This window comes from Azospirillum sp. UENF 112521, from assembly GCF_058780665.1.
Genome location: NZ_JBSNCI010000002.1, coordinates 1,791,408 through 2,015,776, shown reverse-complemented (window position 1 = coordinate 2,015,776; position 224,369 = coordinate 1,791,408). Strand labels below are relative to the sequence as shown.

Sequence of the window (224,369 nt, the reverse complement as noted above, 5' to 3'; positions counted from 1 at the left end):
CGGCCGAATACGGAGACTACCGCACCGGCCCGCGCATCATCACGCCCGAGACCAAGGCCGAGATGAAGCGCGTCCTGACCGACATCCAGGAAGGCCGCTTCGTCCGCGACTGGATGCTGGAATGCAAGGCCGGCCAGCCGTCCTTCAAGGCGATCCGCCGCCGCAACGCCGAGCACGAGATCGAAAAGGTCGGTGAGAAGCTGCGCGCCATGATGCCGTGGATCGCCGAGCGCCGTCTGGTCGACAAGTCGAAGAACTGATCCGGCGAAAGCCTGTCGGTTCGATGAAAAGCGCGTCCCTTCGGGGGCGCGCTTTTTATTTGGCTTTCAGATGCTCCGGCGTGACGCCGAAAATCGTGTCGAATTCCTTGCTGCCGGCCTCGGTGATCGTCACTGCACGGCTGTCGGGACTGCGTGCGATCCAGCCGCGCTCCAGCGAACATGTCAGCAGGGCTGCGCCCAGCCTTCCGGCCAGATGGTGCCGCCGCTCGCTCCAGTCCAGGCAGACCCGACACAGGGGCCTGTGGCGTCCACCGGCGTCGGGAATTGCGAGACCCAGGCCGCCCAGGAAATCGCGGCCGTCGTCGGTGACCAGGGCGCCGCCGTCGCCAAGGATAACGAATCCACGCTCGTTCAGCCTGTCGGCCAGTTTCGTGCCGAGCCGTCCGGCGAGATGGTCGTAGCAGGTGCGGGCGGTCCGCAGCGCCTCGTCCTTCGGGCCGGGCGGCCGGTGGCGCCGCGGGCCGGCGGCGGCCACCGCCATCAGGCTCTCCATCGCCTGGGCGATGTCGGGGGAGGCCAGCCGGTAATAGCGGTGCCGGCCCTGGCGTTCCATCGCCAGCAATCCCGCCTCGCTCATTTTGGCAAGGTGACCGCTCGTGGTCGCCGCTCCGACACCGGCATGCCAGGACAATTCGCCGGCGGTCAGCGCCTGCCCGCCCATCAGGGCGGAGAGGATGTTCGCCCGCGCCGGATCGCCGATCAGCGCGGCGATGGTGGCGATGCCGTTGGCGGAGGCGAGGGGGAAGGGCGGGCTGGTCATGGCCATCAGTTTAGGCCCCGTCGCCGGCCCCGTCAGCCGCCGACGTTTCGTCCGCCGCCGAAGCGTTTGCGGCGGGCTCTCAAGGGCTCGGCTGTCATGGTGGTCCCCTTGCAGACCGATGGAGCCATCATGACCAGTCTTCCTGCCCCCGATACCGCAGCTTCGCGGCCCGATCTGCGTGTCGAGCTTTCCTTGCTGCTGGCCCTCGCGACCTTGTGGGGCGCGTCCTACAGCTTCATCCGCATCGGCGTCGAGACGATCCCGCCGCTGACCTTCATCGCTGGGCGGACCTTGATCGCCGGAGCCATCCTGCTGGCGGTCATCCGCTGGCGCGGCCTGTCCCTGCCGCGGGAAGGGGCTGTGTGGAAGCGGTTTCTCCTTCAGGCCTGTCTGAACAGCGTTCTCCCTTTTACCCTGATTGCCTGGGCCGAACAGACGGTCGATGCCGGGTCCGCAGCGATTCTCAACGCGACCACACCGATCTTCGCCTTCCTCCTCACCCTCCTGTTGACCCGGCACGAGGCCGTGGGCTGGCGGAAGGCGATCGGTGTGTTCGCCGGTCTCGGTGGAACGGTGCTGATCATCGGGACGGGGGCCATCGACGGCATCGGCCACGATCTGCTGGCACAAGGAGCCATCGTCCTCGCCACGATCTGCTATGCCGGAGCAGCCATCTTCGGCCGTATGTTCAAGGGGCTGGATCCGATCATGCCGGCCGCCGGGTCGTTGCTGTGCGGGGCTGCGCTGTTGCTGCCGGTCAGTCTGGCGGTCGACCGCCCCTGGACCCTGTCGCCGTCACCGGACTCGCTGCTGGCGCTTGCCGGCCTGTCGGTCTTCTCGACCGCGCTGGCCTTCGTTCTCTATTTCCGGCTTGTCCACACCATCGGATCGGTTCCGACAACCGCGCAAGCCTATCTGCGAGTGCCGATCGGGGTGGGAATCGGCGTTCTGATGCTGGGCGAGACGCTGGAGCCGACCATGCTTGCCGGCTGTGCCTTGGTCGTGCTGGGGGTGGCGGCGATGACCATCCCTGTCCGCTCCCGGTCCTGAGCCGATCCGCTCCTCAGCCCCGCGGTTCTCCGAAGCCGGTCGGCGGGGTTTCGGCGACGGCGGCGCGGCCGGGGTCGCGCTTCTGGGTTTCCAGCAGGATGTCGCGGGCAATCGGGGCCGCCGCGGTGGAGCCGCCGCCGCCATGCTCGACGAACACCGCGCAGGCGTAGCGCGGCGCCTGGATCGGCGCGAAGGCGACGAACAGCGCGTGGTCGCGCTCGCGCCAGGGCAGGTCCTCGTTCTTCTTCACGCCGGTGTTGCGCTCGGCCATGGTGATGCGGCGGACCTGGGCGGAGCCGGTCTTGCCGGCCATCTCATAGCCGACCTCGGTGATGCGCGACTTGAAGGCGGTGCCGTTGGGGGCGTTGGTCACCTCGGTCATGCCGCGCAGCACGATGTCGAGGTTCTCCTTCTTCACACCGATGCTGGGCCAGGCCGTCTGCTCGCCGCTGACCGTCTTGATCTGTTTGGTCAGGTGCGGTTTGACCGCATAGCCGCCGTTGGCCAGCCGGCAGGTCATCACCGCCAGTTGCAGCGGCGTCGTCAGCACATAGCCCTGGCCGATGGAGGCGACCAGCGTCTCGCCCATGTCCCAGTTCTTGCCCAGCGTCGCCTTCTTCCAGGCGATGGACGGGATCAGGCCGGCGCGCTCGTGCGGCAGGTCGATGCCGGTGCGGCTGCCCAGGCCGAACCGATTGGACATCTCGGCGATGCGGTCGATGCCGATCCGCCGCGACACGTCGTAGAAGAACACGTCGCAGGAATGGCGCAGCGCGCCGACGAAATCGATGGTGCCGTGCCCGCCGCGCTTCCAGCAGTGGAAACGGTGGTCGCCCAGCTCCAGATGGCCGGGGCAGAACACCGTGTGCCGGTTGCTGACCACCCCCGATTCCAGTGCCGCCAGCGCCGCCATCATCTTGAAGGTGGAGCCCGGCGGATATTGTCCGACCACCGCCTTGTTGTTCAGCGGCGTCGCCTGGTTGGACAGCAGCTCTTCCCACAGTTCGGCGCTGATGCCCATGGTGAACTGGTTGGGGTCGTAGCTGGGGTGCGAGCACAGGGCATAGATGCCGCCGGTGTGGACATCCATCACCACGGCCGAGGCGCTGACCTCCTGCGACAGCCGCTCCTGAACGAAGCGTTGCAGGGCCATATCGATGGTCAGCTGCACCTCGCGACCGGATTGGCCCTCGTCGCGGGACAATTCGCGGATGACGCGGCCGACCGCATTGACCTCCAGCTGGCTGGTGCCGGCGGTGCCGCGCAGCACCTTTTCGTGGAACTTCTCGATGCCGGCCTTGCCGATGCGGAAGCCGGGCAGCGACAGGACGGGGTCGCTGTTGCCGCTCAGCTCCAACTCCGAGACGGCGCCGACATAGCCCAGGATATGGGCGGTCCAGTCCGCCTGCGGGTAATAGCGCAGTTCGCCCACCTCGATGGACACGCCGGGCAGGTCGGGGGTGTTGGTCTCCAGCGTCGCCACCTGTTCCCAGGTCAGGTTCTCGCGCACGGTGACGGGAACGAAGCGGCGCTTGCGGTGCAACTCGCGCAGCACGCGGCGGCGGTCGCCATCGGTCAGCGGCACGATGCGGGAGATCTTGTCGAGCGTCTCCTGGATGTTGTGGGTGCGCTCCGACACGACGACAACGCGGTAGTTCTGCTGGTTGACCGCCAGCGGCACGCCGAAGCGGTCTACGATGTTGCCGCGGGACGGCGCGATCAGCCGCAGGCTGATGCGGTTCTCCTCCGCCAGCATGGTGTAGCGCGCCAATTCGACCACCTGCAGGTAATAGAGCCGACCGACCAGTGCGGACAGGCCGGCCAGCTTGATACCGCCCAGCACCAGGGCGCGGCGCGCCAGCAGGCGGGAACGGTCGGTGTCGCGATCGATCGAACTCATGAGACCCGTCGACCCTTTACCCGTTCAGGAACGCGCGATGGACGCGGATCAGCAGCCAACCCACCGCAGGAAACACCGCCACCGTCAGCAGGCCCTGAAACAGGGCCGGCAGGATCGACAGCGTGACGGCGTCGAGCACCGAAAAAGCCAGCCATTGCAGCAGGACGGCACCCGCCATCACCAGCGTGAAGCCAAACCACAACAGGGCGAAGGTGCTGGCCAGGAACACCCGGCGCTGGTTCAGGACCGCCCATTGGGCGACGACCAGCAGCAGGGCATTGACGCCCAGCGGTCCGCCGATCAGGAAATCCTGAAGCAGTCCGATGAGAAAGGCCACCCCCGGACGCATCAGGTCAGGCCTGTGGATCGTCCAGTAATAGACCGAGACCAGCGTCAGGTTCGGTGCGACCGGGGCATAGCCGGGGACCGGCAGCGGGATCATGCCGACCAGCACCATCATCACCGTGACGGCGAAGGGCGCTAGATTGCGCCCGGTCTTGTCCACTTTCTGCCAGAAGGTCGCCGTCATGACGGCAATCCCCCGGTTGGCGGACCGTCCGTCCGGCTCACGTCCAAAACCAGCTCACTTCCACATCCACTTCACTTCGAATCTGGCGACGGGTCCAGATCGGTGCTCGGCAGGCCGAAATCCACCAGACGCAGATGCTCGACGCGTGACAGGTCGGCGCTGGGCAGGACGCGGATGCCGCGCTCGCTGACCGCGGTCACCACGCCCACCGGCAGGCCGGGCGGGAAGAGGCCGCCGTCGCCGGAGGTCACCACCCGCTCGCCCACCTGGATCGGCGAGTCCGGCGGCAGATAGAGAAGCTTGGCCTGATCGGAATTGTCGCCGGCGAGGATCGAGCGCTGGCGCGTGTTCGACAGGATCACCGGAATGCGGGCGTTGATGTCGGTCAGCAGCAGGACGCGGGACGACCATTCGCCGACCTCGATCACCCGGCCGACCAGACCGGCGCCGGCGAGCGCCGCCTGACCCTTGCGCACTCCGTCGCGCTTGCCGGCGGTGACCACCAGTGTGCGGACGAAGGAACTGCCGGGGGTGGCGATGACGCGGGCGGCGATGTAGTTGACCGACGGTTCCGGGCGGACCCGCAGCAGACTGCGCAGACTGTTGTTCTCCGACTCCAGCCGCAACGCGGCCTGCTTCCATTGCAGAAGCCGGGCGTTCTCGGCCTTCAGCCGCTGGTTCTCGTCGAAGGCGTTCTCAAGCTCCACCGCGGATTCGACCACGCGTGCCGCGGTGGCGGCGGGGCGGGAGATGGCGTCCAGGATGGGGGCGAAGGCATCGGTCACGCGTGCGCGTGCGCTGTCGACCGAGACGGACTCGATCTTGCCGACCATCATCAGGGCGATGGAGGCCAGCACGAGCAGAAGGAAGGAGAATCGCTGCGCGAGAGCCCGCAAGGGGGCGGCAAGGCGGATGACGGAGCCGGATGAGCGTGGCTTCACAGGAAATTCCCGTCCAGATACGCGGTCCGTCTCCGGTCCTCACCGCCAGGGGTGGGCAGGGGACCGGAGGCCTTCCAACCAGGGATACACCAATCAGTAGGCGCTGACCAAGACGTTTCGCAGCGTCTTCATCTCCTCCAGCGCGCGGCCGGTGCCGAGCGCCACGCAGGAGAGCGGATCGTCGGCGATCGACACCGGCAGGCCGGTGGCGTGGCGCAGGACGAAGTCCAGATTGCCCAGCAGGGCGCCGCCGCCGGTCAGCACGATGCCCTTGTCGACGATGTCGGCGGCCAGCTCCGGAGCGGTGTGCTCCAGCGCGACCTTCACCGCCTCGACGATGGCGGAGACCGGCTCTGCCAGCGACTCGGCGATCTGGCGCTCGGAGATGATCAACTCCTTCGGCACGCCGTTCATCAGGTCGCGGCCCTTGATCTCCAGGATGCGGCCTTCGCCGTCCTCAGGCGGACAGGCGGAGCCGATTTCCTTCTTGATCCGCTCGGCGGAGCCTTCGCCGACCAGCAGATTGTGGCTGCGGCGGATGTAGCCGATGATGGCCTCGTCCATCTTGTCGCCGCCGACGCGCACCGAGCGCGAATAGACGATGCCGCCCAGCGACAGCACGGCCACTTCGGTGGTGCCACCGCCGATGTCGACGACCATCGAGCCCGTCGGTTCGGTCACTGGCAGCCCGGCGCCGATTGCGGCGGCCATCGGCTCCTCGATCAGGAAGACGCGGCGGGCGCCTGCGGCCTCCGCCGATTCCTGGATCGCCCGGCGTTCCACCGCGGTCGAGCCCGACGGCACGCAGATGATGACCTGCGGGCTGGCGAAGCTGCGGCGGTTGTGAACCTTGCGGATGAAATGTTTGATCATTTCCTCCGCGACTTCGAAATCGGCGATGACGCCGTCGCGAAGCGGCCGGATGGCCTGGATGTTGCCGGGGGTGCGGCCAAGCATCATCTTCGCCTCGTCACCGACGGCGAGAACCTGCTTTTTGCCGCGCACGTTGGCGATGGCGACGACGGACGGTTCGTTCAGGACGATGCCGCGGCCCTTGACATAGACCAGGGTGTTGGCCGTCCCCAGATCGATCGCCATGTCGGCGGACAGCACGCCGAGCAGTTTGGAGAGCATGGAGCTGACGAACTCTATCAAAGCGGTTGAGACGGCCGAGCCGACGGACTGGCATAGCATGCCCGCCAACGGTTCCATAGTCGAATGCGCCCGCACGCTCAAGCGGAGAGTGCGCCCGGCAGCCCTGATGCCTGCTGTGGACAGGGTCCCCGGCGAACCGGAGACCGCCGCGGCATGGCGTCTGGTGATGGGCACAGTGGCGGGTTAGGGTTAATAATCCGTCAACGGGCCCAAACCCTGCGGCAAAGCCCATTCCGATCCGCTGAAAACCCTGCTGGCCGGCGTGACGGTGAAGTGTCTATCCCTGTCGTTGCTGCGCCGCAATAGACATTTGACAGACGAGACGAAGGAACATCGTGACTTATCAGTGATGATCCGCCGTGGATTTCGACCCAACTTTCTCCTCGGGCTTGGCAGCATGGCCGTGATGACCTTCGAGCCGGTCCATGCAAGCCAGCAGAACGCCGGAAATCACGAAGGTCATATGAATGATGACCAGCCACATCAGCTCGTCGCGCGAGGTCTGGGCTAGGTTCATGAAGGCTTTCAGCAGGTGGATGCCCGAGATGGCGACGATGGAGGCGATCAGTTTCAGCTTCAGCCCGCCGAAATCGACCTTACCCATCCAGTCCGGCCGGTCTTCATGATTGGCGACGTCGATCTTGGAGACGAAGTTCTCGTATCCCGCGAAGATCACCATCAGCAGAAGGTTGCCGGCGAAAGACAGGTCGATGAGCGTCAGCACGCCCAGGAGCACGTCCTTTTCGCTCATCTCCAGCACATGCGGGATCATGTGCAGGATCTCCTGCGTGAACTTCACCAGCAGCGCGGCCAGTGAAACCACCAGCCCGAGATAGAAGGGCGCGAGCAGCCAGCGGCTGGCAAAGATGATCTGTTCAAAGCGGCGTTCGATCATGGCGGGTTTCGGCACGTCGTTGGGGAGGGGGATAGGGACCATGTGTCGCAATGCTGCGCCGCAAAATCAATCGGACAGTTTCTTCCGCATGCGCGAAGTGAGGGAGGGCTGCCCTAGGTCATAGGCGCTGTCATCGTACCGTAACGTCCCGGCGCTATGGTGGCGGCCTGGAACGAGACCGCCGGGAAGGGTTTGGCGACCATGAAGACCTCCGCTCCGCACATCGTGTCCGCGTTCGAGGACGCGCTGAAGCGGCTGAAATCCGCCATCGTGCAGATGGCCGGCGCTGCGGAGACGCAGATCGACCAGGCCCTGACCTGCCTGGCCCAGCGCAACCCCGAACTTGCGCGGGAGATCGTGGAGTCGGATGCCCGACTCGACTCCTTTGAACATGACATCGAAGCCCACTGCATGCGCCTGCTGGCGCTGCGCCAGCCGGTCGCCGACGATCTGCGCGAGGTGATCGCGGCTTTGAAGATCGCCGGCAACCTTGAGCGCATCGGCGACCATGCGGCCAACACCGCCAAGCGCGCCGTCGCCATCTTCAGCCTGCCCGACTCCGGGTCGATGGCGGGGCTGCCGCAGCTCGGCCGGCTGGTGCGCGAACGGCTCAGCGCCGTGATCGACGCCTATGTCGACAATGACGGCGAGGCCGCCCTGCGGATCTGGCGCACAGACGACGAGGTGGATGCACTCTACACCAGCCTCGTTGCGGAAGTGGAACGGTCAGCTCTGGCGGCGCAGGACCAGTTCACGGCGCACATGCACCTGATGATGATCGCCAAAAACCTTGAGCGCATCGGCGACCACGCCACCAACATCGCCGAGGTCGTCTATTTCGTCAGCACCGGCCAGACCCTGCTCGAAGAGCGTCCCAAGGCCGATCATTCCTACGACCCGGTCCGCTGAAAGCGGAGCGCCGCATGGCATAAGGCCGTTGTGCGGCGCTCCACCGCGCCTATGGGGGATGGTAATTGCGTTGCGGAGTGATCACGTTAGCGTAACGATGCTTTCGTCACCCGCACACGAGACAATACCTCCCTGATGACCGACGACCTGATCCGCCTCTATGCCGCCATCCTCGACCGCCAGCAGATGGACCCGGCGCATTCCAGAACCGCGCGGCTGATCGCCGCCGGGCCGAAGAAGATCGCCAAGAAAGTGGGCGAGGAGGCGGTCGAAGTGGCGCTGGACGCCATGAACGAGGACCGTCAGGGCGTCATCAACGAAAGCGCCGACCTGCTCTACAATCTTTCGGTCCTGTGGGCGACGCTGAACATCCATCCCGACGACGTGTTCGCGGAGATCCGTCGGCGCGAGGCGCTCTATGGGATCGCCGAGAAGCTGCCGAAGACGGCGCCGGAGCGCTGAGGGCCCTGTATTCGGCACCTCTGCCGCCAGACCGCCTGTCCGTCAGGCCACCCCAAGCCTTTCCAGCGCCGGCAGCCGCCGCTGCATGAAGGCCGCATGCCGGCGTGCCAGTTCCGCACGGTTGGCCTCATCCCCCTCGCAGCGTTCGCCGTCGCGGCCCAGCACGATGCCGTCGGCCGACAGGTGGCGCCAAGCGAAGGCGGCGGGCTCCTCGCCCAGTCGCATCGCGAGTAGGAACAGCGCCTCGATCCGCGACACCGGCGCCCCGGCACCCAGCAGTGGCGAGGCGAGCTGACCCGGCGTGTCGTCGAAGCGATGGCGCTCCAGAACCGCGGCGTTGAAGCGGTCACAGGAAACTTTCCGTTCGGTGCCTCCATCCTCGGGCATCGCCGGTGCCGCCAGCGACAGGCTGGTCAGCAGGATCAGCGCCCGCATCACCGCGTCCTCGCCCTGCGCCGCCAGGGCCGGGCGGGCAAGCAGCGTGTCCACGCTTTGCGGTCCTTCCGCCAGCGCCTCGCCCAGGGGCTGGTACAGCGCCCGGGGGAAGGAAAGGCGGCCGACGGGGGTGGAGGCGCTTTCCGGCAGGTCGTCGGCGGCGACCAGAAGCGCGAAACGGGTCTCTCCCAGCAGGGTACGCCGCTCGGCCCGGCCCAGACGCTCACCGCCCTTCACGAACAGGTCGCGGCGGAAGCTGCGGTTGGTCATCAGGTCGCGCAGGGTTTCGGCCTGGGCGGCGTCGCGCGCCTCGCCCGCCAGCGCCTGCTGGGCGGGGGAGAGGGTGAGATCGTCCAACTGCTCCATCGGGACGGCGGCACCGGCGAACTCCAGCTTGGCGGAGGCCAGCTCGCGCGTCACGTCGGCATGGTAGAAGGCGGTCCAGTCGCCGTTCAGATATTCATGGGCGATGTAGTTCGGCGATTTGTGGCGAAGCTGTTCGATCCGCTCCACCACGCCGTCGGTGTTGGCGAACCAGCCGCCACCCTGCGCCGCCATCCGTGCGGCGAACTCCACCGCGGCGGCGATACGGTCGGGCAGGGGGCCGTCGCCTTCGGCGCTGCGCTCCACCAGCAGGCGGCGCAGCGGCATATGGGCCAGCGTGCCGGGCAGGGCGTTGTAGCTGACGAAGACGATGCCGCCCGGCGCCAGCCGGCGGCGCAGCACCTCCAGCAGGATCGCCCGGTTCCCGGCGCTCACCCAGGACCAGACGCCGTGCAGCGCGACCGCATCCAGCATCGGCCCGTCGCGCCGGGCGTACTCGGCAAAGCTTTCCTCAAGGAACTCGGCATTGGCCAGCCCGGCATCGGCAGCCAGCCGGCGGACACCGGCGATGTGGGAGGGGTTGAAGTCCATTGCCTCGAACCGTGCCGCCGGATGGGCGCCGGCCAGCAGGGCGCTGGTCAGGCCATGGCCGCAGCCGGGCTCCGCCATGGTGAAGTTGCCGCGGCGCAGCGCCTCCGGCGAGCGCCAGCCGCGCAGCGTCAGCGCAAAGCAAAGCATGGCCGGGGACCAGTCGCGATAGACGGCGCGGATATAGTCGATGCCGCCGACATAGCCTTCGGTCCAGCCGCCCATCCCCGATCCCCCGTTCCGATGCCCCGTTTCGACAGCGCCGGTGTAGCTGCCAGGGGCGGAGTCCGGCCACTGAAAAGCGTGCGCCAAAAAATTCACATGGGGTGCGATTTTGCTATCGACAGGTCAAAAGCCCTTCGTTATAAACCGCGCCACACCGGCCGGGACAACGGCTTGGCCGGCGCGATGAACAGTCGGTTGGTTTCTGAAAAGATATCAGTCAAGTTCACCGCATCAAGAGATGGGCGCATAGCTCAGTTGGTAGAGCAGCTGACTCTTAATCAGCGGGTCCAAGGTTCGAGTCCTTGTGCGCCCACCATCTCTTGAACATGTCCTACGGATGGGCGCATAGCTCAGTTGGTAGAGCAGCTGACTCTTAATCAGCGGGTCCAAGGTTCGAGTCCTTGTGCGCCCACCATCCATAAGGGGCTGGAACCGAGCAGGTTCCGGCCCTTTTCCATTTCCGGAATTCGGTTCGGTGTGGGAGAGGCGACTCCCCTAATGCCTCTCCCGGTTCCTCACCCCTCCGCCTGTGCCAGGAAATCCGCGGTCACCCGGTCCATCGTCGCCAGATGGGTGTGGAACCAGTCGGGAAAATGCTCGGTCACATACAGCCGGGCACGGTTCTCCTTCCCCTCCGCCAAATCGGCCTCCATCGTCGCGACCACGGTCAGGACACGGGCGTGCTCCTCCGTGTGGCAATGCAGGGCGAAAAAGCCGTGCTGGGTCATCAGCGCGTTCTCGCGGGCGAAATGCTCGCGAAGATGCTTGGCGAAGGCGGCGAAGGGAGCCCGGAGTTCGCCGACCGGGGCCTCGCAGGCCGCCTGCAGCAGCGCGACCAATTCGACATGGTCGCAGTCCATGACCGCATGGCCGAGCATGGGGACGGTGCCGGCGGCCGCAGGCGTGGCGGTGGCGGCGGGTGTGGTGGTCGCAAGCATGATGTTCGCTTCCAAAAAAGATGGCCTTCGGAGACGACGCTCCGAAGGCCACCATACCCGCACAACCGACATGGTCTCTTGACGGTGGTCAAGCCACCCGGATGGTCAGGCCTTCGCCTCGCTCGCCTCCAGTTCGTCGATGAAGCCGCGGATGACGCCGAGGCCCTTCTGCCAGAAGGCCGGGTCGGAGGCATCGAGGCCGAACGGGGCCAGCAGCTCCTTGTGACGCAGGGTGCCGCCCGCCGACAGCATCGCCAGATACTTCTCGGCAAAGCCCTGTTCGGCGTCCTGGTAGACCGCGTAGAGCGAGTTCACCAGGCAGTCGCCGAAGGCATAGGCGTAGACATAGAAGGGCGAGTGGATGAAGTGGGGGATGTAGGACCAGAAATGGCGATAGCCCTCGTCGAAGCGCAGCGCCGGGCCCAGGCTTTCGGTCTGCACCGCCATCCAGATCTCGCCGATGCGGTCCGAGGTCAGTTCGCCCTCGCGCCGTTCGGTGTGGACACGGCGTTCGAAGTCGAAGAAGGCGATCTGGCGGACCACCGTGTTCAACATGTCCTCGACCTTGCCGGCCAGCATGATGCGGCGGCGCTTCGGGTCGGTCTCGGCCGCCAGCAGGGCGCGGAAGGTCAGCATCTCGCCGAACACCGACGCGGTTTCCGCCAGCGTCAGCGGGGTATCGGACAGGAAATGGCCCTGTTTGCCGGCCAGGATCTGGTGGACGCCATGCCCCAGCTCATGGGCCAGCGTCATCACGTCGCGTGTCTTGCCCTGGTAGTTGACCAGCAGATAGGGGTGGACGCTGGGCACGGTCGGATGGGCGAAGGCGCCCGGTGCCTTGCCGGGACGGACCGGAGCATCGATCCAGGGGTTGTCGAAGAAGCGCTTGCCCAAGCTGGCGAGGTCGGGGGAGAAGCGGCCATAGGCGCCCAGAACGATGTCGCGCGCCTCGGTCCAGGGAATGCTGCGGTCGGCATCCTCCGGCAGGGGGGCGTTGCGGTCCCAGTAGTCCAGATGGTCCTGCCCGAACCACTTGGCCTTCATCGTGTAGTAGCGGTGCGACAGGTCGGGATAGGCGCCCTTGACGGCGGACACCAGCGCGTCGACCACCTCGTCCTCGACCCGGTTGGACAGGTTGCGGGCGGAGGTCGGCGTCGGATAGTTGCGCCAGTCGTCCTCGATCTCCTTGTCCTTGGCCAGCGTGTTGGTGACCAGCGCAAACAGCCGTGCATTCTCGCCCAGCACCTTGCCCACCACCTCGCCGGCCTCGCGGCGGACGGCGGGATTGCGGTCGGACAGGCGGTTCAGCGCCTCGGCACAGGTGAGATCCTTACCGCCCATCGGGAAGCGCAGGCTGGCGATGGTCTCGTCGAACAGGCGGTTCCAGGCGGCGCGTCCGACCACATGCTTTTCGTGCAGCAGCCGCTCGATCTCGTCGGACAGCTGGTGGTCGCGGTAGAGGCGGACGTCGCGCAGCCACGGCTCGTAATGGCGCAGCGCCGTCGACGCCTTCTGCTTGGCCGCCAGATCGTTCTCGTCCAGCCGGTTGATCTCCAGCGTGAAGAAGATCAGGTGGGCGGAGATGTCGTTCACCCGCTCCTGCGCCGACTGGTAGAATTTGGCGACGGTCGGATCGACCATGTTGCCGTTGTAGACCAGCCCGGCATAGGACATGACGCGCGACAGCGTCTCGTCGATGTCCTCGTACTGGCGGATCGCCGCGGCCAGGTCGTCGCCGCTCAGCGCTGCCAGCTTGGCGGCATAGCGCTCGCGGAAGGCCTTGCATTCGCGTTCCATCCGGTCGAGGTCGGCCTTCAGTTCGGGCAACTCGGTGCCGGGGTAGAGGTCGCTCAGGTCCCAGGTGGGAAGCGCACCCAGATCGGGGGTGTCGTTTGCGGCCGTGGCGGCGCTGCTGGTCATCGAATCCCTCCAGAGATTTGTCGGATCCATATAAGCGCGCACGCGGCGCGGGCAAAGTCCTCATGCGGCGGGCAGGCTTCCCTTGCTCTCGACGATTGGATGCAGGGCCTGCCGCCCTGCGTGCAGGACCGCGCGCGACAGCGCGGCCAGCGCGGTGCCGGCGATGCGGCTCTGCTGCCAATGCAGCGGCACGTCCAGCGGCCGGCCGGGCACCAGCTCGACCAGACGGCCGGCCGCCAGATGGTCGGCGACCAGCGGGTCCGGGTTCATTCCCCATCCCAGCCCGGCCAGCGCGCCATCGACGAAGGCATGGGTGGAGGGCAGCCAGTGGGTCGGCGGGGTGGGCACCGGCGACGGTTCGTGATCGCCCAGCACCAGACGCAACCACTGCGCCTGCAGCCGGTCCTTGCGGTTGAAGGTCAGGCAGGGGGCGGTGACGAGGCTTTCGGCCGTCACCCCATCAGGGAAATGGCGGCGCAGATAGTCCGGGCTGGCGGTGGCGCGGTAACGCAGCGTGCCTAGCGGATGGCTGTTGCAGCCGGGGACCGGCGCCGCGCTGGCGGTGACGGCGGCCAGCACCTCGCCCTTGCGCAGCCACTCGGCGCTGTGGTCCTGGTCGTCCAGCACCAGATCGAACAGACAGCCGGGAACCTCCGCCATCGCCGCGACGAACCATGTGGCGAGGCTGTCGGCATTCACGGCGATCCGCAGGGTGACCGGCCCGTCCGCCGGGCTGAGGCCGGGCAGGGCGCCGCGCAGCTCGCTTTCCAGCAGGGCGACCTGTTCCACATGCTGGCACAGGCGCTGGCCGGCGGCGGTGCCGGTGCAGGGCTGGCCGCGCACCACCAGCACGGCGCCCAGCCGCTCTTCCAGCAGCTTCACCCGCTGCGACACCGCGGAGGGGGTGACGTGGAGCTGCCGCGCGGCGCGTTCGAAACTGCCGGTGCGGATGACGGCAGCCAGGGCCGCCAGCAGCGGATAGTCCAGCATGGATTAGCTCTGCTTCATCAGGGCAAGAAGGATTAAGTACGGCAAAGGAAGGCCCGGTGGTAGCGGATTGGCATCCACCGACGCCGGAACCGCCACGATGACCGAGCTTTCCACCGCTGCCCTGCTTCCCGCCTTCCTGCCGGGCCTGTTCCTCGGCTTCAGCCTGATCGTCGCCATCGGGGCACAGAACGCCTTCGTGCTGCGCCAGGGGTTGCGCAACGAGCATGTGCTGGCGATCTGCGCCACCTGCGCCTTGTCGGACGCCGTGCTGATCCTCATCGGGGTCAGCGGATTCGCCAGCGCCGGGGCGCGCTGGCCGTGGCTGGAGCCGCTGATGCGCTATGCCGGTGTCGCGTTCCTGCTGGTCTATGGCCTGCGCAGCGCCCGGTCGGCCTGGCAGGGCAGCAGCGGTGGATTGATCCCGGCGGACCGGGAGGCGGGCGGGCTATTGCCGGCGCTGCTGACCTGCCTGGCTCTGACCTGGCTCAATCCGCACGTCTATCTGGACACGGTGGTTCTGGTCGGCTCCGTCTCCGCCCGCTTCGCCGAGGCGCGGGGCGCCTTCGCCCTGGGGGCGATGACGGCGTCCTTCCTGTTCTTCTTCGCGCTAGGCTATGGCGCGCGACTGCTGCGCCCGCTGTTCGCCCGCCCCGGCGCCTGGAGGGCGATGGACGGGGGCATCGCCCTGGTGATGTGGGCGATTGCGGTCGGCCTGCTGATCGGCTAGGCGCGGGCGAACAGGGCGTCGTCCTCGCAGAACAGCAGCGAGCGGTGCAGCGCCGTTCCGGCCATCGTACCGGCACCGACGGCCAGCGCCACCGATCCTGCCGCCCGTGCCGCGTCTCCGCAGGCGAAGACACCGGGGACGCTGGTCTCCTGCATCGCATCGACACTGATATGGGTGCCGAGCGGCCCGTCCTCGCTCGCACACCCAAGCTGTGCGGCCAGTGGGCTGGCAACGCTGCTTCTCGGCAGTACGAACAGTCCGGCGAACGGCAGTTTGCGTCCGTCGGCGAGCGCGACCTCCGGCGGGTCGCGGTCGATCCCGCTGATGAGGGTGGTCTCGACGACGACCCCACGCTGCGCCAGATGGGCCGACTGGTCGGCGTCGAGGTCGAAGGTGCCGTTCAGCAGCAGCGTCGTCGGTCCCCAATCCGGCAGCATCAGCGCATGGTGCATGGAGTGCCCTGACACCGCTATGACACCGATACGGCCTTGCATCAGTTCATAGCCATGGCAGTAGGGACAATGGAAGACGGACCGGCCCCAACGTTCCGCCAGGCCGGGAATCGCCGGCAGCTCGTCGACCACACCGACGGCGATCAGCAGCCGACGCGCACGGTGGCCGGTGCCATTCGAATCGGTGATCTCGAAGCCCATGCTCGTCCTGACGGCTTTTTCGGCCCGCCCGGTCATCCAGGTGACGGTCGGATAGCGCATCAGTTGGGCGCGGGCTTCGGCGGCGATGTCTCCCGGCGGACGGCCATCCTGCCCGAGGAAGCCGTGGGAGTGGCTGGCGAAGCGGTTGCGCCGCAGCCCTTCATCCATGACCAGCACCCGGCGGCGGGCGCGGGCCAATTGCAGCGCGGCGGCGATGCCGGCGTAGCTGCCGCCGACGATGATGGCGTCATAGGTCGTCATGTCGTTTCCGTTCATGCCTGTGCCTTTCCACGGATGGAGCGGACGCTCTGTCTGCGCCTGATCACGACACACGATAAGTTACATGAAAGGGTGCGGTCAATGTGCCATGTAACTTATGAAGTGGCCTGAGTTGGGATGGCTGGAGCTGACCACCTGTCCGGCGCTGCATCCGCCCGGCCCTGAACCCGAAAGGATCGATCACCGATGAGACAGGACAGCCGCCTTTCCCGCATGCTGCATGTGTTGATTCACATGGACCGGCATGAGGGTGCGCTGACGTCGGAGGCGATTGCCGAGATGCTGAACACCAATCCGGTGGTCATCCGCCGGACCATGGCGGGACTGCGCGAGGCCGGCCATGTGCGGTCCGAAAAGGGCCATGGCGGCGGCTGGCGGCTGGCACGGCCGCTCGACGGGATCACCCTGCTGGACATTCACCGGGCATTGGGGGAGCCAGGGATCTTCGCCATCGGTCCCACCGCGGACGAGCCGAGCTGTCTGGTCGAACAGGCCGTCAATGCTGCCCTTGATGGGGCATTGCGCGAGGCGGAGACGGTGCTCATCCGCCATCTCGGCCAAGTGACGCTCGCCGATCTCGCAGCCGATTTCGACCGGCGCATGAAGGCGATGGGGAAGTGCTGAACGCGGAGCCTAGCCCGGTTTGGGCGACTCTCCCTCCTGCGCCCGCCGGATCGCCGCCTCGACGCATTGCAGGTGCAGCTTCTTGCGGGCGAGCAGGCGGGCGCGGCGTTCCTCCAGGTCGGTGGTCGCCATCGCCTCGATGGCGCAGCCGCGCCAGCCGTTGGCGTCCAGGGCGCGGGCGACCTCGGCATAGCCGAAATAGCCCTTCTCCGGCTGCTCCCAGGGCGGGCGGAAGTCGGCCCGGCGCAGGACAAAACGGTTGGACTGGCTGCCGCCGCCCAGGTTGGTGAGTCGGGCCACGATCAGCCGCTCGCCGTTGCCGTGAACGACGGTCAGGATCGGGCGGATTCCGGTGATGGGTGGATCGACGGCCATGATCCATGCATAACGGTCCAGGGGCGTCCTGACCAGAGCGTCGCTGACCGCACTGCCGCACGCTCCCTCTCCCGTCCGAATGGAGAAACACCGATGCGCCCAGTCACCATGCCTGTCACCTGGCCCGTCATGCGGATCGTCCCGAGCCTCTCCTCCGCCGCGCTTTCGCTGTTTCTGCTGGCCGGCCCTGCCGCGGCCCAACTGGCTCCCGCTCCGACGGCGATCGTTTGTGAAACCTATGCGGCCGGCGCGATGATCGAGGCGCAATTGTTCTTTGGTCGGAACATCGGCAACGAGATCGGCGTCAGCGAGCGCGACTGGACGGATTTCCTGAACGGAGAGGTGACGCCGCGCTTTCCCAACGGCCTGACCGTCACCGACGGGTCGGGCCACTGGCGCGACATCGAGACCGGGCGGCTGGTGCGCGAGCCCAGCAAAATCCTCACCCTGCTGGCCGACGGCGACCCGGCGACGCTGGTCCTCATCCGCGAAATCGTCGATCTGTACAAGGGGCGCTTCCACCAGCAGTCGGTCGCGCTGGTCGTTCGGCCGGTCTGCGTTTCCTTTTGAATTCCAGGTTTCGGAACAGCGTTTCACCGATCGTAGAATGCGACAGCCCGTCGCACCCCCGACCTTCTGACATTTGCCTGCACTTATGCTTTTGTCGCAGATTGTGGAGGTCGCGTAACGGATCGTTTCGCGGCCGAGAGGAAATGCGCACCGAATAGTACCAAAATAGAATGAGGGACGCCCTGCCATGAGCCCGACCGCCAGCACCACAACTGCCGAGCTTTTCGACCAGATGCATGCCCGCTCCCTGTCGGACCCCGCCGGGTTCTGGGGCGAGGCGGCGAAGGACATCTCCTGGTTCAAGCCGTGGGACAAGGTGCTGGACGACAGCAACGCGCCCTTTTACCGCTGGTTCACCGGCGGGGAGCTGAACACCTGCTACAACGCGGTGGACCGCCATGTCGAAGGCGGACGCGGCGCCCAGGCGGCGATCATCTATGACAGCCCGGTCACCCGGACCGTCCAGACCATCACCTATGCCGAACTGCTGGATCAGGTCGCCCGTTTCGCCGGTGCTCTGCGCGCCCAGGGGGTGGAGAAGGGCGACCGCGTCCTCCTCTACATGCCGATGATCCCGCAGTCGCTGGTCGCCATGCTGGCCTGCGCCCGTCTGGGTGCCGTCCATTCGGTGGTGTTCGGCGGCTTCGCCCCGCACGAACTGGCGACCCGAATCGACGACGCCAAGCCGAAGGCCATCGTCTCGGCCTCCTGCGGCATCGAGCCGAATCGCATCGTCAAGTACAAGCCGATGCTGGACGCCGCCATCGAGCAGTCGGCCCACAAGCCGTCCAGCGTCATCGTCTGGCAGCGCCCGCAGGAGACCGCGACGCTGATCGCCGGCCGCGACGTCGATTGGGCCGAAGCGGTGGCGACGGCGGAGCCGGCGGAGTGCGTGGCCGTGAAGGCGACCGACCCGCTCTATATCCTCTACACCTCCGGCACGACCGGCCAGCCCAAGGGCGTGGTGCGCGACAATGGCGGCCATGCGGTGGCGCTGCGCTGGACCATGACCAACATCTACAACGTCAAGCCCGGCGAGGTGTATTGGGCGGCGTCGGACGTGGGCTGGGTCGTCGGCCACTCCTACATCGTCTATGCGCCGCTGCTGACTGGGTGCACCACCGTGGTCTTTGAAGGCAAGCCGGTCGGGACTCCCGATCCGGGCACCTTCTGGCGCGTGATCGAGCAGCACAAGGTCGGCACGCTGTTCACCGCCCCCACCGCCTTCCGCGCCATCAAGCGCGAGGATCCGGACGCCAACCACCTGAAAAAGTACGACCTGTCGCACTTCCGCGCCCTGTTCCTGGCCGGAGAGCGGTCGGATCCCGACACGCTGCACTGGGCCGAGGACAATCTGAACGTCCCGGTGATCGACCACTGGTGGCAGACCGAGACCGGCTGGGCGATTTCCGGCAACCCGCTGGGCGTCCACCTGTTCCCGATCAAGTACGGCTCCGCCACCCGCCCGATGCCGGGCTGGGATGTGCGGGTGCTGAACGCCGAGCTGAAGGAGGTTCCGCGCGGCGACATCGGCGCCATCTGCGTGAAGCTGCCGCTGCCTCCGGGCACGCTGCCGACGCTGTGGAATGCCGACGAGCGCTTCAAGAAATCCTACCTTGCCGACTACCCGGGCTATTACCAGACCGGCGACGCCGGCTTCATCGACGATGACGGCTATGTCTATGTCATGGCCCGCACCGACGACATCATCAATGTCGCAGGCCATCGCCTCTCCACCGGTGCCATGGAAGAGGTGTTGTCGAGCCACAGGGACGTCGCCGAATGCGCGGTGATCGGCGTGGCCGACGACCTCAAGGGGCAGGTGCCGCTGGGCTTCATCTGCCTCAAGGCCGGTGTCACCCGTCCGCATGAGGAAATCGTCAAGGAGGTCGTCCAACTGGTGCGCGAGCAGATCGGCCCGGTCGCCGACTTCAAGCGCGCCCTGGTGGTCGACCGCCTGCCGAAGACGCGGTCGGGCAAGATCCTGCGCGGCACCATGCAGAAGATTGCCGACAGCCAGGATTACAAGATGCCGGCCACCATCGACGATCCGGGCATCCTGCCGGAGATCGCCGATGCGCTGAAGACGCTGGGCTATGCCAAGACCAGCAGCACGCCAGCCTGATGCGCCGGACAGGGACGGGGCGGCCTCCGGGCCGCCTTTTCCCGCTCCGCTTGCCGGATCAGCCGGCGACGACCGACAGATTTTCCGGCTCCTCGCTGCCGAGGTCGAGCAGCGGCAGGAAGCTTGCCGGCTCCTGCGCGCCGGACAGGGCGTAGCGACGGTTGAAGATGTAGCAGGGAACCGCCTGCAACCCCATCTGGCGGGCCAGGGCATCGGCGGCGAGCACCGCGGCCAATTCGGCGTCGCTCGACAGCTGGCGCCGCGTCTCGACGAAATCCATCCCCAGCCCGGCGGCGACGCTGGCCAGCGCGTCCGGGTCGCCGATGTCGACGCCCTCGACGAAATAGGCGGCGAACAGCGCATCGGCCATGGCATTGCCCAGCCCCTGGCGCCCGGCGATGCGGACCAGCCGGTGTGCGTCGAAGCTGTTGGGCGTGCGCTGGATGCGGTCGAGCGCCAGCGGCAGCCCGTCGCGTCCCGCCGTGTCCTCCACGACCCGGTGGATCTGCCGCGCCCGTTCCGATCCGCCGAACTTGGCGGCGAGATAGTCCTCGCGCGACATCCCGCCGCGCGGCATGTCCGGGTTCAGCTGGAAGGGTTGCCAGCGGAGTTCCGGGCGCAGGTTGGGCCGTTGCATCAGCGCCCGGTCGAGCCGGCGCTTGCCGATGTAGCACCAGGGGCAGATCAGGTCGGCGAAGGTTTCGATCAGCATCCCGCCACTATCGGCGTGTGCCGCGGATCGGGCAACCGCTTCTTCCGTGCCTTCCCGTCAACATCGGCCCCCTTCCTGTCCGCAACCGTTTGTTAACCGAGTTGGTCCGACAGTCCCGGGGTGGCTCCGCCCGTCATTCTGCGGCCGGCGGACATATTCCGATGGGCGATTCCCGATGAGCAATTCCTACGTCGACGGCAAGGTGCGCGAAGCGATCCTGGCGGCCAAGGGCAGCCGGATGACTGCGCAGAAGCTCCTGATGGCTTGGGCCGTCGAGGACCCCGACCTGTTGCGCGGCATTGCCCAACCCTTCCTGAAGGCCATCGCCGCCGCTGCCATCGAACGCGCCGGCCGTCCGGCCAGCAGCAGGCCGGCCGCGCGCCCGGCTGCCGCGGGCGGTGCGGGGGGAGGGCGGCCGTCTGCTTCCGGTCTCAGTCGTGACGCGCTTGAGAATTTGCTGAACCAGCTGGGCCGCGAACCGGACGAGCAGCCGGCCCCGCAACGGGCCACCCCTGCCGGCAAGTCCGCCGGGCCGGGCGCTGCGAAGGGTGCCAAAATTCACGATGCCCCGGCGGGCGGGCCGAATCATGAAAAAGCGATGATGGCGATTGCCAAGGCTTTCGTTGCGAAGAAGGTGCGCTGAGGCAAGCCCCTTTACGAACCGTTGTTGGGGGCGTAGGGCGTCGCGTCGTCGAACCAGCCCCTCTTGCGTGGCAGGGTGCGGATGTCCGGCGGCGGGCTGGCAAGCGCGGTGTTGCCGTTGCGGTAGGGGTCGGGGATGTGGTGGCACTCGACGTCTGCCAGCGTGCGGTAACAGTAGACACGGGACCGGTCGACCTCAACCTTGTCCGGACAATAGTCGCTGGTCTTCTCGAAACTCAGGATCGAGCAATCGCGTCCCGTGGCGGCCGACACGATATGGTCGCCGATGGTCTTCTTGGTGGCGTTCAGCGTCACGACATCCGCACCCGCCGCCGCCAGCCCGAGCGGGGAGGTGCAGCCGGCAAGAGCCAGTGCCGGAATCGCAAGGGAAACGGCGATCCAACCCCGCATCCTGCCAATTCGCGTTGCGCCCAACCCTGCGACCATGCCCGTGCCCGTCATCCAGCAGTTCCCATCGCTACGCATGTGCCGCGCCCGATCCTGCACAGTGCACGCGGACGCGGTTAACAAGCGGTGAATTCACCGCTGGGGCAGGCCTCAGCGCAACAAGGTGCAGATGCGCGAGCGGCATTGCACGACGACGAAGGCATCCTTGTCCTCCGTGCAGCCGACCTTGAAGGTGGTCGCTCCCTCCCGTCCCACGGTGTAGCGCAGCACCTCCACCTTTGCCGGCGTGCAGTTGCCCATCGATTTGGCGATTTCCTTGGCCTCGGATTGGGCGGCGGAGACATTCGCGGCGGCCATCGCCGGTCCCGCGGCGAACAGGACGAGGGACGGCAGCAGGGCGGTCAATTGGAGACGGGGTGAATTGGGGATCGGCATGGCGCGACTATCGCACGGGGTAGGACGCTCCGGAAGGGCTGCCTCCGAAATGTCGCAGCGATGCGAATCACGCCGCGCAGCCGGGTCGGAACTGGTATGGTCGACGCATCATGACCGGGGTGGCGCCTTGCCTCGCGGTTCAGGACCAGGGTGGGGAAACGCATGACTTCAAACGATCGGCGGCTGGGCGACCGCATTCTCGCCGCACTGAAACTGGCGCTGGAGCAGGAGCATCTCGATGTCGCCGAACATCTGGCCCGCGCGCTCGAGGAAACGCTGACCCGTTTCGGTGGACCCGATGCCGTCGACCACCGTGAACTCTCGGCCGGCATGTTGCAGGCCTTCAACCGGCTTGATGAGCTGCGCCGCGCCGCCCATCGCCTGCCCTGAGGGCGCCGGTGAAACGCCAGCGAACGGCAGGCCCCGGAGGAGGGGATTTTTTTGCAATTTGGTGATTGACAGGCAGCGGCCCGGGCGACTACAAACCGCCCACCGAACGACGGGGGCCTCCAACGGCTCCGGTGAAAAACACCAAGCGAAACAAGCCTTTGGCTGCGTGACGATCAGGTGTTTGGAACAAGTCGCTCTGCGCGGGTGTAGCTCAGTTGGTTAGAGCGCCGGCCTGTCACGCCGGAGGCCGCGGGTTCAAGTCCCGTCACTCGCGCCACTTTCTTTTTCAAATTCGGCGTCAATCGCCAGTATGCTCCAAGGACTCGCAAATTGCGGGTCCTTTTTCGCATGCATATTGTCTTCCCTTTCCCCTATTTTAAAAACGTGGTATTACCAGGGTCTGGCGCGGGGGCTGGCTTGTCCTTCCGCGTGGTGAAAAGCGATTCAAAGCGCTTTCCTTGCCCACGGTCTCGGCATATATTCCGGCCCGTCTGATGGGCTAATCCAAGGCATGGCTGCCACGGCTTTGCGCTTCCGCCGATTTCCCGGCCGGAACGGCGCCCGTGGTCGTGGGCTTATGGGAGGAACGCGGTGTCGACTCCGCTGATCATTGAGTATCTTCCGATCCTGGTGTTTCTGCTGATCGGCATCGCGCTGGCCGCGGTGATGGTTGGGGCATCCTACGTCATCAGCCCGAAGAACCCGGACGCCGAGAAGGTCTCCCCCTACGAATGCGGCTTCGAGCCGTTCGAGGACGCGCGCACCAAGTTCGACGTGCGGTTCTACCTGGTCTCGATCCTGTTCATCATCTTCGACCTTGAAGTCGCCTTCCTGTTCCCGTGGGCGGTCGCCCTCGGTGACATCGGGCTGTTCGGCTTCTGGTCGATGATGCTGTTCCTGGGCATCCTGACCATCGGCTTCATTTATGAGTGGAAGAAAGGAGCTCTGGAATGGGAGTAGAGGTCGCCAAGCCGCTGGCGCCGATTCCGCCCGGACCGGAACAGGACGCCTACATCCGCGCGGTCTCCGACGAGATCCAGGACAAGGGCTTCGTGCTGGCGAAGTACGAGGATCTGCTGGCCTGGGCCCGGACCGGTTCGCTGTGGCCGATGACCTTCGGCCTGGCCTGCTGCGCGGTGGAGATGATCCACGCCTATATGAGCCGGTACGACCTGGATCGCTTCGGCGTCATTCCGCGTCCCAGCCCGCGCCAGTCCGACTGCATGATCGTCGCCGGCACCCTGACCAACAAGATGGCCCCGGCGCTCCGCAAGGTCTACGACCAGATGCCGGAGCCGCGCTGGGTCATCTCGATGGGGTCCTGCGCCAACGGCGGCGGCTACTACCACTATTCCTACGCGGTGGTGCGTGGCTGCGACCGGATCGTGCCGGTGGACATCTATGTGCCCGGCTGCCCGCCGACGGCGGAGGCGCTGATTTACGGCATCCTCCAGCTCCAGAAGAAGATCAAGCGCGGCAATCGCATCGCCCGCTGACCATGGCGTACCGTCCCGCCTCCGGCCTCCGGAGGCGGGACGAACGACAAGCGCGCTGAAGACAAGTAGGAAGGCAGGGTCCCACCCATGTCCGAACAGGCGTTGAAGGAACTCGGGGACGTCATCGCCGCCAAGATCGGCGGCGACGTCCTCAAGGTCGAGGTGAAGCTCGGCGAACTGATGGTGACGGTCGAGCGGCCGGCCATCCTGGCGGTGCTGACCGCGCTGCGCGACGACCCGGACACCCGGTTCGAGCAGCTGACCGACATCACCGCGGTCGATTACCCCGACCGCGCGGAGCGGTTCGAGGTCGTCTACCAGCTGCTCAGCTATACCCACAACCGGCGCATGCGCGTGAAGCTGGCCACCGACGAGGACACTCCGGTCCCGTCGGCCGTTTCCGTCTTCAGCGCCGCGAACTGGTTCGAGCGCGAGGCGTGGGATTCTGTTCGGCGTCTTCTTCGAGAACCATCCGGACCTGCGCCGCATCCTCACCGACTACGGGTTCGAGGGGCACCCCTTCCGCAAGGACTTCCCGCTGACCGGCTACGTCGAAGCCCGCTACGACGAGGACCAGAAGCGCGTGATCTATGAGCCGGTCCGTCTGACCCAGGATTTCCGCGCCTTCGACTTCCTCAGCCCGTGGGAAGGCATGACCAACGTCATGCTGCCCGGCGATGAAAAGGCGGCCCTCCAGGACGGGAGCAAGAAGCCGTGAGCATGACCGTTTCGACCGACTCGGCGACCGGCGTCGTCTCGACGGGTCCGAACGGGGCGATCAGCGCCTCCGGTCCGGAGACCAAGACGCAGATCAAGCCCTACACGATGAATTTCGGGCCGCAGCATCCGGCCGCCCACGGCGTGCTCCGTCTGGTGATGGAGCTGAACGGCGAGGTGGTGGAGCGTTGCGATCCGCACATCGGCCTGCTGCATCGCGGCACCGAGAAGCTGATCGAGTACAAGACCTACATCCAGGCCGTGCCGTATTTCGACCGCCTGGACTATGTCAGCCCGATGTGCATGGAGCACGCCTATGTGCTCGGCATCGAGAACCTGCTGCAGATCAAGGCGCCGCTGCGCGCCCAGTACATCCGCGTGCTGTTCTCGGAAATCACGCGCATCCTGAACCACATCCTGTCGATCACGACGGGTGCGCTCGACGTCGGCGCGATCACCCCGGCGCTGTGGGGCTTCGAGGAACGCGAAATCCTCATGGAGTTCTACGAGCGTGTGTCGGGTGCCCGCCTGCACGCCAACTATTTCCGGCCGGGCGGCGTCGCCTGGGACATTCCGGACGGGCTGCTGGACGACATCTGGGCCTTCACCGAGCGTTTTCCGAAGTTCATGGACGACCTCGAGAGCCTGCTGACCGAGAACCGCATCTTCAAGCAGCGCACGGTCGATATCGGCATCGTCACCAAGGAGCAGGCGCTCGACTGGGCCTTCACCGGTCCGATGCTGCGCGGCTCCGGCGTCGCCTGGGATCTGCGCAAGTCGCAGCCCTACGAGGTCTATGACCGCATGGAGTTCGACGTCCCGGTCGGCCTGACCGGCGACTGCTGGGCGCGCTATCTGGTCCGCATGGAGGAGATGAAGCAGTCGCTGCGCATCATCCGCCAGTGCTGCAAGGAGATGCCGGCCGGTCCGTACAAGATCGAGGACCGCAAGGTGTCCCCGCCGCCGCGCGGCGAGATGAAGCGCTCGATGGAAGCGCTGATCCACCACTTCAAGCTCTTCACCGAGGGCTTCCACGTTCCCGCCGGCGAGACCTACACCGCCATCGAGGCGCCCAAGGGCGAGTTCGGCGTGTATCTGGTGTCCGACGGCACCAACAAGCCCTACCGCTGCAAGATCCGCGCGCCGGGCTTCGCCCATCTTCAGGGCCTGGACTTCATGTCGAAGGGTCACATGCTGGCCGACGCCGTCGCCAACATCGCCTCGATGGACATCGTTTTCGGAGAAATCGATCGATGAGCGCGCCCGCTTCCGATCACGGCCACGCCGAGCCGACCAGCTTCACCTTCAGCCAGGAAAACCTGGAGCTGGCGAAGCGCATCATCGCCAAGTACCCGCAGGGCAAGCAGGCCAGTGCCTGCATGCCGTTGCTGGACGTGGCACAGCGCCAGAACGGCGGCTGGCTGCCGCGCGTCGCCATGGACGCCGTGGCCGACCTGCTGGGCATGCCGCGCATCCGCGTGTACGAGGTCGCGACCTTCTACACGATGTACAACAAGAACCCGGTCGGCCGGCACCACATCCAGGTCTGCACCACCACGCCCTGCTGGCTGCGCGGGTCGGACGACATCGTCCACACCTGCAAGAAGAAGCTCGGCATCGAGGTGGGCGAGACCACGGCCGACGGCCAGTTCACGCTGGGCGAGGTCGAGTGCTCGGGCGCCTGCGTCAACGCGCCGGTTGTGCAGATCGGTGACGATTACTACGAAGACGTGGCCCCGGAGCATATGGAGCGCATCCTCGACGCGCTGGCGCGCGGCGAGACGCCGAAGCCCGGCTCGCAGACCGGTCGTCAGTCCTCGGAGCCGGTCGGCGGCCCGACGACGCTGAAGACCTTTACCACCGCGCAAGCGGACGCCACCACCGCGCAAGCGGACGATTGAGGGGGAGGGGACAGCGATGCTTCGCGATGAGGACCGCATCTTCACCAACCTCTACGGCTACCAGGACTTCGGTCTTGACGGGGCCCGCAAGCGCGGTGATTGGGACAACACGGCATCCTTCCTGGCCAATGGCCGGGACTGGATCATCGAGCAGGTGAAGGAATCGGGGCTGCGCGGCCGTGGCGGCGCCGGCTTCTCGACCGGCATGAAGTGGTCCTTCATGCCGAAGAACGTGACCGACAAGCCCGTCTATCTCGTCATCAACGCCGACGAGGGCGAGCCCGGCACCTGCAAGGACCGCGACATCCTGCGCCACGATCCGCACAAGCTGATCGAGGGCTGCCTGATCGCCGGTTTCGCCATCGGCGCCAGCGCCTGCTACATCTACATCCGCGGCGAGTTCTACAACGAGGGCTCCAACGTCCAGCGCGCCATCGACGAGGCGTATGCGGCGGGGCTGATCGGCAAGAACGCCTGCGGCACCGGCTACGATTACGACGTCTACATCCACCGCGGTGCCGGCGCCTACATCTGCGGCGAGGAAACCGCGCTCATCGAGTCGATCGAGGGCAAGAAGGGGCAGCCGCGCAACAAACCGCCGTTCCCCGCCCAGGCCGGCCTCTATTCCTGCCCGACCACGGTGAACAACGTCGAATCCATCGCCGTCGTTCCGACCATCCTGCGGCGCGGCGCCTCCTGGTTCGCCGGCCTCGGCCGTCCGAAGAACTCGGGCACCAAGCTCTTCTGCATCTCCGGGCACGTCAACAAGCCGTGCAACGTGGAAGAGGAGATGGGCATCCCGCTAAAGGAGCTGATCGAGAAGCATGCCGGCGGCGTGCGCGGCGGCTGGGACAACCTGCTGGGCATCATCCCAGGCGGCTCTTCGGTCCCGGTCCTGCCCAAGTCGATCTGCGACACCGTCCTGATGGACTTCGACTCCTTGCGCGAAGTTCAGTCGGGCCTCGGCACCGCCGCGGTGATCGTGATGGACAAGTCCACCGACATCGTGAAGGCCATCGCCCGCCTGTCGTCCTTCTATGCGCATGAGTCCTGCGGCCAGTGCACGCCCTGCCGCGAAGGCACCGGCTGGATGAGCCGCGTCATGCAGCGCATGGTCACCGGCAACGCGCGCATGGAAGAGATCGACATGCTACTGCAGGTCACCAAGCAGGTCGAAGGCCACACCATCTGCGCGCTCGGCGACGCTGCCGCCTGGCCGATTCAGGGCCTGTTCCGCCACTTCCGTCCGGAAGTGGAGCGGCGCATCCAGGCCTACCGCAACAGCGCCCCGCTGGCGGCCGAGTAAGGAGTTCCCGTTCCCATGCCGAAACTGACCATCGACGGGATCGAGATCGAGGTCGAGCCGGGCACCTCGATCCTCCAGGCTTGCGAGCAGCTGGGGATCGAGATTCCGCGCTTCTGCTACCACGAGCGCCTCAGCGTGCCGGCCAACTGCCGCATGTGCCTGGTGGAGATGGAGCGCGCGCCCAAGCCGGTCGCGTCCTGCGCCATGCCCTGCGGCGACGGAATGGTCGTCCGCACCAACAGCGAAACCGTCCTGAAGGCCCGCAAGGGCGTCATGGAGTTCCTGCTGATCAACCACCCGCTGGATTGCCCGATCTGCGATCAGGGCGGCGAGTGCGATCTGCAGGACCAAGCCATGGCCTACGGCTTCGACCGCGGCCGCTACGGCGAGAACAAGCGGGCGGTCAAGGACAAGTATATGGGTCCGGTCATCAAGACCATCATGACCCGTTGCATCCATTGCACCCGCTGCATCCGCTTCATCAACGAAGTGGCCGGTGTTCCCGATGTCGGCGCCGTCTATCGCGGCGAGCACATGGAGATCACCACCTTCGTCGAGAAGGCCATCGGCTCGGAGCTGTCGGGCAACCTCGCCGATGTCTGCCCGGTGGGTGCCCTGACCCACAAGCCCTACGCCTTCACGGCACGCCCGTGGGAACTGCGCAAGACAGAGACCATCGACGTCCTCGACGCCGTCGGCTCGAACATCCGCGTCGACGCCCGCGGGCCCGAGGTGATGCGCATCCTGCCGCGCGTCAACGACGACATCAACGAGGAGTGGCTGAACGACAAGAGCCGCTACTCCTATGACGGTCTGAAGCGCCAGCGGCTGGACCGCCCCTACATCCGCCAGAACGGCAAGCTGGTCCCGGCCAGCTGGGCCGAAGCCTTCACCGCCATCGCGGCGCGTCTGAAGGGCCTGTCCGGCAACCGCATCGCCGCCATTGCCGGCGATCTGGTCGATGTCGAGGCGCAGTTCGCGCTCAAGGAGCTGCTGTCGCGGCTCGGCTCGGCCAACCTGGATTGCCGCCAGGACGGTGCCCGGTTCGACACCTCGGTGCGGGCGGGCTACCTGTTCAACTCGGGCATCGCCGGCATCGAGAAGGCCGACGTCATCCTGCTGGTCGGCACCAACCCGCGCTGGGAAGGCACGCTGGTCAACGCCCGCATCCGCAAGCGCTACATGGCCGGCGGCGTTACCATCGCCTCCATCGGCGAGCAGCGCGACCTGACCTACCCCTACAGCGTGATCGGCGCCGGTCCGGACGCGCTGCAGCAGCTGGTCGACGGCAGCCACCCGTTCTCCGAGACGCTGCGCGCCGCCAAGAACCCGATGATCATCGTCGGCATGGGCGCCTTCCAGCGCGCCGACGGTCTCGCGGTCCAGGCCGCCGCCCGTCTGGTCGGCGAGGCCTACGGCATGTTCCGCGACGATTGGAACGGCTTCAACGTGCTGCACACCGCCGCCGCGCGGGTCGGCGGCATCGAAGCCGGCTTCCTCCCGGGCGAGGGCGGCCGCGACGTTCACGGCATCCTCGACGGTGCGTCGAAGGGCGAGATCGACTTCGTCTACCTGCTGGGTGCCGACGAGATCGATATGGCGAAGCTCGGCAATGCCTTCGTGGTCTATCAGGGCCACCATGGCGATGCCGGCGCCCACCGCGCCGACGTCATCCTGCCGGGTGCCGCCTACACCGAGAAGAACGCAGTCTACGTCAACACCGAGGGCCGTCCGCAGCTCGCCCGTCTCGCGGTCTTCCCGCCGGGCGAAGCGCGCGAGGACTGGAAGATCGTCCGCGCGCTGTCGGAAGTCCTGGGCACCACGCTGCCCTTCGACACCCACGGCCAGCTGCGTCAGCGGCTGATGGCGGCGAACCCGATCTTCGGCGCGGTCGGCGAGACGACCCCGGCCAGCTGGGCGCCGTTCGGCGCGCAGGGTCCGGTGGACGCGGCCCCCTTCGTGACGCCGATCACCAACTTCTACATGACCGACCCGATCAGCCGGGCGTCGGTGACGATGGCCAACTGCACGGAAGCGCTGGTGGGCCCTGCTCAGGAGAGGACTGGCACCCATGGCTGAGTTCTGGAGCGGCTTTCTCCTGCCGCTGATCATTATGGTCCTGCAGATCCTGGCGATCACCGTGCCGCTGCTGGTCGCCGTCGCCTTCATGACCTATGCCGAGCGCAAGATCATGGGCGCGATGCAGATGCGCCAGGGCCCAAGCATCGTTGGCCCCTTCGGCCTGATGCAGCCCTTCGCCGACGGCCTGAAGCTGTTCGCCAAGGAACAGATCCTGCCGGAAGGCGCCAACCGCATCGTGTTCTACGTCGCGCCGATGCTGACCTTCTTCCTGGCGCTGATCGCCTGGGCGGTCATCCCGTTCGACTACGGGGTGGTGCTGTCCAACATCAACGTCGGCGTGCTGTACCTGTTCGCGATCTCCTCGCTGGGCGTCTACGGCATCGTGATGGCCGGCTGGGCGTCGAACTCGCGCTACGCCTTCCTCGGCGCGCTGCGCTCCGCGGCACAGATGGTGTCCTATGAGGTCTCGATGGGCCTCATCATCATCTCCGTGCTGCTGTGCGTCGGCTCGCTGAACCTGACCGACATCGTTCGGGCCCAGGAGAAGGTCTGGTTCTGCATCCCGCTGCTGCCGATGTTCGTGATGTTCTTCATCTCGGCGCTCGCTGAAACCAACCGCGCTCCCTTCGACCTGCCGGAAGGCGAGTCGGAGCTGGTGGCCGGCTTCATGGTGGAATACAGCTCCGCTCCCTTCGCGCTCTTCTTCCTTGGCGAATACGCCAACATGATCCTGATGAGCGCGATGACGAGCATCCTGTTCCTCGGCGGCTGGCTGCCCCCGCTGCCCTTCGCGCCCTTCACCTGGGTGCCGGGCATCGTGTGGTTCGCGCTGAAGATCGCGTTCTGCCTGTTCACCTACGTCTGGGTTCGCGCCACCGTGCCGCGCTATCGCTACGACCAGCTGATGCGCCTGGGTTGGAAGGTCTTCCTGCCCCTGTCGCTGTTCTGGGTCGTGCTGACCGCCGGCGTCCTGGTGACCTTCGGCTGGCTGCCGAAGTAAGCGGCATCGCCGCAAAGCCAGCCTGCACCGAACCCACCATTGACGTGTCGATTTGAGTGCCGGCGAGCCAACCCATCGAACGGGAGCGGCCGCCGGCGAGGAAGGAGACGAAGAGGCCATGGCGTTCCTCGACCGCGCGGCGCGCAGCCTGTTCCTGACCGAGCTGCTGGGCGGCATGGCGCTGACCTTGCGCTACATGTTCAAGCCCAAGGTCACGCTGAACTACCCCTATGAGAAGGGCCCCATCAGTTCGCGCTTCCGCGGCGAGCATGTGCTCCGCCGCTATGCGAGCGGCGAAGAGCGCTGCATCGCGTGCAAGCTGTGCGAAGCGGTGTGCCCGGCTCTCGCCATCACCATCGAGGCCGAACCGCGTGACGACGGCAGCCGCCGCACCACGCGCTACGACATCGACATGACCAAGTGCATCTACTGCGGCCTGTGCCAGGAAGCCTGCCCGGTCGACGCGGTGGTCATGGGGCCGAACTTCGAGTTCTCCACCGAATCCCGGGAAGAGCTCTTCTACAACAAGCAGAAGCTGCTGGCGAACGGCGACCGCTGGGAGGCGGAAATCGCCCAGAACCTCGCGGCCGAGGCTCCTTACCGGTAAGCGGAAGCGAGAAAAACGATGATACTCCAAGGCATCGCCTTCTACGTGTTCGCCGCGCTGCTGGTGGCCTCCGGTGTGATGGTCATCTCGGCGCGGAACCCCGTTCACTCCGTCCTTTTCCTGATCCTCGCCTTCTTCCAGGCGGCTGGTCTCTGCCTTCTGATGGGGGCGGAGTTCATCGCGATGATCCTGATCATCGTCTATGTCGGCGCCGTGGCCGTGCTGTTCCTGTTCGTGGTGATGATGCTCGACATCAATTTCCGCGAGCTGCGCAAGGGTGCTATGGAAGCGCTGCCGCTGGGCGCGCTGGTCGGGCTGATCCTGCTGGCCGAACTGGCTGCGGTGCTCGGCGGCTGGATCGTGGCTCCGAACGTCGCCGCCATCGCCGGCGCGCCGACCCCGGCCTTCGATCAGGTGTCGAACACCCAGGCGCTGGGACGGCTGATGTACACGCAGTACGTCTACCTGTTCCAGGCATCGGGCATCGTCCTGCTGATCGCCATGATCGGTGCGATCGTACTGACGCTGCGGCACCGTCCTGGCGTGCGCAAACAGAATGTCGGCGCCCAGATCGCCCGTCGCCGGGAAGACGTGGTCGCCATCCGCAAGGTTTCGACCGGGGAGGGCGTGTGATCATGGAGATCGGTCTCGGACATTACCTGACGGTCTCGGCCATCATCTTCACGCTGGGTGTGCTGGGCATCTTCCTGAACCGGAAGAACGTCATCATCATCCTGATGTCGATCGAGATGATGCTGCTGGCGGTGAACCTCAACCTCGTCGCCTTCTCGACCTTCCTGCACGATCTGGTTGGCCAGATCTTCGCCATGATCATCCTGACCGTCGCCGCCGCCGAGGCGGCCATCGGCCTCGCCATCCTGGTGGTCTACTTCCGCAACCGCGGCTCGATCCGAGTTGAAGACATCAACATGATGAAGGGCTGAGGCGGCGCCATGGAAGTGCTAGTCGTATTCCTTCCGCTCCTGGCGTTCCTCGTCGCCGGATCGATCGCGCTGTTCGGCGGGCCGAAGGCCGAGCCGGCTGCCGCGGGTCACGGAAGCCACGGTCATGGCCATGACGATCACGGGCATGCCCAGATCGCCCATGCCCATGACAATCATGCCCACCACATCTCGCACGACGAGTTGAACCACGCGCACGACGATGCCCACGACGACCACCATGTCGTCGCCGGCCCGCCGACCGTGGGCGACCGCGTCGCGCAGTTCGTGACCGCGGGCGCCGTCATCGTCTCGGCGATCCTGTCCTGGACCCTGTTCTTCGACGTCGCCGTGCACGGCCATCCGCGCACGATCGAGCTGATGACCTGGATCCAGAGCGGAACGCTCGACGTGAAGTGGGCGCTGCGCGTCGACCAGCTCACCGCGGTGATGCTGATCGTCGTCAACACCGTCTCGGCCTGCGTGCACGTCTATTCCGTCGGCTACATGGCCGAGGATCCGCAGAAGCCGCGCTTCATGGGCTACCTGTCGCTGTTCACCTTCGCCATGCTGATGCTGGTGACGGCGGACAACTTGGTCCAGCTGTTCTTCGGCTGGGAGGGCGTCGGTCTGGCTTCCTACCTGCTGATCAACTTCTGGTACGAGAAGCCCTCGGCCAACGCCGCCGCGATGAAGGCCTTCCTGGTCAACCGCGTCGGTGACTTCGGCTTCGCGCTCGGCATCTTCGCGATCTTCGTGCTGACCGGCTCCGTCCAGTTCGACACGATCTTCGCCAAGGCCCCGACGCTGACCGGCCAGACGCTGCATTTCCTCAGCTGGGACTTCAACGGCCTGACCATCGCCTGCCTGCTGCTGTTCATGGGCGCGATGGGCAAGTCGGCGCAGCTCGGCCTGCACACCTGGCTGCCGGACGCGATGGAAGGCCCGACCCCGGTGTCGGCGCTCATCCACGCCGCCACCATGGTCACCGCCGGCGTCTTCATGGTCTGCCGCCTGTCCCCGGTCTTCGAATACGCCCCGACGGCGCTCGAAGTGGTGACGGTGGTCGGTGGCCTGACCGCCTTCGTCGCGGCGACCATCGGCTTCACCCAGTTCGACATCAAGCGGGTCATCGCCTATTCGACGATGTCCCAGCTCGGCTACATGTTCTTCGCCGCTGGCGTTTCCGCCTACGGCGCCGCCATGTTCCACCTGTTCACGCACGCCTTCTTCAAGGCCCTGCTGTTCCTCGGCGCCGGCTCGGTCATCCATGCCCTGCACCATGAGCAGGACATGCGCAAGATGGGTGGCGTCTGGCGCAAGATCCCCTTCACCTACGCGGTGATGTGGATCGGCAACCTGGCACTTGCCGGTCTGCCCTTCTTCGCCGGCTACTATTCCAAGGACATGATCCTGGAGGCGGCCTTCGCCTCCGGCAGTGGCGTTGGGCGCTTTGCCTTCGCGCTCGGCATCGCCGCAGCTCTGCTGACTGCCTTCTACTCCTGGCGCCTGCTGTTCATGACCTTCCACGGCACGCCGCGGATGGACAAGGAAGTCTACGACCACGCCCATGAGTCGCCGGTCGTCATGCTGGTCCCGCTGGCGGTCCTGACGCTGGGCGCCCTGTTCGCCGGTGTCGGCTTCCACGAGTATTTCATCGGTCACGACCGTGCGGAGTTCTGGGGCAAGGCGATCATGACCTTGCACGGCCACGACGCCATCGAGGCTGCGCACCACCACACCCCGGGCTGGGTCGCGATCGCTCCGCTGGTCGTCGGCCTGATCGGCATCGCCATGGCCTACATCGGCTATGTGATGATGCCGCGCCTGCCAGGCCGGATCGCCAGCACCTTCAGCGGCATCCACAAGTTCCTCTACAACAAGTGGTATTTCGACGAGCTGTACGATGCGCTGTTCACCCGTCCGGCCAAGGCCCTGGGCTACGGCCTGTGGAAGTCGGGCGACGGGGCGGTGATCGACGGTGTGGGTCCGGACGGCATCGCCGCCGCCACCCGCGACATCGCGGCACGCACCAGCCGGCTGCAGTCGGGGTACGTCTATCACTACGCCTTTGCCATGGTGATCGGGGTCGTCCTGTTCGTCGCCTGGCTGTCGGTCTTCGGCTGAGCGGTTTCGAAGGAGAACAACAACAATGGCTAGCTGGCCGATCCTGTCGTTCGCGACCTTCCTGCCGCTCGTGGGCGTCGCGCTGATCCTGCTGTTCTGCCGGGGCAACACCCCGGACGTGCTGCGGAACGTGCGGTACATCTCGCTGTGGACGACCCTCGTCACTTTCGTCCTGACCCTGCTGGTCTGGGCCAACTTCGATCCGCGCAATCCCGGCTACCAAATGGTCGAGAAGGCGGGCTGGATCCCTGAGTTCGGCATCAACTACCACATGGGCGTCGACGGCATCTCGGTGCTGTTCGTCGTCCTGGCCGGCTTCCTGATGCCGCTGTGCATCCTGGCGAGCTGGGAGTCGGTGCAGGTCCGCCTCAAGGAATACATGATCGCCTTCCTCGCGCTGGAAACCCTGATGATCGGGATGTTCTGCGCGCTGGACTTCGTGCTGTTCTACATGTTCTTCGAAGGCGTCCTGATCCCGATGTTCCTGATCATCGGCATCTGGGGCGGTCCGCGTCGCGTCTATGCCGCCTTCAAGTTTTTCCTCTACACGCTGCTCGGCTCGGTGCTGATGCTGCTGGCGATCCTGGCCATGTATTACGTGGCCGGCACCACCGACATCCCGACCATCACCGCCACCCAGTTCCCGCGCAACATGCAGCTGTGGCTGTGGCTGGCCTTCTTCGCCTCCTTCGCGGTGAAGGTGCCGATGTGGCCGGTCCACACCTGGCTGCCGGACGCCCACGTCGAGGCGCCGACCGCCGGTTCGGTCATCCTGGCCGGCGTGCTGCTGAAGATGGGCGGGTACGGCTTCCTGCGCTTCAACATTCCGATCCTGCCGGAAGCGACCGAGTATTTCGCGCCGCTGATCTACACCCTGTCGGTCGTCGCCGTGATCTACACCTCGCTGGTCGCCCTGGCCCAGGAGGACATGAAGAAGCTGATCGCCTACTCGTCGGTCGCCCATATGGGCTTCGTAACCATCGGCATGTTCGCGCTGAACCAGCAGGGCATCGAGGGTTCGGTGTTCCAGATGCTGTCGCACGGCGTGGTGTCGGGCGCACTGTTCCTGTGCGTCGGCGTCGTCTATGACCGGCTGCACACCCGCGAGATCGCCCGCTATGGCGGCCTCGTGAAGAACATGCCGAAATACGCCGTGGTCTTCCTGTTCATGACCATGGCCTCGGTCGGCCTGCCGGGCACTGCCGGCTTCGTCGGCGAGTTCCTGGTGCTGATGGGCGTCTTCCGCGACAACACCTGGGTTGCCGCCCTGGCCGCCACCGGCATGGTTCTCGGTGCGGCCTATGCGCTGTGGCTGTACCGCCGCGTCGTCTATGGCAAGCTGACCAAGCCGGACGTCAAGGCGATGTTCGACATGACCCCGCGCGAGATCGCGGTGTTCGTGCCGCTGATCATCGTCGTCCTGTGGATGGGCATCTATCCCAGCAGCTTCCTGAACGTCACCTCGGCATCGGTCGAGCAGCTGATCCAGACCTACCAGACCAAGCTGGCCGCGTCGCACGCCGCGTCCGGTGTCTCGGTCGCCGCTCGGTAAGGGGTTCTTCGACATGACCGCAGTGTTTCCCGACATCTGGCCGGCCCTGCCGGAGATCTTCCTGGCGCTCTCGGGCGTTGCCCTGCTGATGCTGGGCGTGTTCCGTGGCGACGGCTTCACCCGTCCCGTCTCCTACCTGTCGATCGTTTGCATGCTGCTCGCCGCCGTACTGGCGATGGGCTATGGCAGCGGCCGCGTCGTCACCTTCAACGGCATGTTCGTGATGGATGCCTTCGGCGTCTTCATGAAGGTGCTGGTGCTGGTCTCCGCGGCCTTCGCGGTGATCCTCGGGCTGGGCTTCAACGAGCGGGAGCAGATGGCCCGCTTCGAGTTCCCGGTGCTGATGATCTTCGCCACGCTCGGCATGCTGATGATGATCTCGGCCAACGACTTCATCTCGCTGTATGTCGGGCTGGAGACGCAGAGCCTCGCGCTCTACGTCATCGCCGCCTTCCGCCGCGACAGCGCCAAGTCGTCGGAGGCCGGCCTGAAGTACTTCGTCCTCGGCTCGCTCTCCTCGGGCATGCTGCTGTACGGCGCTTCGCTGGTCTACGGCTTCGCCGGCACGACCTCCTTCGACAAGGTGGCCGCCCTGTTCGCCGGCGGCGCCCATGTTTCGCCGGGCCTGGTGATCGGTCTGGTGTTCGTGATGGCCGGTCTGGCCTTCAAGGTCTCGGCCGCTCCGTTCCACATGTGGACGCCCGACGTGTATGAAGGTGCGCCGACCCCGGTGACCGCCTTCTTCGCGGCGGCGCCGAAGGTTGCGGCCATCGCCCTGCTGACCCGCGTGGTGATGGAGCCGTTCGGCCATCTCGCCGCCCAGTGGCATCAGGTTCTGGTGGCGACCGCCATCCTGTCGATGGTGATCGGCTCCTTCGTCGCCATCATGCAGACCAACATCAAGCGCCTGATGGCCTACAGCTCCATCGGCCATGTCGGCTACGCGCTGGTGGGCCTGACCACCGGCACGCAGGACGGCGTGCGCGGCGTGCTGATCTATATGGCGCTCTACATCGCCATGAACATCGGTGCCTTCGCCGTCATCCTCAGCATGAAGGCCAAGGGCCAGATGCTGGAGGAGATCAAGGACTTCTCCGGCCTGTCCAAGACCAACCCGATGCTGGCCGCCACCATGGCGATCTTCATGTTCTCCATGGCCGGCATCCCGCCGATGGCCGGTTTCTTCGGTAAGCTCTACGTCTTCCTGGCTGCCGTGGCCGCCCAGGAATACACGCTGGCCGTGGTCGGTGTACTGACCAGCGTCGTCGGTGCCTTCTACTATCTGCGCATCATCAAGATCATGTATTTCGATGAGCCCGCGGTGGTGGTCGACAAGGTCGATGACGACGGCATGACCGGCGTCCTGGTGCTGACCAGCCTGTTCACCCTGCTGTTCTTCGTCGCTCCGGCGCCGATCCTGAACGGTGCGGCGGCTGCCGCGGCGGCCCTGTTCGCCGGGTAATATCCGACCGATGATGGTATCGCTCGAAGCGGAGGCGGCGCGTCTGCGCCTGCCTCCGGGCTTCCAGATCAAGGCCTTCGACTCCGTCGGCAGCACGAACGACGAGGCGAAGGCCTTGTCGCGTTCCGGGGAACCGGAAGGCACCATTGTCTGGGCCCGCCGGCAGGAGAGCGGTCGAGGCCGCCGGGGCCGGGCCTGGACCTCCCCGGAAGGCAACCTCTACAGCACGACCATCCTGCGGCCCGGCCTGCCTCCCGCGGAAGCCGCCCAGGTTTCCTTCGTCGCCGCGCTCGCCATTGCCGAAACCGCCGAATTGGTGCTGCCCGATCCCGGCGGCGTCCGATGCAAATGGCCGAACGACGTGCTGGTGCATGACCGCAAGCTGTCCGGCATCCTTCTCGAGTCGGAGCCGGCGCCGGACGGCAAGGTCGCCTGGGTGGTGCTGGGTGTTGGCATCAACCTGCGGCATTTTCCCCCCACAGCCGATTACGGTGCGACCTCCCTGATCGCCGAAGGCGCCCCGCCGATGGGCCCCGGAGCGCTGCTCGAGGTCTATGCGGAGCATCTGGCGGCTTGGTACGGCCGCTGGCGTGTCCATGGTTTCGGTCCCGTGCGCGATGCATGGATGTCGCGGGCCAAGGGGTTGGGCGGGCCGATCCTGGTCAGGCTGGCCGATCGGACGATCCCCGGCACCTTCGCCGATCTGGACAGCGACGGCGTTCTGTTGCTTGATCCAACGGACGGCGGACCGCGCCAGCGGATCGCTGCCGGCGACGTGTTCTTTGCGCCGCCACACACCGACCCTTGATCGTTCATCACCGATTTCAAACGCTCACCGCCTTCAGGACTTTGCCATGCTGCTCGCGATTGACGCCGGAAACACGAATGTGGTGTTCGCCATCTATGACGGCGACCGCCAGCGCGGCATCTGGCGCACGGCGACGGATCCCAAGCGCACTTCCGACGAATACATGGTGTGGCTGACCCACCTGATGGCGCTGAAGGGGCTGAAGCCGGTCGACATCCATGGCGCGATCATCGCCAGCGTGGTGCCCGGCGCCACCTTTAATCTGAAGCGGCTGTGCAAGGACCATTTCGGCTGCGAGCCGGTGATCGTCGGCCAACCCGGCGTCGATCTGGGGGCCAAGGCCTTGGTCGACCGGCCGGAGGAGGTCGGTGCCGACCGGCTCGTGAACACGGTGGCGGCTGCCACGACCTACAAGACGCCGCTGATCGTCATCGATTTCGGCACGGCGACCACCTTCGACGTGGTGGATGCGGAGGGCAATTACCGCGGCGGCGTGATCGCGCCGGGGCTGAACCTGTCGCTGGAGGCGCTGCAGATGGCGGCCTCCAAGCTGCCGCGCGTCGAAATCCAGCCGCCGGCCCAGGTGATCGGCAGGAACACCATCGCCTGCATGCAGTCCGGCATCTTCTGGGGCTATGTCGGCCTGATCGAAGGGCTGGTCTCCCGCATCCGGGCGGAGTACGGCGAGCCGATGCGGGTGGTCGCCACCGGCGGATTGGCTGTTCTTTTCGCCAAGGCCACCCATGTCATCGAACACACCGACAACGAGCTGACGCTCCGCGGTCTCCTCCTGATCCACAAGCGCAACACGGTCCAATGACACAATCCTCCAAGACCGCCGCCGGAACGTCCGAAGCCCCGGCGGACACCTTCGTTCCGGAGGATGGCGCATTGTATTTCCTCCCGCTCGGCGGTTCCGGCGAGATCGGGATGAACCTCAACCTCTACTGCCATCAGGGTAAATGGCTGATGGTGGATCTCGGCATCTCCTTCGCCGACGACACCATGCCCGGGCTCGACGTCATCATGCCCGATCCGGCCTTCATCGCGGCGCGGCGCAACGATCTGGTTGGGCTCGTGCTGACCCACGCGCATGAGGATCATCTGGGCGCCGTCCAGTATCTGTGGCCGGAGTTGCGCTGCCCCGTCTATTGCACGCCCTTCACCGCGGCCTTCCTGCGCGCCAAGCTGCATGAGAAGGGCCTGAGCAGCACGGTGCCGATCCACGAGATCCCGCTGGGCGGTACGGTGGGGGTCGGTCCCTTCTCCGTCGAATATGTCACCATGACGCATTCGATCCCGGAGCCGAACGCGCTCGCCATCCGCACGTCCGCCGGGACCATCCTGCACACCGGCGACTGGAAGCTCGATCCCGATCCGCTGGTCGGCGAGACGGCGGATGAGGAACGGCTGCGCGCAATCGGCGACGAGGGGGTACTGGCGCTGGTCGGCGACAGCACCAACGCGCTGGTGCCCGGCGCGTCCGGTTCGGAGGCGACCGTCCGTGCCGCGCTGATGGAGCTGTTCGGCCGCTACCGCGACCGCCGCATCGCCGTCAGCTGCTTCGCCACCAACGTGGCGCGGCTGGAGAGCATCGCCGCCGCCGCCGCCGCGCATGACCGCCATGTTGCGCTGGTCGGCCGGTCACTGTGGCGCATCAACGAAGCGGCGCGGGCCACCGGCTATCTGGCGGACGTCCCGAAATTCCTGTCGGAGCATGACGCCAGCTATCTGCCGCGGGAAAAGCTGGTGCTGATCTGCACCGGCAGCCAGGGCGAGCCGCGCTCCGCCCTTGCCCGCATCGCCGCCAACGACCATCCGCAGGTGACGCTGTCGCGCGGCGACGTGGTGATCTTCTCCTCTCGCGAGATTCCGGGCAACGAGCGCGCCATCGGCCGCATGCAGAACCAGCTCGTCACCCAGGGCGTGGAGCTGGTGACAGCGGACGAGGCGCCGGTCCATGTGTCCGGCCACCCGGCGCGGGACGAGCTGGTGCGCATGTACCAGTGGGTGCGTCCGAGCATCGCCGTGCCGGTCCATGGCGAGCAGCGCCACCAGCAGGCGCACGCCGCCCTGGCGGAGGATTGCCAAGTCGCCCACAGCATCGTGCCTGCCAATGGCGAGATCCTCCGCCTGGACGGGCCGGAGGGCGCCCGTGTGGTGGCCCATGTCCGGGCCGGTCGCATGGCGGTCGACGGCAAGCGTCTGGTGCCGCTCGACACCGGCATGATGCGGGCGCGCAACCGGATGGTGAACAACGGTGCCGCCGTGGTGACGCTGGTGATGAGCGCGACGGGTGAACTGATGACCGCGCCGCAGGTGGCGGTGATGGGGCTGATCGACGAGGCGACCGACCGCGACCTGCTGCTGGACGTGGTCGATGCGGTGCGCGAGTCGGTGGCGATGCTGCCCAAATCGGCGCGGGCCGACGACGCCCAGGTGAAGGAGGCGGCACGGATTGCCGTGCGCCGCTGCTTCAATGCGTCCCACGGCAAGAAGCCGGTGACGGAGGTCCATCTGGTCCGCGTCTGAGTGAAACACGGTATAACAGGCTTATCAGAGCCCGCCAACGGGCCAGGGACAGCCATCGAGAGGACACGCATGATCGGGAAGCTCAACCACGTCGCCATCGTCGTTCCGGACCTGTCGGCGGCGACCGCGCTCTACCGCGATACGCTGGGCGCCGCGGTGTCTCAGCCGGTGGACCTGCCACCGCACGGCGTCACCGTCGTCTTCGTCACTCTGCCCAACACCAAGATCGAGCTGCTGCATCCCTTCGGGGAGAAATCGCCGATTGCAGGATTTCTGGAAAAGAATCCGTCCGGCGGTATCCACCACATCTGCTACGAGGTGGAGGACATCCTGGCCGCCCGCGACCGGATGAAGGAGCAGGGAGCCCGCGTGCTGGGTGACGGCGAGCCGAAGATCGGCGCCCATGACAAGCCGGTGCTGTTCCTGCATCCGAAGGATTTCTGCGGGACGCTGGTGGAGTTGGAACAGGCCTGATCCTGGCCGGCCAGGGGCCAGCTGCGGGCTTGATCGACTGAAATGCGGAGAGGGCGATGGACAACTGGGTGACTGCGGCCTTCGTCTACATCGTCGTGTGGTGGGTGGTGCTGTTCGCGGTGCTGCCCTGGGGCGTCAGGACCCCGGAGACGCCGGAACCCGGCATGGCCTCCTCCGCACCGGTCGAGCCGCGCATTCTGCGCAAATTCATCATCACGTCGCTGGTCGCTCTGCTGGTGTGGCTGGTGATCTTCGGCGTCGAGCGATCCGGCATCGTTTCCTTCCGCGACATGGCGCGGGACATGTTCTGACGACACAGAGGAGCAGGGCGGGTGAGCCTGACCTATTGCGCGGCCGCACCCGGCCATCCCCACCACGGTCCCTACCACGACGGCGAATACGGCTTTCCCAGCAGCGATGACCGGGTGCTGTTCGAGCGTCTGGTGCTGGAGATCAACCAGGCCGGCCTGTCCTGGCTGACCATCCTGAAGAAGCGGGACGCTTTCCGTGCCGCCTTCGACGGGTTCGACATCGACCGGGTTGCCGCCTATGGCGAGGCGGAGCGGGTGCGGCTGCTGGCCGATGCCGGGATCATCCGCAACCGCCTGAAGGTGGATGCGGTGATCGACAATGCCCGGCGCATCGTCGCACTGCGGGAAACCCACGGATCCTTCGACGGCTGGCTGCGTGCCCATCATCCGCTGTCCAAGGCGGAATGGGTGAAGTTGTTCGGCCGCACTTTCCGCTTCACCGGCGGCGAGATCGTCGGGGAGTTCCTGATGAGCCTGGGGTACCTGCCGGGTGCCCATCAGGCCGACTGTCCGGTGCAAACTGTGGTGCTCGGGCTAAATCCACCATGGAAAGCCGCAGTGGACGCCGGTTACGATGGTTATCAGCCCAAGGAATAAGCAAATGTACGCCCAGAACCTCGGCAAACGCTGAAAGGCTGGGCAAAAATGCAAGTATTTTGTGCAGGAGGGGGTTCTGCCTCTGTTTTAGGCTTGCCATGATCGCGGCTCGGGTCCACTCTTTTATGGTGACGAGGGGGGATACTCCCCCCTTTCCGACGCCTGGTGGCGATTCCTCCCTAAACTCGATAGGCCGCGCCGCATTCGCCGCGCGGCCTTTTCTTTTCCATTCGATGCGGGTTGGAACCGGGCGGTGCGGCGGGGACAGAAAATTTCCGCCGATGGTCCAGAAAACGTTAACGGTTTACTTGGTAGCGTTGCTCGGCTTAGTTCCTGTGGCGGGGGTTCCCCAGTGCGGGCGCTCAGCCGGGTTTTCAGATCGCCACCGGGGGGCTGTGCCGTCCGGGGGCTTTCCGCTTTGCTCGCTTATCCAGCTGGACCTTTGCCCGCTCCGGCGGGCGGCAGGAAAGGGACGACAGTCGAGGCGCCGATGGCCGCGAATGAAAACGAACGGTTCAATCAGTTCGCGGCGGTTGTGGCAGCCGAACTGTTGGAGCGCACCAAGAAAAGCATGGAGCTGCTGGCGCCTGAGCAGCAGCCATGCTCGGTCTTGCCCTTCATCCAGACTCCGTCCTTTGTCGAATTCTATCAGGAACTGGTGCGCGTCGGGATTCTGCCGGTCGTGCTCAGCCGCCGTCCGGTGCGCGCCATCGTCGGCGACGTCGACTGGGCGCGGGAAGGGCGGGAGTATCTGCTGACCGTTCTCGACGACCGCTCCAACGCCATCTTCACGGCCTGGGAATTTGCCTGGGACTCGCTGTGGGACGAGCGCAAGATCGGGCAGGATGGCGGCAACAGCAGCCAGTCAAAGCCGAAGAAGGGCTTTTTCAGCGCCTTGTTCGGCCGAAGGCGGGAGGAAAAGACGGGCAGCGACGGCGGCGGCGGCGGTGCGGAGGGCGGCGTGATGGCCGGTCTTCACACGATGCTGACCGAACTGGCGGAAAAGCGCGGCTTCCTGCCCCTGTTCCATGACGATGTCCGCATCCTGAAGGCGCTGCCGCGCCTGAAGCCGGGCCGTGTGGCGCAGGCGTGGAAGGAAATCTCGCAATACCACCACCAGGAGTTTTATCTGCCCGAGCCCGAACAGGCGAAGCCGGGTGTGACCTCCGACTGTTTGCAGAAATGGCATTACAATCTGCCGGACAAGATCGGCGAGTTCCTGGTGCTGAAGGCGGCGATCGATCTGGAACATGTGAACAAGCCGTTCATCGGCAAATACATCCGCCAGTCGGCACGAACCCAGGAGGAGGCGGAAAAAGGAATGCCCTACCTGTCGATCTACTGGAAGGCCATGCGCAATCCGGCCCCGGTGGCCGAACGGCACACGCTGTGATCCCGCGCGGAGCCCTTATATGCCGGCCGGTGCGCGCCGGGCTGGCGGCCCTGCTGCTGTCCCTGGCCCCGGTTCCAGCCCCGGCGCAGTCGCCGCAACCGCTTCCCGGTCCGATCCCGCTGACGCCCGATGCGGCCCGCAACAGGCCGGCCGGCGACCGGCCGGTGATCGACCTGTCGCTGTGCCAGCGTCTGACCCGCCATGTGCCGGCCGCTGACGTCGAATATCGGCCGGGCGTCGATGTCAATGGCCGGGCGGTGGCGCCGGCCGATCTGCCGGGCAGTGCCGGTGCGCAACCGCAGATTCCCATCGATCTGCCGCTGTCGGTCGATCTTGCCCGGCGGATGGGGATCGCCCTGCCGTCGGTGCCCCATCTGCCCAACGACATCACCGCGGTCTGGCTCAGCGTCGTCGGCGACCGGCTCTATCTGAACGGCCAGCCGATCGATCCGGGTGCCGAGGAACGCCTCTACGCCTATTGCCGCACCCGATAGGGAGAGAGGCGGGCAGGACTGACGGCGGGGGGCTTACAGTGGACAAGTGAGGGCGACCTTCCTAAAGTCGCTCACCCGCCGTCGTGTCCGCTCTTTCGTTGCGAAGCAGCGGGCGCGTCGGCCTTGTCGAACACCTCGCACACGAGAGCAGAGCCATGCGGCTGTCCAGCTTCTTCATGCCGACCCTCAAGGAGACCCCGACCGAGGCGCAGATCGTCTCGCACCGCCTGATGCTGCGGGCCGGGATGATCCGCCAGACCAGCGCCGGCATCTATGCCTGGCTGCCGCTGGGCTATCGGGTTCTGCGCAAGATCGAGCAGATCGTCCGCGAGGAGCAGGACGCCGCCGGCGCGCAGGAACTGCTGATGCCGACCATCCAGTCGGCCGATCTGTGGCGCGAGAGCGGCCGTTACGACGATTACGGCAAGGAGATGCTGCGCATCACCGACCGTCACGACCGCGAGATGCTGTTCGGTCCGACGAACGAGGAGATGATCACCGACATCTTCCGGTCCTTCGTCAAAAGCTACCGCCAGTTGCCGCTGAACCTCTACCACATCCAGTGGAAGTTCCGTGACGAGATCCGCCCGCGCTTCGGCGTGATGCGCGGCCGTGAATTCCTGATGAAGGATGCCTACTCCTTCGACATCGACGCTGCCGGCGCCCGCCGCTCCTACCAGAAGATGTTCCTGGCTTACCTGCGCACCTTCGCCCGCATCGGGTTGAAGGCCATTCCGATGCGCGCCGACACCGGCCCCATCGGCGGCGACCTCAGCCACGAGTTCATCATCCTGGCCGAGACCGGCGAGAGCGGCGTCTTCTGCCACAAGGACTGGATGAACCTGGACGTGCTGAAGGACGCCCCCGGCATGGAGGACGACCTGCAGCCCTTCTTCGACCGCATCACCTCGATCTATGCGGCGACCGACGAGAAGCACGACCCGGCCAACAGCCCGGTCCCGGAGGCCGATCTGGTGTCGGCCCGCGGCATCGAGGTCGGCCACATCTTCAACTTCGGCACCAAATATTCCAAGCCGATGAACGCGGTGGTCGCCGGTCCGAACGGCGAGTCGATCCCGGTGGAGATGGGCAGCTACGGTATCGGCGTGTCGCGCCTGATGGGGGCGATCATCGAGGCCAGCCACGACGACAACGGCATCATCTGGCCGGACGCCGTCGCCCCATTCAACGTCGGCCTGATCAACCTGAAGTCCGGCGACGCCGAGACCGACCGTGTCTGCGCCGAGCTGTATGCGAAGCTGGAAGCGGCCGGTCTGGAGGTCGCCTATGACGACCGCGACGAGCGTCCCGGCGCCAAGTTCGCCGACATGGATCTGATCGGCGTTCCCTGGCAGCTGGTCGTCGGGCCGCGCGGCCTGAAGAACGGCGTCGTCGAGCTGAAGCGCCGCGCCACCGGCGAGAAGGAAGAACTGCCGGTCGAGGCGGCGCTGGCAAAGCTGCTGGGCTGATTGGCTTAACCCGAAGAGGAAGCCCGGACCGACAAAGTCGGCGGTCCGGGCTTTGCCCTTTTCCCGCCACGCTCACGTTCTTATGTAGGGCATCGCTTCCGCCTGTTTCAGGCCCCGCCACAGGACCCCCGCCTCATGATCTTCAATGCCTTCGAACGCATGGTCGCGATGCGTTACCTTCGGGCGCGCCGCCAGGAAGGGTTCATCTCGGTCATCGCGGGGTTCTCGCTGCTGGGCATCGCGCTCGGCGTGGCGACGCTCATCATCGTGATGGCGGTGATGAACGGCTTCCGGGCGGAGCTGCTGGGCCGGGTGCTCGGCCTCAACGGGCATTTGAACGTCTATAGCTCGCGGGGCGGGCCGCTGCCGGACTTCGACATCCTGGCCGGCAAGCTGCGCAACACGCCGGGCGTGGTCAACGTCACCCCGACGGTCGAGGGGCAGGCGCTGGTGTCGGTGCGCGGCGTCGCATCCGGCGCCGTCATCCGCGGCGTGCGGGCGGAAGACTTCAAGGTGCGGCCGACGCTCGCCAACAACGTCATCCGCGGCTCGGTCGACGAGTTCGGCGAGGATCGCGTCGCCATCGGCGTGCGCATGGCACAGCGGCTGGGGCTGTCGGTCGGTGACCAGATCACGCTGATCGCACCGCAGGGCAACGTCACCGCCTTCGGCACCGTGCCGCGGATGCGCAGCTATCCCATCGGCGCGATCTTCGACGTCGGCATGTTCGAATACGACAACAGCTTCATCTTCCTGCCGCTGGAGGAGGCGCAGGCCTTCTTCCGCACCGGCGACGCCGTGACCTCGCTGGAGGTCTTCGTCAGCGACCCGATGCAGATCGCCGCGGCCCGGTCCGCCGTCCAGTCGGTGGTGGCAGGAGAGGGCAGGGTGGTCGACTGGCAGCAGTCGAACGCCAGCTTCTTCACCGCACTCCAAGTTGAGCGCAACGTGATGTTCCTGATCCTGTCGCTGATCATCATGGTGGCGGCCTTCAACATCATCTCCAGTCTGATCATGCTGGTTAAGGACAAGGGGCGCGACATCGCGATCCTGCGCACGATGGGGGCGACGCGCGGCATGATCATGCGCATCTTCTTCCTGTCGGGCGCCAGCGTCGGCGTCACGGGGACGCTGCTGGGGCTGGCACTCGGCGTGTCCTTCGCGCTGAACATCGAGAGCATCCGGCAGGTCATCCAGGGGCTGACCGGCACCAACCTGTTCAATGCCGAAATCTATTTCCTGTCCCATCTGCCGGCCAAGATCGACTGGAGCGAGGTGACACAGGTGACGTTGATGGCTTTGGGCCTGTCCTTCGCCGCCACCATCTACCCGTCCTGGCGCGCCGCCCGGCTCGACCCGGTGGAGGCCCTGCGCTATGAGTGACGCCGTCATGCAGCCGATGCTGGAACTGAAGGGAATCGTCCGCCGCTTTGAACAGGCGGGCGAGACGCTGGAGGTGCTGCGCGGGGTCGACCTGACCGTCGGCACCGGGGAACTGGTGGCGCTGGTCGGCCCGTCGGGGGCCGGCAAATCGACGCTGCTGCACATCGCCGGCCTGCTGGAACGGCCCACCGGCGGCACGGTGCGGATCGCAGGCACCGATGTGTCCAATCTGGACGACGGCAAGCGGACCGAGGTGCGCCGCCGCTCCATCGGCTTCGTCTACCAGTTCCACCATCTGCTGCCGGAATTCTCGGCTCGGGAGAACATCGTCCTGCCGCAGATGATCGCCGGCGTGTCGAAGTCGGTCGCCCGGCAGCGTGCCGACGAGCTTCTGCGCATGGTCGGGCTGGAGCAGCGCGGCACCCACCGTCCGGCCCGCCTGTCGGGCGGCGAGCAGCAGCGCGTCGCCATCGCCCGCGCGCTGGCCAACGCCCCGTCGCTGCTGATCGCCGACGAGCCGACCGGCAACCTCGACCCGCACACGGCGGAGCATGTCTTCACCATGCTGTCGGCCATCGTCAGGCAGGCCAAGGTCGGTGCCCTGGTCGCCACCCACAATCTGGACCTTGCCCGCCGCATGGACCGGGTGCTGGAGATGCGCGACGGCCTTCTGGTGGAATACCAGCCGTCGGAGCTGGTGCCGCTGACCGAGGTGGCATCGGAAGCCTCGTAACCGGCGTCATAGGCCGAAAGCGGATCCGTCTCCCGGTTGCCAAGCCGGTGCGTCGCCACCACTCTCATGCGCGACCGCACCGGCTGAGCTGCGGCACGAGGCAAAACAGGGGCATCGGGGATGGACCAGCGGATCATCGACCTTTACGACGAATACACCCACGCGCCGCTGCCGCGCCGGGTGTTCCTGGAACGGCTTGCGGCGCTGGCCGGCAGTGCGGCGGCCATTCCGGCCATCCTGTCGGCCATCGAGCCAAACTATGCCCGTGCCGCCGTGGTCGGCGAGGACGACACCCGTCTGGCGGCGGAAAAGGTGTCCTTCCAGGGGGCGACCGGCGACGTGTCCGGCTATATCGCCCGGCCGAAGCTGGCGGACAAGGCTCCGGCGGTGGTCGTCATCCATGAGAACCGCGGCCTGAACGCCTATATCGAGGACGTCACCCGCCGCCTCGCCACCGAAGGCTTCGTGGCGTTTGCCCCGGACCTGCTGTCGCCGCTGGGCGGCACGCCGCAGGATGCCGACAAGGCGCGCGACATGATCGGCCAGCTCGACACCGACAAGACGGTCAACAACCTGATCGCGGCGATGAGCTACCTGATGGCCTATCGCTATTCCTCGGCCAAGGTCGGGGCGGTCGGCTTCTGCTGGGGCGGCGGCATGGTCAACCGGCTGGCGATCAAGGCGCCGGACCTGAAGGCCGGCGTCGCCTTCTACGGCCCGACCCCCGACCCGGCGCTGGTCACCACGGTCAAGTCGCCGCTGCTGCTGCACTATGCCGGGCTGGACGAACGCATCAACGCCGGCATTCCCGCGTACGACGAGGCGCTGAAGAAGGCGCATGTCGAACACCAGATCCACGTCTATGACGGCGTCAACCACGCCTTCCACAACGACACGTCGGCCGAGCGCTACAACAAGGACGCCGCCGAGCTGGCCTGGAAGCGGACGGTGGAGTTCCTCAAGGCGAAGCTGGCGTAAGGCGGCCGTCAGCCCAAGACCGCCGCCGTATCCACGACCGTCGCATATTCGCCGTCCATGTTGGCGAGCGACAGGTCGTGGACCTCGTCGGCGGTCCGCAGCCTCCCCGACCTGTCCTTCCTGGCGAAGGTGAAGCAGGCGTCGGCCACCAGGCGCACGTCGTAGCCGAGGTTGCCGGCCATCCGCACCGTCGCCTCGACGCTGTTGTTGGTGATGACGCCGGTCACCACCAGCGTGGCGATGCCGCGGCCGCGCAGCCACTCGTCGAGCCCGGTGCCGATGAAGGCGCTGTTCACCCGCTTGCCGATCACGGTCTCGCCGGGCAATGGCCGCGCCTCTTCCTTGAAGTCATGGCCGGGACCGCCGGGGCGGTAGCTGGAGTCCGGCTCCACCGAATCGTGGCGGATATGGACGATGGGCCGTCCGTCCCGCCGCCACGCGGCCAGCAATGCCGCGACGTTGGCCTCCGCCTGCGGGTTGTTGCGTGGACCGGTCAGGGCCCAGCGCGGGTCGTCGATGGCCTTTTGCAGGTCGATGACCAGCAATGCGGCGTTGGAGGGAAGCTTTTCCATGCCTGCGATCCTGCCGCGATTGTCCATCGCGTGACAAGTCCGCAGGTTTCTGGCTCTAATCCGGCGCTCCACTCCCGTTTCCCTTTCCCAGCGCTCAGCCGGAGGCGCCGTGCTCGCATCCCCCCTGTCCTTGCTCGCCGTCGCCGTCGGCGGTGCCGCCGGTTCGGTGGCGCGTTACCTGATGCTGCTCACGATTGCGCAATGGATCGGAACCCGCTTTCCGGTGGGGACGATCATCGTCAACGTGATCGGCTGTACGGTGATGGGGGTGCTGTCGGAACTTGCGGCGCTGACATGGTCGCCGTCGCCAGAACTGCGCGCCTTCCTTCTGGTGGGCGTGCTGGGCGGCTTCACCACATTCTCCTCCTTCACGCTGGACATCGGTGTCCTCGTCGCCCGTGACGAGCTTGCCGCGGCGGCGGGATACTTCCTCGCCTCGACGCTGTTCAGCGTGGTGGGCTTCTTTGCCGGCCTGTGGGCCGTGCGTTCTCTTGTTTCGGTGTCCCTCTGATGACTGACTTTCCCAAGCCCACTGCCGATAACGCCGATACCGCGTCGACCGAAGCCAAGGGCGACAGCAAGGTCGAAACCCGCATCGTGACGGCCGACGAGGCCGACATGCGGCTCGACCGCTGGTTCAAGCGCCATTTCCCCGACGTGAACCACAGCTATCTGCAGAAGTTGCTGCGCACCGGTCAGGTCCGCGTTGACGGCAAGCGGGCGGAGACGTCGACACGGTTGGCGGCTAAGCAGGGCGTGCGTATCCCGCCGCTGGCCGCCTGGGCCGCACCGGTCAGGGGGCCGGGTCAGGGAAGCAGCAAGCCAAAGGGCATGTCGGACAAGCAGATCGCCGAGTTGCAGGCGATGGTGCTCTACCGCGACGCCGACGTGATCGCCATCAACAAGCCGCCCGGTCTGGCGGTGCAGGGCGGTACCGGCACCTCCAAACATCTTGACGCCATGCTCGACGCCCTGCGCTTCGACGGCAACGAGCGGCCGAAACTGGTCCACCGGCTGGACAAGGACACCTCCGGCGTCCTGCTGCTGGCCCGCACCACCTTCGCCGCCAGCAAGCTGACCGAGCTGTTCCGCGGCAGTGCTGTGCGCAAGATTTACTGGGCCGTCACCGTCGGCGTGCCGACGCCCTACCAGGGCAAGATCGATCTGGCGCTGGCCAAGGAAGGCGGCCCGCATGGCGAGCGGGTGGCGGAGAGCAAGGAAGAGGGCAAGCGCGCCCTTACCGTCTATTCGGTGCAGGAGAATGTCGGCAAGCAGGCGGCCTTCGTCGCCATGTGGCCGCTGACCGGCCGCACCCACCAGCTGCGCGTCCACATGGCCGCCGTCGGCACGCCGATCCTGGGCGACGGCAAATATGCCGGGCAGGGCGCCTTCCTGGCCGGCGGAGCCGAGGTGGCGAAGAAGCTGCACCTGCATGCCCGCCGGCTGATCCTGCCGCATCCGCGCGGCGGCAAGACCATCGACGTGACGGCGCCGTTGCCCGACCACATGCTGGCGACCTGGAAGTATTTCGGCTTCAGCCCAAACCTGCGCGACGACCCGTTCGAGGATTTCGAGTGATGGCTCCGCAGGGGAAGCCGCCGTTGCGCCTCGCCCTCTTCGATTGCGACGGCACGCTGGTCGACAGCCAGTTCGCGATCATCGACGCCATGACCCGCGCCTGGGCCGAGCATGGGCTGGGCGAGCCCGAGCCGGCGGATGTCCGCCGCATGGTCGGGCTGTCGCTGGTGGAGGCGGTGGCCCTGCTGCTGCCGCAGCGGGATGCCGACCTGCATGTCGCGGTGGCGGAAAGCTACAAGCGCGCCTTTTCCAGCGCCCGCAGCCGCGGCGAGGTGGACGAGCCGCTGTTCCCCGGCATCGTCGACACGCTGGCGGCGCTGGAGGAGGCCGGGGTGCTGCTGGGGGTGGCAACCGGCAAGTCACGGCGCGGGCTGGATGCGGTGTTGAAGGGCCATGGGCTGACCGGGCGCTTTGTCACCTTGCAGACCGCCGATGTCGGTCCCGGCAAGCCCAACCCGCACATGGTGCAGCGGGCGCTGGCGGAGACCGGTGCGGAGGAAGCGGCGACGGTTGTGATCGGCGACACTACCTACGACATTCAGATGGCCCGCAACGCGCGGGTGCGGTCGGTCGGCGTCTCCTGGGGCTATCACGCGGTGCCGGAACTGGAGCGGGCCGGGGCCGACCGCATCGTCCACCGCGGGCGCGACGTCGCCACCGCAGTGCTGGAGCTTTTGGAAGGGTAAGCGATGAAGCGTTTCTACAAGGCGGCGGGCGTCGGCAAGGTTGGGGGCGAGACCGAGGGCGGTTTCCGGGTCGAGCTGGACGGCCGCCCCGTGCGTAGCCCCGCCAAGGCGCCGCTGGTCTTCCCGAGCCTGCCGCTGGCCCAGGGCGTGGCTGACGAATGGGCGGCGCAGGGCGACCAGATCGACGCTCATTCCATGCCGCTGATGCAGCTGTCGAGCACCGCCGTTGATCTGATCCCGGTGAAGCGGCCGGAGATTGTTCCCGCCATCAGCGCCTATGCCGAAACCGACCTGTTGTGCTATCGCGCCGAACATCCCCAGCCGCTGGTGGAGCGGCAGGCCCGGCTCTGGCAGCCTCTGCTGGATTGGGCAGCGCTGACTTATGACGCGCCGCTCCATGTCTGCGCCGGGCTGATGCCCAAGCCGCAGCCGGACGAGGCTCTGGCCGCCCTGCGCCGGGTGGTGGAGCGGACGGACGACTGGTATCTGTCGGCGCTTCAGACCGCGACCGGCGTCTGCGGATCGATCATCGTCGCGCTTGCTCTGCTGGAAGGCCGTCTCAACGCCGAGGAAGCGTTCGAGGTCTCGCAGCTGGACGAAACCTACCAGATCGAGCAGTGGGGTGAAGACGCAGAGGCCACGAAACGCCGCACGAACGTTCGCGCGGAGATCGTGGCCTGTCGGCGCTTCGTGGATTTGCTGCGGGGCTGAAGGGCGGGGGCGGATGCCCCCACCTCGAATCGCAAGCAGCCCTTACTTCGCCGTGGTGGTGCCGGTCGTCGGGGCGGCGCCCGGGGCGACCGTTTCCTTCTCCGCCGGCTTGCGGTTCTTGTTCAGCGACGTCATGGTGTCGTCGTACTTGAAGTCCGGCATCGCCTTGACGTCGTCTCGGCTCATGCCGGCGAGGTTCAGGCGGTTGTTCTGAGAATCCCAGTTGGCGGCACTGTAATCGACCGCGACCTGCTTCTCGCCGATGCCGAGGAAGCCGCCCGAGCTGATCACCAGCTGCTTGGCCTGACCGGTGCCGTCGAGGATGACGTCGTCAACCTCGCCGATCTTGTTGTTGTCGCGGCCATAGACGTTCTTGCCGATCAGTTCGTCGGCGCTGGCGAGCTGGCCGCCCGTCGGACCGGACTTGGTCATGCTGCTGTTGGTGGTGCTGTCCGGCGTTGCGGTGTTCGACATGCTGGACGTGGACGAGGACGGATTGCCCACGGTCGGCGACGAGGTCTGCGCGACGGCGACGCCCGTCATGAGAGCCAGCGAGGCGGCGGTGACGATCAGGGTGCGACGCATGAGGGTGGCTCCTTATGTCGTTGTGTCTGAAGACATCACAACAACAGGAGCGAAGCCCGTTTGATCACTCCTTCCGGGAACTCTTTCGGTGTGTGACTAACCCTTCGTGGTATGGTCCCACCCAGGTTCGCGCGGTGTCAGAACCGCCGGCCCTGCCTGAAAGCTCAGTCCGCTCTCGGCCGCGCACTGCACATCCTCCAGCCGCAGCAAAGCGAGCGCGGCGCCGTCGCGGCCACTGCGCATTTCGCCAATGTCCTTGCCGTCCAACGTCACCGGAGTGCCGGCGTCCGGCATCGGGCCGTCGACGGTGACCGGGAACAGCTTCTTCTTGATCAGGGCGCGGTATTTGGTGCGGGCGGTCAGCTCCTGCCCCATGTAGCAGCCCTTGTCCCAGGAAATTGCGTTCAGCGCGTCCATCCGGCTTTCCAGCGGGATCGATTTCTCCGGGATCAGGTCCAGCGTGCCGTCGGGGATGCCGAACGACAGGCGACGCCGGTCGTAGTCTGTGGCCTCGCGCGGCGCCAGACCGGCCGCCTCCAATGCCGCAAGCCCGTCCGCCGGCAGAAACAGGCGGGCCCCCAGCGCCGGCAGCCGCGGGTCGGTGAAGGCGACGCCGCCAGCGAAAGCCCGTGCCGCACCCGGTTCGGCCGGCAGGCCCAGCGCCTCCAGCGCGCCGGCCCCGAAGGCGACGACCACGCGAAGCTGCTCCGTCCGGTCCTCCAGCGCGATTTTCGAGCGCAGCTTGTACATCTTCAGCCGGCGCAACAGGTCGGCGCGGCGCTCCGTCTCCGGGTCCAGCAGCAGCACGGCGTCCGATTCTGCTCCCGACTCGACCAAGTTGAAATCATGAAGGAACTTGCCCTGCGGCGTCAGGAACAGGGCATAGACGGCACGGTCCGGCGCGACCCGCAGCACGTCGTTGGACACCAGCCCTTGCAGGAACGCCTTGCGGTCCTCGCCCGTAACCGCCACCACGCTCCGCTGGTCCAAAACTGCGTAACCCGCCGACATCCTCGCCTCCACATCATCCAATCGACTGAAGTGTTGGGCGGAACGGCCCGGCTGGCAAGGGCTTGCCGCACTGCAATGCCCTGGCAATGAGCTGGGCGAAGGGCTGGGTTGCAGGAGCCGACTGTGGCATGATGACCAAAGCGGCAGATGCATCACCGTTGGGCAGAGGATCGGTTGTTGACGGCCGGTGGTGCCGCCGGATTACTCTGTTGGTAGCGGTGGCACGGCTTTGGCAATGCCATACAGGTTTGACCTTTTTCCGGATTGCTCCTCCTTGCCTTCGCACGCCGAGACCTACCCCCCGGACGCCCCGCCGCCCCGTTTGGAGCTGCGCGGCATCACCAAGCGATTCCCCGGCTGTCTGGCCAACGACCATGTCGATCTCGTCCTGCAACCGGGCGAGATCCATGCGCTGCTGGGTGAGAACGGGGCCGGCAAGTCGACCCTGGTCAAGATGATCTATGGGGTGCTGCACCCGGATGCCGGAAACATGTTGTGGCAGGGGGCGGAAACGGTTGTTCCCGACCCGGCCGGTGCGCGCCGTCTCGGCATCGGCATGGTGTTCCAGCATTTCTCGCTGTTCGACACGCTGACGGTGACCGAGAACATCGCGCTCGGCCTCGACAATGCCGGACCGATGGATCAGCTCGCCGGCCGTATCCGCGAGGTGTCGGAACGCTACGGTCTGGCGCTGGACCCCGGCCGCCATGTCTTCCATCTGTCGGTGGGCGAGCGCCAGCGGGTGGAGATCGTGCGCTGCCTGCTGCAGGATCCGAAGCTGCTGATCATGGACGAGCCGACCTCCGTCCTGACGCCGCAGGAGGCGGCCAAGCTGTTCGAGACGCTGCGCGTCCTGGCGGCGGAGGGCTGCACGATCCTCTACATCTCGCACAAGCTGGAGGAAATCCGCGCCCTGTGCAGCCGCGCCACCGTGCTGCGCGCCGGCAAGGTGGTGGGTGCCGCCGACCCGCGGCAGGAGACAGCGCGCAGCCTTGCCGAGATGATGATGGGGGCGGAGCTGTCCACCCCCGAGCGGCCGCCGCAGGGTGTGGCCGGCGTTGCCCGCCTGACGGTGCGCCACCTGTCCACCACCTCCGACAATCCCTTCGCCACCAATCTGAAGGACGTCAATTTCGAGGTGCGGGGGGGCGAGATTCTCGGCATCGCCGGTGTGGCCGGAAACGGGCAGGCGGAACTGATGGCGGCCTTGAGCGGCGAGGTTCTGCTCGCCGACGCCGATGCCGTGGTGATCGAGGGAACCACGGCCGGGCATTTGGGACCGCGGGCCCGCCGGACGCTTGGCCTCGCCTTCGTGCCGGAGGAGCGGCTGGGCCGGGGTGCGGTGCCGGAACTGAGCCTGTCGGAGAACGCGCTGCTGTCCGGCTATGCCCGCGAGCCGCTGGTGCGCGGCGGCATGGTCCATTTCGCCCGCGCCCGCGCCTATGCCGAGACGATCATCCGCGGCTTCAACGTCGTGGCGCACGGTCATCGGGCGGAAGCGCGGTCGCTGTCGGGCGGCAATCTGCAGAAATTCATCATCGGCCGCGAAATCCTGCAGAAGCCCAAGCTTCTGGTGGTCGGCCAACCGACCTGGGGTGTCGATGCAGGTGCTGCCGCGGCGATCCACAAGGCGCTGATCGATCTGGCGCGGTCGGGTGCGGCGGTGCTGGTCATCAGCCAGGATCTGGATGAGCTGTTCGTGCTGAGCGACCGGATTTCCGTGCTGTTCCATGGCCGCCTGTCCGACAGCCGGCCGACGCACGAGACGACGGTGGAGCGCATCGGCCTGCTGATGGGCGGCCTGTTCGGCACGCCGCCGGACGAAGACGGGGAGATCACGCGTGCGGTCTGATGGTTTTTTGAGCACCGGAGACGCCGCATGAGCTTCATCCGTCTTGAACCGCGCGGGCAGGCGTCGAAGACCATGGTCTACGTTACGCCACTGTTGGCGGTGGCGCTGACCCTGCTCAGCGGCTTCATCCTGTTCCTGGCGATGGGCTTCGACCCGTTGAAGGCGCTTTATTCCTTCTTCGTCGCGCCCGTGACCTCGGTCCGCGGTATCGGCGAACTGGTGGTGAAGGCGACGCCGCTGGTGCTGTGCGCCGTCGGGCTCGCCATCGGCTTCCGCGCCAATGTCTGGAACATCGGCGCCGAAGGGCAGCTGACGCTGGGCGCCATCACCGGCGGCGGGCTGGCGCTTGCCTTCTATGGCGAGGGCGGCTGGTGGCTGTTGCCGATGATGGTGATCGGCGGAGCTGTCGGCGGGGCGGTCTGGGCGGCGGTGCCGGCCTTTCTGCGGCTGCGCTTCAACGCCAGTGAGATCCTGACCAGCCTGATGCTGAATTACGTGGCGCTGCTGCTGCTGAACTATCTGGTCCATGGCCCATTCCGCGATCCCGACGGCTTCGCCTTCCCCGAATCGCGGCTGTTCGAGGCCGAGGCCACGCTGCCGATCCTGTGGGCCGGGACCCGCGTCCATTTCGGCGCACTGCTTGCCCTGCTGGCGGTGGCGGGCGGCTGGCTGTTGATCGCGCGGACCTTCATCGGCTTCCAGATCAAGGTGATCGGCCTGACCCCGGCCGCGGCCGGCTATGCCGGCTTCGACCAGAAGCGGATCGTCTGGCTGACGCTGCTGCTGTCGGGGGCGCTGGCCGGAATCGCCGGCATGGGCGAGGTCGCCGGTCCCATCGGCCAGATCACCGCCAGCATCTCGCCCGGCTACGGCTATACCGCCATCATCGTTGCCTTTCTGGGCCGGCTGCATCCGGTCGGCATCCTGCTGGCGGCTTTGCTGATGGCGCTGTCCTTCATCGGCGGCGAGGCGGCGCAGATCGCCATGGGCCTGCCCAAGGCCATCACCGGAGTGTTCCAGGGCATGCTTCTGTTCTTCCTGCTGGCGAGCGACGTGCTGATCCGCTACCGGGTCCGCTTCGGTGCGCGGAGGGCCGCGGCATGAGCGACCTTGCCCTGATCGGCCCGATCCTGGCCGCTATGTTCGCGGCGGCGACGCCGCTGCTGTTCGCCGCCTTGGGCGAGCTGGTGGTCGAGAAGTCGGGTGTCCTCAACCTGGGTGTCGAGGGCATGATGCTGGTCGGCGCCGTCTGCGGCTTCGCCGTCACGGTTCAGACCGGCAGCCCCGTCACCGGTTTTCTCGTCGCGGCCTTCGCTGGCGCCGCCACCGCCTCGCTGTTCGCCGTGCTGACCCTGTTCCTGCTCGCCAACCAAGTGGCGACCGGGCTCGCGCTGACCCTGTTCGGCGTCGGCCTGTCGGCGCTGATCGGGCAGGGCTTCGTCGGCATTCCGCTGGAGGGCCTGCCCAAGCTCCACATCCCCGGCCTGACCGACCTGCCGGTGGTGGGGCAGGCGCTGTTCGGCCAGGACATCATGGTTTATCTGGCGGTCGCCGCCGTGCCGCTGGTCCACCTGTTCCTCTACCGCAGCCGCGCCGGTCTCGTCCTGCGCGCGGTGGGGGAGAACCACACGGCCGCCCATGCGCTGGGCTACAAGGTCCTGCGCATCCGCTTTTTCGCCGTGCTGTTCGGCGGCGCCATGGCCGGGCTGGGCGGTGCCTTCCTGTCGATGGACTACACGCCGATGTGGGCGGAGAACATGACTTCGGGCCGCGGCTGGATCGCGCTGGCGCTGGTGGTCTTCGCCACCTGGAAGCCGGTGCGCGCCATGCTCGGCGCCTGGCTGTTCGGTGGCGTCACCATCCTGCAGCTGCATGTCCAGGGGCTGGGCATCGACGTGCCGTCGCAGCTCTTGTCGATGCTGCCGTATCTGGCTACCGTTCTGGTCCTGGTGCTGATTTCGCGGGACGTCGCCCGCATCCGCCTGAACGCGCCGGCCTGTCTGGGAAAACTGTTTCATCCCGATGCTTGACGCGTCGTTTTGAAAACGAAACAAAGCCCATATCTCACGACATCAAGAATAAGGAGCGTCGACGTGAACAGAAGGACGATGGGCAAGACGGTGCTGGGTCTGGCCGGTGCCGCGATCGCGCTGAGCGTGGGGCTGGGTGCCGGCATGGGCTCCGCCTTCGCGCAGGAGAAGCTGAAGGTCGGCTTCGTCTATGTCGGCCCGGTCAGCGACCATGGCTACAGCTATCAGCACGACCAGGGCCGTCTGGCCGTGGAGAAGGCGCTGGGCGACAAGGTCACCACCACCTTCGTCGAGAATGTGCCGGAAGGCGCCGACGCCGAGCGCGTGATCGAGCAGCTGGCGGCCAGCGGCCACAAGCTGATCTTCACCACCTCCTTCGGCTTCATGAACCCAACGCTGAAGGTGGCCAAGCGCCATCCCGACGTGAAGTTCGAGCATGCCACCGGTTACAAGCGCGCCGAGAACGTCGCGACCTATTCCGGCCGTTTCTATGAGGGCCGTACGGTGGTGGGCGCCATCGCCGGCAAGATGACCAAGTCGAACATCATCGGCTACATCGGCTCCTACCCGATTCCCGAGGTGGTCGGCGGCATCAACGCCTTCACCATCGCGCTGCGCGAGCAGAACCCGAAGGCCGAGGTCCGCGTGGTCTGGGTCAACAGCTGGTACGATCCCGGCAAGGAAGCCGAGGCGGCCAAGGCGCTGATCGACCAGGGTGCCGACATCATTGTCCAGCACACCGACAGCCCCGCCCCGATCCAGACCGCGCAGGAGCGCGGGCTGTGGTCGGTCGGCCAGTCGTCCGACATGACCCGCTTCGGTCCGAAGTCGCACCTGACCGCGATCGTCGAGGACTGGAACGGCTACTATGTCGACCGCGTGAAGGCGGTTCTCGACGGCAGCTGGAAGCCGATCGACACCTGGGGCGGCATCAGCACCGGCATGGTCGAGCTGGCCCCCTACAACCCGGCGATTCCGGCCGACGTCGTGAAGATGGCCGACCAGATCAAGGCCGACATCGTGTCCGGCAAACGCCACTCCTTCCAGGGTCCGGTCAAGGACCAGTCCGGCAAGGTCGTGATCCCGGAAGGCAAGTCCGCCACCGACGAGCAGATCCTGAAGATGGACTGGTACGTCGAAGGCGTGCAGGGCAAGGTTCCGAAGTAAGCGTCGTACGGCGCTTCCGACCGGGGGGTGATAATCTCCGGTCGAAAGCGCCGTCCGTTTTTACAGATACTCGCCCAGCAGGCGCAGGAACGGACGCGCTTCCTGCAGGACCAGGATGGTCTGGTGGAGCAGGTCCTCGGGCGAGGCGTGGTGTTCCAGCCGGATTTCCGAGAACAGGATGATCTTTTGTCCGCCCTGAACGATGAAGCGGACATGCGGCAGCCCTTCGATCCCGCGCAGGACCGCCAGCAGGGCGCGGCGGCGCTCCGGAGCCTGGGCCGTGTAGGGCACGTGGCCGACATCCGCCCAGATCTGGCAGATCGAGCCGCCGCCGTCCTCCGGCCCTTCATGCCGGACGGCGACGTTGAAGGGCAGCCCGTCGGCCATGAAGGTCAGCTTGCAGGGACGGGGCGGCTTGGCGATGCCGAGAACGCCCTCGGGCGTCATCTCGATCGAGCCGGGATTGATGGGCAGGGCGCCGTCCGGCACTTCGGCCAGCGATTGAATGGTCTTCAGATCGGGAACGGACAAGGCGGCACGCTCGGCTTCAGGGGCAATGGAGACGACAGCATGGGCTCCGCCCGCTAAAATTCTGTAAAGGCTTGCAACGCACAGCTAGAATGGCTGTTCGCTGTGGTCTGAAAATACGAAGAAAGCAGGCGATGTCCGCCATCGATACCGTCGTCGTCCCCATCCACCGAGCCGGCTGGCCCTTCATCGCCGGTTTCGCGGTGGTCTCCCTGATCCTGGGTCTCGCCGTCTGGGCGCCGCTCGGCTGGATCGGCCTGGTGCTCACCCTGTGGTGCGCCTACTTCTTCCGCGATCCCGACCGGGTGACGCCGACGCGGCCCGGACTGCTGGTCAGCCCCGCCGACGGGCGCGTCACCATGATCGTCCAGGCGGTTCCGCCCAAGGAACTCGGCATGGGGGACAAGGCGCTGACCCGGATCAGCGTGTTCCTCAACGTGTTCAACGTCCACGTCAACCGCGTGCCGGCCGACGGCACCATCATGGCCGCCGAATACCACAAGGGCACCTTCGTCAATGCCGCGCTGGACAAGGCGAGCGACGAGAACGAGCGGATGGCCTTCCGCCATCGCCTGCCGGACGGGCGCGAGATCGCCTATGTCCAGATCGCCGGCCTGGTGGCGCGCCGTATCCTGTGGTGGGTCAAGGCCGGGCAGCAGGTGAAGGCGGGCGAGCGCTTCGGCCTGATCCGATTCGGCAGCCGCACCGACATCTATCTGCCCGACGGCGTCGCCCCGCTGGTCTGCGTCGGCCAGACCGCCATCGGCGGCGAGACGATCCTGGCCGACCTGGACGGGACCGAAGCGCAGCGGCAGGGGGATGTGCGGCGATGAAACGACCGCCCGTCTTCCGCCAGCAGATCTTCCGCCCACACCGGGCGCGCCGGCCCGGCCGGCCGCACCCGCGTCTGAAAGGGCTGTCGATCAACCACCTGTTGCCGAACGTCCTGACGGTGCTGGCGCTCTGCTCCGGCCTGACCGCGATCCGATTCGCCATGCAGGAGCGGTGGGAGCCGGCGGTCATCGCCATCGTCATCGCCGCCATCCTGGATGCGCTGGATGGCCGGATCGCCCGCCTGCTGAACGGGCAGAGCAAGTTCGGGGCGGAACTGGACAGCCTGTCCGACGCCATCAGCTTCGGCGTCGCCCCGGCCTTCATGATGTATTTGTGGGGGTTGAACGGCGCGGGCAGCCTGGGCTGGATCGCCGCCATGGCCTATGCCGTGTGCTGCGCCTTGCGGCTGGCGCGCTTCAACTCGCGGCTCGGCGTGGTCGACCTGCCGCCCTGGGCCTACAACTACTTCACCGGCGTTCCGGCGCCGGCCGGTGCCGGCCTCGTGCTGCTGCCGATGATCCTGGGGTTCGAGATCGGTCCGGAGTTCCCCGGCCATCCGGCCGTCATCGTGCCGTGGACCCTGCTGATCGGCGGGCTGATGGTCAGCATCCTGCCGACCTTCTCCTTCAAGGGTGCCCGGGTTCCGGCCCATTGGGTGGTGCCGGCCCTGGCCGGCGTCGGGCTGCTCGCCGCGATGATGGTCAGCCAGCCCTGGTGGACACTGTCCATCGTCGGCATCGCCTATATGGTCAGCCTGCCATTCTCCATCGCCCAGTTCCGCAAGCTGCAACGGGCTGCGGAACTGATGCGCACGGAGATCGGCGAGCCGCCGGAGATGCAGGGGACCGAGGTGCAGGCTCAGGCTTCGGAAGCCGTGACGCCCGAGGACGAGGCGCGGAAGCCGGTCTGACCGGCTTCCCCTTTTCTTATTCTGCCGCGACCAGTTCCGCAATCCGCTCGGCTGCCACAGCCGCCTCGGCAGCCAGCTCTGATACGCTGACGCGCACCACCATCGGGATTTGTCCCAGGCACCGGCCGACATGGTCGGTTTCCGCCTGGGGCAGATCGCCGATCTCCATGGCGATGTCGAGCATGTCGCCGGTCAACCGGCTGTGCAGGGCCAGCGGGACCAGTCCGCGCTTGGCGACATATTCCAGAACGCGGGGCAGGGTGCCGGGATCGGCGTCGGCCACCAGGGAGAAGACGACCCGGCGGCCGGGTGCGGTGACGCGCGCGTCCGAAGCGGACACGGGGGTGGCTTTTGAAGAATGGCTATGCGCGGAATCGGTGATCAGGGTGCTGGACATGGCGTGATCGGGCCTTCAGACGGTTCTGCGGACTGGACGAGCGAAATCCCCGGCTCTCAAAGGAGAACCGGGCCGCTAATTCGCAGAATGCCGTCGATGCGATGCACGTTCATGGACAGGAGCCTAAGCGGCCCGCTGCCGTCCGTCAACAGGGACGAACTCGCCGAAAGATCGGACGTGTCGCGTTCGGGGAGCGCCGGTGGGGCGGCATCCCTCCTTGGTGGTGGCAAACCGTCACGTTCGAGCCGGACAGGAACAAAGTCCAGGGGACCCCGTTGAGGTTCCGCTTGTCCGTCACAAATGCTCCATCATAAGGGAGAGGGCCATGCTCGGCACCATTCTGCTCATCATCCTCATTCTGATGCTTCTCGGCGCCGTTCCGGCCTGGCCGCACAGCCGCGGCTGGGGCTATGGTCCCAGCGGCATCCTCGGCGTGCTGCTGATCGTTCTGATCGTTCTGCTGCTGATGGGTCGGATCTGATCCCCACCCTGTCGGTCTGATGCTATCTGCCCGATGGGCGGCGGGGCCGGCGGAGTGCGAACATCAGCCATCCGACCGGTCCCAGCATCAGCACCATCACCAGCCACCCGGCGCGCGGCCCGAAGGGGCAGCGCGACCCGGCCGGCGGCCGCCAGCCGCCACCCCGGCGCGACAAAGCCACATGCAGCAGCGGCAGCCCGTACAAGGCGAACAGGATCAGCCAGGGGATCGCGGCCCAGGGAATCATGGCGGAAAGATCGGCATTCATCCTCCGACGATAGCATCGATCTCCAGTCTGTTGCGACCGATCGTCACGTCATAATGCGCATGCATGCAGCCTCGGTTGCGCTGCACACAGGGCAACGAGGTTGAAGCCGGTGGGGACTTTCGGCTAGGGTCGTCGACAAGATCGTCCGAAGGGCCTAGCCATGGCACTGGAAATCGAGCGGCGCTTTCTCGTCCGCAAGGATGTCCGGCATCTCTGCCGGAATGGCGTCCGAATGGTCCAGGGATACCTGCCGTCCGACGGCGCCAGCACGGTCCGCGTCCGCATCGCGGAAGACCGGGCGACTCTCACCATCAAATCGCTGAAGCGTGGAGCGTGCCGGGACGAGGTGGAGCATCCGCTGGACCTGGATTTCGCACGCCAGCTTCTTCTCCACGGCTGCGAAGGCCGGGTGATCGAAAAGACACGCTACCGCCATCGCCAGGACGGCCTGTGCTGGGAGATCGACGTCTTCGACGGCGAGAATTCCGGCCTCGTCATCGCGGAGGTCGAGTTGGAGACCCCTGACCAGACGGTGCCGCTGCCGGACTGGATCGGTGCGGAGGTCACCACGTTGCGTGCCTATGGCAACTCCGCCCTTTCCCGTGCGCCGATCCGGCGCTGGTCCGCCGCCGCCTGAAAGGTCGCGTGTGCGGGCGCGACCAGAGCGGCGATAAGCCAGCAGAGTGGGTCAGGCCGTGCGCACCTTGTTCAGGAAACCCTGAACCTCGCCACGCAGGCGGTCGGCCTGAGTTGCGAGAGTGCGGCTGGCATCCAGAACCGCATCGGCGGCGCCGCCGGTCTTGGTGGCGGCGGTCGTCACCTCGGCGATGTTGCGCATCACCTGCTGGGTGCCTTCTGCCGCCTGCTGGACATTCTGGGCGATCTCGCGCGTGGCGCTCCCCTGCTGTTCCATTTCGAGCGCGATGTCCGTCACCGTGCCGCTGATCGCGGTCACGGCGTCGGAGATGGTGCGGATGGCCTCCACCGCGCTGGTGGTGGCGGTCTGCATCTCCGCGACCTGGGCGGAAATCTCCTCGGTCGCCTTGGCGGTCTGGCCGGCGAGGTTTTTAACCTCGGTCGCCACCACGGCGAAGCCCTTGCCGGCCTCGCCGGCGCGGGCGGCTTCGATGGTGGCGTTGAGCGCCAGCAGGTTGGTCTGTTCGGCAATCTCGCCGATCAGGCCGACGACCTGACCGATGCGCTCGGCGGCCATCGACAGCCCCTCGACGATGCTGTTGGTCTGCACCGCCTTGTCGGCGGCTCCCGATGCGGTGGCGGAACTGGCGTTCAGCTGGCGCGAGATTTCGGCGATGGAGGCCGACAGCTGTTCCGCCGCCGCGGCGACGGTCTGCACGTTCGCGGTCGCCTGCTGCGAGGCGGTGGCGACGGCGGTGGATTTCGCGGTGGTCAGCGCCGCATCAGACGACATCTCCTGGGCATCGCGGCCCAGCGAGCCGGCCGATTCGGTCAGCGAGGTCACCACGCCCGACACCGCCTGTTCAAAGCCGTTGGCGAATTCGTTCATCGTCCGGCGGCGGTCGGCGTCGATCTGGACGCGCATCTCCTCCCGCTCGCGCTCCATCCGCCGCATCTCCAGGGCGTTGTCCTTGAAGATGGTCATGGCGGCGGCCATGTTGCGCAGCTCGTCCTTGCGGTCGCCGCCGGGGATGTCGACGCTCAGGTCGCCTTCGGCGAGCCGGCCCATGGCGCCGGTCATGGCGTGCAGCGGGTGGGTGATGGCGCGGTCGATGATCCAGGCCATCAGCGCGCCCAGCAGCAGCGCCACCGCCGCACCGATGGCGATCACCATGCCGGCGCTGGCGCGGCCGGCCTCGCGATCCTCGCGCTGCAGAGTGACCAGTCGGCCAACCTGACCGCTGACCGCGGCCGATGCCTTGGCCATCGCCGCCGACGCGTCGTGCTGCTTGGCGACGGCGGAGGACAGCGCGGTGAATTCCGAATCGAAAGCGCGGGCGGCTTCGGTGATGGCGGCGATCAGCGCCCGCCCTTCCCGATCGACCAGGACGGCACCGGCCTGTCCGGCGATGGTCAGGATCTCCTTCACCGCGGCAGCGGCTGCGACTTTGGCGTCCGCCGAGCCGGTCAGCAGGAAATCGCGCTGGGCCAGCATCGCCGATTGGGCGTCCTGCACCAGCCGCATCGCCAGACCGCGCAGCATGACGGCCTCGTTCACCTCGCTTTGGGCGTATTTCGAGGCTTCGGTCAGCGCTTCGGTCACCATGGCCTGGTTCTTCTGGAGTTCCACGGCCCGCTCCTGCACGCCGCGGGCGGCCTCGTCCAGCCCCGCGGCCACGCCGACCTCGGTCAGTGCGGCGATGCCCTTGCCGTGCAGGGCGCGCACGGTGTCATGGTAGGCGCGGGCGTCGCCGGCGATCCGTGCGGCGGATTCCTCGTCATTGGTACCGACGAGGTCCTTGGCGACGGTGTCGGTGATCTGCACCAACTCGTCCAGTGCCGCGACGATGCGATCCGCCAGGGCCTGATCGGCGTTGCGGCGCAGATCGCTCTGCTGGCGCCGGACCTCCAGCACCCGCTCGATGACACGGTTCGCGCGCTCCGCCGTGTCCATGCTGTGGCGCAGCTCGGTGTCGGCGTCGCGCTTGCTGGCCATATTCAGGTCATAGCGCTCCGATTGCTGCTTGCCGATCTTCTCGGCGATCTCGCGCAGGGCGCGGGCGCGCATTTCCATGCTGGCGGTGCGGGCGTGCGCCTCGCCGTCCTGGGCGACGAAATTGTTGAAGGCGGCGCGGTAGCCGTCGATGCCGGACAGCACCTCGTCCAGCAGCCGGCGTCCTTCGCCGTCGGTCAGGGCGGCGCGGGTCTGCTGCGCTTCGGCCTGCAGGGCGTCCAGCATGCCCGGAACGTTGGTCGCGGCCTTGGCGTCGCGTTCGGTGACGAATCGCGCCTCCTCCAGCCGCACCGACTTCAGCCTCGTGTCGAGGTCGGCGGTATGGGCTTCCAGACCGACCCGTTCGGCGTAAGTGCTCAGGCTGTTCCAGCCGACGAACGCCACGCCAACCGTCAGGAGCAGCACGGCGGCAAAGCCAAGTGCGATCCGCGTTCCGATCGTCATGGATTATGGACTCCCCGATGGCATCGCAAGTGGCGATGCTTCTCCCCGTTCATTGGGACGATTGAACCACAGGACGCTTTATGTCCGGTTTGATTCAAGTCAGGAATCCCACTTATTTCAGAAGCGGTCGGGCATCCAGCACGGTGCGCCGCGAAATAGGCGGTGCAAACGGTCGATCATCTTTTCTTCACCATGAAGCAAACCAGCTCTCCAAAGTGTGCGAGCGCTTGCATGCCCCGTGAACAGACTGGCGAAAGCCGCGGTGCCGATCCGAGCCGGCGGATCAAGGACTTGCTCTGTTTTCGAGATATTTCCAACAGAGCTGACAACCTCAAGGTGGTGACGCTCGCAATTGCCGAAAATAGAATCATCATTTATCTCAAAAATGGCATACTCTTGTATGTCAGTTGAGTAACCTCTCGCCTCCAAGGCCATGCCGACATCGAGGGGACGGACCAGCCACTCCTCGCGGCATTCCAGCGCCACACCATCGCCGGCAAGCAGCGCAAGCGGGTCATTCGGACCGCCGCGCCATGTCACCCGGTCCACTTGAGCCCTGAAACCGGCCAGCATGGTCATGGCCGGTTTCAGCGACCGCGCGGAGGGCAGGCAGAGATCGGCGACGTCGAGGCGCCGATCCAGCGGCGGCGTCACCGCGATGTAACCATCCTGATTGCGGTAAAGCTCCGACGGCTCGCAGTCCGGGCAGAGAGCGAGCGTCCACAGCGCCTCGGTCCTCTCCGGCAGGCCGTTCTGCTCCTTCAGCAGAGGTTGGCGGAGCATCGCCAACGGCACGGCGTCGAGCGGGTCCGCCGGCCACAAGCCGCTTGCGGCAGCCCCCGATTGTGCAAAGGCCGACGGCGGTGCGCTCCAGCGGCAGGTGACGCCGCCACGGCCAAAGCCGAGCCGACGGTAGAAGGGAAGGGTCGCCGGGCAGAGCACCGCCAATGCCGCCCCGGCTTGGCGTCCCTCCCTCAGCAGGGCCTGCATCAGCGCATTGCCAAATCCGCTGCCGCGCAGGGCTGGATCGACCGCCACCATGGCGATGGCCTGCACCGGGACCGGCCGGCCGCCGAACCACTGGTTCATCGTCCAAAAAGCGGCGCAGGCGGCCAGCGTGGTTCCGGTGGACCGCGGAACGCGCAGGACGCGGATGCTGTCCATGCCGAACAGGCCGGCGTAGCGGTCGAACAGGTCGCGCGACAGCCCGAAGCCGAGCCGCGCCAACCGGGCGACGGCGCTCAACTCCTCCGGCTGGGCCGGCCCGTACTCATGATGGTGGGCGATGAGGGTGACGACCGGCCTCCACTCGTTGAGCGGCCGGCGGGACCGCCGCGCGGGCTTCGTGCAGCAAGGATGCGAGCCTGTTCATATGACAATGAAACAGCGTTGGCGGCAACAGGGTGAGCGGAGGACGGTGACCGTGTGGAGAAAATGCCGTTCAGGCACCCGTGCCCGTCGCGCCGCTCAATCTCGCTGCCGCCCATCCGGCCGCCTCGCGCACCACATCGCTGACGTCCTGTGCCAGGGCCTCAGCCACCGGGCTCAGCGACGGATCGCCGCTGTTGCCGATGGCGACGAGGACATTGCGGACGAAGCGGTCGCGGCCGATGCGCTTGATCGGGGAGCCGCTGAACACCTGCCGGAAGCCGGCATCGTCCAACTGCGCCAGATCGGCCAGCCGTGGCGCGGTCAGTTCCGCACGCGGCAGGAAGGCGGGTTCAAGGGTCGCGCGGGCGAACTTGTTCCAGGGACAGGCGGCAAGGCAATCGTCGCAGCCATAGATGCGGTTGCCCATCAGCGGCTTGAGGTCGTCGGGGATCGGCCCCTTGTGCTCGATGGTCAGATAGCTGATGCAGCGCCGGGCGTCGATCTGGTAGGGCGCCGGGAAGGCGGCGGTCGGGCAGGCGACCTGACAGCGGTCGCAGGATCCGCAGCGGTCACGCGCCGGCGGGTCGGGCGGCAACTCCAGCGTCGTGTAGATTTCGCCCAGGAACAGCCAGGAGCCATGGTCGCGCGACACCAGATTGGTGTGCTTCCCCTGCCAGCCCAGCCCGGCCTGCGCCGCCAGAGGCTTTTCCATCACCGGGGCGGTGTCGACGAACACCTTCACGCCGGCCTTGGTCTGGTGCGCCAGCCATTGCGCCAGCGTCTTCAACCGGCCTTTCACGAGATCGTGGTAATCGCGGTTGCGGGCATAGACCGAGACGATGCCGCGGTCGGGATGCTCGGCCAGACGGCGCGGGTCGTCGTGCGGGGCGTAGCTGGTGCCCAGCGCGATGACGGTGCGCGCCTCGTCCCACAGCGACTGCGGATGGCTGCGCTGGTCGCTGCGCTCGGCCATCCAGCCCATGTCGCCGTGCCGGCCCTCGGCAACGAACTGCGCGAGACGCTCGCGCGCCTCCGGCCCCAGTGCTGCCGGGGCGAAGCCCACCGCGTCGAACCCCACCGCCAGCGCGCGGTCGCGGATGGCGTCCCGCAGCCGCGCCGGGCCGGCGGAAGACAGCGGAGCGGGCTTAGCCGCGGCCACGGTAGGTCGGCACGTCCTGCGACGGGATCCAGACGCCCTTGGGCGGCTCCCCGGTCTGGAAGAACACGTCGATCGGGATGCCGCCGCGCGGATACCAGTAGCCGCCGATGCGCAGCCAGACCGGCGACAGTTCGTCCACCAGCCGCTTGCCGATGCCCACCGTGCAGGCCTCGTGGAAGGCGCCGTGGTTGCGGAAGCTGGTCAGGAACAGCTTCAGCGACTTCGATTCGACCAGCCAGTCGCCGGGCACATAGTCGATGACCAGATGGGCGAAGTCCGGCTGGCCGGTGATCGGGCAGAGCGAGGTGAACTCGGGTGCGGTGAAGCGCACACAGTAGGGGGTGCCGGGGTTCGGGTTCGGCACCCGCTCCAGCACCGCCTCTTCCGGCGTCCTGGGCTGGGTTGTGGAGCCGCCGAGTTGGGTCAGGCCGGCATAGATGTTCTCACTCATCGGTCTTTTCCTCCGCCACCCGCTCGGCTTCCGGCGGGGCGCTGTCCTTGTCCGCCTCCGGCGGAGCACTGTTATTACCCGCCTTCGGCGGATCGCTGTCTTTAGCCGCCTTCGGCGGGCGGCCCTGCTTCGGCGGCTTGCCGGGCTTGGCAATGGGGTCCACGGTGGCTTCGATGTCGCCCTCGTTCATGCGGGCCTCCATGGCGCCGGCGACCTCCTCGAAGGTGCCGTCCGCGATGGCCTGCCGCATCGTCCGCATCACGTCCTGGTAGTAATGCAGGTTGTGCCAGGTCAGCAGCATCGGCCCCAGCATCTCGTCCGCCTTGAACAGATGATGCAGATAGCCCCGGCTGTAGCTCCGGCAAGTCGGGCAGCCGCACTCGGCATCGAGCGGGCGCTCGTCATGGGCATGGCGGGCGTTGCGGATGTTGATGGTGCCGCGGCGGACGAAGGCCTGACCGGTGCGGCCCGACCGCGTCGGCATCACGCAGTCGAACATGTCGACGCCGCGCCGCACCGCGCCGATCAGGTCGCTCGGCCGGCCGACGCCCATCAGGTAGCGCGGGCGGTCCTTGACCATCAGCGGCTCGGTGAAGTCGAGCACGCGGAACATCGTCTCCTGTCCCTCGCCGACCGCCAGCCCGCCGATGGCGTAGCCGTCGAAGCCGATATCGGTCAGGGCGGCGACGCTCTCCGCCCGCTGCTCCGGATAGACGCTGCCCTGGACGATGCCGAACAGGCCGTAGCCGGGCCGCTCGACGAAGGCGTCCTTGCTGCGCCGCGCCCAGCGCATCGACAGGCGCATGGAGGATTCGGCCTGCGCCTCCGTCGCCGGAAAGGGCGTGCATTCGTCCAGGCACATGGTGATGTTGCTGTCCAGCATGTGCTGGATCTGGATGGAGCGCTCCGGCGTCAAATGGTGGCGGCTGCCGTCCAGATGCGATTTGAAGGTGACGCCTTCCTCCGACATGGTGCGCAGGTCGGACAGGCTCATCACCTGGAAGCCGCCGCTGTCGGTCAGGATCGGCTTGTCCCAATTCATGAAGCGGTGCAGGCCGCCCAACTGCGCCACCCGCTCCGCCGTCGGGCGCAGCATCAGGTGATAGGTGTTGCCCAGCAGGATTTCCGCACCGGTGGAGGCCACCGCGTCGGTGGTCATCGCCTTCACCGTCGCGGCGGTGCCGACCGGCATGAAGGCCGGCGTCTCGATGGTGCCGTGGGCGGTGGTGACGCGGCCGCGCCGCGCCCGCCCGTCGGTCGCCAGAAGGTCAAAGCCGATGCCGGTCATGTTGAGTCCGTCCTGTGCAGCAGCGAGGCGTCGCCGTAGCTGAAGAAGCGATAGTCGGTGTCGATGGCGTGGCCATAGGCCGCCCGCATGCGGTCATAGCCGGCGAAGGCGCAGACCAGCATGAACAGTGTCGATTTCGGCAGGTGGAAGTTGGTCCACAGGAGATCGACGATGCGGAAGCGGTAGCCGGGGGTGATGAAGATGTCGGTGTCGCCGCTGAAGGGGACCAGCGTCCCGTCCGTCCGGCCCGCCGTCTCCAGGATGCGCAGAGCCGTGGTGCCGACCGAGACGATCCGGCCGCCGGCCTTGCGAGTTCTCGTTCACCGCGGCGGCGGTGTCGGCTGAGATCTCGCCCCACTCGCTGTGCATCTTGTGGTCGGCGATGTCGTCGACCTTCACCGGCAGGAAGGTGCCGGCCCCGACATGCAGCGTCACCGGCACCCGCCGCACGCCGCGCTCGTCCAGCGCCGCCAGCAGGTCGGGCGTGAAGTGCAGCCCGGCCGTTGGAGCGGCGACGGCACCCTCGCGGGCGGCGAAGACGGTCTGGTAATCTGCGTTGTCGCCCTCGTCGGCCTTGCGGCGGATGTAGGGCGGCAGCGGCATCCGGCCATGGCGGTGCAGCGCTTCCATGAGATCAGCCCCGCCGGCGGAGAAGCGCAGCCGCACCTCCATGCCGTCCTTGGCGATCACCTCGGCGCTGAAGTCATCCGCTATGACGATGGTGTCGCCGGGCTTCAGCCGCTTGCCGGGTTTGGAGAAGGTTGCCCATTCCCGTTCGCCCAGCCGCTTGTGCAGCGTGATCTCCACCGCCACCTCGCCGCGCCGGCCGTCGAGCCGGGCCGGGATGACGCGGGTGTCGTTGACGACCATCAGGTCGCCCGGCTGCAACAGCGCCGGCAGGTCCCGCACGATGAAGTCGCGCAAGGTGGAGCCCACCTCCAGCAGGCGGGCGGCGTCACGCGGCCGGACGGGATGCTCGGCGATCCGGTCGGGCGGCAGGTCGAAGTCGAAATCGGCGGTCTTCATGGGAGGGGCAAGCTATAGACTGAACCGCCCCTCGTTGTGAAGGGACAGGAACGGGACACAGTCCTGCTGGCCCGGCCCCGTTCCGATCCGCAGCCTTCTCACGCCGCGCGCAGCTGCGACAGGAGCTCGGCAAGCTGACGCTCCATCGCCACCGCTTCCTGCGATAGGGTGGTGGAGGCGTTCAGCACATTCTTGGCGGCGGTGCCGGTTTCCCCCGCGGCAGCCGAGACGCTGGTGATGTTGTGGTTCACGTCGCGGGTGCCGGTGGAGGCCTGCTGGGCGTTGCGGGCGATCTCCCCGGTCGCGGCGGCCTGCTGCGAAACCGCTCCGGCAATGCCGGATGATATCTCGTTCATCGATTCGATGACGCGCGTGATGCCCTGGATATCGGAGACGGCCTCGCCGGTGGCGGCCTGGATGGCGGTGACCTGGGCGGAGATCTCCTCCGTCGCCTTGCCGGTCTGGTTGGCGAGATTCTTCACCTCGCTCGCCACCACGGCAAATCCCTTGCCGGCCTCTCCCGCCCGCGCGGCTTCGATGGTGGCGTTCAGCGCCAGCAGGTTGGTTTGCGAGGCGATGGAGTTGATCAGCTGGACCACGTCGCCGACCTGCCGGGCCGCGGCAGCCAACCCATCGACCTTGGCGTTGGCATGCCGTGCGCGTTCCACCGCCTCTTCTGCGATGCCCGTCGACTGCGATACCTGGCGGCCGATCTCCCCGACCGATGCCGACAGTTCCTCCGCCGCCGCGGCGACCGTCTCGACGCTAGCCGATGTCTGCTGGGTTGCGGCGGCGACCGCTTCCGACCGGAGATTGGTCTGGTCCGCCGTGTCGGTCATCATCTTCGCGGCCTGTTGCAGCACCCGCGCCTCGTCGGCGACCGTACGCAGAATGCCGCCTATTCTCTGTTCCAGCCGGTCGGCCAGTTGGCGCATGGCCTGGATGCGCTCTTCCTCCGCCCGCAGGTCGGCGTTGCGCTGCTCCTCCTCCAGCCGGCGTTTTTCGATGGCATTGCCTTTGAAGACGACGAGCGCCGATGCCATGGCTCCGATTTCGTCGGATCGACCTTGAGCCGGCACGATCACGGCGGTATCGCCGTCGGCCAGACGATGCATCGCGTCGGTCATGGCGGACAGTGGACGGGTAACGCCGCGCGTCATCATGATGGCGGTGCCCAGACAGGCGACCAACCCGATCAGGCCGCCGGCAATCACCACCAGCTTCAGCGAATCGACATCGGCCCGCACGGTGTCGATCGACCGGTTCAGCTTGGCGATCTCCGCGGCGGCGGCCGTATCGGTCTTGCTGACCAGCGCTTCCAGACTGTCGGTGATGGCTTCCGCCGTCTTGTCGAACTCGCCCATCAGACGGTTGCCGCCAGCCGGACCGTCGGCGATGAACGCCTCGGCCATCCGCTTGCCGGTGTCGTAATAAGGGGCGAACGCGCCTGCCGTCTCGCGCAGCGCCTCCTGAATGTCGGTCAGGCCGAGCGTGGAGGCGAGCGCCGCGGCACGCGCGATCTCGGCCCTGAACCTTTCGGCATGCTCGGCGGCCTTGGCCGGACCGTCATCCAGCCCGTCGAGCCCGCGGGTGGCGGACACATCGGTCAGCCATTGCTGAACCTGAATGACGTGGATCTGGATTTCCTTGATCGACTTGACCAGTTCCAGACCATTTTCGGTCACGCGGTCGGACGAGCTTTCCATGGTGTTCAGCGAGTTCGTGCTCCTCGCTCACCGTCATCCAGGTCGCCGCCATCGAGAACAGCAGGATGGCTGCAATCAGGGCCATTGCGATCGACAGTCTGCGCTTGATCGACATTCCTATGTTTCCCTCGCTGAAATCCGCTGATTTGGATCAGGCCGGACGAAGCGGAGGGTCGACGGACCCGCTGTCAGGCATGCTGTTTTTGAATAAGTGATCAATAACGATGCTGTCGAGCGGTTCCGTTCGCGTTCAAACAGAAAGCCATAAAAATCTGTACAGGGTTCAGAAAGATTTCCGGATGGTTTTGTCTTTATATTGATTGGTCAGTCATTGAGTGAGCGGCCGGGGGTAATTGCGATTTATTCTCAGTCCGCTGGAGGCAATCCTTGGGCCGTCAGCGCTTCCTCCTGCCGCGCCGCCAGCGCATTCACGTCGAAGTCGCGGATCAGCCCCTGGAACATCTGGTACCAGTTCAGCTCCGCTTTCAGATGCAGGAAGACCGAGCCCAGCCCGACCGCGGCGCGGTCCATGAAGACGAACTCCCGCGGGATTTCCACGCCGCCGACGCGGCGCAGTTCGGCATGGACCTTGCCCGCCGTCTCGCGGCCGTAATGGCCGCCGTTGGTCTCCTCGATCTTGCGCTGGCGGTCCTCCATGATCGGGGCATAGACGAAGCGCGCCCAGATGTTCAGCACGTCGACCAACTCGTTCGACGGGTTGACGAAACCCCAGGTGCGGTAGGCCTCCACCGCCTGCTCGCGGTTGTCGGTGCGCAGCGCATTGTAGAGGTCGATCACGCCCTTGACGAAGCTGGGCTTGAAGACGCGGATGCAGCCGAAATCGAGCAGGTTGATCGAGCGGTCGGGCCGGACCGTGTAGTTGCCCAGATGCGGGTCGCCGTGGATGACGCCGTAATTATAGAAGGGCACATACCAGGCCCGGAACATGTTCATCGCCAGTTCGTCGCGCGCCTCCGGATGTTCGGCGACGAAGTCCAGGATCTTGCGGCCATGCACCCATCCCATGGTCAGCAGCCGCTTGCTCGACAGCTCCGGCACCACGTCCGGCACATGGACGCCGGGCGTGCCGGCCAGCATGGACTGATAAAGGCGGGTGTGCTTCGCCTCGCGCTCGTAATCCAGCTCCTCGCGCAGGCGGGCGCCGATCTCCTTCTGGATCTGGCGGGTGGAGATGGCGCTGTCGGTGCGCTCGAAGATCGCGAAGATCAGGCCAAGCTGCCGCAGGTCGGCTTCCACCGCCGAGGCCATGTCGGGATATTGCAGCTTGCAGGCAAGCTCCCGCCCGTCCGGCCCGATGGCCTTATGGACCTGACCCAGCGACGCGGCGGCGGCGGCGGTGTGCTCGAAGCTCTGGAAGCGCGACTGCCAGCTGGGGCCAAGCTCGCTCGCCATCCGACGCTTGACGAAGGGCCAGCCCATCGACGGCGCGTCGGCCTGCAACTGCGCCAGTTCCTGGGTGTATTCCTTCGGCAGGGCGTCGGGGATGGTCGAGAGGATCTGCGCCACCTTCATCAGCGGCCCTTTCAGCCCGCCGAGTGCGGCCCGCAGTTCCGCCGCGTGGCGCTCCCGCTCCACGCGGATTCCCAGCACGCGTTCGCCCGCCAGCCGCGCGGCCAGCCCGCCAACGGCGGTGCCGACCCGCGCATACCGCGCGACCCGTCCGCCCCATGTGTTCTCATCGTGTTCCGGCATGCCCACAAGGTGGGTTCGCCTCCGGCAAAAGGCCAGCCCCCGCCCGTTCGGAGACCGCCGACGGACTGCCTCCGAAAGGCGCTGCGACGCAGCATGCGATTTTCTTGACAGCTCTGTGAAAGGAGCGCAGGCTTCCTCTTACAGTAATCAACACCGAGGTGAAGTGAGCGAGCATCGGAAACGCCTTACCGTTGAAGCGGTTAGCTTGAGCGGAACAGTAGAGACCGATACCAGGGAGGGTGAGTAAGATCATGACTCCACCGGAGCTTACCTGATTACGCCGATCTGTTCGGCCGATATGACTGAGGTTTCAGTTCCGAATTCTTTCGCCTGATTGGCGACTTCATCCGGGCCGTAGATGCCCGCTGCGAAAGCCCTCGCTTCCTATCGGAGCGAGGGCTTTTGTTTTGCCAGGAGCGTAATTCCCATCCCAGGGCGGGAAAGAACACAGATCCCGGCAATACGTTTCAAACGATACTGTTTGCATATGAAATCAAATCCCGCTATCCACGGAACCGAACGGTGCGGCAGGACGCCGCAGGTCGGCGTGCGCACCCGTCACACGAAAAGAGGATGGGGAGGATCGCATGGGGCGGTTGCTAAAGCCTTTCGCGCTGGCGGCGCTGCTCGCGACGACGGCGTTGTCCGCTGCCGCGGTGTCGGCTCAAGCCCAGACCGCCAAGCCGGTGCGAATCGGCGTGCTGGCGGACGAGGCCGGGTTCGCGTCCGACATCGGCGGCAAGGGTGCCGTGCTCGCCACCCGGATGGCGGTTGAGGATTTCGGCGGCAATGTGCTTGGCCGGCCGGTCGAGGTGCTGTCGGCCGACATGCAGAACAAGCCGGACGTGGCCTCCAACATCGTCCGCAGCTGGTTCGACGTCGACGGCGTCGACATGGTGACCGACATTCCGGTCTCCTCCGTCGCCCTGGCGGTGCAGGCGGTCGCGCGCGAAAAGAAGAAGGTGCTGATGATCAGCGCCGCGACAACCACCGAGCTGACCAATTCGCAATGCTCGCCCTACAGCATCCACTGGGCCGACGACACCGCGTCGCTGGCCGTTGGCACGACCAAGGCGGTCGTGCAGTCGGGCGGCACCAGCTGGTACTTCATCACTGCCGACTTCGCTTTCGGCACGGCGATGGAGAAGGCGGCGACCGACGCGATCAAACAGGCCGGCGGCACCGTGGTCGGCGGTGTGCGCCACCCGATGGGCACCAGCGATTTCGGCTCCTACCTGCTGAGCGCCCAGGGCAGCGGCGCCAAGGTGGTGGCGCTCGCCAATGTGGGGGCGGAGACCGTCGGCACCATCAAGCAGGCTGGTGAATTCGGCCTGACCGAGTCCGGCCAGCGGCTGGTCGGCTATATCGTCTTCATCACCGACATCCATTCGCTGGGTCTCGACCTCGCCAAGGGGCTCTATGTCACAAGCGGTTTCTATTGGGACCGCAACGACCAGACCCGAGCATGGTCCAAGCGCTTCTTCGAGCGCCACGGCAAGATGCCGACCAAGGAGCAGGCCAACACCTACCTCGCCACCCTGCATTGGCTGAAGGGTGTGAAAGCGGCGGGCACCACCGAGTCCGAGGCGGTCACCGCCGCGATGAAGGCGATGCCAACCGACTATTTCGGCACCCCCGGCAGCATCCGCAAGGACGGCCGCGTGCTGTACGATCTTGAGCTGTACCAGGTGAAGAGCCCGGCGGAGAGCAAGGCGCCGTGGGACTATTACAAGCAGGTCCGCAGCATTCCGGCGGCGGAAGCCTTCCTGCCGGTTGAAACCAGCAGCTGCCCCTTCGTGAAAGCCCAGTGACTGGCGCAGAGGTGACCTGCGGGTCGCCGCCGGCGGAAACCGAGTCGAGAGGGGTTCCCGCCGGACTGCGATCCGGGTTACACTCCGCTCTTTAGGTGCTGCGGGGACGGTACGTGGATCTACAGGTGCAAAGCGAGCGGCAGAACGACACCGGACGGTTGCGTTCGTCGGCGCTGGTGCGCCCGGTCTTCGCCGCGCTGGACCTCGGCACCAACAATTGCCGCCTGCTGATCGCCAAGTCGGCGCCGGGTGGCTTCCGCGTCATCGACGCCTTTTCCCGCATCGTCCGCCTGGGCGAGGGGCTGAGCCGCAACGACCATCTGTCGGAGCCCGCGATGGAGCGCACCATCGCGGCTCTGCGCGTCTGCGGCTCCAAGATCGAGCGTCGCGGCTGCACCGCCGTCCGCGCCGTCGGGACCGAGGCCTGCCGCCGCGCCAGTAACACCGCCGCCTTCGTCGAGACGGTGGAGCGCGAGACCGGCATCCCCTTGGAAATCATCTCCAGCGAGGAGGAGGGACGGCTGGCGCTGGCCGGCTGCGCCGCATTGCTGGAGCCGACCCATCCCTATGCCATCGTCTTCGACATCGGTGGCGGCTCGACCGAGCTGATGTGGCTGCAGGTGGAGAAGGGCAGGGCGCCGCGCCTGCTCGACCAGACCTCCATCCGTTGCGGCGTCATCGGCCTGACCGAGGAATATGGCGGCCCCAACGTCACCCGCGCCAACTACATCCAGATGGTGGAGGCGGTCGCCGACGCCATCGCCCCGTTCGAGGCGCGCAACCGCATCGAGAGCCGCGTCGCCGCCGGCAAGGTGCAGATGCTCGGCACCTCGGGCACGGTGACGACGCTGGCCGGCGTGCATCTGGGGCTGTGCCGTTACGACCGCCGGGCGGTGGACGGCAGCTATCTGCGGGTCGACCACGCCCGCGCGGTGATCGACCATCTGGTCGCACAGGATTTCGACGGCCGCGCCCGCCATCCCTGCATCGGCCAGGACCGTGCCGATCTGGTGGTCGCCGGCTGCGCCGTTCTGGACGCGCTGTGCGACGTCTGGCCGGTGGAACGGCTGCGCATCGCCGACCGCGGCTTGCGTGAAGGAATTCTGGTGGACCTGATCGGGGCCGCCGGCGAATGAACCGGTAACGACACCGGATGTATGATCGGGCAGGTGGGGAAGGATTCCCGCCTGTGCCGGATGACCGAGGAACAGCAGCGATCATGACCGAAAAGACTCCGTCGACGCGTCCGGGCGGACGCCGTGCCACGGTCCGTGTGAAGACCGCCGGCAAGCGCACGGAATCCTCCAAGCGCTGGCTGGAGCGCCACCTGAACGACCCCTATGTGGCCGAGGCGACCAAGCGCGGCTACCGCTCGCGCGCGGCGTTCAAGCTGTTGCAGCTGGACGAGAAGTTCCGCCTGCTCGCCCCCGGCAAGCGCGTGGTCGATCTCGGCGCCGCCCCCGGCGGCTGGACCCAGATCGCGGTGGAGCGGGTGCAGGCCGCGAAGGAGGGTTGGAAGGTCGTCGGTCTGGACATCCTGCCGATGGACCCGGTTCCCGGCGCCACCACCATGCAGGCCGACTTCCTGGAAGAGGGGGCGGCCGAGAAGCTGAAGGACGCGCTGGGCGGCCCGGCCGATCTGGTGCTGAGCGACATGGCCGCTCCCACCACCGGCCACCAGCAGACCGACCATCTGCGCATCATGGGGCTGGCCGAGGCCGCCTACGATTTCGCGGAGGAGGTGCTGGCCCCCGGCGGCGCCTTCGTCGCCAAGCTGTTCCAGGGTGGGGCCGAGCGTTCCCTGCTCGACCGGCTGCGGCGCGACTTCACCGTGGTCAAGCACGCCAAGCCGCCGGCCAGCCGCGCGGAGTCGTCGGAGACCTATGTGGTCGCCACCGGCTTCCGCGGCGGCAACGTGAACGACTGAATAGGCCGTTTTTCGCACTTGCATAACAGATGCTGTGTGCGCACGGGTTCACAAGCCCATGGTCTTGTGTATAAGTGCGCCACGTTTATCTTCCGGGAGATTAGACACATGGCGCGCGACACCAAAATCCGCGAAGCCCTGACCTTCGACGACGTCCTGCTGGTTCCGGCCGAAAGCTCGGTGCTGCCGAACGACGTGGACACCCGGACAAGATTGACGAAGACCATCGAGCTGGGCATCCCGCTGATGTCCTCGGCGATGGACACGGTGACCGAGAGCCGTCTCGCCATCGCTATGGCCCAGGCCGGCGGCATCGGCGTCGTCCATCGCAACCTGACCATCGAGCAGCAGGCCGAAGAGGTCCGCAAGGTCAAGCGGTACGAATCGGGCATGGTGGTCAACCCGATCACCATCACGCCGAACGCGACGCTGGCCGACGCTCTGGAACTGATGTCCTACCACAAGATCTCCGGCATCCCGGTGGTCGAGAGCCGTGACGCGCGCGGCAGCGGCAAGCTGGTCGGCATGCTGACCAACCGCGACGTCCGCTTCGCCGACGACCCGCGCCAGCCGGTCAGCGAGCTGATGACCAAGGAACTGGTGACCGTTCGCGAGGGCGTCAGCCAGGACGAGGGCAAGCGCCTGCTCCACCAGCACCGCATCGAGAAGCTGCTGGTGGTGGACGAGGACTACCGTTGCATCGGCCTCCTCACCGTCAAGGACATCGAAAAGGCCCAGGCTTATCCCAATGCGTGCAAGGACGATAAGGGCCGCCTGCGCGTCGCCGCCGCCACCGGCACCGGCAGCGACGGTCTGGCCCGTGCGGAGGCCCTGTTCGACGCCGGCGTCGACGTGCTGGTGGTCGACACCGCGCACGGCCATTCGCTGAAGGTGCTCGATCAGGTTCGCGCCGCCCGCGCCCTGTCCAGCTACACCCAGGTCATCGCCGGCAACGTCGCCACCGCCGAAGCGGCCAAGGCGCTGATCGATGCCGGCGTGGATGCCGTCAAGGTCGGCATCGGTCCGGGCTCCATCTGCACCACCCGCATCATCGCCGGCGTCGGCGTGCCGCAGCTGACCGCTGTGATGGATGTGGTGGAGGAGTGCGAGAAGCACGGGATTCCCGTGATCGCCGACGGCGGCATCAAATATTCGGGCGATCTGGCCAAGGCGATTGCCGGCGGTGCAAGCGTCGCCATGCTGGGTAGCCTGTTCGCCGGCACCGACGAAAGCCCGGGCGAGGTCATCCTGTTCCAGGGCCGCTCCTATAAGAGCTACCGCGGCATGGGCTCGGTCGGCGCCATGGCGCGCGGCTCGGCGGACCGTTACTTCCAGCAGGAGGTTTCGACCATGAAGCTGGTGCCGGAAGGCGTCGAGGGCCGCGTCCCCTACAAGGGTCCGGTGTCGGCGGTCATCCACCAGCTGGTCGGCGGCCTGCGCGCGGCCATGGGCTACACCGGCAGCGCCTCCATCGCCGAGATGCGCGAGAAGTGCCAGTTCGTCCGCATCACCAATGCGGGCCTGCGCGAAAGCCACGTCCACGACATCACCATCACCAACGAGTCGCCGAACTACCGGCAGGGCTGACGGCGAATTCGGGAGCGTCGCCGCCGGCAGTCACCCGGCGGCGACGCTTCCCTCCGCCACCATCTTCCAGGGCTGCCACCCGCCCAGCCGCACGCCGACCGCAAGGCTGGTGAAGGGGATCCGCAGTTCGATGTCCCGCGGCTGGAAGAAGGTCAGCCGTTCCGGTTCACCCCGGTCGTCGAATTCCAGCCTGGCGCCTTTCGGTTCGGGCGCATACTCGTCGCTCATCACCTGCCAGATTTCCAGGTCGCTGCCATTGTTGGTGATCTTGTATTGGCCGCAGCGCCAAGTCGCCGCCTCGCCGACGCTGCCCTCCACAACCTTCTTGTCGCCTTCCATCCGCACGTCGCCGACCCCGGCGGCCTCGCCCTTCATCGACGGGCCCTGCCGTTCGGCGCGGAACCCCAGCCGCAGCCAGGCGGAGCGGCTGTGCGGGATCAGCCGGCGCACAGTGCGTGCGTCGTCCGCTACGAAATGGTCGGGGTCGTCGTAGAGGATGCGGTCCAGCGCGGCGGAGACGATCATACGGTCGTCGATGCGCAGGTCCGGTGCGGTGGCTTTGCTCATCAGGCCAAGGGACTCCGAAGGGTGTGCCCATAGTATATAGGGACTTATGCCGCCCGTCGCCCTGATGAGGTCCGCGCCCCGACAGACTCCCGAAACCGGTTCCCAAGCGCTATCCTGCGCGGCCCTTCTCCGGAAGCTCCCGATTCGTCACGAGACGCGCCATGCAGGACCTGTTCGACACGCCGCCCAATCCCCGCAGCATCGCCGTCGATGCCCTGACGCCGGACCAGGCGGCGGCGGAGTTGGCGGCGCTGGCCGCCGAGATCGCCCACCATGACCGGCTCTATCACCAGCAGGACCAGCCGGAGGTCTCCGACGCCGACTATGACCTGCTGGTCCGCCGCAACCTCGCCATCGAGACCCGCTTTCCCGAGCTGCGCCGCGCCGATTCGCCCAGCCTGCGCGTCGGTGCCGCTCCAGCCGCTGGCTTCGGCAAGGTGCGTCATGCCATTCCGATGCTGTCGCTGGGCAACGCCTTCGCCCCCGAGGACGTCGCGGAGTTCGATGCCCGCGTCCGCCGCTTCCTCGGCCTGTCCGACGATGCGCCGCTGACCTTCGTGGCGGAACCGAAGATCGACGGGTTGTCCTGCTCGCTGCGCTACGAGAAGGGCGAGCTGGTTCTGGCCGCCACCCGCGGCGACGGGGCGGAGGGCGAGAACGTCACCGCCAACGTCCGCACCATCCGCGACGTGCCGCACCGCCTGCCGGCGCCTTTCCCCGACGTGCTGGAGGTTCGCGGCGAGGTCTATATGAGCCGCGACGACTTCCTGGCGATGAACGCCGCCCGTGCGGAGAAGGGCGAGCAGCTCTTCGCCAACCCGCGCAACGCGGCGGCCGGCAGCCTGCGCCAGCTCGATCCCTCCATCACCGCGTCCCGGCCGCTCTGCTTCTTCGGCTATGCGCTGGGCGAGCTGTCGGAGCCGATCGCCGAGAGCCAATGGGGCATCCGCGAGCGGCTGAAGGGCTGGGGCTTCCAGTTGAACCGCCCGGCCGAGCTGTGCGACGGCAAGGACAAGTTGCTGGCCTATTACGAGGGCATCGGCCGGCGGCGCGCTGGTCTGCCCTTCGACATCGACGGGGTCGTCTACAAGGTCGACAGTCTGGAGCTACAGCAACGGTTGGGCTTCGTCAGCCGCGCGCCGCGCTGGGCCATCGCCCACAAGTTCCCGGCCGAACAGGCGCAGACCCGGTTGAAGGAGATCACCATCCAGGTCGGCCGCACCGGTGCTCTGACACCGGTGGCGGAGTTGGAGGACATCACCGTCGGCGGCGTCGTCGTCAGCCGCGCCACCCTGCACAATGAGGACGAGATCGCCCGCAAGGACATCCGCGTCGGCGATCTCGTGGTGGTCCAGCGTGCCGGCGACGTCATCCCGCAGGTGGTCGAGGTGGTGCTGTCGCAGCGCCCGGCCAACTCGGCCCCCTATGTGGCGCCGGAAACCTGCCCGGTCTGCGGCAGCCTCGCCATCCGTGAGGCGGGCGAGGTGGTGCGGCGCTGCACCGGCGGCCTGATCTGCGCTGCCCAGGCCAAAGAGCGGCTTCGCCATTTCGTCTCCCGCGACGCCTTCGACATCGAAGGGCTCGGCGAGAAGATCATCGAGGAGTTCTGGGACGAGGGCTTCATCAAGTCGCCGGTCGACATTTTCACCCTTGAGGGCCGGGTCGAGCTGATCGGCCGGCCGGGCTGGAAGGAGAAGTCGGTCCAGAACCTGTTCAAGGCCATCCAGCAGCGTCGCGATGGCATCGACCTGCATCGGGTGATCTACGCGCTCGGCATCCGCCATGTCGGCGAGGTGACGGCCAAGTCGCTGGCCCGCCACTACAAGACGATGGGGGCTTGGGTCGACGGCATGCTGGCGGCTGAGCAGGCGATGCCCGGCCAGGAATGGCGCGATCTGCATACATTGAACGGCGTCGGTCCGGTCACCGCCGACACCATCCTCGCCTGGTTCGCCGATCCCGAGAGCGCGTCCAAGCTCGACTTCTATGCCGGCAACGATGCACTGCGGCTGGAAACCATCATCGGTTCGCTCGGCATCAAGCGGCTGAACAGCCGGGCTGCCCAGGCGCTGGCCACCCGCTACGGCACCCTGTCCGACTGGCGGGCGGCGATGGAGCGTGCGGTGGCGCAGGCGCCGGGTCAGCCCTGGCTCGATCTGGTCGCCACCCCCGATGTCGGCGAGGTGGCGGCCGAGGAATTGGCCGGCTTCTTCGCGGAGGAGCGCAACCTCGTCATCGTCCGCGGCCTGATGGAACGGCTGACCGTGCTGGACGCCGAGCTGCCGAAGGCCAGCAACTCCCCCATCGCCGGCAAGACGGTGGTCTTCACCGGAACGCTGGAGCGGATGACCCGGTCGGAGGCGAAGGCGCGGGCCGAATCGCTCGGCGCCAAGGTGGCGGGCTCCGTTTCCGGCAAGACCGACTATCTGGTCGCCGGGGCAGATGCCGGCAGCAAGGCGGCCAAGGCCAAGGAGTTGGGCGTCGAGATCCTGACCGAAGACGAGTGGCTGGCCCGGATCGGTGGCTGACCGACGCCGCATCGGACCTTCGCCAAAATGTCGCATCCCGTTCGACCGGATTGACGGACGGGGATTGGCGGAGTGAGATCAGGAAACGCTTATAGTCAGAAGCGGAACGATGCCGGACAGGTGGACCGCCCCGAAAACGGGACGGCGCCGACGGGCGGTCAACGCCCGCACCCGCCTGCCCGGCTGCCAACGAAGGGGACGAAGGAAACGCCATGGAGCCAATTCAGTGGTCGCGCTGGATGAGCGTGGGCAACGACGCACTGGACGAGGATCACCGCGTCCTGATCGCCATCGTCAATAAGCTGTACGACGACGAGAGCCGCCAGGACCCGGCCCTGATCGAAGCCATCCTGGATGAGTTGATCGCCTACACCCGCCATCACTTCGCGGAGGAGGAGGCGCAGATGGAAAAGCTGAACTACCCGACCTTCGCCGCCCACAAGGCCCTGCACGACCGGCTGACCCGGCAGGTCGAAAGCTACCGCGACGAATTCCGCGCGGGTGGCAGCCGGATCAGCGGCGAAGAGGTGTTCCTGTTCTGCTCCGACTGGCTGGGCAAGCACATCCTCAAGGAGGACACCCGCTTCGGCGAATATGCCGGCACTGGGGCGGAGATAGTGGTGGCGGGGTAGGAGGCCTTCCCGTCCCGGACGGACGGGACTCCCGGCACCTGCGCAGATCCCAGATTAAGAAAATTACCTAAAATACTGAAATAAATCGAAAAACGGGAAATATCCACCAAATTGCGCAGGGCGCTCGCTCCGAGAGGGGAGGGCGCTTTTCCTTTGCGCGAATCGCCGCGGCGGTGGGGGAGGGGAGTGCGCCAAAGAAAAAGCCCTCCCCGGTGGGGGAGGGCAGGGGCAGACCTCTCGAAAAAAGACCATCCCGGAACGATGATGGCAATCAGGCGACCGCCAGCTGCTCCAGGCCGCGGCGCGCGACCGGCAGCGACATCGCCGTCTCGTAGCGCCAAGCACTGCGGTCGGCGAACAGCGCACGCAGCAGCTGGTTGTTCAGGGCATGGCCGGAGCGCACGCCGTGGAAATGGCCGACGATCGGCGCGCCGGCCAGATACAGGTCGCCGACGGCGTCCAGGATCTTGTGGCGCACGAACTCGTCCTTGAAGCGCAGGCCCTCGGCGTTCATCACCGTATCGCCGGAAATGACCACCGCATTGTCCAGCGAGCCGCCACGGGCGAGGCCCATCTTGCGCAGCCCCTCGACCTCGTGCAGGAAGCCGAAGGTGCGGGCGCGGCTGATCTCGTCCTTGAAGCTGTCCGGATCAATCTCCAGGGCGCGGGCCTGACGGGAGATGGCGGCGCTGTCGAAGTCGATCTCGAAGCTGTAGCTGGTCGCGTCGTCCGGGGTGAAGGACGCGCTCTTGACGCCGTCGCCGATGGCGACCGGCTTCAGGATGCGGATGAAGCGGCGGGGCGACTTCTGCACGGCGATGCCGGCCTGCTCGATGGCGGCGACGAAGGGAGCGGCGCTGCCGTCCATGATCGGCACCTCGATGCCGTCCAGCGAAACCACGGCGTTGTCGATGCCGCAGCCGGCCAGCGCCGACATCAGATGCTCGATCGTGCCGACGGTGGTGCCATGGTCGTTGCCGATCACGGTGCACAGGCGGGTGTCGACAACCGTGTCCCAGCGCGCCGGAATGACGGCGGCCGCACCGCGCAGGTCGCTGCGCAGGAAGGTGATCCCGGAATTCGCATCGGCCGGCGAAATCGTCAGCGTGACGATGACGCCCGAATGCAGCCCGACGCCGGCGATGCTCACCGCCTTCTTCAGGGTCTGCTGGAACATGCCGTCCACGTTGCTGCGATTGTTGGCCACGATGTCTTTTCCATCTTGGTCGTGAAGGAGAGGTTTCCAGCGATCCGCGCCGCTTGATCTTGGGAGATCATCGCGTCGGCGGCTTTCGCTTTCGACCATGCTGATAGGTAACACCGGGGATCGGAAATCGGCAAATCACTCATTGTTACCGTTTGTTGCAGGGCAAAAGTAGTGCGCAAGACAAGCAATCAGCCACTTGTGCCAAGTCGTCTGAAATAAAAAATCCCCGGCGACGCACGACGGCATCACCGGGGTCCGAAAGGTTCGGTCAGGTTGTGGAGCCGCCGGCGCCGCGATTAGGAGGCTGCGGCGACGGCGGTTATCTCCGGCTTTCGCCGGGATCGGCCGGCCGTCCTGTCCAACACCGTGTCGGTCAGGACGGCCAAGATCGGTTCAGGTCCGGCCGCTCAGTTGGCCTGACGGCGCAGGAAGGCCGGGATGTCCAGTTCTTCCTGTTCGCCCGGCTTGCCATCGGCCCGCGGGGCCGGAGCCTGCGCCTGCGGGGCGGCGGGGTAGCCCGGCGCATGCTGCGGAGCGGACTGCTGCGGCGGATAGACCGGCTGTTGCTGCGCCGGCGCCGGATACTGCTGGCCCGCCGGATAGCCCTGGTGGGGAGCCTGCGGCTGCTGCTGCGGGTAGGCGGGCTGCTGCTGCGGATAGCCCTGGGGGGCCGGCTGGTACTGCTGCGGGGCCGGCTGCGGCTGATAGGCCTGCGGCGCGGGCTGCGGCACCGGCTGCGGCGCTGGTTCGGACTTGCGGCCCAGGCCGGTCACCAGACCGAACAGGAAGTTGCCCTTGCGGGCCGGCGCCGGCTCCGGCGCAGGCGCCGGGGCCGGACCGACGGACAGGCCGCCCGGATGCTGCTGGCCGGGGTGCTGCTGGTGGCCCTGCGGGGCGGCGTGGTGATGCTGCGGCGCCATCGGGGCCGGCTGCTGCGGCTGGTGCTGCGGCTGCTGGTGGCCCTGCATCTGCGGCGCCTGCGGGGCGTGCTGCTGGGGGGCCGGCTGCTGCGGGGTCGACAGCGGCGCGGCGCCGACGGTCACCGGCTGGCGCGGACCGGCATCGGCCGGCTTTGGCGCGAAGAAGTGGCCGCCCTGGTTCTCGCCATGCAGCGGACCGGCGGCCGGCTTCGGCGCCTCGACAGGCTGCTGGGCGCCGTACTGCTGGGCCGGGTCGTGCTGGATGGCGGCGGCACCGGCAGTGACCGGCTGCGGCGTGCGCAGGCCGGCGGCGGCGCTGGGAATGGCCGAGCCTTGGGCGGCGGCCGGAGCCGGGGCGCCGGTCAGGTTGCCGGGAGCCCCCGGCTTCTTGGCGCGGTCGCCGACCAGCGACAGGTTGACCGGGTGCAGGGTGCGCGGGTTGCTCATCGCCGCGGCATCGATGCCGGTGGCGACGACCGACACGCGCATCACGCCGTCCAGCGAGCTGTCGAAGGTCGAGCCGAAGATGATGTTGGCGTCGGGATCGACCTCGTCACGGACGCGGTTGGCCGCCTCGTCGACCTCGAACAGGGTCATGTCGTAGCCGCCGGTGATGTTGATGAGGACGCCGCGGGCACCCTTCATCGACACGTCGTCCAGCAGCGGGTTGGAGATGGCGGCCTCGGCGGCCTCGATGGCGCGGCGCTCGCCGCCGGCCTCGCCGGTGCCCATCATCGCCTTGCCCATCTCGGTCATGACGGACCGGATGTCGGCGAAGTCCAGGTTGATCAGGCCGGGCATCACCATCAGGTCGGTGACGCCGCGCACACCCGAATGCAGAACGTCGTCGGCCATCTTGAAGGCGTCCGCAAAGGTCGTCTTCTCGTTGGCGATGCGGAACAGGTTCTGGTTCGGGATGATGATCAGGGTGTCGACATACTGCTGCAGTTCGGCGATGCCGCCCTCCGCCAGCCGCATGCGGTGACCGCCCTCGAAATGGAAGGGCTTGGTGACGACGCCGACGGTCAGGATGCCGCGCTCGCGGGCCGCACGCGCGATGACCGGGGCCGCACCGGTGCCGGTGCCACCGCCCATGCCGGCGGTGATGAAGACCATGTTGGAGCCTTCGAGATACTGGACGATCTCGTCGATCTGCTCCTCGGCCGAGGCACGGCCGACATCCGGCTTGGAGCCGGCGCCCAGGCCGCGGGTGGTGCCCGTGCCCAGCTGGATGCGCTTCTCGCACAAGGAACCCTTCAGCGCCTGCGCATCGGTGTTGCCGACGACGAAGTCCACGCCTTCCAGGTTCGACTTGATCATGTTGTTGACGGCATTGCCGCCGGCCCCGCCGACGCCGAAGACGGTGATGCGCGGCTTCAGTTCGGGCTCGATCTGGGGGATGGTCACGTTGATCATTCTATTCAGGCCTCCACAACCTGTTTTCGTTGGGTTTGATGTTTGATATGCCGCGACCGGCGCCCGGTTGTGTCCGGTGTCTGTCCGTTCGGGAATCGGTGAATGGCGGTGGGGCGAATCATCTGGAGATTCTCCCGCAGCCACAGGCCGACGCGACCGAGGAGCCCGGTTGACGCGACCGCCTCTTGGCCGGTCACCATCAGCTCCGTCGGGTTGCGGACGGCGTGTAGGAGAAGGCCCGCCACCGTCGAGAAGGCCGGTCCGCCATGCGCCTCGTTGAGGCCGGCGATCCGGGTGGGGCGGGCGATGCGGACCTGCTTGTCGAGGATCGGGGCGGCCATCTCGCGCGTGTTGGGCAGCTGGCTGGCGCCGCCGGTCAGCACGACGCGCCGGCCGACCAGATGGGAATGGCCGGACTGCTCGATGGCGCTGCGCACCTCTTCGAATATCTCTTCCATCCGCGCCTGGATGATGCTGACCAGGAAGGAGCGCGGGTGGCTGGCGGTGCCGCTGCCGCTGCGCTCGTCCTCGCCGATCTGCGGCACCTCGATCATCTCGCGCTCGTCGGCCGGGTTCACGCGGGCGCTGCCATACAGCACCTTCAGCCGCTCGGCATGGACCAGCGGAGTTGCCAGCCCGTGCGCGATGTCGTTGGTGACGTGCCGGCCGCCGAGCGGCACGAAGCCGGTCCACACCAGATTGCCTTCGGCGAAGATCGAGATGGTGGTGCCGCCGCCGCCGATGTCGACGCAGGCCGCTCCCATCTCCATCTCGTCCTCGACCAGACAGGCGAGGCCGGAGGCGAAGGGGCTGACGACGATGGACTCGATGTTCAGGTGACAGCGGGCGATGCAGGCGTGCAGCGTGCGGATGGCGCCGGCTGCGGCGGTGACGACATGCAGCTGTGCGCCCAGCGTGTGGCCGCTCATCCCCTTGGGATCGCGGATGCCGCGGCTGCCGTCTAGGGTGAAGCCAAGCGGGATGGTGTGGATCAGCGCCTGATCAGGACCGGCCTGCAAGGTGCGGGCATGGGCCATGGCGCGCCGGATGTCGCCCTCCGTCACCTCCTGGCCGGAGACCGGGACGGTGGCGGTGAAGGCATGGGAGCGGGGATGGCCCATCGACAGGTTGACGACGACGTCATGCACCGTCTCGCCGGCCATCTGTTCGGCCGCATGCACGGCGGCGCCGATCGAGGTCTCCGCCGCCTCCATGTCGATGATGGTTCCGGCGCGGATGCCCGTGGCGATCTGGTGGCCGACGCCGATCACGCGGAGGGAGCCGGGCTCCTCCATCCGCGCGATGACGCAGCACACCTTCGTCGAGCCGACGTCCAGCGCCGTGACGATCCCGCCACGGGCCGGCCGCTTCGGCTTCTTGGCACCGTTGAATCCCATCCCGAACATGCCCCCCAAGACTTTCCCTCGACTCCTGTCCACCGGCGACGGGCGCTTCCCCACAAGCGCCTGTCGTCACCGGGGCTTCAAGATTTCTTGCCGTTCTTCTTCTTCGTGTCGTCCTCCCAGCCCGGAAGCTGGGCGGTGGCGGAGGTCTGGATCGCGGCCTTGTCGGGCAGGCGCAGGTCGATGGCGACGATGTCGCGGTCCAGCACATGGCTGGCCGTGTGCATCTGCTCCAGTTGGCGCAGCGCGCGGCGCATCTCGGCATTGCCTTCCGGCAGCTTCACCGTCACGCCGTTGCCGAGCTGCAGGTTCCAGCGGCGGTCGCTGATCCAACTGGCGGATGACAGCATCGGCGCGATGGTCGGGGCGCCATCCAGCGCCGACAGCAGGGTGTGGACCTGCTGCGGGGCGTTGGCGCCGATCACCTGCGGCAGAGTTTCGATCCGCTGGTTGCCGCGGCGCGCCAATTCCGCCGCGTCGGCCAGCGGACGGCCGGCGCGGTCGATGACGGTGAACTGGCGGTCATGCTGCCAGATCGCCATCGGCTGGCGCTCGGACAGGCGGATGTAGAGGAAGCCGGGCAGCCGCCGCTCGATCGAGGCGGACGACACCCAGGGCAACTCCTCCAGCCGTTGCTTGGCATCGGCAAGGTCGATGGACAGGATCGGCTCGCCCCGGCGCACACCCAGCGCGTCGAGCACGACGTCGCGCTCGGTCTCGCTGCGGCCGACCACCAGGATCTCCGACAGGCGGAAGCCCATGTCGCCGGTCAGGCGGATGACGCTTTCCTGCGCCGCCTCCATCGTCTCGGCCAGATTGCCACGTTTCCAAGTGGAGCCGGCGGCACCGGCCAGTCCCAGCACCGGCACCAGCACCAGCGCCGCCTTGACGGCGGAGCGGGTCCAGCGCGGCCAGGCACGCCGCCGCTTGCCTTTTTCCGCCGACGCGGCCATGGCGCGTGGCGGGGTCGGCATCTCGTCCCGGGCGCGCGCGCCGGCGGCGGCGCGAAAGTCCGGGTCGGCCATCAGGTGAGCTGACATGCGGCGTTCTCCACGAGCCAGCCGACCAGCGCGCCGTAGGTGATCCCCACATGCGCGGCCTGTTCGGGCACCAGCGACAGGGGCGTCATGCCCGGCTGGTTGTTGATCTCCAGGAAATACAGACCGTCCGTTCCCGGCCGGCTGTCATCCCAGCGGAAGTCGCTGCGCGACACGCCCCGGCAGCCCAGGGTGTCGTGCGCCAGCACCGCCAGCCGCTTCGCCTCCTCCGCAACGACCTCGGGGATCGCGGCGGGGACGGTGTGGACGGCATGTCCGGCGCTGTATTTCGCGGTATAGTCGTAGAGCTGGGCCTGGAAGACGATCTCGGTCACCGCCAAAGCACGGTCACCCATGACGCCCACGGTCAGCTCGCGACCGGGGATGAACTCCTCGACCAGCGCGCGCTCGCCGAAAGTCCACGCGTCGCCGACCGGGCTGTTCTGCCCCTCGCGGACCAGGGTTACGCCAACGGTCGAGCCTTCGTCCACAGGCTTGACGATATAGGGCGCAGGCATGGGGTGGCTGCCGCCGGTGATCTCCCCGCGGGACAACACCATCCCCTTGGGCGAGCGGACGCCGACGGTGTCCAGCACGCGTTTGGTCATCGCCTTGTCCATGGAGATGGCGGCGGCCTGGACGCCCGAATGGGTGTAGGGCAGGCCCAGGAACTCCAGCACGCCCTGGATCGTCCCGTCCTCGCCGCCGCGGCCGTGCAGGGCGTTGAACACCACGTCGGGGCGCGGATTGCTCAGGGCGTGCATCAGCCCGCCCAGGTCGCGCTGCACGTCGATGGCGGTGACGCGGTAGCCTTCCTCCTCCAGCGCCTTGGCGACGCCGGCCCCGCTGACCAGCGACACCTCGCGCTCGGCCGACCAGCCGCCCATAAGGACGGCGACATGCTTCTTGTGGGCGTGGAGAAGGGCTTCGGTCATTGGGCGGTGCTTCCTTCGGCGGGAATGCCGATGCGCTTGATTTCCCAGTCCAGCGTGACGCCGCTGGTCTCGAATACGCGGCGGCGGACTTCCTCGCCCAGCGCTTCCAGTTGGGCGGCGGTGGCCGTGCCGTTGTTGATCAGGAAGTTGCAGTGCTTTTCCGACACCTGGGCGTCGCCGATGGACAGGCCGCGGCAGCCGGCCTTGTCGATCAGTTCCCAGGCCTTGTGGCCCTCAGGATTCTTGAAAGTCGAGCCGCCGGTGCGGGAGCGGACCGGCTGGCTGTCGGCGCGCTTGTCGGAGATCTCGGCCATGCGCCGCGCGATCTCCAGCGGGTTGCCGGGCTCGCCGCGCAGGACGGCACCGGTGAAGATGCAATCGTCCGGGACCGCGCTGTGGCGGTAGGTGAAGCCCATGCCGGCATGGCTGAACTCCAGCCGCCGGCCGTCGCGCGCCACCGCGATGGCGGAGACCAGCACGTCGGCCAGCTCGCGGCCATAGGCGCCGCCGTTCATGCGGAGCGCGCCGCCGACGGTGCCGGGGATGCCGGAGAGGAACTCCAACCCGGCGATGCCGGCGTCGCGGGCGACCATGGCGACATTCAGGTCGAGCGCCGCTGCCCCGGCGGTCACGGTCATTCCGTCCGCGGTGATGTCGGTGAAGCCGCGGCCGAGCCGGATGGTGACGCCCGGCACGCCGCCGTCCCGCACCAGCAGGTTGGAGGCGACGCCGATCACTGTCACCGGCACCTCGGCCGGCAGAGCGGCCAGGAAGTCGGCGAGGTCGTCGGCATCGGCCGGGCGGAACATCACCTCCGCCGGCCCGCCGACGCGGAACCACGTCACCGGCGCCAGCGGGGCGTCGGCGGTCAGCCGGCCCCGCACCGCGGGCATCCGCTGGATCAGGTGGCCATTGGGCCGATGGCTGTCAGCCGGGCTCATGCTGGGCGCTGCCGTCATCGCGTCGCGCCATAGAGGGAGGCCAGCTCACCCGGCAGGGCGTTCGCCCATTGGGTGATGTTGCCGGCGCCCAGGCAGACGACGAAGTCGCCGGGCTTGGCCATCTCGCGCACCACCTGCGCCAACTCCTGCTGGCTGTGCAATGCCACGACATGACGGTGGCCGTGCATGCGCAGGCCCTCGACTAGGCTGTCGCGGCTGACGCCCTCGATCGGCGCCTCGCCGGCGGCATAGACGTCGGCGACGATCACGGCGTCGGCGTCGTTGAAGCAGGTGCAGAACTCCTCGAACAGGGCAGCGAGGCGGGAATAGCGGTGCGGCTGGACGACGGCGATGGTGCGGCCGGTGCCGGCGGTGCGCGCGGCCTTCAGCACCGCGGCGATCTCCACCGGATGGTGGCCGTAATCGTCGATGACGGTGATGCCGTTGGTCTCGCCGGTCTTGGTGAAGCGGCGCTTAACGCCCTGGAACTTGGCCATGCTGTCGCGCATCACCACGTCGGGCAGGCCCATCTCGTTGCCGACGGCGAAGCAGGCCAGCGAGTTCTGGACATTGTGCGGCCCGTACATCGGCAGGCGCACGCCGGCGATGGCGCGGCTCTCGCCGGTGTGGCGGTCGTAGATCAGCACGTCGTACTTGGCGCCGTCGGGGCCCAGCTCGACGTTCACCGCGCGGATGTCGGCCTGCGGCGAGAAGCCGTAGGTGACGATGCGGCGGTCCGACACGCGCGGGATCATCGCCTGCACTTCGGGATGGTCGATGCAGAGTGCCGCGAAGCCGTAGAAGGGAATGTTCTGGACGAAGCTGTCGAAGGCGGCCCGGGCGTTGTCGAAGGTGCCGTAGAAGTCCAGATGCTCCGGATCCATGTTGGTGACGACGGCGATGCAGGCCGGCAGCTTCACGAAGGTGCCGTCGCTCTCGTCCGCCTCCACCACCATCCAGTCGCCGGTGCCGAGCCGGGTGTTGGAGCCATAGGCGTTGATGATGCCGCCGTTGATGACGGTGGGGTCGAGGTTGGCATGCTCCAGCATATGGCCGACCATCGAGGTGGTCGTGGTCTTGCCATGGGTGCCGCCGATGGCGATGGCCCATTTCAGGCGCATCAGCTCGCCCAGCATCTCGGCGCGGCGGACCACCGGCACCAGGGCCGCGCGGGCGGCCACGACTTCCGGATTGTCGCGCTTGACGGCGGAGGAGACGACGACGACGGCGGCCCCGGCGATGTTCTCGCCGCGATGGCCGACGAACACCTTGATGCCCAGTTCGCGCAGGCGCTTGACGTTGGCGTTCTCGGCGAGGTCGGAACCCTGGACGGTGTAGCCCAGGTTCCGCAGCACCTCGGCGATGCCGCTCATGCCGATGCCGCCGATGCCGACGAAGTGGATGGTGCCGATCGAGAGGGGGAGGGCGCGCATGTCAGGCTTACTTTCCGCGGCGAAGCATCAGGCGAAGGGTGGCGTCGACCGCCCCGTCGGACAGGTCGTTGGGGAGGGGCTGCGATCCATGGATCATCGACAGGCGGTCACGCAGGAAGCCGCCTTCGGCGAGGAAGCGCGGCACCAGCGGGCAGCCCGGACGGTTGTACCAGCCGCCCTCGGTCCGAGTCATGTCCGCCGGCCAGTCCTGCAGCGGCCGCGGCGTCGGCCGGGTCAGATTCCGCATGGGTTTCATCATTCCGCGGCCCCCTTGGCGCTGGCACCGGCGGACGGGCGCCGGGCGTGTTGGGATTGGTCGTGGTCGGAGCGGGCGTGATCGTGAGCGGCGGGGCCGCCGTCCAGCATCGCCAGCACGGCGTCGGCCAGCGCGGTGGCGGCGTCGGCGGTGCCCCAGCCATGGGCGGCGCGGGCTGCGGCAGTCAGCGCCTGCGGATCGGCCAGCAGGGCGGAAAGCTGCTTGGCCAGAGCCTGGGCGGTAAAGGAGGGCTGCGGCACCAGCCAGGCGGCGCCGGCTTCCGCCAGATGGCGGGCGTTGGCGGTCTGGTGGTCGTCGGTGGCGTGCGGGTAGGGCACCAGGATCGCCGGACGGCCGACGCAGGTCAGCTCGGCGATGGTGGAGGCCCCGGCGCGGGTGACGGCGAGGTGGCAGGCGGCCAGCCGCTCCGGCACATCGCGGAAGAAGGTCTGCAATTCCAGCCGGTCGAGGCCCAGCGGTTCCAGCGCGTCGCGGGCGGCTTCGAGATCCTCCGGGCGGCATTGCTGCGCCAGATGGATGCGGGCGCGCATCGCCTCGGGCAACAGGGCCAGCGCCGCGGGAATCACCTCGGAGAAGATACGGGCGCCCTGGCTGCCGCCCATCACCAGCAGGCGGACGGGACCGGCGGCGCCGGGTGCCTCGTAGGGGGACAGGCGGCGGGCGGCGACGGCCGGGCGGACCGGGTTGCCGGTGCGGACGATCTTGACGCGCTGCGCCTCGCCCAGCTTTTCGATGTCGGAGAAGGCGACGGCGATGCGGCTGGCCCCGGCGATCAGCATCCGGTTGGCGCGGCCCAGCACGGCGTTCTGCTCGTGCAGAAGGGCCGGCAGCTTCGACTGGATGGCGGCATAGACGGTGGGGACCGACGGGTAGCCGCCGAAGCCGACCACGGCGGCGGGATCGAGCCGGCGCATCAGCGCCCGCGCCTCCAACAGGCCGAGGCCCATCTGCAGGGCGGCCTTCAGCTTGCCGACGATGCCGGCGCCGGGGGAGGCGGCGCGGATGCGATGGACCGGTACCTCCGGCAGGTTCTCGCCGAAGGCATGGCCGCGCTTGTCGGTCACCAGCGTCACCGCCCGGCCACGGGCCAGCAACTCGCGCGCCAGCGCCTCGGCCGGGAACATGTGCCCACCGGTACCGCCGGCGGCCAGCACGATCACCTTGTTGGCGTTGGCGTCGAATCCCGCGGGGAAGCCCGCATTGGAGCCGATCGTGCTCAAGTCGGTCGGCCTCCTCATTCCGCGGGGCCGAAGCGTTTGCGTGTCAGTGCCAGAACCATACCCATGCCGAACCCGAGAGCGAGCAGCGAAGAGCCGCCGTAGGAGATGAACGGCAGGGTCATGCCCTTGGTCGGCATAAGATGCAAGGACGAACCCATGTTGATCGCCGCCTGAAGCCCGAACTGGATCAGAAGACCGGCGGCGGCCAGCAGGACGAAATAATTGTTGTCGTTGAAGACACGGGCGAACCCGCGCAGAACGACGAAGGCGAACAGAACCACCAAGCCCAGGCAGAAGATCAGGCCCAGCTCCTCGCCTGCGACCGCGAAGATGAAGTCGGCATGGCTGTCGGGCAGATAGAACTTCACCGTGCCCTGTCCGGGGCCGGTGCCCATCAGCCCGCCGTTGGCGAAGGCCTCCAGCGAGCGGTTGACCTGATAGTTGTCGCCGGCATGCGGATCGAGGAAGCGGTTGATGCGGCTGGTGACGTGCGGCAGCGTGTAATAGGCGCCGACCAGCCCGACCACGCCCAGCCCGCCGAGCCCCATCACCAGCACCAGGTTCAGACCGGCCAGGAAGAACTGGGTGAACCAGACGGCGGAGACGACGAAGGTCATGCCCAGGTCGGGCTGAAGGATCAGGCCGGCCATGGTGAGGCCGTAAAGCGCCATCGACACCAGCGCGCCCGGGAAGCCGGGGTTGGTGCGCGACAGCGAGAACAGCCAGGCGGCGACCACGGCGAAGGCCGGCTTCACGAACTCCGACGGCTGGATCGACAGGCCGGGGACATGGATCCAGCGGCGGGCACCCTTGATCTCGACGCCCACCACCAGCGTGGCATAGACCAGCGCCACCGAGATCAGGAACACCGCCAGCGCCACCCGCCGCACGCCGCGCGGGCTGAGCAGAGAAACGCCGACCATGATGACGATCGCGGGGATCAGCATCATCACGTGGCGTTCGACGAAATAGAAGGTGTCCTGGATGCCGATGCGCTCGGCCACCGGCGGGCTGGCCGCGGTGATCAGGACGGTGCCGAGGAACATCAGCAGGGCGACGGCGCCCAGCTGCCAGCGGTCGACGGTCCACCACCAGCGGCCGAAGATCGATTGGTCGGTACGGTCGAAGGTGATCATGCAACGCCCCCGCTGGTGCCGTCACCGGTGCTCTCATGCGCCGCGACGATGTTCGCGACATAGACCGCGAAGGCTTCGCCGCGCTTCTCGAAATTGGCAAACTGGTCCCATGACGCGCAAGCTGGGGACAGCAGCACGCAAGCGCCCTCCAGCCGTTCCGCCAGGGCCAGTCCGGCCGCCTTCGCGGTCGCAACATCCAGCGTTCCACAGCGTGTATAAGCAACACCCTGCGCGTCTAGCCATGCGGCGAATTGTTCCTGCGCCTCGCCGATCAGGAAGGCGTGGCGGACGCGGCCCATATAGCGTTCCAGACCGTTCAGCCCGGTGTCCTTGGCCTGTCCGCCGAGGATCCAGTAGATCGGGTCGAACGTCGCCAGCGCCTTTTCGGTGGCGTCGGCGTTGGTCGCCTTGCTGTCGTTGACGAAGCGCACCCCGTCCAGCGTGCCGACCAGCTGCTGCCGGTGGGCGAGGCCGGGGAAGGTCGCCATCGCCGCGACGATGGCCGGCACCGGCAGGCCGGCGGCCTTGCTGGTGGCGAAGGCGGCGGCGGCGTTCTGCCAGTTATGGGCGCCCAGCAGGCTGGGCAGGCCCGACAGCTCCACGACCCGAACCGCCTCGCCGTCGGTGTCGTCGACCAGCCAGCCGTCGGCGGCATAGACGCCGCCCGCCACCGGCCCCTGGGCGGAGATCGGCCAGATGCGCTGGTCGCCGGCGGTGGCGAGGTCGGCGTGGATCTTGCGGCAATGCTCGTCGTCCACCCCGATCACCGCGGTTCGCGGCCAGGTCTGGCGGTGGAAGATCAGCCTCTTGGCGGCGATGTAGCCCTCCATCCCGCCATGGCGGGCGAGGTGGTCGGGCGTGATGTTCAGCAGGACCGCGATGTCGAAAGTGATCGAGTGGGTCAGCTCCAGCTGATAGCTCGACATCTCCAGCACGCAGGTGCCGCCCGACCCGATCGGATCGAAGGTCAGCACCGGCGTGCCCAGATTGCCGCCCACCGCGGCTTTGCGGCCGGCGGCAGCCAGGATGTGGCCGATCAGGGTGGTGGTGGTCGATTTGCCGTTGGTGCCGGTGATGCCGATGAAGGCGCAGTCGCGCTCCGCCCGGCCCAGCAGCTCGATGTCGCAGATCAGCTCGATCCCCAGCGCGCGGGCGCGCTCGGCCACCGGATGCGGCTTGGGGTGGGTGTGGGGGATGCCGGGCGACCAGACGATGGTGGTCAGGTCCGACAGGTCGGCGCTGGCGAGATCGACCACGGCGAAGCCCTCGGCCTCCGCCGCGGTGCGGGAGGCGGGATTGTCGTCCCACACCCGCACCTCGGCCCCGCTGTCGCGGAGCGCGCGGGCGGTGGCGAGGCCGGACTTGCCCAGCCCCATCACCGCGACGGGCAGCTCCTGCATGTAGAACAGGTCGATCATCGCCGGTGCCCCCCTCAGCGCAGCTTCAGCGTGGACAGGCCGACCAGCGCCAGGATCGAGGCGATGATCCAGAAGCGGATCACCACGGTCGGTTCCGCCCAGCCCTTCTTCTCGAAGTGATGGTGCAGCGGCGCCATGCGGAACACCCGCTTGCCGGTCAGCTTGAAGGAGGCGACCTGCACGATCACCGACACCGTCTCCAGCACGAACAGGCCGCCGATGATGGCCAGCACGATCTCATGCTTGGTCACCACGCTGACCGCACCCAAGGCACCGCCCAGCGACAGCGACCCGGTATCGCCCATGAAGACCATGGCCGGCGGGGCGTTGTACCACAGGAAGCCCAGCCCGGCGCCGACCAGCGCGCCGCAGAACACCGCCAGCTCGCCGGAGCCCGGCACATGGTGGATTTGGAGATAGTTGGCGAAGATTGCGTTGCCCGACAGGTAGGAGATCAGGCCGAAGCAGCCGGCGGCGATCATCGTCGGCACGATGGCAAGCCCGTCCAGCCCGTCGGTCAGGTTCACCGAGTTCGAGGCGCCGACCATGATGAAGGCGCCGAACGGTACGAAGAACCAGGACAGCTGGACCAGGAAATCCTTGACGAAGGGAACCGCCACGCCGCCCGACAGCGGCGGGGCCGACACCCACATGATCAGCGCCGAGGCGACCAGCCCGATTGTGATCTCCCAGCCCAGGCGGAAGCGGCCGGACAGCCCCTTGGTGTTGCGCTTGGTCAGCTTCAGGTAGTCGTCGCCGAAGCCGATCAGGCCGTAGCCGATGGTCACCAGCAGGACGATCCAGATATAGGCGTTGGTCAGGTCGGCCCACAGCAGGGTGCTGACCGTCATGGCGATCAGGATCATCAGGCCGCCCATGGTGGGCGTGCCCTTCTTCTTGAAATGGCTCTCCGGGCCGTCGGCGCGGATGGGCTGGCCTTCGCCCTGCTTGCGCTTCAGCCAGGCGATCAGGCGCGGAAAGAAGACGAAGCTGATGACCAGCGACGTGATCACGGCACCACCGGTCCGGAAGGTCAGGTACCGGAACAGGTTGAACGGCGAAAAGACGTCGGCCAGACCGAAGAGGAGGTTGTAGAGCATTTGGGTCCGTCAGCCTCGCGGGGCCTGCGCGGATTGCGCGGCCGCCTGCGGCTGGTTGGTGGTTCGGGAGGCGGCTTTGTCCTCGCTTTCGCGCCCGCTGTCGAGTGCCGCGAGCGCATCGACGATCAGACCTGTACGACTGCCCAGGGACCCCTTGACCATGATGACGTCGCCGCCCTTTACGGTCCCGGTGACGATGGGGGCCAGCTCCACGCTGGTTTCGGTCCAGGCGCCGCGCATCGCCGCCGGCAGGCGGTCGAACAGCGTCTTCATATGCGGCCCACAGGCATAGACGGCGTCGACATGGGCGTTGCGCAGCGGCTCGGCCAAACCGATGTGCAGCGCGTCGGCGCGCGCGCCCAGCTCCCGCATGTCGCCCAGCACGGCGATGCGCCGGCCGCCGGCACCGGGGTCGATCTTGCCCAGCACCTCCAGCGTCGCCGTCATTGCGGCGGGGCTGGCGTTGTAGCTCTCATCGATCAGGGTGAAGGCGCCCTGCGGCAGCTGGATGCGCTTGCGGGTGCCGCGCCCCTTGACCGGCGGCAGGCTGGACAGCGACCGGGCGGCGGCTGCGACATCGGCGCCCAGCGCCTTCACCGCCAGCAGCACCGCCAGACTGTTCATCACCCAGTGCCGGCCCGGCTGCGACAGGCAATACTGCACCCGTTCGCCGCGGATCAGCGCGGTCACCGCGCTGCAGGTCGCATGCAGCGAGCAGTCGACCAGCCGGGCGTCGGCCTCGTCATGGGCGCCGAAGCTCCAGATGTCGGTCAGCCCCTGGCGGCGGGCGGCGGTGGCCAGCCGGCCATACTGTCCGTTGTCGCGGTTCAGCACGGCGATGCCGCCGGCATCCATCCCCTCGAAGATCTCGGCCTTGGCATCGGCGATGGCCTCGACGCCGGAGAAGAACTCCAGATGCACCGCCTCGATGGTGGTGATGACGGCGACATGCGGCTTGACCTGCCGCGACAGCGGCCCGAGTTCGCCGGCATGGTTCATCCCCAGCTCGAACACGCCATAGCTGCTGTCGGCAGGCAGGCGGGCAAGCGACAGCGGCACGCCCCAATGGTTGTTCAGGCTGCCTTCGTTGGCGTAGGTCGCCCCTTGCGCCGACAGGACATGGCGCAACGTTTCCTTGGTCCCGGTCTTGCCGACGGAGCCGGTGACGCCGACGAAGCGTGCGCCGCAACGCGCCCGCGCCACCACGCCCAGCGCCGCCATCGACTCCAGCGTGTCGGCCGGTGCGAGCAGCAGCGGTGCGCCTTCCGGGAGATTATCCGGCAGATGGTCGACCATCGCAGCGGCGGCACTGGCGGCCAGCGCGGCGCCAACGAAGGCGTGCCCGTCGAAATTCGGCCCGCGGATGGCGACGAACAGGTCGCCCACCGCCACCTTGCGGCTGTCGATGGCGACGCCGGTCGCGGTCCAGGCGGACGGGCCGGCCAAACGCCCGCCGGTGGCGGCCGCAGCCTCATCCGCTGTCCAAAGGACCGTCCTGTCCCCGCTCATGCTCCAACCTCCGCTACGGCTTTCCGGGCCTCGTCCGCATCGTCGAACGGACGCACCTCGGTGCCGATCGTTTGTCCCTGTTCGTGGCCCTTGCCGGCGATGACCAGTACGTCGCCGGGCTGAAGCTGCCGCACCGCGGTGCGGATCGCTTCGGCCCGGTCTCCGATCTCCTCCAGCCGGCCGGCCAGATCCCCGGTGGCCCCAGCCAGCACCTGACCCCGCACGAAGGCGGGATCCTCGGTCCGCGGATTGTCGTCGGTGACGATGGCGCGGTCGGCCAGCCTGGCGGCCAGCGCGCCCATCACCGGCCGCTTGCTGCGATCGCGGTCGCCGCCACAGCCGAACACCGTCACCAGATGGCGCGCGGCATGCGACCTCAGCGCCAGAAGCACCGTTTCCAGCGCGTCCGGCGTATGGGCGAAATCGACGTAGACCGTCGCCCCGTTGGGATGGGTCGCGACATGCTGCAACCGGCCCGGTACGCCTTCCAGCGAGGAAAGGCTGTCCAGCGCCCGCCCGGCGTCACCGCCGGATCCGATGACCAGCCCCAGCGCGCAGAGCACGTTCCAGGCCTGGAACCGACCTGCCAGCGGCAGGTCGACCGTCACGTCGCGGCCGAGCACGGACAGGGAAAGGCGCTGGCCATGGGCCAGCGGCTCAACCCCGGTCACCCGAAGCTCGGTGCCGGCCAGACCATAGGACAGGACCCGGTGGCCGCGGTCGTTACAAATGGTGGCAAAATGTTGAAATTCCGGAGAGTCGGCGTTCAGTACCGCTACGGCCCCCGTCGGCAGGACGCGGTCGAACAGCATCGCCTTGGCGTCGCGGTACGCATCCATGGTGCCGTGATAGTCCAGATGGTCCAGCGTCAGGTTGGTGAAGCCGGCGGCCTTGATCGCCACCCCGTCCAGCCGGAACTGCTCCAGCCCATGGCTCGACGCCTCCATCGCCAGATGCTCGATGCCGGCATCCTTGGCGGCGGCGAGATCTCGGTGGAGCGACACCGGATCGGGCGTCGTCATTCCGCCATAGCCGTGCAGGCCGGGGCCGAGCAGGCCCAGCGTGCCCAGGCTGCCGGCGGGCAGGCCGAGGCGCGTCCAAATCTGGGCGGCGAACTGGACGGTGGAGGTCTTGCCGTTGGTGCCGGTCACCGCCACCACCGTCTCCGGCTGGCGCCCGCCATGGAAGGCGGCGGCCATGAGCGCGAAGGCGAGGCGGGGCTGCGGGTCGGTCAGCAGGAGGGCGGTGGAACCGGCTGGCAGTTCAGTGCCCTCGGGCGCCAGCACGGCGGCGGCGCCCCTGGCGAGCGCGTCGGCGATGAAGGCGCGGCCATCGGCCTTCACGCCGGGCAGTGCAGCAAAGACAAAGCCGGGCTTGACCGCCCGGCTGTCGGCGGTCAGCCCGGCGATGTTGGGGTCGGCGACGCCGCGGGTGGCGTCAGCGCGGCTTGGTCTGAGTTGGGAAAGACGCAACGGTGCTTCCCTTCGCGGGGGGTGGAGCGGTGACGGGCGGCAGCGACTGCTGCCAGTTGGTGGAACCGGCGGCGTTCAGGTAGGTGGAGTTCAGGATCTCCGGCGTGTTCTCGTCCACCATCGGCACATTCAGCAGCGGGCCGATCTGCTTGACGATGCGGCCCACCGCCGGGGCGGCGACCCAGCCGCCGGTGGCGTAGCCGTAAGTCTTCTTCGTCGCCTGCGGTTCGTCGACCAGCACATAGACGATGTAGCGCGGATCATTCATCGGGAAGGCGCCCAGGAACGACGACATGCGCGAGTTCTTCTGGTAATGCTTGCCCTTTTGCTTGTCCGCCGTGCCGGTTTTTCCGCCGACGACATAGCCCTTCACTTCCGCCGATTTGCCGGTACCCTCGGTGACGACGAAGCGGAACATGCGTCGCATCATGTCGGAGGTCTGGCGCGACACCACCTGCTCGGTCGGAATCTCGCCGTCGGGCTGGCGCTTCAGCAGCGTCGGCTTGTGGAAGAGGCCGCCGTTGATGACGGACGCGGCGGCGGCCACCGTGTGCATCGGGCTGACGGAGATGCCGTGGCCGAAGGAGATGGTGTAGCTGTTGACCTCGCGCCACGGGTTGGGCACCAGCGGCCAGCCGCTTTCCGGCAGCTCCAGCCCGGTGGGCTTGGTGAAGCCCATCTTGGTCATGAAGGCCTTCTGCGCCGCCACGCCCACCTGCTGCACCATGCGCACCGAGCCGAGGTTGGAGGAGTGCTGGAACACTTCCGCCACCGTCAGCGCGCGGTGCAGGTTGTGGTAGTCGTTGATGGTGAAGCGGCCGATCTTGACCGGGTGCGCCGCGTCGAACATGTCCGACACCCGGATCTTGCCGGTGTCGAATGCCAACGCAGAGTTGAAGATCTTGAAAGTCGAACCCATCTCGTACACGCCGAGCGTAGCCCGGTTGAACAGCGTGTCCGGGACCAGGCCGGTCGGATCCTGCGGGTCGAAATCGGGCAGCGAGACCATCGACAGCACTTCGCCGTTGCGCACGTCGAAGACGATGCCGGCGGCGCCGATGGCGCTGAATTCCTGCACCGTGGCGGCCAGCTCCTTCTTCAGGACATGCTGCAACCGCAGGTCGATGGACAGCTGAAGCGGCGTGCCGGGCTCCTCGGTCAGCCGCTTGTTGAAGCCCTGCTCCATGCCGGCAAGGCCGTTGTTGTCGATGCCGGTGAAGCCGACGATGTGCGAGGTCAGCGGGCCGGCCGGATAGAAGCGGCGCTCCTCCCGCTCGAACGCGACGCCGGGGATGCCGAGGCGGTGGACGGCGGCCTGCTGCTTCGGCGTCAGGTTGCGCTTCAGCCAGACGAAGCGGCGGTCGCCGCTCAGCTTGCCGAGGACGTCCTTGTAATCCAGGTCGGGCAGGGCGCCGACCAGCTTCTGCGCGGCCTCTTCCGGGCGCGAGACCAGCTTGGGGTCGGCATAGAGCGACTGGGTGACCAGTGAGGTCGCCAGCAGGTTGCCGTTGCGGTCGGTGATGTCGGCGCGGTTGGTGGTGGTGTCGCCCACCTCGAGCGCGACATGCTGGCGCGGCTCGCCGCCGCCGGCGAGCAGCGTGGCCATCGCCAGCTTGACGCTGATGGCGGTGAAGACGGTCGTGACCACGGCAGCCGTCACCATCAGGCGGTAACGGCTCTGCTCCAGCGCGACCGCCAGCGAGGTCCGCGGCTTGGCGGACGGCTGCGGGGCCGGCTGGGGAAAGGGCGAGGGTGCCGGCGGCGGCACATAGGTGCTGCCGGTGCTGGCTCCCGGCTGGCCGTAGCCGGCCGGGCCGCCGTGGTCGTGACCGATCATCGATTGGCCCCCAGGCGCGCAACGAGCAGCCCGAGGCTGTCGGTCGGCTTGGGCTGATAGGGCTGCTGCGCGGCCGGAGCCGCGGCGGCAACCTTAGGTGCCGGCGCCGGGATCGGGCGGGAGGCCAGTTCGGTCGGGCGCGCGGTCGGGGCGTTGGGTGCCAGCTTGCCGGCGGCGGCCGGCGCAGCCGGAGTCGCCGACTTCTCGGTAGGCACACGGGCGGAGCCGGGCACCAGGGCGGCCGGCTTGATCCGGTTGGCGCGGGACGGGTCGGCAAGGGCAGCGCCGGAGGGCAGGGATGCCGGCACGACGACAGGCGCGCGTTCCAGCGCCTTTTCCATCGGCAGCGGCTTCGCCAACCCGACCGGCGCGCTGACCGGAACGATTCCGGCAGCGGCGTTGTTGTTGGGAGCGGCGGGCACGCGGGCGGCGGCCAGCTGGGAATTGCCGGTGCCGGGCGCGCGGACCATCGGCGGCAGCGGAGCGCCGGGCATGGCCTTGCCGGGCAGGGCCTGGGCCGGCGGCGGGACCGCGTCGGCCGGGCGCATCGGGATCATGTCCATCGCCATATACTGGCGCGGCTCGGTCGGCTGCAGCGTCAGATAGGCCTGGGCCATCTGCTCCAGCTTGGTGGGGTCGTTCAGGTAGCTCCATTCGGCCTTCAGGACCTGGATCGACTCCTGTTCCAGAATGATCTTGCGGTTCAGCCCGGCGAGCTTCTCCTCAAGATCCTGGACGTCGTAGCTGGTCTGGAACAGCACGCCACCGGCGGCCGCGATCAGGCCACCCCAGAACAGCCAGGTCTTGCCTTTCATGCTGCCTCCTTGCCGGACGCCGGGAACGCGGGCGCCTCGGTACGTTCAGCCGCGCGCAGCCGGGCGGACCGGGCGCGGGGATTGTTACGGGCTTCGGCCTCGCTCGGGTCCACGGGTTTCCGGGAGAGCAGGCGGAAGGATGGGTGATGCGCCGCGACCGCGGTCACGGGCGTGTGGCGGGACGGGGAGGGCGGCGGCGAAGAGCGTTCCCGCAGGAACGCCTTGACCTCGCGGTCCTCCAGCGAATGGAAGGAGACGACGGCGAGACGCCCGCCGGGCGCCAGCAGCGACTCGGCGGCGGACAGGCCGCGCCGCAGTTCGCCCAACTCGTCGTTCACATGGATGCGCAGCGCCTGGAAGGTGCGGGTGGCCGGGTCGATCCCGTCGCCCTTCCCCTTCGGCACGACCGAGCGGATGATGTCGGCCAGCCGGGCCGTGCGCTCGATCGGTGCCTCGCGGCGGGCGGCGACGATGGCGCGGGCGACGCGGCGCGCCATCCGCTCTTCGCCCAGGTGGTAGACGATGTCGGCCAGATCCGATTCGTCGGCGGTGTTGACCACGTCGGCGGCGGTCGGCCCATCCCGTCCCATCCGCATGTCGAGCGGGCCGTCGAAGCGGAAGGAGAACCCGCGCTCCGGCTCGTCGATCTGGGGGGAGGAGACGCCGACGTCGAGCGCCACGCCGTCGACCGTCCCGACTCCATGGTCGGCGAGCAGCCGGTCCATATCGCCGAATTGGCCCTCGATCACCTCCAGCCGTCCGGGGAACTCCTGGGCCAGCGCATGGCCGCGCTCGATCGCGGCGGGGTCGCGGTCGATGCCGATCACGCGGCAGGAGGCCGATTGCAGCAGGGCGCGGCTGTAGCCGCCGGCGCCGAAAGTGCCGTCCACATAGAGGCCGCCGTCGCGCGGGGACAGCGCGGCGATCACCTCGTCCAGCAGGACGGGAATGTGGATGCGGGTGTCGGTCATCAGGCGCCCTCCCCGCTCCGGCTGGCGGCGCCGCGGGACGCCTTGGCCACAATCTGGCTGAGGGAGATGTCTTTGCGCACGACCTGTTCGCGCAGTGCCGCCTCGTGGGCTTTCAAGGCGTTGGGTTCCCAGATTTGAAAGGTTTTGCGGCGGCCGATGAAGGCGGCCTCTTCGGTGATGCCGGCGAACTCCGCCAGCTCCTTGGGCAGGACGATGCGGCCTTCGGCGTCGGAGGAGACGGGGATCAGCTTTCCGAAGATGAAGGTCTCGATCATGTCGCGCTCGTCGGCATCGAGGTCGGGGGATTCGAGGCTTTCGGAGAGGACGTCGAGATAGTCCTGGTCGGCGCCTTCCAGCGCCTGGTGATTTAGCGAGGGCCAGAGATAGACGGTGCTGGGAGCCGACGTCTTGGCAAGCGACTGCCTGAACTGTGCCGGGATGGACACACGCCCTTTCCTGTCAACTTTGTTGACGTATGTGGACAGGAAAACGGCCATAGGCCCGGCGATCCCCCCTGCTATCCCCCGTGCGCGGTCGGGTGCTCCGCGCTAGCCCCGCTTGGCCCATTCAGCTCCCGCCCCCGGTGTTAACCAGAATGGGTAAGAGCCCCCCTTAAATGGGCGTTCTTGGGATAGCATGGGACGGCATGGGCGTCAACGCTCCCCCGAGTATTCAGACGGGGGTGTCAAGACTTTTGGGTCATACAGTGGCATCCGGGCAAGTTGGTGTACGAAATCTCAGAATCTTCGCAGTATTCCGCTGGACTCTCGCGATGCGCATGGAGTTATCCACACAGGTTCTTCGAACGTTCCAAAATTTTAAGAAAATGCTATATACGCATGGTTTGTCTCACCGTGGAATCGACCCCCTCGGACGGCATAGAACCTTGGGTGGGAAACAAAGGTTCGGCATGGGACGGCATGGGAAATTGCCCCACAGTTATCCACCGGCTGTGGATTAGTCTGGGGAAAATGTGGATGTGACCGTGCACATCCTGGGGATGACGGCGGAAAAGCCCGGCGGACTGCGGGGTGCCGGGGGAGGGGCGGTCGCATCCACCCTGTGGATGACATCGCAGACCGCTCCTCTGCCACCCGCCTGCCGCCCACGCCGTCCCATGTCCGCCCGTCGAAAGGAAACGGGCGAGGGCAAACGGGAGCCGCCATGGGATCGGCCGCCCCTATGGGGAGCCGATTTGGGACGGGCTGGGCAAAAGAGGTGGGAAAGTGCCAGATGGCCTGTAAGCCGGGTTCTGTATCCCGCCCCGAGGGGCAGGCGATGGCCATTCGTCTGGGACGCCGGTTGCCCGGACGCCTCGCGCGACCAACCCGAGCGGCGGCGCGGAAACGCGCTTGACCCACGCCCGTCCCGTTGCGGGGACGGTGGTCGGGCCGCTCCTATTCGGTCTTGCTCCCGGTGGGGTTTACCGTGCCGTCCCCGTTGCCGGGTCCGCGGTGCGCTCTTACCGCACCCTTTCACCCTTACCTGCGTCGAAACGCCGGCGGTTTGCTTTCTGTGGCACTTTCCCTAGGGTCGCCCCCGCCGGCCGTTAGCCGGCACCGTGTTTCCGTGGAGCCCGGACTTTCCTCCCCCGGTCGAAACCGAAGGCGGCCATCCGGCCATCTGGCGCGGTCGTTCATATAGGGAAGCGGCCGTAGGGGCAAACCCCAAATCGCGGGCTCCGACCGTTACCGTCCGGTCAGTCGCAGCAAAGCGCGCAGGCGGCGCACCGTCTCAGGGTCGGGAAGGCCCGTCAGGCAGTCGGGATTGAAGTGGCGCTGGAAGGCCAGCAGCGCCCTCGGCTCTGCCGGGTCGTACCCATAGCGTCCCAGCAGTGCGGCGACCTCCCCTGTGTCGGCGGGGCCGTCGTCGGCCTGGGACGGCGTGGGCCAGAGCCCGATCCCGTGGGCGGCAAGGCCCGGCCAATCGAACAGCTCGCCCGGGTCCTCCTTGCGGGCGGGGGCCACGTCGCTGTGGCCCAGCACATCGGCGGCGGCGATGCCATGCCGGGCGACGATGCCGAGGCAAAGCTCGGCGACCGCGGCCATCTGCACCGGCGGGAAGGGCCGGTAGCCGAACTCGTGGCCGGGATTGACGATCTCCACGCCGATGGAGCGGCTGTTGACGTCCCCCGCTCCGCGCCAGCTCGACCGGCCGGCATGCCAGGCCCGCCGGTCCTCCGGCACATGGGCATAGACGGTGCCGTCCTCGTCCACCGTGTAATGGGCGCTGACCTGGGATGCCGGGTCGCACAGACGCTCCAGCGCATAGGCGGCGGTGAGCATGCCGGTGTAATGCAGGATCAGCAGTTCCACCCCCGCACCGTCGGCACGCGGGCCGTGGTTGGGGGAGGGGAGGTCGATCCGGCGGAAGCGGCTCATGTCGGCATCAGGTCGGGTTGGTGACGGTCTCGCTGACGGTGCGCGGACGGCGCTTCACGATCACCGCAACGCCGCCGATGGTCAACAGCCCGCCGATGGCGAGGTTGATCGTCACCGGATCGCCCATCAGCAGCACGCCGCTGGCGACGCCGAAGACCGGCACGGTCAACAGATAGGGCATGGTCTGGTTGACGGAATAGCGTCCCAGCAACGGATACCACAGCCCGTAGGCGATGATGGTGACGGCGATGGCCATATAAGCGATGGACGCCCAGCCGACCCAGGTCGAATTCGCCAGCGCCGCCATCTGTCCATGCTCCGTCAGCAGCGACAGGACCAGCAATTGCGGCATGGCGAATAGCGCCATCCAGCCGTTGACGGCGAAACCGTTCACCGCCCCGATCAACTTCATCTGCACGCTCGCCACCGCAAAGGCAAAGCTCGCGGCCAGGATCAGCAGCAGCGAATGGAGCGACTCGCCCAGCCGCGGCTCTCCGGCGATCACCGCCACGCCGGCGAAGGCGGCGGCCATGCCGATGCCGCGGCGCCAGCCCAGCTTGTCCTTGAACACCAGCGCCGCCAGCAGGGAGGAGAATGGCACCTGCACCTGTGCCGCCAGCGAAGCGGTGGCGGCATCGATCCCTTTGAGTCCGCTGAACATCATCGGGAAATGGATGCTGCCCAGCGTCACCGACAGCAGCGCGATCTTCCACAGCTTGTCGCGCGGCACGCGGAAGAAGGGGATGATCAGCACCGCCACCAGGGCGAAGCGCAGGAACATCACGAACAGCGGCGGAAATTCGGCCAGCGCCCATTTCGCCACCACGAAGTTCAGCCCCCACAGCGCCATCACCACCAGCGCCTGGAGCGTGTGGGCAAAACTCATGCCCGCCCGCCTTCCAACTCCTCGCGCATCGCCTCAAGCTCCAGCCAGCGCTCCTCCGCCGCGGCCAGCGCCGCCTGCTTGGCGTGTAGCTGCTCGCTGGTCTTCTGGAACTTGGCGGGATCGCGGGTGAACAGGTCGGGATCGGCCAGCGCCTTCTCCAGCTTGGCGATCTCGCCCCCCAGACTGTCCATGCGGGTGGGCAGCTCGTCCAGCTCGCGCTGGTCCTTGTAGCTCAGCTTGCCGCGTGGCTTGGCCGCGGCGGCCGGTGCCTGGGTGGCCGGCTTCGGCTTGGCGGATGCTGCGGCGGGAGCCGCCTTGGCCGGACGCTGCACCAGATAGTCGGAATAGCCGCCGGCATATTCGGTGGCGGTGCCGTCGCCCTCCAGCGCGATGGTGGCGGTCACCAGCCGGTCGAGGAAGTCACGGTCGTGGCTGACCAGCAGCAACGTGCCCTGATAGTCGCCTAGCACATCCTCCAGCAGATCCAGCGTGTCCATGTCGAGGTCGTTGGTCGGCTCGTCGAGGATCATCATGTTGCTGGGCTTGGCGAACAGCCGGGCCAGCAGCAACCGGTTGCGCTCGCCGCCCGACAGCGCCTTGACCGGGCTGTCCAACTGCCGGGTGTCGAACAGGAAATCCTTCATGTAACCGGCGACATGGCGCGACACGCCGTTGACCACCACCGCGTCGCCGCCGAAGGGGCACAGCACCTTGCGGATGGTGTCCTCCGGGTTCAGCCCCTCGCGCCGCTGGTCGAAATAGGCGGTGTCGAGGTTGGTGCCCAGCTTCACCGTGCCCTCGTCGGGATCGAGCTGGCCGGTCAGCATCTTCAGCAGGGTGGACTTGCCGGCGCCGTTCGGCCCGATCAGGCCGACCCGGTCACCGCGCAGGATCCGGGTGGAGAAGTTGTTCACGATGGTCTTGCGGCCGTCGGGCGTGTCGAAGCCCTTGGAGATGGCGGTCGCCTCGATCACCAGCCGGCCGCCGCGCTCGGCCTCGGCGATGGCGAGCTTGGCCTGCTGGCCGCCCTTGATCTGTTCCGCCCGACCGGCCCGCAGGTCCAGCAGGTTGCGGACACGCCCCATGTTGCGGGTGCGCCGGGCGGAAATGCCCTCGCGCAGCCACTTCATCTCGCTCTCGATCTTGCGGTCCAGCTTGTGGGCGGCCGCCTCCTCCGACTCGAACACCTCGGCCTGCCAGGTCTCGAAGTCGGAGAAGCCGCGGTCGGTGGCGCGCACCGTGCCGCGGTCGAGCCACAGCGTCCGCTTGGCCAGCCGGTTCAGGAAGGCACGGTCGTGGCTGATCAGCAGCAGGCCGCCACGGAAGGACAGCAGCTCCTCTTCCAGCCACTCGATGGTGGGGAGGTCGAGATGGTTGGTCGGTTCGTCCAGCAGCATGACGTCGGGGTTGCCGACCAGCGTGCGGGCCAGCGCGGTGCGGCGCGATTCGCCGCCGGACAGGGTGCGCGGATCGAGGTTGCCGTCCACCTGGAGCCGGTCGAGCACGGCGTCGACACGGTGCGCCTCGTCCTGTTCGTCGGCGGGCAGGCCCTGCACGACATAGTCCTGGACGGTGGCGCAGCCGGTGAAGTCCGGCTCCTGCGGCAGATAGGCGAGGCGGGCGCCCGGCTGGACGAAGACGGTGCCGCCGTCGGGTTGGATCATCCCGGCCAGCACCTTCATCAGCGTCGACTTGCCCGACCCATTGCGTCCGACCAGACAGGCGCGGTCGCCGCGGCCGATGGACAGGTCGATGCCGTCGAACAGCGGACGGCCGCCGAAGGTGACGGAGACGCCCTGGAGCGCCGTGATGGGTGCGGGAGGAGCCATGGACCGTTCGTGCGCCGGAAAATCGAGGGAAGGGGATGGGTTATAGCGCGCCGTCCCCCTCCACCGCGACCCGGAAAAACGGTTGGGCGGGTTGCGCCCGGTGGAACCGACCCCGGCTTCAGGCTGGGATCAGGTGGATACCGGGGCGATGGCGGTCGGCGCCGGCACCTGCTGTTCCTGCATCTTGAAGCCGAAATAGGTGCCGTTGCTGATGCCGGTAAGGGCCAGCAGGTTGGCCGACAGTTCCGGCATGCCCAGTGTGCGGGTGACCTCGTAGAGGAAGGTGATGCCCAGCACCCCGGTCCAGGCCAGCAGTTGCAGGCGATGGATGTTGTAGCCGGCGGCATCGCTCAGCAGATCGGGCAGCAGCCCCTGGGTGGGCGGATAGACCTGCTCCAGGCTGGCGGCCATCGCCGTCCGGTCGGGTGGGGTGGCCGCGGCTGCGGCGATGTAGAGGGCGGCATGCTGCTGGCGCCGGGTCTGGTCGTCGTTCGGCCGGCGGTCCTGGAAGACGGCCAGGACCGAGGTGCCGCCGACGATCCCCATCAGCGCCATGGTGCCGGTGGTGATGGTGTCCATCGACCCGGTGATGGTCAGGATGGCGGCGTAGGAGGCGGTGACGATCCCGCTCCACCACAGAAGCTGGAAGCGGGCGAGGCTGTAGGGTGCCCGGTAGTCGGCCGGCATCGGCACGCCGGCAATCGGGGTCATGGCATCGGTGCGTCCGAAATGGCGGAAGAAGGCGAACAGGAACACCGCCGCCACCAGGGAGAACCACACCGCCGCCAGCCCGAGGTCACGGTCGCTGGCGCCCTGGATGGACACCATCTGCGGCGCGGTCGTCATGCCGCCGGTGGCCGGACCGAAGGCGACCGGCAGGGTCTTGGCCCCGGCGAGGCTGAAGAAGCCGCTGAAGGCGGTCTGCCAGGAGGCCCGCCGCTTCGCCGCGTCGTCGCCGTTGCCGGCGATGGAGGTCGAGGCGGTGCCCGTCAGTTCGCCCTTGGCGGAGCAGGCGAAGCTGGCGCGGGCGCCAGGAATGGTCTGGCCGTTGGCGACCAGGACCAGCGCTTGCGCGTTCAGCGTTGCCGCCTGCGTGGGGCAGTCGGTGCCGGCAGGCGGCGTTCCCAGATTCAGCGCCAGCGGCTGGCCCAGCACCACCGTGGCGTCGCCAAGTGTTGCGGGGGCCGTCACCTGCGCCTGGGCGCCCCACCCCATGGCGATCGTCGTTCCCAATACAGCGGCGAAGACCGTCAGGATGATCGTGCGTCGCATCGTCGTGTCGTCCCCAAAGCACGCGGGCAACCGGTTGCCCGCCCCGTCGGGGACGATACGTCAGGAAACGAGATAAAGACCACGGCAAAGCAATTTGAAATGACCGTGCTCGGCGACGATTCGCGACAGGTCATGATAGGGCGGCGGCACCTTCCCGTTCCCGGCGGATGCGGTCGTAGGCGGCATTGATCAGCGCGAGCTTCTGGGTTGCCAGATCGATGAATTCCTGTGGCATGCCCTGGGCGATCAGCCGGTCCGGGTGGTGTTCGCGGACCAGCGCCCGGTGTGCGGCCTTGACCGCGTCGTCGCCGGCCAGACGCGCCACGCCGAGCACGGCATAGGGGTCGGTTTCCGTCGGGGTGCCGGCCAGATGGTGACCGGCGACGATGCGGCGGAAATCGGCCTCGTCGAAGCCGAAGATCACGGCGACGGCGTGCAGATACTCCACCTCGGTCTCGTGCAGCTCGTCGTCGGCCTCGGCGATCATCAGCAGGCTGTCGAGCAACTCCTCCAGCACCGCGTGCTTGTCCTCGAACAGCTTGGCGATCTGGCGGGCATATTCCTCGAACCCGCGGGTGTCGCGGCGGGCGAGGTCGAAGACCCGGCCGACATTGTCCAACTCCTCCGGGGGGACGCGGAACAGCCGCTTGAAGGTGTCGACCTCCACCCGCTTCACCACGCCGTCGGCCCGAGCCATCTTGGCGGCCAGCGCGATCACGCCGATGGTGAAGGCGACGGTCTGCTTGGCCGCTTCGGCTTCGGCATCGCTCATGCCGCGGCGCGGTTGCTCGTCCGCGCCGCAGGGCGACCACAGATCGACCGCATGCCCGGCCAGACCGCCCAGCAGGGCGCCGAGCGGACCGCCGGTGAACAGGCCGGCAGCGCCGCCCAGGATCTTGCCCCAGATGCTCATGTCATGCCCTTTTGTGCACAGGCCACCCCACCCGTGACCGCAGCATAGCGGCCGGGAAAGGGCAGGCCAACTGTGGCTTGCCGGCAACAGGCCAGCATTGTTGGTATCGCGAATTTCTAATAAGCGCTTGCGAATCCCGCCGGCCACGCCATGTTGCAATGCAACAAAAGGCGCCGGAGAGAGCGCCGCTCGCGATAAGACGGTGCCTGCTGACGGCGGTGCCGGGTCCTGGGGAAAAAACGTTCTGCACGAATGCGTTTTCGGAATTCGAGAACCGTGAGCAGAGCCATGCCTGTCATCCGCAAGATCATGCCGACCGAGCTGCCCCAGTACCGGGCGCATCTTCTCCGCCTCGACCGCACCGACCGTTATGCCCGCTTTGCCGGCACCCTGTCGGACGAGGCGGTGGAGCGGCATTGCGCGGCAATCGACTGGGGACGGACGGTGATTCTCGGCGCGTTCGAGGACGGTGTTCTGCGCGGTGCCATCGAACTGTGCGGCGACCGCCTCCTCTGGCCGGAGCAGGCTGAATTCGGCATCAGCATCGAGTCGGGATTGCAAGGCAAGGGCGTCGGCAGCACGCTCGTCCGCCGCATCCTGACCGTCGCCCGCAACCGCGGCATCCGTCATGTCCATATGGTGTGCCTGGCGGAAAATTCCCGCATGCGCGCCCTGGCCCGCCGGTTCGGCGGGCGGCTGGCGCTCGACGGCGGCGAGATCGCCTCGATGTTCGAGCTGCCGGCGCCGAACCAGTTCTCCATCGCCCTGGAGGCCTTGGAGGATGGCAGCGGCGCCTTCAACAGCATCCTGTCGGGCAACGCCATCCTGGCCCGCCTGTCCACCCGTCCGTCGGAGCGGCTGGCCGCCTGACGGCGACATTCGTCCGGCCGGTCGTCTGTGATCCTGTGTTCTTTCCGCCGCGTCCCTCTCCCCTGATGGGGGCCGGGCACGCAAGCTGTTGAAATTCGCTGCCGGATCGCGAAACTCCGGCCCACGCGCGGTGCGGTTGCCGCGCATGGACTTCGGCGGGTGCGACAATGAGTGGGACGAAGAGCGGGACGGTGACCGGTGCGGCGGAAACCAAGCCGGCCCGGTGGCAGTTCTGGGTGGATCGCGGCGGCACCTTCACTGACATCGTCGGCCGCCGGCCCGACGGGTCGGTCGTGACCCACAAGCTGCTGTCGGAAAATCCGGAGCGCTACACTGACGCCGCCGTCCAGGGCATCCGCGAGCTTCTGGGGCTGAAACCGGGCCAGCCGATCCCGCCGGACACGGTGGAGGTGGTCAAGATGGGCACCACCGTCGCCACCAACGCCCTGCTGGAACGGAAGGGCGAGCCGACCGTCCTGCTGATCACAGAAGGTCTGGCCGACCAGCTGCGCATCGGCCATCAGGCCCGTCCGAAGATCTTCGCCCGCCGCATCGATCTGCCCGACCAGCTCTATTCCCATGTGGTGGAGGTGCCGGAACGGGTGATGGCCGATGGCCGCGTGCTGAAGCCGGTCGACCTGCATGCCGTCCGCCGCGGGCTGGAGGAGGCCTACCGCCGGGGCTTCCGCGCCGCCGCCATCGCGCTGATGCACGGCTACCGCTATCCCGAGCATGAGCGGCAGGTCGCCTCGCTGGCTCGCGCGGTCGGATTCACCCAGGTGTCGGTCAGCCATCTGGTCAGCCCGCTGATGAAGCTGGTCGGCCGTGGCGACACCACGGTGGCCGACGCCTACCTCTCGCCGGTGCTGCGCCGCTATGTCGACCGGGTCGCCAACGATCTCAGCGTCGATGGCGCGCCGGTGCCGCTGATGTTCATGCAGTCCAACGGCGGCCTGACCGACGCCCGCCGCTTCCAGGGCAAGGACGCCATCCTGTCGGGTCCGGCCGGCGGCGTGGTGGGCGCGGTGCGCACCGCCGGCATGGCCGGCTTCGACCGGGTCATCGGCTTCGACATGGGCGGCACCTCGACCGATGTGTCGCATTATGCCGGCGAGTACGAACGCGCCTTCGACGCGGTGGTGGCCGGCGTGCGGGTGCGCGCGCCGATGATGCACATCCACACGGTGGCGGCCGGTGGCGGTTCGCTCTGCGTCTTCGACGGCACCCGCTTCCGCGTCGGGCCGGACAGCGCCGGCGCCAACCCCGGCCCCGCCTGCTACCGCCGCGGCGGTCCGCTGACCGTCACCGACTGCAACGTGATGGTCGGCAAGATCCAGCCGCGCTTCTTCCCCAATGTCTTCGGCCCCAACGGCGACCAGCCGCTGGACGCCGAGGTGGTGAAGGCCCGCTTCACCGAACTGGCCGCCACCGTCAATGCCAAGCTCGGCACGACGATGACCCCGCAGGAGGTGGCCGAAGGCTTCCTGCGCATCGCCGTCGACAACATGGCGAACGCCATCAAGAAGATCTCGGTCGAGCGCGGCTACGACGTCACCGGCTACACGCTGAATGGCTTCGGCGGGGCGGCGGGCCAGCATGTCTGCGCCGTCGCCGACGCGCTGGGCATGACGCGGGTGTTCCTGCACCCGCAGGCCGGCGTGCTGTCCGCCTACGGCATCGGTCTGGCCGACACCGTCGCCATCCGCGAGCGTGCGGTGGAAGGGCCGCTGAGCGATGCGGTGGTCGACCGGCTGACCATGCTGTTCACCGATCTGGAGACCGAAGGACGGGCCGAGCTGACCCGACAGGGCGTGGATGCCGGGCGGCAGGCGATCAACCGCCGCGTCCATCTCAAGGCCGCCGGCTCCGACACCACCCTGACCGTCGCCTTCGGGTCGAAGGTGGCGATGACCAAGTCCTTCGAGGAGGCGCACCGCCGCCGCTACGGCTTCCTCACCCCCGGCACCGCGCTGGAGGTCGAGTCGGTGACGCTGGAGGCGGTCGGCCTGACCGACGTACTGGAGGATCCGGAGCTTCCCGCCACCACCGCGGTGCTGCCGCGCCGGCTCGCCACCGTCGCCATCCACAGCGGCGGCCAGCGCCGCGAGGCGCCGCTCTATGACCGCCGTCAGCTTCAGCCCGGAAACCGTGTCGTCGGTCCGGCGATCCTGGCCGAGGCGGTCTCCACCACCGTGGTCGAGCCCGGCTGGATGGCCGAGGTCACCCGCAAGAACCATCTGGTGCTGTCCAGGCTGGAGCCGGCGGCCCAGCGTCAGGCCGCCGGCGTCAAGGGCGGGGCCAAGGTTGATCCGGTGACGCTGGAGGTCTTCAACAACCTGTTCATGTCCATCGCCGAGCGGATGGGCGTGACGCTGGAGAAGACCGCCCGGTCGGTGAACATCAAGGAGCGTCTGGACTTCTCCTGCGCCCTGTTCGACCGCGATGGCGGCCTGATCGCAAACGCTCCGCACATGCCGGTCCATCTGGGATCGATGGGCGAGAGCGTGCGGGCCGTCATCCAGCGCCGCGGCGGCACCTTCACCGCCGGCGAGAGCTTCGCGCTGAACGATCCCTATCACGGCGGCACCCACCTGCCGGACATCACCGTCGTCTCCCCGGTGTTTGACGAGGCGGGCAAGGAGTTGCTGTTCTTCGTCGCCTCCCGCGGTCACCATGCCGATGTCGGCGGCATCACCCCCGGCTCGATGCCGCCCGACAGCAGGACCATCGCCGACGAGGGCGTGCTGCTGGACTGCGTGCCGCTGGTGGAGAACGGCCAGTTCCGCGAGCAGGAAATGGTGGAGCTTCTGCGCTCCGGCCCGCATCCGGCGCGCAACCCGGCGCAGAACATCGGCGACCTCAAGGCGCAGGTCGCCGCCAACGAGCAGGGCACCCGCGAACTGCACCGCGTCGTCCGCCTGCACGGCCTGTCGACAGTCATCGCCTATATGCGCCACGTCCAGGACAATGCCGAGGAGCAGGTTCGCCGCGCCATCGGCGTGCTGAGCGACGGCGACTTCGCGGTGACGCTGGACAACGGCGCGGTCATCAAGCTGCGGGTGTCGATCGACCATGCCGCGCGCTCGGCCATCGTCGATTTCTCCGGCACCAGCAGCCAGCTCACCAACAACTTCAACGCCCCCTCGGCCGTCTGCCGGGCCGCGGTGCTCTATGTCTTCCGCTGTCTGGTGGACGACGAGATCCCGATGAACGAGGGCTGCCTGCGCCCCATCGAGATCGTCATTCCGCCAGGCTCCATGCTGTCGCCCAATCCACCCGCCGCGGTGGTCGCCGGCAATGTGGAGACCAGCCAGTGCATCGTCGATGCCCTGTTCGGCGCGCTGGGGGTGATGGCGTCGGCCCAGGGTACGATGAACAACACCACCTTCGGCAACGAGTGGCACCAGTATTACGAGACGGTCTGCGGCGGGTCGGGCGCCGGCAACGGCTTCAACGGCACTGACGCCGTGCAGACCCACATGACCAACTCGCGCCTGACCGATCCGGAGGTGCTGGAATGGCGCTTCCCGGTGCTGGTGGAGAGCTTCCGCATCCGCCGCGGGTCCGGCGGGGCAGGGCGCTGGCGCGGCGGCGACGGCGTGATCCGCCGCCTGCGCTTCCTGGAGCCGATGACCGCCGCCATCCTCGCCAACCACCGCAAGATCGCTCCCTTCGGCCTGAAGGGCGGTGCCGACGGAGCGGTCGGCCGGACCTGGGTCCAGCGCACCGACGGCAGCGTGCAGGAACTGGCCTCTCAGGACAGCGCCGTCATGCGTCCGGGTGATGCCCTGGTGGTCGAGACGCCGGGCGGCGGCGGGTTCGGAGCCGCAGGGTAAACGGGGAGTCCGGGGGGCGCGGAAACCTGCCGCGCTCCCTCACTCCGCCCGGTGCGGCGCCACGATGCCGAAGCGGTGCATCTGCCGATGGACGGTCGAGCGGTCGACCCCCATCGCGCGCGCCGTCGCTGAAATATTCCAATGGTGCCGCCGCAGCGTCTCGCGCAGCCGGGCGGCCGGGTCCTCCTCCGTCGCAACCGTTTGCGCAACCTCCTCCGGCCAGGCCCGGAACAGGCCGCTGTGCTGCACCGGCTCTGGGATATCGTCGAGGTCGATCAACCCGCCGTCGCTGACCGCGCAGGCATAGTCCAGCGCATTCACCAGTTCCCGCACATTGCCCGGCCAGCCATGGCCGCGCAGGGCGGCCAGCGCCGCCGGCGTGAGGCGGTAGCCGACGCCATCGCGCTCGGCCCGCTCGGCCAGCAGCCGTTCGATCAGCCAGTCGAGGTCGCCGCGCTGGCGCAGGGGCGGCACGGTGAACACCGCGCCGTTGAGACGAAAGTACAAGTCGTCGCGGAACTGTCCTGCCTTGACCAGTTCCACCAGATCGCGGTGGGTGGCGCCGATGACGCGGACATCCACCGACACCGCCTTGGTCCGGCCGATCGGCGTCACCTCGCGCTCGGCCAGCACGCGCAGCAGCCGGGTCTGCGACGACAGCGGCATGTCGCCGATCTCGTCCAGGAACAGGGTGCCGCCGTCGGCCTCCAGGATCAGCCCCTTCTTGCCGCGCGCCGTCGCCCCGGTGAAGGAGCCGGGCTCGTAGCCGAACAGTTCGCTCTCGATCAGGTTTTCCGGCAGGGCGGCGCAATTGACGGCGACGAAGGGCTTGTTGCGGCGGATGCTGGCCTTGTGCAGGGCCTTGGCGAGGTGCTCCTTGCCGGTGCCGGTCTCGCCGTGGATCAGCAGGCTCATGCGGGTGTTGACCAGCTTGGCCGCCCGCGTCAGCACGGCCTTCAGTGCCGGGTCGCCGCCGGACACCACGCGCAGCGGCTCTGGCAGCGAATCCCCGCCATGATCCGGCGTGTGGCTGCGCGGCAGCGACACGGCGGGCGGTGGCATCGCCTGGGCGAACAGCGGCAGGCCGGTGCGGCGCAGGCGCAGCGTGCGCTGCTCGGTCGGCAGCGAGCGGACGAAATGGACCAGATCGTCCACCTCACAATCGAACAGTTCGGCGAAGGACCGGCCGAGCGGTGATGCCCCGTCCTCCGCCAGCAGATCATGGGCCTTGTGGTTGAAGCCGACCACCCGTCCGCCGGCGTCCAGCGCCAGTACGAAGTCGGGGTCGACCTCCGCAAACTCCTGCGACGCCGACAGCTTCAGCACCCAGTCGCGGCGGAAGTTGTTGTAGAGGTTGGCGGTTTCGATCTTGTGGACATAGGCGCGCACCATCTGCAGCGCCAGATACTGGCTGATCTTCGGCTCCGGCGAATGCAGGGCGGAGATGTCCAGCACGGCGGCCAGTTCGCCCCCGCTGTCGAAGACGGGAGCCGCGGTGCAGGTCAGCGGAATGTGGGTGGAGTCGAAATGGTCGGTCTGGTGCACGGTCAGCGCCTGGGCGGTGGCGATGCAGGTGCCGACTGCGCAGGTCCCGGCATGCCCCTCATTCCAGTCAGACCCGAGATACAGGCCGGCCCGGCGCAGATGGTTGTCGAAGGTCGGGTCGCCGATGAAGTCCACCGTGACGCCGTTGCTGTCGGTCAGCAGCAGGACATAGCCCATGCCGGCGACCTGCCGGTACAGCGCCTCCAGCCCGAAGCGGGCCATGCGCAGGAACTCGTCCATCGCGTCGCGATGCTCGCGCAGCCGTTCCTGCGGCAGGATGTGCGCCTCGCGCCCGACGGTGGGGTCCAGCTTGTGGTCGGCGACGCAGCGGCGCCACGAGTTCTCGATGATCGGATCGCGGGCGGACGACACCCCTGCGGAGACACGGCCGGTGGAGACACGGACGAGTTCATCGATGTGGGCCGCGCGCGCGCTGTCCATGGTCGTGCCTCCCGCAATCATCGTTCGCTTGTTCCACGAACATATTGGGATGGACAGTATCAACCGGCCGGCCCGATAGGCAACATATGCAAAAGCATCAGATCGGTCCTCCGGCGGGGGGCATCCATCACCCTGGAATACCGGCGTATGACATCCGCTTTTGGTTATCCTGCCATGGCATGACGTTAAGGACATTTGCACAAGTAAGGTCGCATGCTCCATAAACGGGCAGGGATCGCCGGGAGCTTTCGATTTGCGGATTCTGATCGTCGACAATTCACCGCGCCACCTGACCATGATGGTGTACGAGCTGAACAAGCTCGGCTACGCCACCAGCGTGGTCAATAATGGCGCCGCCGCCATCGAGGCGGTGGCGAATGAGCGGTTCGACGTGGTGATGGCCGACATCCGTCTGGCCGACATGACGGGGCTGGAGCTGTGCTGGCACTTGCGCACGGCCCAGGGGCTTCGCCACCTCTACCTGATCCTGATGATTCCAGGCAGCATGACCGACCAGTTCCACGAACTGGTGGAGGCCGGCGCCGACGAGTTCCTGCGAAAACCTTTGGATTGGAAATGGACGGCGGCGCGCCTGCTGGCGGCCTCGCGCGTCGTGGCGATGCAGCGCGACCTGGAGCGGCTGGCGACCACCGATGCCCTGACCGGTGCCATGAACCGCCGCCGTTTCCTGGAGAGGGGGGCTGAAGAGTTTACCCGCTCGCGACGATACGAACGCCCGCTGTCGGTGGTGATGCTGGACATCGACCATTTCAAGCGGGTCAACGACAGCTATGGCCACGCCACCGGCGACGAGGCGATCCGCAGCACGGTGCGCGCCTGCAAGGACAGCTTGCGCGCCTGCGACCTGATCGGCCGGCTGGGCGGCGAGGAGTTCGCCGTGGTGATGCCGGAAACTCCGCCCGTGAATGCTTTTGCCGCCGCCCAGCGCCTGCGCCAGGCAATCGCCGCCCAGCCGGTGAAGCGGGAGGACGGCGGAGAGCTGTTCCTGACCGTCAGCCTGGGGCTGAGCTGGCTGACCGGCAGCGACACCGGCATCGAGCCACTGCTGGCCCGCGCCGACGCTGCCCTGTACCGCGCCAAGAACGCCGGCCGCAACCGGGTGGAGGTCGAGCCGCAGATCGCACTGCCGAAGTCGCTGGCGGGGTAAGGGGAGCCACCGGTTCCCCACGGTCACCGATCCACAGTCCACACGGCGTCAAGCTGAGAGCGCACAAAGAAAAACCCCCTGGCTTCCTTCCGGAAATCAGGGGGTTTTCTATGATGGTAGCAGCGGAGGGATTTGAACCCCCGACCAAGGGATTATGATTCCCCTGCTCTACCACTGAGCTACGCTGCCATCGTGATTGCCGTTGTTGGCGTTTCCGCCGCCGTGGCTACCATCGTGTCCCGTCGTTGCCGCCGGGAGCCGCTATATAGGATAGGGCGACTTGGCCTGTCAACGCGGAATTTTCGGGGGGTGCGATTTTTTTTGGCCGGCCGGCGAAAAGTCGCATAACCCTCTGATTCAGGCTGCCGTTTCCCCCGCCTCCATACCCTCGCCCACTCCGCCGGCGGTGGCGGAAATCCAGCCGCCGCCCAGCACGCGGTCGCCCTGATAGACGACGCAGGCCTGGCCCGGGGCGATGCCGTGCTGAGGCTCCAGCAGCTCGACCTGCGCGGTGCCGTCCGGGCCGGCGCGCCACAGGGCAGGGGAGGCCGGCTGGGCGGAGCGGAGCTTCACCGAAACCTCGATCCCGGCGCTATCGGCCATATCGGGGCCCAGCCAGTTCACGTCGCGCACCGTCACCAGCGAGCGGGCGAGGTCGCGGCGCGGGCCGACGACGACGCGGCGGCGGGCAGGCTCCAGGCGGACGACGTAGAGCGCCTCCTCCTCCTGGCCGCGGATGCCGCCGATGCCCAGCCCCTTGCGCTGGCCGACCGTGTAGTGGACGACGCCCTTGTGGCGGCCGAGAACGTGGCCATCGACATGGACGATGTCGCCGGGCTCGACGGAGCCGGGGCGCAGTTTCGCCACCACCTCGGCATAGTTGCCGTTGGGGACGAAGCAGATGTCCTGGCTGTCGGGCTTGGCCGCCACCTCCAGCCCGTGGCGCTCGGCCAGGGCGCGGGTTTCCGGCTTGGTCAGGCCGCCGAGGGGAAAGCGCAGGAACTCCAGCTGTTCGCGCGTGGTGGCGAACAGGAAATAGCTCTGGTCCTTGGCGGGATCGACGGCGCGATGCAGCTCGGCGCCATGCGGGCCGGCGATGCGGCGGACATAATGGCCGGTGGCCAGCGCTTCGGCACCCAGGTCGCGGGCGGTGTTCAGCAGGTCGCGGAATTTGACCCGCTGGTTGCAGCGCACGCAGGGGATCGGCGTCTCGCCGCGCAGATAGCTGTCGGCGAAATCGTCCATCACGTCCTGGCTGAAGCGGCCTTCGTAATCCAGGACGTAATGCGGGATGCCGATGCGGTCGGCGACCTGACGGGCGTCGTAGATGTCCTGGCCGGCGCAGCAGGCGCCCGGCTTCTGCAAGGCGAGGCCGTGGTCGTAGAGCTGCAGCGTGATGCCGACGACGTCATAGCCCTCCTCCCGCAGCACGGCCGCGGTGACGGAGGAATCCACCCCGCCGGACATCGCGACGACGACGCGGGTGTCCTGGGGGCGCTTGGAAAGACCGAGGGAGTTCATGGCGCCCTATATAAGGCGGGCAGGCGCCCGGAAAAGGCAGGAATGCGCAGCAGGGGACAACACAAGCGGCCGCCGGGTGCCGCAGCGCGCGGCGCCGTCCCGGCGGCCGGAACAGGGTTCCCCCGAACGCTTACTTCATCGCGTTGTTGCTGCCGCCCGGCAGGCGGACGACGAGGCCGTCCAGCTCTTCGGTCATGATGATCTGGCAGCCCAGGCGCGAGGTCTTGGTCAGGCCGAAGGCGAGGTCCAGCATGTCCTCCTCATCCTCCTGCGCATCCGGCAGGACGTCGAACCACTCCGGCTCGATCACGACATGGCAGGTGGAGCAGGCCAGAGAGCCCTCGCAGGCGCCTTCCAGGTCCAGGCTGTTCTTGTGCGCGATCTCCAGCACGGACAGGCCGAGCGGGGCGTCCACCTCGCGGCGGGTGCCGTCGGTCTCGATGAAGGTCATCTTGGGCATGGGGTCCTCGTTCTTTTACGGTTGCCTAGCGAATTAAAGGGCGATTGTAAGGAAAATGTGAATCACGGCCGCGGGGTCGTCCGCGCGGCACGGCGGTCGCGCACCTCGGTGGCCAGCGCTTCCAACCGCTGCAGCCGGGCCAGAATGCGGGCGGCACCGTCGGCGGCCGGCGGGCTGTCGGGTGTCGAGGCCGCCTGTGCCTTGCGGAAGGCCGGGGCGAGATATTTGATGCAGGCCTCGACCCGCTGGGTGAGGTCCAGCCCGATGCGGTCCAACTCCAGCACGTCGTCGGCACGGGCCAGCCGGGCTACGAGGTCGGCAATCTCCTCGTCGCCGTCCTCGTCGCCATCGGCCGGCGCACCGCCGATCAGTTCCAGCAGCGCATGGGCGCGGCGGATGGGATCGCGCAGCACGTCATAGGCGTCGCGCAGCGCCTCGACCTGGGCCTTGGCGTTGGCCTGCTGGCGCTGGCCGCGGGCGGCGAAACGCTCCGGGTCCATGGCGCGGGTGAAGCCGGCATGCTGTTTCGTCAGCTGTTCCAGATCGATGTCGAAGCGGCGCTCCAGCCCCAGCCGGGTGAAGGGGTCGAGCGGCCGCGGCGGCTGTGCCGCGCCGCAGGCATGGCAGAACAGGGCGCGTGGCGCCACCGAGCGGCCACAGGTGCCGCAGGGCTCCAGATCGCCGGCGATGGCGCCGGAAATGCCGCCGCTGCTGTTGCCGGGCGGGCCGGATTTGGGCGGGCCGGATTTGGAGCTGGTCATGCGCGCAGTCCGTCAAAACGCCGAAAGGCTCGGCCGATGGGATGATTTACCCGACATGAGGCCCCTGTTGTCACGAAGGCCATTGTCACGAAGGCCGCCTTCCGCGGGGTCATACCGATAAGCCGCATCCGGCGCAATGCGCGAATGCGGGCTTTCCTGACCGAGGACAGATGGTCGCGCAGCCATGGCGGGTAACAGCTGGGATCAGCCATCCGCGGGCGCGCTTCGCCGCGCCATCGCGGTCCAGGCCGTCAGGAAGCGGTCGACCGCCTCGTCATCGCTGGTCCAGCCCAGACTGACCCGGATGGCGCTTGCGGCGGAGCGGTCGTCCTCGCCCATCGCCGCCAGCACATGGGAGGGCTTCACCTTGCCGCTGGAGCAGGCCGATCCGGCGCTGACCGCCACGCCGGCGAGGTCCAGCGTCATCACCTGGGTTTCTCCGGCGAGGCCGGCCAGCATCAGGCAGCTGGTGTTGGCGACCCGCGCCGCACCGGCCCCCATCACCCGGGCGTGCGGGATGGCGGCCAGCGCCTCCCGCTCCAGCCGGTCGCGCAGGGAGGCACGGTCGGCGGCCTCCGCCAGCCCGTCCAACGCCAGCCGGGCCGCGGCGCCGAAGCCGACGATGCCCAGCAGGTTCTCGGTACCGGCCCGCTTGCGCCGCTCCTGCCCGCCGCCGCGGATCAGCGCATCGGGTTCGAGCCCCTCCGCCAGGATCAGGGCGCCGACGCCGGTCGGGCCGCCCAGCTTGTGGGCAGACAGCGTCATCAGATCGACGCCGAGATCGGGCAGGGACAGCGGCATCCGGCCGGCCGCCTGCACCGCGTCGCAATGGAGCAGCGCGCCATGGGCGTGGGCGATCCGGGCCGCGTCGGCCACCGGCTGGATCACCCCGGTCTCGTTGTTGACCAGCATCAGCGAGACCAGGGCCGGGGTGTCCGCAGCGGCCAGCCGGCGCTCCAGATCGTCCAGGTCGGCGACGCCATCGCGGTCCACGCCGAAGCGCTCCGCCCCAGGCTGGGCGGCCAGCACCAACTCATGTTCGATGGCGGAGGTCAGCGTACGGCGGCCGGGGAAACCGCGGAGAGCGAAGTTGTTCGCTTCCGTCCCGCTGCCGGTGAACAGGACCTGTGCCGGCTTCACGCCCACCAGCGTCGCCACGGCGACACGCGCCTCTTCCACCGCCCGGCGGGCGCTGCGGCCGAAGGCATGGACGGAGGACGGGTTGCCGACCAGATCCATCGCCTGACCCATCGCCGCCTTCACCTCCGGCTTCAGCGGAGCGGTGGCGTTGTGGTCGAGATAGACACCGGTTCGTCTGAACGAGGCAACGGGTGTGGCAACGGGCTGGGAAGTCACTTTTCAGAAGCGCTCAACGTGAAAGGCCACTCTCTTTGGTCTGCATCACTCGGCGGCAGCGGCGGCGCTGTCGGTGGCCGGGGCCGGGCGCAACAGGTTCAGGCCGCTGGTGCCGATGATCCGCCGCTCCACCACATCGGCGACGGTGACCGAGCTGAGATACATATGGATTCTGGTTGCCCAGCTCTTCCCACAAATCGTGGGTCAGGCAGCGCGAGCGGTTGGTGCGGCAGCCCTGCGGCGTGCCGTTGGCGCAGCGGGTGGTGCGGATCGGCTCGTCCACCGCCAGGATGATGTCGGACACCCGGGTCGCATCTGCCGGGTGGGCAAGCAGATAGCCGCCGCCGGGGCCGCGCACGCTCTTGACCAGACCGCCCTTGCGCAGCTTGGCGAACAGCTGCTCCAGATAGGACAGGGAAATCTCCTGCCGCTCCGCGATGTCGGCCAGCGCGACCGGGCTGCCCTGGCTGGTGGCGGCCAGATCGACCATCGCCATCACGGCATAGCGTCCCTTGGTGCTGAGTCTCATCGCGATTCTCCTTGCGCTTCGTGCATCCCGTTTGCGTGGGACGCCACCGTCTCTAGCGGTGTGGGTGTTGAACGGGGGAGGGCAGCGGGCGGACGATCCGCTTCCAGCTCGCCGACACGGGCCTGCAGCGCCGTCATCTGGTCGAGCAGGCCGGTCAGCGCGCGGGCAACCGGGTCGGGGATGTCGCCGCAGGGGGTGCCGTAGGGCATGAATTTGCGGGTTTCGGCGCGGTCGCGCGCCACCACCGGCTTGGCGGGAATGCCGACCACCGCAGTGTCTGCCGGCACGTCGGCCACCACCACCGCATTGGCGCCGATGCGCGCGCCGCGTCCGATGGTGATGGCGCCCAGGATCTTGGCGCCGGCCCCGACGATGACGCCGTCGCCCAGCGTCGGGTGGCGCTTGCCGGGATTGAGCGAGGTGCCGCCCAGCGTCACCCCATGATAGAGCATGACGTCGTCGCCGATCTCCGCCGTCTCGCCGATCACGACACCCATGCCGTGGTCGATGAAGAAGCGGCGTCCGATGGTGGCGCCGGGATGGATTTCAATGCCGGTCAGCGACCGGGCGATCTGCGAGATCAGGCGGGCGGTGGTGTGCAATCCGGCGTCGCGGGCGCGCCGGGCAATGCGGTGGAGAACGATGGCGTGCAAGCCGGGGTAGCAGAGCGCGACCTCGAGCCGGGACCGCGCGGCGGGATCGCGCGCCATGATCCCATCGATCTCTTCGCGAAGATGCTTGAACACGCCATCACCCGCCGTGGTATAGTCCGCCGCTCTCATCGGCCGCCCGTGCCCGGTTTCGGCCTGTCGGACCCTTGCGGTTCAGGACCTTCCGGTCCGAAACCTCGACGGTTCAGACCGGTAGGGACCCGGACTTATCGATGGGTCCGGCTAGCGCTGGAGCCGATCGGGCGGGTCAGGCGGGTTGTCCCGGAGGACGTTACGACGCATATATGATGACCAAGCAAAACGGTCAAGAATTGTGTGCGGAAAACCCCACTCCAAGACGGGAAAATCCGTGACGGGCCGGACGGCCCGTGCGCCGGGGCGGTTTGCCGGATGAAAGTCCGGCCGGTCGCCGCGGCGGTTCCAACAACCCTTTGTCCGCGTCAGGAACGTCGTTCCCATGCCTGAAGTGCTCTTCAACGGTCCCGCCGGTCGCCTGGAAGGCCGTTACACCCACGGCAAGCAGCCGAACGCCCCGGTCGCGCTGCTGTTGCACCCGCACCCGCAGCACAATGGGACGATGAACAACAAGGTGGTCTTCACCCTGTTCCAGTCGTTCACCAAGCGCGGCTATTCGGCGCTCCGCTTCAATTTCCGCGGCGTCGGGCGCAGCCAGGGCACCTACGACAAGGGGGAGGGCGAACTTGCCGATGCGGCGGCGGCGCTGGATTGGTTGCAGACCTACAACCCCAACGCTCCGCTCTGCTGGATCGGCGGCGTGTCGTTCGGCGCCTGGATCGGCATGCAACTGCTGATGCGCCGGCCGGAGATCGACGGCTTCGTGTCGGTCTCGCCGCCGGCCAACCTGTTCGACTTCTCGTTCCTGGCGCCGTGCCCGTCCTCGGGCCTGATCATCCATGGCGACAAGGACGAGGTGGTGCCCCAGGCCGCGGTGACCAAGCTGGTAACCAAGCTGTCGCACCAGAAGGACATCCGGATCGACCACCGCGTCGTTCCCGGCGCCAGCCACTTCTTCGTCAACCGCACCGACGATCTGGCGACCCAGGTGGACGATTATCTGGACAAGGCGCTGGGCAATCCCATCGCGGCGGTGGCCGAGTAAGCAGGATCAAGCGACGGAGAGCGGGGGAGGGGGCAATCGCCCCGGACCTCCCCACCTCCTCATTGTTCGCAGCCCAGAACCCACACGTCGTAGATCGGGTTCTCCATCGCCGACAGGGCGGGGCTGGAGGAGAACATCCAGCCGCTGAAAACCTGTTCGGCCTGCTCGCCGGGCTTGATCTCCGTCACTTCCAAGAAGGCGGCGGATTCCGGCGTCTCGATCGGCGGATTTTCGCGGCAGGCGCGCAGGGTGATGCGCAGGCTGCTCATCGCCTTGGTCTCCCCGACCTTCATGGTGAAGGTGGAGGTGCGGGCGGTCACCTTGTCCAGCCACTGCAGCTTGGCCGCCGGCCGCTCGATCATCTGGCTCGGCACCGGAGCGGCCTGAACGGCCACGGATGCCAGCAGGGCCGCGGCACCCAGCAGGCCGGCGGCAGGCCGGAGAAGATCGGGCCGGAGATAACTAGAAAGTCTCGTCACGTCGGATCGCTTCCGTAATTGCGGACGGCACCCCATGGCAAGACCCAGCCTGTCAGCGGGAACTGTACCGGGGTGCTCCGCCTTCTATCCCGGAAGCGGGGTCAGCGTCTAGTGGCGGGGGCGCCGGGGTGCGTTGTGCGGAAATTGCGGCTCAGCGCGTGACGGTGCTGCGTGACGCCGGCGCACTGTAGGTGGCGCCCGACCCGCTTTGTGCGGCGCTGCGGTCTTCGATCTTCTGGGTCGCTGCACCGGCGCCGGCACCCGCAGCCGTTCCGACTACGGCGCCCACCGGTCCGCCGACCACGGCCCCTGCTGCGGCACCGCCAAGTCCGCCGGTGGCCGATTTCTCTTCCATGTCGGCGCCGCAGGCGGCGGTCGCCAGGGCCACGCCGAGCGCGGCCAGATGGAACAGACGCATCGCGTTCCTCCTGCTTCGTGATCCGGCGGCGATGGCCATCCGGACTGGAGAGGGAACGCTTAGGCGCGGCCGTCGGTTCCGGCCACGCCCAGGGTTGGAAATCACTGCTGGTTGGAAATCACAGCTTCGGCGGCTGGGCCGGGGCCTGTCCCGGGGTCTGGCCCTGCTGGCCGTTGGCCTGATCGCCCGACTTGCTCATGCTCTGGAGCGAGAAGATGACCTGTCCCAGCAGCTGTTCCAGGCCCGGCGTGCTCTGGGTAAACTCGATCTTGCCGTTCGGCTTGATGGCGTCGGGATCGCCGCCCGGCTCCAGCGACAGGAACTTGCCGCCCAGCAGGCTTTCCGAGGCGATGACCGCCGCGGTGTCCCTCGGCAGCTTCACCGAATTGTCGACCGACAGGTGAACCACCGCCTGATAGGTGGTGGGATCGAGCGTCAGCCCGGTGACCGTGCCGACCTTCACGCCGCTGATGCGCACGTCGGCGCCGCTTTGCAGGCCGGTGATGCTGTTGAAGTTGGCGGTGACGTCATACCCCTGCACCTTGCGCAGGTCCGCACTTTTGTAGGCGAAGGCAAGGAACACGGCGGCCACGGCGAGCACGACGCCGCCAAGCACGGTCTCAATCACATTCCGGCGCATAGAGCTATCCTGCTGCGAATTCCCGAATCGAAACCCGGCCCGCATGGGGCCGGGCTTTCCGTTCCGCTTTCTGTTCCGACCCGATGGTCGGTGCCGGCGTGGATCAGCTCGGAGTCCAGGGCTCGTAATCGCCGGTGGCCGGCACGCGCTGCCCGCCGGCCAGCACATGGCCGGGCGGACGGTAGGCCTGGACCGAGCCCGACATGTTGGGCAGATGTTCCTTCTGCCACGGCTTGTGGTAGGCGCTCGACCCCTCGGGCAGCGGCTCCTTGGTGGTGTGGTGCAGCCACCCGTGCCATTCCGGCGGGATCTTGGAGGCGTCGGGCTCACCGGCATACAGGACCCAGCGGCGCTCGCGCGTGCCGGGCTTGGTGTCCTTGTTGCGGTAATAGACGTTGCCGAAGCGGTCGCTGCCGACCTTGGCGCCCCGACGCCACGTGACGTAACGGATGTGAATGTTCGCCAGTTTGGTGAACAGGGAGATCGGCTCGCTCATCGTCGCTCACGAATTCCGGAGTCTGGCCCCGCGGAAACGGGGCTGGTCGAATGCGGGCCGCACTATGACACCGCAAGGCACGCGCGTCCACCGTTGGTGAGGCCAAAGCTGCCCACAGGGTGGAAAGAGCGGAGCTATTGCAGGCGGGTCGCGGCGATCTTGGCCGTATCGACCGGGGTGGCGGTGCAGCCGCCCAGCGTCGGGCCGACCGGAAGCTCGCCGAAGGCCGCCAGCGCGCCCTCCGCCTTCAGCCGGCCGACGAATCCGGGTTCCACGCCGCGGGCGACCCAGGCGAATCCAAGCCAGGTGGATCGCACCGGCTCGCCCCCGGCCCGCACCATCGCCGCCATCGCCTCGGCATCGCTGGTGCCGGGGGAGAAGACCGCCAGCATCAGGCCGTCGGTCGTGTCGGGCAGCGCAGCGCGTTGCAGCGACAGCCCCATCAGCCCGGCCCAGACCAGCAGGACACCGCCCAGCAACGCCGCGGCAAGGCCGTGGCCGATGGGAAATGCAGCAGGGGAAGGGGCGGGGCTGTCGCTCATGGTCGTATATCTTACGCCTTTGCCTCGGCCGCCGCCAGCGACGGGGCGGGCTTCTCGGCGATCGGCCAGTGGACGATGGTCGCGAACATCGCCAGCGCCACGCCCAGCCACCAGACCACATCGTAGGACCCCGTCCGCTCATACAGCACGCCGCCGAGCCAGACACCCAGGAAGCCGCCGACCTGATGGCTGAAGAAGGCGAAGCCGTAGAGCGTGCCCATGTAGCGGGTGCCGAACATCAGCGCGACGAGGCCAGAGGTCGGCGGCACGGTGGACAGCCACAGCAGGCCCATCACCGCGGCATAGGCGATCACCGTCACCGACGAGATCGGCAGCAGGATGAAGATTGCCGTCGCGATGCCGCGAGAGAAATAGTTGGCGCACAGCAGGTAGCGCTTGCTGACCTTGCCCGCCAGGATACCGGAGGCATAGGAGCCGATGACGTTGAACAGGCCGATCAGCGCCAGCGCCCAGGCGGCGAGCGTCGGGCTGATGCCTGCGGCGGTGAGGTAAGGCGGCAGGTGGGTGGTGATGAAGGCCAGCTGGAAGCCGCAGACGAAGAAGCCGGCGACCAGCAGCACATAGCTGCGGTGCTGGAAGGCCTGCCGCACCGCGGCGATGTAGCCGATGTTGGCACCGGTCACCGCCGGTGTGCCGCTCGCCGTCATGCCCTTCGGACCGGGGAAGACGCCGGCCAGCAGCGGCACCGCGATCATCGAAGCGGCCAGCAGCAACAGGGCGGTCTGCCAGCCGAAGCCGGCGATGAAGGCCTGCCCCATGGGCGCGAACAGGAACTGGCCCATCGACCCGGCGGCGGTGGCGATGCCGACCGACCAGCTGCGCTGTTCCGGCGGCAGCAGCCGGGTGAAGCCGGCGATGATGATGCCGAAGGAAGCGCCGGACAGGCCCAGCCCGATCAGCACGCCGGCGGTCAGGTACAGCTCGACGCTGGTGGTGGCATAGGGCATCAGCGCCAGCCCGGCCGCATAAAGAATCCCGCCCCCGGCCAGCACCGGGGCCGGACCGTAGCGGTCGGTCAGCGCCCCGGCGAAGGGGCCGCCGGCGCCCCACAGGATGTTCTGGATCGCCATCGCCAGCGCGAAGACGTCGCGGCCCCAGCCGCGGGTTTCCGAAAGCGGGCCGATGAACAGGCCCATGCTGGAGCGCGGTCCGAAGGCCAGCATCGAGATCAGGCAGCCGCAGACGACGACGAGTGCAGGCGTCCTCCAGGAGGGCGCCGGTGCAGGGGTAGCGGTGGTCAAGGCATCCTCCCGGATCCGGGCGCCTCTGCGGGGTATCGCCGCGCGCCGGTGTTGTGAAACTGCTCTGCCTGCGACGATAGGCGGGCCTCAACAGTTCGGCAAATTCATAATCGGCAACCAGGTCATTCCGCAGCGGAATGCAGGAGGGGATGCTCATCCATCGCGTGCTTGGGCACCGCGCAACTCGGCAGGCGCCCGATTGCCAGTTCCCGCCGAAGCGCCTCTTCCAGCCGGTCGAAGACCGCGGCGATGCGTCCGGCCGTCCGCGACTGGATCAGCCAGATCGTCACCGACATCCGGAAGTTGGGAAGGTCGAGCGGGCGCACCGCCGCCGCATCGGGGATCGGCGCGATCAGCCCCATCGGTGCCAGGCCGAAGCCGACGCCGCGGGTCACCAGCGACACCAGCAGGCTCTGGTCGTAGGCCTCCACCGTTACGTTCGGCTGCAAGCCGAGCGGCGCCAGCGCCTGCTGCAACGCCTCGCGGTAACGGCAACCGTTCGGCTGCAGCACCCAGCCGCGCTGGTTCATGGCGGCGAGATCGCTGGAGGCGTCATCGGGAGAGGCGATGATGTTGACAGGCTCGGTGCCGATCCGGCGGACCGGCAGATCGTCGGGCGGCGCCTGCCCCTCGCACAGCAGGATCACCGCGCCGTCCAGCGTGCCGGCGCGGACCTGCTCGATCAGCGGGTTGCTCCAATCCGAATGCAGCCGCAGGGTCAGGCCGGGGAAGCCGGCGCGCAGCTCGTCCAGCGGCCGTCCGGTGGCCAGTGCGGTCAGCACATGGGCCATGCCGAGCCGCAGCAGCCCGCGTGGTTCGGCCGATCCGGCGAACGCGTCGGCGAAGTCGCTGGCAGCCGCGAGGATTCGCCTTGCATGGGCCAGCGCCAGTTCGCCATCGCGGGTCAGGGCCAGCGGCTTGGTCTGCCGGTCAAAGAGCACGACGCCAAGCTCCGCCTCCAGCCGCTGGATCAGCCGCGACACGGCGGACTGCGTCAGCCCCAGCCGGTTGCCGGCCTCCTGCACCGACTGCGCATCGGCAACGGCGATGAAGGTGCGGATCTCGTTGAGCTTCATGGGGCGGCCATTTGGTCGGGTAGGGTGTGCGCCGGTAGGACGCGGCACTGCATCTTCGCGTCTGGTGTACCAGTGTCGGACCGCGCTACCCTCGGGTCAAGACATCGATAGGGAGCCGTTCATGTCCGCCACTCCGCCCGACCGTTCCAGCCGCGAATATCCCGACCGCCCCTGGGTTGGCGTCGGAGCCGTCGTCTGGCGCGGCGACAAGGTGCTGCTGATCCGGCGGGGCAAGGCGCCGCGGATGGGGCAATGGAGCCTGCCGGGCGGGGCGCAGTCGGTCGGCGAGACGGTGTTCGAGACCGCAGTGCGCGAGGTGCGGGAGGAGACCGGGCTGGAGGTGGTGCCGACCGGGATCGTCACCGTGGTGGACGCCATCACCCCCGATGCCGAGGGGCGAGTCCACTACCATTACACGCTGGTCGAGGTGGCGGCGGAGAGTGCGGAGGGCGAGCCGCTCTGCGCCGACGATGCGCTGGAGGCCTGCTGGGCGACCGCCGATGAGGCCGGGGAACTGACGGAGTGGGACGAAACCCGGCGGGTCATCCTGATGTCTGCGGCCCAGCGCCAGAGCCCCCCGACCCGATAGACGGCAGGATCGCGCTGCGCTCGGCAAGGAAAGCGTCCACCCCGTCGGCGGACAGCGGGCGCGACAGCCAATAGCCCTGCAAAACATCGCAGCGGTAGGCTTGCAGGTAGAGCCGCTGTTCCGGCGTCTCCACTCCCTCCGCCACCACGCCCAGCTCCAGCGCGTGGGCCAGCGCCACCACCGCCTGGACGATGGCGGCGGCGTCTCGGTCCTCCACCATCGCCTGGACGAACTGCTTGTCGATCTTCAGCGCCTCCACCGGCACCCGGCGCAGGGTCGCCAGCGAGGACCAGCCGGTGCCGAAATCGTCCAGCACCAGCCTGATCCCGGCGCCCCGCAACCGCAGCAGCGCCTCGCGTGCCTCGGCGGTCTGGCTGAACATGCTGGTTTCGGTCAGCTCAAGCTTCAGGTTGGCGGCGGGCAGGCCGGTTTCCGCCAGGATACCCAGCACCTTCAGCACCAGCCCCGGATCGTCGAGCTGCCGCGCCGACAGGTTGACCGACACCGGAATGTCAGGATAGCCGGCGCGCAGCCAGCCGGTCGCTGCGACACAGGCCGTCCGCAGGGTCCATTCGCCGAGCAGGTGGATCGCCTCTCCCTGCTCGGCCATCGGCACGAAGACATCGGGGGGCAGCATGGTGCCGTCGGACAGGCGCCAGCGCGACAAAGCCTCGAACCCGGTCAGGCGGTTGGTGATGACGTCGGCCTGGGGCTGGAAGACCAGGGACAGTTCCTGCCGGTCGATGGCGTCGCGCACCCGCGCGGCGAAGCCGGCGTCGGATATCCCCTGTGTACCGGGTCCGTTCGCGGGTCCGTTCGACGTCGCGTGCGTGTTCGCCACCGTCCGCTCCCTCTCGACAACCATTCCTCGGCCCGACATTTCCCCTGGGGCTTGCTGCCATAACAACCACAGGAAGGATTTGTTAACCATGTCGCGAAAGAGCTTGACGAATTTTATATGGTTACGAAAGTGTTAACGTTGCTGCGCTGGTGACAAGAAAAGGTCGAAGCCGAAGCGGGGCGGTTCCCCAATAGGACGTGAACGGTCACGCCCGCGCTGCTCCCCGTTTGAGACGACTGGGCAGCAGCTCACCCGATTGATCGAGTACCGGATAGGCGGCGGCAACCAAGTGGGCGTTGATCCGGCGCAGGTCACGCAGGATGTCGAGGTGGTGCGCGCTGGTCTCCACGCTTTCCTTGCGGCCGGCGCGCAGGCGGGCGAAATGCGCCTCGGTGGCGCTGGTCTCCAGATCGCGGATCACCTCCTTTTCGTGGATCAGCGCGCGGGCGGAGCGGACATCGCGCGACACGAAGACGGCAGCGGCCAGCCGCTGGGTTTCGCTCAACCTTTCCAGCATGCCGGCGATCTCGCCGGCCCCCTCGGTGGAGAAGCGCAGCTTGCGCCGGATCTTCTTCGAGGCCGTCTCCATAAGGTTGCAGTCGACGATGTCGCCGACATGCTCGAGGTTGATGGTGAAGGTCAGCACGTCCGACATCCGGCCGGCGTCACGCTCGTCCAGATCCTCGACATTGATCTGGGTGAGATAGCCCTTGATCGCCTCGTGCAGCCGGTCCAGCACATCGTCCATCCGACGGATCTCCTGCACCCGTTTGCGGTCGTCGGTCTGGATCACGTCCAGCGCACCGCGCAGCATGGCGTCCACCGTATCGGCCATGCGCAACGCCTCGCGCGATGCGTTGGCGATGGCGAGGTGGGGGATGCGCAGCGCGCTGCGGTCGAGATAGAGCGGCATGGCCGGGTCGGCGACCGCCACCCGCTCCGGGAACATCCGTGTCAGTGCTCGAGCGAACCAGGGCAGCGGGCCGATGAACAGCCCGGCCATCGCCAGATTGAAGGCGAGGTGGAAGTTGGCGGCCAGCCGGGTGGCGTCCGGCGACACCGCTTGCAGGCCGGCGGTGATCGGCTCCAGCAGCGGCACGACGATGAGGCAGCCGACGAGGCGGTTGATCAAATTGCCGACCGGCAGCCGCCGGGCCGCCGGGTTGCGGCCGTCGCCCCCCGGTCCCTCGATCACCGGATTGACGGCGCTGCCCAGATTGGCGCCGGCCACCATAGCGATCGCGGCCTCCGGTCCGATCACCCCGCCGCCGGCCAGCGAGGCGATCAGCAGGATGGCGGCGACGCTGGAATGGGCGGCCCAGGACAGCAGCGCCGCCAGCACCACCGCCACCACCGGATCGGCGGTCAGCATCGCCAGCATCCGCCGCAGTATCGGCGCATTCTCCGCCGGGGCGATGGTCGCCAGCAGCAAATGCAGCGACAGCAGCATCAGGCCGAGCCCGATGGCGACCCGCCCCAGGTCGCGGCTGCGCGTCCGCGCCCCGCGGCGGAAGGCGATGAAGCCGCCGAGCAGCAGGACCGGCGCCACATGGGCGACGTCGAAGGCGAGGATCTGGACGATCAGGGTGGAGCCGACATTGGCCCCCAGCATCACCGCCAGCGCCGGCATCAGCGACACCAGCCCGGTGGCGGTGAAGCCGGTCGCCATCAAGCCGGTGGCGGTGCTGCTCTGCAGCAGCATGGTGATGCCCATGCCGGACAGGAAGGCGGTCCAGCGGTTGCGCAGCCCGGCCCCCAGGATGCGGCGCAGGTCGCCGCCCAGCGCACGGGTCAGCCCGCTCTGCACCATGTGCAGCCCCCACAGGAGCAGCACGACATTTCCGGCGAGTTCCAGCAGCACCCGTGTCGCCTGCATCGCACCCCCTTTGTCGGATCGGGGATGCGGTCAGGCGGCACCCCTAACTGAAGGGTAGGGCGCGCGGATTGTTACGACAATATGACAGTTGGATGACAGCGTAGGGGGAAGGGGGCGACAAAGCCCCCATCTCCCTGGTCATTCGAGTCTCAGACGTTGAAGCGGAAGTGGAAGATGTCGCCGTCCTGGACGACATATTCCTTGCCTTCCTGGCGCATCTTGCCGGCGTCCTTCGCCCCCTGCTCGCCACCCAGCGTGACGTAGCTGTTGTAGTCGATGGTTTCGGCGCGGATGAAGCCGCGTTCGAAATCGGTGTGGATGACGCCGGCGGCTTCCGGAGCCTTGGCGTGGCGGCGCACGGTCCAGGCCCGCGTCTCCTTCGGGCCGACGGTGAAGAAGGTGATCAGGTCCAGCAGCTTGAAGCCGGCGCGGATCAGCTTGTTCAGGCCGGTTTCCTCCAGCCCCATCAATTCAAGGAACTCGGCCTTCTCGGCCGGGTCGGACAGCTGGGCGACCTCGGACTCGATGGCGGCGGAGATGACGACGACCTCGGCATTCTCGGCCTTGGCCTTCTCGGCGACCTTGGCCGAGAAGCTGTTGCCGGTGGCGGCCGACGCCTCTTCGACGTTGCAGACATAGAGCACCGGCTTGGAGGTCAGCAGCATGAACTGCTTGAACACCGGCTTCTCTTCGTCGGAGACCTCGACCACGCGGGCGGGCTTGCCGTCCTGCAGCACCTTCAGGGCGCGCTCCATCAGGTCGGCCTTGATCTTGCTGTCCTTGTCGCCGCCCTTGGCCTTCTTCTGCAGGCTGGTCAGCTGGCGCTCAAGGCTTTCCATGTCGGCGAGCATCAGCTCGGTCTCGACCACCTCGGCGTCGCGCAGCGGATCGACATTGCCCTCGACATGGGTGATGTCGTCGTCCTCGAAGCAGCGCAGCACATGGACGATGGCGTCCACTTCGCGGATGTTGGCGAGGAACTGGTTGCCCAGCCCTTCACCCTTCGACGCGCCGCGGATCAGGCCGGCGATGTCCACGAACTCCAGCTGGGTCGGGATGACCTTCTGCGACTTGGCGATCTCGGCCAGCTTGTCCTGCCGCGGGTCGGGGACGCTGACGCGGCCGACGTTCGGCTCCTTGGTGCAGAAGGGGAAATTCGCCGCCTCGGCCGCCTGGGTGGCGGTCAGCGCGTTGAAAAGGGTCGACTTGCCGACGTTCGGCAGGCCGACGATGCCGCAATTGAAGCCCATGGTTGGGTGCTCGCCGTCGGAAATGCTGGAATTGACGCGCTTTATCCTACGATGGGGACCAAAGCGCAAACGCGAAGTGGGAGAGGGGCCTGAACCGGCAAGGCCGGCGGGGCCTATCTGCCCTGCGTCGCCACCGTCACCTTGTTCATGAACAGCTCCGGCCGGCCGTCCACGATCAGCGGCAGGTTGTCGGAGACGGCGTCCAGCAGCGGGTCGATCCAGCCCTGGTCGGCCTTGGCGAAGTCGTGCAGCACATAGCCGCTGACCAGATCCTTGTTGCCGGGGTGGCCGATGCCGAGCCGGACGCGCCAGTAGTCCTTGCCGATGTGCGCGTCGATGGAGCGCAGGCCGTTGTGGCCGCCATGGCCGCCGCCCTTCTTCACCCGGATCTTGCCGGGGGGCAGGTCCAGCTCGTCATGGATGACGACGACGTTCTCGGGCTTCAGCTTGTAGAACTGGAGGGCGGCCACCACCGACTGGCCGGACAGGTTCATGAAGGTGGCGGGCTCCAGCGCCAGCACCTTGTCGCCGGCGACGGTGCCCTCGGCGGTCTGGCCCTGGAACCGCTTTTTCCATGGGGTGAAGCGGTGGCGCTGGGCGATGGTCTCCACCGCCATGAAGCCGATGTTGTGGCGGTTGCGGGCATACTCGTTGCCGGGGTTGCCCAATCCGACCAGAAGCAGCATGTCCCTCACCCTCTATCCGGAACCCAGGCTCCACAAACGAAGCGGGGGGCCGAAGCCCCCCACCGTACCCAATCTTCTAAGGTCGAACGCTCCCGATCAGGCAGCGGCGCCCTCTTCCGACTTCAGGCCCGACGGCGCAACGATGGTCGCGATGGTGAAATCGCGGTCGGTGATCGTCGAGGTCACACCCTCCGGCAGCTTGACCGCGGAGATGTGGATCGAGTCGCCGACATCGAAGCCTTCGCACGAGATGGTGATGTGCTCGGGGATGCTGTCGGCCGGGCAGCTCAGCTCCAGCTCGTGACGGACGATGTTCAGCACACCGCCGCGCTTCAGGCCGGCCGACTTGTCCTGGTCGGCGAACTCGACCGGAACCTGCACGTTGATGCGGGTGTCGGACGAAACGCGCAGGAAATCGACATGCAGCGGGACGTCGGTCACCGGGTGGAACTGCACGTCGCGCGGCAGGACGCGGTGGGCAGAGCCGTCGACGGTGACGTCGAACAGATGCGTGAAGAAGCCCGGCTGATGCAGGACGCGGGTGAACTCGAACTTCTCGAGCGAAATGGTGACAGGAGCCTGCTTACCACCGTAGATGACGGCCGGAATACGGCCGTCACGGCGGGTCTGGCGGGCGGTCCCCTTGCCGGCCCGTTCGCGCGTCTCAGCGCCGAGCGGAATGATCTTGGTCATGACGATGCTCCAAAACGAAAAGGGCGCCGGCCTCCAGGGGTGCCGACGCGTGCGCGGCGTGCATACGGCAAATGGCGAAGCACGTCAAGGTCCGCGCGGAATGGAACGTTTGAAACATCGCGCCGCCGGCTGTTCACTGTTCCATCCCCACACCCTTCCCAACCGTCGCCGCCAGTCTGCCACGGCTGGGCGGAACGGGTGAAATTATCGTCAAGAAGACTGGAGCGGGCGCGAGAGGGCGATCGACCGCACGGCCGGATCGGCCTCCAGCCCGGCGAGGTCGGCCGCGGCGATCTCGGCGGTGACGATGCCCGGGGCTATCGGCCTGCCGCTGGACAGGCAGTCGGGGGCGGCGGCGTTCGCATGCAGGCGGACGATCACCGCGACACGCTGGGCGTCGTCCAGCGGCTGGGCCAGCATCGACGGAGACGGGCTTTCCAGCTTCCTGAGCGAGGCGAGGTCAATCGGCATGCCGGCCATCCATGGGGAAGGGGCGAGGGAAACGGAGAATGGTCGGTCCTCCGCGTCCGGGCGATGATGGGCTTCTCCCCCCATCGAGGCAAGCACGCGGCGATGCAGGCTCGCTGCCTCAAACCACCGCTTCAGACCTTGGCTTGGCCCCGCCCTGGGCGGCATGCCACTCGTCGAAGTCCGGGTTGCGGGCGGAGTCGTGGTCCAGTTCCTCCAGGATGGCCGCGGCGGATGCCCGTCCGTGACCGTGCTGCGGATCCCAGTCCGCTCCGTCGGGCGGATCGCGGCGGACCATGCGGATCAGGCGCTCGCGCAGCGTCGCATTGTCCATCGGCAGGCCCTTGCGGATCGACCGGGCATAGATCAGCGCGATCAGTCCGGTCACCGCCGGGGCGGCCATGCTGGTTCCGTATTTCTCGACCACGCCGGTCACCGTCCGCGACCACGCCGCCTTGACGCGGTGTCCGGGGGCGGAGAGGTCCGGCTTCTGCCGCCCGTCGCGGGTCGGGCCGGCGCTGGAGAAGAAGGAGATCGGCGTGCCGGTGGAGTGGGCATCGTGCGACCCGACGATGATCGTCGAATGGCCGGTGGAGATCGAGCCCAGCATGTGAGAGGCGACCGGCTGGAGGAACTGCGCCTGACCGGCGTCGAACCGCTCGATCCAGGCGTGATAGTCGATGGGGCCGTCGTCCAGCGCTTGGAGCCGGATGCTCCATTCCCCCGTCGGCGCCCCCATGGCGATCCAGATGCCGATCACATTGTCGTGGTTGTTGGGGTCGTCCAGCCGATTGACGATGAAGACCGCCGGCGGTTTGCCGGGGAGGCCGTAGGGCAGCGAGCCGTTCGGATCGACCGGCCCGATCTCGGTGCCGTCGGGGGCGACCAGCGTCACCGACAGTCGCCGCCGGCCGGGATACCACAGCTCCACCTCGCCGCCGGCGGACGTGGTCTCGTAGCCGGCGATGCCGAGCGTGGGAATGCCCAAGCCGATGGAACATGCGCCGCCTGCCGGGACGGTGCCGCTGGTGTGGGTTCCGCTCTGCTGGGAATTGCCGGCGGCGATCACCACGGCCCGGTAGGGAGCCGCGTTGACCATCGCGTCCAGCCCCTGTTCGACCAGCGAGGTGCCGTCATGCGGGCCGCCGTTGGTGCCCAGGCTGAGATTGACCACGCAAGGGCGGTTGCCGGCGGCGTTGAAGATGTAGTTGACCGCCTCCAGCAGTTGAACGGTGCTGCCCAGCGTGTGGTTCAGCTGGTCGGGCGAGTTGACCGGGGTGGGGAGCTTGGCATCGACGAAGATCAGCGACGCCTTGGCCGCCACGCCCGGCTGCTTCGATCCCAGCCCGTTGCCCGCGGCGATGTCCATGACATGGGTGCCGTGGGTGCCGTTCTCCTGGGGCTTGCCGGGATCGTCCTTGGGCGGAGCGTAGCCGAGGGCGTCGTAAGGATCGTCGGTGGCGAGTGCTGCGTCGATCTGCTCGGGTGTGTAGAGCGCGCCGTAGGGGAAGGGCGAGTTGGGCGTGCCGGACTGGTCCCACACCGCCAGCAGTCGGGTGCGCCCGTCGGCCTGCCGGAAGTTCCGGTGCATGTAGTCGCAGCCGAAATCGACCACGCCGATGATGACGCCTTCGCCATCCCGGTGCGCATGCTGGACCCAGGGCGGCAGCAGCCCAGGCACCGCGGGTTCGGGCAATCCCGGGACCGCGAGGGTGCCCAGCCCCATCTCGGAAATGGTGGCGTCCAGCGCGGAATGGGTCGGCTGCGCCGCCTTCAGGCTGAGCACCACGGCATGGGCGTGAACCGCCTCGACCTGATCGGCATGCAGGCGGCCGGTGACGATCCAGGAGCCGTCGGCCGCCTTGCCGATGGTGCTGGCGGATTTCACGCCCGGCAGGGCGGCCCAGCCGTCCGGCGAGGCGACACGGGCGATGACCGGCACCTCTTCGTCTGCGGCCGGCGCTGCGGCCACTTGGTCCTGCGCAGGGGCCTGTGCGGAGCGGGCATGGCGGCGGGCATGGGAATCGCGGTTGAGGATGCGGAGTTGGAGCCGATGGTCCATCGGGGTGCCGGGGCCACCCGGAAGGTTCCGCGCGGCGGAAAGATCGGGGGATTCGACCGGGGCCAGGCACATATGGTGGGCATGCAGCGGTAACCGTGGCGCCATTGGCGGGGGCCTCCGTAAGCTGGAACCGAACCACAGACCGCACTCCGGTCAGCCGGACGGGCAGAACCCTTGCGGGAAGGTGCGGGCCCCGCCGCGATGCATGCGAAAGACTGTTGTCCGCGGACTGTATATACTTTTACGAAAGATATTTTTCGGATTGCAACCGTTCAGGACGGTTTGGACCTCACAGCCCCGTCGGGGCCGGGCGGGTGTCGGCGGTGCGGGTGGTGCCCTGGTCGATCAGCGGCTGGAGCGCCGGGGCGAGGCTCTTCAACAGCTGGGCGGGCAGGGCGCTGGTGAAGCGGTAGTTGTCGGCCTCCGGCCCATGGACGAAGGCGGTCATCGTGCCGAAGAAGCGGTCGCCGATGTAGAAGACGAAGGTGGCGGTGCGGTTGACCGCCTTCGATTCGATCAGCACGCCGCCCGGACCCCAGCGGTCGAGCCGGTGGTCGCCGGTGCCGGTCTTGCCGCCCATCGGGACCGGCGCGCCGGTGGGATCCTTGAAGGACCCCCAGACGCGCTTGGCGGTGCCGTTCTGCGCCACGTCCATCAGGGCGCGGCGCAAGGTGGCGCAGACCTCCGGCCGCAGCACGCGCTCGCCCTGCAAGGGCCCCAGCCCGAGCTTCGCCTCATAGGGCGTGCCGGCGGCGAAATGCAGCGAGCGGATCTTCACCGTCGGCTGGCGCACCCCGTCGTTCAGGATCAGCCCCATCAGCTCCGCCAGCGCCGCCGGGCGGTCGGCCGAGCTGCCGATGGCGGTCGCCAGCGACGGCACCAGCGTTTCGAACGGATAGCCGACGCTGCGCCATTGGGCGGTGATGCGCTGGAACGCCTCCTCCTCCAGCCCGATGCGGATTCGGGTGTTCTGGGCGGCCATGCCCTTCTTGAACAGCCAGCGGTAGCTCTCCTGGCGCTCGTCGGCGCTGGCGGCCAGAACCTCGGCCCGCTTGGCGTCGGGATGCTGCTGGAGATAAGCGACCAGCCACAGCTCCAGCGGATGGACGCGGGCGAGATAGCCCAGATCGTTCAGCGGGAAGCGGTCCGGCCCATATTTGGAGTAGAGCGCCGACAGCTCGGTGTCGGACAGCGCCTTTCCCGGCAGCCGGCCACGCAGGAAGCTGGAGAACTCCGCCAGCCCGGCCTTGGGCCGCACGGTGCGGAAGATCACCGCCAGCCGGTGCGGCACCGGGCGCGAGCGGGTCGCCAGCCGGGCCAGCGCCTCGTCCGGGGTGCGCTTGCGGTAATCGTTGTAGAAGCGGTTGAGGAAGTCGGTGCCCTCGCGGTCGGCGAAGCGGGCGAGATAGGCTTGGCGGGCCGGATGGTCGGGGGTGCGCAGGATGTCGGCGCCGTCGTCCGCCCCTTCGTCCATGTAGAACTGGACGACATCGCGCATCAGCCGGATGAAGGGCAGGTTGACGCTGTTCCGCAACGCCTCCTGCACGGTCAGGATGCGGCCGTTGTCGTCCTTGTTGAAGTTGACGAAGCTGTGCTGGCCGCCGCCGGTGAAGAAGACCTCGCCAGGGCTGGCGGAATAGCGCCGCTCCATCGCCGCATCCAGCATGGCGGGCAGCCGGCGGTCGGAGGCAGCGGCAAGCCAGGAGGTCGCCCAGCGGGTCAGATTGTCCGACGCCTCGTCCTCGACATCGCCCAGCAGTTCCTTGGGCAGATGGGCGTAACGGCTGTGCAGTTCGGCGACGATCTGCAGATATGTCGCCAGCGTGCGCAGCTTGGCGGTGGAGCCGAGGTCCAACTTCGCCCCGTCGTTGATGTCCAGCGGCTGGTCGAGGTTGTCGGCCTGGACCCGCAGGTAATTGGCCTCTGGGCCGCGCTCGTAGAGGGTGATCGAATAGACCAGCTTCGACAGGTCGTTGTTGCGGGCGTCGAGCAGCCGCTCGCCGGTCAGCCCGAGCGAGCGGGCATAGTCGGGATCGTTCAGCCTGCCCAGCACCTCCACCACGCGGGACTGGGTTTCGGCATCCAGCGTGGATTGAGCGGTCAGGTCGAGCCGGTCGAGCGCGTAGAAGTTGGAGACGCCGAGCATGCCGAGCAGCCGGGCGCGGATGGCGTTGGTCGCCTTCTGCTCGACATAGGAGGTGGCGGGGCTGATCGGCGCCTCCTCGCGGAAGACCAGCGGGGTGGCCAGCGCCGCGTCGCGCAGGGCGGGATCGATCACGCCGGCCTGGGCCAGGGCGCGCAGATGGGCGTCGGCCAGCCGGTCGAGGGCGGCGCGATCCTGGATCAGGTAATGGGAGGGACGGCGCTGGGCCAGCAGCAGGGCCAGCACCTGCTTGTAGGCCAGCGCCTTCAGCTTCAGGGCGCGCGCATCGTCTGCGGAGTCGCTGAGGACGCGCTTGGCGATGGTGAGGTCGGTGCCGAACCAAGCCCACAGCCCGTCGCCCAGCCCGTTTACCTCGCCGAAGCCCGAGCGCGCGGTCAGCGGGGTGGAGTTCAGGTAATCGACCAGGATGCGGCGGCGGGCCAGCGTTGTGTCCTCGCCGTCGCTGTAGGCGCGGACGCTGGCCGAGGTCATCTGGCGCAGCTTCTCGACACTGCCGACGGTCTGGCCGTCAGGCGAATGGCGGTATTTCTCGATCTGGGTGGCGAGCGTCGAGCCGCCGGGCGAGCGCTGGCCCGGCCGGATCATCTGGATCGGCAGCATGGCGACGGCGGCGCCGAAGCGGTCCCATTCCACCGCCGGGTTGCGGCGGGGTTGGTCCTCGTCCAGAAGTTCGCGGTTCTCGATGAACAGCAGCGTGTCGGCGACCAGCTTCGGCACATCGTCGAAACCGTCGAACACCCGTTCGGGATAGCGCGCCGAATACATGACCGCGCCGTTGCGGTCGAGCAGGGTCAGCCCGGCCTGCGTCTTCTCGCGGTAGATCGGAAAGCCGCCGCCGGCCATGAAGCGGTCGAGCGCCGGTGACAGTACCGCCTGCCGCTCGATTGCGTAGACGTCACGGGTCAGCGCGTCGAGCTGGCCGGGCAGGGCGGTGTAGCCGAGCCGCTCGTTGTACGGCCCATGCTTGGGAAAGCGCGCCTGCGGATTGGGGCCTTCCTGCACGCTGACGGACATCGACTGGGCGACGCCGGAGAGCAGCCGGGCCTGGAGGCGGGAGGTCTCCATCTCCCGCCATCCGGCATAGCCGGCGGCGGCGAGCGTGATGGATAGCGTCGCCGCAATCGCGACCCGCCCGGTCCAGCGCCCGACCTGCATCCACCCCTTTGCCATCTCGGATGCGCACCCCCTGTCGTCCGACCCACCCGGCCGGTGTAGGTCGGAACGATAGGCGAATTATGGTTAACGGGGGTTTAAAGGGGTGCCTCTCACCCTTCCAGCAGCGTCTTTGCGCAGGCAGCCAGCTCCGTCAGCGGGACCTCGACCTGCTCGCCCTTGACCAGATGCTTCAGGGTCGCGGTGCCGCGGGCCTTCTCGTCGGAGCCCATCAGCAGGACGACCGGGATGCCGGCGCGGTCGGCATACTTCATCTGCTTGGCGATCTTGCCGCCGTCCAACTGGATTTCCGTGTTGATGCCGGCGGCGCGCAGCTCGCTCGCCATGCGGAAATAATCGGCGGACAGGGCCGGGTCCATCTGCGTCACCAGCACCTGGGCGGTGGGGGTGGCGTCCTTGATGATGCCGGCCTCCATCAGCTGGTAGAACAGGCGGGTCGCGCCGATGGAGATGCCGACGCCCGGCAGCTTCGACTTGGTGTAGTGGCTGGCGAGATTCTCGTAGCGGCCGCCGGAGCAGACCGAGCCGATGCCGGGATGGTCGTTCAGGAAGGTCTCGTAGACGGTGCCGGTGTAGTAATCGAGGCCGCGCGCGATGGCGAGGTTGATGCGCACCGTGCCCTCCGGCACCTGGAAGGCCTTCAACCCCTCGATGACGGTGGTCAGTTCGCCGACGCCTTCGCGGAAGAGGTCGGTCTCGATGTCGAGCGCGCCGAGTGCGGCCAGCGTCTCGGCGTTGGTGCCTTCCATGGCGATCAGCGACAGAATGGTGTCGGCGGCATGCTCGGTCACGCCGAGGCCCAGCAGGCTGGCGCGCACCTTGTCCTGGCCGATCTTGTCCAGCTTGTCGATCTCGCGCAGTACCAGCACGCGGGTGTCGGCGTCGGCGACGCCCAGACCGTCGAGCAGGCCGAGCAGGATCTTGCGGTTGTTCACATTGATGGTGAAGCCGCCGAAGTTCAGCTCGGTGAAGACATGGTGGATGACCGCCGGGATCTCGGCGTCGTAATGGGCGGACAGGCTGTCCTTGCCGATCACGTCGATGTCGCACTGGTAGAATTCGCGGAAGCGCCCGCGCTGCGCCCGCTCGCCGCGGTAGACCCGCTGGATCTGGTAGCGGCGGAACGGGAAGGCGAGGTCGCGCTCATGCTCCGCCACATAGCGGGCGAGCGGCACCGTCAGGTCGAAGCGCAGCGCCAGCTCCGGCTTGTTGCCCTGCTGGATGGCGCCGGTCGACTGGACGAAATAGACCTGCTTCTCCGTCTCGCCGCCCGACTTGGTCAGCAGCGTGTCGACCGTCTCGAACACCGGGGTTTCGACGGGGACGAAGCCGAACCGCTCATAGCCGCGGCGGATGGTGTCCAGCATGCGCTGGAAGGCCACCTGCTGGCGCGGCAGCAGCTCCATCGTTCCGGGCGGGGTGCGGGGCGTGATCAGGCTCATCGGAGAAGGTCCGCGCTTGGATAGGAAAAGCGTGGGTTTTCTAGCCCCTTTCGCCGGCCCCGTCACCTGCGGCCAAAAAAGGCGGCGGAAAAATTTTCAGGCTCCTCGAAAATTTTTTGGAAGGGCGTGGAATGAACGGCAGCGGGGCCACGTTCATCTAAGCACGATCCCGCAACGAGGATCGCTCACCGAAATGGAGAAACCAAATGTCCGGCACCGTCTTTGGGTCGCGTATCCGCTCGTCCGTTTCGACCTTTGCGTTTGTCGCCCTGATGGCGACGGCCCCCGTGCTGAGCGCGGGTGCGGCAACGGTCGCGCCGGCCGCTCCGGCAACGCCTGCCCCCGCCGCGACGACCGACTCCACCACGACGGCTCCGAAGCTCGACCAGAAGGCCGATCAGAAGGCTGTCACCAAGAGCGAGGCCACCAAGACCGAAGCCAGCAAGAGCGAGGCCCCGAAGACCGATGCCACCAAGGCCGACGCCACCAAGGCGGATGCCGGCAAGACCGAGGCGGGCAAGACCAAGCATGAGCAGGTCGCGGCCACCCCGAAGGCCGAAGTGACCAAGACCCAGGCCGACGCCGTCGCCAAGGAACTGGGCGCCAAGCCGACCGACCAGCTGACCGTCCAGCTCGGCAAGTATCACGAGCAGATGCTGGCCGCCCATGCGCTGAAGGACAGCGCCGCCCGCGACAAGGCGGTTGCCGACGCCCGGCAGCAGCTGGCCGGCATTGGCGGCAAGCCGGTGACCGCGGAGCAGGCCGCGAAGATCGACGGCATCCTCGGCCTGAAGACCTCGACCACCATCCAGTAAGGTTTCGGCCAGTAAGGTCCGGGCCAGGACGGCCAGCCCCCCGCCAACGCCGGCCGGCGGGGGGCTGCCGGCTTCTCCTCCCGTTTCCAGCCTGTGTTTCCAGTTTGGGGACCGCCTCTGTTGAGATGCCGCGGCGATGGCGATAGAACGTCGTCCAAGCTCACCGCCCCTCGACACCAGCGCCGGGACCCGACCCATGCCGAACGACCGTCTTGTCATCCGCCGTCCCGACGACTGGCATGTCCACCTGCGCGACGGCGCCATGCTGAAGGCGGTTCTGCCCTTCACCGCCCGCCAGTTCGGCCGCGCCATCGTCATGCCGAACCTGAAGCCGCCGGTGGCGACGGCCGCCGACGCCGTGGCCTATCGCGAGCGCATCCTGGCTGCCCTGCCGGACGGCGTCGCCTTCACCCCGCTGATGACCGCCTACCTGACCGACGGCACCGACGCCGCCGATCTGGCCCAGGGCTTCAAGGACGGGGTTTTTGCCGCCGCCAAGCTCTATCCCGCCAACGCCACCACCAACAGCGCCCACGGCGTCACCGACATCGCCCGCATCGCCCCGGTGCTGGAGCGCATGGCGGACATTGGCATGCCGTTGCTGATCCATGGCGAGGTCACCGACCAGTCGGTCGACATCTTCGACCGCGAGGCGGTGTTCATCGACAGCATCCTGGCCCCGCTGTTGGAGCGCCACCCCAGCCTGCGCATCGTGCTGGAGCATGTGACGACGGCCGACGCCGTGCAGTTCGTGCGCGCCCATGCCGCCAGCGGCCGGATCGCCGCCACCATCACCGCACACCATCTGCTGATCAACCGCAGCCACATCTTCCAGGGCGGCATCCGCCCGCACCTCTACTGCCTGCCGATCGCCAAGCGCGAAACCCACCGGGTGGCTCTGGTCGAGGCGGCGACGAGCGGCGAGGGGCCGTTCTTCCTGGGCACCGACACCGCGCCGCATACGGTGACCGCCAAGGAGGCCGCCTGCGGCTGCGCCGGCTGCTTCACCGCGGCCAACGCGCTGGAACTCTATGCCGAGGCGTTCGACGAGGCCGGGGCGCTCGACAGGCTGGAGGCCTTCGCCAGCCTGAACGGCCCGCGCTTCTACAACCTGCCGGTCAGCGAGGAGCGGGTGGCGCTGGAACGCCGTCCGTCGGTCGCCCCCGACCTGATCCTGGTCAGCGAGGGCGACGCCGTGCTGCCCTTCCGCAGCGGCGAGACCCTGCGCTGGAGCTTCGCCGGCGCGGTGTGACGGTCTGCGGACCGGTTTCGCGGAAAAGGGCGCGGATAGGGGAAGGACGGTACGGTCATGGCGACGATTCAGGAAGCTCTGCTCATCGCCTTCGACCTTCACCAGGAGCGGCGCTTCGATGAGGCAGACGCCATCTATCGCCAGATTCTGGACGCGGTTCCCGGCCATGTCATGGCGCTCCATCTGCGCGGCATCCTTCTGGGGCAGAGCGGCAGGCTGGAGGAGGGCTGCGACCTGATCCGGCAGGCAATCGCCGGCGACGGGACGCAGCCGGATTTCCATACAAATCTCGCCGGGTTGCTGGAGGCCTTGGGCCGGCCGGGCGATGCGCTGGACTCGATGGTCCGCGCTGCCACTCTCGATCCCGACAGGGTCGTGCAGCTCAACGATTTTGCGATCAGATCCCTAAATGCGGGCTGTCCCGGCAAGGCCGCGCAGGCACTCCGGACTGCGGTCGGGCTGCTACCGCTGGCCGTCGAGCTGCGCTGCAACCTCGCGGTGGCGCTGGCCGCCGACGGGCAGTCGGCGGCGGCGGCGGCCGAGCGCCGCATCGCTCTGCTGCTGCTCCCTGGCGCCGCCGAGATGCTGCGGCTGTTGGGGGAGTATCTCCTGCAAGCGGACGGGCAGGCTGCTGAAGGCGAGGCGGCATCGACGCTCCGGCGTGCCCTGATCCTCGATCCGCTGCATCACGGCATCTGGAACGGGGTCGGCAGGCTGCACATGGAGGCCGGACGATTGACGGAGGCATGCCGGGCCTACGAGTCCGGCCTTGCGGTCGATCCGTCGGCGGCGGAGCTGTGGAACAACCGTTCGAATGTCCTGAAGGGGCGGGACGATCTCGAAACCGCACTGGCCGGCCAACGCCGGGCGGCGGCGCTGCAGCCGGACGAGGCGGGCATCCACAACAATCTGGGCGACGCATTGCTGCTTGCGGGCCAACCGGAGGATGCATTGGCCCATGCGCAGGCGGCGCTGGCGCTCGCTCCCCAACTTGGGGATGCCCGGCTGCTTCGTGCCGCGGCGCTGCTGACGCTCGGCCGTTTCGAACAAGGGTGGGCGGCCTGGGAGGATCGCTGGACCGTGCCGCCCTGGCTGCTCGCCGCCGGCCGATTCCCGCAACCGGCCTGGACGGGCCAGCCGCTGGGCGGGAACCGTCTGCTGATCTGGGGCGAACAGGGGATCGGCGACGAAATCCAGTTCGCCAGCCTGCTGCCGCTGCTGGTCCAGGCGGGTGTCAGCTGTGTGTTGGAATGCGAACCGCGGCTGGTTCCGCTGTTCGCGCGCTCGCTGCCGGAGGTGGAGGTGGTCGCGCGTGGCTGGCCCCCCGATCCAAGCCTGACGCGGACCGGGGCTGCCGACCCGGACCGCGCCCCGATTGCCGCGCAAATCCCGGCGGGCAGCCTGCCGCGCCTGCTGGCGGACGCCGGGGGTGTCCCGCGCTCCGCCGCTCCCTATCTGCTGGCCGATCCGGCCAGGGTTTCGGGGCTTCGGGCGGCGATTCCGGCGGGCACGCTGGCGGTCGGCATCGCCTGGCACACCACCAATCCCAAGCACGGGCGTAGTCGCAACATTCCGTTGCGCGTGTTGGCGCATGCGCTCCACCGGCCCGGCGTCCGCCTCGTGGTGCTGCAATATGGCGACTGGACGCAGGAGATCGCCGCCTTGACGGCGGAGGGCATCGACATCGGCGGGCTGCCCGGTCTCGATCCCTGGAGCGATCTGGACGGGTTGGCCGCGGCGGTCGCCGCCGTCGACCTTGTGGTCTCCATCGACAACATCACCGTGCATCTGGCCGGGGCGCTGGGGCGCCCGACCTGTGCCTTGCTGCCCCATGCCGCCGAATGGCGCTGGCTGCGCGACCGGACGGACACCCCCTGGTATCCGACCGTCACCCTCTGCCGCCAGCAGGCGCCGAAGGATTGGAGCGTGCCGTTGCGGCTCGCACGGCAACGGCTCGACGAACTGGCCGGCGGATAGCCTGCTCCGCTGCTGTCCGACCCAGGCCGACCGGTCTCAGAACAGGCTGCCCTGTACGGGCACCGGCCGAGGCTTGCGCGGTGCCGCCTTCTTCTCCGGCTTGGGTTCCGCCTGCGCCTCGGGCTTCACCTCTGGCTTGGGGGTACCGCCATCGACGGTTGCTGCAACCTTGGCATCGTCGGCGAAGACGATGTTGACGGCCAGACCCGGCGTCGCCTGATCGGCACGGGTGACCGGGCGGCCGTCGCGGTCCTCGACCAGGGCAAAGCCGCGGGCCAGCACGCCCTTGTAGCTGTAACTCTCCAGCAATTGGCCGAGCGACGCCAGAGATGCCGCCTTGTCGGCAACCCCCTTGGCATAGCTGCGGTCGAGGCGCGGCGTCAGGTCGGCAATGCGGCGTTCGCCGTCGGCCAGCTTCACCCGCGCCGGGGTCAGCGACAGCCGGCCGGCAACCCGGTCGAAGCGTCCGCCAGCGGTGGTCACCGCATGGCGCAGGCCTGAATCGAGGGCGCGGCTTTCCGACGCCAGCTTCTGCTCCGCCTGGGCCAGCTTTTCGCGCGGGTGGCGCAGCTTCGCCGCCAGCTCGCCGACGCGGGTACGGCGGCGCTCCAGCAGGGCGGACGCTGCGAGATTCAGCCGTTCCGCCCGGTCGTCCAGCCGCTGGGCATGACCCTCCAGCAGGGCGCGGGGATCGCCGAGGCCGCGGGCCAGCCCCTCCACCCGGTTGCGGCGGTCCTCCACCGCGCGCGAGGCGCAGGCGAGCAGCCGGCGCTCGTCGTCGAGGATCTGGGCCAGCAACTCGCCGCGCACCGGCACCGCCATCTCGGCGGCGGCGGTCGGGGTGGGCGCCCGCAGGTCCGACGCGAAGTCGATCAGCGTGGTGTCGGTCTCGTGGCCGACGGCGGAGATCAGCGGGATGGCGCTGGCTGCGGCTGCACGGACGACATTCTCCTCGTTGAAGGCCATCAGGTCTTCCAGCGAGCCGCCGCCGCGCGCGACGATGATCAGGTCGGGCCGGGGAATGCGTCCACCCGGCTGGATGCGGTTGAAGCCCTCGATGGCCGCCGTCACCTCGGCCGCCGCACGCTCGCCCTGCACCGCGACCGGCCACAGCAGGACATGGCGGGGGAAGCGGTCGTTCAGCCGGTGCAGGATGTCGCGGATGACCGCCCCGGTGGGGGAGGTGACGACGCCGATTACGTCGGGCAGGAAGGGGATGCGCTTCTTGCGGGCGGGATCGAACAGCCCCTCCGCCGCCAGCCGGCGCTTGCGCTCCTCCAGCATCTTCAGCAGCGCGCCTTCGCCGGCCAGCTCCATCAACTCGACGATCAGCTGATATTGCGAGCGGCCGGGGTAGGTCGTCATCCGCCCGGTGACGATGACCTCCAGCCCTTCCTCCGGCCGGACGGCCAGCTTCGCCATGGTGCCGCGCCAGCACACCGCCTCGATCACCGCGGTGTCGTCCTTGAGGCGCATGTAGCAGTGGCCGGAGCTGTGCTTCTTCGGCTGGCTGATCTCGCCGCGGACGCGGACGAAGCCGAACTCCTCCTCGATGCTGCGCTTCAGCCGGCGGGCAAGGTCGCCGACGGTGAATTCCGGAAGGTTGGAGCCGGGGCGCGGTTCCGGGGCAATCAGCGGCGTGGAGGTTTGGGGTGCGTTTTCGGACGTCATGGCGCTCTTGAGTTGGGGCGCCGCCATGATACAAGGCGCGCAGATCGCAACAAGGCGGAAGGAGCGCCCCCCATGAAAGTCCTCGTCGTCGGATCGGGCGGTCGTGAGCACGCGCTCTGCTGGGCCATTTCCAACTCGCCGCTGTGCGATGCGCTCTATTGCGCACCGGGCAACGCCGGCATCGCCGACGTCGCCACGCTGGTCGCCATCGGGTCGGAGGATGTCGACGCGCTGGTGCGCTTCGTCCAGGAAAACGCCATCGACTTCGTCGTCGTCGGTCCGGAAGGCCCGTTGGTGCTGGGTCTGGTGGACAGGCTGACCGCGCTGGGCGTCAAGGCCTTCGGGCCGAGTGCGGCGGCGGCGGAGCTTGAGGGTTCCAAGGGCTTCATGAAGGACATCCTGGCGAAGTACGGGGTGCCCACCGCCTTCTACGAACGCTTCAAGGACCCCGAGGCCGCCAAGGCCTATGTCCGCAAGCATGGCGCCCCCATCGTGGTGAAGGCCGACGGTCTGGCCGCCGGCAAGGGCGTTACCGTCGCCCGCACCGAGCAGGAGGCGTTCGAGGCCATCGACGACGCGCTGGTCGGCGGCCGTTTCGGCGCTGCCGGTGCCGAGGTGGTGGTGGAGGAGTTCCTGGACGGCGAGGAGGTCAGCTTCTTCGCGCTGTGCGACGGCGAGAACGCGCTGCCGCTGGCCTCGGCCCAGGACCACAAGGCGGTCGGCGACGGCGACACCGGCCCCAACACCGGCGGCATGGGTGCCTATTCCCCGGCCCCGGTGCTGACCGCCGACCTGCAGGAGCGCGTGATGCGCGAGATCATCCTGCCGACGGTCAAGGGCATGGCGGCGGAAGGCAAGCCCTTCAAGGGCGTGCTGTTCGCCGGCCTGATGATCATGCAGACGCCGGACGGCCCGGTGCCGAAGACGCTGGAGTTCAACGTCCGTTTCGGCGATCCGGAATGCCAGACGCTGATGATGCGGCTGAAGTCCGACGCGCTGGCGGCGCTGGTCGCCGCGGCCGACGGGGTGCTGGACAGCATCGACCTGCGCTGGCACGACCGGACCGCGCTGTGCGTGGTGATGGCGGCCAACGGCTATCCCGGCGATTACGCCAAGAACACCGAGATCCGCGGGCTGGACAAGGCCGGCGCGGTGGATGGCGTGACCGTGTTCCATGCCGGCACCAAGCGGGCCGAGGATGGCCGGGTGCTGTCGGTCGGCGGCCGGGTGCTGGGCGTCACCGCGCTGGCGCCGACGGTGGCGGAAGCTCAGACGGCTGCCTACAAGGCGGTGGACGCGCTGGACTGGCCGGGCGGCTTCTGCCGCCGCGACATCGGCTGGCGGGCGGTGGGGCGGTAAGCTCTGCTGTCGGACAGGGGATCAGGGGGCGCAGTGATGCGCCCCCTTTTGCGTTCCGGTTTCAGGCACGCAGCCGTTCCGACGTGGAGGCGATGTTCTGCGACACCACTTCGATGTCGCGGACCACGCGGGTGACGCTGTGGGCGATCTCCTTGGTCGCCGATTCCTGCTGCGACACGGCGGCGGCGATGGTGGTGGAGATCTGCTGGACGTCGGTGACGATCGTGCCGATGCGGCGGATGGCGTCGACCGCGTGCAGCGCCTCCTGCTGGACCGACGCGATCTGTGCCGCGATGTCGTCGGCAGCGCTGCCGCTCTGCTGGGCCAGCGACTTCACCTCGTTCGCCACCACGGCGAAGCCGCGGCCCGCCTCGCCGGCACGGGCGGCTTCGATGGTGGCGTTCAGCGCCAGCAGGTTGGTCTGCGAGGCGATGCTGTTGATCAGCTTGGTGATGGCGCCAATTCGCTCGGCCGAGGTGACCAGGGCTTCCACCGCGGCGTTGGTGCGGGTCGCCTCCTCCGATGCCTTCAGCGAGGCGCCCGACGCCTCGTTGGCGCGGTTGCTGATGTCGGAGATCGAGGCCGACAGCTCCTCCGTCGCGGCGGCGACCGTCTGGGCGTTGGCGGTGGCGCGGTCGGCGGCGGTGCCGACCTCGCGGTCCAGGGACTCGGCAAGGTTGGCGATGCTGCTGCGGCGTTCGCCGTCCAGTTCCGCCTGCCGCAGCTCGGCCATCTTCTGGCCGTGGATGTCGATCAGTGAGCCGCAGGCACGCAGGGCCAGGCCGTTGCCGTCGCGGGCGACGCCGCCGATGGCGCGGAACCAGCGATAGGTGCCGTCCTTCAGCTTCAGCCGGTAATCGACGTCGTAGCCGGTGCGGCCGCTGCGGTCGTTCAGGCAGGCCATGAAGCCGTCGAAGGTCGGTTTGGCGTCGTCCGGGTGCAACCGGTCGGCCCAGGAATTGACGCCATCGGGGAAGCCAACCTTGTCGTCACGGTCGAAACCGGCGAGGCGGCGGAACTCCGGCGACCAGTGCCAGCGGCTCTGCGCATGCATCGGGTCGGCGTTGTGGAACACCGCATCCCAGAGCCCGACGCCGGCATGGCGGTCGAGCAGCTTGGCCCGCTCCAGTTCGTTGCGCTCGGCATCGATGTCGATCAGCGATCCGCAGGCGCGGAGCGCAAGGCCGCTGCTGTCGCGGGCGACGCCGCCGATGGCGCGGAACCAGCGATAGCTGCCGTCCTTCACCTTCAGCCGGTAATTCACGTCATAGCCGGTGCGGCCGCTGCGGTCGTTCAGGCAGGCCATGAAGCTGTCGAAGGTCGGCTTGGCATCGTCCGGGTGCAACCGGTCGGCCCAGGACCCGACCTTGTCGGGGAAGCCGGCCTTGTCGTCATGGCCGAAGCCGACGAGGCGGCGGAATTCCGGCGACCAGTGCCAGCGGCTCTGCGCATGCATCGGATCGCCATTGTGAATCACGGCGTCCCACAACCCGACGCCCGCATGGCGTCCCAGCAGAGCCAACTCTTCGGCTGCCTGATTGTCCTGGGGCTTGCGGAACGACAACATTTTTGAACTCCCGATGGCTGACGGCTGTCGACGCATCATGGACAGATATTCGTTAAACAAACACTTAACAGACCATAAATTATCTACACGTACACTATAACCTTTCTGCTATGCCTCGGAGGCTTTCATCCGGATTTGTCGTGGGGTTGTTTTGTAATGGTGTGTTTAATGCTGAGAAATTCTATTCCGACGCGTTGATAACAATAGTGCGCGCAACGAGAACCAAGCCTTTGGAGATGGCTCATCGGCGCTTTCTGAAGAAGTCCCGCAGCAGCGCCGCGGCCCGGGTCTCGCCGATCCCGCTGTAGACGTCCGGCGCGTGGTGGCAGGTCGGCTGGGTGAAGAAGCGCGGGCCATGGTCTACGGCGCCGCCCTTGGGGTCGTAGGCGCCGTAATACACTCGCCGGATGCGGGCGAAGCTGATCGCCGCGGCGCAGAGCGCGCAGGGCTCCAGCGTCACATACAGGTCGCAGCCGGGCAGGCGGGGCTGGCCGCGCCCGGCACAGGCGGCGCGGATCGCCAGCAACTCGGCATGGGCGGACGGGTCGCACAGCTCCTCCGTCCGGTTGCCGGCGGCGGCGAGCACCGCACCCGTTGCGGGATCGACGACGACGGCACCGACCGGCACCTCGCCGCGCGCGGCGGCGGCCTCGGCGGTGGCGAAGGCGAGGTCCATATAGCTGGGAGACGGCATGGCCGGGCAGGGTGCCAACCGCCCGCCGAGCCCGTCAACCGGATTCCGGTGGCTGGGCGCTGGACCAGTGTTGCGGGCGGCGCGTCCAGGCCCTATGGTCCGGCCATGGACCGCTCCGATACTGCCAAGAAATCCGATTCCGCCACCGCCTCCGGTGCTGGCGGCGGTGAACGAATCGCCAAACGACTGGCGCGCGCCGGCCTATGCTCGCGCCGCGACGCCGAACGCTGGATCGCCGAGGGCCGCGTCGCGGTCAACAGCCGCGTGCTGGACAGCCCCGCCTGCGTGGTGCGCCCCGGCGACATCGTGCAGGTCGACGGCAAGGTCATTCCGGAACCGGAGCCGGCCCGCCTGTGGCGCTATCACAAGCCGTCGGGGCTGGTCACCACCGCCCGTGACGAGAAGGGGCGCGAGACCGTCTTCGACCGCCTGCCGCCCGACCTGCCGCGCGTGGTCTCCATCGGCCGTCTCGATCTGACGACCGAAGGGCTGCTGCTGCTGACCAACGACGGTGAACTGGCCCGCTTCCTCGAACTGCCGGCCACCGGCTGGACCCGCCGCTACCGCGTGCGCGTCTTCGGCGAGGTCGACGAGAGGCAACTGGCAGCGCTGGAGAAGGGGCCGACCATCGAAGGCGTGAAGTACGGTCCGATCGAGGCCGCGCTCGACCGCATCCAGGGCCGCAACGCCTGGCTGACCGTCAGCCTGAAAGAAGGCAAGAACCGCGAGATCCGCAAGGTGATGGAGTCGCTGGGGCTCCAGGTCAACCGGCTGATCCGCGTCGCCTACGGTCCGTTCCAGCTCGGCAAGTTGGAAGAGGGCGCCGTCGAGGAGGTGCCGAAGCGCGTCGTCCGCGAGCAGATCGCTCCCTTCTTCGGCACGCCCGAAGGGGCGGAGTCGACCGAGTCCGGCACCAAGCAGCGCGCCAAGGCCCGTGCCGAAGCGGCGGGGAAGCCCGGTCCGAAGGCCGCATCCTCGAAAGGCGGGGCGGCGAACGCCGACGCCAAGGCGGCGCCGAAGCGCGCGCCGCGGTCCGCCACCAAGCGGCACGAGGCCGAAGCCGCCCGCACCGAAGAGACCAAGCCGGCGCGGCGCGGCACCCGCGGCACCCTGTCGCTTGGCGGCGGTTCGGCCAAGCCGGGCCGTACCGGCAAGCCGGAGGGTGCCCGCTCCGATGCCCCGCGGTCCGAGGGCGCACGTTCTCGCGATGACAGGGCTCGCGATGACAGGGCTCGCGACGACAGGCCCCGCGATGACAGGCCGCGTGACGGCAAGGCTCCCGGCTTCAAGCCAGGCGGGTCCAAGCCAACTGCTCCGAAGGGCGCCGGTCCGGCGCCGCGGGGCGGTCCGAAGGCCGGCGGCGGCGAGAGGTCCGGCGGCGGGGCTGGCGGACGGACGGAGCGCCCGCGTGCGGATCGTCGGCGGTAAGCACCGCGGCCGCAGTCTGGTGGCACCGGGCGGGCGCGATACCCGCCCCACCACCGACCGCACCCGGCAAGCCATTTTCAACATCCTGGCCCACGCCGACTGGGCGCCCGAGTTCGAGGGCGCCGCGGTCGTCGATGCCTTTTGCGGCACCGGTGCGCTGGGGCTGGAAGCCCTGTCGCGCGGTGCGTCCTGGTGCGGCTTCCTCGACATGGGCCGGCCGGCGCTCGACGCCGTGCGCGCCAATGTCGAGGCTCTGCGCGAGACGGCGAACGCCCAGATTCTGCGTGCCGATGCGGCCAAGCCGCCGCCGGCCCCTCGTGCCTGCATGCTGGCCTTTCTCGACCCGCCCTATGGCCAGGGGCTGGCGCCGCGCGCGCTGGAGGGTCTGCTGCGCGCCGGCTGGCTGGCTGAGGGCGCGCTCGCCGTGGTTGAGGTTGCCGACCGCGACCCGCTGCCTCTTCCCGACGGTTTTTCGGCGCTCGACGAGCGCCGCTATGGCGACACCCGCGTCGCCTTCCTGACGGTCCGCCACCCGGCCTGACCGCTTGGGCGGTTCCCGCCCGACCCGCCCTTGGCGTTTCGCGTCAGTCCTTTACATCCCCTGAGTTCCATTTTTTACCGGCCCCGCCCACCCGCCGATGGGGGCGCATCCCTGGCGTTCCAAGGCTGGCGCTCGTGTTTTTCCATCATGCGGAAAGACGAAACGGATTGTTGAGTTCCAAAACAATCCGAGCAAAACATTATGTGTCGCCGATGCGGTTCCTCTATGGAAACGGCGGCATCTATCTATCTCCTAAGACTGCACACCCTCGTTTGAGGGGGCCGTGCAGGTACCGGCACGGCTTCTTTTTACAGAACACGCGACCGATCGGATGAACCGATAATAGAACCGGCGTGGACCGCTCGCCGGATGTGGTGTGTAAGGTAAGTTTTACTTGATCAGTCTGTATGCCTACGGCGTCGATCCGTCCGTCGGTGTCTTTTTGTCCCCGGTTTTGGCATACCAGATTACATATCTGGCATTCCTAAATCGGGACAATCGAACTCCGAGCGATTGTCGGCATCCGCGCCGAGTTCCGGAAAGGAACCGTCAGCAAGAGCGGTCCGTCCGGGTCATTCCGCAATCGTGATTGGCGTGCCGGTCCCCGGGAGAGGGGCCGTGCCGCCGGCTCAGGCAAGTTTAAGGGAGGCACGATGGCTCATATGAATTCACAACCGGCGGCGGAATCCGCGGCGCCGGTTTCCGATGCGGTCCGCTGGACGCAGATCGTCGTCGGCATCGTCTGCATGGTGGCGGCGGCCAACATCCAGTACGCCTGGACGCTGTTCGTCCCGGAAATCCAGGCGACCCATGGCTGGACGCGCGCATCGATCCAGACCGCCTTCACCATCTTCGTCGTCGTGCAGACCTGGCTGACGCCGATCGAGGGCTATTTCATCGACAAGTACGGCCCCAAGGTGATCGTTGCCGCCGGCGGCTTCTTCACCGGCCTGTCCTGGATCATCGACAGCTATGCCGGCACGCTCACCATGCTGTATGTCGGCTCGGCCATCGGCGGCATCGGCGTCGGCTGCGTCTACGCCACCTGCGTCAACAACGCGCTGAAGTGGTTCCCGGAAAAGCGCGGTCTGGCGGTCGGCCTGACGGCGGGCGGCTATGGCGCCGGTTCGGCCCTGACCATCCTGCCGATCTCGGCGATGATCCACAGCAGCGGCTACCAGTCGGCCTTCTTCTGGTTCGGCCTGGTGCAGGGCGCCATCATCATCTGCGCCGCGCTGTTCCTGCGCATGCCGCAGAAGGAGCAGGTCAAGGCCTCGACCAAGGTCGCCCAGACCCGCCGCGACTACACGCTCAGCGAAGCCATCCGCACCCCGGTGTTCTGGGTGATGTGGGCGATGTTCATCGGCACCGTCACCGGCGGCCTGATGGCTGTGGCCCAGCTGGGCGTCATCGCCCACGATCTGGGTGTGAAGGAAGCCCCGGTCAGCGTCTTCGGCCTGACCATGGCGGCTCTGCCCTTCGCCCTGATGCTCGACCGCGTGATGAACGGCATCTCGCGTCCGCTGTTCGGCTTCATCTCGGATCACATCGGCCGTGAGGCGACCATGTTCGTCGCCTTCACCCTGGAAGGCGTCGGCATCATCATGCTGAGCCGTTTCGGCCACGACCCGATGATGTTCCTGATCCTCAGCGGCATGGTCTTCCTGGCCTGGGGCGAAGTGTACAGCCTGTTCAGCGCCACCTCGGCCGACACCTTCGGCACCAAGCATGCCGGCAAGATCTACGGCGTCCTCTACTGCGCCAAGGGTGTCGCCGCCCTGCTGGTCCCGCTGGGCAACCTGCTGATGGAAGCCACCGGCACCTGGGCGACCGTGCTGTACGTCACCGCCACCATGGATCTGACCGCCGCGGCCTGTGCGCTGTTGGTCCTGAAGCCGATGCTGGCCCGGCACCATGCCCGGAACGAGGAGCTGGCACGCCGCGCCGAACATGGCGATGCAGCCCGCGCCGTTCCTGTCGGGGCCGCCGCCGGCACCGCCAACGGGTAAGGCGCAGTCGGGGGGCTTCGCTCGGAAGACTGACTGACGGATGCGGGCCGGGATGTGCGAGAGCACCCCGGTCCGCATCGTTCATTCGATCCAGAAGGGCCGGTCCTTGGCCTTGCCGGGTTTGCCTTCGGAATTGTTTTCGGTCTGGGCCGCCTGCTGGAAGCGGTCGGAGGAGAACAGGATGCCCGGCTCCTCTTCGGTCTCGTCCTTCTCCGGCTCGATGACGGTGAAGCCGCCGCGGCCGCTGGCCATGTAGACGGCGTGGCCGATCATGCCGGTCAGCGCGAGGAACAGAAGGGCCTGGGTCTCGATCATGGCGGAAACGTCCTTATCGGGAGGGGAGGGGCGTCGACAGGAACAAAAGCGACAGAAACAAAGGCGATAGGAACAACAGGGCACGAGGCCAAACGGCATCCCTCGCGGGCAGCGGGTGCCCACGGTGACGGTTCAGTCATGCTGTACTGCAACATAAGCAGGCCGGCATGCTACCGCAAAAAGTTTTGCATACCAGATGCCGGATGCCTGACCTGCAACTTTGCCGCAGGCGCACCCACCACCGAAGGGCGGTTTGCCCCGCAACCAAAGTGGCCTTGCCGCTGTTCCCCGCTTGTCCTCCCCGCATCGGGCCGGGGACAGGGCATCGCGATGGAGCGGCCATGATCCGGGACCTCTGGTACAAGAATGCGGTGATCTATAATCTGTCGCTGTCGACCTTCATGGACGCCAACGGCGACGGCGTCGGCGATTTCCAGGGGCTGCTGCGCCGGCTGGACTATCTGCACGGACTGGGGGTGACCTGCCTGTGGCTGGGGCCGTTCCAGACCTCGCCGATGAAGGACGACGGCTACGACGTCGCGGATTACTACAACGTCGATCCGCGTTACGGCACGCTGGGCGACTTCGTCGAGTTCACCCATGCCTGCGAACAGCGCGGCATCCGGGTGATCATCGATCTGGTGATCAACCACACCTCCGACCAGCATCCCTGGTTCAAGGCTGCCCGCAGCGATCCCGAGAGCAAATATCGCGACTGGTATGTCTGGTCGGACAAGAAGCCGGAGAATGCCGACCAGGGCATGGTCTTTCCCGGCGTGCAGAAATCGACCTGGACCTATGACCGCGAAGCCAAGGCCTGGTACTTCCACCGCTTCTACAAATTCCAGCCCGACCTGAACACCGCCAATCCGGAGGTGCATGCCGAGCTGCTGAAGATCATGGGCTTCTGGATCCAGCTGGGCGTCGCCGGATTCCGCATGGACGCCGTGCCCTTCATCATCGCGGAGAAGGGGGCGGACGTCACCGAGCCGAAGGAGCAGTTCGGCATGCTGCGCAGCTTCCGCGAGTTCGTGCAGTGGCGGCGCGGCGACGCCATGCTGCTGGCCGAGGCCAACATCCTGCCGGAGGACGACCTGCACTATTTCGGCAGCGATGGCGACCGCTGCCACATGATGTTCAATTTCCAGGTCAACCAGCATCTGTTCTATGCGCTGGCGACCGCCGACACCGGGCCGCTCGCCAAGGCGCTGGAGGTGACGAAGCCGCGGCCGGCAACCGCCCAATGGGGCACCTTCCTGCGCAACCACGACGAACTCGACCTGGGCCGGCTGACCGAGGAGCAACGGCAGGCGGTGTTCGCCGCCTTCGGGCCGGACAAGTCGATGCAGCTCTATGACCGCGGCATCCGCCGGCGGCTGGCGCCGATGCTGAACGCCGACCGGCGGCGGATCGAGCTGGCCTACAGCCTGATGTTCACCCTGCCGGGGACGCCGGTCATCCGCTATGGCGACGAGATCGGCATGGGCGACGACCTGTCGCTGCCTGAACGGAACTGCGCCCGCACGCCGATGCAATGGTCGGACGAGCCGCATGGCGGCTTCACCAAGTCCGACGATCCGGAAACTCCGGTGATCGGCGGCGGTGTCTTCGGCTATGAACGGATCAACGCCGCCTTCCAGCGCCGCGACCCGCAATCGCTGCTGAACTGGACCGAGCGCATCATCCGCATGCGCAAGGAGTGTCCGGAAATCGGCTGGGGCGATTTCCAAATCCTGAAGACCGGCCGGCCGGAGGTGCTGGCCCTGCGCTACGACTGGCGGAACAACGGGGTGGTCGTCCTGCACAACCTGTCGGACAAGCCCTGCGAGATCGTGCTGGACGTGGACGGCCATGGCGAGGGCTGCCGGCTGGTCAACCTGCTGTCGGAAGACCACAGCGAGCCCGACGCGAAGGGCCGTCACCATCTGGTGATGGAGGCCTATGGCTATCGCTGGTTCCGGGTCGGCGGGCTGGATTATCTGCTGCGGCGGACGGAGGGGGACGGCAAGCCCGGCGAGGAGGTTTAGGCGACGTCCAGCCGCACCGGAGCGTCGTCCTCGCTGCGGTCATAGGCGGCGCGGGCTTCCAGCATCTGCGCGATGTGGGTCTCGGCCCACATCCGCAGCGGCACCAGCGTTTCGGCCAGGGTGGCGCCCAGCGGGGTGATCGAATATTCGACGGTGACCGGCACGGTGGCGAAAGCCCTGCGGCTGACCAGCCCGTCGCGCTCCAGGCTTTTCAGGGTCTGCGACAGCATCTTCTGCGAGATGCCCTCGATCTCGCGGCGCAGCTGGTTGAAACGCATCGGCCCGCTTTCCAGCAATCCCAGGATCAGCACCGTCCATTTGTCGGCGATCCGGTCCAGCGCCTGGCGCGTCGGACAGGCGGAGGCATAGGCGTCGGGCAACTGGTCCATTTCCGACGGCCGCTTGCCGCCCAGCCCCAGCAAGGTCCTGTCCATCCGCATCCACTCCCAGGCCGGCGGTTACATGCAAGTGACCATGTCACGAAAAGGTGCCTTCTTTACACCAGATTTCCAAAACGGCATCAAGTCACTATTGGAAACCTAGTCAGAGGACATCCGCCATGAACGTCGCCATCATCGGTGCCGCCGGCCGTGCCGGCAGCCGCATCCAGGCCGAACTGCTCCGCCGCGGCCACAGCGTCACCGCCATCGTCCGCGATCCGGCCAAGGTTGCCGCCGCCTCCGGCCTGACGGTGAAGGCCGGCGATGCCAACGACGCGGAAACGCTCGCCCCGCTGCTGGCCGGCCATGACGCGGTGGTCAGCGCCGTGATGTTCCTGATGGGCGATGCCGACAGCCTGATCGGCGCGGTGAAGACCTCCGGCGTGCCGCGCTATCTGGTGGTTGGCGGCGCCGGCAGCCTGGAGGTGGCGCCGGGCGTGCGCGTTCTCGACCTGCCGGAATTCCCCGAGATCTACAAGGCCGAGGCCACCAAGGGCGCCGAGTTCCTCGACCGGCTGAAGGGCGAGCCGACCCTGAACTGGACTTTCCTGTCGCCGTCGGCCGAGTTCGTGCTGGGCGAGCGGACGGGCAAGTTCCGGGTGGGGGCCGACGGGCTGCTGGCGGACGAAACCGGCCGCAGCTGGATTTCCTACGAGGACTTCGCGGTGGCTCTGGTCGACGAGATCGAGACGCCGAAGCACGAGCGCAAGCGCTTTACGGTGGGGTACTGATCACGTCCGGGGTATCTCTCCAGTAGGTTGTCCGGAGCAGGGGGCTGCAATCTTCCATTATCCTCCCATGTCTTCGGCAAGGGCAGATCAAGCCCGGCTAGACAAGACATGGGAAGGAACGGAATGGCTCTGATCCCCTGCGCCGCCTGCGGCCACACGATCTCCACCGAAGCTCCATCCTGCCCGTCCTGCGGACACCCTGGGGCGACCATGTCGAAGGGAGGCCGCGAGGGGATGGCACGGATCGCCGGGACTGTCGCCGGCTCCTACATCTCGGCGCAGATGCTGGCCAGCATCATCGTCGGCTCGGTCGCCATCGTCAGCTTTGCCGCCATCATGATCGCGGTGATCCTGAAGGGGTGAGTTCCGGCAACCGGGGGCCGGCAGCGGAACTGCCGGTCTACCTCCTCCCGAACAGCCTTTCGATGTCCGCCAGCTTCAACTCCACATAGGTCGGCCGCCCGTGGTTGCACTGCCCGCTGTGCGGGGTTGCCTCCATCTGGCGCAGCAGGGCGTTCATCTCGTCGACACTCAGCGTGCGGCCGGCGCGGACGGAGCCATGGCAGGCCATCGTCGCGCAGACCTCTTCCAGCCGCTCTTTCAGCGACAGGGCGTCGCCAAGTTCGGACAGTTCTTCGGCAAGGTCGCGGATCAGGTTCTTCACGTCGGACTGGCCGAGCAGGGCCGGGACCTCGCGCACCATGACGCAGCCGTGGCCAAAGCCCTCGATCACCAGACCGAGTTCGGCCAGTTCGGCGCTGCGGGCGAGCAGGCGGTTGGCGGACGGCTCGTCCAGCTCGATCAGTTCCGGGATCAGCAGGGCTTGGCGCTTCACCCCGCCTTCCAGCAAGGCGGTCTTCATCCGCTCATAGACCAGCCGTTCATGGGCGGCGTGCTGGTCGACGATGACGATGCCCTCGCGGGTCTGCGCCACGATGTAGGTGGTGTGGACCTGCGCCCGCGCCGCACCCAACGGGTGGCTGTCGGGTGGCAGCTCGGGCTTGTGGGCGGCCGGGTCGGGGGCGCGGTATTCCGGCGGGCGGGCCGCAGGGGCGAAGCCGTTGCCGAAGCCGCTGAGGCGGCCTTGCAGCGGCGGCAGTCCCGACTGGGTCGGCGCCTGGAAGGCGGCGGAGCGCTCCGCCAGACCGCGCGGCACGGATGTGGGCGTATAGGAGCCGCCCCAACCGCCCCCGCTCGACCCGCCGCCGGATCGGCCGTAGGGAAGGGGCGAGGGGGTGAAGCCGCTGTCGGTGTCGCCGGCAGGTTCCGGCCGCAGGGCGCCCAGCGTGGCGAGACCGACGGTGGTGGAGGCGCGGTGTCCGGCCTCGGCCAGCGCGTGTTTCAGCGAGCCGACGATCAGGCCGCGCACCAGACCCTGGTCGCGGAAACGCACCTCGGCCTTGGCCGGGTGGACGTTCACGTCGACCTCCTGCGGGTCGATGTCGAGGAACAGCGCCAGCATCGGGTGGCGGTCGCGCGGCAGGAAATCGGCGTAGGCGGCGCGCACCGCCCCCACCATAAGCTTGTCGCGCACCGGGCGGCCGTTGACGAACAGGTGCTGATGCTTGGCGGTTGGGCGGTGCAAGGTCGGCAGGCCGATCCAGCCGGCCAGCGACACGCCTTCGCGCTCCGCCGTCACCGGAACGGCGTTCTCCTGGAAATCGCGGCCCATCAGGGCGCCCAGCCGGGTCAGCCGGGCGTCCAGCAAATCGCCCTGTGCCGCACTCAGCCGCAGGCCGCCGCGCCCGCCGTCGCTGAGCGTGAAGGCGACGCCGGGATGGGCCATCGCCAGCCGTTCCAGGCAATCGGCGATGTGGTCGTATTCGGTGCGCGATGCCTTGAGGAATTTCAGCCGGGCCGGCACGGCGGCGAACAGGTCGCGCACCTCGATCCGCGTGCCCTGGGCCAGCGCCGCCGGTTGCGGCGATCCCTTGGCACCGGCATCGACCGTCAGGCTCCAGGCGCTGTCGGCGTCGCGGGCGCGGCTGGTGATGGTCAGGCAGCTGACGGCGCCGATGGAGGGCAGCGCCTCCCCGCGGAAGCCGAGAGAGCGGATGTCGAGCAGGTCGTCGCTCGGCAGCTTGGAGGTGGCGTGGCGTTCGACCGCCAGCGCCAACTCGTCCGGCGTCATGCCGCAGCCGTCGTCGGTGACGGCGATCAGCGACTTGCCACCGTCGCGCGCCACCACGTCGATGCGGGTGGCGCCGGCATCGATGGCGTTCTCCACCAACTCCTTCACGGCGGCGGCGGGACGCTCGACCACCTCGCCGGCGGCGATGCGGTTGACGAGCGTTTCAGGAAGAAGACGGATCGGCATGCGCATAGATATAGGGGCTGCCGACCGCCGACACCACCATCTTCGGGCGGCGCCGTATGCGTTACAGACCCTTCAGGGCCTTCATGTAGTCGACCAGCTTGCGCTCGTAGAAGGGCTGCGGCGGCTGGTAGCGGGCGACGAGGCCGGCCTCCTCGGTCAGCTTCACCACGAGGCCCATGCAGGACACGTCCACCGGATCGCCGCCGATGTCGAACTGCAGGCGGAAATCGAACTTCTGCTTGGCGATCAGGTCGCCGTCATAGGGACGGATGCGGAAGGAGCCGATGACGAACTCCTCCGGCACATATTCATGGTGATCGATGACGATCTTCGGCGGGGTGGAGGGGCGCTCCCTGCGCGGTTCGGCTGCGGACTTCGCGCCGCCCGGCTCTTTGTTGCCTCCAGAGAATTTCGACAGCCAAGACATGAAGAGCGACGTCCTCTTGTTCCGAAACCCTGAAACCATACCGACATATTCAGACAGTTTTGGGGGCACATCGTTTAACAACGGTTAATGACGTAAGCATTCGTTACGGCCCGGTAATTTTCCTGCCTGCACTGCGCATTGGCGATGCCCGCTTCCCCGATGGGGCCGTGACTTTCGGGGTTCCCCCTTGCTGCCGCTTCGTCCGCGGTCATGCTATGCTTCGACCTCGTCAAGTTGCCGCCTGTTGGGGGGAACCGCCATGCAATTGTTGCCGGTGATTCGCGATTTCGCCGCGGAGGCGTCGGATCCTGGGCGTTACGCCGCGCTCGACGGGGGGTGGTCGCTGGCGGTTGCCGACGTCACCGGCAGCACGCAGCTTGCCGAGAAGGGACGTCATCGCGACGTGAATTTCGTCGCCGCCGGGGTGGTCGCGGTGCTGTCCGACGCGGTGCGCATCGGGCAGGAGCCGGCCGCCTGCCAGTTCGGTGGCGACGGCGCCATCGCCGCGGTGCCGCCGGGGCGGGAGGATGGGGCGCGGGCGGCGCTGTCGGCACTCGCCCACTGGTCGGCGGAGGTGATGGACGTGCCGCTGCGCGTCGGGCTGGTGCCGGTGCAGGCGCTGCTCGACCAGGGGCTGGAGGTGATGGCGGCGCTGCACGATGTCGGCAACGGCAACAGTTTCGGCCTGTTCCTCGGTGCCGGGGTGGTGGCGGCCGATGCCTGGGTGAAGGAGGATGCGCGCTGGCGCCTGCCGCCGCAGCAGGGTCCGTTGCCCGGGCTGGAGTCGGTCTCCTGCCGCTGGAACCCGGTGCCGCCGCGGCGCGGAACCGTGCTGTGCGTGATCGTCGATGCGGTCGATCCGGGAGCCGCGGGGCTGCTGGAGCTTGCCCGCGTCCAGAGCGCCATCGAGGCCATCGTGCCCACCGTCGGGGCTGCACCGCTGGGGGTTGGGGAACGGCTGGAGGCGCGCTGGCCGCCGGACTGGCGCTCCCTGCTGATGGAGGCGCGCGGCGGCCGGTCCGGCGCCGGTCTTGGGCCAAGTCTGGGCACGCGCGTCCGGCGGGTGGGCACGGCGTTGGCCGGGTCGGGACTGCTGGTCCTGCTGCTTAGGCTGGGCCTGTCGCTGGGCAATTTCGATCCGCAGCGCTACCGCCGCCACATGGCGGAGCGCACCGATTTCCGCAAATCGGCCGGCGGGCCGCGGCTGGTGCTGGACGTGACGGAGGGGGAGGCCGACGCCATCGAGACGCTGCTGGCCCAGGCGGCGCAGGCCGGCTCGATCCGTTACGGCACCGCGCGGGCCGATGCGACCACCGTCACCTGTCTGGTCGGCGACGTGACGGCCGACCGTCATGTGCATTTCGTCGATGGGGCCGGGCTGGGCTTCTGGCGCGCCTCGGTCATGCTGAAGGCGATGAAGGCGCGGGAAAAGGCGGGGCAGGCGACGGAACCGGAGCCCGCCGCCGCCCTGTCGTGACCGAGCCGGTCAGGCGGTGATGTCGACGCCCTGCGAACCGCGCGGCGTCAGGCTGGCGAACAGGCTCTGCGCGCCGGAGATATCGCCGGAACCGAGCGAACTGCTCAGGCTGGCGAGATTCTTCTTGAGCGTGCCCAGGAAGTCGGTGGAGCCGCTGTCGTCGTCTCCGCTGTCGCTGTCGGAGGCGCTCTTCAGCATATCCGACAGAGCCGACAGCGAGTCCTGGGCGCCCGACACGTCGCCGGACTGCAAGGACTGGGCGAGGCTGCCGACGGTGCTGCGCAGCTCGTCAGAATCCGCCCTCGCCGCCCGGCGGCGGACCGTTCGGCGGCGGGCCGCCCGCTCCGCCGGGACCTCCGCCTGGACCGCCGGCACCATCCGGACCGCCGCTGGGCGGGCCGTTCTTGGACATCGCCTGCTGGACCTGGCCGATGTCGCCGCTCTTCAGCGCCTCTCCCACGCTGGACAGCAGCTTCGACAGCGGGTCCTTTCCGGTGCTGGCACTGGTGGTTGATGACCCGCTGCTCGACCCGCTGCTGCCGCCCTGCTTGTCGGACTGCAGCTTCGACAGGGAGTCGTAGGCGGACTGGACGGCGGTCATGTCGCCGGACTCCACCGCCTTCTTCAAGCTGTCGATGCCCTCGCGGATCTCTTTACCCGGCCCTTGGGGCCGCTGATAGGTCTGGCCGACGGCCGACGCACTCACCATGGATACCGACATGGCACTCTCCAACGGATAGCCTCACAAGAGGCAGTACGGGAGAGGCGTGGGACTCCTGCGCACCGGAATGCGGGGGCCGTGCGGTTTCGATAAAATTGTCGGAAATGCCTCAGTCGGGGATCAGATGCGGCCGGTCACCCGCCGTTCGACGCCATCCGACGGCACAATCTCGGTTCCGACCGGCCACAGCGCCAACAGCGCAAGCTTCAGATGCGCCCAGGCGAAGGGCAGGCCGATGATGGTGATGGCAAGCCCCACCGCCGCGACCAGATGGCCGAGCGCCAGCCACCAGCCGGCCAGCACGAACCACACGATGTTGCCGATGAAGCCGAGCGCGCCGGTGCCCATGTCTTCGCGCCCGCGGAACTCATCCCGGCGCACGGCGGTTTGTCCAAAGGGAAGCAGGGTGTAATGGGCGATGGTCAGGGCGGACCGGGCCCAGGGCAGGCCGATGATGGACAAGGCCATCAAAACCGCGGCCAGCACCCAGCCGAGCGCCATCCAGATGCCGCCCGTGACCAGCCAGAGCAGATTGAGGAGAAGACTGAGCAGAGGCATGACAGGAACCCTCCCTTTCGCCGCAGATGTGGGGATGCTCATACGGTGCGCCTAGAGGTGGGCCGGACAGATATCGGCAGATGCGAAGATGGGGCACCCCGTCCGGCGGCGCGAAAGAGGGGGAGCCTCATGCCATCCATGCCTTGAACCGGATCCGTACGGTCCACAGATCCGAATCAGGCATCATGACGACGCATCCGGACGGGCCCATTGCCGGCAGCACCGCCGGCGGGCCGCCTTCCGGATCACACGGATCGGAGGCCGCATGAACGAGGCTTTGAACACCGACACCGGCGCCGACGCGCCGAACATGCCGGCCGAGGGCGAATCGCTCTCGCCGGTGGTCGCCGCCATCCTCGGCACCGCCGTCGCGGCTGCGGCCAAGCGCGGCGGCAATGGCGACGTGGTCCGCGGACTGATCGCGGGTCTGCGCATCCTGCGCGCTACCGTCGAGGAAGAGGCCGGCTACACCATGGCCGCCGCCGTCGACAACGCCATCCGCACCCGCCTGCTGGCCGACAACCTGTCGCGCCTGCGCGTCAGCGGAGAAAAGCCGAAGGCTGTCCCGCTGCCGGATCCCGGACCGGGCGCCAGCGCCGCCGCCGCCATTTTCGAGAGCGCGGCGGAATCCTGCCTGACCGTCAACGCCCATGCGGAGGACAACGGGCCGCTGGAGACCGCAGTCTTCGCCTTCACCGCACAGTTGCTGCAACAGCTGGGTGGAGCGCCGGAATGGCGCAGCCTGGTCGGCGAACTGCGCCGCCCCCTGGCGGTCGCCCCCGACCCCGAAGGCGAGGAGGTGACGCTGCACTGACCGGACGCCGTACCGGTTGACTCGGCCAGTGGTTGGGCCAGTGGTCGGACCGGTGATGGGCCGGTGATCGGCAGGCCGACCGCCTGTGATCGAAAGCGGACGGCAGCCGGTCGGCAAGTCATGGAATTTGCTTTGCTTTTGTCGTGTTTCGATGGTGGCTGAAACCTTTTGCGGGCAGGGTGGGGTTTTGGCCCCTTTTCAGGGTTTTGCCCGATTTATCGAACGGGACGACTTCGGTTCGGCATCGTTACGGTTGGGTTCGGCGGTGGGACGGTCCCATCGCGGAACGCCACCATCGGGGATCCGACCGTGTTCTTTCACACCCAGCCTTCCACCGTCCGTGCCGGACGGGCTGACACCGCCCGCTGTCCGGTGAACGGTCTGACCGCGGACGGGGTGGGTGCTGCATGGATCGGCGACCGCACGGCCGACCGTGCCGGCGATCCATCCGGGCGGCGGGTGATCTTCCTTCATCCCGGCAAGGGGGCGTGGTGGCGCCTGCTGGACAATGTTCCGGCGGGGCAGGAATGGCTGACCGTGCCGGCTGCCGCCGGAGCGGCGATGCTCTCGCCGGTGCTGGGCCCGCTGCTGGTGGAGCGTGGCGGGCGCCGGCCGGTTCTGGTCGCCGGTGCGGTGACGGCGCCGCTCGCCATCGCCGCGGCGCTGGATTTCCCGAAACAGGTCGGCGGCGTGATGATCGTCGACGATGTCGGCGCCGAATCGCCGATGCGGCGGCGCTGGAACGCGCTCGCCGCCTGTTTCGGCCGGCCGTTGCCGCCGATGCCGACGGGTGATCTCGGGGACCTCGAATCCGAATTGCCGGCGGTGCGGGTGCCGGTGACCCTGATGCAGGGCAGCGAACCGGCCGGGCTGTTCACGCGGCTCGAAAGCGGGCTGACGGGGTGCCGCACCCTGACGGTCGTCGCCGTGTCCGACGCCGCCGCCATCCGCCCGCGCACCCATGCGGCCGAACTGCGCGGCGCCCTGCTGGCGCTGGTCTCCGCCGTGGAGCGGGCGCAGCGGTAGGGCGGGGGCCTTACAGGCTCTGCGCGGTCAGCGCGGCCTGGGTGCGGTTGCGGACGCCGAGATGCCGCAGGATGGCGGTGACATGGACCTTCACCGTGCCTTCGGTCAGCCCCAGCTCATGGGCGATCTGCTTGTTCGACTTGCCGTCGCGCAGCCGGGCGAGGACGTCGCGCTGACGCGGCGTCAACTGGTCGCCGTTGGCATTGCCCATCCCGGCATTGTCGTCCATCGCCTCGCCGGAACCGTGCCCGCCATAGCCGCCATGCGTCTGCTCGACACGGTCGGCGCCGCGGATGGCCTGTTCGGGAAGATAGATTCCGCCTGCGAGCACCAGTTGCAAGGCGCCCAGCAGGACCTTGGCGCTGGAGGATTTCGGGATATAGCCGGCAGCGCCGTTTTCCAGGGCCGCCAGCAGGTCGGACCGCTTTTCCGACCCCGACACCACCACCAGAAGCGCCTTCGGCAGGTTGACATGGATGTCGCCGAGGGCCGAGAAGCCGGTCCAGCCGGGCATCCCCAGATCGAGCAGGATCAGGTCGAACGGTCTGGTGCCGTCGCAGAGTGCCCGCACCTCGTCATAGGTGCTCGCCTCGAAAAACGTCATGTCGGCGTCGAATTGCGCCAGGAGTCGGCGCAGACCGTCTCGGAACAGCAGGTGATCGTCGGCGATCAGCACGTTCATCGCGGGCATTTCCAGAAGGTTGCGGCAATCTCACGCCGGGATGGCGTCATCGGCCCGCAGTTCACATAAGCACGTCCATTCTCACGCTGTAGTTCGCTTTTGGTCTTAGACCGCTTCCTCTATGCCTGCCGTCTTCGCCGGCCATGGGTCTCTGGGCTTTGCCGCGTGTTGCCCGGACGGCCTGCAGAAACGGAAGCGTGCTGCAAAAGGCGACGTCCCGCTCCGCCGGCCGCCTGCCCCGGATGGAAGGGGCGGACGGCCGGGACGGAAGGCGGGCGGGGCCTTTCGGCAGAGCGGTATACCGATCCGTCGGATCGGGCGGCAATCAGACGGTGGCGGCGACGCCGGCTTCCGCGGCCTGGTCGCCGATGCCGTTGTTCAGCGCCCAGATGGCGGCCTGGGTGCGGTTGGAGGCGTTGATCTTGCGCAGCAGGCTCTTCAGGTGAACCTTCACGGTGGCTTCCGTGATGCTCAGATGGTTGGCGATCATCTTGTTGCTGTTGCCATTCAGCAGGCAGCGCAGGATCTGCACCTCGCGCTGCGACAGGCCCTTGCGGCGGGTCGGCAGTTCGGCGCCCATGTCCTCGGTGCGACCGCTGACCAGCAGCTCGGCGAGGTGGGTCGGGAACACCTTCTCGCCCATCATCACCAGCTTCAGCGACTGCATCAGCGCCTCGCAGGCGATGTCCTTCAGCAGGTAGCCGCCGGCGCCGGCGCCGAGCGCGGCCGACAGGCGGCGGGTTTCCAGGTCGTTGGTCAGGATCACGATCCGGATCGACGGGTGAGCTTCGCGCAGGCTGCGCATCGCCTCGACTTCCTCGTCGGCGCCGCTCGGCAGGTCGACGAGGATCAGGTCCGGGTTCCGGCCGGTCCCGAGCGTCGACAGACCCTCGCGCAGGCTGCCGGCCTCGCCGACGACGTTGAAGGGGGTGCCTTCGAACAGACGCTTCATGCCCTCACGGAAAAGCTTGTTGGCATCGATGAGGAAAACGTTGATGGCATCCATGGTCTCAGCCCGCCTTTTGTTCCGTTCCGATCAAAGTGGCGCCGGGTGGCGCTTCGGAGGCATCCCCGACCTTCCGCTCCTGCGTCCGGTCCGCTCCCCCTCAGGGTTCGGGGGTGCCTCCTTGTGATCCATAGATACCCCCGATTTGCGCCGCGCAAAATTTCGCTTAGGTAAATTTCGCGTCGAGCAATGGGCATATGCCGTAAGCCTGGATAAGACAAGAAGAGGACATAATGGAGTTTGCCCTGGTCGGGTGGAATAACTGTCTGTGACAGAAAAGGGGAAATCGTTAACGGTCGTGCCGTGACTTCGTAAGGACACTGAATGATAGTGTTGGGTGACTTTCCTGACGAAGGGCCTCAGCTGGGCAGAACTACGTCATCGCCCGATGGTTGGAGTCCTATATCCCGGAAATTTGCCATTAGGCATAAGCCTGGCTGTGCCGCTCTCCGTCGCCGGGCGGGGTAGGCCGCCATCGACGGGGGTCGTGCCGGGGCGTTCTGTGCTGTATACGTTCCAGCCGCGACAGAGCATTCGCACGCTCGACCCGATTTTTCAGTCCATTCCCTTTCGTCCATCCCCAGGCCGGGACGCCATGTCAGACGCTTATGATGATGATCCGTTGAGCCACGCCGCTCCCGCCGCCGGTCCCGCTTCGGGATTCCCGGCGGCAGCGCAGCGCTTCGCCTATCTGGACGGGCTCAACCCGACACAGCGGGCGGCGGTCGAGGCTCTGGACGGACCGGTCCTGGTGCTGGCCGGCGCCGGCACCGGCAAGACCCGGGTGCTGACCACCCGGCTGGCCCATCTGCTGATGACGCGCCGCGCCGCCGCCTTCCAGATCCTGGCGGTGACCTTCACCAACAAGGCCGCCCGCGAGATGCGCGAGCGTGTCGGCCATCTGATGGGGATCGAACCGGAGGGCTGGTGGCTCGGCACCTTCCATGCGCTGGCCGCCCGAATCCTGCGCCGCCATGCCGAGCTGGTCGGGCTGAAGTCGAACTTCACCATCCTCGACACCGACGATCAGGTGCGCCTGATCAAGCAACTGCTGCAAGCCGAGAACATCGATTCCAAGAAGTGGCCGCCCCGCCAGGTGCTGGGCGCCATCGAGCGCTGGAAGGACCGCGGCCTGACGCCCGACCGGCTCGGCGACGCCGACGGCGGCGATGTGGCGGGCGGCCGGGTGGTGGCGATCTACCGCGCCTATCAGGAGCGCCTGCGCACCCTGAACGCCTGCGATTTCGGCGATCTGCTGCTGCACAACCTCGCCATCTTCCAGAACCATCCGGACGTGCTGGCGGAATATCACCGGAAGTTCAAATATCTGCTGGTCGACGAGTATCAGGATACCAACGTCGCGCAGTATCTGTGGCTGCGGATCCTGTCGCAGGCGCACAAGAATATCTGCTGCGTCGGCGACGAGGACCAGTCGATCTACGCCTGGCGTGGTGCCGAGATCGGCAACATCCTGCGCTTCGAGACCGACTTCCCCGGTGCGACCATCGTCAAGCTGGAACAGAACTACCGCTCCACCGGCCATATCCTGGCGGCGGCCTCCGGTCTGATCGCCAACAACCAGGGCCGTCTCGGCAAGACGCTGTGGACCGAGGCTGACGGCGGCGAGCCGGTCAAGGTCAAGGCGGTGTGGGACGGCGAGGAGGAGGCGCGCTGGGTCGGCGAGGAGATCGAGACCCTCCAGCGCAAGGGCACCTCCCTGGCGCAGATCGCCGTGCTGGTCCGCGCCGGCTTCCAGACCCGCGAGTTCGAGGAACGCTTCATCACGCTCGGCCTGCCTTACAAGGTGCTGGGCGGCCCGCGCTTCTACGAGCGGCAGGAAATCCGCGATGCGCTGGCCTATTTCCGTGTCGTCAATTCCGGCGACGACGATCTGGCCTTTGAGCGCATCGTCAATCTGCCCAAGCGCGGCGTCGGTCCAGCGGCGATGCAGAGCCTCTACACCGCCGCCCGCGCCCGCGGGCTGTCGCTGACCGAAGCCGGCTGGGCGCTGACCGAGAACGGACGAGCTGAAGCCGAAGCTGCGCGCCACCCTGCGCGGGCTGTTGCAGGATGTCTTCCGCTGGCGGACGCTGATGGCGACGGTGCCGCACACCGAGCTTGCCCGCACCGTCCTGGACGAGTCCGGCTACACCCGCATGTGGCAGGAGGACAAGACACCGGAGGCTCCCGGCCGGCTGGAGAACCTGAAGGAACTGATCACCGCCATGGCGGAGTTCGAGAACCTGCCGGGCTTCCTGGAACATGTCGCGCTGGTGATGGAGAATGCCGAGGCCGCCGGCATCGAGCAGGTGACGGTGATGACCCTGCACGGCGCCAAGGGGCTGGAGTTCGACCATGTCTTCCTGCCGGGATGGGAGGAGGGCGTGTTCCCCAACCAGCGCGCGCTGGACGAGACCGGCATCGCCGGGCTGGAGGAGGAGCGGCGGCTGGCCTATGTCGGCCTGACCCGTGCGCGCCGCCGTGCCTATGTCAGCCATGCCGCCAACCGCCGGCTCTACGGTAACTGGGTCAGCGCCATCCCATCCCGATTCGTCGAGGAGATCCCGCAGGACAATGTCGAGGCCGAGGCGGCCAACGGCCTGTTCGCCGGCAGCGGCGGCGGGCGCGGCGGTTTCGGTGGCGGGGCGGGGGGCTACGGGGCCGGCGGCTTCCAGTTCCGCGGCTCCACCCGCCAGGCGCCCGCGCCCAAGACGATCACGCTGGACCAGGGCGCCTATGCGGTGGCGCCGCGGCCCCGGCCCGATGCGCCCTTCGCCGAGGGCGCGCGTGTCTTCCACCAGAAATTCGGCTACGGCACCGTGGTCGGCGTGTCGGAGGACAAGCTGGAGATCGACTTCGACCATTCCGGCAACAAGAAGGTGATGGACAGCTTCGTCGTCCCCGCCGACAAGGCGGGCTGAGTCACAATGCCTGCCCGCCGACAAGGCGGGCCGGCCCTAGGCTGCGCCCGCCGGCAAGACGGGCTATGCCGGGACACGGCACTGTGGACGGCTTGCCGCACTGTGACGGCCGTCACAGCCGCAGCAGCCGCAGCCGCCCAAGATCGCAGCGGTGCAACGGAGCCGGAGGCCAACCACCGTGTTCGGAACGGGCAGCGTCAGTTACGAGGTTCAGAGCCGCCGCGAAGGCCGTTGGCGCATCGAGGGGGCCTATACCGACCAGGAGTCGGCGCTGTCGGCCGCCCGCTCGCAACTGGCGGCGACGGGCGTGGAAGAGGCGAAGGTGGTGAAGTTCCGCACCGTCGCCGGCCTGTCGCTGGAAACGGTGATCCTGCACAAGACGGTGCCCCAGACCCAGCGCAAGGGCCTGACCCTGGGTGGCACTGCGGAGGGTGCGCCCTTCTGCCGCACGCCGGACGACCTGCGCGGGTTCGAGAGCCGGGTGGTGATCGGTCGGCTGCTGCGCCCCTATCTGGATGCCCAGCGCATCACCCCGACCGAGCTGCTGCATTCCTGGCCGCTGTTCCGCCGGCTGGAGGAGCAGGGGGCGTTGCTGGGCGCCGCCATCCATGCCGCCGCCCGTCACCATGCCGAGATCCATGGTGTTTCCCACGCCGCGCGTGCCCGCGAGTTGCGCCAACTGGTGGAGGCGGTAACCGGGGCTGCCCGCGACGCCCTGGCGGAACGGCGCCGGCTGCCGCACTTTAACGCCGCCGACCTGCCGGGCACCAGCAGCGCCATCGACGAAGCGGTCGGGCATGAGGGCCATGACTCGCTGTTCCTCGTGCTGCTGTCCCAGCATCTGGAGGCCGGCGGTCCGCTCGCCGGGAAGCTGGACATACTGCTGGCGTTGATCGGCGACGATGTCGAGCCACGGCATCTGGTCCTGCTCGACGGCGTGATCGCCGACATCATGGGGTCCGCCGACACGGTCAAGGAACTGCTGGGCGCGCAGCCGAGCCTGCATGCCGGGCTCTGCGCCCTTGCCGACGCCCTGTTCGACCGCGATCCCGACCCGGCGCTGGCGACGATGGCCCCCTCGTTGCGCCGGGTCTGCCGCCTTGCCCTGGAGGGCCGCCTGCCGCAGAGCCGGGCCGTCCTTGTGGAGCGCCTGCGCCAGAGCATCGCCGGCGACCAGCCGCTCGACCGCCGCGATGCCAAGGTGGAGACGGTGCTGACCCATGACCTTGCCGCCCGGTTGAAGGGGGCGGACGGCGCGACGCTCGGCGGAGCGGCCATGGAAAAGGCGCTGGAGCGCCGCCTGCTGCGCCATCGCCAGTCGGTCCTGCGCGCCCAGGGCATGCATGACATCGCCGACCGGCTGGCAGGTCGTTAGAAGGACTGTCGCTAAGGGTTTTCCTCGAAACGGGACGGGCTCCGGAATCCTTGGTCTCTTTCGGGCTTGATGCTAAAAACGCCGCTTCTGTTCTCGCGTCGTCGTCGGAAAGCCCCTGTCATGTCGCAAACCCCGCTCTGGCGCATCGCGCTGGTCGTTCCCGAAGCCCATGCGCCCGCCTTTGCCGAAGCCGTGGGCGACCATGCCGATGCGGTGTCGACCTTTGAACTTGAGGAAGGCGGCAACTGGCTGGTGGAGGCGACCCTGTACGGCGCCCCGGACGAGGCGCGTTTGCAGTCGCGCGTCGCCGTGCTGGCCAAGGCCCTGGGCATCGAGGAGCCGCGGCTGGCTGTCGAGAACCTGCCGCCGATCGACTGGGTGTCGCACAGCTACCAGGGCTTCCCGCCGATTCGTGCCGGGCGCTTCTTCGTCCACGGCTCCCACCATGAGGGCATCGTGCCGGCCGGCAGCATCCCGCTGCTGGTCGATGCCGCCACCGCTTTCGGCACCGGCGAGCATGGCTCGACCAATGGCTGCCTCCAGGCGCTCGACCGGCTGTCGCGCCACCTGAAGCTGCCGCGCGGCGGCCGGCGCGGCGCGCTCGACATGGGCTGCGGCTCGGGCATCCTGGCGCTGGCCGTTGCCAAGCGCTGGCGCGTGCCGGTGACGGCGGTCGACATCGACCCGGAGGCGGTGCGCGTCACCCGCATCAACGCGGCGCTGAACGGGCAGAAAGGCATGATCCGCTCCCAGGGCGGCGACGGCTATCACACCCGCATCGTCGGCCGGCACAAGCCCTACACCCTGATCACCGCCAACATCCTGGCCCGCCCGCTGTCGCGCATGGCGCCGCAGCTGCGCCGCCACCTGAAGAAGGGTGGTTATGCCGTGCTGGCCGGCCTGCTGAACCGCCAGGAACGCCACGTCATCCAGGCTCACCGCAACCAGGGCCTGCGGCTGGTCGCGCGCATCCCGGTTGGGGAATGGACCACTCTTGTGGTGAAGCGTTGAAACCAAAGGGCCGTGATGCGACTTCCCATAGGGACGATGTTCCGACACGTTTCTGGGGAGCAACCATGCTGAACCGCATCCGGTCCTTGTTCACGGGCGAGCATGACGGCGCCGAGCCGGGTGAGGACGCCCTGCAGGCCGCCGCCGCCGCCCTGATGGTCGAGGCCGCGCGTACCGACGACACCATCTCCGAGGCCGAGCGCGACCGCATCCTGTCGGTCGTCCGCCGCCATTTCAAACTGAGCGAGGAAGAGGCGCAGGACCTGCTGTCCGCCGCGGTGTTCGACACCGAGGACGTCTCGCCCTATCTCCGCTACGTCAGCGTCATCATGGACCGCTGCCCGCCCGGCCACCGCCTTTGGATCATCGAGATGCTGTGGGAGGTCGCCTACGCCGACGGCGTGCTGAACGATCTGGAATCGAGCCTGCTGCGCCGGATCGGCGGCCTGCTGCACATCTCCGACGTCGAGCGTGGCGAGGCCCGCAAGCGCGTGCTGGCGCGCCTGGGGCTGCCGGACGACGCCGGGCTGCCGGTGTGACGGATCGGGTGGAAGCCGGAACCGCGCTTCCATCCCAACCGGCCCATCCCGACCGGGCCACTCCAACCGGCCCACTCCAACCGGCATAGCCACCACCCCGCCGCTTGCGCAGGGCCGGCGGGGTGCCTAGCCTGTGTCCACAGGATTCACTCTTCCGAGGAACAGGTTCCGTGCCCAGCGCGATTCCCTCCGCTGCCTATCGCGGCGACGACGCCCTTGCGACCCTGCTGACCGAGGCCGGGACCGGCCGGTCTCCCGCCGATGTCCGCGCGCTGCTGGCCGGCGTGCTGGCGGCGCCGGAGGGAGAGGAACCCGCCGCCTGGGCCGTCCTGGTTGGCGAAAACCTCCCGCCGGCCCTGAGCGAACAACTCCACGCGCTGAAAGCGCAGCTCGCCGCCGAGGCGCCGACGGCCAATCCCGGCCCGGCGCAGCGGCTGGACGATCTGCGCGCCGCGCTGAAGCGCCGTGACCTCGACGGCTTCATCGTGCCGCGCGGCGACGAGCATCAGGGCGAATATGTGCCGCCGCGCGCCCAGCGGCTGGGCTGGCTGACCGGCTTCACCGGATCGGCCGGCAACGCGGTGGTGACAGCCGACCGTGCCGCGATCTTCGTCGATGGCCGCTATACCCTGCAGGTCCGCAGCGAGGTGCCTGCCGACCTGTACGAGTACAGGCATCTGATCGAGGACCCTCTGGCCGACTGGATCGTCGCGGCGCTGCCCGAAGGCGGACGCTTCGGCTTCGATCCCTGGCTGCACACCATCGGCTGGGTGGAGAAGACCCGCGCCGCCCTGGAGCGCGCCGGCATCCTGCTGGTGGCGTGCGAGGACAACCCGCTCGATTCGGTGTGGCAGGGGCAGCCGCCGGCGCCGCTTACCCCCGTGGTGCCGCAGGACGAGGCCTTCGCCGGCGAAAGCTCCGCCGACAAGCGGGCGCGGCTGGCCGACGAGCTGGGGCAGAAGGGCATCGCCGCCGCCGTGCTGACCCAGCCGGACAGCATCGCCTGGCTGCTGAACATCCGCGGCGCCGACGTGCCCTGCACGCCGCTGCCGCTGTCCTTCGCCATCCTGTCCGCCGATGCGTCGGTGGAGCTGTTTCTCGACCCGCGCAAGCTGGCGCCGCAGACCCGCGCCCATCTGGGCAATCGGGTGCAGGTGCGGCCGGTCGAGGAGTTCGGCGCCGCGCTCGACGCCGTCGCCCGCGGTTCCGCCCGCGTGCTGGCCGACCCGACCTGCACCTCGGCCTGGATCGTCGACCGGCTGCATCTGGCCGGCGCCAGGGTGGAGCGCGACGGCGACCCCTGCGCCCTGCCCAAGGCCTGCAAGAACGCGGCGGAACTGGACGGCACCCGCGCCGCCCATGTCCGCGACGGCGCCGCCCTCGTCCGCTTCCTGCACTGGTTCTCCGAAGAGGCGCCGAAGGGCACGCTGACCGAACTGGCGGTGGTGGAGCGGCTGCTGGCCTGCCGGCGCGAGAACGAGCGCTTCCGCGGCGTCAGCTTCGACACCATCGCCGGGGCCGGGCCGAACGGCGCCATCGTCCATTACCGGGTGACGCCGGAGACCGACCGCCGGCTGGAGCCGGGCAGCCTGTTCCTGCTGGACAGCGGCGCCCAGTATCTGGACGGCACCACCGACGTCACCCGCACGCTGGCGGTCGGCGAGCCCGACCCGGCGATGGCGGCGGAGATGCGCGACCGCTTCACCCGTGTGCTCAAGGGCCACATCGCCCTGTCCACCGCGCGCTTCCCGCGCGGCACCACCGGCTCGCAGCTGGACGTGCTGGCTCGGCTGCCGCTGTGGCAGGCGGGGCTGGACTATGACCACGGCACCGGCCATGGCGTCGGCAGCTTCCTGTCGGTGCATGAGGGGCCGCAGCGGGTGTCGAAGGTCGGCAACACCGTCGCCTTGCAGCCGGGCATGATCCTGTCCAACGAGCCCGGCTATTACAAGACCGGCGCCTATGGCATCCGCATCGAGAACCTGATCGTCGTCCAGCCGGTGGAGCCGGAAGGCGAATTGGCGGGCGCGGAGCGCCCGATGCTGGAGTTCGAGCCGCTGACCCTGGTGCCGATCGACCGTGCGCTGATCGAGCGGCCGCTGCTGAGCGATGCCGAGGCCGCCTGGGTCGATGCCTATCATGCAAACGTGCGCGAGTCGCTGTCGCCGCTGCTCGACGAAGCGGCCCGCCGCTGGCTGGATCGGGCGACCGCACCCCTGTGAACCGAGCGGGCGGCTGTATCAAATTGCGGCTTGGGGCTGGGGGCGCCCCTGATTCCGCAAGATGTTGCCGCCCGTGGTAACACGTTCTTTACTCAGCTGCTTCAGTGTGACCCAAGGGGATGACTTTTGGCGGCAGTTAGGGCACTACAGTCGGCATCACTTCCCGGATTACGGCGCAGCCCCCGCGCCGGGTGGGCGTAACGGCCGGTCAGACACCGGCAACGGATTATTGCGGAGACGTCTAGATGAAGATCCTCGTCGTCGATGATTACGCCACCATGCGGCGCATCGTGCGGAACCTGTTGACCCAGATCGGCTACACCGACATCGACGAGGCCGGCGACGGCGTGTCGGCGCTGGCGAAGCTGCGTGAGAGCAAGTTCGGCCTCATCATCTCCGACTGGAACATGGAGCCGATGACCGGCTTGCAGCTCCTGAAGGAAATCCGCGCGGACGCGAAGCTGGCGGCGACGCCCTTCATCATGGTCACCGCCGAGAGCAAGACCGAGAACGTCATCGCCGCCAAGCAGGCCGGCGTGAACAACTACATCGTCAAGCCCTTCAATGCCGACACGCTGAAGCAAAAGATCCAGGCCGTCATCGGCGGCTGATCTTCGGGCTTAGCGATGTGGGGTAGCAAGGACGGCACCCGCCGTCCGGCGCCCGGTTCGGCCGCCCGGGTCAGCAGGGCGGCCGGCTGATCCAGTTTGGGGAGTGGACCGGTTTGGAGCAGCTTCCGCAGCTGTCCGATGAAGAGTTCGAGCAGATCGAGGACGCCATTGCCCGATCGGCGAAGGGCAGGGCATTCCTGCGGCGGCTCCACCGGCGGTCCCTCGGGGCCGCGACGGAGGAAGTGCGCGCCATGCTGCAGGAGTTCCGCGACTCCTGGAGCCGGCAGAACGAAGCGGTGGAGGCCGGCAAGCATGTCGGCGTTCTGCGCCGCGAGCTGATGGAAATGGCCGCCTCGATCGAGCAGGCGAGGCGGGAGGTGGCGGCGCTGCGTCCCCCCGACGGGTCGGGCGACAAGATTCTGTCGGCGACCAACGAGCTGGACGCCATCGTCATCTCCACCGAACGTGCGTCCTTTGAAATCCTGAACGCCGCCGAGCGGCTGATGGATCTGTCGGGCAAGCTGCGGGCCGGCGGCGCCGATCCGGCGATCTGCAGCGATATCGACACCCAGGTGAACGACATCTTCACCGCCTGTTCGTTCCAGGATTTGACCGGCCAGCGCACCAGCAAGGTCGTCAACGCGCTCCGCTACATCGAACAGCGCGTCATGGCCATGATCAGCATCTGGGGCGAGGACGGGCTGGCCGGCATCATGGTCAAGGAAGAGCAGACGGACACCCGTCCGGATGCCCATCTGCTGAACGGTCCGCAATTGGATGGCCATGGCGTCAGCCAGGCCGATGTCGACAGCATGTTCGACAGTCCGGCTCCGGCCGCTCCGCCGCCACCGCCGCCGCCGGCACCGGCGCCGGTGCAGTCGAGCCAGGCCGACATCGACAGCATGTTCGACGCGCCCACCCCCGCTGCGGCACCCGCGGCTGCTCCGGTCAAGGCCAGCCAGGCGGACATCGACAGCATGTTCGATGCTCCGGCGCCGGCAGCCGCCCCCGCGGTGGCGAGCCAGTCCGGTATCGACAGCATGTTCGATGCGCCCGCTCCCGCGAAGAAGCCGGTTCCGAAGCCGCCGGGCGCCGCCCCGAAGGCAAAGGCCGCCTCCAAGCCCGCCCCGCCCCCGCCGCCCGCGGCGGCGGAACCGCCGCCCCCGCTGGATCAGGCGGCCATCGACGCCCTGTTCGGGTAAGGGCCGGCCGCAAGCCGGCGGCTTACGAACCGACAGCCTGTGCCGACAGAACCTCATGGGTTTACCGGATTGACCGTCCCAGCCCGCCGATGGCCGGATGAGGCACGGTCAGCCGATCAGAACGCAGAACCGACGCGCGACCAGACATCCATCACCACAGGCCACAAGGCGGCCGTTTCCGAGAGGCGGGACCGAGGATGAAGCAGATGACCAAGCCCTTCATGGCCGAGCTTCAGAAAGCCCGCAAATCCGGGCACCCGTTCCAGGCACTGATCGAAGATGGCGCCGCCGTGGCGGCGCTTCCGGTGCCGACGCAGGTGGTTCAGGCCGACAACACCGAGGTGCTGCGCGCCGTCAGCGACCTGGGCGCCAAGCTCGACCGCTTCCTGGCGATGGACGCGGCGCAGATCGACCAGATCCAGGTGGAGATCGCCGACATCTCCGGCCGGATCAAGGCGACCAAGGTGGAGATGGCCGCCATCCGCCACCCGCTGGCCGGCGACGACAAGTTCCAGCAGGCCAGCCAGGAACTGGGCGCCGTCGTCGCCGCGACGGAGGCCGCGACCAACACCATCATGGCCTGCGCCGAAGAGCTGGAAGAGGTGGTGTCGGAGCTGAAGTCGTCCTTGCCGGAGGGCTATCACAACGACCGCGTCAACGACATGGTCGATGTGATCGTCCGCATCTATGAGGCCTGCAACTTCCAGGATCTGACCGGCCAGCGCATCACCAAGGTCGTGCGCGCCATGTCCTTCATCGAGGAACGCGTCGACGCGATGATGGGCCTGTGGAACAGGCGCGAGTTCGAGGCGATGCCTCTGCCGCCGTCCGTCACCAAGAAGGACGAGAACCTGGACCTGCACGGTCCGGCCGAGGCGACGCCCGACAGCGGCAACATCAGCCAGGCCGACATCGACGCGCTGTTCGGCTGAGGCGCTTCCGATCCGATTTCCGTCGCGGGCGGGGAGGGGCATATCGCCCACCCCCGCGTTACCGCTTGCGGCGCCCTTACCCCGGCGTGCTATACAGGGGCAACTTCGAAAGCGCCCAAGACGACGATGCTTCCTCGCCCGTACCGCCTGCCGCTGACGGCCATCCTCCTGTCCGCCGCCCTCTCCGCCTGCTCCTCCACCAAGGAGGACGCCTATGTCGAGCGTCCGGCCGACCAGCTCATGTCGGAAGCCGACGCGGCGATGCGCGAGGAGTCCTACAAGAAGGCCGCGAAGCTCTACGACGAGGTGGAGCGCCAGCATCCCTATGCGGATGCGGCCAGCAAGGCGCAGCTTCTTGCCGCCTACGCCCAATACCAGGATCTGAAGTACGACGACGCCATCCTGGCGCTCGACCGCTTCATCCAGCTTCATCCGGGCAGCCCGGATGTCGATTATGCCTATTACATGCGGGCTCTGTGCTATTACGAGCAGATCACCGACGTGCGCCGCGACCAGCGGATGACGCGCCGGGCGCTCGACGCCCTGCAGGAGGTGGTCCGCCGCTTCCCCGACAGCAAATATGCCCGCGACGCGAAGCTGAAGATCGACCTGACCAACGATCACCTTGCCGGCAAGGAGATGGAGGTCGGGCGCTTCTACCTGCGTCAGCATCAGTACACCGCCGCGATCAACCGGTTCCGCGCCGTCGTTGAAAACTACCAGACCACGTCCCATGTGCCTGAGGCGCTGCACCGTCTGGTGGAGTGTTATCTGGCGCTGGGCGTGACCGACGAGGCGAAGGCCGCCGCGGCCGTGCTCGGCCACAACTTCCCCGGCAGCGAATGGTACACGGACAGCTACGCACTGCTGGTGGACGCCAATCTGCGTCCCGAGCGAAACGAGAAGTCGTGGCTCAATCGAGCCTGGAACTCCCTGTTCTAGGACGCTCCATGCTCGTGTCGCTGACGATCCGGGACGTCGTCCTGATCGAGCGATTGAGCCTGTCCTTCCGCAAGGGCCTGTGCGCCCTGACCGGTGAGACCGGTGCCGGCAAGTCGATCCTGCTCGACGCGCTGGGGCTGGCCCTCGGTGCACGCGCGGATTCGGGTTTGGTGCGCCACGGCGCCGATCAGGCCGCCGTCACTGCGGAGTTCGAGCTTTCGGGCGACCACCCGGCCTTCGCCATCCTCAAGGAACAGGGGCTCGACTCCGATTCCGGCGATGGTGCACTGGTGATCCGCCGCACCGTCAACACCGATGGGCGCAGCCGCGCCTGGGTGAACGACCAGCCGGTCGGCGTCGGCCTGTTGAAGACGTTGGGCGCCGAACTGGTCGAGGTGCATGGGCAGTTCGACACCCATGGTCTGCTGAACCCGCAGACCCACCGCGGCGTGCTCGACGCCTATGCCGGCCTGTCGGCCCAGGCGGCGCAGGTCGCCGCGTCCCACCGTGCCTGGAGGCAGGTGGAGGATGCGCGCCATTCCGCCGCCGCCGACATCGCCCGCGCCCGCTCCGAAGAGGAATATCTCCGCCACGCCGTGGCCGAACTGGACGCCCTCGCCCCCAAGGCCGGCGAGGAGGAGGAACTGTCGGAGACCCGCGCGGTGCTGATGCATCGCGAAAAGCTGGTCGACGGCATGAATGCCGCCTATGCCGAACTGTCGGGCGACCGTGGCGTCGAGCGCGCCCTGTCCTCGGCCATCCGCACGCTCAGCCGCATCGCCGACCGGGCCGGCGGCACGTTGGATCCGGTGATCGCCGCCCTCGACCGCGCGGCGACCGAGGCGGGGGAGGCGATTGCCGCCCTCCAGGCCGTCTCCAGCGGTGTCGACATGGACCCGCGGGCGCTGGAAAAGCTGGAAGAGCGGCTCTTTGCATTGCGCGCTGCCGCCCGCAAGCATGGCGTGGATGTCGATGCGCTGGCCGCCCTCCGGGAGGAGATGGCCGGACGCCTGCTGCTGATCGAGGATCAGGGCGACCTGCTGGCCAAGCTGGCGAAGGAAGCCGAACAGGCCCGCGCCGTCTTCCACAAGGCGGCCGAAGCGCTGGGCGCCGCCCGCCGCGAGGCCGCCGGCCGGCTGGACGTTGCGGTTGCCGGCGAACTGGCGCCGCTGAAGATGGAGAAGGCGAAGTTCCGCACGCTGGTCGAGCCGGTCGACGAGTCGGAATGGAGCGCTGCGGGCATCGACCGCGTCGCCTTCCAGGTCGCGACCAACCCAGGCTCGCCGCCGGGGGCGCTCAACAAGATCGCCTCGGGCGGTGAGCTGGCGCGCTTCATGCTGGCGCTGAAGGTGGTGCTGGCCCAGACCTCCACCGTCGGCACGCTGGTGTTCGACGAGGTGGACACCGGCATCGGCGGCGCCGTCGCCGCCGCGGTGGGCGAACGGCTGGAAACGCTGGGCCATGGCCTGCAGGTGCTGGTCGTCACCCATAGCCCACAGGTCGCGGCGCGCGGTGCCGTCCATCTGAAGGTGCAGAAGTCGCAGAAGGGTGAGCAGGTCACCACCGGCGTCGCCGAACTGGATGGCGACGAGCGGCGCGAGGAGATCGCCCGCATGCTGTCCGGCGCCACCGTCACCGCCGAGGCCCGCGCCGCCGCCGACAGCCTGATCGCCGGCCGCGGCTGATCCCTCAGAGCGTGCGCTTTTGAAAAGAAAGGCTATTCCGCTGCCAGCGCCTCGGCATGGCGGCGGAACAGCCGGACGAGGGCATCCACCACCGCGGCCACGGCCGGAGCATCGCGCCGGTCGCGGTGGACCAGCAGATGGACGTCTTCGCGAAGCTCGGCCGGCGGATCGACGACGCGGACCAGCGCCGGTTCGGCATCGCCCAGCACGCAGGGCAGCAGCGTCAGCCCCATCCCGCGCCGGGCGGCATCGAGCCGCATCGGCAGTTCGCTGAGCCGGGCGACGATGCGGGCGCCGCGCTCCCGGACCGTATCGTCCACCCATCCGGATTGCGATGGCCGCCGCCGTGTCTCCGGCAGCCCGACCACGGCCGCGCCGTCCCAACGTCCGGACCAGTCGTCGCGCAGCCCCCGCATCGCATAGAGGGTGAAGCCGAAGGCTCCCAGCCGGCGGGTGACCAGGTCGCCTTCGGGCGGCACCCGGTCCATGCGCAACGCGATGTCGGCCTCGCGCTGGGCCAGATTCAGGGTGTTGCGGGTGCTGAGGATGGTCAGGTCGGCGCCGGTCTCCGCCAGCAGCTCGGCCAGATGCAGGGTGAGAAAGGCGGAGACGGAGGTCGTCGCCGTCACCCGCACCGGCTGTGCCGTCGCGGCCAGCCGGTCGGCGTTGCGGGCGAAGGCAGCGGCGGCATCGCCCATGGCCGCGGCGCTGTCCAGCACGGAGCGGCCGAGCGCCGTCAGCTCCAGCCGGTTGGGCAGCCGGTCGAACAGCGGACCGCCCACCGCGTCCTCCAGCCGTTTCAGCCGGCGGCCCAGGGTCGGCGGGCTCAACCGCAGCCGTTGGGCGGCACCGGTCAGGCTGCCGCACCGTGCCGTGGCCAGGAAGGCGCGGATGTCCTCCCAGTCGAGGTCGCCGTCGTCGATCATCCAGTCCCCGTCCGAATCGCCTGGTCCCAATCCTTCCGGCCTGGCGGGGCGGGGGAATGCCGTCACCGCGGCAACAGGCCGTGAAGGGCGGCGTACTGCAACAGCATGATGGTCTTGCCGTCCAGGATCGCCCCGCTGCCGACCATCGCAAGGGCATCGGCGAAGGTCAACTCGACCACCTCGATGTCCTCGCCCTCCTCGGCGAGTCCGCCCCCCTCGCTGCGGTCGGCGGCGCGGTATTCGGCGACGAAGAAGGCCAGCCGCTCCGTCACCGAGCCGGGGCTCATGAAGGCGTCGAACACCCGGCGCGGCGCCTGGACGGTCACGCCCAGCTCCTCTGCGGCCTCGGCCCGGATCGCCTCCTCGGGGCTGCGGTCGTCGAGCAGGCCGGCGCACACCTCCAGCAGCGGTTCCGGATGGCCGTTGACGTAAGCCGGGAAGCGGAACTGCCGGGTCAGCAGTACAGTGCCGCGGGTCGGATCGTAGAGCAGCAGGGCTGCCCCGTTGCCGCGGTCATACGTCTCCCGGCTTAGGGTCTGCCAGCTGCCGTCACTCCGTCGATAGTCGAAGGTGGTTTTCTTCAGAACATACCAGTCGTCGGACAGCAGCGTGACGTTGCGGATGCGGATGCGCTCGTCCGAGGCAATGGAATCGTCGGCAGGGAAAAGGATTGTCATGGCGCATCCCGATGGTCATTGAACGACCGTTACCCTGCGTCATGAGCAGCTTGTGGGCAGCCTGCCGAAGATGAAAGGGCCCCTTGCGGAAATTTATGGCTGCCGCCGACCTTCGGCAACGATGTTTATTTGCAGTTGAAGAAAAGTTGCGGCGAAGCGAGAGCGCTGCCGGTGCAGCCAAGCTCTGATGGTCATTATCATACGCAAGCACGTTGCAAATCTTATCCTATGTTAAGTTAACGGCCTTTAATTAGAACGTAGGAATAGCCATTTTGGAGCGTTGCAGCGTTCCAAACTCCTGCCTAAATTGTTGATGAATTCCCTCGGCTGCGCGTGACAAACGACGCCGGTCCAGCTTCCGCTAGAGGTCGCGTTTGTCTGAAGTCTTCGTTCGATGAGTGGGCCGGTTCCTATGGGGTCTGTCGACCTCACCGATTGCGACCGGGAGCCCATCCACCAGCTGGGCCTGATCCAACCGACCGGTTTCCTGATCGCCGTCACGGCCGATTGGATCGTCGTCCATGTCTCGGACAACATCGGACGCTGGCTGGGTGTCGAACCCGACGATCTGCTGGGGCATCCGCTGGCGGCCTTCATTTCAGGCGAGGCGTTGCACACCATCCGCGGCCGGTTGCAGGTCGCCCACATCAACGGCAGCGTCGAGCGCGCCTTCAGCGTCCATCTGTCGGACATCGCCCCGGTTTGCGACGTGGCGGTCCATCTGTCCGGCTCCACCATCGTCATCGAGGCGGAACCGAGCGAGGGCGAGGGGCCGCAGGATTCGGGATCGTTGCTGCGCTCGATGATCGCACGGGTCCAGAACACCCGCGGCTTCGACGGTTTCTGCCGCGAGGCGGCGCGCCAGATGCGGGCGCTGACCGGATTCGACCGGGTGATGGTCTACCGCTTCGCCGACGACGGAGCGGGGGAGGTAATCGCGGAATCGGCGGTGCATGGCATCGGCAGCTTCCTCGGCCAGCGATACCCTGCTTCCGACATTCCGCAGCAGGCCCGGCGCCTGTATGAGCGCAGCTGGCTGCGCTGCATTTCCGACGTGAACGCGCCGCCGGTGCCAATCGTGCCGACGGTCGATCCGATGGGCCAGCCGCTGGACCTGTCGCTCAGCCTGCTGCGCAGCGTCTCGCTGATCCATGTCGAATATCTGCGCAACATGGGGGTGAACGCCTCGCTGTCGGTGTCGATCCTGCGGCACGGCAAGCTGTGGGGCCTGTTCGCCTGCCACCACCGCCATGCCCGCTCGCTCTCCTTCGAGCGCCGGACCACCGCCGAACTGTTCGGCCAGATGGTCTCGCTGCTGCTGGAGGGGCGGGAGCGCGAGCAGGAAAGCCAGCAGGAGGCGCAGGCCCGCCGCGCCCATGTCCGCATCATGTCGATGCTGGCCGACAGCGAATCGCCGCTGGACAGCCTGGTCAGCTTCGCGACGGAGTTGCGGGCGCTGATCGATTGCGACGGCTTCGCCTGCTGCATCGACGGCCAGCTGCATATGGAAGGCGAGACGCCGACGCGGGAGGAGACTCTGGGCGTCATGCGGTTCCTGCACCGGACGCCGCCCAGCAAGATTTATCTGACCGACCAGCTTGGGACGGTGCATCCGCCGGCCCGCGACTTCACCGAGCGGGCCTGCGGCCTGCTGGCGATTCCGGTGTCGCGGATGCCGCGCGATTATCTGGTTTTCTTCCGCAAGGAGCTGGTCCGCACCGTCACCTGGGGCGGCGACCCGACCAAGCCGGCGCAATACGGTCCCAACGGGCCGCGCCTGACCCCGCGTAAGAGCTTCGAGGCCTGGAAGGAGACGGTTCATGGCCGCTCCAAGCCCTGGACCGAGCTGGACGAGCGCAACGCCGAATCGCTGCGGGTGACCCTGCTGGAGGTGGTGCTGCGGCTGGCCGACGTCGCCGGCCGCACCCGCAAGGAGGCGACCGAGCGGCAGGAGCTGCTGATCGCCGAATTGAACCACCGCGTCCGCAACATCCTCAGCCTCGTCCGCGCCCTGGTGCGGCAGAGCGAGTCGGGGGCGGAAACGGTACAGCAGTTTGCCGCCATCGTCGCCGGCCGCATCGAGGCGCTGGCCCGCGCCCATGACCAGATCACCGCCGACAATTGGGGGCCGGCTTCGCTGCGAGCCCTGATCGCGGCGGAGATCGGCGCCTATCTGTCGGCAAAGAGCGAGCGGGTGCGGCTGACCGGGCCGGAGGTGCTGCTGGCGCCGCAGGCCTTCTCCGTCTTCGCGCTGGTGGTGCATGAGCTGACCACCAATTCGGCCAAATACGGCGCGCTCAGCGACAGCAGCGGTTGGGTCGAGGCCGACTGGTCGATCGACGAGGGCGGACGGTTGCTGATCGACTGGCAGGAGAATGGCGGCCCACCGGTGCGGGCGCCGTCGCGCACCGGTTTCGGCACCACGGTGATCGAGCGCTCGGTCCCGCACGACCTGCAGGGCGAGGCGGAGGTGACCTATGCCCTGTCCGGCCTGCGTGCCCGCTTCATGATCCCGGCGCGGTTCGTCACCATCGCCGACAGCCTTCCCACCGGCAACCGGCGCAGCCTGCCGGTTCCGGCTGCCGATTTCTCCATCGGCGGCCCGGTGATGCTGCTGGAGGACAACATGATCATCGCCATGGCGACGGAGGATGTGCTGCTGAGCTTCAACGCCAGCCGCGTCAACACCGCCGCCAGCGTCCGCCATGCCCTGCGCCTGATCGACGATGACCCGCCGGTGGTCGGCGTGCTGGACATCAATCTGGGCAACGAGACGTCGGTCGCGGTCGCCGAACGGCTGCGGGAACTGGGCATCCCCTTCGTGTTCGCGACGGGATATGGCGAGAGCGCCGCCGTGCCGGAGCGGTTCGCCGATGTGCCGGTGCTGAAGAAGCCCTACGGGTCGGATCAGGTGGTCCAGGTGCTGGCGTCGGTGATGGGGTAGGGCGCCCGGTCAGCGAACCACCGTCGCCTGTTCTCCCGGTCCCCGCCTATCCCTTGACAGCCGCATAGCGCGCGAACAAAGCCACGCTGACCGCAACGGTGGCGTTCAGCGACTCCACCGCCCCGGTCGTCGGCACCGACAGCCGCGTCGCCGGGCAGTCGGCAGGCACGCCCTGGCCTTCCTCGCCCAGGATCAGCCGCATGTCCGCCGGCCAGTCGAAGCGGGTCAGGTCCTCTCCCCCGCCGTCCAGGGCGTAGAGCGGCCCGGCCGCCTCGTTCACCGCCGTCCAGCGCGGTCCGCGCAGCATGGTCAGCGTGAACTGCGCGTTCGACGCCGCCCGCAGGCATTTGGGGTGGAAGGGATGCGCCGCCCCTTCCAGCAGGACGATCCGCGACACGCCGAAGGCCGCGGCGCTGCGCAGCAGGGCGCCGAGGTTGCTGGGATCGCCCAGCGCACAGAGCAGTTCCAGCCCCTGCGGCTGCTGCGACAAATCGATGGCCGGCATCTTCGGCACGGCGCCGACCAGCAGCGGGAAGCCGGTGCCCGACACATCCAGCATGCGGAACAGGGCAGGCGCCAGCTGCACCGGCTCCACTCCCGCCGGCAGCCGCCAGGAGGCGATCTGCGCCGGGTCGGTGAACAGCACGCGCTCGAACCGCGCGGGATGCTGGCGCAATGCCTCGGGAACGGTCTTCAGGCCGGCCAGCAGGAACTTGCCGTTCTTCTTCAGCCCACGGCTTTCCAGCGCCGATTCCCACAGCTTGAACTGAGGATTCTGCGGGCTTTCGATCAGCAGGGGCAGACGGGTCATGGCAGCAGGCTTTCCGGCAGGGAGATGTCCCTGCCTAGCACAGCAGCGCCGCGGAAGTCAGGTGTTGAGGCGGCGGCCGAGGAACAGCAGGGGGCCGCGCTGGCAGGCGTCGGTGAAGCCGGCGCGCTGGTAGAACTCGACATTGCGGGCGAAGACGGCGGTGACCAGATGGACGCCGGGCAGGCCGTCGTCCCGGCAATCCTCGGCAAACCGGTCGACCAGCCGCCGCCCCAGCCCATGTTCCCGCCATCCCGGCCGGACATTGACGTGAAGATGGGCGGGGTAGGCGGCGAAATGATCGGCGAAGACCTCGTATTTCGGGATGCGCCGGGCCAGTTCGACCGAGCCGGCGCTGTCCTTGCAGCCGGTGAGGTAGCCGACGACCTGTCCGTCGGCCGCCACCGCCATCCAGATGTCCTGCGGTGCCTCATCCACGAACCAGCCGGTCCAGGTGGCGAGGAAGGCGGCGCGCTCGGCAGCGGACGCGAACTCCGTCCGGGTGGTGGAGGCGAAGAAGATTTCCTCCAATGCCGCCAGGGCCGCCCCACGGTCGGGCAGGGCGGTCAGCCGTTCCAGCCGGATGCGGTCCTCTGCGGTCATTTCCGTTGGGCGGTCTCGACCGACAGGTTGCGCGGCGCCAGCATGGTGTAGTGACCGCGCGCCTTCATCACGCCGGCCCCTTCCTCCGCCTGCGGGCCGTGGCCCCAGAACAGGTCGCCGCGCACGGGCCCCTTGATGGCGCCGCCGGTGTCCTGCGCCATCACCAGCCGGTTGATGGCGCCGCCCGGAACCGGGGCGTCGCGCACCTCCAGCCACAGCGGCACGCCCAGCGGGATATGCTCGGCATCCACCGCAAGGCTGCGGCCGGGGGTCAGCTCCATGTTGCGGGCGCCGCGGGCGCCAACCTCGGGCTTCACCTTGAAGAAGACGTAGGAGGGGTTGAGGTTCATCACCCGCTGGGCCTCGGCCGGATGGTCCTTCAGCCAGCGCCGGATCGTCTGCAAGGACATCTGTTCCGGCGTGGCGTCGCCGATGTCGATGATATGGCGGCCGATCGGGTAATAGCTGTGACCGTTCTGGCCGGCGTAATGGATGCCGACCACCGAGCCGTCGGCCATGATCGCCCGGCCGGAACCCTGGATTTCCAGGAAGAAGGCGTCGACCGGGTCGTCCACCCACATCAGTTCCAGGCCCTTGCCCTTCAAGGCGCCGTTGTCGATGCGGGCGCGGCTGGGCATGCCGTTCTTGCCGCGGGCCGGCATGCGGTAGAGCGGGACGTTGTAGCGCTCGGTCCGGGTCCAGCTGCCGCGCAGCTCGATCTCGTAATAGCCGGTGAAGAGGCCGTTCTCGCCGTTGCTGACGTCGCGGGGAGTGAAGAAGGTCTCGAAGAAGCGGCGCGCCGCCTCGCTGTCGCCGGGGGGCAGGTCGCGGGCGGCGGCGCAGATGGCGCGCCAATCGTCGGTGGTGCCGGCGGCGCGCAACTGCCCCAGCGACTTGCCCGGCGGCTGGTTCTTCACCCAGCCGCAGGTCCGCTGCACCGCGGGGACCGCCTGGGCGTGGTCGTCGTCGATCCAGCCGGCGAGGTGGCGGAAATCGGGCGAGACCTGATCCCAGGTCGGGCGCTGGGCGGTCCGCCGCTGCCCGTCCACCGTCGGGGCGGTGCCGGCGCAGGCCGCCAGTGTCGCCAGCAGCCCTCCGATCAGCGCCATCCGCAGGCCGCGGCCGGCGGCTTTCCTCACGTCACGCGCACACGTCACCCCAGCCGCAGCCGCCATCGCGCACTCCGCCACCAGCATCCGATCTGTCCGTCGAAGACCTCCGACCGGTCTCCCGCCCTGGCGGTCCGGTCACGACAAGGTCACATCACCCGATTGTTTGTGCCGGTGGTTACCCCGAGTCGTCAATCCCCAACCTGCACTTTCGGATAGGTCGCGTCTGCTTGTCACGGGCGTGGGCGCGACAGAGCCGCTCGGGGGCCAAGCGGAGCTGCCGCGCGGCGGCAGGACGTGACAGAACGCGGCAAACGCGGTATCGACAGCCCATACGTGAAGGACCGTCCGCGATTTGCATCCCGTCCCCCACTCGCAAGGGGGAACATGCGGGCGGCCGGTCCTGTTCGCCGCCATGTGACACCCCAAGGGACCAGACGCCATGACACCCGCCGCCCGCCTCCAGGCGGTCATCGATCTGCTGACCGAGATCGACGAGACCCCTCGCCCCGCCGACGCGGTGATGAGCGCCTATTTCCGCAACCGCCGCTACATCGGCTCGAAGGACCGTACCGCCATCGCCCAGATGGCCTACGCGATCCTGCGCCGCCATGCCCGGCTCGGCTGGTGGATCGAGCGCGGCGGCTACGAGCGCCCCACTCCGCGCGCCCGCGTCCTGGCCTATCTGCTGCTGGAGGAGAACCGCAACGCCGGCGTCGTGCTGGAGATGTTCAGTGGCGGCAAGTTCGCCCCGGCCCGCCTGACCGACGACGAACTGGCGATGGTCGGCAAGCTGGAAAGCCACACGATGGAACATCCCGACATGCCGGAGACGGTGCGGGTGGAATGTCCGGAGTGGGCGGAAGCGCCGATGCGCGCCTCGCTGGGCGACCGCTTCGGGGTCGAGATGGAGAAGCTGCTGGAGGCGGCTCCGCTCGACCTGCGCATCAACCCGCTGAAGGCCAACCAGCAGAGTGCCATCAAGGCGCTGGCCAAGGCGCAGATCACGGCGGAAACCACGCAATGGTCGCCGCTGGGCCTGCGGGTGAAGGGCCGTCCGCCGCTCGGCAGCGTCGATGCCTTCAAGGACGGCTTGGTCGAGATCCAGGACGAGGGCTCGCAGCTGGTGGCACTGGCGGTGGCGCCCAAGCCCGGCCATCAGGTGGTGGATTTCTGCGCCGGGGCCGGTGGCAAGACGCTGGCCGTTGCCGCGCTGATGAAGAACAAGGGCCGCGTCGTCGCCTGCGACGTGCTGGACAAGCGCCTGAAGCGCGCCGCCGAGCGGTTCCGCCGCGCCGGCCTGCACAACATCGAGGCGCATCCGCTGACCAGCGAGCGCGATCCCTGGGTGAAGCGCCACAAGCGCAAGTTCGACCGCGTGCTGGTCGATGCGCCGTGCTCCGGCACCGGCACCTGGCGCCGCAACCCCGACGCCCGCTGGCGCCAGCTGGGTCCGGGGCTGGAGCAGCTGCTGCCGCTTCAGGCCAACATCCTCGACAGCGCGGCGCGTCTGGTGAAGCCGGGCGGGCGGCTGATCTACGCCACCTGCTCCATGCTGCATGACGAGAACGAGGCGCAGGTCGAAGCCTTCCTGCAGACCCACCACGACTTCATCGTCAAGCCGGTCGCCGAGGTCTGGGCGGAGGAGGAGGCCGGCGCGCCGCCGCCGGTCGACGGTCCGTACCTGCGGCTGACACCGGCCAAGCACGACACCGACGGCTTCTTCGCCGCCGTGCTGGAACGTCGCGCCGAGGAGACGGTGTCGGAGGAGAGCGTTTCGGACGTCGGCATCGAGCAGGGCGAGGTCGATCCGGTCGAGCTGGGCAAGGCGATCGATGCGTGAGCGAGGGGGAGGGGGCGTCTCCCCCCTCCCACCCTTGACAGCCGGGGTGGCGCGCTCCTTATCGGTGGGGTAGGCTTTCCGCCGTTGAGACAATCCGGGCGCGTTCGCCCAACCCCTCAAGAGGACCAGATGAAGTTCTCCTTCGCCAAGCTGTCCCTGCCGGCCTCCGGCGTGCTGGCCGTGACCGTCGCCGCCGACCGCAGCCTCGGCCCGATCGGGCGCGAGCTGGATCAGAAGACCGGCGGGGCGCTGGCCCGCGCCATGGCCGCCGCCCGCTTCAACGGCAAGAAGGACGAGACGCTGACGCTGCTCGCCCCGGCCGGGACCGAGCTTGACCGCATCCTGCTGGTCGGCATCGGCAAGGACGCCGACCTGACCGATCTGGTTCTCCAGTCCGCCGGCGGCGCCATCGCCGTGCAGCTCGACAAGGCCGCCGACGAGGCCGCCCTGCTGGTCGAGCTGCCGGAGGGGACCGCCCTGTCGCCGGCATCCGCCGCGGCCGAGATCGCCTTCGGCGCGCAGCTGCGCTCCTACAAGTTCGACAAGTACCGCACCAACGACAAGAAGTCCGACAAGAAGGAGCCGAAGCCCAGCCTGCGCAGGCTGACGCTGCTGGTCGAGGACGACGGTGCGGCCAAGTCGGCCTTCAAGAAGCTGGATACGCTGGCCGACGCCATCCGCTTCACCCGCGATCTGGTGTCGGAGCCGGCCAACGTCATCTATCCGGAAAGCCTCGCCGAGAAGACGAAGGAGCTGGAACAGTTCGGCGTCGAAGTCGAGATCCTCGACCAGAAGAAGCTGCGCAAGCTCGGCATGGGCGCCCTGCTGGGCGTTGCCCAGGGCAGCGCCTGCGAGCCGCGCGTGGTCGTCATGCGCTGGAACGGCAACCCGGAGGCCGACGACAAGCGTCCGGTCGCCTTCATCGGCAAGGGAGTGACTTTCGACAGCGGCGGCATCTCGATCAAGGGTGCGGCCGGCATGGAAGACATGAAGTGGGACATGGGCGGTTCCGCCACCGTGATCGGCACCATGTACGCGCTGGCCGCCCGCAAGGCGAAGGTCAACGCCGTCGGCATCGTCGGGCTGGTCGAGAACATGCCGTCCGGCACCGCGCAGCGTCCGGGCGACATCGTCACCTCGGCGTCGGGCCAGACCATCGAGGTCATCAACACCGACGCCGAAGGCCGCCTGGTGCTGGCCGACTGCTTGTGGTACGCGCAGGACGTCTACAAGCCCAAGCTGATGGTCGACCTCGCCACCCTGACCGGCGCCATCATCGTGGCGCTCGGCCACGAGCATGCCGGCCTGTTCTGCAACAACGACGATCTTGCCATGAACCTGACGGCCGCCGGCCTGAAGGTGGGCCAGCCGGTGTGGCGCATGCCGATGAACGACGCCTATGACAAGGAGATCGAGTCGCCGGCCGCCGACATGAAGAACACCGGTTCGGGCGGCGGCGCCGGCAGCATCGTCGGCGCGCAGTTCCTGAAGCGCTTCGTCAACGACACGCCGTGGGCGCACATCGACATCGCCGGCGTGGCCTGGGCGAAGAAGGACGGCGCTACCGTTCCGAAGGGCGCGTCGGCCTTCGGCGTGCGGTTGCTCGACCGCTTCGTGGCCGACTTCCACGAAGCCTGATGGCAAAGGCTTGATGCGTGCGTGAAGGGGCCATGACCGAAGTCCGCTTCTACCACCTGCAACGGCGCACGATGGAACAGGCGCTGCCCAAGATCCTGGAGAAGGTTCTTGAGCGGAACTGGCGTGCCGTCGTGCTGGCCGGCTCGGCCGAGCGGGTGGACATGCTGAACCAGCATCTGTGGACCTACGATCCCGGCTCCTTCCTGCCGCACGGGGCTGCGCGTGACGGCTTCGCCGAGCGCCAGCCGGTGTGGCTGACCGACACCGACGAGAATCCGAACAGCGCCACCGTGCTGGTCACGGTGGATGGCTGCGTCAGCGACCGGATGGATGGCTACGACCTCGTCTGCGACCTGTTCGACGGCAACGACGAGGAGGCGGTGCTGGCCGCCCGCCAGCGCTGGAAGGCCTGCAAGGCAGCCGGCCACAGCCTGACCTATTGGCAGCAGACCGACCGGGGCGGTTGGGAAAAGCGCGCCTGAGCGGCGGCCTTTGACGGTGTCCGCTCATTTCCATTGCATTCGATCCGTTCAGAAGCAAAATTGATTGCCTATGCGGACGGTTCAAAGGTGCATGCTCCGATGAACAGGAGCCAGATCGACCCGGCGCTCGCCCAGCAGGTCAAGGACGCGAGCATCCTGATCGTGGACGACAACCCGTCCAACGTCGAACTCCTGCGGGAAATCCTCAGCCATGACGGGTACAGCCGGGTCCGCGGCGAGACCGACCCGCGCAAGGTTCCCGACCTCTGCGCGGCGGAACCGTTCGACCTGCTGCTGATCGACATCCGCATGCCGCACATGAGCGGCTTCGACCTGATGGAGCGGCTGAAGCCGGTCTTCGGCGACGATTACGTGCCGATCCTGGTGCTGACCGCCCAGACCGATCAGGAAACCCGGCGCAAGTCGCTGGAACTGGGCGCCAACGATTTTCTGACCAAACCCTTCATCGCCTGGGAACTGCTGCACCGTGTCCGCAACATGGTGGAGATCCGCAAGCTCTACCGCCGCGCCGCCGAACAGAACCGCGAGCTTGAACACCGGGTGTCGGAACGCACCGCGGAGCTGTCGGACGCGCTGGAGGCGGCGCGCAAGGCCGACCGCGCCAAGCTGGACTTCCTGGCGGTGATGAGCCACGAGTTGCGCACCCCGCTCAACTCCATCATCGGCTTCGCCGACGTGCTGGCGGCCGAGGGGATGGGCAAGCTGGGCCATCCCGATTATTTAGAATATGTGAAGCTGATCGAGGAAAGCGGCCGCTCGCTGCTGACCATGGTCAACAACATCCTCGATTACACGCGCGGCTCCACCGGCTCCATCGAGATCCAGGAGAGCGACGTCAACATCCCGCAACTGCTGGCCGGCTGCGCCGACATGCTGGCGCCGAAGGCTGTGGGCAAGCAGCTGTCGCTGACCGTCCAGCCCTGTCCGTCCTTCCGCATGCGCATCGACCGCCGGCGGCTGCGCGAGATGGTGCTGAACCTGCTGGACAATGCGGTGAAGTTCACCCAGTCCGGCGGCCATGTCGCGGTGACGGTGGAGGATCGTGGCGAGTTTGTCGGGCTGACCGTGCGCGACGACGGGCCGGGCATCCCCACCGAACTGATGGGCCGCATCTTCAACCCCTTCACCCAGGCCGAACGCTCTCTGGTGCGCCAGCATGAAGGGGTTGGGCTCGGCCTGCCCATCGTGCGGCGCTTCGCCGAGCTGCATGGCGGCGGGGTGGAACTGGACAGCGTGTCGGGCCGCGGGACGGCGGTGACGATCCTGCTGCCGAAGGACCGGCTGCTGTAAGGGAAGGGGAGAGAGCCGGACGCTTCCCTCCCCGATCCTGGCTGCTCAATGAAAGGTGAACATCTCCGGCGCGGCGCCGACGCGTGCCACCAGCCCGCCGCTGGGCGGTACCGGGCGCCACTGGTCGCGCTGGGAATCGACCGGTTCCGACACCACGACCAGCCCGTTCTCGCCGCGGCGCCAATAGAGGCTCGGCGGCTTGTCGTCGGACGCCCAGCGCACCGCCCACACCCGGTCGCCGTCGGTCCAGGTTGCGGTGAAGCGCAGGGGAGCGGTGATGTCCAGCGCCCGCATCTCGTCGCGGATGGCGTGCAGCACGCGCTGGAAGGCGCCGACCGAATCCCGCTCCAATCCCTGGCCGAGCGCGGCGAGGAAGATCGCCTCGCTGTCGGTGGTGCCGGTGCGGGTGCTGTACAGCTCGTCCGGGATCATCGCCTCGACCCGGCGGCGCAGGCGCGGCCAGTCGCCGACCTGCCCATTGTGCATGAACAGGAAGCGCCCGGCCTTGAAGGGGTGGCAGTTGGCCCGGCTGACCGCGGTGCCGGTCGCCGCCCGCACATGGGCGAAGAACAGGTGGGAGCGGACATGGCTGCAGATCGATTGCAGATTCTCGTCCGACCAGGCCGGGCGGATCTCGCAATAGCGGCCGGGCTCGGTCCGCTCGCTGTACCAGCCGACGCCGAAACCGTCGCCGTTGGTCTCGGTCTTCGCCTCCGCGGCGTGCATCGACTGTTCGATCAGGGAATGACAGGGCGTGCAGACCAGCGTTTCCAGGAACACGGGCTCGCCGCAATAGGCAAGAAACCGACACATCGACCGACGCACCATGGCAGCCGCGACAAGGACTGCGTCAATTTGACCCGATGCGCCGTGTGAAACAAGATGCCCCGGTCACGGAACCGTCATGCGTCCCGGCAGGTGTTGCATTTCCGCCGTTCGGACAGGGTCTGCCCCGTTTTTGTCACCAGACGAGCTTGGGCAGGGCGGCGACACGCAGCGGCCCAACGAACAGGGACCGGTCCTGCACGGTGACCGGGGCGGTGACCACCGGCTCGCCGTTCGGGCCGGTCGGACGGGCCAGCATGGTCAGCACGGTCCTGGCGATGGCCGCCTCGTTCGGGCGCATCATCGGCTTCACCGCGTCGAGAATCGCAGGAGCGCCGCGGATCTCCGCGGTCAGCGCCGCCTGCGGCTGCAACTGGGCGTCCAGCGCCAGCGTGCCCGACAGGACAGCCGCCAGCGGCCCCCAGTCCAGCGCCAGCCGGTCGACCTCGACCGTGCCGCCGTCGCGGCTCCAGGCCGACAGGCTGGCCGGCTCCGGCCGCGGCGGGGTTCCCATGACCCGCAGGGTCAGCTCGGTCCGCTTCACCTCGCGCCCCAGGTTCGGCGGCATGCCGTCCGGCAGGGTCAGCCCGTCGGCGGTCAGGGTCAGGGTCAGGCCGGCGATGCCGCGTTCGGCCGGCGGCTGCTCCGGTTGGGCGGCGCCGACGTCCAGTGCGGCGACCGGTACCGTCTGACCCGCGACCTGTGCGGTCAGGCCGGTGAAGCGCAGGGCGAGCCGTTCCAGCGTGCCCGACATCCGCATGGTCAGGTCGCCGTTTCCGCCATTCGGAGCCAGGATGTCGACCGGCGGCTGGCCGGGCTGGACGACCGACAGGCGATGTTCGCCGGGAAAGGTCAGCGCGATGCGGGTGGGGTTCCATGGGGCGGCCTCCGCCACCAGACGCGCGCCCTGCCACTCGGCGCCGCGTGTGGCGAGGTGGGGCTTGTCCAGTTCCGCCCGCAGGGTGAAGGGGAAGCCGTGGACGGTCAGTCCGCCATGCTCCACCACCGCGCCGTTGGCGCGCTGGTCGGCGACCCAGTTCTCCAGCCCGTCGCGCACGGTGCGGGCCGCCTGCCACCACCACAGCGAATAGGCGACGGCCGGCAGCAGCACCATCATCAGCACGAGGATGGTCGCGATCCGGCGGCCGGTCAGCAGGCGGCGGGGCGTGGCAGAAAGCGCGTTGGGTTGCATCGGTGGCATGTCCGTTCCATCTCCGTACCGTTATAGCGACCCCGGAACCCGCATGCTAGGCTCGGTGGCTGCCGATTCGGTTCTGTCTTTCCCTGCGCATTTTCCCAGCGATCTTCCTCAGCGACCCTCAATGGCCCCCGACTCCTCGCTTCCGCATCCCGCCTGGACGCACGACATCGCCGTCGAGCCTGGTGCCGACCTGTGGGTCTTCGGCTATGGCTCGCTGATGTGGAACCCCGGTTTCCCCTTCGTGGAGCGGCATGCGGCGACCCTGCCGGGATACCACCGCAGCTTCTGCGTCGCCTCCCACCGCTACCGGGGGACGCCGGAGCGGCCGGGGCTGGTGCTGGGGCTGGACCGCGGCGGCTCCTGCCGAGGCATCGTCTTCCGGGTGGCGGCAACCGATGTGCCGGCCACGTTGGATTATTTGTGGGAGCGGGAGATGGACAACCGGGTCTATCTGCCGAAGATGCTGCGGGTGCGGCTGCGCGACAGCCGGCCGGCGCAGGGGGCGGCGCAGGGGCTGGACTCGGTCAGCGCCTGCTGCTTCATCGTCGACCGCGGCCATCCGCAATATTGCCGCGGTCTGGACGAGGCGTCGGTTGTCTGCCGCATCGCCGACTGCTGCGGCCAGCGCGGCCCCAACATCGATTACCTCGCCAACACGGTCGAGCATTTGAAGGAGCTTGGCATCTGCGACGCCCGGCTGTCGAAGCTGTATGACCGGGTGCGTGGCGTTCCGGGGTGATCCGGCCGTTTACCGCGGCGGATGGCATCAGCGTGGCGTGACGTCGCGCTGGCGCTCCGCTGTCCGGGCGACCATCTTCATGGGCATGACGAATGTCCGCATCCCGGCTCTGGCCTTCGTGGGAGCGATGCTGTGCCTGGGCATGGTCGCCCCGGCCGGTGCCGCTCCGCTGCATCACGACATCGAGCTGATGCTCGATCCTGCCGCCGGACGGATGGAGGCGGTGGACCGGTTGACCCTGCCGGCCGGAGCCCAGTCCCTGCGGCTGGACCCGGCCCTGACGGTGCAGGAGGTGCGGGCGGGCGGCAGGCCGGTTCCGGTGGACCGTCGCGGCGACCGCCTGCGGCTGGTGGTGCCGGAAGGGGCGGAGGCGGTAACGATCCGCTATGGCGGGCGGCTGCCGGGCTTCGCCGCCGGCACCGGGCTGGCGCTGGATGGCGAGGGCGCCTTCCTGCCGGGGCAGGGCGGCTGGCTGCCCGATCCGGCCTCGGCCACTGACGAGCCACCGAGCTGGCGCCTGTCGGTGCGGGTTCCGTCTCCCTATGTCGCGGTCGCCACCGGCCGGCTGGTGGAGGAGGTGAGTGAGGCCGGCGGCTACCGCGCGGTGTTCACGGAGGAGCGCAGCGTCGAGGAGCCCTCCGTGTTCGCCGGGGCCTGGACGGTGGAGGAGCGGAGGGCAGGGGCCTTGCGCCTGCGGCTCTACCGCCATCCAGAGCAGGCCGGGCTGGCCGACGGCTATCTCGAACTGTCGGAGCAGGCGATTGCGGCCTGGGCGGCGCGCATCGGTGCCTATCCCTTCGACGGATTCAGCATCGTCTCGGTTCCGCCGCCGGTCGGGCTGGGCTTTCCTGGCCTGACCGCCATTGGCCGCGCCGTGCTGCCGCTGCCCTTCATCCGCAGCCAGTCGCTGACCCACGAGATCATGCACAACTGGTGGGGGAACGGTGTCCGGGTGGGCGAGGGCGGCAATTGGGCGGAGGGGCTGACCACCTACATGGCCGACTATGCGGCGGCCCAGGCGCGCGGCAGCGACGCGGCGCGGGCGATGCGGCTCGACTGGCTGCGCGACTATGCCGCCCTGCCGGCCGAGCGCGACCGGCCGCTGACCGACTTCCAGTCCAAGACGCACGATGCCTCGCAGATCGTCCGCTACGGCAAGGCGGCGATGCTGTTCCACATGCTGGAGACGGAGATCGGCCGCGACGCCTTCGACGCCGGCATCCACAAATTCTGGAGCGGCTTCGCCTTCCGCGCTGCCGGCTGGTCCGACCTGCGCCGGTCTTTCGAGGCGGCGTCCGGCCGCGACCTCGGCGGGCTGTTCGGCCAATGGGTGGAGCGGCGGGGTGCGCCGATGCTGACCCTGGCGGATGTCCGCGCCGACGGCGACGGCGTGCTGCTGACCCTGCGGCAGGAGGCCGACGCGCCCTATGCCCTGGCGGTGCCGGTGCGGCTGGAGACCGCGGCCGGGGTGGAGGACCATAGCGTCCGCCTCGACGGCCGGCAGGTTACACTGCGGCTGCCTGCCAAGGCGGCGGTAAAGGCTGTGTCGGTCGACCCCGATTTCGACCTGTTCCGCCGTCTGGCGCCGGGGGAAGCGCCGCCGATCCTGCGCGACGTCACCCTTCGCCCGGGTGCCGAGCGGGTGATCGTTGCGGATGGTGACGCGGCGGAGGCGGCGCGGGCGCTGGCTGGCCGTCTGATGGACGCTACGGGCCGGGAGAGCGGCGACAAGAAGGCTGCACCGCTGCTGCTGGTGGGGACCGACGCGGCGGTGGCGCGGGAACTGGCGCGGCGCGGGCTGGCGCCGGTGCCGGCGGAACTGGCCGGGCGCGGCAGTGCCAGGGTGTGGGTGTCGCGTGCGGCGGACGGGCGGACGGCTCTGGTGGTGTCGGGAGCCGATGCCGAGGCCCTGCGTGCGCTGCTCCGGCCGTTGCCGCATTACGGACGGCAGAGCTGGCTGGTGTTCGAGGGGGCCAAGGCGGTGGATCGCGGCGTGTGGGCCGCCGGCGACAGCCCGCTGCGCCGGGTGGTGGGGCGGTAGAAGAGGGAGCGGGCGCCAAACCTGCGGCGGGTGTGGCGCCCCGCCTTCGACCTTATCCCTCTTTCCCTTCGCCCCAGACCAGACCGTTGAACAGCGGTTCGATCACCGTCTGGCCGACGTCGCGGGTGATGAAGACCAGCTTGGTGCGGTGGTCGTCGCTGGGCCAATCCTCCAGGCGGACCGGCGGGTGGAACATGTGCTGGACGCCGTGGACGACCACGGGCAGCTCGCTTTCCTGAACGTTCAGCAGGCCCTTCACCCGCAGCAGGTTCTCGCCGGCCTGGGCGATCAGCGCCTCCATGAAGTCGACGAAGCCGTTCCAGGGAATCGGCCGGTCGATCACCATGCAGAAGGCGCGGATGTGGTCGTCATGGCGGTTGGCGTCGTGGTGATGATGCTCATGGCCGCAATCGGGATCGCAATGGTCGCCATGGTCGTGATCGTGATCATGCCCGTGGTGATCATGGTCGTGATGCTCGTGCCCGTGGTCGTGATGCCTATGATGATGCTCATGCGCCTTGGCCTGCTCGTCGCGATAGGCCTCCTCGCGCAGCCAGCGGGCGACGTCGGGGCTCTTGGTCTCCGGATTGTAGAGACCGGCATCGAACAGCTTGGCCGGATCGATGTCGCCATGGGCGGCGGGAATGACCGGGGCGGCCGGGTTGATGGCGGCGAGGCGCTGCATCAGCGCGACGGTCGCCGCCGGGGTGGCGACGTCGGTCTTGGTCAGCACGATGCGGTCGGCGACGGCGGCCTGCTTCACGCTTTCCGGCTGACGGTCGAGCTGGAGCGAGCCGTGCGCCGCATCGACCGTGGCGATGACGCCGTCCAGGCGGAAGCGGGCGGCCAGCAGCGGGTCCGACATCAGGGTGTGGATGATCGGGGCCGGGTCGGCGAGGCCGGTCGTCTCCACCACCACCCGGTCGAAATCGGGGATCTCCCCTTTCACCCGCTTCAGGAACAGGTCGCGCAGCGTGTCGACCAGATCGCCGCGGATGGTGCAGCACAGGCAGCCGCTGTCCATCAGCACCATGTTCTCCGACGCCTTGGCGATCAGCAGATGGTCCAGCCCGACCTCGCCGAACTCATTGATGACGATGGCGGTGCGGGCCATGGCCGGGTTGCGCAGCAGCGCCTGGAGCAGCGTGGTCTTGCCGCTGCCGAGGAAGCCGGTCAGCACCGAGACGGGAAGACGGGCGGGAGGGGCGGCGGGAGCGCTCAACGGGGATTCTCCTGACAGGATTTGCACAGGCCGCGCACCTCGACGGTGGGGCGCTGGACACGGAAGCCGCGCCCGGCCGCCGCGGCGTCGATGGCGGCGCCGACACCCGGATCGTCGATCTCGGCGGCGTCGCCGCAGGCCTCGCACACTAGGAACTGCCCGGAATGGACATCCCCCGGTGCGGCGCAGCCGACATAGGCGTTCAGCGATTCGATGCGGTGTACCAGCCCCTGTTCGACCAGGAACTCCAGCGCGCGGTAGACGGTCAGCGGTGCGGCCGCCTTGCCCTCCTGCTGGCTGAGATCCTCCAGGATCGCATAGGCGCCGCGCGGCCGGTGGCTGGACCACACCAGCTCCAGCACGCGGCGGCGCAGCGCGGTCAGCCGCGCCCCCCGCTCCGCGCACAGCGCGTCGGCACGGGTCAGGGCATCGGCGATGCAGTGGGTGTGGTCGTGAAGCGCGGACATGGGTGTTACTTTATAACACCCTGTCGGCCGTTGCAACCCGGCCAAGGGAAAAGGCGGCCCCGGGGGAGGGACCGCCTTGCCGAGTGGCGATTGTTTTTCTTGGGGCCGTCTTTTTCAAGAGCCGGGACGTGGCACGACCGCGGGGCAGGGGTCGACGTCCTTCTCGCTGGCCCATTTGGGACGGGCAGGGCGGCCGCACCGGGCCGCTGTTGGCACGATAACGGGCCGGCGTGACCGTTTGCGGGCGTGCCGGTGACCGTTCGATGAAGATTGCCCGTCAATCCTCCGTCTCCGCCTTGCCCTTGCGCTCGTTGTAGAGGGCCAGCGCCCGGTCGCGCGCAACGGCATGGTCGAGGATCGCGTGCGGGTAATCGTCGCCCAGCTTGACGCCGGCCTGCCGCAGAACCTCGGTCGGTGCCGCCCAGGGCTGGTGGATCCAGCGCGGCGGCAGCCGGTCAAGTTCTGGCACATAGCGGCGGACGTAATCGCCCTGGGGGTCGAACTTCTCGCCCTGCAGGACCGGATTGAAGACGCGGAAGAACGGAGAGGCATCGGCGCCGCAGCCGGCCACCCACTGCCAGTTGCCGGCATTCTGGGCCAGGTCGCCATCGACCAGCGTGTCCCAGAACCAGCGCTCGCCCTCCTGCCAGGGCAGCAGCAGGTCCTTGATCAGGAAGGAGGCGACGATCATCCGCACCCGGTTGTGCATCCAGCCGGTCTCCCACAGCTGGCGCATGCCGGCATCGACGATGGGATAGCCGGTGCGCCCGCGCTGCCAGGCCCGCAGGCCGGCAGCGTCCTCGCGCCAGGGGAAGTCGGCGAAGCGGCGGTCGAGCGGGCTGTCGGGAAGCTCCGGCGCATGGTGAAGCAGATGATGCTGGAATTCGCGCCAGCCGATTTCGCGCAGGAAGACTTCGACTCCGGGCGCCAGCTCCGGCCGGGCGTCGGCGGCATGGCGGGCGGCGTGCCAGACCTGCCGCGGCCCGATCTCCCCGAAGGCCAGATAGGGCGACAGGGCCGAGGTGCCGGGATGGTCCGGCCGATCACGCTCCGTCCCATACACCCCGACCGGCCCGTCGAGGAAATCGGCCAGCCGCGACCGCGCGGCCGTCTCCCCCGGCACCCAGCGCTTGCGCAGGCCGGCGGCCCAATCGGGCTTGGCCGGCAACAGGGCCCAGCTTTCGAGCGCGTCGCTGGCCGGTGCGGATTTCGGCGCTGTCAGCGCAGCGGGGGCGCGGGTCGGCAGCGGCGGGTCGAGTGTGGCGGAGAGGTGGCGCCAGAAGGGGGTGAAGACCTTGAACGGGCCGCCGCTCTTGTTCTTGACGGTCCAGGGTTCGGCCAGCAGTCCGGCGTTGAAGCTGCGGGCATCGACACCGCGTGCCTTCAGCCGCTCCTTGATCGCCGCATCGCGGGCGGTCTGGGCGGGGGCGTAGCGGCGGTTCCATAGCACGCACTCCGCCCCGGTTTCCGCGATCAGCGTTTCCAGCACCGCCCCCGGCTCGCCCCGGCGCAGCACCAGCGGCGAGCCGTGGCGGGCGCAGCAGGTGGCGAGCCGTTCCAGGCTGCCGTGCAGCCACCAGCGCTGTGCTCCGCCCAGCGGCCAGGGGTCGCCGGTCTCCTCTTCCAGGATGTAGAGCGGGATGACCGGCGCGCCGCGCTCGGTGGAAGCCTGGGCGGCGGCGGTCAGCGCCGGGTTGTCGGCAAGGCGCAGGTCGTTGCGGAACCAGACGATGATGGGAGAGGCGGACATGCACAGCGCTCGGTTGGATGTCTCCGGACCACCCGATATAGGCTGCGCTCACGCTTCGGCCAGAGCATTCGGCCGAGTCAGCGCGCGCGGTCCGGCGACAAACGGGCGCAGGGGAAGCGGTAGACCCGGCCGCGCGCCGTCATCAGTACCTCGAACCCCGGCGCCAGCAGCCCGTCGAAGGCGGCGTCCAGCACGTTCAGCCCGCCGGTGAAGCTGCCGAAGGCCGGCAGGATCAGCTTGGCCCCGTCATGGGCGAAGCAGCGCTCGCGCACCCGCCTCCCGGCGAGCGCCACCGCGGCGGCCGGATGCAGGTGGCCCGACAACTCGCCGACGGCGCCCGGCTCGGCCTCGTGCCGGAAGGTCAGCGGGCCGATGGACAGCTCTTCCACCACCCGGCCGCCGAAGCCCTGCGGCGGTTCGGGATCGTGGTTGCCGGTGATCCACACCCAGTCGGCGACGGAATCGGTCAGGGCGCGCAGCCGTGCAACGTCCGCCGCGTCCATCCGCTCCGCGGCCCTGCGGTCGTGAAAGCTGTCGCCCAGGCACAGCACGCGCGCCGGCCGCGCAGTCGCGATCAGCCCGGCCAGCCGGTCCAGCGTCGCCCGCGTGTCGTAGGGCGGCAGCATCCGTCCGCGCGCGGCAAAGGCGGATCCCTTTTCCAGATGCAGGTCGGCGACGGCGAGAATGCCCTCCGCCGGCCACAGCAGCGCGCCAGACGGATCGGCCAGCAGTTCGGCGCTGAGGAAGGTCAGTGCGGCGCGGCTGTCATCGCCCTGACAGCCGGAGCCAAGAGTTTGGGGGGAAGCTGACAACATTCGTTTACCGGCGATCATCGGAATCGGCCAATATCCATGGAAAAGTTGTGGGCATGATGTTTGCAGCCGGACGGGCCGCCGCCGTGGAGGCATGGCGGATCACAACCATACCCGGAGGATACCCATGGCCACAGTGACGTTCACCGGCCTGACGCTGCCCAAGGACATGACCGTCTACGCGGTCGCCGGCGACACCGGCACTCTGCTGGCGCTGGCGAAGAAGCACGACATCCCGATCCCGTTCCAGTGCCAGGACGGCGAGTGCGGATCCTGCCTCGTCAAGGTGACCTATCTCGACGGGAAGACTCCGATGGCCATCGATCTGACCGAAAAGGAGAAAGTTACCCTGTCCGTCAACGGCAAGCTGAACCGGGACCTGTTGGAGGCGGCCGAGAACGCCCATCGTCCGCCGCCCTACCGTCTGGCCTGCCAGTTCATCGTCCGCGACGAGACCATTCTTGTCGAGTTCAGCGGCGAACCGGGCGTGGAGCCGGAACTGCGCAAGTAACCTGCGGTCGGCATGGGGCGGCGTCACAACGACAACCGTCCCTGCTGCGGGCGCCGCGTTTCCAATTTCGCAGGCCGCGGCGGAGCCAGTTCCGGCATCGCCTCGGCCAGCAGTTCGGCCTCGGCGGCGGCGAGCAGCTCATCGGTGGCGCTGCCGTCCACCCGCTCGCGGCCGATCTCCAGGATCACCGGCACCGCCAGGGGAGAGATGCGGTCGAGGTTCTTGTGGGTGATACGCCCGCGCACCCGCGCCAGGAAATCGGACAGGCGGCGGATGTCGGTCAGCCCGCCGGCCGCATCGGCCCGCGTCGCCCGCAGCAGCACATGGCCGGGGTCGTGCTTGCGCAGCACGTCATAGATCAGGTCGGAGGAGAAGGTGACCTGCCGCCCGGTCTTCTCCTGTCCCGGATGGCGACGGTCGATCACTCCGGCGATCAGCGCCACATTGCGGAAGGTCCGCCGCAGCATCGACGATTCGTCCATCCAGGCTTCCAGATCGTCGCCCAGCATGTCCTGGTCGAACAGCGCGTCCATGTCGGTTGGCGAGCGCAGCGACCACACCGCCAGCACATAGTCGGTGGCGACGAAGCCCAGCGGCCCCAGCCCGACCCTTTCCATCCGCCGGGTCAGCAGCATGCCCAGCGTCTGGTGCGCATTCCGTCCCTCGAAGGCGTAGGCGACCAGGAATTGCTTTCCCGCCTTGGGGAAGGTTTCGACCAGCAGCCCGTCGCGGTTGGGCAGGACCGAGCGGTGGCGCTGAAGCCGCAGCCATTCCTGCACATCCTCCGGCAGCCCGTCCCACTGGCGCGGATCGGCCAGCATCGCGCGCACGCGCTCGGCCAGATGGGTGGACAGCGGCAGCCGCCCGCCGGCATAGGCGGGAACCTTCGGATCGCCGGTGCCGCCCTTGGCGACCTGGGCCTCCATTTCGCGCACGCCGAGGAATTTCAACAGCTGACCGGCGAACAGGAAGGTGTCGCCGGGCGTCAGGCCCTGAATGAAATACTCCTCCACCTCGCCCAGCACCGGGCCGCGGTTCAGGCGGACGCGCAGCAGCGCCTCCTGGGTGATGGTGCCGACATTCATGCGGTATTGCCGCGCCACCGCCGGGCCGGCCACCGCCATCCGGCCGTCCTCGCGCAGCTTCAAACGCTGGAACCGGTCATAGGCGCCGAGCGCGTAACCGCCGGTGGTGACGAAATCCAGCACGTCGTCGAACTCGTCGCGCGTCATTGCGGCATAGGGGGCGGCGGAGACCACCTCCTCATACAGCTCGTCGGGCAGGAAGGGGGCGGCGCAGGCCATGCCGAGCAGATGCTGGGACAGCACGTCGAGCCCGCCCGGCCGCGGCGCCTCGCCGTCCAGCGTGTGGTCGTGCACCGCCTCCAGCGCGGCGCGGCATTCCAGCACCTCGAAGCGGTTGGCGGGGACCAGCAGGGCGCGGCTCGGCTCGTCCAGCCGGTGGTTGGCGCGGCCGATGCGCTGGACCAGCCGGCTCGACCCCTTCGGCGCGCCGATCTGTACCACGAGATCGACCGCCGCCCAATCGATGCCGAGATCGAGCGAGGAGGTGGCGACAACCGCCCGCAGCTCACCGCGCGCCATGGCGCCCTCGACCTTGCGGCGCTGCTCCACCGCCAGCGAGCCGTGGTGGAGCGCGATGGGCAGATTGTCGTCGTTGACCCGCCACAGCGCCTGGAACACCAGCTCGGCCTGGGCGCGGGTGTTGACGAACAGCAGGGTGGTGCGCTGGCGGCGGACGCGCTCGTAGATTTCCTTCATGGCATGCATCGCCATGTGGCCGGCCCACGGCACCCGTTCCTGCGAGGTCAGGATCTCGACCTCCGCCTGGGCGCCGCTGCGGCCGAGGACGAGGCGCACGTCGTCGGAGTCGCTTCCGTCATGCCGGCCGCGGCGCGACAGCCAGGCCAGCAGCCGTTCCGGTTCAGACACCGTGGCGGACAGCCCGACGCGGCGGGCGGCGGGGGCGAGCCGCGACAGCCGGGCCAGACCGAGCGCCAGCAGGTCGCCGCGCTTGGATCCTGCCAGCGCATGCAGCTCGTCGACGATGACGCAGCGCAGAGTGCGGAAAAGCTTGTCGGCGTCGGTGTAGGACAGCAGCAGCGCCAAGCTTTCCGGCGTCGTCATCAGCATGTGCGGCGGATGGGTGCGCTGGCGCCGGCGCTTGGCCTCCGGCGTATCGCCGGTGCGGTTCTCCGCCCGGATCGGCAGCCGCATCTCGGCGATCGGCTGTTCCAGATTGCGCTGGATGTCGACCGCCAGCGCCTTCAGCGGCGAGATGTAGAGGGTGTGCAGCCCCTCGCGCGGCCGTTCCGCCAGTTCGATCAGCGAGGGCAGGAAACCGGCCAGCGTCTTGCCGCCGCCGGTCGGTGCGATCAGCAGCGCGCTTTCGCCCCGTTCCGCTGCCTCCACCATCGCGACCTGATGCGGGTGGGGTGCCCAGCCGCGCGACCGGAACCACGCGGCGACGTTGGGCGGGATCAAGGCAGGGGGGATGCATCCATGACGGCCGGACTGTACCGGATCGCCTGGAACGTAGAAAGAACGAAAGTGTGGAAGAGGGCGTTACACCGCTGCCGCCTTCTTCATCCCGAAGCAATGCTCCGGTCCGGGGAAGGAACGGGCCCGCACCTCGGCGGCGTAGGTCGCGGCGGCTTCGCCGACCGTCTCGCCCAGATTGGCGTAGCGCTTGACGAATTTCGGCTGGAAGGCGCCGAACAGCCCCAGCATGTCGTCGGTGACCAGGACCTGACCGTCGCAGGCCGGCGAGCCGCCGATGCCGATGGTGGGGATCGCCACCTCTTCGGTGATGCGGCGGGCCAGCGGCTCCATCGTGCCTTCGATCACCAGGGTGAAGGCGCCGGCCTCGGCGATGGCGCGGGCGTCGTCGGCGATCCGCTCCGCTGCCTCGGCGTCGCGGCCGACCGCCTTGTAGCCGCCCAGCGTGTTTACGGATTGCGGCGTCAGACCGACATGCCCCATCACCGGGATGCCGCGGGCGGTCAGGAAGGCGACCGTCTCGGCCATCTCGATGCCGCCTTCCAGCTTGACCGCCTGGGCGCCGGTCTCCGCCATCACGCGGGCGGAGGCGCGGAAGGCCGCCTCCTTGCTTTCCTGATAGCTGCCGAAGGGCAGGTCGACGACGACGCAGGCGCGCTCCGACGCGCGCACCACGGCGGCGCCATGGGCGATCATCATGTCGAGCGTTACCGGAAGCGTGCTGTCCAGCCCATAGACCACCATGCCCAGCGAATTGCCGACCAGCAGGATGTCGACATGCGGGTCGAGCAGGCGGGCTACCGGGGCGGTGTAGGCGGTCAGGCAGACAATGGGCTCGCCCCCCTTGCGGGCGCGCAGCGCCGGGACCGAATGACGGGCGGTGAGGTTGGAAGCGCTCATGATCGGGCCTTTCCAAGGCTGGCTGCAGCGGGCCGAAGGGGGGCGGTCCAGCTCGCTGACCATTCAATACGCTTGGCCGACGCACAGTCGGACCAAGAAAAATGGCGCAGATACACCAAAACCGCCCACGCGAGGTTCGCGGGACGGTCGGGTGCAAGACACAAGGGGTCTTGGGCGCGCATCACACGCGCCCTTCGCAGTCGCTAAGCGCGACCGACGATTAGTAGCCCTCGCGTTCCATCCGCTTGCGGAGCAGCTTGCGGGTGCGACGCACCGCTTCAGCCTTCTCACGCGCACGCTTCTCCGAGGGCTTCTCGTAGTTACGGCGGAGCTTCATTTCACGGAAAATGCCCTCGCGCTGCATCTTCTTCTTGAGCGCGCGGAGGGCCTGATCGACGTTGTTATCTCGGACCAGAACTTGCACGTTAACCGTCACCCTTCCAAGTGAAGCATGTTGCGCCAAGGCAACAAATAGGCATGCGCGGCGGGCGCACCCCTTGTGTGGGCGCAGTGTGTAGCACGACCCAACGCCTTTGTGAAGGGGAGTCTTCGGTTCACCAGCATGAGCCCGGCCATAAGCCCGGTTGGGACCCACAGGAAACGGTTGCCCCGGCGGTGCCCACACTCCAGATATAGAGACATGCCAGTGCTTCCAATCGCCCGTATGGGCAATCCCGTACTCCGCAAGATCGCGGAGCCCATCGCCGACCCGACCGATCCGGCAGTCGCCCGGCTGGCGGCCGACATGATCGCCACCATGCTGGACGCGCCCGGAGTTGGCCTTGCCGCTCCGCAGATCTCCGAGCCGCGCCGGATCATCGTCTTTCGTGTTCCCGCCGACCGCGGCGAGGGGGAGGAGGTGGCAAACACCGTCCTGGTCAATCCGGTGATCGAGCCGCTGACCGACGAAAAGGTTCTTGGCTGGGAAGGCTGCCTGTCGATTCCGGGCCTGCGCGGGCTGGTGCCACGCTACAAGCGCATCCGCTACCGCGGTTATGGGCTGGACGGCGCCCGGATCGAGCGGGAGGCGTCGGGGTTCCATGCCCGCGTCGTCCAGCACGAGGTCGACCACCTCGACGGCGTGCTCTATCTTGATCGCATGGACGATCTGCAGCTCCTGGTCTGCACCGAGGAGATGCATCACCTCAACGCCGCGCTGGCCGCGGCGACTCGTGACACCGACGCGCCGTCCCGGACCTGAGGGCCGGCGCAGGGAGAGTTGGCTATGAGCATCGACACGCTTCGCGACGAGATCCTGGTGGCGAGCCTGCCCAACGTCGTTTTCGACGGCTGGAGCCTGCAGTCCCTGCGCGACGGCACCCAGATGGCGGGGCATGAGCCGTCGGCGCTGCTGCGCGCCTTCCCCGGCGGCGTCACCGATGCGGTGGAGCATTTCGCCGACTGGGCCGACCGCCAGATGCTCGACCGGCTGGAGGCCCAGCCGCTGGCCGAGATGAAGGTGCGCGAGCGCATCTCGCTGGCCGTCCGCACCTATTTCGAAGTTCTGGAACCGTACCGCGAGGCCAAGCGCCGGCAGCTGTCCTATCTGGCCATGCCGCAGAATGTGGCGCTCGGCCTGCGGCTGCTTTACCGCACGGTCGATGCCATGTGGTTCGCCGCCGGCGACAGCTCGACCGACTACAACCATTACACCAAGCGGGCGCTGTTGGCGGCGGTGGTCAGCTCCTCCACCTTCTACTGGCTGGACGACAAGTCGGACGACCATGCCGAGACCCGCGCCTTCATCGACCGCCGTCTGGCCGACGTGATGGCGGTGGGCAAGGCGACCTCGTCGGTCGGCAAGCTCGGCTCTATGCTGAACCTCATTCCCAACCCCTTGCGTTTCGCCCGCCAGATGCGCCAGCGCACCGCCGGCGCCCAGGCGAGCAACGCGACGGTCCATATGGCCGAGAATATCTGAGGGGAATACGCCCTCTCCCGAGGCGGGAGAGGGCGTTCTATTTCCGCTTCGCCTTTGCGGCCTTCTTCGCTGCGGCCCGCAACGCCGCCTCGAACCCCGACCGGGCCCAGGGCAGCAGGTCATCGCGGTCGTCGAAAGCCGAATCGGGGGGCGGGTAGTAGGACAGGGTGGTGGGTTTGTCCGGCATCGGCCGGAAGGGCTCCAGGCCCAGTTCCGCGAAGGATGCGCGGTTCACGTCATCGGCCTTGAAATACAGGACCTCGTCGGCGACCAGCGCGAAGGTCAGCCCGTCGATGGACAGGCCGTAGCCGCCGAACATGCGGCGCACACGCACATCGCCCAGCGGCGCCAGCATCTCGCAAAGTGTCGCGACATACTCACTGGGCAGCTGGGCGGGCATCTGTTCGGACGGTTACTTTTTGCGGAAAGCGTCCAGGGCAACGACCTCGCCACGCTTCGGCTCTTCGGCCGGGGCACTTTCCTCTGCCTTCTCCTCCGCACGCTCGGCGGCGGCGCGGGGCGGCATGGTCGCGACCTCCGCCGATTCGGCGGCGGCCAGCGGCTGGAACTGCAGGGCGAAATTCACCGACGGGTCGGCGAAGGTGGTGATGGCGGCGAACGGAATCACCAGCCGCTCATGCACGTTGTTGAAGCTCAGCGTGACCTCGAAATGATCGTCCGTCACATCCAGCCCGTAATATTGGAACTGGAGGACGATGGTCATCTCGTTCGGATACTGCGAGGACAGGTAATCCGGGATCTCGACACCGGGGAAGCCGGTGCGGAAGGTCAGGTAGAAATGGTGATTGCCCGGCAAGCCGCGCTCGGCAACCTCGGTCAGCGCGTCGCGGACAACGCCGCGCAACGCGGTTTCGACCATCCGGTCATAGCGGAGCTGCTCTTTCGGCATGCTTGGGCGGGTCCCTGGTAACGCGATCGGTCTTGCGTCCCGCCTTGGCCAAGGGCCGGCACGAAACGCTGGGAAGAGGTGTGGGCCTTCTGTTGCTAGGCGGCCCACGGCCCCACCCTTAGGCGCTAACCCTCGGGGATTAGGTTTAGGCTACCAGCCGCCGTTAGGCAGCGAGGCGAGCCTGAGCAACGTTGTCGTTGGCAACTATTGCAACGGCCCGATAACGGCGGAACCATGCCGAGCGAAAACCATGCCTTTACTACGCGTGTCGATCCTGTTTCGCCCCCAACGACCCCGGTCAACGAGTCCGGTGTATGGTTGGTGGAGGCGCCGGGTACCGCCCCCGGGTCCACAACGCTTATTCCACAAGGCGTTTATCGCCATAGTCGGCGAACCGACGTCGCGAATATAGGCACTCCCGCCCGGCAAGGGAAGGGCCTGTGTGACGTGATCGCCAAATGCGTTGCGGTGACGCGGGGGAAACCATTCGTTCACCGTTCCCGATCCGCATGTGGTCTGTTAATACAGCCGCCACCGTAACCCCGGAGTCACCATGCCGATCACGCCCGAGCAGCGCGACGAAATCGATCGCCTGCGCGCCGTCACCGCCACCACCCGCCGCGCCACCGTCCCGGCCCTGGAGGACATCCTCTATCAGCCGCTGGAGGTGCTGGACCACGGCTTCGTCCGCGTCATCGACTATATGGGCGACGATGCTGCGGTCGTGCAGGCGGCGCGCGTGTCCTATGGCAAGGGCACCAAGAAAGTCAGCGAGGATTCCGGCCTCATCAAGTATCTGATGCGCCACCGCCACTCGACCCCGTTCGAGATGTGCGAGATCAAGTTCCATGTGAAGCTGCCGATCTTCGTCGCCCGCCAGTGGATTCGCCACCGCACCGCGAACGTGAACGAATATTCGGCGCGCTACTCCATCCTCGACCGCGAGTTCTACGTGCCGGCGCCGGAACAGCTGGGCGCACAGGCCGTGGTCAATCGCCAGGGCCGCGGCGACGTCCTGGAGGGCGAGGAGGCCGCCAACGTGATGCGGCTGCTGCGCGAGGATTCCGAACGCGCCTACGGCCACTATGAGGAGATGCTGAACCACCGTGAGGACGGTTCGGTCATCGATCCCAACCGCCAGGGGCTGGCGCGCGAGCTGGCGCGGATGAACCTGTCGCTGAACTACTACACGCAGTGGTACTGGAAGGTCGATCTCCACAACCTTCTGCACTTCCTGTCGCTGCGTGCCGATGCGCATGCCCAGTATGAGATTCGCGTCTATGCCGACGCGATGCTGGACGTGGTGAAGCGCTGGGTTCCGGCGGTCTTCGACTCCTTCACCGAATACCGCATGGGCGGCGCCCATCTGTCGCGCACCGGCCTGGACGTGGTGAAGCGCTTGCTGGCCGGCGAGCCGGTGAGCCAGGAGGCCAGCGGCCTGTCCAAGCGCGAATGGCGCGAGCTGATGGACCAGCTCGGCCGCAGCGAGTCTTAAAGAGGAAAGTCGGACCGATGACGCCGGATCAGGCCGAAAGCATCTATCGCCAAGGCCTGATCGCCGCGCAGGCCGGCCGCTGGGCCGAGGCGCAGGAACTGATCGCCCAAGCCATCACCGCACGCCCCGGCGTCGCCGTCTGGTGGGCCACCTATGGGCTGGTGCTGGAAAGCCAGGGCGATCTGCCGGGTGCGGTGCAGTCCTTCGCCGGGGCGCTGAACCTCGACGGCGATCTCGCCATGGCAATGGACGGCCTGCTGGCGGCGGCAGAGACGCTGGCCGCTGCCGGCCACGCCGATCTGGCGGAGGGCTATTACTGTCGCGCGCTGGCGCTGACCCCCGGCTCGCCGGCCGCTCTCGTCAAGTCAAGCGCCCTGCTGCTGGTGCAGGGGGTCGACCCGTCCAAGCTGCTGCGCCGTGCCGCTCTGCTACAGCCCGAACGCCAGGCCTGACCGAACCGCCGCCGGGGCCGCGGTCAGTCGCGGGCGTCGTGGTCTTCGTCGTCCCGCTCGTCTTCGTCCGCTTCGGCGGCGAGGCGGCGCTGGTTGGCCAGCATGTCGAGCGCGCCCTGGAGGATGTAGGCGGCGGCCATCTTGTCGACCACCTCGTCGCGGCGCTTGCGGGTCATGTCGGCCTCACCGATCATGAAGCGCTCGACGGCGGAGGTCGACAGCCGCTCGTCCCAGAAGGCGATCTCCGCCTCCCAGCCCAGCAGGTCGGAGCGCTCCAGCAGATTGTTGGCGAAAGCGCGCACCGACTCGGCACGCGGCCCCTCCGTCCCGTCCATGTTCAGCGGCAATCCGACCACCAGCCCGCCGATGCTGTAGTCGCGGATGGTCTTGCCCAGCTCGCGTGCGTCCTGGGTGAATTTGGTGCGCTTCAGCGTGCCGATCGGGGATGCGACGATCAGTCCGGGGTCGGCCACCGCCAGCCCGACGGTCTTGGTGCCGACGTCAAGGCCGAGCAATCGTTGGTTTTTGCCCAGCCGGGCTGCGAGTTCGGAGAGGGTGTGGATCATCGCCCGACCATAGGGCCGCAGCCTTGTCACCGCAAGATTGCTTGAGTTGATCTCAAAGATACTTACTCTTCTAAGTATGAGCAGCGCCTTCCCCCAAGCCCTCCTGTCGCACCGGCCGCTTGCCGACGCCGACATCCCGACGATCTGCGGCTTTCCCCGCACGGCCGAAGAGCTGTATTTCCTGTTCCCGCGGGCGGTCTGGCCGCTGACCCCGGATCAGGTCCGGGCGACGCTGGGCATGCGCCGCGACCCCACCGTCATCACCCTGGCGGAGAACGGACGGGAGCGTGTGGTCGGCTATGCCAATTATGCCACCTTCGAGGATGGCCGCACCGCCAGCATCGGCAATGTCAGCGTCGATCCGGCCCTGCGCCGGCGCGGCATCGCCGAATATCTGGTGCGCACCATGATCGACCGTGCCTTCGACCATCACCACCTGCCCGAACTGACGCTCTACTGCTTCAACACCAACACTCCGGCCCTGCTGCTCTATGCCAAGCTGGGCATGGCGCCCGTCGCGCTGGAAACGCGGGTGACCCCCTGGGGCCAGCCGATCGCGCTGTTCAAACTGCGCATGGATCACGCCACCTGGCGTTCGGTCGTTCCCATTGCCGCCTGACCTTCCGAATATTTAATGATAGGGCCGCTGGCGGGGCGGGACATGAGGCGTATAGTCGGTCGCCTGTGGACGCGGCTGCCTCGTGCGCGGCTGCTGCGTGGCCCGAACCATCGACGGAGCGGACGGATGAGCAAATTGGGCGCGGATGCGAGCCGGCGTGCGGTGCTGGCCGGACTTGTCGCCGGCGGTGCCGGGCTGTTTGCCGCCGGTGGGGCCAAGGCGATCACCGCGCAGTCCAGTTCCGATTATGGCGCGATGCTGGATGCCGCCTGCGGCGCCAGCACCGACCACAAGCGCCAGATCGCCGCGGTGGAGAAGACACTTGGCGTCCTTCTCCCCGACGCGCGGGTGGTGGAGGCGTTGCAGCGCACCCAATGCCCGTCCTGCGGATGCCCGCTGGTGCTGGCTGCCGGGCTTGCGAAAGGCGATGCCGGCGCCTTCTGAGCGGCGGAATGGCCGCAATCGTTGCGGATGAAGCCGGCGGGTGCTAGCTTCGCGGCCGATTTCCAATGTTTTGGAAGAGAGTAGAGGCATGTCGCTCGACAAGGCCACGGTGGCCAAGATCGCGCATCTGGCCCGCATCAAGGTGCCGGACGAGGAACTGGAATCCCTGGCTGGGGAACTGAGCCAGATTCTGACCTTCGTGGAACAGCTCAACGAGGTCGACACGAAGGACGTGCCGCCGATGACCAGCGTCGCTGCGCAAAAGCTGCGCCGCCGCAAGGACGAGGTCACCGACGGCGGCTATGCCGCGCAGGTCCTGTCGAACGGTCCGGAAACGGCCGAAGGCTTCTTTGTCGTGCCCAAGGTGGTCGAGTGATGACGGCGCTCACGCATCTGACGATGGCCGGGGCCCTGGATGGCCTCGCCAAGAAGGAGTTCACCGCGGTCGAGCTGACCGAGGCGCATGTGCGCGCGGTCGAGACCGTGCGCCCCTTCAACATCTTCATCACCGAGACGCCCGATGCCGCCCTGTCGATGGCCAAGGCCAGCGACGAGCGCCGGGCGCAGGGCACCGCCGGTCCGATGGACGGCCTGCCCATTGCGGTGAAGGACCTGTTCTGCACCAAGGGTGTGGCCACCACCGCCGGCAGCCACATCCTGGACGGCTTCAAGCCGGAGTATGAGTTCACGGTGACCTCCCAGCTGTGGCGCGACGGCGCCGTCATGCTGGGCAAGGTGAACCTGGACGAGTTCGCCATGGGCTCCGCCACCATCACCGCCCATCAGGGCGAGACGGTCAGCCCGTGGAGCCCCGGCGCGCCGGGTGCCTGGGAGAGGAAGATCGTTGCCGGCGGGTCGTCGGGCGGGTCCGCCGCGGTGATCGCCGCGCGTGCCGCACTGGGCGCCACCGGCACCGACACCGGCGGCTCGATCCGCCAGCCGGCCGGCTACACCGGCACCGTCGGCATCAAGCCGACCTACGGCCGCTGCTCGCGCTGGGGCATCGTCGCCTACGCCTCCTCGCTGGATCAGGCCGGGCCGATGACCCGCACGGTCGAGGATGCGGCGATCATGCTGCGCTCCATGTGTGGGTTCGATCCGAAGGACTCCACCTCGGTCGATATGCCGGTGCCGGACTTCCGCGCCGCCCTGACCGGCGACATCCGCGGCCTGCGCGTCGGCATTCCCAAGGAATACCGTGTCGAGGGCCTGTCGGCCGAGATCGCCGCGCTGTGGGAGCAGGGCATCGCCTGGCTGAAGGAGGCCGGTGCCGAGCCGGTCGAGGTCAGCCTGCCGCACACCAAATACGCGCTGGCCGCCTACTACATCATCGCGCCAGCCGAGGCGTCGTCCAACCTCGCGCGCTATGACGGCGTGCGCTATGGCCTGCGGGTCGAGGGCGGCAACCTCAAGGAGATGTACGAGAACACCCGCGGCGCCGGCTTCGGCAAGGAAGTGCAGCGCCGCATCCTGATCGGCACCTATGTGCTGTCGGCCGGCTATTACGACGCCTATTACAACAAGGCCCGACAGGTGCGCACGCGCATCAAGTGGGACTTCGACGAGGCGTTCAAGAGCTGCGACGTCATCCTGACGCCGACCGCCCCCAGCACGCCGTTCGCCATCGGCGAGAAGATGGACGATCCGGTGCAGATGTACCTGAACGACGTCTTCACCGTTCCGATCAACCTCGCCGGCCTGCCGGCGATGTCGGTCCCGGCTGGTCTCGGTGCCGACGGCCTGCCGCTCGGCCTCCAGCTGATCGGCCGCCCGTTCGACGAGGAGACGCTGCTGCGCGTCGGTCAGGTCGTCGAAAAGGCCGCCAATTTCAGCGCTGTTCCGCCCTTCGTGGCGTGACGCGTGCCTTGACAGCTTGACAGCGGAAGGGCCGGCTCCTGCGAGCCGGCCCTCTTCGTTTGGAATGGGATTGGTCGGGGCGCTTACGCCCCGCCGATGCCCTGAACATAGGTCTCGCCGGTCTTCGGATCGATGTTTTCGCCAGTCCCCGGCGTGCCCGGCGGCGCTTCGTCCTTGTCGCTCATCGGTTCGACCGCCGGCGTCACCGGGATCGGCTTGGTCGCCGGACGGTCGCTGGCGGACCGGTCAGTCTGCGGCATATCGGAGGTCTTCTCGTCGGCCATGACGGCTTGCTCCCTTCGTTGGCTCGGTTCATCCCCACCAACAGGCCATCGGCCGCATCGTCACCCCCCGGCCCCGCTATTCCGCCGCCTCCAGCGCCACCCGCGCCAGTTCCAGCAGCGTCTTGTCCACTTCTTCCTCGTCATAGCCGGGGTTGTCGGCCAGGGAGTCGCGCAGTCGCATGGTGATCAGTTCGCCGGTGTGATGCTTTTCGTAAAGGCGGACGTCGCCCAGCGCCTTTGCGACGCGGCGCAGCTTATCGCGGTCCATCATGCTCTCCTGTCTTGGTCAGCCAACTTGATCACTGCAGTGGCAACAGCCGGACCGCTGCATCATTCCTGCTCTCTATCCTCGTCCATGCGCCGTACTGCGCTTGGATGGCGGAACAGGGGAGGGCTTTCCAGCGTCCCTGTAGATGTCGGCAATCATGGCGATTGGGGGCGTAAGCATGGATCCGGGACACGATCAACGGCGCGAATTGCTCACCCGCGTTCGCCATGTCGTGGAGCATTACGAACGCTACAGCACCGCCGGGCCGGCCATCATGCGCGGCGTGCGCTATGACCTTGCGGTGCGGGCAACCGACCTGAACGGCGATGGCTGCCAGTTCCCCGCCTGCAACTGCGCGAAGGCGGACTGCGCGGAGCGCAAGGGATGCGTGCCGGATGTCGGCGCTTGGACCGAACAGGCCAAAAAAGAAAACCGCCCCCGGCGCGGACCGGGAGCGGCTTTGGAATGATGCGTAACCGGCCGCGGCGCCCGTTGCCGGACGCCGCGAGGCAACATCAGACCGAGTAGTACATTTTGTATTCGATCGGGTGCGGCATGGTCTCGAAGGCCATCATCTCTTCCGTGCGGAGGTCGATGTAGCCGTCGATCATGTCGGCCGAGAAGACATCGCCCTTGCGCAGGTACTCGTTGTCCTCGCGCAGCGCGGTGAGCGCCTCGCGCAGCGAGCCGCAAACCGTCGGAACCTTGGCCAGCTCGTCCGGCGGCAGGTCGTACAGGTTCTTGTCCATCGCGTCGCCGGGGTGGATCTTGTTCTGGATGCCGTCCAGGCCGGCCATCAGCATGGCGGCGAAGGCCAGGTACGGGTTGGCCGACGGATCCGGGAAGCGGACCTCGACGCGCTTGCCCTTCGGCGAGGCGACGTACGGGATGCGGCAGGACGCCGAACGGTTGCGGGCCGAGTAGGCCAGCAGGACCGGGGCCTCATAGCCCGGGACCAGGCGCTTGTAGCTGTTGGTCGACGGGTTGGTGAAGGCGTTCAGCGACTTGGCGTGCTTGATGATGCCGCCGATGTAGTACAGCGCCAGCTCCGACAGGTCGGCGTACTGGTTGCCGGCGAACAGCGGCTGGCCGTCCTTCCAGATCGACTGGTGGCAGTGCATGCCCGAACCGTTGTCGCCGAACACCGGCTTCGGCATGAAGGTGGCCGACTTGCCGTAGGCGTGGGCGACGTTGTGCACCACGTATTTGTAGTACTGCATGTTGTCGCCGGTGCGGACCAGCGTGTCGAACTTGATGCCCAGCTCGTGCTGGGCGGCAGCCACCTCATGGTGGTGCTTCTCGACCGGAACGCCCATCTCGGCCAGGACGCTCAGCATCTCGGCGCGCAGGTCGTTGCAGCTGTCGACCGGAGCGACCGGGAAGTAGCCGCCCTTGGTGCCCGGGCGGTGGCCCAGGTTGCCGTCCTCATAGTCCTTGCCCGACGAGTAGGAACCCTCGTCCGAGGCGAACTCGTACGACACCTTGTTCATGTCGACGGAGTACTTCACGTCGTCGAACACGAAGAATTCGGCTTCCGGGCCGAAGAAGACAGTGTCGCCGATGCCGGCCGAAGCGGTGTAGCGCTCGGCGGCCTTGGCGATGCCGCGCGGGCAACGGGCATAGGAACCGCCGGTGCCCGGATCGTACACGTCGCAGAGGATGTTCAGCGTCGGCTGGGCGGCGAACGGATCCATCACGGCCGTCGTCGGGTCCAGCTTCAGGATCATGTCCGACTCTTCGATGCCCTTCCAGCCGGCGATCGAGGAACCGTCGAACATGATGCCGTCTTCGAACACGTCCTCGTCGATGGTGGAGACGTGCTGAGCGGTGTGGTGCAGCTTGCCGCGCGGGTCGGTGAAGCGCAGGTCCACGTACTTGACGTCGTGTTCCTTGATCAGGTCGAAGACCTTGCTGATGTCGGACATGTCTCTTTTTCCACGCTTTAAGAGGGTTGGATCCCGCTGCGTCAAGCCGCTGTCGAAGCCCCTACGGGGCTTTGGCGGCGGAGGGCGGCGCTCGCGGCGGACGTTATCTCACGCCTTTCTTCCCCGCACAACGCGCCAACCCAAAAAGTCGCACGTTCGCCATAGGCGGCCTTCGGCCGTTCGGCGAGGTGTGCGGCAGGAGCCGGCAGGAGGGGGAGGGGAAATCGGCGCATGTTGGCGGATGCTGGTCGGAGGGAGGCCGGTCGGACCGGTGGGGGCCAGGACGTCGCGCGATCAGATCGCGTCGGCGCCCTTCTCACCGGTGCGGATGCGGACAACTTCCTCCACGGGCGTGACGAAGATCTTGCCGTCGCCGATGCGGCCGGTATGCGCGGCCTGCTGGATCGCCTCGATCGCCCGTTCCACCAGGGAGTCTTCCATCACCACCTCGATCTTCACCTTCGGCAGGAAGTCCACGACGTATTCCGCGCCGCGGTAAAGCTCCGTGTGGCCCTTCTGGCGGCCGAAGCCCTTGGCTTCGGTGACGGTGATCCCCTTGATCCCGACTTCGTGAAGGGCCTCCTTCACCTCGTCGAGTTTGAACGGCTTGATGATGGCTTCGATCTTCTTCATGGGTCTCTCGTGTACGAGGTGCCAACGCCGGCAGGCACCGTCCACGGCACTGCCGACAGCGACGACGGTAAGCATGGAGCGTGCCACATTCGGCCGATCCGGTCCGGCGGCATCGACGCTGGTCATAAGACGGTCGGATGCCGTCCGATGGGGCAGGGTGCTGCCGAAGGATTCAGCGGAGTGAACAATATTTGTGCAACTGGCGCAAGCGCTCCGCGCCAACCGGCGTTCAAAGGCCCGATCGTACGGGAGAAAGGGGTGCCGCTCCGCTCCTAAAGAAGTTTTTTCGCTTTTCGTGAAAAAGCCGCTTGACCGGCCAGCCGCGGTGGAGCATAACGCGGCTCCCGACGGCGGAAACGCTGACGGCGGCGGTGGTAGCTCAGTTGGTAGAGCTCTCGGTTGTGGTCCGAGCGGTCGTGGGTTCGAGTCCCATCCATCGCCCCATCATCTTCTTCGCGTCTTGGAAGAATTCTGTTCTATAAACGTCCGCACGGCTTAACCGCCGTCGCGGACGTTTGTGCATGTCGACATGGGTTTTCCCGGGGTGAGACATCGCCTACGGGTAGAGCGTGCGTGCGCATCTTCGCCCGCAGAGGAAACGGCAAGGCAAGCCAGGGTCGGCCAGGGGTGGGGAGAGTGGGGGATGGATGAGCTTCTGTCCGTCGCGGAGATGTATCGGGCCGACCAGCTGACGATTGCCGCCGGCGTGCCCGGTCCGGCCCTGATGGAGGCTGCCGGCGCCGCCGTGGTTCGGGCGGTGTGCGAGCGCTGGGCGCCGCATCCGACCGCCGTGCTCTGCGGCCCCGGCAACAACGGCGGCGACGGTTTCGTCATCGCCCGGTTGCTGCTGGAGGCCGGCTGGCCGGTCCGTCTGGCGCTGCTCGGCACCCGCTCGGCCCTGACCGGCGATGCCGCGGTGGCGGCGGAGCGCTGGCCCGGCCCGATCGAGGCGGCCGATCCCTATATCCTGAAGGGCAACCCCCTGGTCATCGATGCGCTGTTCGGCGCAGGCCTGACCCGGCCGCTCGACGGCGTCGCCCGCGCCATTGTCGAGGCGATGGAAGGCCGCACCGTCGTCGCCGTCGACGTGCCGAGCGGCCTGCATGGCGACAGCGGCCGGGTGCTGGGCGCCGCACCGCAGGCGGCGCTGACCGTCACCTTCTTTCGCCGCAAGCCCGGCCATGTGCTGCTGCCCGGACGCACCCTGTGCGGCGAGGTGGTGGTCGCCGACATCGGCATTCCGGACCGGGTGCTGGACAGCATCGCGCCGCAGACCGCGGTCAACGAGCCGTCGCTGTGGAGCCACCGCTTCCCCTGGCCGGCGCTGGACGGCCACAAATATGCGCGCGGCCATGCGGTGGTGCTGGGCGGCGCGCGGATGACGGGCGCGGCGCGGCTGGCTTCGGTTGCCGCTCTCCGCGCCGGGGCGGGGCTTGTCACCATTGCCTGTCCGCCGGAGGCCTTTCCGGTCTATGCCGCCGGCTGCGCCAGCGTGATCGTCGATCCGCTGGAGGACGCCGGCGCCTTCGCCCGGCTGCTGCAGGACTCGCGCAGGAATGCGGTTCTGGTCGGGCCGGGGGCGGGAAGGGGGGCGCAGACCCGCGCCGCGGTGATGGCCGCGCTGGACACCCGCCGCGCCTGCGTGCTGGATGCCGACGCCCTGACCAGCTTCGCCGAGTCGGCGGACGAGCTGCTCGACCGGCTCGACCAGCGCTGTGTCCTCACCCCGCATGAGGGGGAGTTCGCCCGGCTGTTCGGCGATTCGGTGGGCATGGACGGCGACAAGCTGTCGCGGGTGCGCGCCGCCGCCGCGCGCTCCGGCGCGGTCGTCGTGCTGAAGGGCGCCGATACCGTGGTCGCCGCTCCGGACGGACGTGCCGTGGTCAACGTCAACGCGCCTCCCGATCTGGCAACCGCGGGAACCGGCGACGTGCTGGCCGGCATCGTTCTGGGGTTGCTGGCACAGGGGATGGACGGGTTCGAGGCCGCCTGCACCGCCGTCTGGCTGCATGGCGAGGCCGGGCGCGCGCTCGGTCCCGGCCTGATCTCCGACGATCTTGCCGGCGCGCTGCCCGGCGTGCTGAAGGCGTTGAAGGCGCAGGGATAACCCCGGCCAAGGACAGGCTGGGGGCGGATTGGATGCGACGTTGGCGGTACCCCCGACGACGGCGTCCGCGCGCCCCCTTGCGGCAGAGCGTCGGCAGGGCCAGACTCCGGGTCATGAGCGACGCACCCGATACCACCATCCTGGAGCCTGTGCCGCCATCCCAGGCCGCGCAGCCCAATTTCCTCGACCGCGCGCTGGACAACCTGCGCACCCGCTGGCGCGAGATCGCGGCCTCGGCCCGCGGTGCCGTCGGCGCACCGCCGCGCACCCATCTGCCCAAGGAGGACGCCGAGCGCCTGAAGGAGCAGATCGAGGCCTGCCTGGAATCGCGCGGCGGCGAGGTTTCCGCCCGTGCCCGTGCCGCCCAGCTCGGCCGCACCTATCTGGCGCTCGATCCGCAGGGACGGCGCAATTTCCTTTTGATGCTCGCGCGCGACTTCGACGTCGACCGCGATGCGGTGATGGACGCGATGGCGACCTTCCAGGCGGCGGCCGATCCGGTGGCCCGCGGCCATGCCGAACGGGCCTTGCGCCGCGCGCTGGAACCGCCGCGCCTGCGGCTGCTGACCCAGTTCAACGCCCTGCCGGAAGGGGTGAAGTTCCTGGTCGATCTGCGCGCCGAGCTGATGGAGATGGCGCGCGGCGAACCGCTGCTTCAGGCGCTGGAAGACGATCTGAAGAATCTGTTGCGCGCCTGGTTCGATGTCGGCTTCCTGGAGATGCACCGCATCACCTGGGACAGCCCGGCCTCGCTGCTGGAAAAGCTGATCAAATACGAGGCGGTGCACGAGATCAGCGGCTGGCAGGACCTGAAGGACCGGCTCGATTCGGACCGGCGCTGCTTCGCCTTTTTCCACCCGCGCATGCCGCACGAGCCGCTGATCTTCGTCGAGGTGGCCCTGGTCCAGGGCATGTCGGACAATGTGCAGGCTCTGCTCGACCCGACCGCCCCGGTCTGCGATCCCAAGAGCGCCGACAGCGCCATCTTCTACTCGATCTCCAACGCCCAGGTCGGGCTGGCAGGCATCAGCTTCGGCAATTTCCTGATCAAGCGGGTGGTCGACGGGCTGGCGACCGAGTTTCCCAACATCACCTGCTACGCCACACTGTCGCCCATTCCTGGGTTCCGGCGCTGGTTCGACCGTGTGCTCGACCGCGACGGCGACGCCCTGCTGACCAATGCGGAAGCCGAGCGCATCGCCGAGCGGCTGGCCGAACTTGATCGGGTGGCCGATGCGGATGCCTCCACCGAAGGCGGTGTCGGGACCGACGAATCGCCGCTGCTCGCCCGCGCACTCGCCGGTCCCGGCTGGGCGGAGGACGAGGAGTTGCAGAAGCGCCTGCGCGGCCCGCTGATGCGGCTGGGCGTCCATTACCTGACCACGGTGCAGGAGGCGAAGGGCCATGGCCGCGCCCGTGCGCTGGATCCGGTCGCGCATTTCCACCTGACCAACGGTGCCCGGATGGAACGGCTGAACTGGCTGGCCGACAGGTCGGCCAAAGGGCTGAAACAATCACTGGGGATGATGATCAACTACCGTTACCGGCTGGGCGAGATCGATGCCAACCACGAGGCCTACACCGGCGAGGGGCGCATCATCACTTCGTCCGCCGTGCGGTCGCTGGACAGGGCAGGGAGCAAGGCGGGGGGCAAGGCCGGCGGCTGACGCGAAAAGACCGGGCCCCACTCTCTCGGGCGGGTCCAATTTGCCTGTTTGCTTCCGCCGCGCTGTGCTATAGACCGGACTTCGCCGGCGGTCCGGCGGGTGTTTGCGCACCCGTCGCGGCTGCCTTTGCCATGAACGCGGGCGTGGCGGAATTGGTAGACGCGCTGGATTTAGGTTCCAGTGACTTCGGTCGTATGGGTTCAAGTCCCTTCGCCCGCACCATGGCAACACCTTGGACCGCATGGACAACACGGATTCGGGCCGCCCGGACGGGCGCCGCCGGGCCGGACCAACGAGATAGGCTTTCGTTCCGATGAACATCACCGAGACCAGCACCGACGGCCTCAAGCGCGAATTTCAGGTCGTCATTTCCGCCAAGGACATCGAAGAGAAGGTGAACGGCAAGCTGGAAGAGCTGCGCCGTACGGTCCAGCTGCCGGGCTTCCGTCCGGGCAAGGTGCCGGTCACCGTGATCAAGCAGCGTTATTTCGGCGGCGTGCTGTCCGAGGTGCTGGAAGACGCCATCTCCGACAGCTCGCGCCAGGCGCTGAGCGAGCGCGGCCTGCGCGTCGCCCTGCAGCCGAAGATCGAGGTCGAGAAGTACGAGGACGGCGGCGACCTCACCTACAAGATGGCGGTCGAACTGCTGCCCGACGTCGAGCCGGGCGACTTCACCGGCCTGGAGCTGGAGAAGCCGGTCGCCGAGGTGAGCGAAGAGGCGGTCAACGAGGCGGTCACCCGTCTGGCGTCCGCCCACTCGA

207 protein-coding genes, 6 tRNA genes, 2 other RNA genes and 4 pseudogenes (2 of these 219 cut by a window edge) are annotated in these 224,369 nt (G+C 67.7%); 107 read left to right on the top strand and 112 right to left on the bottom strand.

The genetic code is table 11. The annotated features are described in order from the left end of the window. On the top strand, window positions 1-260 hold the 3' portion of the coding sequence (gene ilvC, locus ACWPN8_RS11845; protein ID WP_098739341.1) for a ketol-acid reductoisomerase. Its footprint begins 760 nt before the window's first position; 260 of the gene's 1,020 nt are visible here — the last part of the coding sequence; its start codon lies off the left edge, out of view; the stop codon is at window positions 258-260. A 55-nt stretch (window positions 261-315) separates the two neighbouring features. Here ilvC and ACWPN8_RS11840 read toward each other — a convergent pair whose 3' ends face one another. Beyond that, complete coding sequence (locus ACWPN8_RS11840; RefSeq protein WP_492240880.1) at window positions 316-1,047, bottom strand: ArsR/SmtB family transcription factor; 732 nt, start codon at window positions 1,045-1,047, stop codon at window positions 316-318. A gap of 123 nt (window positions 1,048-1,170) precedes the next feature. Between ACWPN8_RS11840 and ACWPN8_RS11835 the strand changes: the two genes are divergently transcribed. Further along, complete coding sequence (locus ACWPN8_RS11835; protein ID WP_492240879.1) at window positions 1,171-2,091, top strand: DMT family transporter; 921 nt, start codon at window positions 1,171-1,173, stop codon at window positions 2,089-2,091. Window positions 2,092-2,104: 13 nt separating this feature from the next. Here ACWPN8_RS11835 and mrdA read toward each other — a convergent pair whose 3' ends face one another. From mrdA to ACWPN8_RS11810, 5 genes are all read right to left on the bottom strand, one after another. Further along, entirely contained in the window at window positions 2,105-3,991 is a 1,887-nt protein-coding gene (gene mrdA, locus ACWPN8_RS11830) for a penicillin-binding protein 2 (RefSeq protein ID WP_492240878.1), read from the bottom strand. Window positions 3,992-4,007: 16 nt separating this feature from the next. Next, window positions 4,008-4,520: a rod shape-determining protein MreD gene (mreD, locus tag ACWPN8_RS11825; protein WP_109050854.1), complete on the bottom strand. Its 513-nt coding sequence runs from the start codon at window positions 4,518-4,520 to the stop codon at window positions 4,008-4,010. 71 nt (window positions 4,521-4,591) lie between these two features. Further along, entirely contained in the window at window positions 4,592-5,461 is an 870-nt protein-coding gene (gene mreC / locus ACWPN8_RS11820; protein ID WP_109050853.1) for a rod shape-determining protein MreC, read from the bottom strand. 93 nt (window positions 5,462-5,554) lie between these two features. Further along, a complete protein-coding gene (locus tag ACWPN8_RS11815) occupies window positions 5,555-6,595 on the bottom strand; it encodes a rod shape-determining protein (protein WP_012974729.1) in 1,041 nt (346 codons plus the stop codon). A gap of 364 nt (window positions 6,596-6,959) precedes the next feature. Continuing rightward, on the bottom strand, window positions 6,960-7,511 hold the full coding sequence (locus ACWPN8_RS11810) for a TIGR00645 family protein (RefSeq protein WP_109096138.1): 552 nt from the start codon (window positions 7,509-7,511) through the stop codon (window positions 6,960-6,962). Window positions 7,512-7,712: 201 nt separating this feature from the next. Between ACWPN8_RS11810 and phoU the strand changes: the two genes are divergently transcribed. Both phoU and hisE read left to right on the top strand, forming a co-directional pair. Then, complete coding sequence (gene phoU / locus ACWPN8_RS11805) at window positions 7,713-8,420, top strand: phosphate signaling complex protein PhoU (protein WP_109452377.1); 708 nt, start codon at window positions 7,713-7,715, stop codon at window positions 8,418-8,420. A 135-nt stretch (window positions 8,421-8,555) separates the two neighbouring features. After that, window positions 8,556-8,882, top strand: coding sequence for a phosphoribosyl-ATP diphosphatase (gene hisE, locus ACWPN8_RS11800; protein ID WP_492240877.1), 327 nt, complete (start codon window positions 8,556-8,558; stop codon window positions 8,880-8,882). 42 nt (window positions 8,883-8,924) lie between these two features. Here the strand turns inward: hisE and ACWPN8_RS11795 are convergent, their stop codons facing one another. Beyond that, entirely contained in the window at window positions 8,925-10,454 is a 1,530-nt protein-coding gene (locus ACWPN8_RS11795) for a class I SAM-dependent methyltransferase (RefSeq protein WP_492240876.1), read from the bottom strand. Window positions 10,455-10,694: 240 nt separating this feature from the next. Between ACWPN8_RS11795 and ACWPN8_RS11790 the strand changes: the two genes are divergently transcribed. Next, window positions 10,695-10,770 (top strand) — tRNA-Lys (locus tag ACWPN8_RS11790). A 23-nt stretch (window positions 10,771-10,793) separates the two neighbouring features. After that, a tRNA-Lys gene (locus ACWPN8_RS11785) sits at window positions 10,794-10,869 on the top strand. A 100-nt stretch (window positions 10,870-10,969) separates the two neighbouring features. Here ACWPN8_RS11785 and ACWPN8_RS11780 read toward each other — a convergent pair. The 3 genes from ACWPN8_RS11780 to ACWPN8_RS11770 form a co-directional block, all read right to left on the bottom strand. After that, window positions 10,970-11,392: a bacteriohemerythrin gene (locus ACWPN8_RS11780; protein WP_492240875.1), complete on the bottom strand. Its 423-nt coding sequence runs from the start codon at window positions 11,390-11,392 to the stop codon at window positions 10,970-10,972. 105 nt (window positions 11,393-11,497) lie between these two features. Next, complete coding sequence (locus tag ACWPN8_RS11775) at window positions 11,498-13,312, bottom strand: M3 family oligoendopeptidase (RefSeq protein ID WP_492240874.1); 1,815 nt, start codon at window positions 13,310-13,312, stop codon at window positions 11,498-11,500. Between the two features lie 60 nt (window positions 13,313-13,372). Next, a complete protein-coding gene (locus ACWPN8_RS11770; protein ID WP_492240873.1) occupies window positions 13,373-14,302 on the bottom strand; it encodes a LysR family transcriptional regulator ArgP in 930 nt (309 codons plus the stop codon). A gap of 97 nt (window positions 14,303-14,399) precedes the next feature. On the opposite strand from ACWPN8_RS11770, the gene ACWPN8_RS11765 reads away from it, so the two are divergent. Beyond that, window positions 14,400-15,029, top strand: coding sequence for a LysE/ArgO family amino acid transporter (locus tag ACWPN8_RS11765; RefSeq protein ID WP_492240872.1), 630 nt, complete (start codon window positions 14,400-14,402; stop codon window positions 15,027-15,029). Here the strand turns inward: ACWPN8_RS11765 and ACWPN8_RS11760 are convergent. Continuing rightward, window positions 15,026-15,958, bottom strand: coding sequence for an NAD(P)/FAD-dependent oxidoreductase (locus tag ACWPN8_RS11760; protein WP_492240871.1), 933 nt, complete (start codon window positions 15,956-15,958; stop codon window positions 15,026-15,028). The two genes, ACWPN8_RS11765 and ACWPN8_RS11760, sit on opposite strands and share 4 nt — an antisense overlap. Window positions 15,959-16,147: 189 nt before the next feature. Between ACWPN8_RS11760 and ACWPN8_RS11755 the strand changes: the two genes are divergently transcribed. Continuing rightward, window positions 16,148-16,585, top strand: a complete 438-nt coding sequence (locus tag ACWPN8_RS11755; protein WP_109447256.1) for an Rrf2 family transcriptional regulator — start codon at window positions 16,148-16,150, stop codon at window positions 16,583-16,585. A 9-nt stretch (window positions 16,586-16,594) separates the two neighbouring features. On the opposite strand, the gene ACWPN8_RS11750 is transcribed toward ACWPN8_RS11755, so the two are convergent. After that, window positions 16,595-16,960: a hypothetical protein gene (locus tag ACWPN8_RS11750; RefSeq protein ID WP_109447258.1), complete on the bottom strand. Its 366-nt coding sequence runs from the start codon at window positions 16,958-16,960 to the stop codon at window positions 16,595-16,597. A 93-nt stretch (window positions 16,961-17,053) separates the two neighbouring features. On the opposite strand from ACWPN8_RS11750, the gene ACWPN8_RS11745 reads away from it, so the two are divergent. After that, window positions 17,054-17,530: a DUF3574 domain-containing protein gene (locus ACWPN8_RS11745; RefSeq protein ID WP_492240870.1), complete on the top strand. Its 477-nt coding sequence runs from the start codon at window positions 17,054-17,056 to the stop codon at window positions 17,528-17,530. Between the two features lie 187 nt (window positions 17,531-17,717). Next, window positions 17,718-19,655 (top strand): propionyl-CoA synthetase, encoded by a 1,938-nt coding sequence (locus ACWPN8_RS11740; protein WP_492240869.1) that lies wholly within the window; start codon window positions 17,718-17,720, stop codon window positions 19,653-19,655. A 58-nt stretch (window positions 19,656-19,713) separates the two neighbouring features. On the opposite strand, the gene ACWPN8_RS11735 is transcribed toward ACWPN8_RS11740, so the two are convergent. Beyond that, window positions 19,714-20,367, bottom strand: a complete 654-nt coding sequence (locus ACWPN8_RS11735) for a DsbA family oxidoreductase (RefSeq protein WP_492240868.1) — start codon at window positions 20,365-20,367, stop codon at window positions 19,714-19,716. A gap of 175 nt (window positions 20,368-20,542) precedes the next feature. Between ACWPN8_RS11735 and ACWPN8_RS11730 the strand changes: the two genes are divergently transcribed. Further along, complete coding sequence (locus tag ACWPN8_RS11730; RefSeq protein WP_109447266.1) at window positions 20,543-21,010, top strand: hypothetical protein; 468 nt, start codon at window positions 20,543-20,545, stop codon at window positions 21,008-21,010. 11 nt (window positions 21,011-21,021) lie between these two features. Here ACWPN8_RS11730 and ACWPN8_RS11725 read toward each other — a convergent pair whose 3' ends face one another. Beyond that, the gene (locus tag ACWPN8_RS11725) at window positions 21,022-21,420 is read right to left on the bottom strand and encodes a hypothetical protein (protein WP_492240867.1); all 399 of its coding nucleotides are present in this window, start codon (window positions 21,418-21,420) and stop codon (window positions 21,022-21,024) included. Window positions 21,421-21,567: 147 nt separating this feature from the next. After that, on the bottom strand, window positions 21,568-21,852 hold the full coding sequence (locus ACWPN8_RS11720) for a hypothetical protein (RefSeq protein WP_492240866.1): 285 nt from the start codon (window positions 21,850-21,852) through the stop codon (window positions 21,568-21,570). 162 nt (window positions 21,853-22,014) lie between these two features. Here ACWPN8_RS11720 and ACWPN8_RS11715 point away from each other — a divergent pair, with 162 nt between their 5' ends. The 28 genes and pseudogenes from ACWPN8_RS11715 (at window position 22,015) to ACWPN8_RS11580 (ending at window position 48,605) form a co-directional block, all read left to right on the top strand. Further along, the gene (locus tag ACWPN8_RS11715; protein ID WP_492240865.1) at window positions 22,015-22,242 is read left to right on the top strand and encodes a hypothetical protein; all 228 of its coding nucleotides are present in this window, start codon (window positions 22,015-22,017) and stop codon (window positions 22,240-22,242) included. 200 nt (window positions 22,243-22,442) lie between these two features. Next, window positions 22,443-22,519 (top strand) — tRNA-Asp (locus tag ACWPN8_RS11710). 314 nt (window positions 22,520-22,833) lie between these two features. Further along, window positions 22,834-23,202 carry an NADH-quinone oxidoreductase subunit A gene (locus tag ACWPN8_RS11705; protein WP_045580751.1) on the top strand — a complete coding sequence of 123 codons (369 nt, stop codon included), beginning with the start codon at window positions 22,834-22,836 and terminating at the stop codon, window positions 23,200-23,202. Then, window positions 23,193-23,738: a NuoB/complex I 20 kDa subunit family protein gene (locus ACWPN8_RS11700; protein WP_174470176.1), complete on the top strand. Its 546-nt coding sequence runs from the start codon at window positions 23,193-23,195 to the stop codon at window positions 23,736-23,738. Before ACWPN8_RS11705 ends, ACWPN8_RS11700 begins: the two co-directional genes overlap by 10 nt. An 87-nt stretch (window positions 23,739-23,825) precedes the next feature. Beyond that, window positions 23,826-24,456: pseudogene (locus tag ACWPN8_RS11695) on the top strand (NADH-quinone oxidoreductase subunit C). 107 nt (window positions 24,457-24,563) lie between these two features. After that, a complete protein-coding gene (locus ACWPN8_RS11690) occupies window positions 24,564-25,712 on the top strand; it encodes an NADH-quinone oxidoreductase subunit D (protein WP_244560922.1) in 1,149 nt (382 codons plus the stop codon). Beyond that, window positions 25,709-26,356 (top strand): NADH-quinone oxidoreductase subunit NuoE, encoded by a 648-nt coding sequence (gene nuoE / locus ACWPN8_RS11685; protein ID WP_492240864.1) that lies wholly within the window; start codon window positions 25,709-25,711, stop codon window positions 26,354-26,356. The genes ACWPN8_RS11690 and nuoE overlap by 4 nt, the downstream gene beginning before the upstream one ends. Window positions 26,357-26,372: 16 nt before the next feature. Next, window positions 26,373-27,662, top strand: coding sequence for an NADH-quinone oxidoreductase subunit NuoF (gene nuoF, locus ACWPN8_RS11680; protein ID WP_109052068.1), 1,290 nt, complete (start codon window positions 26,373-26,375; stop codon window positions 27,660-27,662). A gap of 15 nt (window positions 27,663-27,677) precedes the next feature. After that, on the top strand, window positions 27,678-29,741 hold the full coding sequence (gene nuoG / locus ACWPN8_RS11675; protein ID WP_492240863.1) for an NADH-quinone oxidoreductase subunit NuoG: 2,064 nt from the start codon (window positions 27,678-27,680) through the stop codon (window positions 29,739-29,741). Next, window positions 29,734-30,744: an NADH-quinone oxidoreductase subunit NuoH gene (gene nuoH, locus ACWPN8_RS11670; protein WP_109096496.1), complete on the top strand. Its 1,011-nt coding sequence runs from the start codon at window positions 29,734-29,736 to the stop codon at window positions 30,742-30,744. The genes nuoG and nuoH overlap by 8 nt, the downstream gene beginning before the upstream one ends. A 118-nt stretch (window positions 30,745-30,862) precedes the next feature. After that, window positions 30,863-31,351 (top strand): NADH-quinone oxidoreductase subunit NuoI, encoded by a 489-nt coding sequence (nuoI, locus tag ACWPN8_RS11665; RefSeq protein ID WP_042693501.1) that lies wholly within the window; start codon window positions 30,863-30,865, stop codon window positions 31,349-31,351. Window positions 31,352-31,369: 18 nt separating this feature from the next. Beyond that, on the top strand, window positions 31,370-31,984 hold the full coding sequence (locus ACWPN8_RS11660) for an NADH-quinone oxidoreductase subunit J (protein WP_109052070.1): 615 nt from the start codon (window positions 31,370-31,372) through the stop codon (window positions 31,982-31,984). A gap of 2 nt (window positions 31,985-31,986) precedes the next feature. Beyond that, on the top strand, window positions 31,987-32,295 hold the full coding sequence (gene nuoK, locus ACWPN8_RS11655; protein ID WP_014248409.1) for an NADH-quinone oxidoreductase subunit NuoK: 309 nt from the start codon (window positions 31,987-31,989) through the stop codon (window positions 32,293-32,295). 9 nt (window positions 32,296-32,304) lie between these two features. Beyond that, a complete protein-coding gene (gene nuoL, locus ACWPN8_RS11650; RefSeq protein ID WP_492240862.1) occupies window positions 32,305-34,419 on the top strand; it encodes an NADH-quinone oxidoreductase subunit L in 2,115 nt (704 codons plus the stop codon). 25 nt (window positions 34,420-34,444) lie between these two features. Next, window positions 34,445-35,971: an NADH-quinone oxidoreductase subunit M gene (locus tag ACWPN8_RS11645; protein ID WP_492240861.1), complete on the top strand. Its 1,527-nt coding sequence runs from the start codon at window positions 34,445-34,447 to the stop codon at window positions 35,969-35,971. Between the two features lie 13 nt (window positions 35,972-35,984). After that, window positions 35,985-37,433, top strand: coding sequence for an NADH-quinone oxidoreductase subunit NuoN (gene nuoN / locus ACWPN8_RS11640; RefSeq protein WP_492240860.1), 1,449 nt, complete (start codon window positions 35,985-35,987; stop codon window positions 37,431-37,433). Between the two features lie 10 nt (window positions 37,434-37,443). Continuing rightward, window positions 37,444-38,241, top strand: a complete 798-nt coding sequence (locus ACWPN8_RS11635) for a biotin--[acetyl-CoA-carboxylase] ligase (RefSeq protein ID WP_492240859.1) — start codon at window positions 37,444-37,446, stop codon at window positions 38,239-38,241. A gap of 46 nt (window positions 38,242-38,287) precedes the next feature. Then, window positions 38,288-39,061, top strand: a complete 774-nt coding sequence (locus ACWPN8_RS11630; RefSeq protein ID WP_492240858.1) for a type III pantothenate kinase — start codon at window positions 38,288-38,290, stop codon at window positions 39,059-39,061. Further along, window positions 39,058-40,773 carry a ribonuclease J gene (locus ACWPN8_RS11625; protein ID WP_492240857.1) on the top strand — a complete coding sequence of 572 codons (1,716 nt, stop codon included), beginning with the start codon at window positions 39,058-39,060 and terminating at the stop codon, window positions 40,771-40,773. Before ACWPN8_RS11630 ends, ACWPN8_RS11625 begins: the two co-directional genes overlap by 4 nt. A 69-nt stretch (window positions 40,774-40,842) precedes the next feature. Further along, window positions 40,843-41,247 (top strand): methylmalonyl-CoA epimerase, encoded by a 405-nt coding sequence (gene mce, locus ACWPN8_RS11620; protein WP_492240856.1) that lies wholly within the window; start codon window positions 40,843-40,845, stop codon window positions 41,245-41,247. 56 nt (window positions 41,248-41,303) lie between these two features. Continuing rightward, window positions 41,304-41,558: a DUF1467 family protein gene (locus ACWPN8_RS11615; RefSeq protein ID WP_109096503.1), complete on the top strand. Its 255-nt coding sequence runs from the start codon at window positions 41,304-41,306 to the stop codon at window positions 41,556-41,558. 21 nt (window positions 41,559-41,579) lie between these two features. Beyond that, window positions 41,580-42,155 carry a DNA-3-methyladenine glycosylase I gene (locus ACWPN8_RS11610; protein WP_492240855.1) on the top strand — a complete coding sequence of 192 codons (576 nt, stop codon included), beginning with the start codon at window positions 41,580-41,582 and terminating at the stop codon, window positions 42,153-42,155. A 490-nt stretch (window positions 42,156-42,645) separates the two neighbouring features. Then, the gene (locus tag ACWPN8_RS11605) at window positions 42,646-43,548 is read left to right on the top strand and encodes a hypothetical protein (protein ID WP_109096505.1); all 903 of its coding nucleotides are present in this window, start codon (window positions 42,646-42,648) and stop codon (window positions 43,546-43,548) included. A gap of 29 nt (window positions 43,549-43,577) precedes the next feature. After that, entirely contained in the window at window positions 43,578-44,042 is a 465-nt protein-coding gene (locus ACWPN8_RS11600) for a hypothetical protein (protein WP_247872829.1), read from the top strand. A 155-nt stretch (window positions 44,043-44,197) separates the two neighbouring features. Then, window positions 44,198-45,511, top strand: a complete 1,314-nt coding sequence (gene proS / locus ACWPN8_RS11595) for a proline--tRNA ligase (RefSeq protein ID WP_455181925.1) — start codon at window positions 44,198-44,200, stop codon at window positions 45,509-45,511. A gap of 135 nt (window positions 45,512-45,646) precedes the next feature. Next, window positions 45,647-46,894 carry a lipoprotein-releasing ABC transporter permease subunit gene (locus ACWPN8_RS11590; protein WP_109096508.1) on the top strand — a complete coding sequence of 416 codons (1,248 nt, stop codon included), beginning with the start codon at window positions 45,647-45,649 and terminating at the stop codon, window positions 46,892-46,894. Beyond that, window positions 46,887-47,627, top strand: a complete 741-nt coding sequence (locus tag ACWPN8_RS11585) for an ABC transporter ATP-binding protein (protein WP_492240854.1) — start codon at window positions 46,887-46,889, stop codon at window positions 47,625-47,627. Before ACWPN8_RS11590 ends, ACWPN8_RS11585 begins: the two co-directional genes overlap by 8 nt. A 120-nt stretch (window positions 47,628-47,747) precedes the next feature. Next, window positions 47,748-48,605, top strand: coding sequence for a dienelactone hydrolase family protein (locus tag ACWPN8_RS11580; RefSeq protein ID WP_492240853.1), 858 nt, complete (start codon window positions 47,748-47,750; stop codon window positions 48,603-48,605). Window positions 48,606-48,613: 8 nt separating this feature from the next. Here ACWPN8_RS11580 and ACWPN8_RS11575 read toward each other — a convergent pair whose 3' ends face one another. Then, window positions 48,614-49,177, bottom strand: coding sequence for a cysteine hydrolase family protein (locus ACWPN8_RS11575; RefSeq protein WP_492240852.1), 564 nt, complete (start codon window positions 49,175-49,177; stop codon window positions 48,614-48,616). A gap of 109 nt (window positions 49,178-49,286) precedes the next feature. Between ACWPN8_RS11575 and crcB the strand changes: the two genes are divergently transcribed. Genes crcB through ACWPN8_RS11555 form a run of 4 tightly spaced genes read left to right on the top strand, consistent with a single transcriptional unit; the run spans window position 49,287 to window position 52,152 of the window. Beyond that, window positions 49,287-49,688, top strand: a complete 402-nt coding sequence (gene crcB, locus ACWPN8_RS11570; protein ID WP_109096512.1) for a fluoride efflux transporter CrcB — start codon at window positions 49,287-49,289, stop codon at window positions 49,686-49,688. Beyond that, a complete protein-coding gene (locus tag ACWPN8_RS11565; protein WP_492240851.1) occupies window positions 49,688-50,755 on the top strand; it encodes an RluA family pseudouridine synthase in 1,068 nt (355 codons plus the stop codon). The genes crcB and ACWPN8_RS11565 overlap by 1 nt, the downstream gene beginning before the upstream one ends. Continuing rightward, entirely contained in the window at window positions 50,755-51,441 is a 687-nt protein-coding gene (locus ACWPN8_RS11560) for an HAD-IA family hydrolase (protein ID WP_109096514.1), read from the top strand. The genes ACWPN8_RS11565 and ACWPN8_RS11560 overlap by 1 nt, the downstream gene beginning before the upstream one ends. 3 nt (window positions 51,442-51,444) lie before the next feature. Continuing rightward, complete coding sequence (locus tag ACWPN8_RS11555; RefSeq protein ID WP_492240850.1) at window positions 51,445-52,152, top strand: ATP12 family chaperone protein; 708 nt, start codon at window positions 51,445-51,447, stop codon at window positions 52,150-52,152. Window positions 52,153-52,194: 42 nt separating this feature from the next. On the opposite strand, the gene ACWPN8_RS11550 is transcribed toward ACWPN8_RS11555, so the two are convergent. Then, the gene (locus ACWPN8_RS11550; protein WP_109096516.1) at window positions 52,195-52,737 is read right to left on the bottom strand and encodes a PRC-barrel domain-containing protein; all 543 of its coding nucleotides are present in this window, start codon (window positions 52,735-52,737) and stop codon (window positions 52,195-52,197) included. A 96-nt stretch (window positions 52,738-52,833) separates the two neighbouring features. Beyond that, window positions 52,834-53,748 (bottom strand): CAF17-like 4Fe-4S cluster assembly/insertion protein YgfZ, encoded by a 915-nt coding sequence (gene ygfZ, locus ACWPN8_RS11545; protein ID WP_492240849.1) that lies wholly within the window; start codon window positions 53,746-53,748, stop codon window positions 52,834-52,836. A gap of 274 nt (window positions 53,749-54,022) precedes the next feature. Here ygfZ and ACWPN8_RS11540 point away from each other — a divergent pair, with 274 nt between their 5' ends. The 4 genes from ACWPN8_RS11540 (at window position 54,023) to ACWPN8_RS11525 (ending at window position 58,797) form a co-directional block, all read left to right on the top strand. Further along, a complete protein-coding gene (locus ACWPN8_RS11540; RefSeq protein ID WP_492240848.1) occupies window positions 54,023-55,600 on the top strand; it encodes an ABC transporter ATP-binding protein in 1,578 nt (525 codons plus the stop codon). Between the two features lie 27 nt (window positions 55,601-55,627). Continuing rightward, window positions 55,628-56,704, top strand: a complete 1,077-nt coding sequence (locus ACWPN8_RS11535; protein ID WP_109096519.1) for an ABC transporter permease — start codon at window positions 55,628-55,630, stop codon at window positions 56,702-56,704. Next, on the top strand, window positions 56,701-57,630 hold the full coding sequence (locus ACWPN8_RS11530; protein WP_109052092.1) for an ABC transporter permease: 930 nt from the start codon (window positions 56,701-56,703) through the stop codon (window positions 57,628-57,630). Before ACWPN8_RS11535 ends, ACWPN8_RS11530 begins: the two co-directional genes overlap by 4 nt. Before the next feature lie 78 nt (window positions 57,631-57,708). After that, entirely contained in the window at window positions 57,709-58,797 is a 1,089-nt protein-coding gene (locus ACWPN8_RS11525) for a BMP family ABC transporter substrate-binding protein (RefSeq protein WP_109096520.1), read from the top strand. A 60-nt stretch (window positions 58,798-58,857) separates the two neighbouring features. On the opposite strand, the gene ACWPN8_RS11520 is transcribed toward ACWPN8_RS11525, so the two are convergent. Further along, a complete protein-coding gene (locus ACWPN8_RS11520; protein WP_492240847.1) occupies window positions 58,858-59,328 on the bottom strand; it encodes a hypothetical protein in 471 nt (156 codons plus the stop codon). A gap of 131 nt (window positions 59,329-59,459) precedes the next feature. Here ACWPN8_RS11520 and ACWPN8_RS11515 point away from each other — a divergent pair, with 131 nt between their 5' ends. Next, on the top strand, window positions 59,460-60,158 hold the full coding sequence (locus tag ACWPN8_RS11515; protein WP_492240846.1) for a phosphatidylserine decarboxylase: 699 nt from the start codon (window positions 59,460-59,462) through the stop codon (window positions 60,156-60,158). After that, window positions 60,155-61,069: a CDP-alcohol phosphatidyltransferase family protein gene (locus tag ACWPN8_RS11510; protein WP_109096522.1), complete on the top strand. Its 915-nt coding sequence runs from the start codon at window positions 60,155-60,157 to the stop codon at window positions 61,067-61,069. The genes ACWPN8_RS11515 and ACWPN8_RS11510 overlap by 4 nt, the downstream gene beginning before the upstream one ends. A gap of 16 nt (window positions 61,070-61,085) precedes the next feature. Here the strand turns inward: ACWPN8_RS11510 and ACWPN8_RS11505 are convergent, their stop codons facing one another. Further along, complete coding sequence (locus ACWPN8_RS11505) at window positions 61,086-61,409, bottom strand: ACT-like domain-containing protein (RefSeq protein ID WP_492240845.1); 324 nt, start codon at window positions 61,407-61,409, stop codon at window positions 61,086-61,088. Between the two features lie 382 nt (window positions 61,410-61,791). Between ACWPN8_RS11505 and ACWPN8_RS11500 the strand changes: the two genes are divergently transcribed. Continuing rightward, window positions 61,792-61,947 (top strand): DUF3309 family protein, encoded by a 156-nt coding sequence (locus ACWPN8_RS11500; RefSeq protein WP_042694949.1) that lies wholly within the window; start codon window positions 61,792-61,794, stop codon window positions 61,945-61,947. A 22-nt stretch (window positions 61,948-61,969) separates the two neighbouring features. On the opposite strand, the gene ACWPN8_RS11495 is transcribed toward ACWPN8_RS11500, so the two are convergent. Next, entirely contained in the window at window positions 61,970-62,194 is a 225-nt protein-coding gene (locus tag ACWPN8_RS11495; RefSeq protein WP_247872832.1) for a hypothetical protein, read from the bottom strand. 181 nt (window positions 62,195-62,375) lie between these two features. On the opposite strand from ACWPN8_RS11495, the gene ACWPN8_RS11490 reads away from it, so the two are divergent. Beyond that, window positions 62,376-62,852 carry a CYTH domain-containing protein gene (locus tag ACWPN8_RS11490; protein WP_109096525.1) on the top strand — a complete coding sequence of 159 codons (477 nt, stop codon included), beginning with the start codon at window positions 62,376-62,378 and terminating at the stop codon, window positions 62,850-62,852. 51 nt (window positions 62,853-62,903) lie between these two features. Here the strand turns inward: ACWPN8_RS11490 and ACWPN8_RS11485 are convergent, their stop codons facing one another. The 8 genes and pseudogenes from ACWPN8_RS11485 to ACWPN8_RS11450 form a co-directional block, all read right to left on the bottom strand. Beyond that, window positions 62,904-65,309, bottom strand: coding sequence for a methyl-accepting chemotaxis protein (locus ACWPN8_RS11485; RefSeq protein ID WP_109096526.1), 2,406 nt, complete (start codon window positions 65,307-65,309; stop codon window positions 62,904-62,906). 117 nt (window positions 65,310-65,426) lie between these two features. Next, a complete protein-coding gene (locus tag ACWPN8_RS11480; RefSeq protein ID WP_492240844.1) occupies window positions 65,427-66,554 on the bottom strand; it encodes a GNAT family N-acetyltransferase in 1,128 nt (375 codons plus the stop codon). A gap of 196 nt (window positions 66,555-66,750) precedes the next feature. Beyond that, entirely contained in the window at window positions 66,751-67,839 is a 1,089-nt protein-coding gene (gene queG, locus ACWPN8_RS11475; RefSeq protein ID WP_492240843.1) for a tRNA epoxyqueuosine(34) reductase QueG, read from the bottom strand. Next, a complete protein-coding gene (gene queF, locus ACWPN8_RS11470; RefSeq protein ID WP_109096528.1) occupies window positions 67,826-68,290 on the bottom strand; it encodes a preQ(1) synthase in 465 nt (154 codons plus the stop codon). Before queF ends, queG begins: the two co-directional genes overlap by 14 nt. Further along, window positions 68,283-69,578, bottom strand: a complete 1,296-nt coding sequence (tgt, locus tag ACWPN8_RS11465; protein WP_109096529.1) for a tRNA guanosine(34) transglycosylase Tgt — start codon at window positions 69,576-69,578, stop codon at window positions 68,283-68,285. Before tgt ends, queF begins: the two co-directional genes overlap by 8 nt. Then, window positions 69,575-70,604, bottom strand: a pseudogene (gene queA / locus ACWPN8_RS11460) (tRNA preQ1(34) S-adenosylmethionine ribosyltransferase-isomerase QueA). Before queA ends, tgt begins: the two are co-directional and overlap by 4 nt. A gap of 98 nt (window positions 70,605-70,702) precedes the next feature. Beyond that, window positions 70,703-72,310 carry a methyl-accepting chemotaxis protein gene (locus tag ACWPN8_RS11455; RefSeq protein ID WP_492240842.1) on the bottom strand — a complete coding sequence of 536 codons (1,608 nt, stop codon included), beginning with the start codon at window positions 72,308-72,310 and terminating at the stop codon, window positions 70,703-70,705. 366 nt (window positions 72,311-72,676) lie between these two features. Next, the gene (locus ACWPN8_RS11450) at window positions 72,677-74,023 is read right to left on the bottom strand and encodes an ABC1 kinase family protein (RefSeq protein ID WP_109096532.1); all 1,347 of its coding nucleotides are present in this window, start codon (window positions 74,021-74,023) and stop codon (window positions 72,677-72,679) included. Window positions 74,024-74,610: 587 nt separating this feature from the next. Here ACWPN8_RS11450 and ACWPN8_RS11445 point away from each other — a divergent pair. The 4 genes from ACWPN8_RS11445 (at window position 74,611) to guaB (ending at window position 79,348) form a co-directional block, all read left to right on the top strand. After that, a complete protein-coding gene (locus ACWPN8_RS11445; RefSeq protein WP_492240841.1) occupies window positions 74,611-75,834 on the top strand; it encodes an ABC transporter substrate-binding protein in 1,224 nt (407 codons plus the stop codon). 113 nt (window positions 75,835-75,947) lie between these two features. After that, on the top strand, window positions 75,948-76,970 hold the full coding sequence (locus ACWPN8_RS11440; RefSeq protein ID WP_109096534.1) for a Ppx/GppA phosphatase family protein: 1,023 nt from the start codon (window positions 75,948-75,950) through the stop codon (window positions 76,968-76,970). An 83-nt stretch (window positions 76,971-77,053) separates the two neighbouring features. After that, on the top strand, window positions 77,054-77,761 hold the full coding sequence (locus tag ACWPN8_RS11435) for an RlmE family RNA methyltransferase (RefSeq protein ID WP_492240840.1): 708 nt from the start codon (window positions 77,054-77,056) through the stop codon (window positions 77,759-77,761). A 108-nt stretch (window positions 77,762-77,869) separates the two neighbouring features. Then, complete coding sequence (gene guaB, locus ACWPN8_RS11430; RefSeq protein ID WP_109096536.1) at window positions 77,870-79,348, top strand: IMP dehydrogenase; 1,479 nt, start codon at window positions 77,870-77,872, stop codon at window positions 79,346-79,348. A gap of 30 nt (window positions 79,349-79,378) precedes the next feature. On the opposite strand, the gene ACWPN8_RS11425 is transcribed toward guaB, so the two are convergent. Beyond that, entirely contained in the window at window positions 79,379-79,915 is a 537-nt protein-coding gene (locus ACWPN8_RS11425) for a hypothetical protein (RefSeq protein WP_492240839.1), read from the bottom strand. Window positions 79,916-80,076: 161 nt separating this feature from the next. Here ACWPN8_RS11425 and ligA point away from each other — a divergent pair, with 161 nt between their 5' ends. Continuing rightward, window positions 80,077-82,443, top strand: coding sequence for an NAD-dependent DNA ligase LigA (gene ligA / locus ACWPN8_RS11420; protein WP_492240838.1), 2,367 nt, complete (start codon window positions 80,077-80,079; stop codon window positions 82,441-82,443). A gap of 212 nt (window positions 82,444-82,655) precedes the next feature. Further along, window positions 82,656-83,075, top strand: coding sequence for a bacteriohemerythrin (locus ACWPN8_RS11415; protein WP_492240837.1), 420 nt, complete (start codon window positions 82,656-82,658; stop codon window positions 83,073-83,075). A 271-nt stretch (window positions 83,076-83,346) separates the two neighbouring features. On the opposite strand, the gene lpxC is transcribed toward ACWPN8_RS11415, so the two are convergent. From lpxC to ACWPN8_RS11295, 24 genes are all read right to left on the bottom strand, one after another. Beyond that, complete coding sequence (gene lpxC / locus ACWPN8_RS11410; protein ID WP_492240836.1) at window positions 83,347-84,282, bottom strand: UDP-3-O-acyl-N-acetylglucosamine deacetylase; 936 nt, start codon at window positions 84,280-84,282, stop codon at window positions 83,347-83,349. 407 nt (window positions 84,283-84,689) lie between these two features. Continuing rightward, window positions 84,690-86,618 carry a cell division protein FtsZ gene (gene ftsZ / locus ACWPN8_RS11405; protein WP_492240835.1) on the bottom strand — a complete coding sequence of 643 codons (1,929 nt, stop codon included), beginning with the start codon at window positions 86,616-86,618 and terminating at the stop codon, window positions 84,690-84,692. Between the two features lie 5 nt (window positions 86,619-86,623). Continuing rightward, entirely contained in the window at window positions 86,624-88,015 is a 1,392-nt protein-coding gene (gene ftsA, locus ACWPN8_RS11400; protein WP_492241387.1) for a cell division protein FtsA, read from the bottom strand. An 86-nt stretch (window positions 88,016-88,101) separates the two neighbouring features. Next, window positions 88,102-89,061 (bottom strand): cell division protein FtsQ/DivIB, encoded by a 960-nt coding sequence (locus ACWPN8_RS11395; RefSeq protein ID WP_492240834.1) that lies wholly within the window; start codon window positions 89,059-89,061, stop codon window positions 88,102-88,104. After that, entirely contained in the window at window positions 89,046-89,993 is a 948-nt protein-coding gene (locus ACWPN8_RS11390; protein WP_492240833.1) for a D-alanine--D-alanine ligase, read from the bottom strand. Before ACWPN8_RS11390 ends, ACWPN8_RS11395 begins: the two co-directional genes overlap by 16 nt. Further along, window positions 89,990-90,952, bottom strand: a complete 963-nt coding sequence (murB, locus tag ACWPN8_RS11385) for a UDP-N-acetylmuramate dehydrogenase (protein WP_492240832.1) — start codon at window positions 90,950-90,952, stop codon at window positions 89,990-89,992. The genes ACWPN8_RS11390 and murB overlap by 4 nt, the downstream gene beginning before the upstream one ends. Further along, a complete protein-coding gene (gene murC, locus ACWPN8_RS11380; protein ID WP_109096544.1) occupies window positions 90,949-92,367 on the bottom strand; it encodes a UDP-N-acetylmuramate--L-alanine ligase in 1,419 nt (472 codons plus the stop codon). Before murC ends, murB begins: the two co-directional genes overlap by 4 nt. Before the next feature lie 7 nt (window positions 92,368-92,374). Beyond that, window positions 92,375-92,614 carry a hypothetical protein gene (locus ACWPN8_RS11375; RefSeq protein WP_244592762.1) on the bottom strand — a complete coding sequence of 80 codons (240 nt, stop codon included), beginning with the start codon at window positions 92,612-92,614 and terminating at the stop codon, window positions 92,375-92,377. A gap of 8 nt (window positions 92,615-92,622) precedes the next feature. Beyond that, on the bottom strand, window positions 92,623-93,882 hold the full coding sequence (murG, locus tag ACWPN8_RS11370) for an undecaprenyldiphospho-muramoylpentapeptide beta-N-acetylglucosaminyltransferase (RefSeq protein WP_492240831.1): 1,260 nt from the start codon (window positions 93,880-93,882) through the stop codon (window positions 92,623-92,625). Beyond that, window positions 93,879-95,000, bottom strand: a complete 1,122-nt coding sequence (locus ACWPN8_RS11365; RefSeq protein WP_109096545.1) for an FtsW/RodA/SpoVE family cell cycle protein — start codon at window positions 94,998-95,000, stop codon at window positions 93,879-93,881. The genes murG and ACWPN8_RS11365 overlap by 4 nt, the downstream gene beginning before the upstream one ends. Continuing rightward, window positions 94,997-96,418 carry a UDP-N-acetylmuramoyl-L-alanine--D-glutamate ligase gene (gene murD, locus ACWPN8_RS11360; RefSeq protein WP_492240830.1) on the bottom strand — a complete coding sequence of 474 codons (1,422 nt, stop codon included), beginning with the start codon at window positions 96,416-96,418 and terminating at the stop codon, window positions 94,997-94,999. The genes ACWPN8_RS11365 and murD overlap by 4 nt, the downstream gene beginning before the upstream one ends. Before the next feature lie 14 nt (window positions 96,419-96,432). Further along, window positions 96,433-97,518 carry a phospho-N-acetylmuramoyl-pentapeptide-transferase gene (mraY, locus tag ACWPN8_RS11355; protein ID WP_109096547.1) on the bottom strand — a complete coding sequence of 362 codons (1,086 nt, stop codon included), beginning with the start codon at window positions 97,516-97,518 and terminating at the stop codon, window positions 96,433-96,435. Window positions 97,519-97,527: 9 nt separating this feature from the next. Beyond that, a complete protein-coding gene (locus ACWPN8_RS11350; protein ID WP_492240829.1) occupies window positions 97,528-99,027 on the bottom strand; it encodes a UDP-N-acetylmuramoylalanyl-D-glutamyl-2,6-diaminopimelate--D-alanyl-D-alanine ligase in 1,500 nt (499 codons plus the stop codon). Next, window positions 99,024-100,499 carry a UDP-N-acetylmuramoyl-L-alanyl-D-glutamate--2,6-diaminopimelate ligase gene (locus tag ACWPN8_RS11345; RefSeq protein WP_492240828.1) on the bottom strand — a complete coding sequence of 492 codons (1,476 nt, stop codon included), beginning with the start codon at window positions 100,497-100,499 and terminating at the stop codon, window positions 99,024-99,026. Before ACWPN8_RS11345 ends, ACWPN8_RS11350 begins: the two co-directional genes overlap by 4 nt. Beyond that, window positions 100,465-102,336 (bottom strand): peptidoglycan D,D-transpeptidase FtsI family protein, encoded by a 1,872-nt coding sequence (locus tag ACWPN8_RS11340; protein ID WP_109096550.1) that lies wholly within the window; start codon window positions 102,334-102,336, stop codon window positions 100,465-100,467. The genes ACWPN8_RS11345 and ACWPN8_RS11340 overlap by 35 nt, the downstream gene beginning before the upstream one ends. After that, window positions 102,333-103,151 (bottom strand): cell division protein FtsL, encoded by an 819-nt coding sequence (gene ftsL / locus ACWPN8_RS11335; protein WP_109096551.1) that lies wholly within the window; start codon window positions 103,149-103,151, stop codon window positions 102,333-102,335. Before ftsL ends, ACWPN8_RS11340 begins: the two co-directional genes overlap by 4 nt. Continuing rightward, window positions 103,148-104,122: a 16S rRNA (cytosine(1402)-N(4))-methyltransferase RsmH gene (gene rsmH / locus ACWPN8_RS11330; protein ID WP_492240827.1), complete on the bottom strand. Its 975-nt coding sequence runs from the start codon at window positions 104,120-104,122 to the stop codon at window positions 103,148-103,150. Before rsmH ends, ftsL begins: the two co-directional genes overlap by 4 nt. Then, on the bottom strand, window positions 104,122-104,619 hold the full coding sequence (locus tag ACWPN8_RS11325; RefSeq protein ID WP_098739429.1) for a division/cell wall cluster transcriptional repressor MraZ: 498 nt from the start codon (window positions 104,617-104,619) through the stop codon (window positions 104,122-104,124). Before ACWPN8_RS11325 ends, rsmH begins: the two co-directional genes overlap by 1 nt. Window positions 104,620-105,347: 728 nt before the next feature. After that, an RNA gene (gene rnpB / locus ACWPN8_RS11320) (RNase P RNA component class A) lies at window positions 105,348-105,749 on the bottom strand. A 61-nt stretch (window positions 105,750-105,810) separates the two neighbouring features. After that, the gene (locus ACWPN8_RS11315) at window positions 105,811-106,503 is read right to left on the bottom strand and encodes an N-acetylmuramoyl-L-alanine amidase (RefSeq protein WP_492240826.1); all 693 of its coding nucleotides are present in this window, start codon (window positions 106,501-106,503) and stop codon (window positions 105,811-105,813) included. A gap of 7 nt (window positions 106,504-106,510) precedes the next feature. Continuing rightward, the gene (locus tag ACWPN8_RS11310; protein WP_109096554.1) at window positions 106,511-107,389 is read right to left on the bottom strand and encodes a DMT family transporter; all 879 of its coding nucleotides are present in this window, start codon (window positions 107,387-107,389) and stop codon (window positions 106,511-106,513) included. Continuing rightward, window positions 107,386-109,218, bottom strand: a complete 1,833-nt coding sequence (locus ACWPN8_RS11305; RefSeq protein ID WP_492240825.1) for an ABC-F family ATP-binding cassette domain-containing protein — start codon at window positions 109,216-109,218, stop codon at window positions 107,386-107,388. Before ACWPN8_RS11305 ends, ACWPN8_RS11310 begins: the two co-directional genes overlap by 4 nt. A 129-nt stretch (window positions 109,219-109,347) precedes the next feature. Then, window positions 109,348-110,490: a hypothetical protein gene (locus tag ACWPN8_RS11300; protein ID WP_492240824.1), complete on the bottom strand. Its 1,143-nt coding sequence runs from the start codon at window positions 110,488-110,490 to the stop codon at window positions 109,348-109,350. 130 nt (window positions 110,491-110,620) lie between these two features. Further along, complete coding sequence (locus ACWPN8_RS11295; protein WP_452028486.1) at window positions 110,621-111,403, bottom strand: TerB family tellurite resistance protein; 783 nt, start codon at window positions 111,401-111,403, stop codon at window positions 110,621-110,623. Between the two features lie 276 nt (window positions 111,404-111,679). Here ACWPN8_RS11295 and ACWPN8_RS11290 point away from each other — a divergent pair, with 276 nt between their 5' ends. Further along, entirely contained in the window at window positions 111,680-112,273 is a 594-nt protein-coding gene (locus ACWPN8_RS11290) for a GNAT family N-acetyltransferase (protein WP_492240823.1), read from the top strand. Window positions 112,274-112,440: 167 nt separating this feature from the next. Further along, window positions 112,441-116,109 (top strand): hydantoinase B/oxoprolinase family protein, encoded by a 3,669-nt coding sequence (locus ACWPN8_RS11285; protein ID WP_492240822.1) that lies wholly within the window; start codon window positions 112,441-112,443, stop codon window positions 116,107-116,109. Window positions 116,110-116,148: 39 nt separating this feature from the next. On the opposite strand, the gene ACWPN8_RS11280 is transcribed toward ACWPN8_RS11285, so the two are convergent. Further along, window positions 116,149-118,095 carry a sigma-54-dependent Fis family transcriptional regulator gene (locus ACWPN8_RS11280; RefSeq protein ID WP_492240821.1) on the bottom strand — a complete coding sequence of 649 codons (1,947 nt, stop codon included), beginning with the start codon at window positions 118,093-118,095 and terminating at the stop codon, window positions 116,149-116,151. 253 nt (window positions 118,096-118,348) lie between these two features. Between ACWPN8_RS11280 and ACWPN8_RS11275 the strand changes: the two genes are divergently transcribed. Beyond that, the gene (locus ACWPN8_RS11275) at window positions 118,349-119,263 is read left to right on the top strand and encodes a GGDEF domain-containing protein (RefSeq protein ID WP_492240820.1); all 915 of its coding nucleotides are present in this window, start codon (window positions 118,349-118,351) and stop codon (window positions 119,261-119,263) included. 114 nt (window positions 119,264-119,377) lie between these two features. Here the strand turns inward: ACWPN8_RS11275 and ACWPN8_RS11270 are convergent. From ACWPN8_RS11270 to epsC, 7 genes and pseudogenes are all read right to left on the bottom strand, one after another. After that, window positions 119,378-119,452, bottom strand: a tRNA-Met gene (locus ACWPN8_RS11270). Between the two features lie 168 nt (window positions 119,453-119,620). Beyond that, a complete protein-coding gene (gene mnmA, locus ACWPN8_RS11265; RefSeq protein ID WP_492240819.1) occupies window positions 119,621-120,784 on the bottom strand; it encodes a tRNA 2-thiouridine(34) synthase MnmA in 1,164 nt (387 codons plus the stop codon). A 130-nt stretch (window positions 120,785-120,914) separates the two neighbouring features. After that, entirely contained in the window at window positions 120,915-121,244 is a 330-nt protein-coding gene (locus tag ACWPN8_RS11260) for a ferredoxin family 2Fe-2S iron-sulfur cluster binding protein (RefSeq protein ID WP_109086201.1), read from the bottom strand. A gap of 62 nt (window positions 121,245-121,306) precedes the next feature. Further along, a complete protein-coding gene (locus ACWPN8_RS11255; protein ID WP_492240818.1) occupies window positions 121,307-122,005 on the bottom strand; it encodes a molecular chaperone DnaJ in 699 nt (232 codons plus the stop codon). Window positions 122,006-122,209: 204 nt separating this feature from the next. Further along, window positions 122,210-123,361: a cysteine desulfurase family protein gene (locus ACWPN8_RS11250; RefSeq protein WP_492240817.1), complete on the bottom strand. Its 1,152-nt coding sequence runs from the start codon at window positions 123,359-123,361 to the stop codon at window positions 122,210-122,212. Window positions 123,362-123,406: 45 nt separating this feature from the next. Continuing rightward, window positions 123,407-123,890 (bottom strand): annotated as a pseudogene (locus ACWPN8_RS11245) (Rrf2 family transcriptional regulator). Continuing rightward, window positions 123,887-124,672: a serine O-acetyltransferase EpsC gene (gene epsC / locus ACWPN8_RS11240; protein WP_109096564.1), complete on the bottom strand. Its 786-nt coding sequence runs from the start codon at window positions 124,670-124,672 to the stop codon at window positions 123,887-123,889. Before epsC ends, ACWPN8_RS11245 begins: the two are co-directional and overlap by 4 nt. A 346-nt stretch (window positions 124,673-125,018) precedes the next feature. Between epsC and ACWPN8_RS11235 the strand changes: the two genes are divergently transcribed. Further along, a complete protein-coding gene (locus ACWPN8_RS11235) occupies window positions 125,019-125,681 on the top strand; it encodes an alpha/beta hydrolase (protein WP_085089866.1) in 663 nt (220 codons plus the stop codon). A 59-nt stretch (window positions 125,682-125,740) separates the two neighbouring features. Here the strand turns inward: ACWPN8_RS11235 and ACWPN8_RS11230 are convergent, their stop codons facing one another. From ACWPN8_RS11230 to ACWPN8_RS11200, 7 genes are all read right to left on the bottom strand, one after another. Next, a complete protein-coding gene (locus ACWPN8_RS11230; protein WP_247872836.1) occupies window positions 125,741-126,160 on the bottom strand; it encodes a DUF2155 domain-containing protein in 420 nt (139 codons plus the stop codon). Window positions 126,161-126,311: 151 nt separating this feature from the next. Further along, complete coding sequence (locus tag ACWPN8_RS11225) at window positions 126,312-126,578, bottom strand: hypothetical protein (protein WP_109096565.1); 267 nt, start codon at window positions 126,576-126,578, stop codon at window positions 126,312-126,314. Window positions 126,579-126,696: 118 nt separating this feature from the next. Then, window positions 126,697-127,218 (bottom strand): outer membrane lipid asymmetry maintenance protein MlaD, encoded by a 522-nt coding sequence (gene mlaD / locus ACWPN8_RS11220; protein WP_109096566.1) that lies wholly within the window; start codon window positions 127,216-127,218, stop codon window positions 126,697-126,699. A 103-nt stretch (window positions 127,219-127,321) separates the two neighbouring features. After that, on the bottom strand, window positions 127,322-127,714 hold the full coding sequence (locus ACWPN8_RS11215; RefSeq protein ID WP_098739448.1) for an NADH:ubiquinone oxidoreductase subunit NDUFA12: 393 nt from the start codon (window positions 127,712-127,714) through the stop codon (window positions 127,322-127,324). Between the two features lie 134 nt (window positions 127,715-127,848). Then, on the bottom strand, window positions 127,849-128,256 hold the full coding sequence (locus ACWPN8_RS11210; RefSeq protein WP_109096567.1) for a hypothetical protein: 408 nt from the start codon (window positions 128,254-128,256) through the stop codon (window positions 127,849-127,851). A gap of 11 nt (window positions 128,257-128,267) precedes the next feature. Continuing rightward, window positions 128,268-129,518, bottom strand: coding sequence for an MFS transporter (locus ACWPN8_RS11205; protein ID WP_492240816.1), 1,251 nt, complete (start codon window positions 129,516-129,518; stop codon window positions 128,268-128,270). A gap of 122 nt (window positions 129,519-129,640) precedes the next feature. Next, window positions 129,641-130,594 (bottom strand): LysR family transcriptional regulator, encoded by a 954-nt coding sequence (locus ACWPN8_RS11200; protein WP_492240815.1) that lies wholly within the window; start codon window positions 130,592-130,594, stop codon window positions 129,641-129,643. Between the two features lie 121 nt (window positions 130,595-130,715). On the opposite strand from ACWPN8_RS11200, the gene ACWPN8_RS11195 reads away from it, so the two are divergent. Further along, window positions 130,716-131,183, top strand: a complete 468-nt coding sequence (locus ACWPN8_RS11195; RefSeq protein ID WP_492240814.1) for an NUDIX hydrolase — start codon at window positions 130,716-130,718, stop codon at window positions 131,181-131,183. Here ACWPN8_RS11195 and ACWPN8_RS11190 read toward each other — a convergent pair. From ACWPN8_RS11190 to hisS, 9 genes are all read right to left on the bottom strand, one after another. Then, complete coding sequence (locus ACWPN8_RS11190) at window positions 131,137-132,024, bottom strand: EAL domain-containing protein (protein WP_247872837.1); 888 nt, start codon at window positions 132,022-132,024, stop codon at window positions 131,137-131,139. The two genes, ACWPN8_RS11195 and ACWPN8_RS11190, sit on opposite strands and share 47 nt — an antisense overlap. Window positions 132,025-132,229: 205 nt before the next feature. Further along, entirely contained in the window at window positions 132,230-133,900 is a 1,671-nt protein-coding gene (locus ACWPN8_RS11185) for a Na/Pi cotransporter family protein (protein ID WP_492240813.1), read from the bottom strand. Window positions 133,901-134,049: 149 nt separating this feature from the next. Beyond that, window positions 134,050-135,150: a redox-regulated ATPase YchF gene (gene ychF, locus ACWPN8_RS11180; protein ID WP_492240812.1), complete on the bottom strand. Its 1,101-nt coding sequence runs from the start codon at window positions 135,148-135,150 to the stop codon at window positions 134,050-134,052. A gap of 113 nt (window positions 135,151-135,263) precedes the next feature. Next, a complete protein-coding gene (gene pth, locus ACWPN8_RS11175) occupies window positions 135,264-135,836 on the bottom strand; it encodes an aminoacyl-tRNA hydrolase (protein ID WP_109096574.1) in 573 nt (190 codons plus the stop codon). Window positions 135,837-135,932: 96 nt separating this feature from the next. Further along, the gene (locus ACWPN8_RS11170) at window positions 135,933-136,529 is read right to left on the bottom strand and encodes a 50S ribosomal protein L25/general stress protein Ctc (protein ID WP_109052151.1); all 597 of its coding nucleotides are present in this window, start codon (window positions 136,527-136,529) and stop codon (window positions 135,933-135,935) included. 210 nt (window positions 136,530-136,739) lie between these two features. Beyond that, window positions 136,740-137,000 carry a hypothetical protein gene (locus ACWPN8_RS11165; RefSeq protein WP_146208015.1) on the bottom strand — a complete coding sequence of 87 codons (261 nt, stop codon included), beginning with the start codon at window positions 136,998-137,000 and terminating at the stop codon, window positions 136,740-136,742. A gap of 118 nt (window positions 137,001-137,118) precedes the next feature. Beyond that, window positions 137,119-139,059 (bottom strand): S8 family peptidase, encoded by a 1,941-nt coding sequence (locus ACWPN8_RS11160; protein ID WP_158285364.1) that lies wholly within the window; start codon window positions 139,057-139,059, stop codon window positions 137,119-137,121. Between the two features lie 289 nt (window positions 139,060-139,348). Then, window positions 139,349-142,393 carry a transglycosylase domain-containing protein gene (locus ACWPN8_RS11155; RefSeq protein ID WP_492240811.1) on the bottom strand — a complete coding sequence of 1,015 codons (3,045 nt, stop codon included), beginning with the start codon at window positions 142,391-142,393 and terminating at the stop codon, window positions 139,349-139,351. A gap of 95 nt (window positions 142,394-142,488) precedes the next feature. Further along, window positions 142,489-143,838 carry a histidine--tRNA ligase gene (hisS, locus tag ACWPN8_RS11150; RefSeq protein ID WP_492240810.1) on the bottom strand — a complete coding sequence of 450 codons (1,350 nt, stop codon included), beginning with the start codon at window positions 143,836-143,838 and terminating at the stop codon, window positions 142,489-142,491. 206 nt (window positions 143,839-144,044) lie between these two features. Here hisS and ACWPN8_RS11145 point away from each other — a divergent pair, with 206 nt between their 5' ends. The 3 genes from ACWPN8_RS11145 to ACWPN8_RS11135 all read left to right on the top strand — a co-directional run bounded on the left by ACWPN8_RS11145 (window position 144,045) and on the right by ACWPN8_RS11135 (window position 147,882). Beyond that, entirely contained in the window at window positions 144,045-144,653 is a 609-nt protein-coding gene (locus ACWPN8_RS11145) for a hypothetical protein (RefSeq protein WP_492240809.1), read from the top strand. A gap of 196 nt (window positions 144,654-144,849) precedes the next feature. After that, the gene (gene pyrC / locus ACWPN8_RS11140) at window positions 144,850-145,905 is read left to right on the top strand and encodes a dihydroorotase (protein WP_109096580.1); all 1,056 of its coding nucleotides are present in this window, start codon (window positions 144,850-144,852) and stop codon (window positions 145,903-145,905) included. A 57-nt stretch (window positions 145,906-145,962) separates the two neighbouring features. Beyond that, window positions 145,963-147,882, top strand: a complete 1,920-nt coding sequence (locus ACWPN8_RS11135; RefSeq protein WP_492240808.1) for a tetratricopeptide repeat protein — start codon at window positions 145,963-145,965, stop codon at window positions 147,880-147,882. Window positions 147,883-147,918: 36 nt separating this feature from the next. Here the strand turns inward: ACWPN8_RS11135 and xseA are convergent, their stop codons facing one another. Continuing rightward, window positions 147,919-149,553 carry an exodeoxyribonuclease VII large subunit gene (gene xseA / locus ACWPN8_RS11130; RefSeq protein WP_492240807.1) on the bottom strand — a complete coding sequence of 545 codons (1,635 nt, stop codon included), beginning with the start codon at window positions 149,551-149,553 and terminating at the stop codon, window positions 147,919-147,921. Between the two features lie 72 nt (window positions 149,554-149,625). Here xseA and purD point away from each other — a divergent pair, with 72 nt between their 5' ends. After that, window positions 149,626-150,912, top strand: coding sequence for a phosphoribosylamine--glycine ligase (gene purD, locus ACWPN8_RS11125; protein WP_492240806.1), 1,287 nt, complete (start codon window positions 149,626-149,628; stop codon window positions 150,910-150,912). A 61-nt stretch (window positions 150,913-150,973) separates the two neighbouring features. Here the strand turns inward: purD and ACWPN8_RS11120 are convergent, their stop codons facing one another. Both ACWPN8_RS11120 and ACWPN8_RS11115 read right to left on the bottom strand, forming a co-directional pair. Then, complete coding sequence (locus ACWPN8_RS11120) at window positions 150,974-152,479, bottom strand: methyl-accepting chemotaxis protein (RefSeq protein WP_492240805.1); 1,506 nt, start codon at window positions 152,477-152,479, stop codon at window positions 150,974-150,976. A 241-nt stretch (window positions 152,480-152,720) separates the two neighbouring features. After that, on the bottom strand, window positions 152,721-153,173 hold the full coding sequence (locus tag ACWPN8_RS11115) for a nucleoside deaminase (RefSeq protein WP_492240804.1): 453 nt from the start codon (window positions 153,171-153,173) through the stop codon (window positions 152,721-152,723). Window positions 153,174-153,278: 105 nt separating this feature from the next. Between ACWPN8_RS11115 and ACWPN8_RS11110 the strand changes: the two genes are divergently transcribed. From ACWPN8_RS11110 to oxlT, 3 genes are all read left to right on the top strand, one after another. Further along, window positions 153,279-154,601: a pseudouridine synthase gene (locus tag ACWPN8_RS11110; RefSeq protein ID WP_492240803.1), complete on the top strand. Its 1,323-nt coding sequence runs from the start codon at window positions 153,279-153,281 to the stop codon at window positions 154,599-154,601. Further along, window positions 154,582-155,142, top strand: coding sequence for a 16S rRNA (guanine(966)-N(2))-methyltransferase RsmD (rsmD, locus tag ACWPN8_RS11105; protein ID WP_109096586.1), 561 nt, complete (start codon window positions 154,582-154,584; stop codon window positions 155,140-155,142). The genes ACWPN8_RS11110 and rsmD overlap by 20 nt, the downstream gene beginning before the upstream one ends. 662 nt (window positions 155,143-155,804) lie before the next feature. Continuing rightward, window positions 155,805-157,151, top strand: coding sequence for an oxalate/formate MFS antiporter (gene oxlT / locus ACWPN8_RS11100; protein ID WP_109096587.1), 1,347 nt, complete (start codon window positions 155,805-155,807; stop codon window positions 157,149-157,151). Between the two features lie 81 nt (window positions 157,152-157,232). Here oxlT and ACWPN8_RS11095 read toward each other — a convergent pair whose 3' ends face one another. Next, window positions 157,233-157,466, bottom strand: a complete 234-nt coding sequence (locus ACWPN8_RS11095) for a hypothetical protein (protein ID WP_109096588.1) — start codon at window positions 157,464-157,466, stop codon at window positions 157,233-157,235. Between the two features lie 341 nt (window positions 157,467-157,807). On the opposite strand from ACWPN8_RS11095, the gene ACWPN8_RS11090 reads away from it, so the two are divergent. Continuing rightward, on the top strand, window positions 157,808-159,493 hold the full coding sequence (locus ACWPN8_RS11090; RefSeq protein ID WP_492240802.1) for an alpha-amylase family protein: 1,686 nt from the start codon (window positions 157,808-157,810) through the stop codon (window positions 159,491-159,493). Here ACWPN8_RS11090 and ACWPN8_RS11085 read toward each other — a convergent pair. Then, window positions 159,490-159,927, bottom strand: coding sequence for a winged helix-turn-helix transcriptional regulator (locus ACWPN8_RS11085; RefSeq protein WP_492240801.1), 438 nt, complete (start codon window positions 159,925-159,927; stop codon window positions 159,490-159,492). The genes ACWPN8_RS11090 and ACWPN8_RS11085 overlap by 4 nt on opposite strands. A 125-nt stretch (window positions 159,928-160,052) precedes the next feature. Between ACWPN8_RS11085 and ACWPN8_RS11080 the strand changes: the two genes are divergently transcribed. Both ACWPN8_RS11080 and ACWPN8_RS11075 read left to right on the top strand, forming a co-directional pair. Further along, entirely contained in the window at window positions 160,053-160,664 is a 612-nt protein-coding gene (locus tag ACWPN8_RS11080; protein WP_492240800.1) for an NAD(P)-dependent oxidoreductase, read from the top strand. Window positions 160,665-160,787: 123 nt separating this feature from the next. Further along, window positions 160,788-161,027: a hypothetical protein gene (locus ACWPN8_RS11075; RefSeq protein ID WP_109096592.1), complete on the top strand. Its 240-nt coding sequence runs from the start codon at window positions 160,788-160,790 to the stop codon at window positions 161,025-161,027. A 37-nt stretch (window positions 161,028-161,064) separates the two neighbouring features. Here ACWPN8_RS11075 and mutL read toward each other — a convergent pair whose 3' ends face one another. Continuing rightward, entirely contained in the window at window positions 161,065-162,981 is a 1,917-nt protein-coding gene (gene mutL / locus ACWPN8_RS11070) for a DNA mismatch repair endonuclease MutL (RefSeq protein ID WP_492240799.1), read from the bottom strand. Between the two features lie 61 nt (window positions 162,982-163,042). Further along, window positions 163,043-163,408: a hypothetical protein gene (locus ACWPN8_RS11065; RefSeq protein WP_109096593.1), complete on the bottom strand. Its 366-nt coding sequence runs from the start codon at window positions 163,406-163,408 to the stop codon at window positions 163,043-163,045. A 259-nt stretch (window positions 163,409-163,667) separates the two neighbouring features. Between ACWPN8_RS11065 and ACWPN8_RS11060 the strand changes: the two genes are divergently transcribed. Then, on the top strand, window positions 163,668-164,885 hold the full coding sequence (locus ACWPN8_RS11060; protein WP_492240798.1) for a DUF3095 family protein: 1,218 nt from the start codon (window positions 163,668-163,670) through the stop codon (window positions 164,883-164,885). A 9-nt stretch (window positions 164,886-164,894) separates the two neighbouring features. Here the strand turns inward: ACWPN8_RS11060 and ACWPN8_RS11055 are convergent, their stop codons facing one another. The 3 genes from ACWPN8_RS11055 to ACWPN8_RS11045 all read right to left on the bottom strand — a co-directional run bounded on the left by ACWPN8_RS11055 (window position 164,895) and on the right by ACWPN8_RS11045 (window position 166,164). Beyond that, window positions 164,895-165,137 carry a hypothetical protein gene (locus ACWPN8_RS11055; protein WP_492240797.1) on the bottom strand — a complete coding sequence of 81 codons (243 nt, stop codon included), beginning with the start codon at window positions 165,135-165,137 and terminating at the stop codon, window positions 164,895-164,897. Window positions 165,138-165,174: 37 nt separating this feature from the next. Next, window positions 165,175-165,606 (bottom strand): hypothetical protein, encoded by a 432-nt coding sequence (locus ACWPN8_RS11050; RefSeq protein ID WP_492240796.1) that lies wholly within the window; start codon window positions 165,604-165,606, stop codon window positions 165,175-165,177. A gap of 120 nt (window positions 165,607-165,726) precedes the next feature. Then, on the bottom strand, window positions 165,727-166,164 hold the full coding sequence (locus ACWPN8_RS11045; RefSeq protein ID WP_109096596.1) for a YccF domain-containing protein: 438 nt from the start codon (window positions 166,162-166,164) through the stop codon (window positions 165,727-165,729). A gap of 265 nt (window positions 166,165-166,429) precedes the next feature. Here ACWPN8_RS11045 and ACWPN8_RS11040 point away from each other — a divergent pair, with 265 nt between their 5' ends. Both ACWPN8_RS11040 and ACWPN8_RS11035 read left to right on the top strand, forming a co-directional pair. Then, window positions 166,430-166,978 (top strand): hypothetical protein, encoded by a 549-nt coding sequence (locus tag ACWPN8_RS11040; RefSeq protein ID WP_109096597.1) that lies wholly within the window; start codon window positions 166,430-166,432, stop codon window positions 166,976-166,978. Between the two features lie 309 nt (window positions 166,979-167,287). Further along, window positions 167,288-168,004, top strand: coding sequence for an alpha/beta fold hydrolase (locus ACWPN8_RS11035; protein ID WP_492240795.1), 717 nt, complete (start codon window positions 167,288-167,290; stop codon window positions 168,002-168,004). Between the two features lie 10 nt (window positions 168,005-168,014). Here the strand turns inward: ACWPN8_RS11035 and ACWPN8_RS11030 are convergent, their stop codons facing one another. Next, window positions 168,015-168,686, bottom strand: coding sequence for a LuxR C-terminal-related transcriptional regulator (locus ACWPN8_RS11030; RefSeq protein WP_109096599.1), 672 nt, complete (start codon window positions 168,684-168,686; stop codon window positions 168,015-168,017). Between the two features lie 325 nt (window positions 168,687-169,011). Then, the gene (locus ACWPN8_RS11025; RefSeq protein ID WP_492240794.1) at window positions 169,012-169,692 is read right to left on the bottom strand and encodes a LuxR C-terminal-related transcriptional regulator; all 681 of its coding nucleotides are present in this window, start codon (window positions 169,690-169,692) and stop codon (window positions 169,012-169,014) included. A 595-nt stretch (window positions 169,693-170,287) separates the two neighbouring features. Between ACWPN8_RS11025 and ACWPN8_RS11020 the strand changes: the two are divergent. The 10 genes and pseudogenes from ACWPN8_RS11020 to recN all read left to right on the top strand — a co-directional run bounded on the left by ACWPN8_RS11020 (window position 170,288) and on the right by recN (window position 183,132). Continuing rightward, a pseudogene (locus tag ACWPN8_RS11020) lies at window positions 170,288-172,613 on the top strand (ATP-dependent helicase). A 178-nt stretch (window positions 172,614-172,791) separates the two neighbouring features. Further along, window positions 172,792-173,988, top strand: coding sequence for a hypothetical protein (locus ACWPN8_RS11015; RefSeq protein WP_492240793.1), 1,197 nt, complete (start codon window positions 172,792-172,794; stop codon window positions 173,986-173,988). A 120-nt stretch (window positions 173,989-174,108) separates the two neighbouring features. Then, window positions 174,109-174,999 (top strand): 50S ribosomal protein L11 methyltransferase, encoded by an 891-nt coding sequence (locus ACWPN8_RS11010; protein WP_492240792.1) that lies wholly within the window; start codon window positions 174,109-174,111, stop codon window positions 174,997-174,999. Window positions 175,000-175,064: 65 nt separating this feature from the next. After that, on the top strand, window positions 175,065-175,538 hold the full coding sequence (locus ACWPN8_RS11005; RefSeq protein WP_109449146.1) for a tellurite resistance TerB family protein: 474 nt from the start codon (window positions 175,065-175,067) through the stop codon (window positions 175,536-175,538). 170 nt (window positions 175,539-175,708) lie between these two features. Beyond that, complete coding sequence (locus ACWPN8_RS11000; RefSeq protein WP_492240791.1) at window positions 175,709-177,760, top strand: aminopeptidase P family protein; 2,052 nt, start codon at window positions 175,709-175,711, stop codon at window positions 177,758-177,760. A gap of 245 nt (window positions 177,761-178,005) precedes the next feature. Further along, window positions 178,006-178,371 (top strand): chemotaxis response regulator CheY, encoded by a 366-nt coding sequence (locus ACWPN8_RS10995; RefSeq protein ID WP_012974572.1) that lies wholly within the window; start codon window positions 178,006-178,008, stop codon window positions 178,369-178,371. A gap of 113 nt (window positions 178,372-178,484) precedes the next feature. Then, window positions 178,485-179,573 (top strand): protein phosphatase CheZ, encoded by a 1,089-nt coding sequence (locus ACWPN8_RS10990; RefSeq protein WP_492240790.1) that lies wholly within the window; start codon window positions 178,485-178,487, stop codon window positions 179,571-179,573. A gap of 206 nt (window positions 179,574-179,779) precedes the next feature. Beyond that, window positions 179,780-180,505, top strand: a complete 726-nt coding sequence (locus ACWPN8_RS10985; RefSeq protein ID WP_247873135.1) for a protein phosphatase CheZ — start codon at window positions 179,780-179,782, stop codon at window positions 180,503-180,505. A 126-nt stretch (window positions 180,506-180,631) separates the two neighbouring features. Beyond that, a complete protein-coding gene (locus ACWPN8_RS10980; protein ID WP_109449154.1) occupies window positions 180,632-181,447 on the top strand; it encodes an outer membrane protein assembly factor BamD in 816 nt (271 codons plus the stop codon). A gap of 8 nt (window positions 181,448-181,455) precedes the next feature. Then, window positions 181,456-183,132 (top strand): DNA repair protein RecN, encoded by a 1,677-nt coding sequence (gene recN, locus ACWPN8_RS10975; protein WP_492240789.1) that lies wholly within the window; start codon window positions 181,456-181,458, stop codon window positions 183,130-183,132. A 32-nt stretch (window positions 183,133-183,164) separates the two neighbouring features. Here the strand turns inward: recN and ACWPN8_RS10970 are convergent, their stop codons facing one another. Both ACWPN8_RS10970 and ACWPN8_RS10965 read right to left on the bottom strand, forming a co-directional pair. Beyond that, entirely contained in the window at window positions 183,165-184,058 is an 894-nt protein-coding gene (locus tag ACWPN8_RS10970; protein WP_492240788.1) for a LysR family transcriptional regulator, read from the bottom strand. 62 nt (window positions 184,059-184,120) lie between these two features. Beyond that, window positions 184,121-184,735 (bottom strand): NUDIX domain-containing protein, encoded by a 615-nt coding sequence (locus tag ACWPN8_RS10965; protein WP_492240787.1) that lies wholly within the window; start codon window positions 184,733-184,735, stop codon window positions 184,121-184,123. Between the two features lie 412 nt (window positions 184,736-185,147). Between ACWPN8_RS10965 and ACWPN8_RS10960 the strand changes: the two genes are divergently transcribed. Beyond that, a complete protein-coding gene (locus ACWPN8_RS10960; protein ID WP_492240786.1) occupies window positions 185,148-187,679 on the top strand; it encodes an HWE histidine kinase domain-containing protein in 2,532 nt (843 codons plus the stop codon). 46 nt (window positions 187,680-187,725) lie between these two features. Here ACWPN8_RS10960 and ACWPN8_RS10955 read toward each other — a convergent pair whose 3' ends face one another. The 3 genes from ACWPN8_RS10955 to mltA are packed head-to-tail and all read right to left on the bottom strand — an operon-like array spanning window position 187,726 to window position 190,265. Beyond that, window positions 187,726-188,490: a TrmH family RNA methyltransferase gene (locus tag ACWPN8_RS10955; RefSeq protein WP_492240785.1), complete on the bottom strand. Its 765-nt coding sequence runs from the start codon at window positions 188,488-188,490 to the stop codon at window positions 187,726-187,728. A 57-nt stretch (window positions 188,491-188,547) separates the two neighbouring features. After that, on the bottom strand, window positions 188,548-189,090 hold the full coding sequence (locus ACWPN8_RS10950) for a GNAT family N-acetyltransferase (RefSeq protein WP_109449166.1): 543 nt from the start codon (window positions 189,088-189,090) through the stop codon (window positions 188,548-188,550). Then, the gene (gene mltA / locus ACWPN8_RS10945; RefSeq protein WP_492240784.1) at window positions 189,087-190,265 is read right to left on the bottom strand and encodes a murein transglycosylase A; all 1,179 of its coding nucleotides are present in this window, start codon (window positions 190,263-190,265) and stop codon (window positions 189,087-189,089) included. Before mltA ends, ACWPN8_RS10950 begins: the two co-directional genes overlap by 4 nt. Before the next feature lie 376 nt (window positions 190,266-190,641). On the opposite strand from mltA, the gene ACWPN8_RS10940 reads away from it, so the two are divergent. The 4 genes from ACWPN8_RS10940 to ACWPN8_RS10925 all read left to right on the top strand — a co-directional run bounded on the left by ACWPN8_RS10940 (window position 190,642) and on the right by ACWPN8_RS10925 (window position 195,473). Continuing rightward, window positions 190,642-192,042 (top strand): RsmB/NOP family class I SAM-dependent RNA methyltransferase, encoded by a 1,401-nt coding sequence (locus ACWPN8_RS10940; protein ID WP_492240783.1) that lies wholly within the window; start codon window positions 190,642-190,644, stop codon window positions 192,040-192,042. A 129-nt stretch (window positions 192,043-192,171) separates the two neighbouring features. Next, window positions 192,172-193,680 (top strand): leucyl aminopeptidase, encoded by a 1,509-nt coding sequence (locus ACWPN8_RS10935; protein WP_492240782.1) that lies wholly within the window; start codon window positions 192,172-192,174, stop codon window positions 193,678-193,680. Between the two features lie 32 nt (window positions 193,681-193,712). Then, window positions 193,713-194,162 carry a DNA polymerase III subunit chi gene (locus ACWPN8_RS10930; RefSeq protein WP_455178465.1) on the top strand — a complete coding sequence of 150 codons (450 nt, stop codon included), beginning with the start codon at window positions 193,713-193,715 and terminating at the stop codon, window positions 194,160-194,162. A gap of 99 nt (window positions 194,163-194,261) precedes the next feature. Next, window positions 194,262-195,473: an ATP-binding response regulator gene (locus ACWPN8_RS10925; RefSeq protein ID WP_109449176.1), complete on the top strand. Its 1,212-nt coding sequence runs from the start codon at window positions 194,262-194,264 to the stop codon at window positions 195,471-195,473. Window positions 195,474-195,518: 45 nt separating this feature from the next. On the opposite strand, the gene ACWPN8_RS10920 is transcribed toward ACWPN8_RS10925, so the two are convergent. Together ACWPN8_RS10920 and ACWPN8_RS10915 are read right to left on the bottom strand one after the other, a co-directional pair. Then, window positions 195,519-196,286: a class II glutamine amidotransferase gene (locus ACWPN8_RS10920; protein ID WP_109449178.1), complete on the bottom strand. Its 768-nt coding sequence runs from the start codon at window positions 196,284-196,286 to the stop codon at window positions 195,519-195,521. Window positions 196,287-196,434: 148 nt separating this feature from the next. Beyond that, a complete protein-coding gene (locus tag ACWPN8_RS10915; protein ID WP_109449180.1) occupies window positions 196,435-197,499 on the bottom strand; it encodes a DUF2125 domain-containing protein in 1,065 nt (354 codons plus the stop codon). 121 nt (window positions 197,500-197,620) lie between these two features. On the opposite strand from ACWPN8_RS10915, the gene ACWPN8_RS10910 reads away from it, so the two are divergent. Beyond that, window positions 197,621-198,238, top strand: coding sequence for a gamma-glutamylcyclotransferase (locus tag ACWPN8_RS10910; RefSeq protein WP_492240781.1), 618 nt, complete (start codon window positions 197,621-197,623; stop codon window positions 198,236-198,238). Window positions 198,239-198,275: 37 nt separating this feature from the next. Continuing rightward, the gene (locus ACWPN8_RS10905; protein ID WP_492240780.1) at window positions 198,276-200,279 is read left to right on the top strand and encodes a M1 family metallopeptidase; all 2,004 of its coding nucleotides are present in this window, start codon (window positions 198,276-198,278) and stop codon (window positions 200,277-200,279) included. 52 nt (window positions 200,280-200,331) lie between these two features. On the opposite strand, the gene ACWPN8_RS10900 is transcribed toward ACWPN8_RS10905, so the two are convergent. The 4 genes from ACWPN8_RS10900 to pdeM form a co-directional block, all read right to left on the bottom strand. Continuing rightward, window positions 200,332-201,528, bottom strand: coding sequence for a CobW family GTP-binding protein (locus ACWPN8_RS10900; RefSeq protein ID WP_492240779.1), 1,197 nt, complete (start codon window positions 201,526-201,528; stop codon window positions 200,332-200,334). Next, window positions 201,498-201,968, bottom strand: a complete 471-nt coding sequence (locus tag ACWPN8_RS10895; RefSeq protein ID WP_098739505.1) for a Fur family transcriptional regulator — start codon at window positions 201,966-201,968, stop codon at window positions 201,498-201,500. The genes ACWPN8_RS10900 and ACWPN8_RS10895 overlap by 31 nt, the downstream gene beginning before the upstream one ends. A gap of 277 nt (window positions 201,969-202,245) precedes the next feature. Then, window positions 202,246-203,718: a cryptochrome/photolyase family protein gene (locus ACWPN8_RS10890; protein ID WP_492240778.1), complete on the bottom strand. Its 1,473-nt coding sequence runs from the start codon at window positions 203,716-203,718 to the stop codon at window positions 202,246-202,248. A 77-nt stretch (window positions 203,719-203,795) separates the two neighbouring features. Next, on the bottom strand, window positions 203,796-204,533 hold the full coding sequence (gene pdeM, locus ACWPN8_RS10885; RefSeq protein ID WP_492240777.1) for a ligase-associated DNA damage response endonuclease PdeM: 738 nt from the start codon (window positions 204,531-204,533) through the stop codon (window positions 203,796-203,798). A gap of 124 nt (window positions 204,534-204,657) precedes the next feature. On the opposite strand from pdeM, the gene ACWPN8_RS10880 reads away from it, so the two are divergent. Further along, window positions 204,658-205,041, top strand: a complete 384-nt coding sequence (locus tag ACWPN8_RS10880; protein WP_109449190.1) for a 2Fe-2S iron-sulfur cluster-binding protein — start codon at window positions 204,658-204,660, stop codon at window positions 205,039-205,041. A gap of 23 nt (window positions 205,042-205,064) precedes the next feature. Here ACWPN8_RS10880 and ACWPN8_RS10875 read toward each other — a convergent pair whose 3' ends face one another. The 3 genes from ACWPN8_RS10875 to rpsU all read right to left on the bottom strand — a co-directional run bounded on the left by ACWPN8_RS10875 (window position 205,065) and on the right by rpsU (window position 208,884). After that, window positions 205,065-207,545 (bottom strand): ligase-associated DNA damage response DEXH box helicase, encoded by a 2,481-nt coding sequence (locus tag ACWPN8_RS10875; protein WP_492240776.1) that lies wholly within the window; start codon window positions 207,543-207,545, stop codon window positions 205,065-205,067. An 81-nt stretch (window positions 207,546-207,626) separates the two neighbouring features. After that, window positions 207,627-208,460, bottom strand: a complete 834-nt coding sequence (gene panB, locus ACWPN8_RS10870; protein WP_492240775.1) for a 3-methyl-2-oxobutanoate hydroxymethyltransferase — start codon at window positions 208,458-208,460, stop codon at window positions 207,627-207,629. 220 nt (window positions 208,461-208,680) lie between these two features. Beyond that, window positions 208,681-208,884, bottom strand: coding sequence for a 30S ribosomal protein S21 (gene rpsU, locus ACWPN8_RS10865; protein ID WP_012974546.1), 204 nt, complete (start codon window positions 208,882-208,884; stop codon window positions 208,681-208,683). A 216-nt stretch (window positions 208,885-209,100) separates the two neighbouring features. Between rpsU and def the strand changes: the two genes are divergently transcribed. Next, the gene (def, locus tag ACWPN8_RS10860; RefSeq protein WP_492240774.1) at window positions 209,101-209,661 is read left to right on the top strand and encodes a peptide deformylase; all 561 of its coding nucleotides are present in this window, start codon (window positions 209,101-209,103) and stop codon (window positions 209,659-209,661) included. Window positions 209,662-209,685: 24 nt separating this feature from the next. Next, window positions 209,686-210,381 (top strand): COQ9 family protein, encoded by a 696-nt coding sequence (locus ACWPN8_RS10855; RefSeq protein ID WP_492240773.1) that lies wholly within the window; start codon window positions 209,686-209,688, stop codon window positions 210,379-210,381. Between the two features lie 37 nt (window positions 210,382-210,418). Here ACWPN8_RS10855 and ACWPN8_RS10850 read toward each other — a convergent pair whose 3' ends face one another. From ACWPN8_RS10850 to ssrA, 3 genes are all read right to left on the bottom strand, one after another. Next, window positions 210,419-210,781: a TfoX/Sxy family protein gene (locus ACWPN8_RS10850; RefSeq protein ID WP_492240772.1), complete on the bottom strand. Its 363-nt coding sequence runs from the start codon at window positions 210,779-210,781 to the stop codon at window positions 210,419-210,421. A 12-nt stretch (window positions 210,782-210,793) separates the two neighbouring features. After that, entirely contained in the window at window positions 210,794-211,291 is a 498-nt protein-coding gene (locus ACWPN8_RS10845) for an SspB family protein (RefSeq protein WP_109050291.1), read from the bottom strand. 77 nt (window positions 211,292-211,368) lie between these two features. After that, window positions 211,369-211,729: a transfer-messenger RNA gene (gene ssrA, locus ACWPN8_RS10840) on the bottom strand. Between the two features lie 115 nt (window positions 211,730-211,844). Here ssrA and thyX point away from each other — a divergent pair. Beyond that, complete coding sequence (gene thyX, locus ACWPN8_RS10835; RefSeq protein ID WP_109449202.1) at window positions 211,845-212,786, top strand: FAD-dependent thymidylate synthase; 942 nt, start codon at window positions 211,845-211,847, stop codon at window positions 212,784-212,786. A 17-nt stretch (window positions 212,787-212,803) separates the two neighbouring features. Beyond that, window positions 212,804-213,238, top strand: coding sequence for a tetratricopeptide repeat protein (locus ACWPN8_RS10830; RefSeq protein WP_492240771.1), 435 nt, complete (start codon window positions 212,804-212,806; stop codon window positions 213,236-213,238). A gap of 23 nt (window positions 213,239-213,261) precedes the next feature. Here the strand turns inward: ACWPN8_RS10830 and ruvX are convergent, their stop codons facing one another. Continuing rightward, window positions 213,262-213,804: a Holliday junction resolvase RuvX gene (gene ruvX / locus ACWPN8_RS10825; protein WP_109449204.1), complete on the bottom strand. Its 543-nt coding sequence runs from the start codon at window positions 213,802-213,804 to the stop codon at window positions 213,262-213,264. A gap of 76 nt (window positions 213,805-213,880) precedes the next feature. Here ruvX and ACWPN8_RS10820 point away from each other — a divergent pair, with 76 nt between their 5' ends. From ACWPN8_RS10820 to gatA, 4 genes are all read left to right on the top strand, one after another. After that, complete coding sequence (locus ACWPN8_RS10820; RefSeq protein ID WP_492240770.1) at window positions 213,881-214,423, top strand: GNAT family N-acetyltransferase; 543 nt, start codon at window positions 213,881-213,883, stop codon at window positions 214,421-214,423. A gap of 126 nt (window positions 214,424-214,549) precedes the next feature. Continuing rightward, the gene (locus ACWPN8_RS10815; RefSeq protein ID WP_492240769.1) at window positions 214,550-214,867 is read left to right on the top strand and encodes a hypothetical protein; all 318 of its coding nucleotides are present in this window, start codon (window positions 214,550-214,552) and stop codon (window positions 214,865-214,867) included. A gap of 88 nt (window positions 214,868-214,955) precedes the next feature. Beyond that, the gene (gene gatC / locus ACWPN8_RS10810) at window positions 214,956-215,243 is read left to right on the top strand and encodes an Asp-tRNA(Asn)/Glu-tRNA(Gln) amidotransferase subunit GatC (RefSeq protein WP_042691134.1); all 288 of its coding nucleotides are present in this window, start codon (window positions 214,956-214,958) and stop codon (window positions 215,241-215,243) included. After that, window positions 215,243-216,724, top strand: coding sequence for an Asp-tRNA(Asn)/Glu-tRNA(Gln) amidotransferase subunit GatA (gene gatA / locus ACWPN8_RS10805; RefSeq protein ID WP_492240768.1), 1,482 nt, complete (start codon window positions 215,243-215,245; stop codon window positions 216,722-216,724). The genes gatC and gatA overlap by 1 nt, the downstream gene beginning before the upstream one ends. Window positions 216,725-216,807: 83 nt before the next feature. Here the strand turns inward: gatA and ACWPN8_RS10800 are convergent, their stop codons facing one another. Together ACWPN8_RS10800 and ACWPN8_RS10795 are read right to left on the bottom strand one after the other, a co-directional pair. Next, window positions 216,808-217,008, bottom strand: coding sequence for a hypothetical protein (locus tag ACWPN8_RS10800; RefSeq protein ID WP_109449213.1), 201 nt, complete (start codon window positions 217,006-217,008; stop codon window positions 216,808-216,810). Between the two features lie 76 nt (window positions 217,009-217,084). Beyond that, window positions 217,085-217,279: a hypothetical protein gene (locus ACWPN8_RS10795; protein WP_376959702.1), complete on the bottom strand. Its 195-nt coding sequence runs from the start codon at window positions 217,277-217,279 to the stop codon at window positions 217,085-217,087. A gap of 142 nt (window positions 217,280-217,421) precedes the next feature. Between ACWPN8_RS10795 and ACWPN8_RS10790 the strand changes: the two genes are divergently transcribed. Next, window positions 217,422-217,745, top strand: a complete 324-nt coding sequence (locus tag ACWPN8_RS10790) for a hypothetical protein (protein WP_492240767.1) — start codon at window positions 217,422-217,424, stop codon at window positions 217,743-217,745. A 46-nt stretch (window positions 217,746-217,791) separates the two neighbouring features. Here the strand turns inward: ACWPN8_RS10790 and glnA are convergent, their stop codons facing one another. Next, complete coding sequence (gene glnA / locus ACWPN8_RS10785) at window positions 217,792-219,201, bottom strand: type I glutamate--ammonia ligase (protein WP_109050284.1); 1,410 nt, start codon at window positions 219,199-219,201, stop codon at window positions 217,792-217,794. A gap of 294 nt (window positions 219,202-219,495) precedes the next feature. Further along, window positions 219,496-219,834, bottom strand: coding sequence for a P-II family nitrogen regulator (locus tag ACWPN8_RS10780; RefSeq protein WP_012974531.1), 339 nt, complete (start codon window positions 219,832-219,834; stop codon window positions 219,496-219,498). A gap of 368 nt (window positions 219,835-220,202) precedes the next feature. Between ACWPN8_RS10780 and ACWPN8_RS10775 the strand changes: the two genes are divergently transcribed. From ACWPN8_RS10775 to tig, 5 genes are all read left to right on the top strand, one after another. After that, a tRNA-His gene (locus tag ACWPN8_RS10775) sits at window positions 220,203-220,278 on the top strand. A gap of 199 nt (window positions 220,279-220,477) precedes the next feature. Beyond that, window positions 220,478-221,941, top strand: a complete 1,464-nt coding sequence (locus ACWPN8_RS10770; RefSeq protein ID WP_492240766.1) for an NAD(P)H-hydrate dehydratase — start codon at window positions 220,478-220,480, stop codon at window positions 221,939-221,941. Between the two features lie 113 nt (window positions 221,942-222,054). Then, window positions 222,055-223,608, top strand: coding sequence for a malonyl-CoA decarboxylase (locus ACWPN8_RS10765; protein ID WP_492240765.1), 1,554 nt, complete (start codon window positions 222,055-222,057; stop codon window positions 223,606-223,608). A gap of 137 nt (window positions 223,609-223,745) precedes the next feature. Then, window positions 223,746-223,830, top strand: a tRNA-Leu gene (locus ACWPN8_RS10760). Between the two features lie 91 nt (window positions 223,831-223,921). Further along, on the top strand, window positions 223,922-224,369 hold the start of the coding sequence (gene tig, locus ACWPN8_RS10755) for a trigger factor (protein WP_109449221.1). It continues 896 nt past the right edge of the window; 448 of the gene's 1,344 nt are visible here — the first part of the coding sequence; its start codon is at window positions 223,922-223,924; the stop codon falls past the right edge of the window.

Coding starts and splice junctions, on each gene's coding strand:
- ACWPN8_RS11315 (WP_492240826.1), bottom strand. CDS start 106,503: ATGAGCCGCTTCCGCCGGATCGACCTCCCCTCCCCCAACCACGGCCCG.
- ACWPN8_RS11065 (WP_109096593.1), bottom strand. CDS start 163,408: ATGTCTTGGCTGTCGAAATTCTCTGGAGGCAACAAAGAGCCGGGCGGC.
- pth (WP_109096574.1), bottom strand. CDS start 135,836: ATGCTGCTTCTGGTCGGATTGGGCAACCCCGGCAACGAGTATGCCCGC.
- ACWPN8_RS11185 (WP_492240813.1), bottom strand. CDS start 133,900: ATGCAGGCGACACGGGTGCTGCTGGAACTCGCCGGAAATGTCGTGCTG.
- ACWPN8_RS10920 (WP_109449178.1), bottom strand. CDS start 196,286: ATGTGTCGGTTTCTTGCCTATTGCGGCGAGCCCGTGTTCCTGGAAACG.
- ACWPN8_RS11395 (WP_492240834.1), bottom strand. CDS start 89,061: ATGTCAGCTCACCTGATGGCCGACCCGGACTTTCGCGCCGCCGCCGGC.
- ACWPN8_RS11630 (WP_492240858.1), top strand. CDS start 38,288: ATGCTGCTCGCGATTGACGCCGGAAACACGAATGTGGTGTTCGCCATC.
- ACWPN8_RS11780 (WP_492240875.1), bottom strand. CDS start 11,392: ATGCTTGCGACCACCACACCCGCCGCCACCGCCACGCCTGCGGCCGCC.
- murB (WP_492240832.1), bottom strand. CDS start 90,952: ATGACGGCAGCGCCCAGCATGAGCCCGGCTGACAGCCATCGGCCCAAT.
- ACWPN8_RS11025 (WP_492240794.1), bottom strand. CDS start 169,692: ATGGATGCCATCAACGTTTTCCTCATCGATGCCAACAAGCTTTTCCGT.
- ACWPN8_RS11145 (WP_492240809.1), top strand. CDS start 144,045: ATGTCCGGCACCGTCTTTGGGTCGCGTATCCGCTCGTCCGTTTCGACC.
- ACWPN8_RS11555 (WP_492240850.1), top strand. CDS start 51,445: ATGAAGCGTTTCTACAAGGCGGCGGGCGTCGGCAAGGTTGGGGGCGAG.
- ACWPN8_RS11605 (WP_109096505.1), top strand. CDS start 42,646: ATGGCCGCGAATGAAAACGAACGGTTCAATCAGTTCGCGGCGGTTGTG.
- ACWPN8_RS11550 (WP_109096516.1), bottom strand. CDS start 52,737: ATGCGTCGCACCCTGATCGTCACCGCCGCCTCGCTGGCTCTCATGACG.
- ACWPN8_RS11530 (WP_109052092.1), top strand. CDS start 56,701: ATGAGCGACCTTGCCCTGATCGGCCCGATCCTGGCCGCTATGTTCGCG.
- ACWPN8_RS11615 (WP_109096503.1), top strand. CDS start 41,304: ATGGACAACTGGGTGACTGCGGCCTTCGTCTACATCGTCGTGTGGTGG.
- xseA (WP_492240807.1), bottom strand. CDS start 149,553: ATGACGTCCGAAAACGCACCCCAAACCTCCACGCCGCTGATTGCCCCG.
- ACWPN8_RS11835 (WP_492240879.1), top strand. CDS start 1,171: ATGACCAGTCTTCCTGCCCCCGATACCGCAGCTTCGCGGCCCGATCTG.
- ACWPN8_RS11200 (WP_492240815.1), bottom strand. CDS start 130,594: ATGAAGCTCAACGAGATCCGCACCTTCATCGCCGTTGCCGATGCGCAG.
- ACWPN8_RS11500 (WP_042694949.1), top strand. CDS start 61,792: ATGCTCGGCACCATTCTGCTCATCATCCTCATTCTGATGCTTCTCGGC.
- hisE (WP_492240877.1), top strand. CDS start 8,556: ATGACCGACGACCTGATCCGCCTCTATGCCGCCATCCTCGACCGCCAG.
- ACWPN8_RS11060 (WP_492240798.1), top strand. CDS start 163,668: ATGCAATTGTTGCCGGTGATTCGCGATTTCGCCGCGGAGGCGTCGGAT.
- murC (WP_109096544.1), bottom strand. CDS start 92,367: ATGCGCGCCCTCCCCCTCTCGATCGGCACCATCCACTTCGTCGGCATC.
- mltA (WP_492240784.1), bottom strand. CDS start 190,265: ATGGCGGCTGCGGCTGGGGTGACGTGTGCGCGTGACGTGAGGAAAGCC.
- ACWPN8_RS11350 (WP_492240829.1), bottom strand. CDS start 99,027: ATGAGCGGGGACAGGACGGTCCTTTGGACAGCGGATGAGGCTGCGGCC.
- ACWPN8_RS11040 (WP_109096597.1), top strand. CDS start 166,430: ATGAACGAGGCTTTGAACACCGACACCGGCGCCGACGCGCCGAACATG.
- gatC (WP_042691134.1), top strand. CDS start 214,956: ATGTCGCTCGACAAGGCCACGGTGGCCAAGATCGCGCATCTGGCCCGC.
- ACWPN8_RS11565 (WP_492240851.1), top strand. CDS start 49,688: ATGACTGACTTTCCCAAGCCCACTGCCGATAACGCCGATACCGCGTCG.
- ACWPN8_RS11495 (WP_247872832.1), bottom strand. CDS start 62,194: ATGATTCCCTGGGCCGCGATCCCCTGGCTGATCCTGTTCGCCTTGTAC.
- ACWPN8_RS11490 (WP_109096525.1), top strand. CDS start 62,376: ATGGCACTGGAAATCGAGCGGCGCTTTCTCGTCCGCAAGGATGTCCGG.
- ACWPN8_RS11375 (WP_244592762.1), bottom strand. CDS start 92,614: ATGCGGAATCTGACCCGGCCGACGCCGCGGCCGCTGCAGGACTGGCCG.
- ACWPN8_RS11160 (WP_158285364.1), bottom strand. CDS start 139,059: ATGGACCATCGGCTCCAACTCCGCATCCTCAACCGCGATTCCCATGCC.
- ACWPN8_RS11425 (WP_492240839.1), bottom strand. CDS start 79,915: ATGAGCAAAGCCACCGCACCGGACCTGCGCATCGACGACCGTATGATC.
- ACWPN8_RS11635 (WP_492240859.1), top strand. CDS start 37,444: ATGATGGTATCGCTCGAAGCGGAGGCGGCGCGTCTGCGCCTGCCTCCG.
- ACWPN8_RS10770 (WP_492240766.1), top strand. CDS start 220,478: ATGGATGAGCTTCTGTCCGTCGCGGAGATGTATCGGGCCGACCAGCTG.
- nuoL (WP_492240862.1), top strand. CDS start 32,305: ATGGAAGTGCTAGTCGTATTCCTTCCGCTCCTGGCGTTCCTCGTCGCC.
- ACWPN8_RS11735 (WP_492240868.1), bottom strand. CDS start 20,367: ATGCTGATCGAAACCTTCGCCGACCTGATCTGCCCCTGGTGCTACATC.
- ACWPN8_RS11135 (WP_492240808.1), top strand. CDS start 145,963: ATGGCGACGATTCAGGAAGCTCTGCTCATCGCCTTCGACCTTCACCAG.
- ACWPN8_RS11340 (WP_109096550.1), bottom strand. CDS start 102,336: ATGATCGGTCACGACCACGGCGGCCCGGCCGGCTACGGCCAGCCGGGA.
- ACWPN8_RS11775 (WP_492240874.1), bottom strand. CDS start 13,312: ATGACCAGCAGCGCCGCCACGGCCGCAAACGACACCCCCGATCTGGGT.
- ruvX (WP_109449204.1), bottom strand. CDS start 213,804: ATGATCCACACCCTCTCCGAACTCGCAGCCCGGCTGGGCAAAAACCAA.
- ACWPN8_RS11050 (WP_492240796.1), bottom strand. CDS start 165,606: ATGTCGGTATCCATGGTGAGTGCGTCGGCCGTCGGCCAGACCTATCAG.
- ACWPN8_RS10950 (WP_109449166.1), bottom strand. CDS start 189,090: ATGACCGCAGAGGACCGCATCCGGCTGGAACGGCTGACCGCCCTGCCC.
- ACWPN8_RS11750 (WP_109447258.1), bottom strand. CDS start 16,960: ATGGCCGTCGATCCACCCATCACCGGAATCCGCCCGATCCTGACCGTC.
- ACWPN8_RS11515 (WP_492240846.1), top strand. CDS start 59,460: ATGTCCGCCATCGATACCGTCGTCGTCCCCATCCACCGAGCCGGCTGG.
- nuoH (WP_109096496.1), top strand. CDS start 29,734: ATGGCTGAGTTCTGGAGCGGCTTTCTCCTGCCGCTGATCATTATGGTC.
- ACWPN8_RS11045 (WP_109096596.1), bottom strand. CDS start 166,164: ATGCCTCTGCTCAGTCTTCTCCTCAATCTGCTCTGGCTGGTCACGGGC.
- ACWPN8_RS11165 (WP_146208015.1), bottom strand. CDS start 137,000: ATGCCGATTGACCTCGCCTCGCTCAGGAAGCTGGAAAGCCCGTCTCCG.
- queF (WP_109096528.1), bottom strand. CDS start 68,290: ATGAGTGAGAACATCTATGCCGGCCTGACCCAACTCGGCGGCTCCACA.
- murD (WP_492240830.1), bottom strand. CDS start 96,418: ATGATCGACCTGTTCTACATGCAGGAGCTGCCCGTCGCGGTGATGGGG.
- ACWPN8_RS11560 (WP_109096514.1), top strand. CDS start 50,755: ATGGCTCCGCAGGGGAAGCCGCCGTTGCGCCTCGCCCTCTTCGATTGC.
- ACWPN8_RS10955 (WP_492240785.1), bottom strand. CDS start 188,490: ATGACCCGTCTGCCCCTGCTGATCGAAAGCCCGCAGAATCCTCAGTTC.
- ACWPN8_RS11305 (WP_492240825.1), bottom strand. CDS start 109,218: ATGGCTCCTCCCGCACCCATCACGGCGCTCCAGGGCGTCTCCGTCACC.
- ACWPN8_RS11280 (WP_492240821.1), bottom strand. CDS start 118,095: ATGGACAGCGCGCGCGCGGCCCACATCGATGAACTCGTCCGTGTCTCC.
- hisS (WP_492240810.1), bottom strand. CDS start 143,838: ATGAGCCTGATCACGCCCCGCACCCCGCCCGGAACGATGGAGCTGCTG.
- ACWPN8_RS11235 (WP_085089866.1), top strand. CDS start 125,019: ATGCCTGAAGTGCTCTTCAACGGTCCCGCCGGTCGCCTGGAAGGCCGT.
- mlaD (WP_109096566.1), bottom strand. CDS start 127,218: ATGCGCCGGAATGTGATTGAGACCGTGCTTGGCGGCGTCGTGCTCGCC.
- phoU (WP_109452377.1), top strand. CDS start 7,713: ATGAAGACCTCCGCTCCGCACATCGTGTCCGCGTTCGAGGACGCGCTG.
- ACWPN8_RS11155 (WP_492240811.1), bottom strand. CDS start 142,393: ATGGCAAAGGGGTGGATGCAGGTCGGGCGCTGGACCGGGCGGGTCGCG.
- mraY (WP_109096547.1), bottom strand. CDS start 97,518: ATGCTCTACAACCTCCTCTTCGGTCTGGCCGACGTCTTTTCGCCGTTC.
- ACWPN8_RS10880 (WP_109449190.1), top strand. CDS start 204,658: ATGGCCACAGTGACGTTCACCGGCCTGACGCTGCCCAAGGACATGACC.
- ACWPN8_RS10820 (WP_492240770.1), top strand. CDS start 213,881: ATGAGCAGCGCCTTCCCCCAAGCCCTCCTGTCGCACCGGCCGCTTGCC.
- ACWPN8_RS11840 (WP_492240880.1), bottom strand. CDS start 1,047: ATGGCCATGACCAGCCCGCCCTTCCCCCTCGCCTCCGCCAACGGCATC.
- ACWPN8_RS11030 (WP_109096599.1), bottom strand. CDS start 168,686: ATGAACGTGCTGATCGCCGACGATCACCTGCTGTTCCGAGACGGTCTG.
- ACWPN8_RS11450 (WP_109096532.1), bottom strand. CDS start 74,023: ATGCCGGAACACGATGAGAACACATGGGGCGGACGGGTCGCGCGGTAT.
- ACWPN8_RS11085 (WP_492240801.1), bottom strand. CDS start 159,927: ATGGACAGGACCTTGCTGGGGCTGGGCGGCAAGCGGCCGTCGGAAATG.
- ACWPN8_RS11005 (WP_109449146.1), top strand. CDS start 175,065: ATGCTGAACCGCATCCGGTCCTTGTTCACGGGCGAGCATGACGGCGCC.
- ACWPN8_RS11365 (WP_109096545.1), bottom strand. CDS start 95,000: ATGATCACCTTCGACCGTACCGACCAATCGATCTTCGGCCGCTGGTGG.
- ACWPN8_RS11770 (WP_492240873.1), bottom strand. CDS start 14,302: ATGCTGGACTATCCGCTGCTGGCGGCCCTGGCTGCCGTCATCCGCACC.
- nuoG (WP_492240863.1), top strand. CDS start 27,678: ATGCCGAAACTGACCATCGACGGGATCGAGATCGAGGTCGAGCCGGGC.
- ftsZ (WP_492240835.1), bottom strand. CDS start 86,618: ATGATCAACGTGACCATCCCCCAGATCGAGCCCGAACTGAAGCCGCGC.
- ligA (WP_492240838.1), top strand. CDS start 80,077: ATGCAGGACCTGTTCGACACGCCGCCCAATCCCCGCAGCATCGCCGTC.
- gatA (WP_492240768.1), top strand. CDS start 215,243: ATGACGGCGCTCACGCATCTGACGATGGCCGGGGCCCTGGATGGCCTC.
- ACWPN8_RS11115 (WP_492240804.1), bottom strand. CDS start 153,173: ATGCCGTCTCCCAGCTATATGGACCTCGCCTTCGCCACCGCCGAGGCC.
- glnA (WP_109050284.1), bottom strand. CDS start 219,201: ATGTCCGACATCAGCAAGGTCTTCGACCTGATCAAGGAACACGACGTC.
- ACWPN8_RS10915 (WP_109449180.1), bottom strand. CDS start 197,499: ATGCCACCGATGCAACCCAACGCGCTTTCTGCCACGCCCCGCCGCCTG.
- ACWPN8_RS10965 (WP_492240787.1), bottom strand. CDS start 184,735: ATGACAATCCTTTTCCCTGCCGACGATTCCATTGCCTCGGACGAGCGC.
- nuoI (WP_042693501.1), top strand. CDS start 30,863: ATGGCGTTCCTCGACCGCGCGGCGCGCAGCCTGTTCCTGACCGAGCTG.
- guaB (WP_109096536.1), top strand. CDS start 77,870: ATGGCGCGCGACACCAAAATCCGCGAAGCCCTGACCTTCGACGACGTC.
- ACWPN8_RS11445 (WP_492240841.1), top strand. CDS start 74,611: ATGGGGCGGTTGCTAAAGCCTTTCGCGCTGGCGGCGCTGCTCGCGACG.
- oxlT (WP_109096587.1), top strand. CDS start 155,805: ATGAATTCACAACCGGCGGCGGAATCCGCGGCGCCGGTTTCCGATGCG.
- ACWPN8_RS11740 (WP_492240869.1), top strand. CDS start 17,718: ATGAGCCCGACCGCCAGCACCACAACTGCCGAGCTTTTCGACCAGATG.
- ACWPN8_RS10895 (WP_098739505.1), bottom strand. CDS start 201,968: ATGTCCGCGCTTCACGACCACACCCACTGCATCGCCGATGCCCTGACC.
- ygfZ (WP_492240849.1), bottom strand. CDS start 53,748: ATGTCGGCGGGTTACGCAGTTTTGGACCAGCGGAGCGTGGTGGCGGTT.
- mnmA (WP_492240819.1), bottom strand. CDS start 120,784: ATGAACTCCCTCGGTCTTTCCAAGCGCCCCCAGGACACCCGCGTCGTC.
- nuoE (WP_492240864.1), top strand. CDS start 25,709: ATGAGCGCGCCCGCTTCCGATCACGGCCACGCCGAGCCGACCAGCTTC.
- murG (WP_492240831.1), bottom strand. CDS start 93,882: ATGAGGAGGCCGACCGACTTGAGCACGATCGGCTCCAATGCGGGCTTC.
- ACWPN8_RS11285 (WP_492240822.1), top strand. CDS start 112,441: ATGAGTGGGACGAAGAGCGGGACGGTGACCGGTGCGGCGGAAACCAAG.
- ACWPN8_RS10795 (WP_376959702.1), bottom strand. CDS start 217,279: ATGATGGACCGCGATAAGCTGCGCCGCGTCGCAAAGGCGCTGGGCGAC.
- ACWPN8_RS11715 (WP_492240865.1), top strand. CDS start 22,015: ATGACTTCAAACGATCGGCGGCTGGGCGACCGCATTCTCGCCGCACTG.
- ychF (WP_492240812.1), bottom strand. CDS start 135,150: ATGGGCTTCAATTGCGGCATCGTCGGCCTGCCGAACGTCGGCAAGTCG.
- nuoN (WP_492240860.1), top strand. CDS start 35,985: ATGACCGCAGTGTTTCCCGACATCTGGCCGGCCCTGCCGGAGATCTTC.
- ACWPN8_RS11645 (WP_492240861.1), top strand. CDS start 34,445: ATGGCTAGCTGGCCGATCCTGTCGTTCGCGACCTTCCTGCCGCTCGTG.
- ACWPN8_RS11195 (WP_492240814.1), top strand. CDS start 130,716: ATGTCCGCCACTCCGCCCGACCGTTCCAGCCGCGAATATCCCGACCGC.
- purD (WP_492240806.1), top strand. CDS start 149,626: ATGAAAGTCCTCGTCGTCGGATCGGGCGGTCGTGAGCACGCGCTCTGC.
- recN (WP_492240789.1), top strand. CDS start 181,456: ATGCTCGTGTCGCTGACGATCCGGGACGTCGTCCTGATCGAGCGATTG.
- ACWPN8_RS11415 (WP_492240837.1), top strand. CDS start 82,656: ATGGAGCCAATTCAGTGGTCGCGCTGGATGAGCGTGGGCAACGACGCA.
- ACWPN8_RS11575 (WP_492240852.1), bottom strand. CDS start 49,177: ATGGAAAAGCTTCCCTCCAACGCCGCATTGCTGGTCATCGACCTGCAA.
- ACWPN8_RS10940 (WP_492240783.1), top strand. CDS start 190,642: ATGACACCCGCCGCCCGCCTCCAGGCGGTCATCGATCTGCTGACCGAG.
- ACWPN8_RS11510 (WP_109096522.1), top strand. CDS start 60,155: ATGAAACGACCGCCCGTCTTCCGCCAGCAGATCTTCCGCCCACACCGG.
- ACWPN8_RS10845 (WP_109050291.1), bottom strand. CDS start 211,291: ATGCCGAAAGAGCAGCTCCGCTATGACCGGATGGTCGAAACCGCGTTG.
- ACWPN8_RS10925 (WP_109449176.1), top strand. CDS start 194,262: ATGAACAGGAGCCAGATCGACCCGGCGCTCGCCCAGCAGGTCAAGGAC.
- ACWPN8_RS10910 (WP_492240781.1), top strand. CDS start 197,621: ATGGCCCCCGACTCCTCGCTTCCGCATCCCGCCTGGACGCACGACATC.
- ACWPN8_RS11765 (WP_492240872.1), top strand. CDS start 14,400: ATGACCGAGCTTTCCACCGCTGCCCTGCTTCCCGCCTTCCTGCCGGGC.
- ACWPN8_RS10850 (WP_492240772.1), bottom strand. CDS start 210,781: ATGCCCGCCCAGCTGCCCAGTGAGTATGTCGCGACACTTTGCGAGATG.
- mreD (WP_109050854.1), bottom strand. CDS start 4,520: ATGACGGCGACCTTCTGGCAGAAAGTGGACAAGACCGGGCGCAATCTA.
- ACWPN8_RS10800 (WP_109449213.1), bottom strand. CDS start 217,008: ATGGCCGACGAGAAGACCTCCGATATGCCGCAGACTGACCGGTCCGCC.
- ACWPN8_RS11690 (WP_244560922.1), top strand. CDS start 24,564: ATGAATTTCGGGCCGCAGCATCCGGCCGCCCACGGCGTGCTCCGTCTG.
- ACWPN8_RS10980 (WP_109449154.1), top strand. CDS start 180,632: ATGCTTCCTCGCCCGTACCGCCTGCCGCTGACGGCCATCCTCCTGTCC.
- ACWPN8_RS11170 (WP_109052151.1), bottom strand. CDS start 136,529: ATGACCAAGATCATTCCGCTCGGCGCTGAGACGCGCGAACGGGCCGGC.
- ACWPN8_RS11745 (WP_492240870.1), top strand. CDS start 17,054: ATGCGCCCAGTCACCATGCCTGTCACCTGGCCCGTCATGCGGATCGTC.
- ACWPN8_RS11295 (WP_452028486.1), bottom strand. CDS start 111,403: ATGAGCATCTGGGGCAAGATCCTGGGCGGCGCTGCCGGCCTGTTCACC.
- ACWPN8_RS10790 (WP_492240767.1), top strand. CDS start 217,422: ATGTCGGCAATCATGGCGATTGGGGGCGTAAGCATGGATCCGGGACAC.
- ACWPN8_RS11455 (WP_492240842.1), bottom strand. CDS start 72,310: ATGGAAAGCTCGTCCGACCGCGTGACCGAAAATGGTCTGGAACTGGTC.
- ACWPN8_RS11580 (WP_492240853.1), top strand. CDS start 47,748: ATGGACCAGCGGATCATCGACCTTTACGACGAATACACCCACGCGCCG.
- ACWPN8_RS11730 (WP_109447266.1), top strand. CDS start 20,543: ATGAGCAATTCCTACGTCGACGGCAAGGTGCGCGAAGCGATCCTGGCG.
- ACWPN8_RS11075 (WP_109096592.1), top strand. CDS start 160,788: ATGGCTCTGATCCCCTGCGCCGCCTGCGGCCACACGATCTCCACCGAA.
- ACWPN8_RS10830 (WP_492240771.1), top strand. CDS start 212,804: ATGACGCCGGATCAGGCCGAAAGCATCTATCGCCAAGGCCTGATCGCC.
- ACWPN8_RS11260 (WP_109086201.1), bottom strand. CDS start 121,244: ATGCCCAAGATGACCTTCATCGAGACCGACGGCACCCGCCGCGAGGTG.
- ACWPN8_RS11760 (WP_492240871.1), bottom strand. CDS start 15,958: ATGAACGGAAACGACATGACGACCTATGACGCCATCATCGTCGGCGGC.
- ACWPN8_RS11585 (WP_492240854.1), top strand. CDS start 46,887: ATGAGTGACGCCGTCATGCAGCCGATGCTGGAACTGAAGGGAATCGTC.
- ACWPN8_RS11110 (WP_492240803.1), top strand. CDS start 153,279: ATGGACCGCTCCGATACTGCCAAGAAATCCGATTCCGCCACCGCCTCC.
- ACWPN8_RS11310 (WP_109096554.1), bottom strand. CDS start 107,389: ATGAGTTTTGCCCACACGCTCCAGGCGCTGGTGGTGATGGCGCTGTGG.
- ACWPN8_RS11080 (WP_492240800.1), top strand. CDS start 160,053: ATGAACGTCGCCATCATCGGTGCCGCCGGCCGTGCCGGCAGCCGCATC.
- ACWPN8_RS11525 (WP_109096520.1), top strand. CDS start 57,709: ATGGGCAAGACGGTGCTGGGTCTGGCCGGTGCCGCGATCGCGCTGAGC.
- ACWPN8_RS11435 (WP_492240840.1), top strand. CDS start 77,054: ATGACCGAAAAGACTCCGTCGACGCGTCCGGGCGGACGCCGTGCCACG.
- ACWPN8_RS10930 (WP_455178465.1), top strand. CDS start 193,713: ATGACCGAAGTCCGCTTCTACCACCTGCAACGGCGCACGATGGAACAG.
- tgt (WP_109096529.1), bottom strand. CDS start 69,578: ATGACCGGCATCGGCTTTGACCTTCTGGCGACCGACGGGCGGGCGCGG.
- ACWPN8_RS11225 (WP_109096565.1), bottom strand. CDS start 126,578: ATGCGTCTGTTCCATCTGGCCGCGCTCGGCGTGGCCCTGGCGACCGCC.
- ACWPN8_RS10815 (WP_492240769.1), top strand. CDS start 214,550: ATGAGCAAATTGGGCGCGGATGCGAGCCGGCGTGCGGTGCTGGCCGGA.
- proS (WP_455181925.1), top strand. CDS start 44,198: ATGCGGCTGTCCAGCTTCTTCATGCCGACCCTCAAGGAGACCCCGACC.
- ACWPN8_RS10995 (WP_012974572.1), top strand. CDS start 178,006: ATGAAGATCCTCGTCGTCGATGATTACGCCACCATGCGGCGCATCGTG.
- rsmH (WP_492240827.1), bottom strand. CDS start 104,122: ATGACCGACACCCGCATCCACATTCCCGTCCTGCTGGACGAGGTGATC.
- ACWPN8_RS11255 (WP_492240818.1), bottom strand. CDS start 122,005: ATGACCAGCTCCAAATCCGGCCCGCCCAAATCCGGCCCGCCCGGCAAC.
- ACWPN8_RS11095 (WP_109096588.1), bottom strand. CDS start 157,466: ATGATCGAGACCCAGGCCCTTCTGTTCCTCGCGCTGACCGGCATGATC.
- ACWPN8_RS11210 (WP_109096567.1), bottom strand. CDS start 128,256: ATGAGCGACAGCCCCGCCCCTTCCCCTGCTGCATTTCCCATCGGCCAC.
- ftsA (WP_492241387.1), bottom strand. CDS start 88,015: ATGGGATTCAACGGTGCCAAGAAGCCGAAGCGGCCGGCCCGTGGCGGG.
- nuoF (WP_109052068.1), top strand. CDS start 26,373: ATGCTTCGCGATGAGGACCGCATCTTCACCAACCTCTACGGCTACCAG.
- ACWPN8_RS11390 (WP_492240833.1), bottom strand. CDS start 89,993: ATGACCGAAGCCCTTCTCCACGCCCACAAGAAGCATGTCGCCGTCCTT.
- ACWPN8_RS11720 (WP_492240866.1), bottom strand. CDS start 21,852: ATGCCGATCCCCAATTCACCCCGTCTCCAATTGACCGCCCTGCTGCCG.
- ACWPN8_RS11755 (WP_109447256.1), top strand. CDS start 16,148: ATGAGACAGGACAGCCGCCTTTCCCGCATGCTGCATGTGTTGATTCAC.
- ACWPN8_RS11660 (WP_109052070.1), top strand. CDS start 31,370: ATGATACTCCAAGGCATCGCCTTCTACGTGTTCGCCGCGCTGCTGGTG.
- nuoK (WP_014248409.1), top strand. CDS start 31,987: ATGGAGATCGGTCTCGGACATTACCTGACGGTCTCGGCCATCATCTTC.
- pyrC (WP_109096580.1), top strand. CDS start 144,850: ATGCCGAACGACCGTCTTGTCATCCGCCGTCCCGACGACTGGCATGTC.
- ACWPN8_RS11215 (WP_098739448.1), bottom strand. CDS start 127,714: ATGAGCGAGCCGATCTCCCTGTTCACCAAACTGGCGAACATTCACATC.
- ACWPN8_RS11300 (WP_492240824.1), bottom strand. CDS start 110,490: ATGCGACGCACGATCATCCTGACGGTCTTCGCCGCTGTATTGGGAACG.
- ACWPN8_RS11485 (WP_109096526.1), bottom strand. CDS start 65,309: ATGACGATCGGAACGCGGATCGCACTTGGCTTTGCCGCCGTGCTGCTC.
- ACWPN8_RS11810 (WP_109096138.1), bottom strand. CDS start 7,511: ATGATCGAACGCCGCTTTGAACAGATCATCTTTGCCAGCCGCTGGCTG.
- mutL (WP_492240799.1), bottom strand. CDS start 162,981: ATGCCGATCCGTCTTCTTCCTGAAACGCTCGTCAACCGCATCGCCGCC.
- ACWPN8_RS11590 (WP_109096508.1), top strand. CDS start 45,647: ATGATCTTCAATGCCTTCGAACGCATGGTCGCGATGCGTTACCTTCGG.
- pdeM (WP_492240777.1), bottom strand. CDS start 204,533: ATGTTGTCAGCTTCCCCCCAAACTCTTGGCTCCGGCTGTCAGGGCGAT.
- ACWPN8_RS11725 (WP_492240867.1), bottom strand. CDS start 21,420: ATGCGGGGTTGGATCGCCGTTTCCCTTGCGATTCCGGCACTGGCTCTT.
- ACWPN8_RS11700 (WP_174470176.1), top strand. CDS start 23,193: ATGGGAGTAGAGGTCGCCAAGCCGCTGGCGCCGATTCCGCCCGGACCG.
- ACWPN8_RS10855 (WP_492240773.1), top strand. CDS start 209,686: ATGAGCATCGACACGCTTCGCGACGAGATCCTGGTGGCGAGCCTGCCC.
- epsC (WP_109096564.1), bottom strand. CDS start 124,672: ATGAGAGCGGCGGACTATACCACGGCGGGTGATGGCGTGTTCAAGCAT.
- ACWPN8_RS11625 (WP_492240857.1), top strand. CDS start 39,058: ATGACACAATCCTCCAAGACCGCCGCCGGAACGTCCGAAGCCCCGGCG.
- ACWPN8_RS10780 (WP_012974531.1), bottom strand. CDS start 219,834: ATGAAGAAGATCGAAGCCATCATCAAGCCGTTCAAACTCGACGAGGTG.
- ACWPN8_RS10765 (WP_492240765.1), top strand. CDS start 222,055: ATGAGCGACGCACCCGATACCACCATCCTGGAGCCTGTGCCGCCATCC.
- mce (WP_492240856.1), top strand. CDS start 40,843: ATGATCGGGAAGCTCAACCACGTCGCCATCGTCGTTCCGGACCTGTCG.
- ACWPN8_RS10935 (WP_492240782.1), top strand. CDS start 192,172: ATGAAGTTCTCCTTCGCCAAGCTGTCCCTGCCGGCCTCCGGCGTGCTG.
- ACWPN8_RS10960 (WP_492240786.1), top strand. CDS start 185,148: ATGGGGTCTGTCGACCTCACCGATTGCGACCGGGAGCCCATCCACCAG.
- ACWPN8_RS11010 (WP_492240792.1), top strand. CDS start 174,109: ATGTCGCAAACCCCGCTCTGGCGCATCGCGCTGGTCGTTCCCGAAGCC.
- panB (WP_492240775.1), bottom strand. CDS start 208,460: ATGAGCGCTTCCAACCTCACCGCCCGTCATTCGGTCCCGGCGCTGCGC.
- ftsL (WP_109096551.1), bottom strand. CDS start 103,151: ATGAAAGGCAAGACCTGGCTGTTCTGGGGTGGCCTGATCGCGGCCGCC.
- thyX (WP_109449202.1), top strand. CDS start 211,845: ATGCCGATCACGCCCGAGCAGCGCGACGAAATCGATCGCCTGCGCGCC.
- ACWPN8_RS11535 (WP_109096519.1), top strand. CDS start 55,628: ATGAGCTTCATCCGTCTTGAACCGCGCGGGCAGGCGTCGAAGACCATG.
- ACWPN8_RS11795 (WP_492240876.1), bottom strand. CDS start 10,454: ATGGGCGGCTGGACCGAAGGCTATGTCGGCGGCATCGACTATATCCGC.
- ACWPN8_RS11815 (WP_012974729.1), bottom strand. CDS start 6,595: ATGCTCTCCAAACTGCTCGGCGTGCTGTCCGCCGACATGGCGATCGAT.
- def (WP_492240774.1), top strand. CDS start 209,101: ATGCCAGTGCTTCCAATCGCCCGTATGGGCAATCCCGTACTCCGCAAG.
- ACWPN8_RS10890 (WP_492240778.1), bottom strand. CDS start 203,718: ATGTCCGCCTCTCCCATCATCGTCTGGTTCCGCAACGACCTGCGCCTT.
- ACWPN8_RS10985 (WP_247873135.1), top strand. CDS start 179,780: ATGACCAAGCCCTTCATGGCCGAGCTTCAGAAAGCCCGCAAATCCGGG.
- ACWPN8_RS11120 (WP_492240805.1), bottom strand. CDS start 152,479: ATGTTGTCGTTCCGCAAGCCCCAGGACAATCAGGCAGCCGAAGAGTTG.
- mrdA (WP_492240878.1), bottom strand. CDS start 3,991: ATGAGTTCGATCGATCGCGACACCGACCGTTCCCGCCTGCTGGCGCGC.
- ACWPN8_RS11325 (WP_098739429.1), bottom strand. CDS start 104,619: ATGGCCGTTTTCCTGTCCACATACGTCAACAAAGTTGACAGGAAAGGG.
- ACWPN8_RS10970 (WP_492240788.1), bottom strand. CDS start 184,058: ATGATCGACGACGGCGACCTCGACTGGGAGGACATCCGCGCCTTCCTG.
- ACWPN8_RS11090 (WP_492240802.1), top strand. CDS start 157,808: ATGATCCGGGACCTCTGGTACAAGAATGCGGTGATCTATAATCTGTCG.